Here is a 230686-nt window from a genome sequence, read left to right on the forward strand (position 1 = left end):
GTTGTACAACTATCCAAAATGTAACGTTAATGATGTATCTAAAAAGATTACTACTCCTCTCTCTTCTATTAATTGGAGTTTCGTGTAAAAATACTTCAGAAGAAAAAGAAAACGCAACACTAGAACGTCCCAATATAATTTTTATCATGTCAGACGATCATGCTTACCAAGCCATAAGTGCCTATTCTGATAAACTGATAAAAACTCCAAATATAGATAGGATTGCAAAACAAGGAATGCTTTTTACCAATGCCTCTGTTACCAATTCTATTTGCGCTCCTTCCAGAGCAGTAATCTTAACAGGAAAACATAGCCATATCAACGGAAAAATAGACAATAATTTCCCTTTTGACACTACCAATGTTACGTTTCCTAAACTTTTTCAGCAAGCGGGCTATCAAACCGCGATGTTTGGAAAGCTTCACTTTGGCAACAATCCAAAAGGAGTAGACGAGTTTAAAATATTACCAGGACAAGGAAATTATATTAATCCCAAATTTATTACCAAAGAAGGCGACACTACTATTACTGGGTATGTAACCAATATTATTACCGATCTAACTTTAAACTGGTTAGACAACGAAAGAGATGAAGAAAAACCTTTTATGTTGATGTATCTCCATAAAGCGCCACACCGACCTTGGTGGCCAAGTCCTGAAAAATTCAAAGAATATACACAAAAAACATTTCCAGAACCTGAAACATTATTTGACGATTATAAAAATAGAGGCACTGCTGCCAAAACTGCCGAGATGAATATACTTTACCATATGAGATATGGTCACGACAGTAAAATAAGACCAGAAACTTTAAAAAGAATGGGGAAGGTAACTCCAGAAATGGAACCTATTCCTGGTGGTTTTACGTATCCATATAGCAGAATGAATGAGAAGCAAAAAGCATTATATGACCCCATTATAGACAGTATTAATAATGATTTTGAAGAGCATTGGCCAAATATGACCGATGAAGAAAAAATGAAGTGGAAATACCAACGCTATATGCAAGATTATCTAGGCACCATTGCTTCTGTTGATGATAATGTAGGAAGAGTATTGGATTATCTGGAGGAAACAGGACTTGCCGAAAACACTATTGTTGTTTACACCTCCGATCAAGGTTTTTACCTTGGAGAGCACGGTTGGTTTGACAAACGTTTTATCTATGAAGAGTCTTTTAAAACTCCCTTAATAATAAAATGGCCAGATGTTATCAAACCTGGAAGTAAAAACAACGATATGGTTCAAAATCTAGATTTTGCTCCTACTTTTTTGGATGCTGCTGGAATAAAAATACCAGAAGATATGCAAGGAGAAAGTATGTTACCAATTTTAAAAGGTAAAGACACTGCATGGACTAGAGATGCCGCATATTATCATTATTATGAATACCCAGGGGTACATATGGCAAAGCGTCACTATGGCATTGTGACCAAAGAATACAAGCTGATCCATTTTTATTATGATGTAGATGAATGGGAATTATACGATAGATTAAAAGATCCACATGAATTGAATAATGTGTATAACGACCAAAATTACCAAGAGGTAGTTAAAAAACTGAAAGAAAAACTCAAAACATTACGAGAAAAATATAAAGATTCCGAAGAGCTAGATCAGCATTACATTAATATGTATAAACAAAAAAATATAACTAAATAGGATAGCATCTTTATTGGAGCTTATTTTTTCATAACCTCATTATTTCTTTGCTCAAAAAAACGTTCCAAAACAGTTTGGGATGGTTTTTCTTGTATGGTAAACCTATTTTGCTCACTTATATGGTTGCCTCCTTGCGGGAACCACTTCCATAAAAAACCTCCAGCAAACCATGGTTCATCCCATATGTTTTGATAAAGTGATAATAAGCAATTGGTTTGTGCTTCATAATTGGCAAGTAACTTTGACCGGTCATGTTTCCATGGTTCTTTGCCAGAAAAATCTATACTTCGATAGCCATACTCTGTAAAAACAACTTGTTTTCTTTTCTTGGCTGCAAAGTTTTTCATTGCTTCTTTATGAACTTCCCAACCAGACTTTAAATCGGTTAAAGAAGGTGTTTTATTCTCAGAAAGCGGGAAATAAGCATCAATTCCAATATAATCTAATTCATTCCAAAAAGGAACCTCTTGATATACATCCCAATTTTCTGCATACGTCAATTTTCCATGATATATAGTTCTAATCTTTTTTATAAGACGCTTAAAGAAGTCAGGCCTATTAACTACAAATTGATGTAACTCGGTTCCAATACAAAAAATAGCTATATTTAATTGAGAAGCTAGCGATGCAAAATCTAGAATATAATTTTCATATTGTTGCTCCAACGCTATCCAATCTGCTTCGTTAGTCATAACTATATCTCCAGTAAATAAACCATTCCAAACCCAAAGTTGTGGTTTCAACATCACCTGAATATGGAGCGAATCTAAAAGCTCTTTATGCTGACTTATCCCTACTGATGTTTCTCCAAACCACTGTTTTTCCTGATTATAAATGATTTTTGGATGATTAATATCTTTCATAAATGCAAAAGGCATTAATGAAACATAATTAGCATGTACTTTTATTATTTCTTTAACCTCCGTTATAGCCAAAGAGTCTTTTGAAGCTACTAAACTAACGCCATGAATTTTTTTTTCATGAGAAACATCATCAGATTTGCAACCTAAAAAAAATAAAGTAATACCTGTAATGAGTAATAAAAGTCTATTCATCAATACAATATATAATGAACTTTTTATTTTGCGTAGCGCATGCTATGTCTTTCAAAAAGTGTCTCATCTAAACAAATTTCAGTTTATTTTCGGTTAAAAACAAAAAGTTTAAACCAGTTCAATATAAAAATCGGCAATTAGTTTTTCTAAATTAAATTATTATTGTGCTATAAAAGTTTACAGAATTTATTGAACTCCACTTATACCAAGGTTCAAATGGGTTTTCAAAATAGGCTCCTTGCTTTTAATAAAAATAAATAAAAAAGGAATTTAGTAATGTCGCTTCTTTAAACTACTTATTTTATGATGATTCGCACTTAGTCTTTATTCTTTTTTCTTATAGCGAAGCGGTCTTTTATTTTTACTCAGAACAGGCTCTGGGGAATCCCCTCAGTGAGGGATTTAATAGAAACTGAAATATTTTTTAAAAATGAAAGTATTCATACAAGCCTCATTTAAACAAACCCTTCTTTCACAATACAATTTAAAATTCTTCTAAATTAAAAATTATATATAAGTTCTTATCTTGTATAACGACATATATTCTATAGCTAAATTAATACATGAAACATATTGCAATAATTGGAAATGGAATTGCAGGAATTACTGCGGCAAGACATATCCGAAAACTAAGTAATTATAAAATAACCATTATTTCTGCGGAATCTAAATACTTTTTTTCAAGAACTGCATTGATGTATGTGTATATGGGGCATATGAAATTTGAACATACGCAACCTTATGAGAATTGGTTTTGGGAGAAAAATAACATAGCGCTTAAAGAAGGGTTTGTTACAAAAGTGGATACCGATAAAAATACACTTGTTTTTAAAGATGGCTCCACCCTAAGTTATGACAATTTAATTATTGCTTCAGGCTCTAAGCCTAATAAATTTGGATGGCCTGGTCAAGATTTAAAGGGAGTTCAAGGTCTTTACTCCAAACAAGATTTAGAACTTTTAGAAGTTAATGCTCCTAATAATAAAGCTTGTAAAAAGGCTATTATTGTTGGTGGCGGACTTATAGGTATTGAACTTGCAGAAATGCTTCGTACCCGAGAAATTCCTGTTACATTTTTAGTGCGCGATAAAGATTTCTGGGGAAGTGTACTTCCTTCTGGCGATGCTAATTTGATAAGCAAACATATTAAAACTCACCATATCGATTTACGATTAGAAACAGAACTTAAAGAAATTATCGGAGACGAAAATGGTCGTGTAAAATCGGTTATTACTTCAAAGGGAGAGGAAATTGAATGCAATTTGGTAGGACTTACTGCTGGTGTTTCGCCTGCTGTAGCCTTTTTAAAAAATAGTTCTATTGAAACTGGAAAAGGCGTAAAAGTTAATAAGTATTTAGAAACTAATATTCCAAACGTTTATGCCATTGGCGATTGTGCACAACAACTTGAACCCACAGGCTTACGAAATCCTGTTGAAGCTGTTTGGTACACTGGCCGTATGATGGGCGAAGTAGTAGCACAAACTATCTGCGGAAATAAAACAGCATACAACCCTGGAGTTTGGTTTAACTCGGCTAAATTTTTTGATATTGAATACCAAACCTATGGTTGGGTGTGGGCAAAACCTAAAGATTATGAAGCCCATTTTTCATGGGAAGTTCCCAATGGAGAAAAGCGTATTACCTTGGCGTATCATAAAAACACCAATGCTATTCTTGGAGTAAACACTTTCGGAATTCGTTTAAATCATAAAACTTTTGATTCTTGGATTTCAGAAGAAAAAAATATTGATTACGTAATAGAACATTTAGAGAAGGCTAATTTTGATCCAGAATTTTACCATTCTCATTTTTCAGCCATCAAAAAAGCATTCAAAGAACAGTTAAAAACTGATAAAAATTGCATATGAATACCACAGTACAAAGAAACATGTCTTTAGCAGGAGAGCCTCCAGTAGCGCTTAATTTTCTTCAAAAACTAGCTGTTATTGTAGGAATGTTTGGTCTAGGAGTTTTACTGCTAGCTATTTTTAATGTAAACTTTCCTAATAAAACCTTGTGGTTAACGCTATCTCTTAGCTCCTTAATATTTGGAGTGCTACTATTTTCCTACGGAGCCTACAATAACAAACACGCTGGAATTAAAAACGATGCTGTGTGGTTTAAATCCATTTCTTCAAGAGGCTTTTTAGCTTGGCTTTTAGGGATTGCCCTTACTGGCTTTTACATTGTTTTATACTTTTACCCACAATATCTAGGATTACGAACAGAAGGAAGTAATGTAGGACTTATAGGATTATTTGATCCCTTAAGTACACTTTTAAGTGGTAATCCTGCCAGTCAATGGTTTGTATATGGAACGCTGTATACCGTTGCTATTCTAGCTTTCGGAATTAAATTTTTGTGGAAATATCGCCATAATCGCTATGAAGTATTACGAACAATTAGTGTGATGTTTTTTCAATTATCCTTTGCGTTTATCATTCCAGAATTAATGGCACGTTTAAATAATTCTGAAGCTTATAATATTCCGTATTACGATTTAAAAAATATTTGGCCACTAAGCTATTACAATTTTGACCAATATAGAGTTGATGGTTTTATAAGCTCTGGAGATATAGGTCTTGCTTTGCTTATATTTGGAATTGTTTCTATTTTAATTATTACTCCTATTTTAACTTATTTCTACGGAAAACGTTGGTATTGTTCTTGGGTTTGTGGTTGTGGCGGACTAGCTGAAACTTCTGGAGATTCTTTTAGACACTTGTCCGATAAAAGTTTAAAAGCATGGAAAATAGAACGTTGGTTGGTGCACAGTGTTTTGGTGTTTTCTGTATTGATGACCGTGGCTGTAGTGCATAGCTACCTCAATTATGACGCTAGTAAATACTGGCTTAATAAAGATGCTTTTTTAATAAGCGTAGCTGTTTTTCTAGGGGTATTATTTGCAGTAATCTGGTACTTTAAAAGAGACGAATTACAAAAAGATGCTCAATATGGAGCAATTGGATACTTAGGTATTATTCTCGGACTCATTGCTATTCATTATTTCAGCGGGAGTAATATCTTTATTTTCAATCCTGAAACTCTTCGTAAAACCTATTCATTTTTTATAGGTTCTATTTTTTCGGGAGTAATAGGCACTGGTTTTTATCCCATTTTAGGAAATCGAGTTTGGTGTCGTTTTGGTTGTCCTATGGCAGCAATTCTGGGACTGCAACAACGTTTATTCTCAAAATTTAGAATTACAACCAATGGTGGGCAATGTATTTCTTGCGGAAACTGCTCTACTTATTGTGAAATGGGTATTGATGTTCGTGCATATGCACAAAAAGGAGAGAACATTATTAGAGCATCTTGTGTTGGCTGCGGAATATGCTCTGCCGTTTGTCCACGAGGAGTCCTTAAATTAGAAAATGAAAGTCCCAAAGGACGTATCAATAGTGATGCAGTTTTACTAGGAAACGATGTGGATTTACTCGACTTAATTAAACAAAATAAATAATACTATAATTTCTGTGCGACTCAACATTAGATAGTATTTTTGCAACCTAATTTAGGCGATTGTAAATGAAGCTCATTAAAGTTATTATTCCTGCTTATAACGAAGAAAAATCTATTGCTCATGTTATAAATGAAATTCCTGAAGTTGTTGAGGAAGTTATTGTTGTAAATAATAACTCTACCGACACTACAGAATTTGTTGCTAAAAAAGCAGGAGCTACTGTCCTTACTGAAAATAAAAAAGGATATGGGTATGCTTGTTTGAAAGGCATGGATTACATTGCAAAACAAAAAAAGCAACCTGATATTATTGTTTTTCTTGATGGTGATTATTCCGATTACCCAGAAGAACTTACCAAAATTGTTGCCCCCATTATTGAAAATGATATTGATTTTGTTATTGGCGCTCGTGTTGAAGAACTCCGCGCAAAAAACTCAATGACTCCACAACAAATTTTTGGAAATTGGCTAGCTACAACCCTTATGAGGATATTTTTTAATGCTAAGTTTACCGATTTAGGTCCGTTTAGAGCTATTAAATACAATAAGCTAATTGCATTAAACATGGAAGATAAAACCTATGGTTGGACAGTAGAAATGCAATTAAAAGCAATAAAAAAGAACTACTCGTATGTAGAAATTCCAGTACGTTACAAAAACCGAATCGGAGTTTCTAAAGTATCTGGCACTGTAAAAGGAAGCGTTATGGCAGGTATCAAAATATTAGGTTGGATTTTTAAATATAGTTTTAAATGATTTTAGAAATTGTTTCCTATACTATTTTAGTCATCTACGTTACTTCTTTGCTGCTTATTCTTTTTTATAGTTTAACACAATTGAATTTATTGATAAACTATTTAACCTATAAAAAAGCCACGGAAAACGAACCGAAATTTAATTTAACACAACCCGAAGAAGTTCCAAAAGTTACCATTCAACTTCCAATATACAATGAAGAATATGTAGTAGATAGATTACTTAAAAACATTATAAAACTAAAATATCCTTCTGATAAATTAGAAATTCAGGTGCTGGATGATTCTACAGATGAATCTATTACAAAAACTTCAGAAATAATAAATAAATTTCAGCAAGAAGGAGTTGATATAAAACATATCACTAGAAAAAATCGTGTTGGATTTAAAGCTGGGGCTTTGAAAGAAGGTTTAGAGATAGCTTCGGGAGAATTCATAGCTATTTTTGATGCCGATTTTCTTCCAGCTCCTCATTGGCTTCAAAAAACTGTCCCCTATTTTAAAGACCCTGAAATTGGAGTAGTACAAACCCGCTGGGGACATCTTAATCGAAATTATTCTTTGCTTACCAAAATTCAAGCTTTTGCGTTAGATATGCATTTTACTATTGAGCAAGTTGGAAGAAGTGCTAAAGGTCACTTTATCAATTTTAATGGAACAGCTGGTATTTGGAGAAAAGCATGTATTCTAGACGCAGGGAATTGGGAAGGAGATACACTTACCGAAGATTTAGACCTGAGCTACCGAGCGCAAATAAAACACTGGAAGTTTAAATATTTAGAAGATGTAGAAACCCCCGCCGAACTTCCTGTTATTATTAGTGCGGCACGTACACAACAATTTAGATGGAATAAAGGAGGTGCTGAGAATTTCAGAAAAACAGTTCGTAATTTATTAGCTTCCAAAAACATTTCTAACAAAACAAAGTTCCACGGATTCATACACTTACTCAATAGTTCTATGTTTTTGTGTGCATTTCTCATTTCGGTTTTAAGTGTTCCTATTCTCTTTATAAAACAACAAGATTTTATTCCAAATTGGATTTTCAACCTTACTGGAATTTTTATTTTAAGCACCTTAATTCTTTATGTTTGTTATTGGTTTACTTATAAAAATATCCAAGGAAAGAGTTGGAAAAATATCCTTAGCTACACCAAAACATTCCTTACTTTTTTTACTGTTATTTTAGGTTTTACGCTTCATAACAGTTTTGCAGTTATAGAAGGCCACCGAGGAAAACGAAGTGAATTTGTACGTACTCCTAAATTTAATATCAAAAATATATCAGATTCATGGAGGGGAAATAAATATATTTCTAAATCAATTTCTAGAAATATTATTTTAGAAGCCCTGCTAGTTCTCTACTTTGCTTTTGGGATATTTAGTGCCTTTAAATTGAATGATTTTAGCCTATTTCCTTTTCACTTAATGCTGGTTATTGGTTTTGGTTTTGTATTTTTCCATTCAATTAGGTCAAGAATATAAATGTTAGATTATTGGAAGGCACATAAATTTCCGTTGTTATTTGTACTTGCATCCCTTCTATTTTATGCAAGCTTTGCGTACGATTTACAACGTGCAGACACTACAAAACTTTTAGGCTTATACATAGGCCTTTTTTTCTTTTTCTATAAAATAATTCAATTTGAGAAAAATAACTTTAGGTTTCTCTTGCTATTTGGAATTGCCTCTCGATTTGTATTTTTTGCAGCAACGCCCAATTTGTCACAAGACTTTTATCGGTTTATTTGGGATGGTAAATTACTTCTAGATGGAATAAATCCCTTTCAATATACCGTTGAGCAATTACTAGCTTCCGATTTTTTTCCTGCGGAAAATTATAAAGGCTTACAAGAAGGTATGGGAAACCTCAACGCATCTCATTACAGCAATTACCCTCCTATTAATCAATTGTTTTTTTATTTAAGTGCACTGCTTGGTGGAAAAACAATTTTAGGAAATATTATCGTTTTACGAAGTTTCATCATTTTATCCGACATTGGGATTTTATATTTTGGGCGTAAGATTTTACAATTATTACAGCTCCCAAAACATCAAATATTTTGGTATTTTTTAAATCCGTTTATAATTATAGAACTTACCGGAAATCTTCATTTTGAAGGCATTATGTTATTCTTCTTTGTAGTTTCCTTATACTTCCTTCTTCAGCAAAAATGGATCATAGCCGCACTATTTTTGTCTATATCTATTTCAACTAAGTTAGTGCCACTGCTCTTCTTACCACTTTTTTTACGTTGGTTTTTAAAAGATTTTCAGCAAATAAAAGGAAATGCATTTCAGCTCATCGGGTTTTATTCAATCACTATTTTAGGCTTTATTGCTTCATTTCTCCCCTTTCTCTCCTCAGAATTAATAACTAATTATACGGAAACAATTGGACTCTGGTTTCAAAAATTTGAGTTCAATGCAAGTATCTATTATATCGTTCGAGAAATAGGATTTTACAGAAAAGGTTATAATATTATCGAAACAGCAGGAACACGAATGGCCATTGGAGTATTTATTTTTATATGGCTTTTAGCATTCTTAAGAAAAAACAATCAGCCAAAAACATTGTTTATTTCCATGCTTTTGGCTGTTAGTTTTTACCTTTTTATGAGTACCACAATACACCCTTGGTATATTGCTACGCCTCTATTATTGGGTGTTTTTACTAGCTATAAATATCCAATTATATGGTCTGCGGCTACTGTGTTAAGCTACCATGCCTACGCTCATCCAGTTTTTCAAGAAAATTTATGGATTGTAACGCTTGAATATTTAATAATTTATAGCTGTTTTATATACGAAGTGTTTTTTAACAAACGCCTAATCAAGTAACTCGGAATAAGCTACAAGGTATTCAAACAAAATAAATTTAACTCATTCCAACACAGAGTCCTTAGGCAAACTCAGGACAGGCTTTGGGGAATTAAAGCATTTTTAAATTGATAACTTCTTGTTTTGTAAGATGTCTCCAAGTTCCTCTAGGCAAGTCTTTCTTTGTAAGTCCGCCATAAGCAACTCTATCTATTTTCAATATTTCATAGTCTAAATGCTTGAAAATACGAGTAACTATCTTATTTCTATTACTGAAGATTTTAATTCCTACCTCATTTTTATTTCCTCCTTCAATAAAAGTAATCTCTTCTACTTTTACCTCTTTTTCATCAATAACCAACCCTTCTCTCACTTTATGAAGGTCTTCATGACGGAAACTTTTATCTAGGGTGACATGATAAATTTTTCTAAATCCTTGTCCTTGTGTAAGACGTTTAGAAAGCTCTATATCATTAGTAAACAATATTAATCCTGTGGAGTTTCTCTCCAACATTCCTACAGTTGCAATTCTACTTTTTGTGGAGTTTCTTACCAAATCCATTACAGTACGTTTTCCTTTTTCTTCGGAATTTCCAGTAATAAATCCTTTTGGCTTATTCAATAAAACATACGCTTTCTTCTCTGGAGTAATGTTCTGTCCATCAAATTTTACTTCATCAGACAACTTTACCTTATAACCCATTTCGGTTATAACTTCTCCATTTACAGTTACATTACCAGATGCAATATAAATATCTGCATCTCTACGAGAGCAAACACCGCTATTAGCTATGTATTTATTCAATCGAATTTCATCTGGAGATAACTGACTTTTCTTCTGTGTAGGAGTATTTTTTACTGGAGCATTTCCTCTAGCAAAACTCTTACTCTTCATATTCCCACCTTGTCTTCCTGAGAACTTTTTACTACCACCACCTTGCCTACTAGAACTCTTTCCTTTTCTGGATTTATCCTCTCTACTCATAAACTTATTTTTTGCAAAGATATGGTAATCAAAATCAAATAATAAAAGATTGTCAAAAGATAATTATTATTGGAAACATTGTTGTGCTATAAAAGTTAACGGAATTTATTGGACTCCACTTATATCAAGGTTTAAATGGAATTTTCAAAATAGACCTATTGCTATTAATAAAAATGAATAAAAAGAGGATTTTAGTTATGTTTTTTCTTTAAACTACTTATTTTAGGGTAGTTAGAATTTAGTCTGGCTCTAGTCTAGAATTGTGTTGATTATTTGTTAGCTCTAATTCCAATCCAAATACCAATGACTTCATGCTTTTCATTTCTTTTGCTCGCCCAAAAGAAACGAAACAAAGAAAAAGGCGCCTTAACCAATGAATTTGTTCGACAACGAGGTCGAAAAAACGTAACCTAAACTCTGTGTTGCTGTACTCCTGATCTCAGAGCTTTCGATCACTATTCTACGGATAAGGATTTTAGCTGCGCTAGCCATCAACGCTGTTTTTAACTAGAGCATTTAGTCTTTGCTCTTTTTTATAGCGAAACAGACTTGAGTTTTTACTCGGACATTAGAATTGGAAACTAAACCACTCTGTACCCATAGGTATAGAGGTTAATAACAGGCTGGAACTCTATTTCCCACAAATACACAAATGCTTCTTTTATTCCCAATAAACGTCCTCCGAAAAAAGAGAATAATATAGCTGTGGATATGTAACTGAAATTTACAGAGCCTCATAAAAAATTACATAATTCTATTTAATACCAAGTCAATATCTATTAATAAAATACTTAGCACCCCAGAAACAATGATAAACTTTAAAATATTGTGCAGTACCAAATAGTGAATTTTTGTTGTGGAGCGCCACAGAAAAAATATAAATACAACCATAAGCAACATACAGGCATAAAAGAAAATATACATATATCCAACTGCAAAAGTTGTAACTAAAAGATAAGCCGGAATTAAAGTTAATAAACTCAAACAACTTATCAATATTTTTGACATCCGCTCTCCATAAACAACTGGTATTGTTTGATAATTATGTGCAATATCTCCTTTTATATTTTCTAAATCTTTTACCATTTCTCTTATCAGAATAATAAGAAATAAGAAAATTGCGTGTACGAAAATTACATGTTGGAAGTTTTTATAATAGACAAAAACTGCAAAAAATGGAGTAATTGCTAGCGTTGCAGAAACGAAATTCCCAATAAAAGGAATTTTCTTCAGTTTATGTGAATATAACCATATCCCAAAAATGTAAAGTGAGAAAAAAACTACTGCTCGGAACGACACATAGCTAGCAAAAATAACCGATATAAAATTCAGTATAAAATAAGTTGATAATTTGAATCGCTGACTTACCAATCTATCTAACATTGTTTTTGTAGGACGATTAATTAAATCTTTCTCAACATCATAAAAACTATTAATTATATATCCTGAGGCAATTGCAATAGCTGAAGCAACTACAATAGCGAATAAATTGGGATCGAATAAAATTTTCCGAACAGGAATATTAGGCGCCAAAATATAAATAGAAGTAAGGTATTGTGCAATAACAATAACCAACACATTATAGCCACGCACTACCGAAAAGAGGCTCAATAACTTTAAAAATAATAGCTTTTGCCCCCGATTAAACATAAGGAATGAGTTTTTAGAAGTTATAAACTACCTCCAATTTATGTCCTGCTAAAGCTTTCCTTGCTTTTTCAATATCTTGAGTGAATCCTAAAATGTACCCACCACCACCAGAACCGCAAAGTTTAAGATAATAATCGTTGGTATCTATTCCTTGCTTCCAAAGCTTATGAAATTGAGCAGGAATCATTGGTTTAAAATTATTCAAAACAGTATTAGAAAGGTTTTTAAGATTTCCAAAAAGCGATTTTACATCTCCCTTTAAGAAGTCGTCCACACAAGCATCTGTTTGCTTGATAAACTGGTCTTTCAACATATTTCTAAAACCTTCCTGCTTCATGTTCTCCATAAATATTTGCACCATAGGAGCAGTTTCCCCAGTAGTTCCACTATCCAATAAAAACACAGCTCCTTTTCCATCAATTGTTTGGGAAGGAATGCCAGTTGGTTCTATATTATCTTTAGAATTAATTAAAATTGGCAGACTCAAATAGCTGTTTAAGGGATCTAAACCAGAAGATTTTCCATGGAAGAAAGACTCCATCTCACCAAAAATCTTTTTAAGTTTTAATAATTTATCTCTAGTTAAATTCTCTAATACAGTAATCTTATTTGTAGCATATTTATCGTAAATAGCAGCTACCAATGCTCCACTACTTCCTACCCCATAACCCTGTGGAATGCTACTATCAAAATACATTCCGCCAGCAACATCTTTATTTAATTTCTCTAAATCAAAAGTTACCAATTCAGGTTGTGAAGCCTCAAGCTCTGCTAAATAAATCGAAAATCGTTGAAGACTTTCATTAGATTTTTTTGCTTCCGCAGATAAATCATCACTTACTTTTAGTGCTCCATTATAGAAATTGTATGGTATAGACAACCCTTTGGAGTCTTTAATGATTCCATATTCTCCAAAGAGGAGTATTTTCGAGTAAAATAAAGGTCCTTTCATGTGTTTATTTTTTACCGTTTTTTAACGGTCACATGGAACATCCAAATAATCCTTTTACTATATGTCTAAAATTAGACATGGATGTTTCATATTCTAATACTAATGGATACTAATTAATAATTTCAATATTTTCTCCGCCAAGTATTTATAAATATAAACAATTTCAGCGGTAAAGGCAAAGTTCATTTATTATATAATGTGCTGCTTCAATAAATTATCAACTATCAATCGAGTAAGCTCCAAAACCAATTTGGTCGCAAATATACTGCTCGTTTTTACAATATGCAACGAGTTCATTTTTAATAAACTTCAAAACCTCCTCTTTTTCACTTTCTGGATATAACACATGTACATTTGCTCCTGCATCCAGCGTAAAACACACATTGGATCCAGTTGCTTTTCGAAACTCCCATATTTTATCAATAATTGCCAAGGTGTTTGGTTTCATCAAAATAAAATAAGGAATAGAGGTCATCATCATAGCATGGAGGGTTAAAGCCTCACTCTCCACTACTTCTATAAACCCTTTTATATTGCCCGTTTTAAATATTTCTATAAGCTTTGAAATATTTTTATGTGCTTGCTCAAAACGACGCTCTGCAAACGGATGACCCTCCATCAAGCTATGTCCTACGGTACTACTAACCTTTTTTTCTCCTACATCTACTAATAAAATAGTGTCTTGATAATTATTGAAAACATTGGCTACGTCTCCATCATACTTTACTCCAAATAAATCGGTGCTATTTGTTATTTGTTGATGCGCACCCCAGCCAACTAAAGGCCCTTCTATACTTCTACAAGCACTTCCTGAACCTAAGCGTGCCAAAAAAGACGCCTTTTCAGTAAAAAATGTAGTTGTAGTTTCAGGAACCAATTGCTTCTCCATACTCATTAAACACAAGGCTATTGCACTCATTCCACTTGCAGAAGATGCAATCCCACTACTATGAGGAAAAGAATTATGTGTTTCTATTTTAAAATGATAATCGGTTAAAAAAGGTAGATATTTCTCTATTCGCTTAAAGAAAGTTTCTATTTTAGGCGCAAAATCCAATTTTAATTCTCCATCTAAATACACCTCAAAACTAAAAGTATCTGTACTATTATTAGCTCTTTTTGTGTAGGACAACGTTGTCTTTGTATGGCAATTATTAAGCGTAAAACTGATAGAAGGATTTGCAGGAATTTGATGTTCCAACTTCCCCCAGTATTTTACTAAAGCTATATTACTAGGCGATTGCCAAGTAAAGCTCCCAGTTTCTAATTTGCTTTTATATGGAGATGGAATAAAACTAGCTACCGTCATTTAAAAAAAAGTTTAGGCAAATATAACTCAAAGAAATATCCACCCCTAATTTTTATCGTTCCTATAAAACTAAAGACCATAAAATAGGCTATCAATTGCAAGTCAACTCCCTCAAGACAAAACGTGAGGCAATAAGAGAAAAATCAAAAAAAAAAAACAAGCGTTAAAAACTGAAACCTCCCTTAATAAGTAAACTACCTCGGAATAAGCTCACGAGGCATTAGAAGAAAAAACTAAAAAAACATTTCGAAGCAAGCTTCGGAGCATTCAAATCTCGATTATCGAGTAAATTACTTTGCACTAAAAATCAATTTGACACGAAATCAAAAATAAATCTTTTATTCCATGCCTAACGGAACTCTTCTATGTTGTGAGAAAGATATATCTGTAAATTATGACAAAAAATTGCGTGAAATAATATAAAAAATAAGTTCATAACAATACTTATAAAACAAATATGAAATTTGAAAAATAAATTGTTATTTTAGTGCATATTTACGAGTGCTATGTCAAAAAAACTTACCAGAATATTAATTGCAGTAGTAGTATGTTTAGTTGTTGGCTTTCTCTCTGGATTTGCCACACAAAGCTCTGTAGACACATGGTATCCCACACTCAATAAGCCCTCTTTCAATCCTCCAAATTGGATTTTTGCCCCTGTATGGACAATCTTATATATTATAATGGGAATTTCCGCTGGAATTGTATGGGCAAGAGGTTTTTATCATTTATGGGTAAAAACAGCGTTGTATCATTTCGGATTTCAACTGTTATTTAATGCTATGTGGAGTATTGTTTTTTTTGGATTTCAAAAACCATTTTGGGCTTTACTCATCATAATAACACTTGTTGTCCTCATTTTACTTACCATTAAATGGTTTAAAGTAGTAAATAGGGTAGCTGCGTATTTGTTAATTCCTTACTTATTATGGGTTTGCTTTGCCACCATCCTAAATTTTAGCATTTGGCAACTTAATTAAGTTACTTCTGTTATTGCTTTAGCAACAATATAAGCACCCGTCCATGCATTTTGGAAATTAAATCCTCCTGTAATGGCGTCAACATTAATAACCTCACCAGCTAGAAACATATTCTTACAAATTTTACTTTCGTAGGTTTTAAAATTAATTTCTTTTAAATCTACTCCTCCAGCAGTTACAAACTCTTCTTTAAATGTACTTTTCCCATTCACATCAAATGTGGCCTCTGTAAGTTCTTGTGATAACTGCTGTAGTTGATTTTTATTAATTTCCGCCCATTTATGCAGATTTGTAATCCCTGAAACCTCTAATATTTTAAACCATAATCGTTTTGGAATCTCAAACGGACGCGTATTAAAAACAAGCTTTTTAGCTTCGGAAGTTTTTAACTCTTTTAAATCTGATAAAACTTCTTCCTGATTATATGTTGGCAACCAGTTTACTTGAATTTTAAACTGATAATTCTGTTCAAATAATTTACGAGCTCCCCATGCTGATAACTTTAAAATAGCAGGGCCACTCATCCCCCAATGCGTTATTAAAAGTGGTCCTTTTGCAGTTGCTTTTTGTCCGTTTTCTAGTTTTATAGGATTATTTTTACGGTCTATTAATTTCACTTCCGCAGGAGATGAGAGTCCCATTAACCCATTAATTCGTATATCTTTGATGTTAAAAGTAAATAAAGACGGAACTGGAGATACAATTGTATGTCCAAGTGCTGCCAACTGATTCCATATTTTAGGGTTACTCCCAGTGCTGATTACAATTTTTTTTGTCTGAAAAATACCTTGTGAAGTTTCAATCTCCCATGAAGAATTTTCGGACGATAACTCTTTTATATTCTTAACTCCACAGCTGGTATTTACTTTTATACCTAACCGCTCTGTTTCTGCTAAAAAACAATCGATAATAGTTTGTGAAGAATCACTTTCTGGAAACATGCGCCCGTCTTCTTCAATTTTCAAAGCAACCCCTCTGCCTTCAAAAAAAGCAACCGTATCCCCGCTACAAAATGTATGAAAAGGACCTCTAAGTTCTTTCTCCCCTCTAGGATATGATTTTACTAATTCATTGGGAACAAATTCAGCATGCGTAACATTACAACGTCCGCCACCAGAAACTTTAACCTTGGTGAGTACTTCCTTTCCTCGCTCTAAAATAACTACTTTTAATTGCGGATTATGGGTTGCAATTTGTATGGCCGAAAAAAAACCAGCAGCCCCACCTCCTACAATTATCACATCGAATATCATGGCGCAAAGATACAGTTATTTTGAGTTTAATAGTTGATAGTTGAATGTATAAAAATTGATGAATTATAGGAAACAAGAATAAAGATGCTTCTCTGTTCTCTTATCTCCCGCATACTTTGTACTGAATACTTAATTCTGCTAACTGCTACTGAAAACTGTACACTACTCTTCAGACTCCCGATTATTTATTCCCGCATAAAGCATACTTTGTACTTTGTACTCCGTACTCTATACTAAATACCGCCTATTATTCACTAATTCGTTCAGGAAAATCGGTTATAATCCCATCAACTTTAAAAGATTTCATTTTAGAAATATCGACTGGCTCGTTAACCGTCCACGGATATACTTTAAAATTTTTAGCATGCATTTTCGCTACATTCTCAGCGTTTAAGCTTTTATATGAAGGGTGAATAGCAACAGCATTTAGCTTTTCACCTTCTGCTATTGCATCATCAATTTTTTTACTGACTAAAATTCCAATTGGCATTTCTGGGTTTAAGCGATGTGTTTCTTCTAGCTCTTCCCATTTAAAGCTCGAAATGATAAAATCGGAGTTTTCCCATCCTTTTTCAGTTATGTACTGCTGAAGAATTTTATGGACAGGAACTGCTGTATTTGATCCTTTTAATTCTATATTGAGCACTACTCTTTTATCAATCAAATCCAAAACCTCTTTTAAAGTTGGAATTTTCACTCCTCCTTCTAAAGACAACGTATCTAAAGTTAACTTTGTATAATTCTCTATAGAACCTGTAGCTTCTGTTAAACGGTCTACTGTATCGTCATGAAAAACAACTATAGAACCATCTGCAATTTTAAAAACATCTATCTCTATGGCGTCGGCTCCAAGAGCTATTCCTTTTTCTATGGAAGGTAAACTGTTTTCAACCACATGCCCTCGGGCACCTCTATGTCCAATAATAATGGGTTCTTGCATCTGACTATAACTTTGAAAAAACACTAACAGTGCTCCTAAAACAACTACTTTTTTTATCATTTTTATACAAATAAACATATCTTGAATAATTGATTTTTAAATATTTATATGATTACAAAAAAATCACTCTCTCTTAAAAGCTGCTGCTTTATTCATTTTCCTTTGTGAAGGTAATTATTTTAGTTATAATTAATCCTTCCATGAGGGTTTCATATAAAATTTAGAGCTTAAAAATAAATGATTCTAAAGGAGCCAACGATACATTTATAAAACCTTCACCATTTCTTAATATTAGCTTGTTATTTTGTTGATATAACAAGTCCTCTAATTCATAGGTATTTTCCGATAACCCCCATTGAGAAATGATATCTTGAGGAATTCTAAGTTCAAACTGATGCGAAACTTCTGCATCAAAATTAGTAACCACAATTAGCTTTTCTTCCTTAGAGAATCTAACAAAAGAAAAAACACGGTGGTTATAATTTTTGGTATGTTCTTTATTATAATAATGAATTTCTCGACTCTCCCCAGTAAGGGCATCATTACTTATGGCAATATTCAATAAGCGCTTGTAAAAGTTACGCAACGATTTTTCTTCTTCGGTTGATTGTCCGCCATCAAATTTTCCGTTATTCATCCATCTTTGGTGGGCTGGAACTCCAATATAGTCAAAAATTGAAGTCCTACTTGGATCGCCAAAACCAGCATCCTCAGCGCCAGGCTCCCCCAATTCTTGTCCAAAATAAATCATTAACGGAGACGTTCCAATTGTTGCTAAAACCGTCATTGCAGGTTTTGCAGTATTAGCATTTCCAACAAACTCAGGACTCGCAATACGCTGTTCGTCATGGTTTTCAAGGAAATATAGCATATGAGATTCGATATCATCATACTTATTCCGAACAACTGGAATATGGTCTGTCCAGCCATAGCCTTTCATAATATGCTTCAACGAATCGTACATATCAACCTTATCATACAGATAATCCATTTTCCCTAAACGAATGTAATCTCGATATAAATCAGGATTGTACACTTCCGCCATTAAAAAGGCATCTGGATTTTTCATTTTGATTGCAGAATTCATATAACTCCAAAACTCTACGGGCACCATTTCTGCCATATCATAACGGAATCCATCAACCCCAAAATCAAGCCAATACAAGGCAATATCTTTAAACTTTACCCAAGAGGAGGGCACCTCTTTTCCTTGCCAGAATTCAAAGTGTTTTTTATAGGACTCGCTATCAAAATTTTCTGGTAACGTATCAAAATCTCTATGTCCTTCTGGAGATACTCCATAATTTACTTTTACCGTTTCATACCAATCGTTTTGATCTGGCTTAGAAGCTCTAGACCCATTTCCTGTCCATTTAGCAGGATTTTCATCAAATTCTCCATCAATTAAAGCATTTACTTCTCCTCCAAGTGGCAAATATCCATCTCTCCAATCTGGAAGAGAAAAAGCTTCGTTTGGCGAATAATAAAAGTTATTATTTTTATGATAAACAACCGAGGTATCATCAGAAGCTCCAAAACTTTCTACACCTTCTGGATTGCTAATTCCCTCGTAATCTCGAGCCACATGATTGGGAACAATATCAATAATTACTTTTAAATTCTTGTGGTGAGTACGCTCAATAAGCTCCTTAAATTCTGTTAACCTATTTGCGGGATTGGTTGCTAAATCAGGATTTACATTGTAATAATCTTTTACCGCATAAGGAGAGCCTGCACGCCCTTTTACCACCTCTGGGTCGTCATTAGAAATTCCATACTCCGTATAATCATTCACTAAAGCATGATGCGGAACTCCAGTATACCAAATATGCGTTATTCCTAAATCTTTAATTTCCTGCAAAGCTTTATCGGTAAAATCGGCAAATTTACCAACTCCGTTTTCCTCAATAGTCCCCCATGGTTTATTGTTGGTATTAGTATTTCCAAACAAGCGTGTAAACACTTGATAAATTACAATTTTTGAAGGTTTTACCTCCTTAGTTTCTTCCATTGTTTTTGTATTAGAACAAGCAACAACTAAAGATACTAAGATTATAAAAAGGAAGGTGCTTTTTAGTTTTATCATTTTACAAAACTTCAATAATATAACTCGTTTTCCCAGCTATTTCCAGTTTTTCTTCTAAAGAAAAATTCTTTTCAGAAATAATATCTTTCCCTTGTTTAGCCTCTTTTAAATTTTCTTTAAAGCGACTCAAATCTAAGCTACGGTTTTCACTACTATTATTAACAACTACCATTACCGTTTGGTTTTCATTACTTCGAAAATATACATACACTTCATTCTCTGGGAGGTATTGTGTTGTTTTCCCTGAATGAATTACCTTCTTATTTTTTCTCCAATTAAAAAGCTTCGAAGTAAAATTAAAATACTCATTTTGCGTTGCGGTTCGTCCGGAGGATAAAAATGCATTGTTAGAATCTCCTTCCCATCCGCCAGGAAAATCTCTTCGGATATCGCCATCCCCTTTTCCTTTGTCGCCTTTCATTCCTATTTCCGAACCATAATATAATTGTGGAATCCCTCGAACGGTAGCCATTAAGGTCATAACCAATTTATAATCTTCTATATTTTCATAAATTTGATTGATACGTCCTGTGTCGTGATTTTCAGCAAAAACAAGAATATTATCAATATCAGGATATAAAAAATCGTTTACAAAATTTTCATATAACTGAATCGTTCCTTTATCCCACGACGGATTTTCCTCATTAAAAACGCTAGTAACAGCGTCGTGCAACGTAAAATCCATTACACTCGGTAAATGCGTGTTATAATTTTGAATAGCTCCTACTTTACTATCCTTTTGCCAATAGGCAATTTGAGCTTGATCGTGCAGCCAAATTTCTCCTACAATATTAAAATTTGGATACTCATCCATAATAGCTTTAGTCCAAGTTGCAACTCCCTCTTTATCGTTATAAGAATACGTATCCACTCTAAAACCGTCTAAATTGGCATACTCAATCCACCAAATAGCATTTTGAATTAAGTAATTTAACACCAACGGATTTTGCTGATTTAAATCGGGCATCGTTTTTACAAACCACCCATCCATGCACATTTTATAATCAATTTCCGAAGCATTTGGATCCATTTGCGTACTCATTCGGTAATTTGTTTGCGCATACCCAGGAAATTGATGAATCCAATCATAAGTAGGTAAATCTTTAATCATCCAATGCTCCACTCCCCAATGGTTCACCACATAATCCATAATAAGTTTCATTTCTCTTTTATGCAGTTCACTCCCCAATTTTTTATAATCTTCGTTAGTTCCGTAACGGGCATCAATTTTGTAAACATCGCTTTGTGCATAGGTATGATATGAGTATTTGGCATCGTTATCCTCACAAAGTGGCGTACTCCAAATTGCAGTTGCTCCAAGATTTTCTATATAATCTAGGTGTTGAATAATTCCATCAATATCGCCTCCATGACGATCACCTTGCTCTTCTCGGTTTGCTTTTTCTGTTAATGCTGAATTGCTATCGTTAGTAGGGTCTCCATTAGCAAAACGGTCTGGCATTACTAAATAAATCATATCAGAGGAGTCGAAACCTTTTCGATTGGCTGAATTTTCACGTCTCGACTTTAATGCGTACTCTTTACTATCAACAATTTTTTCCCCTTTTTTAAAATTGATCGTATAATTTTTTGCTGAAGCATTTTCAGTTTCAATAGTAACAAACAGATAGTTTGGATTCTCGGTTTTTTTAACCTCTTTGATTTCTAATCCGTCAATTTCTGGCGTTAAAGAAGAAATATTATCTCCATATACCATTAATTGAAGTTCTGTTTTCTGCATTCCACTCCACCAAAATGGTGGCTCAATTTTTTTTATTTGTGCTTGCAGTGAAACACTTAAAAAAACAAATACTATTGTGATAATAAAAGAATATTGATTTTTCATCTGTTACTATTTATTGTTTTTGAATGGTCCGATGGAATGCCCTTGATTATAATATTGGTTGGTTTCCAAATTTGTTAATGGGCAATTCACAAGACTATTTTTAAGTTAATTATTTTATTTACAGCATTTTACATACCCCATAAAGAACGCTACCTCTCAAAACCTTTGCTTTACTCATCTCCTTTTGTAGAGGTAACTATTTTGTTTATTACAAATCCCTAAAATCAGGTACTCTCTATTTTTCTATAATACTAATAGCAAAACCTCCGCCTGGCGCTGAAGTAAGCGTTAACTTTGACGTATTAGTTACTGTTTGTTTTGTAATTTTATATGCCTGCGGATTGGTTTTATAATGAGCATCTTTAGCATCAGCATAAATAATAGCTTCGTATTTTTTTCCTTCCTCTAAAAAATCCAAAGAAATTTTTGTGGTACGAGACTCCAAGCCATTAACATTTCCTACAAACCAGTTATTAGTTCCTTTGGCTTTACGCGCAACGGTAACATATTTTCCAGGCGCTGCTTCTAAGTATTCACTCTCATCCCAATCTACAGCTACGTCTTTTATAAACTGAAAAGCATCTAGAAAACGGTTGTAATTTTCTGGAATATCGGCAGCCATTTGCAACGGACTATACATGGTTACGTACAATGCCAATTGATTGGCAATAGTTGCATTTAAATGCGAGTTGTTGTTCGGATTCATTTTACTGATATCCATTTCGAAAATTCCTGGTGTATAATCCATCGGACCACCAATTAAACGTGTAAAAGGCAATACCGTTACATGGTTTGGTTTTGAACCTCCAAAAGCTTGGTATTCGGTTCCTCTAGCAGATTCGTTTCCTATTAAATTTGGATACGTACGTGCAATTCCTGTTGGACGAACTGCCTCATGCGCATTTATCATAATCTTATAATTGGCTGCTTTTTCTAATGCGTATTGATAATGATTTACAATCCACTGATTGTAATGATTTTCGCCTCTTGGCAAAATATCTCCTACATATCCAGTTTTTACAGAGGTATATCCGTGGTCATTCATAAATTTATAAGCTGCATCCATATGGCGCTCATAGTTTCTAACAGAGCTTGACGTTTCATGGTGCATCATCATTTTAATTCCTTTTGATTTGGCGTATGCATCTATTTCTTCCACATCAAAATCTGGATAGGGCGTTACAAAATCAAACACATAATCTTTAGATTTTCCAAACCAATCTTCCCAACCTACATTCCATCCTTCCACTAAAACAGCATCAAACCCATGCTTTGCAGCAAAGTCGATATATTTTTTTACATTTTCAGTATTGGCGCCATGGGTTCCATTGGGAGTAGCTTTAGAATAATCTGTTTCTCCTAATTTAATAGAAGGAAAATCGTTGGTATATGCCCAAGAACTTTTTCCTGTAATCATTTCCCACCAAACCCCAACATATTTAACTGGCTTAATCCACGAAGTATCATCTATTTTAGAAGGCTCGTTTAGGTTATAAGTCATTTTAGAATTCAGAATATCACGCGCATCGTCACTAGCAATTATGGTTCTCCAAGGCGTATTAAATGGTGCTTGCAAATATCCTTTATCTCCATTTGCATCTGGAGTTAACCACGATTCAAAAACCATGTTTTTATCATCCAAATTAAGATGCATTGTAGAATAATTAATCAGAGCCGCCTCGTGTAAATTAATGTACAATCCGTTATCGGTTTTCATCATTAAAGCGGTTTGTACGCCTGTTGGAGAAAATGGTTGTTGAGAAGCATTTGGAGTAATAGCATCTTCCATTTCTTCACGAATTTCAGACAACTTAGATTCGGTATAATCATACTCCTGCGTATCGTAATCTCCAGGAATCCAAAAAGCAGTATGATCTCCAGCCATTGCAAACTGGGTGTGCTCCTCCTTAATAACAAAGTACACTAAGTTTTCTTGCTGAGGAAATTCATAACGGAAACCTAGTCCGTCATTAAATAAACGAAAACGAATCCTCATTTTTCTAGCAGTTTCTGCTTGTTTTAAGGTTACCGCTAGCTCATTATAATGATTTGTAATTTCTGAAACTTCTCCCCAAACTGGTTTCCAAGTCTCATTAAATGTATTGGTTTGAGTGTCTTGAATAGAAAAATTATTAACCAACGATTTTTCATCATTTTTCAACTCAAAACCAAGTTTACTTTCCTTTATTATTGCTTGTCCTTTATAGGTTAATTTATAAGTTGGCGTTCCGTCTTTCTGCAAAGAAAAATCCATAACGAAATTTCCGTCAGGCGATTTTAATTCTTGTGCAGAGAGACTACTTATCACCATCAAACAAGCGCATATATTTATTAGTATTTTTTTCATATTGTGTTTTTTTAACGTCATGCTGGATTGTGTTAACTAAACTTCGACAAGCTCAGTTTGACAAGATTAGTCTTACAAGCTCAGTTTGACAATAATTCAACAGAATCAATTTAACAATAACCCGCCAAGCATTGTACCCCAATATCTCGACGAGTTCAGTTTGACATTAATTTATATGGTTATTGAAGTTGCTTTTACCTCAACTTCTTTTCCGTTCAATTCAATTTTTAAATCCTCTTCTCCTACAACTGTAAATGTAGTTTCTTGATGACTCACATCTACTTTTACAATACTTCCTCTAAAATTAACTTTAAAAGAAAAAGCTTTCCATTGTTTTGGAATCCGAGTTTCAAAAGTTAGGTTTCCATCTTTAATTCTCATTCCTCCAAAACCTTCAACAATACTCATCCAAGTACCCGCCATAGAAGTAATGTGTAACCCTTCATGAACCTCTTTATTATAATCGTCTAAATCCAATCTAGAGGTGCGTAAATAAAAGTTATAAGCCTGTTCCATTTTATTTAAAACAGCAGCTTGAATACTGTGAACGCATGGAGATAACGAAGATTCATGCACCGTAAAAGGCTCATAAAAATCGAAATGACGTGCCAATTCTTCTTTACTAAAATGGGCTTCAAAAAAGTAAAATCCTTGTAAGGTATCTGCTTGTTTTATGTAAGGCGAACGCAAAATTCTATCCCAAGACCATTTTTGATTTATTGGTCGCTCATCTTTTGAAAGATTTGCTACAGTAATTAATTCTTTATCCAGAAATCCATCCTGTTGTAAAAATACTTGATGCTCTTCACTGTAAGGAAAATACATATTTTGAGCAACTTCCAACCATTGTTTTATTTCTTCAGAAGAAAGCTTTGCTTTTGAAATAACTCGTTCGTAATCTGAAGCGTATTCCAACTTTACTTTCTCAATATTTTCGGTAGCATATTCAATACACCACTTTGCAATATAATTTGTAAACCAATTATTATTTACATTGTTTTCGTATTCATTAGGCCCCGTAACTCCAAGAATTACATATTTATTTTTAGCCGTTGAAAAGTTAGCTCTTTGGTGCCAAAAACGAGCAATTGCTATCATTACCTCCAAGCCCATTTCTGGAATGTAACTGTAATCTCCCGAATAGCGAACGTAATTATAAATAGCATACACCATGGAACCATTACGGTGAATTTCTTCAAAGGTAATTTCCCATTCGTTATGACTCTCTTCTCCATTCATTGTTACCATTGGATACAAAGCAGCTCCATTTTTAAAGCCTAATTTCTCTGCATTTTCTATAGCTTTTGATAAATGGTTGTAACGATATTTTAAAAGATTTCTAGCTACTTTATCGTCTTTGGTAGCCATATAAAAAGGAATGCAATAAGCCTCGGTATCCCAATAAGTACTCCCTCCATATTTCTCTCCTGTAAATCCTTTTGGACCAATATTTAAACGAGCATCTTTTCCAGAATAGGTTTGATTTAAATGAAAAATATTAAATCGGATTCCTTGTTGCGCTTTTACATCGCCATTAATAGTAACATCTGCCATTTCCCAAATAGAAGCCCAAGCCTCTTTTTGCTTTTCTAGCAAGGCATCAAAACCAATTTTTGAAGCATTGCTTAGCACTTTTAATGAAGCTTCTACAAGATTTTCTGCTTTATAATTTAAAGAAGTAACATAGCCTCCCATTTTTTCAATAGCAGCAGTTTCTCCTTCTTTTGCTTCAATAGTATATGAAAAAGTAGCTTTTAGCGCTTCAATATTTTCTTGTGGAGCAATGGTTAGCTTCTCATTATTCAAGAATAATGTACTAATCATTCCAGTACACACATGGTATTCTGTTTTATTGGTTTTAGAAACTACATACCCAAAATCATTTTGGGCTTCCGTTTTATAAACATCCCAGAAAGCATCGTCCCAATTAGTATCTTCATTAGTAATTCCACCATCTACATATGGTAAAAAAGTAATTTCTGCTGAAGTATTTAGCGGTGTTACCTCATATTTTATAGCTCCTACTTCGTCTATTTCTAAACTTAAAAAACGAGTAGCAGTAACTTTTATCTGCACATTGTTTGGCAAAGTAGCTTTAAAACTACGTTGATGCCATCCTTCTTTCATATTTAATTCTCTACGGAAATCTTCAACCGATTTACACGTATTTAAATCTAGCATTTCACCATTAACTAGCACGTTAATTCCTATCCAATTTGGCGCATTAAGTACTTTAGCAAAATACTCTGGATATCCATTTTTCCACCAACCAACACGAGTTTTATCAGGATAATAAACCCCTGCTATATAACTTCCTTGGAAAGTAGCACCAGAATAATGCTCTTCAAAAGTTGCACGTTGCCCCATAGCACCGTTTCCAATACTAAATAAACTTTCAGACGACTTTACTTTTGCTGGCTGAAATCCTTCTTCTATTAATGACCATTCGTTTGGTACAATATAATCCTGATTCATTTTTATTTAGGTTGAAGTGTTTTTAAAAAATTAAATGTTATTTCTGTGAAGCTCGAAAAATTATAATCGGCTTCTTTTAAGTTTTGTTCGTTTCCTAATCCTATTGAGATCATTCCTGCTGTATTTGCTGCTTCTATTCCTGCTTCGGCATCTTCAAAAACAATACAGTTATTTGGAGCTACATTAATTTTTTCTGCAGCAATTAAAAACACCTCTGGATTAGGTTTTGCTTTGGTAACGCTATTTCCATCAACTATAACGTCAAACAGATCCATTATACCTACCTTTTGTAAGATTTTAGGAGCATTTTTACTAGCCGATCCCAATGCAATTGGATACCCTTCTTTTTTAATCTCTGCGAGGATCTCTTTTATGCCAGGCAAAATATCTGCTGCTGTCATTTTATCAACATACGTTAGATAATCGGCATTTTTATTGGCTGCTAACTCATCAAATTTCTCTTGAGAAACTTCTGCATTAGCCCAGTTCAATATTTTCTTTAAGGAGTCTACTCTACTTACCCCTTTAAGTTGTTCGTTTTGTTGGTGTGTAAGTTCAAAGTTAAATTCGGCTGCCGCTTTTTTCCACGCTAAAAAATGGAACTTAGCAGTATCTACAATAACGCCGTCTAAATCAAATATAAATCCTTTTTCTTCCTTCATTTTAATTTCTTTTAAAACAAAGACTAATATTTTAGAAATACTAATCTATTGTATATGCAATAGCTTTTTTATTAACGATAAGTAGGTTTGCCAATCCGGCTAAAATCAAGCAAATTCCAGCAACAATCATGGAATAAATAGTTTCTTCTCCTATTAATTTATAGGCATAATTTATACCTCCTATTGCAGCTATTATCTGCGGAAGCACAATAAACATATTAAAGAGTCCCATGTAAACGCCCATCTTATTAGCATCGATAGAACTGGATAACATAGCATAAGGCATTGAAAGTATGCTTCCCCATGCAATTCCAATTAATATAAAACTGATATATAAATAAGAAGGATCAGGAACATAATACATAGATATAAATCCAATCCCTCCTAAAATCAAGGAAGCCATATGGGTATATTTACGGTTTACACGCTTTCTGGAGGCATAAAAAGTTAGCAACAAAGCAAAAACCATGGAAGAAAGTCCGTAAACTCCCATTGCAGAACCTACATTATCTGAGGCATCTTGATATTTTTTATTGGCAACATTAAAGGCTGTTTGCTGTGCTACCTCTTGAAAATTAAAAGCTGTTTCTACGGGAGCTGGTGCGTTATAAACATGCTCGGTAAGAGCTGGCATTGCAAGGCTCCACATGGTAAAAAATGCAAACCAGCTAAAAAACTGAATCACTCCTAACTTAATCATGGTAGGAGGCATATTTCCAATATTTTCAATAATATCTCTTACAAAATGTCCTTTTGTTTCAGCTTTCATTTTGTTAAAAGCCTCCATGTCTTCCGGCGGATATTCGTCCGTAGTAAAAATGGTATAAAGAATACTGGTTATAAAAACAAGAGCTCCAATAGCAAAGGCTATTTTAACCGACATAGGGACTATTCCTGGTGCGGCTTCATTGCTTACTCCTAAGTAATTAACCAACCATGGCAAATTACTAGCCACCCAAGTACCAATACCTATAATAAGTGTTTGCACAACAAAACCATATGAACGTTGCGACTCATGCAATTTATCGGCAACGAGCGCTCTAAAAGGTTCCATACTTACATTAATGGAAGCATCTAAAACCCATAGCAGACCTGCTGCAACCCATAATGCTGGAGAATGAGGTACTATAAATAAGGCTATAGAACTTAAAATAGCTCCAATAAGAAAATAGGGTCGGCGTCTACCTAGTTTGGAATGCCAAGTTTTATCACTTAAATAACCTATAATTGGTTGAATTAACAAACCTGTGAGGGGAGCTGCAATCCATAGAAGAGGAATATTGTCTTTTTCAGCACCGAGTGTCTGAAAAATACGAGACATAAACCCTCCTTGAAGAGCAAAACCAAATTGAATTCCTAGAAAACCGAAACTCATGTTCCAGATTTCCCAGAAACCTAAAATACGCTTTTTCATTATCGTAATGTGTTAGTTTATTATACGATAAGCGCTATGACTTATCAAAGCTTAATTTAAATTGAGAAGTAAAAATATAAACTTTGACGGCTGCAAGATAGTATTTTAGCAGATAAGAAACTAATAGTCTTACTATTAAACTTTAACAACTACGAAAACTACTAGATAGGTTTCGTAGATTCTCGTTCTAGAATAGAGGTTTTTATAACCTCTGTTTTAAAACTCGATTCATCATCATTTGTTTCAAGTCGGTCGATTAACATTTTAGCTGCTTTTTCTCCCATTTCAAAACCATGCTGAATAACAGTGGTAAGAGTTGGGTAAGAATATTTAGATAAAATTCCGTCGCTAAAACCTATAAAACTCATTTCTTGAGGAATCTTAAATCCGCGGTTATGCGCTTCTCTCATTGCTACCACGGCATATAATTCGTTCACCCCAAATACAGCATCAAATTTTTCAGTATCAAAAAGATGCTTCACTTTTTCGTCTAATTCTTCTACTTTATCAACCTTTACAATTAAATTTTCATCTAATTCAATTCCAGCATCATAAAGTGCATTTACATAGCCTTGCGTACGGAGTTTCCCTATAGAAATATAATCGGCTGTAGTAATTAAAGCAATACGTTGACAACCCGAATAAATTAAATGTTGAATGGCATTATAAGAAGCTCGGGCATCGTCTATTATAATTTTATCACAATAAATTTCGTCGGAAGTTCTATCAAACATCACTAAAGGCATTCCTTGATTAATTACTTCCCGTAAGTGATGAAAATCCTTCTTTAAGAGGGTTTCTTTTGAAAGTGATAATAAAAACCCATCTATTTGTCCATTAGCCATCGTTTCCATATTAATCACTTCTTTATCAAAAGATTCGTTGGACAAACAAACAATTACATTATAACCGAGCTCATTTGCCTTCTTTTCGATTCCACTAATAATTAACGTAAAAAAATGATGGACAATTTCAGGAATAATTACTGCTATATTCTTAGTTTTTTTGTTCTTAAGACTCAGCGCAATATTGTTAGGTTTGTAATTATAGAGTTTGGCAAAAGCTTGTACTTTCTCAATAGTATCTTTACTAATTTCAGAGCTATTACTCATTGCTTTAGACACTGTAGAAATAGAAACATCTAGCTCTCTAGCAATCTCTTTAATTGTAATTTTTTTCTTCATTATATAGCAGAAATTAGATTTTAATATATGCAAAAATACATACAATAATTACTCTTTTCCAATTTAAGCACAGAATTCTGCTTTTATGAAAAATTAAACTATTCACAATAACCCACTTCATTTATTATGAATAGTAAAATTAAAGTCTATGAATAGAGCTTTCTGTTAAAAAATAAAAAGTTCTCAACACTAAACCGTTTTCGTGACCCTCCAAACGAACTCCAACGTTTTCTTTACTCAAATTTTACATAGTTTTAACGCCGAGAAGTAAAAATATAAGCTAACAATTATCAAAACTATTTTACAATTTCTTATGAAACCCTCATTGAGGGATTAAGTATAGCCAAGGTAATACCTACACATAAGAAAATACATAAAGCAATGGTTTTTAAGACATAGTGGCTCTTTACTTAATTAGTAAAATATTGAAAAATAAACGTTTAACCTAAATTTATTCGTGTGAAAAAAAATCAAAAAATAAGTCTATTAATGTTCCTAATATCGGCAAGCATTTTTGCGCAACAATCGGTTAGTGGAGTTGTTACAGACGCTTCAACAAATACCCCAATTCCAGGTGTAAATGTTGTAATAAAAGGAACAACTACAGGAACAACTACAGATTTTGATGGTCAGTTTACCATTAATGCTGAAAATGGCACAGTTATTCAATTTTCTTATATCGGTTTTAATACACAAGAAAAGCCTGTAACGGGAGCAACTATGAATGTTGTACTAACAGAAGATACCCAACAACTAGACGAAGTTGTAGTTATTGGTTATGGTTCCGTAAAGAAAAAAGATGCTACTGGAGCTGTTGACCAAGTTTCTACGGAAGATTTTAACCAAGGACCTGTTTTAAATGCAGGGCAATTAATTACAGGTAAAATTGCCGGGGTATCTGTTACTTCTGGTGGTGGAGCCCCTGGTGAAGGTCAGAATATTGTAATTCGTGGACAAGGATCTTTATCGCTTAACAGTTCGCCTTTATACGTAATAGATGGGGTTCCAATTGCAGATAGTGGCGTTGGAGGTGCTAGAAGTCCGCTAAACTTTATCAACCCTAATGATATTGAAAGTATGACGGTTCTTAAAGATGCATCGTCTACGGCAATTTATGGAGCTAGAGCTGCCAATGGAGTAATTATGATTACTACCAAAAAAGGAAAAGGCAACGATTTTAAATTTAGCTATTCTGGTTCTACAACCCTTTATACCCCTACAAATTATGTAGATGTTATGGATGCCAATGAGTTTAGAACTCTCGTAAATGAAGTAGGAAGTGCAGATGCAATTAGTCGTTTAGGAGCTAGCAACACAAACTGGCAAGATCAAATCTATGGCGATGCTTTTGGATTTGAACACAACCTTAGTACCACAGGAAATATTGCTGGCTTTATGCCCGTAAGAGCTTCTATTGGGTATACCGACCAAGATGGTGTTTTACAAGGGGATAACTTTGCTAGAACTACAGCATCTATTAATCTACGTCCATCTTTTTTAGATAATCATTTAAAAGTTGAGTTAAATGGACGCGGTTCTTATACCGAAAACAAGTTTGCCAATAGGGATGCTATTGGGACGTCTGTAGATTTTGACCCAACACAAGCTATTTATGACGAAAACTCTCCTTTTGGCGGTTACTTTACTTGGCTAAACAACGATAATGTTCAAAATAGTTTAGCGCCAACAAACCCTGTTGCCTTAGTTAATTTAAAAGATGATACTGCGGAAGTAAGAAGATTTATTGGAAATGCTAAAGTTGACTATAAACTTCATTTCTTTCCAGATTTAACAGCTACTGTAAATGTAGGATTGGACAAAAGTAATAGTCACGGAAGAACAATAGTTTCAGATCAAATGCCTTCTTCTCAATTAGACTGGAACGGATCTTTTTCTAATTACACAAACGAAGCTACCAATAAATTATTCGACGCTTACGCTACTTATTCAAAAGAAATTGATGTTCATTCCATAACTGCTGTAGCTGGATATTCTTATCAGAGTTTTGAAAATGATAATTACAGTTTCGATAGTGAGGCAGAAGAAGAAGGAAACAACCCTATTAGAATTGATAAATGGAGAAGTGTTTTACTTTCTTACTTTGGAAGATTTAATTACAACTTCGATAACAGATATTTAGTTACTGCAACTTTAAGAGCAGATGCTTCTTCTAAATTAAATCCAAACGACCGTTGGGGATATTTTCCTTCTGTAGCAGTAGCTTGGAATTTAAACAACGAAAGTTTCTTAGAAGATTCAGAAGTAATAAACCAATTAAAATTAAGAGTTGGATATGGTGAAATTGGAAATGTAAATGGTTTAGGAGATTATAATTTCCTAACTAAATATACAGCCAGTAGAACCAATGCAAATTACCAATTAGGAGATGGCTTTTACCAAACCTATAGACCAGAAGAATATAATGAAAACTTACGATGGGAAGTTGGTAAAACGCTCAATGCTGGAGTAGATTACGGATTTTTTAACAATAGAATCTCTGGTTCTGTAAATGCTTATTTAAAGAAAACAGAAGACTTAATAAGTTTTGTAACTGTAGACCCATTTACAAATTTCTCTAACGGTATCGACAAAAATATTGGAGATATGGAGAACAAAGGAATTGAGTTTGAACTAAATGTTGTCCCAGTACAAACCGATACTTTTAATTGGAGCATTGGTTACAATATTTCTGTTAATAGCAATGAAATTACCAATCTTCCAGATCAAGTAGAAGTAGGAGGAATTAATGGTGGAACTGGTAATAATATTCAGCTACATAAAGAAGGATACTCTCCTTTTAGCTACTGGGTATACAAACAAGTCTATAATGAAGCTGGAGCTCCAATTGAAGGCGCTTATGTAGATAGAAATGGTGATAACCAAATAAACGACGACGACCGTTATTTATACAAAGACCCTTATGCAGATGTTATTATGGGTTTAAACACCAATTTAAACTACAAAAATTGGGATTTAGCGGTGGTTACAAGAGCAAATATTGGAAACTATGCCTATAACAATATGGCCTCTAGTAAAAGTTATGAATTAAGGGCTACAGAAAATAGCATTCTTACTAATTTACATAGAGATTACTTTAATTCTAGATTCCAATCAATTACGGAAACCAATTTACAAAGCGATTATTACATCCAAGATGCTTCCTTTATTAAAATTGACAATATCACTTTAGGATACACTTTACAAGATGCTATTCCAAGTACGAGTTTACGTTTTTACGGTTCCGTACAAAATGTAGCCACTTTTACAGATTATGACGGACTGGATCCTGAAATTGGTGGAGGTATCGACAACAACTTCTACCCAAGACCGAGATCTTTTGTATTTGGTGTTAATCTTAATTTTTAATCAGAATTTACAATGAAAAACACATATAAATTACTCATCGCATTATTGGCAACTGGAACCATTATGGTTTCTTGTCACGACGACCTTGATCAAACTCCTATCGATCCAGATAGTTTTACAGAGCAAGATGTTTTTGCTAATGCAGACGAAGCAAAAGGGGCACTAGCCAAACTATATGCTAGTTTAGCCCTAACTGGGCAAGAAGGTCCTGCTGGAGATGCAGATATTACAGGTATAGACGAAGGTACTTCTCAGTACACAAGAATGCTTTTTAGTTTAAACGAATTAACTACAGACAATGCCGTTGTAGGTTGGGGAGATCCTGGTTTGCCAAATTTACACGCCATGAGCTGGAATGCAAGCAACGACTTTGCTACGGCAATGTACTATCGTTTGGCGCAAGAGGTTTCTTTTTGTAATTCTTTTATTGAAAAAGCTACTCCGCTAAACGATACTCCAGAAGTTGCTTCTTTTATTGCTGAAGCAAGATTTCTTAGAGCTTTTGCCTATTACAATTTAATAGATTTTTATAGTGATGTTCCGCTGGTTACAGTTGTTTCTACCGATTTACCAGAACAAAACACAAGAGCTGAGATTTTCAGTTTTATTGAATCAGAATTAACAGAAATAGAAACTTCTCTTAAAGAAAGTGGCGCTAATGAATATGGACGCGTAGATCGAGTTGCTGCTTGGGCTTTATTGTCAAAACTTTATTTAAATGCCGAAACTTGGATTGGAGAAGCTAAGTATACAGAAGCAATTACTTATTCAAACAAAGCTATAAATTCTACTTATGCTTTAAACACAACAGATGCCAATGGAAATGGCTCTGCCTATGATGAACTTTTCTTAGCCGACAACGATTCTAATGGAGCACAAAATGAATTTATTTTTGTACTGAATTTCGACGGAAATCAATCAAGAACCTATGGAGGTACTACCTTTTTAGTACACGCAGCTGTTGGAGGTTCTATGGAGCCTGCAGAGTTTGGTGTTAATGGCGGTTGGGCTGGCCTACGTACTACAAAATCGCTAGTTGAAAAATTTCAAACCTCAATTACAAATTCTGACGACGATGGAAATCCAATTGAGTGGGCAGACTCTAGAGCAATGTTCTACACCGATGGACAGTCGTACGAAATTAACACTATTGCTAATACTTTCACAGACGGTTATGCAATTACTAAATTCAAAAATATCGACTCTCAAGGAAATGCTGGGAGTGATGAAGGAGGAGATTTTGTAGACACCGACCTCCCAATTATTAGAGTTGCCGAAATCTATTTAAACTACGCAGAGGCTGTTGTTAGAGGCGGATCTGGAGGCGATTTAAATACGGCTACAAATTATATCAATCAAATTAGAGCACGTGCTTTTGGAAATAATTCTAACAATGTTTCTAGTAGCAATTTAACCCTTGATTTTCTTCTAGATGAAAGAGCTAGAGAATTATACTGGGAAGGTCAACGTAGAACCGATTTAGTTCGCTTTGGATATTTTACTTCAGGAAGCTACCTATGGCCATTTAAAGGTGGTGCAAAAAATGGAACTGGTGTAGAAGACTACAGAAACTTATTCCCATTACCTAGTAATATTGTTTTAATCAATACAAACCTAACTCAAAACCCTGGTTACTAACCTAAACTAATTAAGATGAAACATTTATGATTAATTCTATACACACCGCAAAATGATTTTATAAATGTTCCATTTGACCGTTAAAAACAATAAATATAAACAGATGAAAAAAATATCACTTTTACTACTTGCTTTTATAGCAACTTTAAGTTTTAATGCTTGTTCTGATGATGACGAATTCACTTTCGTGGCAAAGCCTGACCCAGAAGGTATTGCATTTGAAAATACGGTGTTAGACTCCTACCCTCTTGAAGCATCAAATGGTGACAATCTAGCGGAAAGATTTGTATGGAATGCTGTTGATTTTGGAGTCTCAACTCCAGTTTTTTATGAACTACAAGCTTCTACAACTACAGATTTTGAAGGAATTACTGTATTGGGAAGTAACCTAAGCGAAACAAATTACGGGGTTACAGTAACTAATATGTTAAGCTTGGCAGAAGAAGCAGGACTAGATAATGATCCTGAAACGGAAGCTCCTAATACAGGAACCCTATACTTTAAAGTTAGAGCGTATGTTGGGAGTAATGGCGGGAATACTGTTGAGCAATTTTCCGATTCTCTACCTATTAATGTTGAATTAGTAGAAAATACAGAGGAAGTAGAAAGCATTGTTACCACCTGGGGATTAGTAGGAGATGCAACGCCAAATGGATGGGATGGTCCAGATGTCTCTTTTGTTAAAACCGAGGATCCAGATGTAATTATTGCGTATGCTAACCTTATAGAAGGTGAAATTAAAATAAGAGAAAACAACGATTGGGCTCTTAATTATGGAGATACAGGAGCAGATGGAACACTAGAAGAAGGAGGAGATAATATCCAAGTAGAAGCTGGTTCTTACAAAGTGACCTTCAACACAAAAGAACTTACCTACACAATAGAACCTTTTACATGGGGATTAGTAGGTTCTGCAACTCCAAATGGCTGGGATGGTCCAGATGCTGCATTGACTTACGACCCAGCTACCGATTCTTGGTCTGCAACAGTTACACTTGTAGACGGCGAAATGAAATTCCGTCAAAACAACGAATGGGTGGTTGATTACGGAGACACAGGTGCAGATGGAATGCTAGAACAAGGTGGAGATAACATTGCAGTTAGCGGAGGAAACTATAATGTAACTGTAAGTTTTACAAAGTTAACCTATACTTTGGAAGCTCAATAACCTATCTATAAAATTAAAGAAAGTCGGAAAACGAATCTAGTTTTCCGACTTAACTTCCATTACTAAAACTAAACCATGAAAACTAAACTCCTATACTTTTTTGTAACCAGTTTTTTAATCTTATCGTCATGCTCAAACAATGATGATAGTTCTACTACCCTCCCAGAACCTACCACTCCAGAAGCTGGAGAAGTAACCCCTTTAGATCTCACAAAATATGAGAGCGGAAACAATGTAATGATGCAAACCTTCTATTGGGATGTAGAACCAAGAGGAGATTGGTGGGATATTTTGAGCGAAAAAGTAGCTAGTTGGGCAGATGCAGGAGTAGATCGCCTTTGGTTACCAGTTGCCACTAAAGGTCAGTCTGGAGGTTACTCTATGGGGTACGACCCTTCAGATTATTTTGATTTTGGGGAATATGAACAACATGGAACTACAGAAACACGATTTGGAAGTAGAACCGAATTAGAAAATTTAATCAAAAAAGCGCACGAAAATAATCTTGAAGTTATTGCAGACATTGTAATAAATCATAATTCTGGTGGTGGCGAAGAGTACAATCCGTATAGAGATAAAAATACCTATACTTTATTTGATGAAACTCATGGAAATGCTTCAGGATTATTCAATAGAAATTACGAAAATTTTTATCCTAACAGCACTAGTAATTATGACGAAGGAAGTCTTTTTTATGCTGAACAGAACTTGGATCATAACCAAGATTATGTTCAAAATTGGCTTTGGAAACAAGATAATTCTGTAGCAAAATACTATAAAAATACTATGGGATTTGATGGCTGGCGTTTTGATTATGTTTTAGGGTATGAGCCATGGGTTGTAAAAGCCTGGCTTGATGAAGTAGGTGGATTTTCTGTAGCCGAATTATGGGATGGTAATCCCGTAGTTTTAAAAAAATACATTGAAGAAACAGGAAGTAATGTATTCGATTTTTCTACTTTCTATAAACTCGAAGAAGCTTTAGACCGATATGAAGATCTGACTTATTTAGACAAAGAAATGCTTTGGCAAACCTACCCTGAAAAAGCAGTCACTTTTACCGCTAATCACGATACCGAAAAAGATAGCAATGAAGATAACTTTATAATGGCCGAAAATAAATTAATAGCCTATGCTTACATTTTAACACACCCTGGCTATCCTACAATTTTTTATTCTGATTATGAAAATGAAGCTTTTCAAGAAGAAATAAAACAACTTATAACAATTCATAACAGTTTGGCAATTGGGGAAACGGAAATTTTATATGTTGATGCAGACGAATATATTATGAAAAGAAAAGGAACATCCGAAAATCCAGGTCTTATTATTTATATAAATACTTCTGACACTACTAAAAGACGTACCGTTAAAAGCAATTGGATAAACAGTACATTAATAGATTACTCTTTAAATTCCACATATGCTCCTTACGCTAAAGAAGATGGAGAAGTGAATTTAGAAGCACCTGGAAAAGGTTATGCTGTATGGTCTACCACTACTCCACAGGAGTAAGAAATTTTTTTTTAAAATACACATTTTTCAAAATGCTTAAACGCTTTTGAAGTTAGCAACGGAGAACTATTAGGTTCTCCGTTTTATTTTTCTTCAACTTAGATTTTAACAGTATTTACTACATTTAATAATATAACAAAATACTAAGATAAAAAGTATCAATGTTAAAATTATAAACATTTTTTTTATTATATTCACACTATATTATTATAATTTAACAATTGTTTGATAATCCTTTTTCAACACAAGCTAACTGGAAAAAAGATTATTCATTGTTAAATAAAGCTAACTATTTGAACTTTAAAATTTAATTGTATGAAGAACAATTTAATCAAAGGCTTAGCCTTGGTTGGAGCATTTCTGTGTTTCAGCATGGCTAAAGCCCAGACTGTGAGTGGAACAGTCTCTGACGCTACTGGCCCTCTCCCAGGGGCAAACGTTCTAGTAAAAGGAACATCCAATGGAACACAAACAGATTTTGACGGAAATTACACTTTAGACAATGTGGATGCCACAGCTACTTTAGTGTTTAGCTATGTTGGATTTACATCTAAAGAAGTAGCTGTTAATGGGCAATCTACTATTAACGCAACACTTACTGAAGACGCGCAGGCTTTAGATGAAGTAGTAGTTATTGGATACGGTACTACTACTAAAAAAGATGCAACAGGAGCAGTTGAAACTGTAAAAGCTGAAGATTTTAATAAAGGTGTTGTAACCTCTCCAGACCAACTAATTCAAGGACGAGTTGCTGGGGTACAAATTACCCAATCAAGTGGGGAACCTGGTGGCGCATCAAATATTAGGATTCGCGGTACATCTTCAATTAGAGCTGGAAACGATCCCTTAGTAGTAGTAGATGGAATCCCTCTAGGAGGAGGAGGAGGAGCAGGATCTGATATTGGTCTAGGTAGACAAAGTGCAAGAAATCCACTAAGTTTTATCAATCCAAATGATATTGCTAGCATGGACGTTTTAAAAGATGCATCTGCAACAGCTATTTATGGTTCTAGAGGTGCAAATGGTGTTATTATAATAACAACTAAGAAAGGAAAAATAGGGAAACCTCAAATAAACTTTAACACCTCAGTGCAATTCGGTACAATATCTAAAGAATATGATTTAATTGAAGCCAATGAATATCCTTCTATTGCTGCTAGTGTAGGGAATACTAATCCTGATTTAGGAGCTAGAATAGATCCTTTTGAATCAATCTTAAGAACTTCATTTACTCAACAACATGATTTTTCTTATGGCGCAGCATCAGAGTCTGGAAACTATAGATTTTCTATAGGGTATTTAGACCAAGAAGGTATTATTAAAGGAACTGGACAACAGAGGTACAGTGGGAATGTAAATATTACGCAAAGAGCTTTTAATGACATTGTTACTTTTGATTCTAGTATAATCTATTCATACATTAGAGATGACGGGGAAGCAATATCTGATAATGTAGGAGCTGAAGGAGACCTTTTATCGTCTGCATTGAGATGGAATCCTACAAGGCCCTTTTATAATACCGATGGCACATATAATCAACCAAGTGATAACCAAAGAAACCCATTGGCATTACTTGATTATTATGAAGACAACACAGAAACCTCTAGGATTCTAGCAAATTTTGGCACTACTATTAAAATTACCGATGGATTAAAATATAAACTGAATATTGGTGTCGGAAGAAATGAATCTACAAGAAGAGCCGCAACCTCTTCTTTACTTAACACAAATAACACATTAGGTAGAGGTATTGCATCTTATGAAGATAATTATAATTTTAATAAACTTTTTGAACACACCTTATCTTATAAAAAAGACTTGTCAGATAATTTTAATCTGGATGCAGTAATAGGATATTCATACCAATCATTCGAAGCGAAAGGAAATAGAATGGTGGGAAGAGATTTTAGCGTAACTGACCAAGACATCTATATAAAAGATATAGGGTATGCAGCTACCATACAACCTACAGAAGTAAGTGGATATTTTAATCCTTCTTTTGAATTACAATCTTTCTTTGGAAGAGCAAATATCAACTATAAAAGTAAATATCTACTAACTGCTACTTTAAGAGCAGATGGTTCTAGTAAATTTGGAGAAAACAATCAATATGGGTACTTCCCATCTGTTGGTGCAGCATGGCGATTAACAGAAGAGGGATTCCTACCTGAAGCTATTTCTGAATTTAAACTTAGAGGTAGTTGGGGTATAACTGGTAACCAAGAATTTCCCGCAGGTTCAGCTCAAACTCAATTTGGACCAACAGGAGATGGAACTGCATTACAACAGGATAATGTAGCAAATCCTAATTTACAATGGGAATCTGTGGCACAATGGGGAATAGGATTTGATTATGGTTTCTTAAATAATAGAATTAAGGGTTCTGTTGATTATTTTAATAGAACTACAAACGATTTATTATTTAGATTGCCTGCTATACAACCAGCTCCTAACGTTAACTATTGGACAAACTTTGACGACATTGAAGTTTTAAATAGTGGATTTGAATTCTCAATAAACGCTGGAATCATAGAAACTGAAGATTTCACATTCGATGTAAGTTACAATATGGCATTTTTAGAAAACAAAATTAAAAATGTATCCAATCAATTTCCTTTAGGAATTCCTACTGGTGAAATTAATGGTAGAAGTTTATCTGGTCAAAGAGCCCAGTTGTTGTATGATAATCAACCTTTATATGAATTTTATCTTCCAATATTCGAAGGTTATGATGCTGCTGGATTACCTATTTACAAAGACACCAATGGAGACGGGGTAGTAAACCCTAACTTTGATGGTCCTGGAGGTGCATCAGATAGGGATTTCGTTGGAGATCCTAATCCAGACATCACTATAGGAATCGCTCTGAATGCTCGGTACAAAAATTTTGATATGGGAGCAAATCTAAATGGAGCGTATGGACATCAAATTTTTGATAACACAAATGCTGCTTTATTTTACAAAGGAGCTGTTACTAGTGGAGATAACGCTACATATCAAGAAGTTAATTCTGGTGCAGCAGAAACAGGAGGAGGACCATTCCTTTCTACTAAAGATTTACAAAGTGGAGACTTCTTAAGACTAAACAATCTTACTGTTGGTTATACTTTAGACTCTCAATCTATATCAACCAACTGGATTCAATCATTAAGATTCTATGTTACTGGACAAAATTTATTTGTAATAACACCATATGATGGTTTTGATCCTGAAGTAAATACAAACAAAGAAGTTGATGGAGTACCTTCTTTCGGTATAGATTACACATCTTACCCAAGGAGCAGAGGTTTTGTAATCGGATTAAATGCTAATTTCTAAAATTAATGAAAATGAAAAAAATATATTGGACACTAATTCTCATTATAAGCCTATTTGTAGGTTGTACAGATTTAGATGAAGAATTAAACGATACAGTTGAAGGTAGTGTTGCAAAAGAATCTGTAGATACTAAATCGCTTTTGATAGCAGCATATCAAGCGCTTAGGATTTTTGACACCCAAGATAATATTTTTGCGCTACAGGAACATACTTCAGATGAAATGGCTGGACCAACTAGAGGCCCAGATTGGGATGATGCAGGGATATGGAGAGTTTTACACACTCATGATTGGACTAGCTCTCATACCTATATAAATAGTGCATATAATGGACTATTAAGTGGTATATTTAGAGCTACGCAGGTTTTAGAATTTGCACCTACACCATCTCAAGCTGCAGAAGCTAGATTTCTTAGAGCATTCTTCTCATTTCATATGGTAGATAATTTTGGTTTAGTTCTAGGTAGAGAGCCTGGAGAAGATTTAACTCAGCCTCCTTCAATATACTTAAATAGACCTGAAGGAATTGAGTTTGTAATATCAGAATTGGAAGAAATAATAAACGACCTTCCTGCTTCTGGCGGTGCATCTATAGCAACACAAAATGCAGCTCACACATTATTAGCTAAAGCATATTTAAATAGAGCCGTCTTTTTAGCTACAGATGAAAACACGAATGGTGCCTCCGCAGGACCTTTTACTTTCAGTGCTGCCGATATGAATAAAGTAATTGAACATTGTGATGCGGTAATGGGATCAAACATGTATACTTTGGAAGACAAATATTTTGATAACTTCTCTCCAACAAATACAGACGATTCATCAGAAAATATATTTGTAAGTAATAATGTACAAGGGAGTAACACTGCAAATACACATTCCAGATGGCATATGACACTTCATTACAACAATCAACCAGATGGATGGAATGGTTTTGTAACCTTATCAGATATTTATGATCTATATGAAGAAGATGATATGAGAAGAAGTTATACTCCAGATTATTTTGAAGGTAATACAGGTATGAATGCAGGGTATTTAGTTGGACAACAATACGCTGCAGATGGAACTCCTCTTCAAGATAGACAAGGAGGTCCTTTGGTATTTACTCCAGAATTTTCATTAACTTCTTCTAATGAACTAAATGGAATACGAGTTATTAAATATCCTCCTGATTTTGTTACCAATAATACCCCAGGAAATGATTATGTATTTTTTAGACTTGCAGATGTTATGCTTATGAAAGCGGAAGCTATTTTAAGAGGCGGTAATGCCACTAACGGCGACACCCCTATAGGTTTAGTTAATGATATTAGAATTAAAAGAAACGCATCAGAATTAAATACAATAGATTTAACATCTTTATTAGAAGAAAGAGCTAGAGAATTTTACTGGGAAGGATGGAGAAGAAACGATCAAATTAGATTTGGAACATTTTTAGATTCATTTCAAGAAAAACCAGTTTCTACAGAAACGTATTTACTTTTTCCAATTCCTCCTTCAGCACTATCAACAAATCCAAATTTAATTCAAAATCCAGGTTACTAAATAGAGTTTTTAACTATTTTTGAACATGCAAAACGCCTCTTCACAGAGGCGTTTTCTATTCTGTTAACTTTAATAAAAATCCTTTATTATGGATATTTTCAATAGCTATTGTAGCATCTTTACTTAAATATTTTCGAAGATGAGAAATAAATACATTTAAACTCTTTCGGTTAAAATAATCATTTTCTCCCCATATACTTGTTAGAATATCTTTATGCGGCGCTAATTCATTTTTACGCCTCCATAAAAACAGTAACAATTCACTTTCCCTTGAGGTTAGTGAAATAATCTCTTCCTCAAATTTTAACTGCTGAAGCTTAGGATTAAAAATATACCGTCCAATTTGAATTTCATTAAAATTTTCTTCATTACTAGTAACTTGTAACCTTGATAACAACGTCTGTATTCTAACTACCAATTCTTCTTCATCAATCGGTTTCTTTAAATAATCTACTGCTCCTAAAGAAAATCCTTTTAAAACATCAATTTTTAAAGAACGTGCTGTTAAAAATATAAAAGGAACAGATGGGTATAAATCTCTAATTTTTTCTGCCAATGTAAATCCGTCCATTTCTGGCATCATTACATCTAAAATTAGTAAATCGAAATTCTCTTTTTCCAGAATTGCCAAAGCCTTGACTCCATTGGTAACCCAATGCAATTGAAAATTCTTCATTTTTAAATATTCACTCAGTAAATACCCAAGGGAATTATCATCTTCTACTAATAATATTTTATTCATTTCCTTTTTGTTTCATTTTAACACTTCTTAGGCTTTTACCGAGGTAATTGATGGGGTACTTTAATTGTAACTACAGTTCCTTCGTTAATTTTACTTTTCAAAAACACCTTCCCTTTATGCAAGCGTATTACTTGCTTTACATAACTTAGTCCAAGACCGTAGCCTCGCACTTTATGGAGATCGCCAGAGATTATTCTATGATACTTTTTAAAAACATTCTTCAATTCATTTTCTGCAATTCCAATTCCATTATCCTTCACTTCAACATACATTTGATTGCCCTTTGTAACCGCTGTTAATCTTATTACTGGTTTACCTTCAGAATATTTCTTGGCATTATCTAATAAATTATTAATGGCATTCTCTAAATGATTTGGTTCACACAAAATCCAATACGCTCCATCTTGAAGTTCATATTCAAAATCTATATTTTCCAAATTGGATAATTTAGAAAAAGAAGTTGCCAAGGAAAGCAAATTAGGTCTAAAATCTGTTAATTGTAAATCCATCACACTTTTTCTACTCTCCAAACCTGCCAAGTCCAAAACCTTTTCAATTTGAACTTTCAATTTATTATTTTGCTCTCTAATAATAGCTACAATTGGCTTTGTTTCGTCAGTAGCTTTTTCAGACAACAATTTGGTAGCAAGCCCTATTGAAAAAACAGGAGTTTTTAATTCGTGTGTAAGGTTATTTATAAAATCATTGGTAGTAGTTATAACACTCCGCTGCCAATAAAGCGATCGTAACACCCATATTACAACGAGAATAATAGCTATTATAAAAATTAAACTCGGAATAGTTAAGCCATTTAATTGTGAAAGAAAATAATTATTCAAATCTTCAAACTGAAGCTCTAAAATTAATCGTTCATTTATTTTATCAGGTAAATATCCACTAAGAACTATCGGAAATTTAAGCTGTTCTTCATCGGAAACTTTATAATTAGGAGATGTTAAATATACAGTGGAATCGTTTTTAAAAAGACGGTAATTAAATTCAGATTTAATTCCACTTTGCATCAATCGGTCTACTAAAAAATCATTCAAAAAATAACGAGAAGCATCTTGAATGCTATCTACACTCATCTTAAAATAGGAACTGTCTTTGGTAATAGCCTGTTCCATTAAAAAAGTTAGTTCATTTTGGTGATTCAAATCTTGCTTAATAGCTTGTACCGCCTGCCCTGCTTTAGAATTAAATTGAACCTTTGCTAAATTCAATCCAACTTTTAAGTATTGATATTGAATAAAAGCCAACCCAATTACCGAAATAATGAAAATTATAATATATCCTTTTTTGAAATTGAGCATACTTACTAACTTAACAATCTGCCACAGCAGAAATTTATAGGCATTATTACCTCAGAAAGGGTTTAATACCTCAAGGCTTCCCTCGAAGTTCTTGATTTAAACAAATCTAAAAAATAAATCGACTTATGGCCTCTCTCATTTTAAATATCACTTTATGAGAACTATAATTTATAAAAATCTGTAACTCATTAAGCAATTATTAATCTAATTAACCTTTCATTAATCTTTTTCGTTTATCATTAACCTCAACATATATAAAACCTTACTATTTTAGTAGTGTTCAAAATAGTTTAAATAATTCTTCAACAATTAACTATGAAAAAAGCTAGCTTTCAAGTTAGCTTTTTTTAATGTAAAACTTTCTCGGAGCTTGTCTAATCAAAGTTAGATGGACTAGTCAACGAGATAGTATAAAAAAGTTAAAACATTTCAATGCAAATTCTCTGGCAAAATCAGGACAGGCTTTGAAATATTTAAATCTCGATTATTGAGTAAGGCAATAACTAAAAACAAATTAACTACCTTGGGATAAACCCACGAAGGATTTAAAAACGACTATAGAATTATGATAAAAAAGTTTTTACTATTTCTAATTGCATCTATTTTATTTTCTTGCAATAAGGAAGAGAAACTTTTTACGTTTATAAATCCTTCAAAAACTACCATTAATTTTAATAACCAATTAACAAATACACCAGATCTTAACATTCTTAACTACCTCTATTTTTACAATGGCGCTGGGGTTGCAACTGGAGATTTTAATAACGATGGTTGGCTTGACCTCTATTTTACAGCCAATCAAACTAATGATAAACTGTATCTCAATAAACAAAATTTTCAATTTGAAGATATTACAGAACTAGCGAGAATTGATAATGCAAAAAATTGGACAACCGGTGTTACAACGGTAGACATAAATAACGATGGTTGGCTAGATATTTACATTTCTAAAGTAGGGGAACTCTCCAATAAAAGTCATAATCTCCTATACATTAATCAAGGGGTTGATAAAAATGGCGTTCCAACTTTTAAAGAGGAAGCTAAAAAATACGGCTTGGCAATTTCTTCTTATGCAACTCAGACAACTTTCTTTGATTATGATTTGGATGGCGATTTAGATATGTACTTACTTAACCATTCGGTGCATCCAAACAGAACGTATGGAAGTGGCAAAAAAAGAAATACGGTGGACTCTTTATCGGGAGACAGGCTTTACAGAAACGAAAATGGATTTTATAAAGACGTTTCTAAAGAAGCTGGTATTTACCAAGGAAGTATAGGTTACGGGCTGGGCATTTCTATTTCAGATATAAATAATGACGGTTATCCAGATATATATGTGGGGAATGATTTTTTTGAAAACGATTATTTATATCTCAATCAAAAAAATGGAACTTTTAAAGATTTGATTGCTGAAGATGAAACAAAATTAGGGCATACGAGTCATTTTTCCATGGGAAATGATATTGCCGATATCAATAATGATGGAAATGCGGATATTATTTCTGTAGATATGCTTCCAGAAGAATTGAAGAGTTTTAAAACCTCTGGAACCGAATATAATTTCCAAACTTATAGTGGATATCTTAAAAATGGATATGCACCTCAATTTATGCAAAATGCGCTTCATCTAAATAATGGAAATGAAAATTTCACAGAAACTGCCTATGCAAGCGGATTATCAGCTACAGAATGGTCTTGGGCTCCACTTATTGCCGATTTTGATAATGATGGAAATAAAGACGTTTATATTACCAATGGAATTTTAGGAGCTACTAACGATATGGATTTTATCAGTTTTATAGCAAATGAAAATATCCAAAAACGACTTAGTAAAGGCATGGAAAAAGAAGACATGACTTTTATAAATGAAATTCCAAAAAAGCATGTTCCTAATTATTTCTTTAAGAATAACGGAAATCAAACTTTTAAAAACACAACCAAGGATTGGCTTTCCGAAACCCCTTCTTATAGTAATGGTGGCGTGTATGCCGATTTAGATAATGATGGCGATTTAGACCTTGTGGTAAACAATACCAACGAAAAAGCCTTTATTATAAAAAACAACACGAAAGAACATTTTGACTCTAGAAATTATTTGAAAATTAAATTTAAAGGATCTGATAAAAACACATTTGGAATTGGAGCCAAAGCAACTGTTTATTCAGATTCTTTAAAACTATCAGCAGAAAATTTCAATACAAGAGGATTTATGTCGGCAGTAGCTCCAGAACTTCACTTTGGATTAGGAACACATTCAGAAATAGATTCAATACGTATTATATGGGCGGATGGAAAGTCGGAAAAAATAACGCATCCTAAAGTAAACGTTACTATTACGGCCTTCCATAAAAATGCACAAGAGAATTATTCCTACAAATCAACAAACACAAATTCTTATTTAAAAAATGTAAGTGCACCGCTTTCATTCAAACATAAAGATTTTACTTCTATTGAATTTAATAGAGATCCTCTTGTTCCTTTTGCAAATACCAATCAAGGTCCTAAAACTACTATTGCAGATATTAATAACGATGGTTTAGATGATGTTTTTATTGGAGGAGCTAAAACACAAAGTTCTACTTTGCTTTTGCAAACAAAAGATGGCTCTTTTGAAGAAGTTCAAAAAAATATTTTTGAAGAAAATGCCATCAATGAAGATGTTGACAATTTATTTTTTGATGCCGATAATGACGGCGATAAAGACTTAATTGTTGTAAGTGGAGGAAACGAATTTATTACTGGAAACCCTCTTTCTCCTAGACTCTATTTTAATCAAAATGGATTGATGATGAAAGACACACTTCAGTTTAAAAATATTTTTATAAATGCCTCAACTGTTAACGCAGTTGATATTGATAATGACAACGATTTAGATATCTGTATTACCTCCAACGGTATTCCAAGAGCGTTCGGAAAAACACCAAAGCAATATATTTTTCAAAATGATGGAAATGGAAGCTTTAAAGATATCTCCTCCTCCTATGCAAAAGCTTTTCAAAATATAGGAAATGTTCAAGATGCTATTTGGATTGATATTAATAAAGACAATTTCTTAGATCTTATAACGGTTGGACACTGGATGCCGATTTCTATTTTTATTAATGATGGAAAACAACTAAAACTTCAAAAAAATAATCTTGGAGAGAGCAATGGTTGGTGGAATACTTTAGAGGTAGCCGATTTTGATAAAGACGGAGACTTGGATCTAATTGCTGGAAATTGGGGACTTAATACTCGCCTAAAAGCTTCAAAAGAAGAACCTATTACACTATATAGTAACGATTTTGACGATAACGGAAACATTGAACCTATAGTTACTTATTTCTATAAAGGGGAAGAAACTACCTTTTCTTCAAAAGACGAAATTGTAAAGCAAATTCCAATGTTAAATAAAAAATTCCTCTCCTATACCGATTTTGCAAACGCTTCTTTTTCTGAATTGTTTCCAGAGGAAAAACTAGAAGCAGCGTATAAAAAAACAGTTTTTGAACTCGCCTCTTGCTATTTTGAAAACGATGGAAATGGAAATTACACCAAACATATTTTACCATTTATGGCGCAGAGTTCTGCTATTTTCGATCTTCAAAAAGATGATTTTAATAATGATGGATATGAAGATATTTTACTAGTTGGAAACAATTATGAAATAAGCACACAATTAGGAAGATTAGATGCTTTACACGGCTTGTTATTAATAAACAACAAAAATGGTTTTTTTAAGGTTTTAGAAAATCCAACATTTGACATTCCAGGGCCTGCAAGGAACATCAACAAAATAAATATACAAGACAAAACTTATTATATAGTTACTATAAATAATGGTAATCCGATTTTTTTAGAAAAGATAATAACTCCATGAAAAAGATAATTTTTACATACTGCATTTTTAGTTTATTTATTTCTTGTAACTCCAAGAATAAAAATAAAGAGCGTATTGAACCTGATAAAGAAACGCTGTTTACACTTGTATCTCATGAAGAAAGTGGTATTGATTTTATAAATGAAATTGAAAACCAGAAAGATTTTAACATCTTTAAATACCGAAACTTTTACAATGGCGGAGGTGTTGCCATTGGAGATATTAATAACGATAATCTCCCCGATATCTATTTTACTTCTAACCAAAATCAAAATAAACTTTTTCTTAATAAAGGAGATTTTAAATTTGAAGATATTACTGAAAAAGCGGGTGTTGGAGGGGGGAAAGCTTGGTCCACTGGAGTTGTTCTTGTTGATATTAATGCTGATAAACTACTAGATATATATGTTTGTAATGCTGGAAATGTAAAAGGAGATAATCAAAAAAATGAGCTCTTTATAAATAATGGAAATCTAACTTTTACTGAAAAAGCAGAGGAATATAATTTAGCAGAGTCGGGTTTTACCACCCATGCTGCTTTTTTTGATTATGATAAAGATGGGGATCTCGATGTTTACATTCTTAATAATAGTTTTATTCCTGTAAACAGTCTTCAATATAACAATAAAAGAGATTTGAGAGCTGAAGACTGGAATCTTCCCAAACAACTATTAGGAGGAGGAGACAAACTTCTTAGAAATGATAACGGAAAATTTGTAGATATAAGTGAGGAAGCTGGAATTTATGGAAGCCTTATTGGCTTTGGTTTAGGTGTAACTGTGGGAGATGTAAACAATGATTTTTATCCCGATATATATGTTTCTAACGATTTTTATGAACGGGATTATCTATATATCAACAATCAAGATGGCACTTTTTCTGAAGAAATTGAGAATTGGACAGGACATATAAGCCATTCGTCTATGGGTGCAGATATGGCAGATATTAATAATGACGGACACACAGATATTTTTGTTACCGATATGCTTGCAGAAGATGATAAACGCGCTAAAGAGGTAAGTGAATTTGATAGGCCTGATATTTATGAACTAAGACAACGGAGAGGTTTTTACAATCAACAAATGCAAAACACATTACAATTAAACACAGGCAACAATGTCTTTTCTGAAATAGCATATTATAGCGGAGTGGCAAAAACTGATTGGAGTTGGAGTCCTTTAATCTTTGATATGGATAACGACGGGTATCGAGACATCTACGTATCCAATGGTATGAATCATGACTTAACAGATGGTGATTTTATGGACTTTTTTGCCAATGAATTAATACAGAAAATGGTTACTACTGGTAAAAAACAAGAAGTTGACAGTATTATTAAAGAAATGCCGCAAGTACCAATTTTAAATTATGCTTTTAAAAATAATCAAAATTTAACTTTTTCAAAAAAAATGGAAGCTTGGGGATTTAATACCCCAAGCTTTTCCAATGGGTCTGCATATGGAGATTTAGATAATGATGGAGATTTAGATTTATTAGTTAATAATGTTAATATGCCAGCTTTTATTTACAGAAATAATTCAGAAATAATTAATCCTAATAATCATTATGTAAAATTGAAGCTTAATGGTACTAATAAAAACACCTATGGAATTGGAAGTACCGTAGATCTTTATACAAAAAAAGGTATTCTAAGAAATGTCTTAATTCCTTCAAGAGGCTTTCAATCTTCGGTAGATTATGTATTAACAATTGGCTTAGGTGATGAAAAAATAATTGATTCAGCATTTGTTATGTGGCCTAGTGGATTTTCACAAAAGTTCAAAAATTTACCAGTAGACACTACATTAGTTTTCAACGAAATTTCAGCAAAAAAGTATCCCAACAATAAACAAACTATTAAACAAACCACTTATTTGAATCGAATAGAAAATAATACATTAATAAAACACAATGAAAATAATTTCTCAGATTTTGACTACGAAGGATTAATTCCTAAGAAAATCTCTCAAGAGGGTCCTGCAGTTGCTATTGGAGACATTGACAATGACGGCCTTGAAGATATCTTTGTAGGTGGTGCAAAAAACCAAATTGGAATACTTTATTTTAATAAAGGAAATTCTATAGTAAAGTCCAATAATCAAACTGTTTTTAAAAATGATGCGGCTTTTGAAGATACAGCGGCTGAATTTATAGATATAGATGGCGATAACGACTTAGATTTAGTAGTTGGAACAGGAGGTAACGAGCCATATGAAGCTTCTACCTATCAAATACGCTTCTATCTAAATGATGGAAAAGGGAATTTTTCTTCAAATAAAAATAATATTAATACTAAAAAACAAAATGTAGCTATCATTACTTCTAATGATTTTGATGACGATGGTGATATAGACATTTTTGTTGGAATGAGAAATAAGGTAGGAATCTATGGTATTAATCCAGAACATTTATTGCTACAAAATGATGGAAAAGGGAATTTTAGCGATGTAACGGAAAGGAAAGCTTTTAAGCTAAAAGATGTTGGAATGATCTCTGACGCTACTTGGGCAGACATTGATGGAGACACTATTAAAGATCTCATCGTTGTAGGTGATTGGACTTATCCTCATATATTTAAAAATACTCAAAGAGATTTACAACTTTTAAAAACAAACCTTAATAATAGTAATGGCTGGTGGAATACCATAAAAGCAGAAGATATTAACAATGATGGAAAAACAGATCTAATTATTGGAAATGAAGGACTAAATCTTTCATATAAAGCATCTAAAAAAGAACCTATAAAGCTTTATATAAACGATTTTGATAACAATGGAAGTATCGAACAAATTACTACTAGAGTTATTAATAATAAAGATACCCCTATACATTTAAAAAAAGAATTAACAGGGCAACTTGTGAGTTTAAAAAAGCAGAATTTAAAATCTTCTAATTATGCTGAAAAGTCTTTAGATGAGCTATTCTCTATAGAAATTCTGAATAATTCCATTAAAAAAGAGGTAAATATTACAGAATCTGTTGTTGCTATAAATAATGGAAATGGAAACTTTACAGTTAAAAAACTTCCAAACCAAGTACAACTTTCTTGTGTTTGTGATATCAGTACTACAGATCTCAATGGCGATGGAAATCTAGACCTCATTATGGCTGGGAATAATTATGAATTTAAACCTCAGTTTTCAAGGTTAGATGCCAATTATGGAAGTGTCCTTCTAGGCAATGGAAAAGGCGATTTTGAATGGCAAGATTATAATAAATCTGGCTTTTTTGTAAAAGGAGAAGTAAAAAAAATAGAGCAATTTAAAGATGCTGCTGGTAATTCATTCCTTTTTGTTGCAATTAATAATGAACAACCAAAAATTTTCAAAATCAATGAATAGGTGCTATCTGTACATAGTAACGATTTTTATAATTGCTTCTTGTAAAAAAGAAGGCGAGTTGTTTATGAATCCTTCTGAAAAAGAAACGGGTATTAATTTTACAAATACACTCACCGAAACAAACGATTTAAACATCCTAGATTACCTATATTTTTATAACGGCGGTGGTGTTGCGGTTGGAGATATTAACAATGATAATTTACCCGATATTTTCTTCTCTGGAAACCAAGTAAAGAACAAACTTTATCTCAATAAAGGTAATTTAAAATTTAAAGACATTTCGGTTGCTGCTGGTGTGGAAGGAAACAGCACGTGGAATACCGGAGCCGTTATGGGCGATGTTAATGGCGATGGTTTTTTAGACATTTATGTGTGTGCAGTAGTGGGAATTAATGGATTTAGAGGCTATAATGAACTGTACATAAATAATGGCGACACTACTTTTACTGAAAGTGCTAAAGAATATGGTTTAGACTTTGAATCTTATAGCTCCTCTGCAGCGTTTCTAGATTACGATTTGGATGGCGATTTAGATATTTATTTATTGAATCATGCTGTTCATACTCAAGAATCTTTTGGTAAAGCAGCGCTTAGAAATCAAAGAAATTATGAAACAGGCGATAAATTATTGAGAAACGACAACGGAAAATTTACCGATGTAAGTGAGCAAGCCAATATCTTTGGCGGTGTAAATGGATATGGATTAGGAATTGCTATCTCCGATTTTAATCAAGATGGCTATCCAGATATTTATGTTGGAAACGACTTTCATGAAGACGACTATTATTATCTTAATAATGGTGATGGTACTTTTACTGAAAGCTTAAAAAAGCATTTTGGGCATACAAGTCGGTTTTCTATGGGAAATGATGTTGCAGATATTAATCACGATGGTCTCCCAGATATTTTGTCTTTAGATATGCTCCCAGAAGATGAAGCTGTTTTAAAATCTTCAGCAGGGGATGAAAATGTGCAAATGTTACAAATGCGTACCGAAAAACTAGGATACCATTATCAATATACTAGGAATATGCTTCAGTTAAATAATCAAGACGGAAATTATACTGAGACAGCTTTGATGAGCGGGATTGCGGCAACCGATTGGAGTTGGAGTGCCCTTTTTGCTGATTATAATGAGGATGGAGAGCAGGATCTTTTTATAGCTAACGGAATTCCAAAACGCCCTAACAACTTAGATTTTATAAAGTTTACCTCTAACGAACAGATTCGTAAAAAACTAGATAACACAAAACTTGTAGACCAAAAAGCATTGGAATTAATGCCTTCTGGAGCGTACCATAATTATATTTTTGAAGGGAAAAAAGAAACTCAGTTTTCAGACCAATCTGGGAAATGGATTATAAAAGACAGCTTAATTTCTGGCGCAACTGCCATGGCAGATTTTGATAATGATGGCGATATTGATTTAGTAACAAATAACATCAATCAACCAGCAACGCTTTATATCAATAAATCAACAAACAAAAGAAACTATTTAAAACTGAAGTTCAATTACACAAAACCAAATAGCCTTGCCATAGGAACCAAAGTTTTTGCCTACCAAAAAGGAATTTTACAATTTCGTGAATTATATACCGTTCGTGGATTTCAAGCTTCTTCGGAGCCTTTTATCCACTTCGGATTTCCTACAAATTCTAAAATAGATTCGTTGGTTATTGTATGGCCAGATAAAACGTATCAAACCTTAAAAAACATTAATCCGAATCAAACAGTAACAATTTCAGCTGAAAAAAATAGAAATCAATTTGCCTACAACTCTCTAAAGAACAAACAACAACCCCTTTTCACAAAAGTAGAAGGAAATTTAGGAATTAACTACAAGCACAAAGAAGATGATTATATAGATTTTCTAAGACAAAAATTAATTCCTTATCAAATTTCCGATCGTGGACCTGCAACCGCAATTGGCGATTTAAATGGGGATGGGAAAGATGATATTTTTTTCGGAAGCTCAAAGTTTAAACGTTCACAAGTATATTTTCAAAATGATACTGGTTTTATAGAACAAACAGATAATTTTATAAAAAATGATTCTATTAACGAAACTGTGGTTGCCTTAATTTTAGATTTTAATAAGGATGGTAAGAATGATATTTTTACAGGCAATGCTGGCGGTGATTTCTACGGGGAATCTAAGCCCTTAAATGATGTGGTGTATTATAAAAAAGACAGTTTATTTATTAAAAGTATCCTCGAAAATGAGTTTGAAAACACCTCTGTAATTAAACCTTTTGATTTTGATACCGATGGAGATCTAGATGTTTTTGTAGGTAGTAATACTGTTTCTTACGACTTTGGAGCCATTCCAAACTCTTTTATTCTAAAAAATGAAAATGGGAAATTTGAGGCTCTTAAAAATTTAGAATTGCAAAAAGCAGGAATGGTTACCGATGCTATTTGGACAGACTTTACAAATGATGGTACAAAAGATTTAATTGTGGTAGGAGAATGGATGTCGCCAAAATTCTTCAGCAATCTAAATGGTAATTTTAAAGAAGTATTTCCTTCCGAAGAAAAACTAAACGGGCTTTGGAGAAGTATTACTGAATTTGATATGGATGGTGATGGTGACAATGATTACCTATTAGGAAATTGGGGAACTAATTCTAAATTTAAGGCTTCCAAGGAATACCCAATGCGGATGTATTATGCCGATTTTGATAACAACAAACGCACAGAAACAATTTTGGCGACCGAAAAAGATGGAGCTTACTATACCGTAGCAAATTTTGATGAACTTTCAGAACAATTAGTTTCTATAATGCGAAAAAAGTTTACTGACTATAAATCTTTTGCAGGAAAAAATATAGAAGAAGTTTTTGGTGAGAAATTGCTTAACAATGCCACCCTCTTAGAGGTTCACACCTTGACATCTGGTTGGCTAGAGAATGAAAATGGAAAATTTAAATTTCATGCTTTCGAAAGTAAATTACAAACGGCTCCCATTACTAATTTTTTAAAACACGACTTTAATAATGACGGAAAAGAAGAAGTTTTAGCTGCTGGAAATTATTTTGGAGTAAAACCGTATCATGGAAAATTTGATGCTTTTCCTGGGGCACTCATAAGCAACAAAAAGAATATTCAGCTAACCTCAAATATTGGATTGGATTTATCAAACAAAGCTATTACACAGTTAAATACTATTAGAATTAACAATCAAAATTACCTTTTGGTAACAGTAAATAATAACGGTGCAGAACTGTACCAAATCAAAAATCTCGGGGGAAATCCATGAGGTTTTCAAACAAAATAACCTTAACTCATTTCGACAAAAAGCGTCGAGGAACTAAACCCTCTGTGAGAAATTAAAAAACAATTAAAATGAAACGTATTTCCCTCTTATTATTTAGCGCTTCCCTTTTATGCATTATTGCTTGCAATAAGAAAGAACAGCCTATTGAAGTAACCTCAGAAAACATGCATCAGGCAATTGATAAAGTTGTTGAAGTTATGATTCATGATATTTTTTCGCCAGTGGTAGCGAGTAGGATTTTTGTATATCCAGATATTGCTGCTTATGAAATTATTGCAAAGAATGACCCAAATTACAATTCGCTTGCAGGTACTATAAATGGATTAAAACCCATTCCAAATCCTATTGATACTGCAAATGTAAACTACAAGGTTTCTGCATTGATTGCTCATTTGGAATTAAGTAAGAGTCTTATTTTTTCTGAAGATAGAATAACTGCTTATCAAGATAGCTTATACAATACTTGGAAAAAAACCAACGAAAAAGAGTTTGAAAAATCTAAAGAATATGCCATGCAAGTGGTAACACATATGAAAAAATGGATGGATACGGACAATTATAAACAAACCCGAACCATGCCAAAATTTACAGTAAACACAGACGATCCTTCTCGTTGGCAACCAACTCCTCCTGCATATATGGACGGAATTGAACCCCATTGGATGAAAATAAGAACCCTTGCAATAGACTCTGCTGCTCAATTTAAACCGATTCCACCTCCTGAGTTTTCAATGGAAGAAGATAGTCAGTTTTACAAAGAAACTATGGAAGTTTATAATGTGAGAAATAAAATGACCGAGGAAGGCGATGATTCTGAAGAAATTGCTATTGCTAAGTTTTGGGATTGTAACCCATATGTTTCTGTTACCAAAGGACATTTAATGTTTGCAACCAAAAAAATTACTCCAGGCGCACATTGGATTGGTATTACTAAAATAGCCTGTAGGAAAACAAATACAGATTTCAATAAAACAGTTTTTGCTTATACTAAAACTGCCATTTCTATATTTGATGGTTTTATAAGCTGTTGGGATGAAAAATACAGAAGCAACCTTATCCGTCCGGAAACTGTAATTAATCAATATATAGACGAGAATTGGAAGCCTGTTTTACAAACCCCTCCTTTCCCTGAATATACGAGTGGGCATTCGGTAGTTTCTGGAGCTGCAGCAAAAACACTGACTTCTATTTTTGGAGATGATTTTGCTTTTGACGACGATACTGAAACTCCATATGGAATTCCTGTTCGCTCCTTCTCTTCCTTTAACAATGCTTCTACTGAAGCTGCTTTAAGTAGAATGTATGGTGGAATTCACTACCGTGCAGCTATAGATGTTGGTTTGAGTCAAGGTCAAACTTTAGGAGAATATGTAATTAATAAATTATCGGTAATGACTAATAAAGAAGTAGCAAGTACTTCCGTAAAGTAATAAAAATCAAATGAAAAAAATTATAAGCGTTTTAATCCTTATTGCTTTATGTATTCTTGGCTGGTATTTATTCATTAAAAAAAGTGATTATATCTATAGATTTGAAACCAAAACTAGTCAGGCTACAGTATTTTATAGTATCTCAAATTGGAAAAAAACTAACGATTCTATTCACACAGAAACCATAGATAGCACCCTATATAAATCCATCACCCAAAAGCTAAATTATTTGGATAAAAACTATACATTATTTTGGGATATTAAAGCTGAAAATGATTCCGTTACAAAAGTAGCGCTTGGCATTAAAGGAGCTAAAAACAATGCCATTAATAGAATTACAGCACCTTTTTTAAATACTGAATTTAAAAGTATGTCAAAGGATATTGCAATGAACTTTATCCGTAAATTAAAAATGAATCTATCTACTTTTAGAGTAAAAATTATAGGAAAAACAGATTCTCCAGCTAAAAAATGTGCTTGTGTAAATGCAAAAACAAAACTAGAAAACAAGGCTAAACACATGATGCGAAATTACAATTACATAGCCGATTTTGTTGATGAAAACAATTTGCAACCAGATGGCAGACCAATGGTGGTTATTAATAACTTTAATAAAGAGGAAAATACTATTGATATGGATTTTTGTTTCCCTGTAACAGGAATTGATAAACTCCCTAAAAACCCTGATATTTTCTTTAGAGAATTAAAGGCTGTCCCATCTCTTAAGGCTGTTTTTAATGGGAATTATATGTATTCTCATCATGCTTGGTTTCAAATTTTTGATTATGCTGAAAATAATACTATTGATTTAAAAAACAATATTATAGAGAAGTTTCATAACAACCCTAATTTTGGGGGAGATGCATTGCAATGGACCACAGAGGTATATATTCCAATTAAATAATCCTCTATGCGCCTTTTAATGGAGAGATTTATAACTAAATTTATAGAAACTAGAAAGAATCATTAATGGTCTCGCATAAGAATAGTAGCGGATTTACGCCCTAATTTTCGGTTAAACACAGACCTTTTTATATTTACTTACTTTCGTTTTAGCGATAAAACCGCTATTATTTTTATACATTGTAAGGGTTGCACAAGCCATTAATTTTATAAAAAAAGAGGATTATGCTAATTTTTAATAATAGGTAAATTGTTGTTTTCTTAGCATATGTCATTTTCAAGAACTGGTTTTAATTAGAAATTTGGTTAAAAAAAGCTTGTGCAACAGCCACCATTGTTAGCCACTGGTTTTTCCTTTCAAATAAGTTTCTGGTGTCAATATTGCCAAATCACTTTTTTTGAAATCCTTTATATTTCTTGTCAGGATAATATTTATTTTTCCAATTTGAACCGCAGAAAAATTTTGTAAAGCATCTTCAAAATCTTTAAATTCTGAATTAAGAGCATCCAAAACAACATCTTTGTCCATTTCTATAATTTCTATTATACTTAATAGCTGTTTGATTTTTTCTATTATCAGTTGATGTTTTGCTGTTTTTCTCAATAAATAATAAACATTACAGATTATGACTGGTGTTGTAAAACCATTTAGCCTTTTTTCTTCACAGCGATTTAAAATTTCAGTCGAAAATTGAGCAAAAGGTTCACGGTCAAAAAAGAAATCCATTAATACATCAGTGTCGATTAAAATATTGTCCATTATAAATATTTTTCTTCTAATCGATTTCTAAGCTCTTTTTTATAATCCATATTTTTAGGCATTTTAAAAGAACCTTTTAAAGACTTCACAACTGGATTTAATTTTGTTGATTTATTGGCTTTTTCTTCTTTTGTTAGAATTTTTAAATAATTTTCTATAATATCAGATAAGCTCCTGTTTTTATCTTTGGCATATTTTTTAGCTTTTTGGATAATTTCCTTCTCTATTGTCAAAGTGAGTTTTGTGTTCATTTTGATTGACTTAATTTATTATTGAATCAAAGATAAGAATTTAATTTATTGCACGTGCTGTTTTGTATTTATTTACACGTTTTCTGGCTTGTGACTATTATTCGAGTAAAAATACAAGACCGCTTCGCTGTAAGAGAAAAGAACAAAGACTAAATATTAACTATTATAAAATGAATAGTTTAAAAGAAATAACATTACTAAACTCCTCTTTTTATTCATTTTTATTAATAGCAAGGGGACTATTTTAAAAACCTCTATTAACCCTTGATATATGTGGAATGGAATAAACGCGGTCTGCTTTTATCAGACAACAATAAAAAAGAATCAAACCTGAATGTTTTTACACAGTCAATTAGGATAGTTTATAAATCATTAATGTCCAAGTAAAAATACAAGACCGCTTCGCTGTAAGAGAAAAGAACAAAGACTAAATATTAACTATTATAAAATGAATAGTTTAAAAGAAATAACATTACTAAACTCCTCTTTTTATTCATTTTTATTAATAGCAAGGGGACTATTTTAAAAACCTCTATTAACCCTTGATATATGTGGAATGAAATAAACGCTGCCCGCATTTATCGGACAACAATATTTATAAATAAAACATAATTCCCTCGACATAAAAAGCTTTCCTGCACCATAAAAAGGCTTTCCCCGCATGATAAGTACCTATCCCGACGAACTTTTATAGCTTCCTGCAGGTATAGTTACCCTTCCCGCCAGCTTAGTATGCTTTCCCCGCAGACTTGGAATGCTTCCCCGCAGCGGGGAAACAATTATTTACCCAATAACCCAACAAAAGTAGGATGTGCAAACATAAAAAGGGCTCAAAAGGAAACAAAATCAACTACCTCTAGGCAAGCCTACGAGGTATTCAAAATAAAAATATTTTAATCCATTTCGACGTAAAGCCCTTCGGGAAACTCAGACAAGCTTTGGGAGATAAACTCTTCCAGAGGGATTAATTTTCAGGAATCCTTTTACATTTATAGTGTAGATTCTCTTTTTACAAGACTGGATTTAATAATTTCGGTTTCGTAAGGACGCGATTCAAAATCTTCTTCCTCCAAACGTTTTATAAGTAAGTCTACCGCCTTCTCTCCTATCTCTTCTCCGTGTTGACTTACGGTGGTTAATGACGGACTGCTACTAATAGATATAATCCCGTCTGTAAAACCAATTACCGAAACATCTTTTGGTGCTGATTTCCCCATTTTCTGAGCAATTTTCATTGCAGAAACAGCAAAAAATTCTGTAACTCCAAAAACAGCATCTACTTCATTATTTTTAAAAAGCTCTTCAACAGGTTCAAAACCACCATAAAAATCTTCTACTTTCACTATTAGGTTTTCATCAACCTCAATTCCAGCATCTGCAAGTGCTTTTTTATAACCTTCGGTACGTAACTTTCCAACACTCATATAATCGGGCATCGTAATTAATGCAATGCGCTTACGCCCACTTTCTATTAAATATTGAACAGCACTGTATGCCCCATGAAAATCGTCTATAATTACCTTATCACAATTTACTTGATCGGTTATTCTATCAATCATAACCACAGGCATTCCTTGGTTAATTACTTCATTTATATGATGAAAATCTTGCTTTTTTTCGGTGTCTTTAGAAAGCGACATAATAAACCCATCAATACTTCCATTTGCCAACATTTGCATATTGATAACCTCTTTATCAAAAGATTCATTTGAGATACACACAATTACATTATAACCTTTGGCAGTTGCCAAACGCTCTACACCAGTAATTACGGAAGAGAAAAAATAATGAACAATTTCTGGAAGGATAATTCCAATATTTTTTGTTTTCTGATTCTTTAAACTTAAAGCAATATTATTGGGTTTATAGTGATGTTCTTTAGCAAAAGCTTGAATAATTTCTTTTGTTTTTTCACTAATTTCCGGACTATCTTTTAATGCTTTTGAAACTGTAGAAATAGAAACATTAAATCTTCTTGAAATCTCTTTAAGCGTTATTTTTTGCTTCATAGTGTAATCTTCCTTTTATAGCTAAGTTCAAAATTACGCTTTTTCAATTAAATGGAAGTTTTTATTTCGCTAAGTAACTCTTAAATTAATACAATCTACTTGTATTAAATAACTTTCGTAGAATGAAAGTAAATACTCAATAATAAGCTCATTAAATAGAAAAGAGAATCATAAAATGTTTTTCTCTAAGTATTAAAACTTTAAAACTTAAGTAGCCTATGCAAATTGGGTTATTTGTATTTTATAGATTCCCAGTATTTATCTGCTCTTTCTGCTAATCTATCTGCACCTTCTTCTGCCCATAAAGTCAATGTATTGGTTTTTCCAGCATTATAAAACAGATACAATTTCCCATTTCTAATTTCATAGGTTTCTGGGTTTATTCTGACCTTTTCTCCACTTGCAATTGCATAAGCGCAATAACCTCCATATTGTGGAATGTATTTTTTAGGTGAATTTTTAAATGCTTTTAAATGTGCTTCGGAAGTAAATAAAAATTTAGCATTATCATAAACAACAGCTAAGTTCTCTATCCCCTTAGTGGGTTTTCCTTCAAAATAAGAAACAACATCATAGCCTTGGGCAACAGCTCCCTTTTTGGTATTGTAATCTATAGAACTTTGTGCAGTGATGGTACTAAAAGTAAGAAGAAGAAATAGAGAAATAAGTGTCTTCATAATAAATACAAAATATATTAATTACTAGCTTAGTAGCTATTATAATAGAAACATTACAGAAGACTTTATAAAACCATTAAATTACAACCACGGATGTCGGAATTATCAAAGCGACCAATAACCTCAAATTCTTTTCCGTTTTTCCTCCCTAAATCTTGAGTAGCAATAAAAGAACAGGAATTTATATTTGCCAAATCAATTACATTGATTCCTCCAGACTTTCCGTCATCAAAAATAGTAAGTGCATCTTCTGGATCTCGAATTATAATATCCATCCACGGAGGACATTCAAAAACTCCATTCCCTATAGAATACCCTTGTGAAAGCAACTCGGTCATTCCATATTCAGAATGGATTTTATCAACATTAAAACCTGCTGCTAAAACCGAATGAAGTTCGGCGCGAATCATTTCCTTTCTACGACCTTTCATGCCGCCAGTTTCCATAACAATGGTATGCTGTAAATTAAAATTGAAGGTTTCTATTAAATTTAATAACGCAAAAGAAACCCCAATAAGCAATACTTTTTTGCCCGCTGCGTCCAATTTTTTGAGATGCTGTGCTAATTCTTCTAAATTATGAAGGTAAAAGCCACTCTCGGAAGCCTCAGACTGCTCAATCATATCGTTTACCATATAAATAAGCGAAGAACCTGTACGTTCTAAATATGCAGGTAAAAGTGCTAAAACAGTATACTCTTTAATATTTCCATAGAAATAAGAAAACCCTTTTCTAAAGCTTTCTTCATAAACACTTATATCTGTAACCAAATGTTTACTTGTTAAATTTCCTGTGGTTCCGCTACTGGTAAAGATAGTTTGTGGAGGTTTTGAAGAACTTAGAATTTCGCGAGATTTAAAAAACTCAATCGGCAAAAAAGGGATTTCTTCTTTTGTTTTTACATTTTGTGGATTGCGCTTAAGATAGTTGCAAAACTCACGGTAAACAGGATTATTTTCATACTGAAATCCAAAAACATTTAATGCTGTTTTATTAAAATCGGCATTCGTTTTAATTTCAAAAACACTTTCTGGACTCATACACCTCTTATTATGTTGCAAAAATAAGTTTTAGTTATAAGGTAAAGAAACATAAAAGGCATAAAAAAACCACCCCGCAATGAAGCGGGGTGGTTTGAAAAAATATTTTTATAAACTTTATATTAAAGTCTAGCCTCAATCCAAGACCATCCAGAAATATCAAGTATTGTACCATTAAATACATCGTCTGTAGCAGACGTTAAAGCAGTATCATCTACAATAATATTACTAACTGGACCATCATTTGCCATATCTACATTTGTAGCATAACCAGAAACATATGCGTTAGTAAAAGTAGCTCCAGATTCTTTTTTGAACTGTAAAGCAGTCCCATCTACTGTAGAAACTGCAGTAAAGTTTACTAGTGATGGATTTCCATTTGTTCCATCAGCTTCCACAGCTGTAGAGAAACCAGCAACAGTATGAGAAACATACGTATTTGTTACAGTTCCATTCCAACCTTCAGTCCAGTCAACTGCATCATCTTCGTTATTTTCTAAATAAATATTTGTTGCAGAAACTGTTCCTCCAAAAAATTCCACACCGTCGTCAGCACCGTTAATTACAGCTATATTTTCAACAATAGTTTCAGAACCTACAGCGTAGAAAGAAACACCATTATATTGAGACTCAGAGTTAATTTGAGCTCCAGTTCCGATAATTACTAAGTTTTTGATAGAACCTGAGCTATCAGCATCGTTACTTCCTCCATAGATAAATCCACCTACTTCAGCAGTAGCATTAACTCCTTCAGAAGTTGTAGCATCTCCACAAAGTGTTAATCCTCCCCAATCTCCAGGGTTCCCATTAGCTGAAGCCATAACAACAGGATTATCTTCAGTTCCTTGGATGTCTATTTCACCTCCTTTTAATACAGCAATATACACATCTGTACCACCATCTCTTGCAGTTATTTTTGTTCCTGCAGGAATAATTAATTTTCCACCATCTAAAACAATTAAAGAAGAATTTAAAGTATATGCTACAGAAGCATCTAAAGTTACTTCTTCCTCTATTGTACCTTGTAATAAGGTATTATCAATTACTACTTCTGTAGAAACCCAAGAAAAATCATCTGCAGAAACAGTAGGAGCACTTGTATAAGTTAACTCAGGATTTGCAGCAACACCTTCAATAAGAATATTTGCAAGTGGTCCATCATTAGCCATATCTACTGAAGTATCATATCCTGTTAAAGATAAACCTGTAATAGTAGCTCCAGATTCTTTTTTGAATTGTAAAGCAGTACCACCAACGGTAGAAACAGCTGTTAAATTAACAAGCTTTGGATTATTGTTAGTTCCATCTGCTTCAACAACAGTAGAAAAACCTTCGATAGTATGTAACACATAAGCATTTGTTACTGTACCATTCCAACCTTCAGTCCAGTCGATAGCATCATCTTCATTGTTTTCTAAATAAAGATTAGTCACAGAAACAGCTCCACCAAAAAATTCAACTCCGTCATCAGAACCATTTAAGATTGCTACGTTATCAATAGTAGTTCCAGAACCAACAGCATACATTGTAAGTCCGTTATATTGAGACTCTGCATTGATTTGAGCTCCAGCACCAGCAATTGTTAAATATTTGATAGAACCTGAACTATCTGCATTATCTGTACCTCCATAAACTAAGCTTCCAACTTCAGCAGTAGCATCAATCCCTTCAGAAGTAACACCGTTACCACAAAGTAATAAACCACCCCAATCTCCAGGATTTCCATCTTCAGAAGTCATTAAAACAGGTGAACTTGCATTACCTTGAACATCTATTTCAGCACCTTGAAAAATTGCTATATAATTATCTGTTCCTTTCTCTGCTACAATTTGAGTACCAGCTGGAATTGTTAATTTAGCTCCTTCTAATACATTAAATGATCCTGTCAATTTGTATGTAATAGTTGGGTCTAATGTTAAATCTTCAGAAATACTACCCTCTAATGTATTTGGTGTAGGCTCTGGCCCTGGTGCAGGTGAATCATCATCACTACTACATCCAGTAAGGACAAGTCCGAAAAACACAGCACATAATGCTGAAATTTTAATAATTGATTTTTTCATAATAAAATTAAATTTAATATTCACGATTGATTTATAGCTGCCTTATGTATTTATGAGGCTTACTTTTAAAAACTATAGTTAACACCTAAACTAAATCTTGCACCGTTTGAGTATGATCTTACAACCTGATTAGTCTCAATACCTGTTGTACTTGGTCTAGTTTTTTGAGTTCTTTCTATTTCTGGATTTAATAGGTTCCTTCCTAATATTTTAAAGTTCCAATGCTCTCCTAAATCTTGACTTAAAACTACATCTAACGTAACAAATCCTTTTTCTATAATCTCGTCATTGTAGTTAATATCACTTTCTGTTTGAATAACTGGTGCACCTAATGCAAATATCTTATCTGATGCATAGTTTGCTGTTACGCTAGCATTAAATCCATTAATACTATTTGTAGAAAAATTTAACGTTGAATTAAAGATCCAGTCTGAAGCTCCTTGAAGACCTGTTTCTGTAAGTCCTTTATATCTAAAAGTTCTAACAAAATTTCCATCTTCATTATAAATTTCTTTAAGATCTTGCTCATGCCACATTCTAGTAGCATTTAAATTTAAATTTATATTATACCCTGCATCCACATCAGCAGATTTAATAAGATCTAATTTTGTTTCTAGTTCTAAACCATAAACACGTGCTTCATCTCCAGAGTTGAAGTATGAAAATACGCCCGCTGAACCTCTATCTTGAACTTTATTTATAGGATCTTCTATAGTTTTATAAAACCCAGCAAAAGAAATTAATTGTCCTGGCGATAAAAAGTATTCATATTTTAAATCGTAATTGTAGTTTGTAGAAGCTTCAATGTCTGGATTACCTCTAGTAACCTGACCTGTAGGCGATACATACTCAAAAGGCGCCATTTCTTTAAACTCAGGTAATGTAATTGTTTTACTTGTTGAAAAACGAAGTCCATGTTTTTCATTAAAACTATACTTCATATTCAAACTAGGATACACATTTGAATATGTTTTTTCAGAAACACCAACTCTTCCAGGATAGTTTCCAACGTTAAAGTCTACGTTTAAGTCATCATATTCGTATCGCATTCCTACATTAACATTGAAATTCTTAACAGCTACATTAAAATCTACATAACCTCCGTAAGAATTTAATTTCCCATTATAAGTATCAGGAGTTAAAGCCTCCATATCCAATGTTCCATTATCAAAGTTTTGCTGTGTAAAAATGGCACCTAGATCATCAATAGATGTTGGATTTATTGCATTTGTAAAAGCTTCTTCAACACCATAAAATTGTGAAATAAAATCTCTCTTTTTATTTCTATAATTCATTCCTACATTCATATTAAAAGACTTTTCTTCTTCATCTATAAATGTTAATTTATCTTTCAATAAACCGTTTATTTCTCTGTCGTCAATTTCTTGGTAAGACTTACGTTGCTGAAAACCTCCTGTTCTTCCTAATTGAACAAAATCGCTATCTGGATCAAAGTTTACTTCATTACGAATTCTATTAGGCTCATCGGCATCAACCATATTATAACCTAAAGCCCATTCTAAATGATTTCTTTCAGATATATAGTGACTTCCCTCTAATTGATTCACCCAGATTTTTGTTTGTTTTGTGTTTTGATCTCTTATAAACTGAGACAAACCTTCCACTGGTTCTGTTTCCTCAAAAATGGTTCCTTCTCCATTCCTACCTCCTTCATATACATTATCTGAAACTGTATTAATAAATAAACTGTGATACTTTACTTTATTACTATTGTTAATATTATAACCAACATCTAAAAGTCCCGTAGTATTGATATTCTTAGTATAGGTAGTTGCATCTGTAATGCTATCATCTATAAAATTGCTACTGAATTGTCTAAAAACACCTTCTCTATATTGATAACTTCTTCCTTGAGAACCTGCGAAGAAAACAGATAATTTCTCTCCTATACGTTTTCCTGCAGTTACAGCATAACGATAGTTAACAGGATTTTCTATACTTCTAGTATTCCATGTTTGGTTTGCAATAGCTGCTTCTGTAGACATTGGTTGCTTATAAAAACCCATCGTAATGTCATTAGAATTAGGAGAAAGTTTGAAATTATCTCTAACGCCACTTTGCATAACATTTGTGTTAACGCCTCCTCTTATATCTACAGTAAGCTCTTTATTCCCAGCTAGCTCTTTTGTAGTAACATCTATATTTCCAGAAGCTTGATCTGCATACCCTTTTGCTGAATATGTCTTACTAATACTTACATTCTGAATAATTCTAGTAGGAAATAACGATAAATCTATATTCTTTCTTTCAACATCATCAGAAGGAATTGGTAATCCATTTAAAGTAGTAGACAGGTATCTATCTCCTAACCCTCTTACAAAAACATCTCCAGAGCCCTCGCTACTAGTTACTCCAGATATTTTAGTTGTAGCTGTAGCCACATCAGAAACCCCTATTTTAGATAGTTGTTGTGCTCCAATACTTTCTTTTATCTCAACAGCTTTTTTCTGATCTAATAATAAAGCAGTTTCAGAATCTCTTCTTGCAGTGGTAGTTACTACCACCTCATCTAAACTAACACTTCCAGCTCCTAAAGCAGTATTTAACTCTGTTACTTTTCCTGCTTCAACTTTTATATTTGGTACTTGCAATGTTTCATAACCAACAAAACTTATAACAATTGTATAAGTTCCTGGTTCCACATCACTAATTTCGTACAACCCATCCATATCGGTAGTTGTACCTTTTGTTGCTCCGCTTATTTGCACATTGGCAAACGGTAGCGGATCGTTGTTCATTTCTTTGTCGGTAATAACTCCAACTATAGATCCTGTTGTTTCTTGCGCCATACCTAACGCACTCACAAACAGTACTAATAATGTAAATAAATGTTTCATTGTTTGATTTTAATTCCGATGCAAATAAACGAGCCATCTACAAAAAGGAAGTTACCCGCGTGTTAAACATAAGTAAGTCCAATGTTACATTTGTGTTACCATATTAAATCATTGTTAACTGCTTTCATATTTTAATATTATCTTTACTTTTGACCTCGGAAAGGATAACCAAGAACTTTTTAAATCATTAAAAATGTTTTAGTTATCTAAAAAAAACAACTATAAAATGTTTTTGCTGAAGAAATGCGAGACATAACTAAACCTTACAACACAGATGAAAAAAAGGGAAATTAAAATCCTTTTAGTCGATGACGAACCGGATATATTAGAAATCGTAGGATATAATTTATCTACTGAAGGATACAATGTTACTACTGCAAAAAACGGTATTGAAGCAATTGCTAAAGCAAAAAAAGAAAAACCACACCTTATTATTCTCGATGTAATGATGCCAGAAATGGACGGTATCGAAACTTGTGAACAAATAAGAAAATCTACCGATTTAAAAGACACTATTATTACTTTTCTTACTGCACGTGGTGAAGATTACTCTCAAGTAGCAGGTTTTGATGCTGGAGCAGACGATTATATTACCAAGCCTATCAAACCAAAAGTATTGGTAAGCAAAGTTAAAGCTCTACTTAGACGCTTAAAAGAAGATGATGAGCCTGTTGAAAGCATTGTTAAGGTTGGTAATATTACCATTAACCGTGACGAATACAAAATTATTCAGTCTGGAGAAGAAATTATCCTTCCAAGAAAGGAATTCGAATTACTTTCATTATTAGCCAGCAGACCAGGAAAGGTTTTTAAAAGAGACGAAATCCTAGACAAGGTATGGGGTAACGAAGTAATTGTTGGAGGGAGAACTATTGATGTACATATCCGTAAACTACGTGAAAAAATTGGCGACGATCATTTTAAAACTGTAAAAGGAGTTGGCTATAAATTTGTATTATAAATTCTATTATCCCAAGTATAACACCCAGAGAAAACCTGTAATGTATTCAAAAAAAATACTTTCACACATTTAATACAGAGGCTTTCGATAAAAATTTAATAAGATTTGAGAGGCTTTCTAAAGAGTAATTTGTAGTTATCATCCTTCGACAAGCTCAGGATGACAGACAAGCTCAGGATGACAGAAAAGATCTGGATGACAGACTAGCTCAGGTTAACAGACAATCAGGTTGACATATAAATTTTAAATACTTTTTAGATAGTCTCCAACAAACAAAAGGAACAACATTCTAAAATTAAAAATTGATAGATTTTGATTTAAGTTTATTCTTACAATCTAAATCTATCATCTTTATTTTATAACTTTAACCATGGTTTCATAAACCCTAATTTTTAGTATTTAACAAAACACATAGCAACCTTTTAGCAGATTTAACATAACAATTTTGGAAACCAAATTAAAAAAATCATATCGTTTTGCACTGCGCTCATCAGCAATGATTGCAGCAGTAACAACCATCATTATTTCCTTATTTTTCTATTTCGAACTAAGAGGCTCTATGTATGCTGCAATTCTAATTTTAAGTGTTTTTATTGTTTCCTTTTTTATCATCCAATACCGTGTTGAAAAATTTATATACAAACGGGTTAAAAAAATATATGATGATGTTTCTCTTTTAGAATCTACCAATTTCCAAGCGCAACCTATTACTACAGATATGAGGACGCTAACAGAGGAAATTGAAAAATTTGCAGCTAATAAAAAACTAGAAATTGAAACTCTTAAAATTCGCGAAGGCTATCGAAAAGAGTTTATCGGAAATGTTTCGCATGAGTTAAAAACACCTCTTTTTACTGTTCAAGGCTATATTCTTACACTTTTAGACGGCGCAATGGACGATAAAGTTATTAGAAAAAAATACTTATCGAGAGCTAGTAAAGGGGTTGAAAGACTTATTTATATAGTGAAAGATTTGGACATGATTACCAAATTAGAGGCAGGCGATTTAAATTTACAACGCGAAAATTTTGATATTGTAGAGCTTACTCAAGCTACTTTCGATTTAATGGAAATGAAAGCTCACAAGAAAAAAATCACCCTTACTTTCGACTTAGATTACAAGGAGCCAATTATGGTTAGTGCCGATAAAGAACGTATTCAGCAGGTTCTTACCAACCTCATTGTAAATTCTATTAAATACGGAAAAGAAGGTGGAACTACCGAAATTAGCATTGAAAACTTAGTAAAAAATAAAGTTATTGTTAGGGTTACCGACAATGGAGAGGGGATTGAAAAACAAAATATCCCTCGCCTCTTCGAACGTTTTTATAGAGTTGATAAAAGCGGGAGCAGAAAAGAAGGAGGCTCTGGACTAGGACTTTCCATAGTAAAACATATTATTGAGGCACATAAAGAAAAGATTTATGTGGAAAGCGTTTTTGGAGTAGGTTCCGAGTTTTCTTTCACCTTAGAAAAGTCTAAAAAGAGCGCTTAAATCAAATGTGGATTCAAAGTTGGCCAAGCCCTTAAAATCTGTAACCGTTTCTAACATTTCAATTTTAAAATCTTCTTGTTTACAATAAGGAACAAGATTTTCTTTTTGCAATCTTTCTGCCAAATACTCTTGCTCATATTGCCCTGGCGTAGGAATAAAAAATGCCTTCTTTCCTAGCTTTGCCAAATCTAAAACTGTAGTATAACCCGAACGCGATAAAACTAATTCACTTTCATTAAACGCCGTTTCAAGCTGGGTAGAATTCATATAATTATAAACTGTTACGTTTCCTTCTTGACAAAAATGCTGCTCGTCTTCAATCTTTCCTCTTACAAATAAAACATTGCCTTTATATTTTTGAGTTTCTTTAAGCAAATTACTTTCTAGTAGAGTACGCTGTGGTTCTGGCCCCGAAATAATAACCATTAACTTATATTTTACGGGCAACTCTTTACGTTCCAATCTACTTAATGGCCCTATATATTTCAATTTCGGATTTTCTTTTTTTAAATGACCTAAGCGGCCACTTAAATTTGGTTCTCCAGCAACATCTGGCACCCAACATTCGTCAAACTTTTTGATTATTTTCTGATGCATTTCAGAACTAAACCATGTAGTATTTCCCGTCAATACATTTAATTGATGCGTAATAAAAACTGAAGGAACTTTTTTAGAATACACCCCCAAACGATTGTCGGAAATTATTCCGTCTAAAGCCAATTCTTTTACCAATTCTTTGGTTCTCTTTTTCTCCTTTTTGATGGCATTTAAAATTTTGGGCGAGTCCCAAAGCATCTTCAGTTTAAAATTCTTTGCTTTTTCAGCATATTTTATTTTATAAGAAGGCAATTCCACAAATTGCAAATCGGGGAATTCTTTGTTTAATAATTTATAAGCCTCTCCATCTGAAGCAATAATTGGCTCAAAATTTTCGGCTATTAATGCTCTTAATATCGGAATGCATCTTGTTGCATGTCCAAGCCCCCAATTTAAGGGAGCTACAAGAATTTTCTTCTTTTTAATCATAACTACAAATGAAGTTAATTTTTCACTACGAAAGATTTCCTTAATTTTGCCTTTTAATTAAATAATTGTTGTGGGGAGTAAAAACAAACTAAAACGCTTTAAGGAAAACGAAACATTTTCAAATGTACTTCAACCTACGCGTGATGAATTGGTAGAAGGAAACTTCAATCTAAAAGGAAATTGGAAAGCGTCTTTCTTTAAAAACAATAATCCCATTGTATTGGAATTAGGTTGTGGAAAAGGAGAATATACTGTGAGTTTAGCTCAAAGAAACCCTAACAAAAATTATATTGGTGTTGATATAAAAGGAGCTCGTTTTTGGCGCGGTGCAAAAACATCGGTTGAAGAAAACTTAACAAATGTTGCTTTTATAAGAACCCAAATAGAACTTATAGAATACATTTTTGCTGCTAATGAAGTGGACGAAATATGGATTACCTTCCCCGACCCACAAATAAAGTACAAACGTACTAAGCATAGACTTACAAATTTTAAATTTTTAGAGCGCTACAATAACATTCTAAGCAAAGAGGGAATTGTACATTTGAAAACCGACAGCGAGTTTATGCATGGCTACACTCTAGGGCTACTCCACGGACTAAATTATGAGGTTTTATATGCAAACCACAATATTTATAAAAATGAAGGAAGTCCAGAAGAAGTAACCTCTATTCAAACTTTTTACGAAAAGCAATACCTTGAAGTAGAAAAACCAATTACATATATTAAGTTTAAACCCAACTAATGTCGCATTTATTTATCCTTTTTTTTGCTACTTTTTCGGCATCTTTAATGGCGGTAGTTTTCCCTGGTTTAATTAATATCACAGCAGCAAAAACCAGTGCTAAAAAGGGAAAAACTAGCGGAATGATTTTTGCTCTTGGCGCTTCAACCACAGTTATTTTTCAAGCTTATATTGGAGTTTTAATCTCCAAGTATCTTTATAAAAATCCAAATGTTATTGACATACTGCTAAAAATAGCTTTGGTAGTTTTTGGTTTTTTCGCTATTTATTTTTTCATCTTAGCAAAAAAGAAAAAAGATATAAAGCACCCTAGAAAGGTAAAGATTAATAAAAACAAGAAAAATGTATTCTTTAAAGGAATGCTTATTTCTGCTTTAAACGTTTTACCTATTGCTTATTTCTGCGGACTAAACGCTGCGTGGAATGTTTCTGGCTGGATTAAGTTTCAATTATGGGATATCCTAGTTTTTGTAATTGCTGCAGGACTAGGAACCTTTGCAATGCTCTATATGTATGTTTTTTATTTTGATAAACTTCAAGAACGCACCGATACCTTTTCACGCTATTCGGATTATATTTTAAGCGCCTTAATGGCTGTTTTATTAATCATCACCTTTGTACGTCTGTTTTATTCATAACACATGGAATCTTCAAATTTTTTTGATCGGGTATATAAAGTTGCTAAACAAATTCCATACGGAAGAGTAACTTCCTACGGAGCAATTGCTACATACATAGGCGCTGCCCGCAGTGCTCGTATGGTTGGCTATGCCATGAATGGTAGCAGTCTCAAAGAAGATGTTCCAGCTCACAGAGTGGTTAATCGAAAAGGGATTTTAACAGGCAAGCATCACTTTCAAGGCACCAATCTTATGCAGCAATTGCTAGAAAGTGAAGGCGTTGAAGTAATAGACAATCAAATTCAAAACTTCGAAAAGTATTTTTGGAATCCTTCTGAGGAGCTATAGGCATAGTTTTTGAAAACTATGGTTTTTGAATAAGTCAAAGATTACATCCTCAAATTATTCAATTGTAACTTATCAATAAAATAACTTCATAACAACGTAACTCGATAGCTACTTTAATTTTAGAGGCGAAGTAATAAAATCTGTAATTTTCATTCCTAACAACGTAATCCCTAAACTTATTCTCTCTTTTACTCAATACTTTGTACTTTGTACTTTTCAACTTTCAACTTTCAACTTTAAATATGTATCTTTGTAATTTAGAATGAGTTTAAAATAAAATCAACTCCAAAAAGACGTAAAAAGCTAGGAAATAGCTTTTTAAACAACTCTTTCTACAAGGAAAAAAGTCACAAAGTGACCACAAGCATAAGAAGAATAAAACATGAAATTAGATAAAAAAGAAGTTTTAAAAGCACTCGAAACGATTTCCGCTCCAGGTGAAGGAAAAAACATGATAGAAAGTGGTGCCGTTACAAATGTTATGGTTTTTGGCGATGAAGTAGTAGTAGATATTACTATTAACAATCCAAGTTTACAGGCCAAGAAAAAAACAGAAGTCGAAATTTTAAAAACAATACACGATAAGGTTTTCCAAAAAGCTAAGGTAAAAGTAAACATCAAAGTTCAAGCGCCAGAAAAACCAGAAATTAAAGGAAAAGCAATTCCTGGAATTAAAAATATTATTGCAGTAGCTTCTGGAAAAGGAGGAGTAGGAAAATCTACCGTAACTTCCAATTTAGCTGTTACTCTTTCTAAAATGGGATTTAAGGTAGGACTTTTAGATGCCGATATTTATGGCCCTTCTGCCCCAATTATGTTTGATGTTGTTAACGAAAAGCCACTCGCTATTAATGTTGATGGGAAATCAAAAATGAAACCTATTGAAAGTTACGGAGTAAAAATACTTTCAATTGGATTTTTTACACAACCTAATCAAGCCGTTATTTGGAGAGGACCAATGGCTTCCAAAGCTTTAAATCAAATGATTTTTGATGCCGCTTGGGGCGACCTCGATTTCCTTTTAATAGACCTCCCTCCTGGAACTGGAGATATCCATTTAAGTATCATGCAAGCGCTCCCAATTACGGGTGCTGTTGTGGTAAGTACCCCTCAAAATGTAGCTTTGGCAGATGCTAAAAAAGGAGTTGCAATGTTTCAGCAAGAAAGCATCAATGTTCCTGTTTTAGGTATTGTAGAAAATATGGCGTACTTTACACCCGAAGAACTGCCAGACAACAAATATTACATTTTTGGTAAGGAAGGTGCTAAAAATCTGTCTAATGATTTAAATGTGCCATTTTTAGGAGAAATTCCACTAGTACAAAGCATTCGTGAAGCAGGAGATGTTGGCCGTCCGGCAGCATTGCAAGACAACACACCTCTTGAAATATCGTTTAAAGAAATTACAAAAAATATAGTGCAAGAAGTAGTTGGTAGGAACAAAAGTTTGCCTCCTACAGAAGCCATCAAAATTACCACTATGGCAGGTTGTTCTGCGGTTACTAAGAAATAATTTATACAGCAATGACGTCTGAAGAAGTTAAATTAAATGTACAAAAAGCTCTAGAAGAAATAAGACCTTTTTTAGAAAGCGATGGAGGAGACATCAGTCTAGTTTCCATTGATAATGACAAAATAGTAAATGTAAGACTCGAAGGAGCTTGCGTAGGATGTAGCGTTAACCAAATGACCTTAAAAAGTGGTGTGGAAATGACGATAAAAAAATACGCCCCGCAAATAGAACAAGTAATAAATGTAGAATAATTTGGGCGTATTTCCCTACCAATAAGCGCTGCTTATTGGTAGGGAAACCGGGCTTTTGCCACTCGCTTCTAGGCATTACTATGCCTAAAGAGCTCAAACAAAGGCGCAATCCCTTACGCATATTAACAAATATCATATAAAAAAAGCATTGGGAGAGTACCTTTGCATTTTCTAAAAGTTATTTTGTAATGATTCAAACAGATATACTTATCATAGGAGCTGGCCCAACAGGACTATTCACTGTTTTTGAAGCTGGTTTATTAAAACTCAAATGCCACCTTATTGACGCGCTACCACAACCAGGTGGACAATGCTCTGAAATATATCCTAAAAAACCAATTTATGATATTCCAGGGTTTCCAGAAGTTTTAGCAGGAGATTTAGTAACCAATCTGATGAAACAAATAGAAGCTTTCGAACCCGGATTTACTCTTGGAGAAAGAGCAGAAACTATTGAAAAGCAAAAAGACGATTCCTTTATTGTTACCACCAATAAAGGCACAAAACACCAAGCAAAAGTAGTAGCCATAGCTGGCGGATTAGGAAGCTTTGAACCTAGAAAACCTCAGCTAGAAAACATTCTTGATTTTGAAGATAAGGGAGTTGAATATATTATTCGTGATCCAGAAATCTATCGAAACAAAAAAGTAGCGATTGCTGGAGGTGGAGATTCTGCGCTTGATTGGAGCATCTTTTTAGCCGATATTGCTCAAGAAGTAACGCTTATTCACAGAAGAAATGAATTTAGAGGCGCGCTCGATTCTGTAGAAAAAGTAGAAGAATTAAAAAAACTTGGTAAAATTAACCTTGTAACTCCTGCCGAAGTTACTGCACTTAAAGGCAGTACAAAACTTGAAAATATTACTATTAAACAAAACAACGAGGAGTTTGATTTGGAATTAGACCATTTTATTCCGCTTTTCGGATTATCTCCTAAACTTGGACCTATTGCCAATTGGGGATTAGAAATAGAAAAAAATGCCATCAAAGTAGATAATACATTAGACTATCAAACTAACATTCCTGGTATTTATGCAATTGGCGATGTAAATACCTATCCAGGGAAATTAAAATTAATATTATGTGGATTCCATGAGGCTACTCTAATGTGCCAAAGTGCCTACAAACGTATTTTTCCTGATAAAAAATATGTCATGAAATACACTACTGTTAGTGGTGTTGATGGTTTTGATGGTTCAAGAAAAGAAGCAGAAAAAGCTGTTGTTAAATCCATTAATTAAAAACTCTACTTATTTACTAGAGTTTTATAGTTTTTCAAGGAAGTTTTATTTATTTTTGCTGCTTTAAAAACACAATGCAATGTCCGACATCACAATAAAAATTAAAGACCGAGAAGGAGAAGTTCACGAAATATTAGCACCAACAGATATGGCTATGAATTTAATGGAAGTAGTTCGTTCCTACGAGCTTGCTCCAGAAGGAACTATTGGTGTATGTGGAGGCATGGCAATGTGTGCTTCATGCCAATGCTATGTAACCTCAGACCATACCCTACCAGAAATGAGTTATGACGAAGATCTAATGCTTGCCGAAGCCTTTAATGTAAAAGACAATAGTCGTTTAGGATGTCAAATCCAAATGACATTTGATTTAGACGGACTCGAAGTGGAGTTAGCTCCAGAGGTATAAACACCCAATAATTAAAATATATAAGAGTGAATATTCTAGTTTTGATGCAGAATACTCACTCTTATTTTTTACTTTAAAAGATTCTTTTTTCGGATCTCAAATAGAATTTGAGTTACAAAACTACTATAAGCTTCTTTAGAAGGATGTAAATCGTCTGAGGCAACCAACAAACTGTTTTTTAAACCTTCTCTAGTAATGTTTGTGACATTTACATAACTCACTCCCATAATCTCTGCAGTCTTTTTAGCAAAGGCATTGTATGAGTCAATTTCGTTTGAAATCTCTTCAGTATTACCTTTCTTTTGTCCAAAAGGTGTATACGCATAATCTGGGATTGAAACCACAATTACTCTACTTTTATCGCCTTTTGCCAATTGAATTGATTTTGCTAATAACGCAGGAAAATCTTCTTGATATAAAGAAAAATCTTTTCCTTGATATTGGTTATTCACCCCTATTAAAAGGGTTACTAAATCAAAAGTACTTGCAGGTTGCTCTTCTTTTATTGCTTGAATAAGATCTGCTGTTGTCCAACCTGTTTTTGCAATAATTTGGAGTCCAATTTTAGCATTGGTATCTTCCGCTAAATCTTCTATTAATTGTATAGGGAAATTACAGCTTTCGCAAACACTTTCTCCTATTGTATAACTATCTCCTAAAGCTAAATAATTAAAATCTTCTGCTGTTGGAGCACTTGTACTCTCCATGGATGTTTGTTGTGTTTTACAACCCACAACAAGTACCATCAATATAATTACATATTTTTTCATTTGTTTATTATTTAAGTAGCTAGGGGGGATAATAAAGGACTTATGCACTTTTTAGGTTGGCAATTTACTACTATTTAGATAATTTAAGAATATATACCTCTAATTATTGGCTAAAAATTAAGAGTTAACTGGTATGGTTTGCGCCTTAATATCTCGCAAAATTCCATCCCAAAGTTGTGTTCTTTTTTCTAAAGATACCAGCGCAACTTCTTCTACTTCTTGCCACTTATTTTCATCATTTCCGCAAAGCTCTTCTACCATTTTATAAGCTAGAGGACCATGTGTATCTCCATCAACTTCTATATGCCTTTCAAAATAATACACCAATCTAGTCATATCTATTTCTGGATACTCTTGTTGCATATCTTTTAAAATGGCAGTAAACATATCTGGAATTAAATCTTCTCGTCCAAAGGTAAAAGCAGCAGCTATTTTATGTGGTTTTCCTTCAGCAATAACTTCAAAAGTAAATTTTAGAAACTCTTGTATGCCACTCGGCAAGGTATTTTTATCTAAAACACTTTGAACATCTTTTACAGTGGATAAACTATTTACAAAATCTTCTATAGTACTAATTGAAGCTCCACACAGTTGCATGGCTTCTAGATACATTTCATAATGACTTTTGTAAGCTCCATTTTCGTCAACATCTGTTTCTTCTCCTAAAACAATCTCATTAATTAGATACCTAGTTACAGGACTCCCAACAGGTTTCCAAGGCAAAGAAGTACAGGTTAAACTATTTTGAAGCGCCTTTAAAAGCGACATAAAATCCCATACTGCATATACATGGTGCTCTAAAAACGTTTGTAAATGAATTGGAGTTTGGATTGCTTTATACAATGGATGTGCCAATAAAACTTCTCTTTGGCTACCTATATGTTCATTAATTTTTTCTATATTCATAACAATAAATCATGCAAGGCTTATAAACAATCTAAAACCTATACAGTTTTTAATTTGCAAATATAGAAATCTCAGTCCCAAATAAATATAAGAATTTAAGACTTTTATCATAAAAGACATTAATGTCTGAGTAAAAACACAAGACTGCTTCGCTATAAAGAAACAGCGTAAAGACTAAATTTTAGCTATCATAAAGTTATGAGCTTTATATAAATATAGTTGATGGGAACAAATTTGACTCATTTTCAATACAAAGTCCTTTGATAAACTCAGGGCAGATGCTGAGGAATTAAACCCTCTACGAGGGATTGAAACGAACTTTCATTTATACTTTTTAACAGCAAGAGGTTATTTGGAAAATATCTTTTAAACCTTGATATAGCTGGAGTTTATATTTATCGGACAACAGTTCTTAAAAGATAGAAACGAAAAACAAACTTTTAAAAACTAAAAATGGACTTAAAATCAATCTAAAACAGTATATTCTCTAAATTAGAGTAAATTATTTATTTTATACTTAATATTGATCTATAGATTACTATTAAAAAGTTTTAATCTCTATTAAATTGTATGCTAAAAAAATTCTTGCTTTTTTTTCTCTTCATATACGCTCCGTATTGTATTGCTCAATACAGTGTAAGCAATGCTTTTTATAATGCTGTTGACGACACACTAAAGCCTGCAAATAGAGAAAACATTAAGTTAATGGAGTTGTTACGAATGATAGATCACAACTCATTATTTTACCCAGAATTTAATAGCGAAAAGGATTCTTTAATAGAAGTTATCAAAAAGAACACCTCCCCACTAGCTATAGAGGACAAAATTGATGCATACTTCATGCTAATGCTTTATAATTTTAATCATAATCATAGAGATAGTACACAAACGCTAAAATATGGAGATTCCTTAAAAATGTTAATTCAAAATAAGCAAGAAGGACATTTTTATCAACTCTATACACAAAATGCCATTGAAGCAATTCATCATCTTAATGCTAACCGATACGGAAAAGCTATTGAAATCCTCAATTTAACTATTGAAGATGCTAATAAAATAGAACACCCTGAATATCTAGCAAATGCCTATTCTGCCCTATCTTTTGCATATTATCAAACTTTTCAGTTTAATGAATCTCTAAAATATTATCATAAAACCGACTCCATTGCAGCACTATATTCCACAAAACAGTTTAGAGAACATATTAAAGTTGTTGCAAAAGATAAAGAAGTTGAAGAGCCAATTCTAAAATATATTGATATCAAAAATGCTGAAATGCTAACAGCTGCTGAAAAACGACTTAAGGAAAATAAAATCTACTATCAAAAAAATAAAAATGATTGGAATTATATATATTTTTTAAGAGCCGCCTATATAGCCTACCTAAAAAACGATGTAGAAAAAGCCAATGAGCTATTTAACAAAATAGACATAGAAAGATTAAGCAATAATACATATTTAACTTCTGTATACCCAGTAAAAACCATGAAAGCCTTATTGCAAGTTCACAATGGGGCTGTGGACGAAGCTTATAACTTCTACAACAATACCGAAGCTTACAAACCTGTGGAACATTTGTATAAAGAGTTACTTATTGAAGCGCTTTACAAAGCATTTTTAAAAAAAGGAGACCTAGAAAAGGTTGAGTTCTTACACAAACAAACAGATAATAATACTATTACCCAAAACATATACAAATACCAGGGTCTGGTAGCAGTTGCAGAAGCAGAACACCTAACACATGTAAAAGAACTAAAAATATTAGACCTAGAAAACCAAATTCAAGAAGACAAGAATCAAGATATTATATTATACGCAACTTCAACTATCCTCATACTTTTATTATTAGGAATTGTAATTATTCGAGCTAAAGAAAATCAGATTAAGCGACTTATTGATGAAGAAACATACAATAACCGAATTAGGTTGTTAGAAGAATCTCTAGAAGAAGTAGATAGAAAAATGAAAGATAATAGAAAAGACATTGGAGAGCAATTGCATAACGAGTATTTAGGCAATCTACTGGCTTTAAAATACCTTGTTTCCGATTATCATGACAAAGCTAAAATCCAAAAAAACAAAGATAAACTTAACGTTATTATTGAGGAACTAGATATGCTCTATCAAGAATCAAGAAATTTTTCGCACCAATTAATCCATGGAAAAGATGAAAATGTATCCTTAAATATTGTTGATTATTTAGACAGTCTACAATCTAGATTTGAAGAAGTAGGACTCTTAAAAATTCATTTACTATTAAACGATGATACAAAAGATAAATTACTAAACATACTCAATAAAGACCAACAACAAGTTATCTTCCAATTATTAAAAGAAACCATTTCAAACACCATTAAACACGCCAATACTCAAAACCTAAGTATTGCCATTCGTTTTACAGATTCCACTTGTGCAATAGTGTTAGAAAATGATGGTATTAAAAATACAATTAAAAAACCGAGTAAAGGTGTCAGCCTTATGAGTTTAAGACAACGTTTTCAAAAAATTAATGGAACTATAGATTTTTCTTTAAGCGCAAACGGATTCAGAACAGAAGCCTCCTTTCCACTTCAAAACAATAGCAAACCAGCTAAAAGCAAGCTCGAAAAACATCAGAAAGAGAACTAAAAAAATTAATTTACAAACTACTTTTTTGTTGATTATAAAATGCATCTGCTTGAAGCTGCATAATCTCTCTTGCCGATTTTCTTTTATATTGATACAACTCATCTTCCGACGCTAAATCTTCATAAACTTTATCGTTTATAGTTGCATCTGTAGCTAATTGTTTATTCCTTTGATACGCTTTTTGTTCAGCCCAATTTCTAACTGTATTTTCAGAATCTTCAAGTTTTATATCATATTCTCCTTTTGGCGCTAATAATTTAGAAATAATGGGAGCCGATTCAATAGCCAAAAACAATAAAAATATAAACAAAGAAGGCAACCAAGGTAATTTATCCAAAGCATTTACTCTGGCCATAAGTCCGTCAAAACCATCTATAGTTGGCTGTGTTGTATTTATTTTATCGTTTAGGTTTGTCTTCAAAACTGCTATTTCATTTTCTTTATTCTGAATAGTATTTTGATTTTGAAGCTTCAATGCCTGTAGTTCTGCTAATGCTTTATCGTGTTTCTCTCGCTTCTCTTTATAAACAGGTCCTTTTCCTATTTTCATAGTCCCTTTTGTCCCTTCAGCTTCAGAAATAAATGTATTATACAAGCTGTTCACTTCTGCTTCTTTTGAAGCTATATCTTCTTTTAATCCTAAAATTTCAGCATTTAATTTTTCTATTTCAGGCGAAAATTGCAACGCTATTTGCTCTTGGTTATCGAGTGTCATTTGGTTTTTTTCCTCTAAAAGAACACGATCTATTTCCTTCTGAAAAATTTTAAGCTCTAATGGTTTAGCAATCACCACAGCTATAATAATTGCCAAAATAAGCCTTGGAATTGCCTGAAGAAATTCACTTTTAAAATTATCCCTCTTCTTTATAGTTGAAACTATAAATCTATCTAAATTGAAAATAAGTAATCCCCATATCAACCCGAAAAAAACAGCAGTATATACATTATCAAAAACAGTATATAGCGCATAACTGGAAGCTATAAAAGCCATAATAGCTGTAAAAAATACAGTCCCTCCTATTCAAGCCTGTTTTATTTGTTCTGCTTTTGAACATTTAGAAAGCAAATCGGTATCTGCGCCAGCGCACATCCAGAAAAAATTTTTAATCATAACATAGTCGATTTTAGATTGATGCTATATATAACGCTAAAACCCTGAAAATGTTACACTTTAAATCATTTTAATCTTTTAAAGATTTGATTTCCAATAACTTTAATTTTTTCCACATATTTGGAGTATCTAAAATAATAGCTCTTGTATCCAACAAATAACGCGCTCTCTTTCCTGCATATGCTTTTTGAAGCTCTTGCTCCAAATTCATAATTTCTCCCAATTCCAAATTTTCGTCTCCATAAACTCGATACACCACATGGTCGTACTTCATTACTGGCTGACTCCTAACGTATGATTTTGTATAAGCTTCTACCTCCTCTATATTTAGCAATGTATTATGGACTTTTATCTTCCCTTCATAATTTATAATTGCATCCACATATAAAGCTTTAGAATGCATCAAATCTGATTGAGAATATAGATGGTTTGCTGAAAAAATCAGTAAGAAAAGTACCCCTGATAGCTTTAAAATATATTTCATAATTAATTGTTTCTCAACACACAATCAAAAAATATTCCATAAAAAGGAGTAAACTCCCTCGGAGCAAGCTCACGAAGCACTATAAGGAAAAGCTAAAAATATTTCAACGCAATTCCTTCGGGAAACTCAGGACAGACTTTAGAGCACTCAAATCTCGATTATTGAGTAAATTATCTTGTTCTCGAAACATTAGAACAAGATAATTTACTCCGTTTTTATGAAATATAACTAGCTAAAATTTTAGTCCTATTTATTATGCTCTAATAGATAATTTGTAATTAATGTATACAAATGTCTAGAAGTATTAGCCCCCTCATAAATGCCATGCGAACGATTTGGATATACCATGATGTCAAATTGTTTGTTCTGACGAATTAATTCGTTTATTAAAAACTCCATATTTTGATAATGCACATTATCATCTCCAGTACCATGAATTACTAATAAATTCCCCTCCAAATCTTTAGCATAAGTTACTGGTGAACCTTCTATAAAATCCTCTTCATTTTCTTGTGGCAAGCCCATATAGCGCTCTTGGTATACATTATCATAAAACAACTGGTTTGCAACTGCAGCAACTGCAATTCCTGTTTTATAAATATCAGGATATCTAAACATTAAATTCAACGTCATAGATCCACCTCCACTCCAGCCCCAAACAGCAACATTATCGGTATCAATAAAATCCCATTTTAAAACTTCTTTTGCTGCCAGCGCTTGATCTTTTGTGTTAATAACGCCTACTTTTCTATAAATAGATTTTCTCCACTCACTTCCTTTTAAAGAAGGAGTCCCCCGATTGTCCATTTTTATCACCACAAAACCTTGTTGCGCCAAAAAAATATCATATAATCCAATCCAACTATCTACAGCCATTTGTCCCCAAGGCTCTCCATAAACATTAAAAACAACTGGATATTTTTTAGTACTATCAAAATTTGCAGGTTTTGTAATTCTTCCATCAACGTCTATTCCTTCGGAAGTAGTAACCGTAAAAAACTCGGTAGTAGGCAAGGTAAGCGTTTGTAACTTGTCATTCAATCGTTTGTTAGCTACTAAAGTAATTATGGTTTCGTGCTTTGGCAAACTAATTAAACGTGTAGTTTTAGGACTATTAATATTTGTATGATTATGAATAGCATACGCTCCATTTGGAGCTATATTATAGGTGTTAATTCCTTCATACTCACTAGGAGTAATTTTATGTAACTTTCCTTTTCCATTTAAAGAAACGCTGTACAAATAGCGTTGGGTTGGATTATCTGGCGAAGCACTTAAAAATAAATCTTTATCTGAAACAGCATAAAAAGACGCTACGTCATAATCTCCAGGGGTTAAAAGTGTTTTCTTCCCATTTTCAATATTCACTTTATACACATGTCTCCAACCATCGGTTTCTGTCATTCTTAAAAAGGAAGAATTATTATTTGTAAGCAATAACTTATTCCCATCCCATTGATTAGAAGACACATCTGGATATCCTATATCTACCCATGTATCTTCTGTTTCTGTATATATTTTTTTACTGAATTTGAAGAAGGTTTATAAGTAAAAATATTCAGTTCATTTTGCTTTCTGTTTATCTGCTGAATTAATAAAAGATCACTATTTACCCATTGCATACCTGGAAGATAATGCTGCACAGCATCTCCAGGAATATCAATCCATGTAATATCTTTTGAAACTGTATTTACCACAGCAACCTTTGTGCTGGATGGGTTCTGTCCCACCTTTGGATATTGCACAGGAATAGGCTTTGAGTAAATAGAATCGGTATTATTAATCATATAAAAAGTTCCGATTTCCGAAGCGTTCAACTGCCAAAAAGCAATTAATTTTGCATCTGGGCTCCATGAAAAACCATCACGCATTCCAAACTCTTCTTCATATACCCAATCAAAGGTTCCATTGATAATATCTTTAGTACCATCGGTTGTTAATTGCGTAATGTTTCCCGATTTAAAATCCTCTTTATACACATTAAAATTATGCACATAGGCTACATATTTATTATCCTCAGAAAATTTAGCAAACATCAGAGAAGAAGCTGGGAAATTAGCTCCAATCTGTTTTAACGTATTGTTTTCAAAATTGTAGACCCAATAATCGCCTTTTGTATTAGAGCGCCAAACGCGACTAGAATTTGTGAAAATTAACACTTTACTTTCGTCTGAAGACAAGCTAAAATCTTCTATTCTTAGTGTTTTTTCACTTCCTTCAGGTTTTAATCCTTCCGCAGAAACAAAAACGCTTTTTTCATTATTCTTACTGATGTATTTAATGAGCTGGTCTTCACCAGCATCATTTTTTTCAATAGTTACAAATGCTTCCCCATCAGAGATCCAAGAAATTGAACGCTGATGATCGCTTCTAAATTCCGAAGAATTATAAATTCTATCCAGCGTTAACATTTTATCTTGCTGCGCTACAGCATTGGTGCAAATAAAAATTGCAAGGCAAGAGAGCCAAAAGTAGATTTTCATATTTCTTTATTTAGGCGTTTTTTAATTCTTCAATATCAGCAACCGTTTTTGCTAATGGATTTCCTAGAATCTGACTCCCTTCTTTTGTAATCAAGATATCTTCCTCCACTCGGATTCCCCCGAAATTTTTAAACTTTTCAACCTCCTCATAATTCACAAAATCGGTGTATTTACCTTGTGCTTTCCATGCATCAATCAAAAACGGATTAAAATAAATACCAGGTTCTACTGTAATTACAAAATTTTCTTTCAATGCTTTCCCTAAACGTAGAGACTTTAAACCAAACTCGGTACTTTTTTTCAGGGTATCGGTATATCCAACATAAGGCTCCCCAAGATTTTCCATATCATGAACATCAAGCCCCATCATATGTCCTAACCCACATTGAAAAAACAACGTATGTGCTCCTTTCGCAACAGCTTCTTCTACATTTCCTTTCATCAATCCCATTCCCTTTAACCCTTCAACTAATTTAGTAGCTGCCAAAAGATGTACATCTCTAAAAAGAATACCTGGCTTTAAAGCATCTATAGCAGAGTTATGAGCATTAAGAACAATAGTATAAACCTCTTTTTGAAGAGTCGTAAAACGCTCTGAAGCGGGGAAAGTACGAGTCATATCTCCAGCATATCCCATGCCTGTTTCTGCCCCACAATCGCAAAGCACCAAATCTCCTTCTTTGATCAAATTCTCCGTGGCATGGTTATGTAAATATTGCCCGTTTGTTGTAAGAATAATTGGAAAAGAAATATTCCCTCCGCCACCAATAGCAATAGCTTGAAGATCTCCAGCAATTTGCTTCTCTGTTTTTCCTGCATTTCCATTTTTAATTGCGTAGGTATGCATTTCTGCAGTAATATTTACCGCTTTTGTAATCTCTTGAACTTCTTCAGTTATTTTAATTTCTCGCTGCGCTACAATTGCTTTCGTTAATGCTACAGAAAAAGCCCCTGCAACTTCTTGCACAGGAACATCCAATAATTCACTTAACTGAATAGTGGTTTCCGAACGATAAGGAGGCAAGTAATGAACTTTTGCCTGTTGCTTTCCATTTTTAATGTAGTTTGCAAGTTCGCTAAGTGGTTTTACCTTTTTTATTCCAGCTTTAGCAGCCAACTCTTCAAGTGGAGTTGTTGCTCCAATCCAAACAATCTCCTCTGGAGTTGGATTATTACCAAAAAGTATTTCTTCATCTTTTTCAACATCTATTACAAAATATACATCTGGAATATTAACTCCTGTATAATATAAAAAAGTACTGTCCTGACGGAAAGGGTACCAATTGTCTTTACAATTCATTCCCATTTCCCCATTCCCTGGAAATAACAGTATTCCACTTTTTAAAGTTGACTTTAAATGATTTCTACGAGCTATATATATTTCTTTGGTAAACATGCTTGAAGTTTTTATGAATTTAATTTAACAAATTTGAAGATAATACTGCATTATAGCAACATTTTAGCACGTTAAGGTTAATATAATACCATTAACAGCTAATATTTGCAGAAAAATCTTCTTGTCTTAAAAGAAAAAAGCCACTTATCTAATTGACAAGTGACTTTTATAATTATGATACTCTTTCTGTATTTACTTACTTAATTCTGTAAAATATTTATAGAAATAAGGAATTGTTTCAATTCCTTTAAGGTAATTCCACACCCCATAATGTTCATTAGGAGAATGTATAGCATCGCTATTGAGTCCGAATCCCATTAAAATAGTTTTGCTTTTCAGCTCTTTTTCAAAAAGAGAAACGATAGGAATACTTCCACCACTACGCTGAGGAATTGGCGTTTTTCCAAACGTTTCCTCGTATGCTTTGCTTGCAGCTTGATACCCTAAACTATCTATTGGAGTTACATATGGATACCCTCCATGATGTGGTTTTACCAAAACCTTTACTCCTTTTGGAGCAAGACTCTCAAAATAAGCTTGAAACAGTTCGGTAATTTCTTTCCAATCTTGATCTGGCACCAAACGCATTGAAATTTTAGCATAAGCTTTACTCGCAATTACTGTTTTAGCACCTTCGCCAATATAACCACCCCAAATTCCATTAACATCTAAAGTTGGTCTAATACTTCCACGCTCGTTGGTACTGTATCCTTTTTCTCCATAGACATCTTCAATAGCCAATGCATCCTTATAATTATCTAAAGAAAAAGGAGCTTTAGCCATTTCAGAGCGTTCTTCTACAGAAAGCTCAGCTACTTTATCATAAAAACCTGGCACAGTAATATGGTTATTTTCATCGTGTAAAGCCGCAATCATTTTAGTAAGTACATTTATAGGATTTGCAACAGCTCCACCATATAAACCACTATGTAAATCTCTGTTTGGCCCTGTAACTTCTACCTCCACATAGCTTAACCCACGTAGCCCCGTAGTAACCGACGGCACATCTTTGGCAATCATCCCTGTATCAGAAATTAAAATTACGTCATTTGAAAGTTTCTCTCTATTATTTTTAACAAACCATTCCAAACTTTCTGAGCCTACTTCTTCCTCTCCTTCAATCATAAACTTAACATTACAAGGAAGATTTCCAGTTTGCGTCATAAACTCCAATGCCTTTACATGCATATACATTTGCCCTTTATCATCGCAAGCTCCACGGGCAAAAATCGCCCCTTCTGGATGAATTTCTGTCTTTTTAATTACAGGTTCAAAAGGAGGAGAATTCCATAAATCTAATGGATCTGGTGGCTGCACATCATAATGTCCATATACCAAAACCGTTGGGAGTGTTTTATCTATAATTTTTTCTCCAAAAACAATTGGATATCCTGGAGTTTCGCAAACCTCTACATGCTCACATCCTGCCTTATCTAACGCTTCTTTTACAGCTTCTGCTGTATTAAGAACATCTTGAGAAAATGCAGGGTCTGCACTTACAGAAGGTAACTTTAATAATTCGATGAGTTCTGCAATAAATCGATCTTTATTTGTATCGATATATGACTTTATATTTTCCATGAAGTATTTTGTTGTGAACTCAAATGTACAAAAAAAGAACTTTTTTTAATTATAAAGTTTGATTATTGAAAAATTGAACTATATTTGCACCCACAAAATCACAACGCGGGTGTGGTGGAATTGGTAGACACGCTAGACTTAGGACATAGCGAAATATAAAGTGTTAAAATATTAAAATGCGGGCGTGGTGGAATTGGTAGACACGTCAGACTTAGGATCTGATGCCGCGAGGTGTGGGAGTTCGAGTCTCCCCGCCCGTACAAAAGCCGAAGAGAAATCTTCGGCTTTTTCCATTTAAAAAAATGTCGAAAAAAATGTCAGGTACAACATAGGTACAACATTTTGCTAATTTCAGGGCAACATTTGTATTGATGTCAAATATTTCTATTTGTTATTAAACCCTATTAATTTTCTGGTAAAATAATAAATTCTGCTAAATAGCAACCTTATTACTTCGTAAGGGGGAGTTTATTATCATACAATATAACCGCAATTTAAACTCGTAAAATACTTCCATCAAAAGACTACGGCATAAAGCCAATGCTCTTTCCAACGCTTATTTATTCCGTTTCCTTTTGAGCCAAGATTTTATCTTCCGTTTGGTTTCTGCTCAAATATTGTTTAATCTAAAATTTGAGTATTATGACAACAAAAGTGAGTACCACAAGAAAGAGCGGTAAAAAAATTACGGCCGCCAAGAAAGAAGTCAAAGAAAAATTGACACAAAAAGCGATTGGGCTTCAGATTGAGAACCTATCAATTGCAAAGGTCATTCCCGACCCGATGCAGCCCAGGAAGACTTTTAATGAGGATGCGTTAAAGCAGCTTTCAGAAAGTATCAAAAAGCACGGTGTTCTGCAACCTATTACAGTCCGTAAATCTGGAAACGATTTTATCATCGTAATGGGGGAGCGGAGGTATCGAGCCAGTAAATTGGCCAACAAGAAATCAATTCCGTGTATCGTTTGGGAATACAAGAACAATGATGTTCTGGAAATTCAAATCATCGAAAATCTACAAAGACAGGATGTTGAGCCAACCGAAGAAGCAGAGGCGATTGCTTATTTAAGCGAAAGATATGCGCCTACCGAAATTGCAAAACGGTTGGGAAGAACCGATAACTTTATCAGACAGCGACTTAAACTGGCTGGTTTGATTGAAGGTTTCAAACACTTCGTCCGTAATGGCGAAATGACGATTTCGTTAGGTGCGGGTGTTGCACTTTTCGAACCTGAAGAACAACAGATGCTGTTGGAAACGATGGGCGAAGATTTTAGTGCCCATCAGATAAACAGGATGATAAAAGACCAGACCTATGATTTAGAGAAAGCACCTTTTGAGGTAGCTGATAAAAAATTGGTTTTGAAAGCTGGCTCTTGTGTAGAATGTCCGTTCAATGCTGCAAATCAAGGTAATCTGTTCGGCGATGGTAAAATGGTCTGTACAAAATCAGCTTGTTATGAAACGAAGAAAAGCAAGTCGTTCTTTAATTTGATTGAAAAATCGAAACAAGAGAACATACTGTTAATTCCTGAAATACGACAGTATTGGGCAGACGAGGAAAACAATCAGCTGATTATTTCACAATTGGAAAAGAACGGTTTGAAAGTCTATTTGCTGGATGATTGTGAAATCATAGAAAATCCGATAAAGCCAACAATTGAGGACATCAAGAAAGAATACCAACATTACGATTATTCTGAAGATGAATTCAAAGCAGAGCTGGATGAAGCCTTACAGCACTACGAAAAAGAATTGGAAAAGTACAATTCAGCTAAAGAAAATGAATTTGTAAAAGGTATTGTGTTCCATCCTGAAACATACAGACACAAAGAAGTCTTTATAAAGATTGTTGAACAGTCCAAAAATGAATCGACAACGTATTCCGCACCATTGGCCAACAGAAAAATGGCAGATTGCACCCCTGAAGAACAGATAATTAAAATCAACGAAAGGGAAATCCGAAAGAAGCAAATAGAGAACAACAAGCAGTTTGAAGAAGTTGTTGAGATGATTAGAGACACCAAATACATTGATACGAAGAAAACACTTTCGGTGGATGAAATGGTAGCGTTCTCATTGACGTTGTATGAAAACAATGTAGATTATGTTGGAAGACAAAGATTCTTTTCAAATTTATTGGGCAATACATCAAAGATGACAGATGAAGAGATTGTTGAGAATTTCAAAAAGAAGTTTAAAAAGGAAATCTTTCATAAGTTGATACGGTATATCCTAACAAAGCAAGTGCATTTTGGCGAAAGCAATCACGTTAATAATTTGACTAATATTTCATTCTACAATGCGATGCAAGGTTATTACAAGTCCAAGATTGATGGCATCGAAAAAGAATATGCCGAAAAAAGAAACAAGCGTGAGGAACGTTTGAAAGAGCGAATAACAGTTCTTGAAAAGCAAATTCAAGGATTGAAACAGTAGCTTTTGTTGTTTGAAGAAGGATTGGCATTCGTGCTGGTCCTTCTTCTTTTTTTATAATAGACACTTGGTTAATATGGTCAAGGAATAGAGAGAATAATCAATCAATAGTAGCGCAAAGGTAAACTCGTAAAATACACCCATCTAAAGACTACGGCATAAAGCCAACGCACTGCCCAACGCTTATTTATTCCGTTTCCTTTTGAGCTGAGATTTTAGCTTCCGTTTTGGTCAAGCTCAAATATTGTTTAATCTAAATTCAAAAGTTATGTATTTACAAAATTTGCAACAGGATGAAATCTTTGTTCCATCAGAAATGAAATCCTTAAAAACTCTGACACAGATGGAATCCCGACGAGGGCTTGAAAATGCCATCATTTCAAATGGGAAGATTGTTAATGTAGTATCGAACAGTTACGGACACATTCCAAACCAATTGTTCTTCAAGAAAACTGAAGAAATGTTGATGGATGCACAACTGAACTTTCACAAGCGCACCATCAACAAAAATGATAGGTCGTTCATTACCGACTTTATCATAGACGATAAAAGTCAGTTTACCGTCAAGAACGATAAGGACGTGATACTGCCAATGCTACGGTTCAAAAACTCGTATGACGGTAGTGAAAAGACTTCTGGACACTTCGGATTTTATAGAGAAGTATGTTCCAATGGTTTGCACGTTTCCCAAGCCGAAATCGAGTTTTCTATAAAACACAGTAAGAACAATACACATCTTATTATGCCACGACTGAACAATCTCTTTGATAAATTTCTGGACAACGAATTTTACACCATTACCAAGAAATTCGACAAGATGAAGGAATTTAAAATCATCGATACACAGGAATTTGTTAAGGCAATTCTTGACAGAACGAAATTGTTCAGATATGAATGTAGCGACAAGAACAGCGACCCGTCGAAAAAATCTCGTGAGGTCATCGAAATCTTAAACTATGAAGCCTTATTGCTCAATGAAGAACCAAATCTTTGGTTAGGTTACAATGCGTTTAATTCAGTACTTCATAATGTTTTGAAGAAAAGCTTTGGCCAACAAGAACGGTTGGATAAAAAACTGTTCGACGAAGTCTATGCAATGGCATAAAGCCAAAAGGTTCATCCAGTACCTTAAACTGGATTTTTTCTTTTTTTAAAGCGGTTTTAAAAATTCCTAATTAACTTAGTTGAACGCTAATTTTCACAAATAAAAAATAATGGTATCTTTGTATTTAATGCAAAAACCAAATAAAATAGCGGCATTTTTCTTTCTAGGCTTGTTTAGCCTAATGATGCTACATCAAGTTTTTCCGCATTTACACCATCAGCACGAGGATTCTCATTCACATTTAGATATTGCCCATACTGGCGAGGACAATCATCACGATGATAGTTCCCAAGAGAAAGAAGATTCACCTTACGGGTTTTTTGGGTTCGTTATGGATATGCATACCCATACCACGGTGTCCAGCGATATAGTCTTACTTGAAAGAAATACAATCGAGAAAAAGACCGTTGTTGACAAGGATGTTCTAGAGAGTGTTGTTGAAACTAAAGGATTTTTTTCAGTTGAATATAGGCAAAATAGTAAACAGCCTGTTTATTATCCGCCCAATAATTATTTCAATTCTTATCTTTCATCCCTCGACTCAAGAGGCCCACCTACCTGTTAACCCCACTTTAGTTTAATAAAATTAGACAGATATATTAATAGTATCTGCAAATTTATTATGCTTTGGTAATAGCAAGCTTCGCTTTAATTACCATTTTACCATATTTATTTTTCAAGAATTAATCCTTGGTTTTGTATAACTCAAATCCATAGATAGCCTGTATGGTATTTTCATTTTTATTATTTACGACTTAAAAATATTTTAAATATAATGTTAGACAAAATCATTGCATTTTCGATAAACAACAAACTTGTTATCGGATTATTTACGCTGGCACTTATTGGATGGGGCTCATATTCGCTTACACAATTACCCATAGATGCCGTGCCAGACATCACAGACAATCAAGTTATGGTTATTACCATATCACCCACTTTAGCGGCACAAGAAGTAGAACAATTAGTTACGTTTCCCGTAGAGCAAACAATGGTTAGTATTCCTGGTATTAAGGAGATGCGTTCCTTTTCTCGATTCGGGCTTTCTATAGTAACTATTGTTTTTGAGGAAAGTGTAGACTTATATTGGGCAAGGCAGCAAGTTCAAGAGCGATTAACGCAGGCTGCCAAAGATATTCCTGAAGGCATCGGAAAACCTGAAATGGGACCCGTAACTACAGGGTTGGGTGAAATTTATCAATATGTAATTCATACCGAAAAAGGATATGAAGATAAGTATGATGCTACCGAATTAAGAACTATACAAGACTGGATTATCAAAAGACAACTATTGGGAACACCTGGAGTTGCAGAAGTGAGTGGTTTCGGTGGGTTAGTGAAACAATATGAAATTGCCATAGACCCAGATAAACTTCAAAGTATGAATGTTACTATTGAAGATATTTTTACCGCTCTGGAAAAAAACAATCAAAACACGGGTGGCGCTTATATAGATAAAGGTCCTAATGCCTATTTTATTCGGAGCGAAGGACTTGTGAACAATTTACAAGAATTGGAGAAAATAGCTGTTAAATTGAATAATGGGACACCTGTACTTATTAGGGATGTTGCAAAAGTGCAGTTTGGTCACGGTGTGCGCTATGGAGCGGCGACTCGAAATGGAGAAGGCGAGGTTGTTACAGGAATTGTAATGATGCTAAAGGGAGCAAACTCTTCCGCAGTTATCAATGATGTAAAAGCTAAAATCGAACAGATTAAAGAAACTTTACCCGAAGGCGTAACCATTGAGCCTTATCTAGATAGGAAAGGTTTGGTGGACCGCGCAATAGGGACTGTAACAACTAATCTTACAGAGGGTGCATTGATAGTAATTTTTGTATTAATCCTCTTTCTTGGAAATTTAAGAGGTGGTTTGATAGTTGCTTCGGTCATTCCGCTCTCAATGCTTTTTGCAATCGCGATGATGAACCTTTTTGGAGTATCCGGAAACCTAATGAGTTTGGGCGCCATAGATTTTGGTCTTATTGTAGATGGGGCGGTAATAGTTGTTGAATCTGTGATGTTTGGAATTCATACCAGTAAAAAGAAGTACGCAGGCGTTGAAAAGTTATCATCCAAACAAATGGATACCGAGGTAAGGCACTCTGCTGGAAAAATGATGAATTCCGCTGCCTTTGGGCAAATCATAATTCTAATAGTTTATGTGCCTATTTTGGCTTTGAGCGGAGTTGCAGGAAAAATGTTTCATCCAATGGCTCAAACGGTAATGTTCGCTATTCTTGGAGCACTGATTTTATCGCTTACCTACGTTCCAATGATGTCTGCCCTTGCACTGGGTCGCAAGACGGAACATAAACGGAATTTTTCCGATAAAATGATGGATTTCTTTCAGCGTATGTACCAACCTATTTTAGAAGCTGCCTTACGCACAAAACTATTGGTACTTGGATTGGCAATAGGATTATTTGTTATAACGCTAATAGTTTTTGCCAATATGGGTGGTGAGTTTATTCCGCAATTGGACGAAGGAGATTTTGCGGTTGAAACCCGAGTACCTGTTGGAAGTTCCATCGACCAGATGATTGATGTTTCTCAAAAGGCGCAGACCATATTATTACGTGAATATCCAGATGAAGTGAAGCAAGTTGTAAACAAGATTGGTTCGGGGGAAATACCAACAGACCCAATGCCCATTGAAGCAGGAGATATGATGGTTATTTTAAGCCCAAAATCGGAATGGACAAAAGCTAGCGGAAGAGAAGAACTGGCAGCAGTGATGAAAGAATCCCTGTCCATTATCCCTAATGCTACTTTTAGTTTTCAACAACCCATACAAATGCGTTTCAACGAACTTTTAACAGGTGCTAAACAGGATGTTGTCATCAAAATTTATGGCGAAGACCTCAATATACTTTCAGATTTGGCTGGTAATGTTGGGAGCAAAATAAAATCGGTGGAAGGTGTTGAAGATTTGTATGTTGAAGAAGTGACTGGACTACCACAGATTAATATCCAAATGAACCGTGATAAGATTTCTCAATACGGAATGAACATTGAGGATGTAAACAATGCTATCGAAACTGCGTTTGCGGGTACTTCGGCAGGACTCGTTTATGAAGGGGAACGTAGATTTGACCTTGTTGTACGGTTGGACAAGAACTATCGAACCGATATTACCGATGTACAAAATTTGTATGTGAGTACACCACAGGGAAATCAAATTCCATTAAGTCAGGTGGCCAACATTTCATTTGAACCAGGACCTGTACAGATTCAGCGTGACAACGCCAAACGTCGAATTATTGTTGGCTTCAATGTACGTGACAGGGATGTACAAAGTATAATTGAGGACATCAAGCAAATTATGAATTCGAAGGTTGATATGCCAGCAGGTTATTATGTAACCTACGGTGGTCAATTTCAAAACTTGCAAGAGGCTAATCAACGGTTAATAATTGCTTTACCAATAGCATTGTTGCTGATTTTAGTACTGCTGTTTTTTACTTTCGGTTCAATGAAACAAAGTTTGCTCATTTTTACGGCAATCCCTTTATCAGCGATAGGCGGTGTCTTTGCACTAATCATAAGAGACCTACCTTTTAGTATTTCAGCTGGAATCGGATTTATTGCCCTATTTGGTGTGGCAGTTCTAAATGGAATCGTACTGGTGGCTGAATTCAACAGGCTTGATAAAGAAGGTGTAAGCGATATTTATGAACGCGTCATTAAAGGAACTCGTGTGAGATTGAGACCTGTGTTAATGACAGCTACCGTAGCTGCTTTAGGTTTTTTACCTATGGCATTGTCAAATTCATCAGGTGCAGAGGTACAGCGCCCATTGGCAACTGTAGTTATTGGTGGATTGATTACGGCGACCGCATTAACGCTAATCGTTCTTCCAGTCTTATATATTTATTTTACTGATAGAAAGGCTAAATTCAATTTTAGAAGTAAGAAAATTGTTACCACTTTAATCGTGATTGCTGGTCTATTCTTTCCGGCAATGCAGCTACAAGCACAAGAAACAAGTATGGTGCAAGAACGTGAAATTACGTTGCAGCAGGCTATTGAAATGGCACTTAAAAACAATAACCGTATTAAAATCGCTCAATATGAAATAGAGGTTGAAGAAAAAGGAAAATACGGTGCTATAACTATTCCCAGAACAGAATTTACATATCAAAATGGCGAATTTAATACGCCAAAAGTAAAGGATAATCAATACGGAGTTACACAGCGAATCAATTTTCCTACGGTTTATACCAGTCAGTTTAAACTCGCAAAAGCAAGAGTTAGTAGCAGTAAACAACTAAAGGTTATAGAAGAAAATGACCTGATTGCGGATGTAAAAGCTGCCTATTTCAGAGTTGTGTTTTTAATGCAGAATAAACAATTGTTGCAGCGTCAAGATAGTCTATATGGCAATCTCAACCGTTCAAGTTCGATGCGTTATGAATCTGGCGAATCCACAAAATTGGAAAGTGTAACCTCGGCAACGCAATCGATGCAAATAAAAAACAAGCTTCAACAAAACGAAGCCGATATGAGAATCGCCGAAAAGCAACTTCAGGTAGTTTTGAACACAAACGATGAGATTACTATTACAGATAGTGAATTGGTTCGTCGTGAAATAGATTTAGATATTGAAAGGCAGTCTGTGGAGCAAAGCCCGTTTTACGTTTATTTAAAACAACAGTTGGAAGTAAGAAAACGAGAAACCAATGTAGAAAGGAATAAAGTGTTACCAGATATTATGTTCGGTTATAATAGCCAAACATTTAATGGGGGTCAAAATAGCGGTTTAGCAAACTCAAATTTTAATGACGATGACCGATTTTCATTCTTTCAAGTAGGTCTTTCAATTCCCATTTTTCCTGGTGGACATCGAGCCAAAATTCAGGCGGCCAAAATCGAAGAGGATATTGCCCAATCTCAAATTGAGTTGAACAAAACCCAATTGCAAGGGGAACTTCAAAATTTATTGCAGGAATATTACAAACTTCAGGGTACTTTAGATTACTATCAAAATGAAGCCCTGCCACAAGCGGAACTTATCATTGATAATTCAGAAAAGAGCTTTAAAAGCGGTGATGTTTCCTATACGCAATACTTGCAAAACCTCACTTTGGCGAATAGTATCCAAACAGAGTATCTAAACACACTATATCAATATAATCAGTCCATCATAGTAATCGAAGCCTTATTGGGCTTGTAAAAAACTTGTGATATCAAATTAAAACATAAAAAAGATGAAAATAAAATTCAATACAAAAATTTCGCTGCTCATTTTATCCACCCTATTGGTGGTGGCTTGTGGCAATAAGGATTCCGAAAAAATGGAATCTTCCGAAGAATCTTCGATGAAAGAAGAACAACTCGTTGCAACTGGAATCAAACAAATCACTTTTACCAAAGACCAATACAATCTTGCCGAAATTGAAACCGGTGCGATTGAAATGAGAAATTTAAGTAACATCATAAAACTAAATGGTACCATAGATGTAGAGCCTGAAAGTATGGCTTCTGTATCTGCACCTTTAGGAGGTTATTTAAAAACGGCTGGCAGATTGCCTGGTGAAGCAATTAAAAAAGGGCAAGTCTTGGCAACCATTGAGAATCCTGAATTTATCCAAATCCAACAGGGTTATTTGGAAAGTTTGAGCAGACTTCAATTTCTTGAAGAAGAATTTAATCGACAAAAGAAATTGAGAGAGGAGGACATCAATTCTGCAAAAACATTTCAGCAGGTTTCTTCAGATTATAAAATAACACAAGGAAGAGTGAAGGCATACGAACAGCAGCTTGCCCTTGCGGGAATAATTAGAAGTTCTGTCCAAAATGGTAATATAACACGAACCGCAAATCTTTATGCACCAATTTCAGGTTTTATAAAAGCGAGTAATGTAAATATCGGTGATTATGTTTCCCCACAGGATGTGCTATTTGAACTGGTGGATTTAAACGATATTCATTTGGCATTGAACGCCTTTGAGAGAGATTTAGAAAAGCTGGAGATTGGCCAAACCGTTAAATTTTCGCTTTCTGATGACAATACCTTCAATCGTACTGCCGAGATTTTCATAATTGGAAAAGCGACTGGTAGTGACCGTATGACGCCAGTTCATTGCCATATTAAACAAGAAAACCAAAAAGGCTTATTACCGGGAATGTACGTAAAAGCTTGGGTAGAAAGCGGTACAAATAAGCAAAATGCGATTCCGTCGGCAGCCCTTGTCCAATATGAAGGGAAAGATTATGTAATCCTTCAAACCGAAGAAACGGAAAATGGGTATACATTCAAGTTAGAACAGGTTAAAAAAGGAATTGAGCAGGAAGGATATACAGCCATAACTTTTGCCGATGGCGCTACTGTTCAAAATTTTAAACCTGTTGTTAAAAACGCTTATTCCATCTTGTCTGCATTAAGAAATTCTGAAGAAGAAGAATAATTTAAAAATCAATAACAATAAAAATTAAACATTATGAAAAAAGTACTTTTTATCGCAACAATTAGCTTAACCCTATTAGCATCTTGCAGGGACAACAAGAAAGTTGAAAATATGGAGAAGCAAAAAATTGAAACAACCTTAAGCCCAGAAGAAATGAGCCAAAGGGAAGATAGCTTGAATATGGTAAGGGAAGAAAACCGAATATTGGACAGTATACAACAAGTCAAATCCCACGGGCACGCCCATTAATAATCAAAGTCCCATTGTGCAGCAATGTGCAATGGGATTTAAATAAGTAAACTATGAAAATCAAAAAAATATATGCCTTTCTCATTCTTTTTCTATGTGGAGCATTTGTTTCAATGGCGTATGCTCACGGAGTAGATGAAGACACGCAAACATTTTTATTAGGAAACAGCGGCGTGGCATTCGGCTCCTTTCTTTATATAGGAGCAAAACATATGATTACAGGTTATGACCATCTGCTATTTTTGGTCGGCGTTATTTTCTTTCTGTATAAACCGAAAGAAGTGCTTTTATATGTTAGCTTTTTTACCATTGGCCATAGTACAACGTTACTGTTAGGTGTTTTAGCCGATATAAATATTAATGCATACTTAATAGATGCTATCATTGCGCTATCCATTGTTTATAAGGGATTCGACAATTTGGGAGGTTTCAAACGTTTCTTTGGCAAACAACCTAACACGAAAGCAGCAGTTTTGATATTCGGTCTGTTTCACGGTTTTGGTCTTGCCAGTAAACTGCAAGAATTTAAATTTGATAAAGACGGCCTTTTTACTAATCTAATTGGTTTCAATATAGGTGTAGAAATAGGACAATTTATTGCTTTGGCAGTTGTGTTAATCCTTATTACAATTTGGAGAAGACAACCCAGTTTTATGAAATTTTCAACAATTACAAATACAGCACTTATGGCAGCAGGGTTTTTATTGCTCGGCTTCCAATTAACAGGCTATTTTACATCTTAAAAAAAAATTATTATGTCAGAAATGAAACATCCAATCTTGGAAAAAAGTAAAATTATAAAGGCAACCGTCATAGCATTAGTTGTTGGAGCACTTCTTTTGGTTGTAGCAGTATTACCTGCGGAATATGGTATAGACCCAACAGGAGCAGGTAAAGTTTTAGGGTTTAGCAAACTCTATGTGCCTGAAAGCAATCAAACTGATGATTTGGGAATGATGGTCTCAACATCAAATCTTCCATTAATAAAACTCGAAAAAGCTGGGTCGGGACCCGATGTCGCTCGACCCGTTGAGGCAGATTTTCCAGCACCCGAAGAGCAATTAGCTGCACGCGAGGATGAAACTACAGTGATAGTTCCGGCCGGAAAAGGCATAGAATTTAAAATAGATATGCTCAAATACGGAACAATGAAATATGAATGGACAACCGCAAACAATGAAGTACTGTACTTTGATTTTCACGGCGAGGTAAAACAAAAAGAGGAGGTAAAAGAGGTTTATTTTGAAAGCTATACGATTTCAAATTCCCATAATATGGTTGGCACTTTTTTAGCCCCTTATGAAGGAAAACACGGTTGGTTTTTCAGAAATACCAGTAATGAAGATGTAACAGTAAACTTGAGGCTCAAAGGTCAGTATACATTATAACCTAAAGTCCTGCAATGGAAGGTCAATTTCTACGCCCAATTGAAATACCCTTCCATTCAGCAGGCACAAATTAAACTTTTGAACTCAATTAATATTTAGAGAATTAATGAAACTGTCAAAACTATTAGAACCATTCCAAGCTTTACGTAATCGTTTATTCGCAAAACTTTATTTGGCACAGACCATAAGTTTATTGGGCGATGCCTTTACGTGGGTCGGGTTGGCTCTTTTGGCATATCAGTTCGGCGAAGAAAGGGCTGCGGTCATATTGGCAACAGCTCTTACTTTACGAGTTACTGCATTCATTATATTTTCGCCTTTTGCAGGCGTATTAGCAGATAGGATTAGCCGAAAGAAAATACTATACACCACACATTTTGTAAGAATGGTTATAGTTGGCTGTTTGCCTTTTGTAACTGAAGAATGGCAAATTTATGTTCTCATTTTTCTTATGAATGTTTTCAACGCATTTTTTAGTCCGACCTATCGAGCTATTATTCCGCAGATTGTAGATAAATCCATATACCGTCAAGCCATAGGTTTATCAGCAGCCACGTATCAGCTTTTAGGAGTTTTGGGGCCAGGCTTGGCAGGAATTTTAGCCATCTGGTTGGGTGCAAGGGAAATATTTTTTGTCGATGCTGCTACTTTTGTGATAGCAGGTATTTTATTGTTAAGCCTTCCGAAAAGTAAGTTGGATGTAGTCCCAGACGAAATCGAGGGTAAAATAAAGCCAACCACTTGGCAAGATGTTTTAAAAGGCATTAAATTACTATTTTCCAATCAATACGTGCGCTTTGCATTATTCATTGAATTTGTATCTGCGATTGCGGGCGCACTTATTTTGGTAAACACCATCGTATTGGTCAAAGGTGGATTGGAACTTACAGATAAGGACTATGGAATCATAATGGCAGCTTTCGCTATTGGCGCAATGGTAGCAGCCTTTGTTTCTGGAGCAATTGATAAATCCAAATCAAGACGTATCTCTCTTATTATTGGAGCTCTGATATTAGGGGTGGCCATAAGTTTTGCCAATTATCTCGATTTTTCAATGCTATTCATTGTATGGATTATTGCGGGACTTGGTCAAAGCCTTGCGGAGATTCCATCCGAAACACTTATCGGAGAAACAGTTCCAGTTGAAGAACAAGGTAAAGTGTATGGTTCTCATTTTGCATTTTCACATCTCTGGTGGGCATTTGCATATCCATTGGCAGGTTTTTTGGGAACTACATATCCCAATCAAAGTTTTTTATATGGTGGTATTATAACATTAGTATTATTAGTGCTGGTGGTTATTTTTTTAAGACCAAAAAAAATTAAGCTCAAAAAATAGAATTATGGCAGAATCTAAAAATAATAAGTCAGTAATTTATCGATGCGACGGCGTAAAATGCCGAAAGAAAAAGGGAAAGCTTTTAGATTATTATATTAAGAAATATAAACTAAAAGATAAAATAGAAGTCGACGATATGGACTGCAACAACAAGTGCGAACAAGCACCCGTTATGCACCTTCATCCAGAGGATATATGGTTTTCGGAGAAAGATTTAGGAACAATCGTTAAAAGACATATTTTAAATAAATAATCGGTTTAAATTGAAAACAAAAACACCTTCTTACTTTGGTAGGGAGGTTTTTTTATGCCATTACATTTATAATCCCAATCAGCACAATCCCCTACATTCCGTTGCTCTACATTTCGAGAAAAGAGCTTCACTAACAAAGGTCTTGGACACAATTCCAAAATTTTAGATTTCCACTACGCTATACCCCCCCAAAAAAGCGGAAAACACTTCATTCCCAATCTACCTTTAAAGTTAAGTCCGCTTTTAAGACTACCTCAAGCGACAACTTTAGTTGATATTTAATTAAAGCCAAAAATAACCATTTCAAATATTTACCACTTTATTGATGTAGTGGCGATAATTAGTTTTCAAATATTCGCCACTTTTTTGTATTTTTGGCAAAGTTTTGATATTGTATTATGCCAAAAATTATAGAAAACAAGCTTATAGAAGCGTTTAAGGAGCGAAGTTCTTTTGACAGGGACGAGCTATTTCAGTTCTATTTGGACTTTGAACCAGATTTGAAGGAAAGTACATTTAGTTGGCGCATTTACGACCTGAAGAAAAAAGACATCATCAAAACTATTGGTCGTGGATTGTATGTTATATCCTATAAACCCAAGTATAGACCAGTACTGTCTGATAGTGTTCTAAAAATAGCAAGTAAGACCAATGAACGATTTGAGGAAATCCAATATGCTATATGGGAAAACCAATGGCTCAATGAATTTACGCAGCATCAAGTATCCAATCAAATGATTGTAGTAGAAGTGGAAAAGGAATTTACAGAATCACTATACTATTATCTAAATGATTCCTTGAAAATGGATTTTTTCTTGAATCCCGATGACAAGGAAATTGAATTCTACATTTCCGAGAGTGCTGTTCCCGTGGTCATAAAACGTCTCGTCACCAGAGCACCGATAAGTAAATTGAAAGACAAAAAAAATGTAGTTCCAGTTGCAACGCTTGAAAAAATAATGGTGGACTTGTTTGCCGATGAAAACCTGTACCATTTTTACCAAGGCTCTGAACTCATAAATATTTATGAAAAAATACTTGAGCGATACAGTATTAATTTCACAAAGTTCTTTAGCTATGCGAAAAGACGAAAGAAAGAACAGGAAATCAAGCAATTTATGAATAACCACATACCGAATATTTTAGAGGACATAATCAATGATTGAAAACAAAAGCTTCACAAAAGAGTGGCTGGATATTTTTCGGTCAAAAAAAGAACATAAAGGCATTAATGTGACCATTTTGGAAAAAATGGTTCACGCATTCTCTTTATTAGAACATCTAAAGATAGAAGGACTTGATTTTGTTTTTAAAGGTTTATGTAAAGCTTTACATAATCCCTTTTATGTATAGTAAAATGTTATGTGAACTCCTTGTCCAAAATAATTCAAAATCAATTAATTAAGCTTTTAATCCTCGTATTTACTGTTCATAATATTTCTAATTTGTGTCATTATGACAAAAATCAGAAATATGATACAGAAAAAAGTAAATCAAAGTATTGTTGATACTGTTGAGAAGGCAGCGCAGTATCTTATGTCAGACCTAGGTCTTTCGGAACCAGTCACAAAAACGCATAGAACCATCTGGGAGTTGTTCTTGTTTTTTTTGCGTGAAAAAAAGATGGATCTCAGTGACACAAGTGGTAATAGCAAATTCTTGGACTATCTCTTGGAAAACAGACCCGATCTTTTACGCCGTGGTCATTCTCCATTGCACTCCATCAAGTTGTTACGAGAATACCTCAGGAGCGGAAAAATACTAAACACAAAAGAACCATGGGTCTTTCATGGAGAGATCGGCACAAACATGCAGGAATATATAGCTGAGAAAATAGCTGAACACCTTCGTGAATCATCTATTCAGACATATCGCATCCAATTATCGCGCTTCCTACGCTACCTCTCGAAAAACGAGATACGGCGAGTGGAAGAAATACGAGTTGAACATATCTTGATCTACATCAAGCACCTTCCACCAGAACATAAGAGCAATATCTATATTGCCATCAGCATAGTCAAAAGGTTTCTGAAGTGGCTGTTTGACCAGAACAGGACAACATTGAACCTGTCCATACAGGTTCCCAGTGGACGGTATGTCCAACAATCTACACTACCTGCCATATATACACGGGAAGAAATAGAGAAGACACTACGTTCTGGTGTTGACCGAGGATATTCCACTGGCAAGCGGGATTATCTTGTATTACTACTTGCAGCTAAGTTAGGTTTACGCTCATCGGACATATGCAATCTTAGGTTTGAGAACATACTATGGGATAGAAGTGTCCTTTTGATCGAACAAGTGAAGACGAGCCGGATGCTGGAACTACCTTTGCTTGCAGAAATTGGTAATGCCATAATAGACTATCTCAAATACGGTCGTCCTAAGTCGGACGAACCCTTTATTTTACTCACTGCCAACTCCCCATTTCGTAAAATGAAATCAGCTTCAATATTCTCCATTACATCGACATCCTTCAGGCGGGCTGGTGTGGAAACAGCCAACAGGAAACACGGACCACACGCCCTGAGACATTCCCTTGCTGCCCGGATGTTGGAAGGACAGACATCGATGCCAGTGATTTCGGAAGTATTGGGCCATGGAAATACCAACTCAACTATGTATTATATGAGGGTTGATATAAGGTCTTTAGGCGTATGTGTACTGGATGTTCCACCGATCAGGGAGGGGTTTTATGAACAATTTAATTGGAAGAAATGAAGATAGTATATACTGGCATATATGCCTCGCTAATCCGGGATTTCATTGAATTCAAACAACATTGCGGATTCAAATATTGTACCGAACAGAAAATCCTACTGCAATTCGACCGGTTAAGCCGGGAAAGGAACGAAGATAGACTCGGGATCGACAGCCAACTGGCCCACGAATGGAGCCTCAAACGAGACAATGAATCGGATGCATACCGTTATAAACGCTGTATCACGCTCAACCAATTTGCGCTACATCTGAACAGAAAGGGAATAACATCGGTTATGGCCAAGGCTCCAAAACCTAAAAAAAACTTCACTCCGCACATTTATTCACGGAAAGAATTAGACAACATACTTGTCGTATGCGATGGGTTAGAATGTCCTACTATTAATAGGGATTCCTTGTACATGGTCATGCCTGCACTGATTCGCTTTCTATTAGCGACTGGATTGAGGATTGGCGAAGCCCTTAATTTAATGATAGATGATATAAATCTCTCAGACAACTATTTAACCATACGCGACACTAAAAATGGAAAGCAGCGTTTATTACCATTTTCAGAATCATTAGCGACTGTTCTTAGGCAATATCTAAAACATCGGTATAGGTTTGTGTCTCCAAACCAAGCAGGTTTTTTTTTCCTTACAGCAAGGGGCAAAAAATGTAAATCAGAACAGATTTACAGGGTGTTTCGCAAAGTATTAGATCGGGCAGGCATACCATTTAAAGGGGCGCATTACGGTCCAAGGGTGCACGACCTAAGGCACACGTTCGCAGTAAAAGCCCTGGAAAACATGGTTTCCAATGGCATGGATATCTATTGCTCCCTGCCTATACTTTCAACATATTTAGGACATCAGTCATTGGATGCTACCAATCAGTATGTTAGATTGACGGCCGAACAACATCCCGGGCTCATACGGGATTATGAAGATATATTTATTAATGTTTTCCCTTCACTTGAAAAATTATGAAACCAACTGATTTCTCCAAATATTTAAGCGATTTCTTAACCAAATATTTAATCCATGAACGCGGGGCAAGCCCGAACACCATAAAGTCCTACAGGGATACATTCGTTCAGTTTATAAATTACATGACGGATGAGAGAGGAACCAAACTGCGGAAGTTGACGTTATCCACCATAACCAAAGAATTGGTGGTGGAGTTCCTCTATTGGCTGCAAAATACTAAGAAGTGTAGTGCTGCCACGAGAAACAATAGGTTGGCTGCGATACACTCCTTCCTCAATTATGTTCAATTCCACCATCCCGACCATTTATACGAGTATCAACGGATCCTTTCCGTAAAGGCCAAGAAACACAAAAAAGAAAGTATCAACTACATGAGTGTGGACGGGCTCAAGTTATTCCTAAGGCAACCGAACGTTGCCTCCAAGAAAGGGAGGCGTGACCTGGCACTTTTATCTCTCATTTATGACACGGGTGCCAGAGTGCAGGAACTAGTCGATCTGGCCGTACAGGATATCAACATCCAGGCGCCATTTACGGTCAGGATATTAGGAAAAGGCCAAAAAGTCAGGATTGTACCGTTACTGCAAGAGCAAATGGAAATCCTTCTTACTTATATGGTGGAAAACGATCTCATGCGCAATGAATGTAGACCATATCCGCTTTTTTTCAATCACAGGAATGAGAAATTGACTAGGGGAGGCGTAGCATATATCGTAAAAAAGTACGCCCAATCTGCTAGAAAAGAAAACCCTGGCCTTATCCCTCCAAAACTGAGTTGCCACTCCCTTAGGCACTCTAAAGCAATGCACCTTTTGAAAGCGGGGGTCAATCTTGTTTATATAAGGGACATTCTTGGCCATGTTTCCATACAAACAACAGAAATATATGCCAGAGTGGATTCAAAGCAAAAGCAGGAAGCAATTCAAAAAGCCTACGTACCCGTTTCCCCGGAAGTAAAACCTCTTTGGACAAAAAATGACAAATTGCTGGAATGGCTAAAATCGTTTTAATATTATGTGTAGAAAACTCATATACAGATGGGGCAAATCCCTCTATATTAGTATAATTCCACCTTGACACTTCACATAACATTATACTATACATAAAAAGGCGGCACATCGCTCGTACTCTTACTTGAAGAAGGCAATCGGTTTTCAATCGACATTGATATCATTTCAAGTGTAAAACGCGACCCATTGAAAAAAATTCTCGATGCGGTTGTTGCCAACTCACATTTTAAAAGCCACATCTTGAATGAGCGTCGAAGTTATAAAGAAGGTGTTCCAAAGGCACATTATACTTTTGAATTTGACTCGGTTTACAACCCGAATGTTTCAGGAACAATTCTGCTGGACATTCTTTTTGACAGTCCGCATTATCCAGAACTTATAGAATCTGCCATAGAAGTATCTTGGCTTTCGGTCGCTGGAACTACAACGACGATTACAACACCATCGGTAAATTCCATCTGTGGCGATAAGCTTACTGCTTTTGCGCCAGAGACCATTGGTATTCCATATTATAAGGGCGACCAGTTATTTACAATGGAAATCTGTAAGCAATTGTTCGATTTAGGGAAGTTGTTTGAAAACATTACAGATATGTCTATTGTTAAGGCAAGTTTTTCCGCTTTCTCGAAAGCGGAACTATCCTATCGTAGTTCCGATAAAGATTTCGGCAAAAGAAACCTCAAAGAAACAGATGTTCTTTGGGATTCCATAAACACCTGTGCCATCATCGCCAAAAGGGAACGCAATCCAACCAAGGAAACAAAAAAGAAGTTTGACGAATTAAACCGTGGCATACGCAGTTTTGGAAGTGCGTTTTTGATGACAGGAAATTTCAGGATAGAGGAAGCTCTTGCAGCTTCGGCCAGAGTAGCCTATTTGAATACACTTTTATTGCAACCCGAAATTACTGAAATTGAATATTACGAAGGACAAGGTATAAGCGAACTTACTATTGAAAATGTAGAATGGGCATACTTGAACAAATTGAAACGCCAGCCGGATAAGTCTATATTTTATTACTGGTACAAGGCAGTGGAATTGTTACCAGTTTAAAAGGAGTAGGATGGCAAAAACCAAGAGAAATTCGAGATTAGTAATAAACAGTTAAACACAAAACAATATGCAAACAGCACATATTGAAGAGATTTTTAAAGAATATTTAAGGAAAGAAGCAACACAATACGCTTTACTTATTAATGGTACTTGGGGAAGTGGCAAGACATTTTTTTGGAAAACAACGCTGCACGCAATGGTAAAAAAACAAGAGCTAAAGCCATTATATATTTCGTTGAATGGATTGAAAACCGTAGAGCAGTTGCAACAGCAATTGATGATTAAATTAATTCCCTTTTTTGGAAAGCCTGAAAATAAAGCTTTAAAAAATATAGCAAGACTAACAGGTAACATAGGGAATACCGTAACCAAGTTTTTCAAGGTTGACTTCAGTAATATTTTGAGTGGTGTAACTTTGGATGGCTTAAAATTTAATGATAAAGTTATTTGTTTTGATGACCTTGAAAGATGCCAAATACCTATAAAAGAATTATTCGGCTTTATTAATGACTTCGTAGAGCACAAAAACTTGAAATGTCTAATCTTGGCTGATGCAATTAAAATTGATGACAATGCCAATTATTTAAAGATAAAAGAAAAAGTTATAGGCAGAGAACTTAATTATGAACCTGAACTGGAAAAAGTCCTTCCGACTCTCTATAAAACATATACTATCGAAGATGAGTATTTTACATTTTTAAAGGAAAATAAAGACTATATCTACGGGATATTTTTTGAATATGAAGAATATAATTTGAGAATCATATCGTTCTTTTTAGATAGTCTTTTTAAAATTTACGGAAGTCTGAAAGATGTAGCTTCGGAATTTCAAGAAGAGGTTATTCTGTTTACAGCTCTTATTTCAATTGAGTTCAAGAGAGGTCATTTGAAATCTGATGAGAGTAATGATTTCAACGGACTGGAAAATACATCTTATTTTTGGTATCAAAATAGAGGTAAAAGTGTTCCAATGAATAGCTTCTTTCCAGAAGATAAAAAAGAACCGGAGATAGAGCCAACCTATGCTGAAAAATTCTATTTGAAGTATGTGGAAAGTAGAATCAACGAGTTTCAATTTTACGGAAGCATTTACACTTATATCCTTTCAGGGTATCTTGATATTAAAAATTTAAAAGATGAACTGGAAAAAAGAAAGCCCGAAGAACATCCCGAAGAAGTATTGGAATTTATGAGACTCGTTACTTATGATTTTAGGTCTATTGATGGAAATGAATTTGAAAAATTAGTAGCAAACGTATTACAGAATGCTGAAAAGGGTCTTTATTCTATATATGATTATGATAGGCTCTCAAATTTTTATCATTTTTTTTCACAGAATGGATTAATTGCAAAAACATCGCAAGAAATCGACAATATACTTTCAAAAGGCTTGGATTTAGCTTCAAAGCGCAAGGAAATCAACGATAGAGTTTTTGAAAATTTAGCCCATTTTGCTGTTAGTATACCTGAAATGCAACCAATACGAGACAAAATTATTGCTGTGCATAAAGTCATTAGAGAGGAATCCGAAGCTTCAGAAAGCAATATATTGATGGAATTACTCGAAAATGAACATATTGAAAATTTAAACCAACTGTTTGAGGCAAAGAAATATTCTAAAGATTTTTTAAAGTATATAAATGGGGAACAACTCTTTATCGTTTTAACTTCAGTTAGTAATGGCACATTAGTACACTTTACCAAAGCAATGCAAGAGCGCTATAAGAGTTCGAGTTTAAAACATATGTTTCCAGATGATTTTGACAGTTTAAATCATTTGAAGGTATCAATCGATAATTTAATACTTAAAGACGAAGAACTTGATAAATTGAGAATATTTAATTGGAAAGAATTATTAGAAATCCTTGATAGAGCCTGTAAATTATTAGCAACCGAAGATGAATAGAATTTTATAATTCTACCCTACTTAACAAGAGAATTACATTCCCAGTATCATTCAGCCCATTCCCCTACATTCCGCAAAAAAGCTATATTTCAGGCAAAGCGCTTCATTAAAACAAGTCTTAGACACAACTCCAAAGCTTCCGATTTCCTTTCCACTTGCCCACTCATTCCCAAGAAAATCGGGAAGTGGTCAAACTCCATTTCAACCTACACCTTTCAAGTTAAGTCCGCTTTAAATTCTGTTTCAAGAGAAGAATAAGTTTATAAAATCCGTTCAGCCCATTCCCCTGCATTTCGCGAAAAGCTACATTCCAAGAAAAGAGCTTCCCTACACAGGTCTTGGACACAATCCCCAATTTTGACTTTCCATTTCGTTAACCCTTTCCTATGCTGGAAAGGAACACAACATTCCCTAGCCAAAATCGAGAATCAAATCCGCTTTAAAAAGGAACTTAATTATCATACAATATACACGCAAGGTAAACTCGTAAAATACTTCCATCAAAAGACTACGGCATAAAGCCAACGCTTCTTCCATCACTTATTTATTCCGTTTCCTTTTGAGCCAAGATTTTAGCTTCCGTTTGGTTTCTGCTCAAATATTGTTTAACCAAAAATTTTAACATTATGAAAAATACAGCTGTAAAATCCGACATTTCATTGCAAGAAGCAGAAGAACATTATCAATTAAGTAGTGAAAATTATAATGTCGATAGTGGCGAAAGTCATTTAGCGTACTACAGAGAAAAGCATCCCTTTTACTACCAGATATTATTAAATAATGTTTAATCTAAAAATCAGAAAGAACTTTTTGTAGAGTGAGTTAACTACTCACCAAAGTAATATTAACCTTTTATCGAATTCAATTTTTTTAACCCGTTCAGCACATTCCCCTACATTCCGCGAAAAGCTACATTCCGGGAAAAGAGCTTCCCTACAAAAGTCTTGGACACCATCCCCAATTTCTACTTTCCATTCCGCTTACCCGCTCCGCTGCGCTGGAACGGGACGCTTCATTCCCAATCCGAAATCGTGAACGGAGTCCGCCAAATCGGAATTCCATTTAATCATTTGGTGCCACTTCCTATGTTATTGTACTTCACAAAGTCTTTAGAAATACTTCCGCACCCTCGCTGCCCTAACCTTTTTTTGCCAGCAAAATACCAACATTTTGAACTTGAACAGACTGCATAAACCGTTACGCTGCGCTTCACTTTTTATAAGTCCTTATCAATTCAAAATCTTGAAACTGTATCAGCAACAAAAAAAAGGTAACAGCGAGGGCGCTATGGGAAGTAAATCTAAAATAAAACTTATGAAATCTTACAAAAACATACAAAAGGAAGCGGCACCAAAAAAAACAAAAAAGGAAAACGCTCAAGATATAATAAGTAAATCACTTCAAAAAATATAACAATAAACTGTCTGAATAGTTCAGATAGCATTTTAATTAATCTTTAAATATTTTATTATGAGTACTTTAAAAAATCACGTACAGTTAATCGGAAACGTTGGACAAGAGCCAACCATTACAAACCTTGAAAGCGGTAAAAAAGTAGCCCGTTTTTCACTCGCAACTAACGAGTATTACAAGGATGCCAAAGGCGAAAAACAAACAGAAACCAATTGGCATACCGTTGTGGCTTGGGGCAAGACTGCCGAAATTATCGAAAAATTTGTAGGTAAAGGCAAGGAAGTAGGTGTTACGGGAAAATTGAAATCCCGAAGCTACGAGGACAAAGAGGGTATCAAACGATATGTTACCGAAATCGAAGCAAATGAAATCCTTTTGCTTGGAAGCAAGAATGATAAGTAATCATTGAAATTTTAGAGGGCGTACCTCTCGAAAGTTGCGCCCTTTTTTATTAATAATCTTTAAAACTTTTATTATGAAAACTATTAAAAATCACGTTCAGTTAATCGGGAACATTGGGCAAGACCCACAGGTTACAAATCTTGAAAATGGAAAAATTGTGGCGCAGTTCTCAATGGCTACAAATGAAAATTACAAGGATGCAAAAGGCGAAAAACAATCTGAAACCCATTGGCATAGTGTTGTGGCTTGGGGAAAACTCGCTACAATTATTGAAAAATATGCAGTAGTAGGAAAACAAATTGCTATTGAAGGCAAATTGGCACAACGCTCTTATGAAACCAAGGAAGGCGAAAAACGATACTATACCGAAGTTGTAGCAAGGGAAATTCTTTTGCTCGGGTCTAAAATGGTAAGTAACCATAAAAATTAAAGAGGACGTTCTCGTCGAAAATTGCGCCCTCTTTTTAATTATCCACTAATAAAAATAGATAACAATGAAAGCACAAGTTAACGAAATCAAAGAAGGATTGCAACATTTTCACGGAACGGAAATGTTCTACCAAATCCCATTATTAAGAACACGTTTTACAGACGGACTAAAATATCTTGCCAATGTAGCAGATTGTTTTTGGCTCATTACGGACACTTCCGTAATTGCAAAAAGTCTAATGAACCGAAGCGAATTTGTAACCATAGACTTCAAAAGATTGCCCGAAGATAAGCAGGATTTTACAGGCTATGAAGCAGAGATAATATACAGCGATGGCAACAACAATATTTTGGAAAAACACGGTTATCGGGTAACTGATTTTCCGCTCGATGAACTGCGGTTATTTTTTGTAAATGATACGTTGATGTTACCAAGCGAATACTAAAATTTAAAGCTATGGTTTATCTAAATTTTACAGACTTGAGCGAGGAGGCTCAAAACCGTCTTTTGGAAGATTCCAAAAAGGATGTGGAACGAAAATTTGGCGACGATATTCGCAAATACGTAAGAGAAAATTACACCTGTTTTGAAACGATGATAGAGGAAGAAGCATTGCGAAATTTATATTCCTATACGTTTGTATTTAACATCTAATTTTCTAAATTTTATAGTCAAGCACCTCTAAATTTTTGGAGGTGTTTTTGTATGCAATTAATTTCAAGTCGAGAAAAAAGCGTATCTTTATTTCGCTGAAATTCAGCACACATAAATTAATATAGTTATCCCATTTTTAACTTTCGCTGATAGCTATATCCATCTATAATTTACATATAGGAATTTTCGGATTCCTAAAAGGCAATTGGCTTTTTAGCCAGATTGTATGAAATTTTTGTCACGCTTTGGCGTGACGAAAAGGAATAGCAAGAGGGTAACGGGCAGAGCCACGTTACATATTCCTTTTAGCGTATAATCCATTGATTTTAAAATACTTGAAAATTAATGGATTATATAAATTTCTTCGATTTGCGTCAAATGCCCCCACACAGTCTGTAAACAGGGATGGATTTACGTCAAACACAAAAAAAAGCGAAAGAAAATGGATTCATTCATCACCATCAGGTTCAAAAGGAAAACTGCCAAACGTTTTCAGGAATTTTCAAAAAAGCACTTCAAGACACATACGGAAACGATGGAAGCCATTCTTGATTTTTTCTTCTACAATGAGATATCTCCAAAAGAAAAATTAGGTCCGACAGGACGAACCATCGAAGCCAAGTTACTGAAAAGAATCAATGCAGTAATCGCTATAATGAGGGATGTTGAAAAGACCCAAACCAAGCCTACAGTTGCAATGATTCAATCCCTTTTTGAGACAGAACAGCCAAGCAAAAAACCTTTGATAGTGGAAAAGAAATATGCCGAAGAAAAAAAGAAAGTACGCTTTCGCGAAAAGCAAAATCTTAATAACGACCTCTAAAATTTTAAGCTATGTACATAACAATAACACCTCAAAAAATGGGAAGCAATTATTCTAAAAGTTCGGCTGATTTTGTGGGTTATCTGGAGAAGGAAAACCAAGGACTGGAACAGCAGGATATGGAACATTTTTTTAACCAATACGGCGACGAGATTTCAGCAGAGGAAGTGGTCAAGGAAATTGATGGCAATACGGCAAAACTCGAAAAGCACGAACCACGGTTTTATTCCATTACCGTAAGCCCATCTAAATACGAACTGAAACGGTTGCAGAACCATAGTGAGGATTTGCAAAAATACACCCGTGAGACTATGAAGGATTATGTGGCTTCATTTAATCGCGAAATCAATGGGCGACCCATTACAATCGATGATATAAAATACTATGCTAAAATTGAACACCAAAGAGCCTTTAAAGGAACGGACTTTCAGATAAAAGAAAACCAACCGTATGCCACAAAAATACTTCAACTAAAAACTGAAATCCGAAATGTGCAAGATGGACGAGCAGAAGGGAATGTGAAAAAATTGGAAAAAGAAATAGGGAAACTCGAAAGAGAAGCCCCACACCAACAGAACGGAAAACGAATCGTACAAGGAATGCCAAAAGCAGGAAACCAAAGTCATATCCATATTATTGTGAGCCGTAAGGATGCTTCCAATAAATTCTCTTTGTCCCCAGGAAGTAAATACAAAGCTTCTGATGTTGAATTAAATGGTAAAACGGTAAAACGGGGATTTGATAGGGATGGGTTTTTTGAGAAAGCGGAAAAGACTTTTGACAAGTCTTTTGGCTATCAAAGGAACTTTGCTGAAACTTATAAAGCAAGAAAGGATTTCAACAAGAATCCGAAAATCTATTTTGCTTCACTAATGAAACTGCCCACCAATGAAAAAGCGATTGCGTTCAAATTAATGCGTGAAAGTAATATTCCAATAATGCCGAGTATTCCGGTCACGCAAGCACAATTGGCAATGAAAATTTTTAATAGGCTACGACGTGGTGCGGAAGTGGCCATTAAATCGAGTTCCATCGGAATCTAATCTAAAACTATGCAAATGGACAATCTCGTAACGGTACTTTTTATTATTGGTTTGGCCAGTAGTGTTTTTTATGGAATATTTCGGATAAGCAGATATGCATTTGTCGTCAATTTTCTATTGATTGGTGCTTTTGTGTATTATTTAAATGAACAATTACCATTGTTTCAAATAGCACTTTATTTGGTTTGTCCTCTGACATTAATTAATATAGTAATGTATGTATTCTTACATAAAACGGACGAGCCTAAAAGTGGAAATGCCAAATATCAAGTCAATTTTGCCACCACGAAAGGAAATTTTAAACTGGATAACATCAAACGAGGTGCATCCATAATAGGTTCTGCCGGAAGTGGAAAGACCGAGAGTGTTGTGGTCAATTGCAGGATAGTTTCCGTAAGGGTGCCGAGATAATTTTTATATCCCTGGGCATTGCCGTTGACGGTATAGAAGCTTACAATTTCGGTATCTGTTGCGCCAAGGCCGTTGATCAGATAATCTATAGCAGGGAAACCTTGTACATCTATTGTAGATGGCAAAGCCAAGTCATAACTGCCAGTTTCTATAAAATTTTCTATTCTTTGGGTGTCAGAGGGGTAAATATTCAGTCGGTTCCTGTACCTTACTTCTTCGGCTTTGCCAATTTCAAACATAGAGACCTTTTGAAAGGCAATATAGGATGCGGCCCACGAAGCTCGCAAATCCTGAAGGTTTGCCTCTGTAGGCTCATTTGCAAAGACCGTTGCAGCAGTGTTCAGGTTTTCGGCCTCTGTTTTAAAAGAAGTATATGCAGGGACAATGATATTATCTGCCCAATTTACAAGCATTGCGCCACGATCAAAATTATTGTTAGCCGGTGGCAAGTTTTCGTTCCCATTATCTTTTGAACACGCTACAATCAGCAGTCCGATACTAATAAAACTCCAAAGTTTCCAGTGTTTCATAACTATTTTTTTTTAAATCAACCGATTTTTCCATCGGCGGTAAATCGGTTGATGTGGCTAATTCAATTTTTATTTAATTTGCGCTGGCAGCTTGCTCGACCGTGAAGTCAAATTTAGCGGCAATAGCTTCCGTAATACTGTCCAGTGTTGAAGGTTCAAGGTCCCAAAAACCATTGGGTCCATCCGCCAAGAGAGCAGATGTAAAACCATCAACTTCGCTTTTGCTAAAGAAGGAAGTATCTGTACTCTGGTTTCTAGTAAAACGCAAGCTAAAAACAAACCCATAACCCTCAGAAAGGTTTTGGAATGCGGCGCCAAAATCACCGTTTGCAAGCAAATTTTTTCCTTGTTGTAAATAGTATACCGCACGTATGGCAATTACCTCGGATATTTTTTGACGTATAATGGCAGCCTGGGTATCCCGTACTGTATAATCTTTTGCCACTATCGCGGCACGACCCAATTTGAATGCATCAAAAATATCGGCAGCAATGGTAGAAAAATCCGGGTCTGCGTTTACTGTGCCCAAATAATCATTCAAAAAACTATCATCGCCCCCAATGGTTACATTCGGGTTGGCTGCATCAACGGATGTTCCGTAGAGGTATCCATAGGCCTCGTCCCAATTATGTTCCATCGTGGTAAAGGTCTCTCCATCTTCTGTAATCCCATTGTCGTTGTCCGCAACTTTATTATCCGCATCAAGAACAGCTATGCTGAGATAGTTGTTAAGCATCTGATCTGCCATCAGCGCCCCAATAAGGCTTTTTGCAAACATTTGGTTGTACACAAGTCCTTTAGCGTTAACATACCGGGTTTTTGTCCCATCGGCAAGTTGACCGGCACTGCCAGCGACTGCTAGGACATCCTTGTTAGGGAATACCTCATTGACCTGACCGGAAATATAGCTATCGAATAGGTTTCTTATAGCTGCCGCTTCTGTGGTGTTTGCGCTAAAATAATCTTGGGACGCAGCCGTTTTACTGCGTACGTTTTTATCTGACGCATTTAAGGCAGCGTCTGAAAAATCTAGGTCCCCTTCCTGATGTGCATACATTGCCTGCAAGGATATCACAGTCGTGTTTTCGAAATCTGTAAAGGAATTAAGGATTTCTTCAGCCATTAAAATTCGGGTGGTCTGGCCACTAAAATCCAATGTGGATTGTCCATCTCTTTCGAAGGTGTAGTTTGAAGGCACCTCAATGTTTGAGGTTTCAGTAATCGGCTCATCATCAGAAGAGCACGAAGCAAAAATAAGGCTTCCTATAATTGCGTAAAAAACATTTTTTTCATCATTAAATTTATTTAGACTTAATATAAGTAAGTGATTATTTCAGCGACAAAAATAGAAATGAAATTTAAAAAAACAAACTTATTTAGAACAATTCTTAATAATAAATTTAAAACAGGTTTGTATTCGGCATTTTTCTAGAAATTAGATAATCTTTCATATAGATTTAGGAGAATATGTTGCATATGAAATCAAAATTATTTGTTAAATAAAGAAAATTTACTTGAAATTTTGTATTTTTGTAAAATTAATGAAGAAAATCTTTTTTAAAATATCAACATTCTCTATGGCACTGTTAGTGTTGTTGTCAACCGTATCATTTACGGTAGATAGTCATTATTGTGGAGATATTTTTGTGGACTCTTCATTATTTGGTCACGCTCAAACTTGCGGTATGGATGTTCAACAGCAATCGCAGTCATCAGAGTGTGATATTTCTAAAAAAGATTGCTGTAGTGATGAACAAGTGATTGTTGAAGGGCAAGATACTTTAAAAACATCGTTCGACAAATTAGATAAAGACCAACAACTATTTGTTGCTGCTTTTATCCATACCTATATACACTTATTTTTCGAATCTCAAGAAGATTTAAATTCATACAGAGATTATACGCCTCCTCCCTTGGTCAGGGATATTCAAGTTTTAGACCAGACTTTCCTTATTTGATTTTTAAGTAATTAGAACTGTAGTCCTGCATTAATTTGTTTTGGACATTTCTGCTTGTTTGTCACTTTTAAACAAGATTTATAATTACTTAATAATCATTTCTATGCTGAATAAAAGCATCAAATTTCTAATAGAAAATAAATTAGTAGCTGTTTTACTATTAGCTTTGTTCGTCGGTTGGGGCGTTGTAAACGCACCTTTTAATTGGGAGACCGGTATTTTGCCTACTGACCCTGTAGCTGTGGATGCCATTCCCGATATTGGTGAAAACCAACAAATTGTTTTTACCAAATGGCAAGGGCGCTCGCCACAGGATATTGAAGACCAAATTACGTATCCACTTACAACTTCGCTTCTAGGTATTCCAGGCGTGAAAACTATTCGTAGTTCCTCTATGTTTGGGTTTTCCAGTATCTATATCATTTTTGAAGAAGATGTGGAGTTTTACTGGTCACGTAGTCGCATTCTCGAAAAACTCAATTCGCTTCCTTCCAACTTGCTGCCAGATGGCGTTAACCCAGCTTTGGGCCCTGATGCCACAGGTTTAGGACAAATATTCTGGTACACCCTAGAAGGTCGTGACAAGGATGGTAATGTAACCGGTGGTTGGGATTTACAGGAACTGCGTAGTATACAGGATTATTATGTGAAATACGGATTGTCATCAGCAAGTGGTGTTTCCGAAGTAGCGTCTATCGGCGGTTATGTTCAGGAATATCAAGTAGATGTGGACCCGGAGAAAATGCGCCAATACAATATTGGATTAAGTGCCATTGTCAAAGCCGTTAAGCAGAGCAACCAAGATATTGGTGCACAAACATTGGAAATCAATCAGGCCGAATATCTGGTTCGTGGTTTGGGCTATGTAAAATCCGTTGCAGATATTGAAAATGCCGTGGTCACTTCAGAGAATTTTACGTCTATCCGAATAAAAGACATCGCAACTGTTCATTTGGGACCGCAAACTCGTCGTGGTATTTTAGATAAAGAAGGTGCCGAAGTTGTTGGTGGTGTTGTGGTAGCGCGATATGGCGCCAACCCTATGGAAGTTATCAATAATGTAAAAGAGCAAATCGCTGAACTGTCATCTGGGCTTCCAACAAAAGTTCTGGCAGATGGCCGCACCTCACAAGTGACCATTGTCCCCTTTTACGACCGTACCCAGCTTATTCAAGAGACCCTACACACGCTTAATGAAGCACTCACGCTTGAAATCTTAATAACCATTCTGGTCATTATCGTAATGGTGTTCAACCTACGCGCATCCATCTTAATTTCAGGTTTGTTACCCGTTGCAGTATTAATGGTTTTCATTGCAATGAAACTTTTTGATGTAGATGCAAATATTGTAGCATTGTCAGGGATTGCCATTGCTATAGGTACAATGGTGGATGTGGGCGTTATACTGGCCGAAAATATGATTCGGCATTTGGAAGATGAAAAATTACGCTTTCGCGAAAGCGGAATCGAGTACACCACAAATGAAATCATCTACAATGCAACTGCTGAAGTTTCTGGTGCAATTTTAACGGCAGTATTAACAACCATTATCAGTTTTATTCCTGTATTCACTATGATAGGTGCTGAAGGAAAGTTGTTTCGTCCACTCGCATTTACAAAGACAATGGCGCTCACGGCGTCTTTGGTTATCGCCCTTTTCTTGATACCACCATTTGCCGCATTCCTTTTCAAAAAGAGTACTATTAGGGAGCACGCTAAATATATTATTAATGCTGTTCTCATCGTCCTTGGTATCACAGCCATCTTCTATGGTTATTGGTTGGGTATTATATTAATTGCCTATGGAATCGTTGCAATTTTGAGTGTACGCGATATTATCACGGCAAAAAGAGCCAATCTAATACATATCGTTATTTCTTGTATTGCTATTGTTTTCCTTCTAGCCGAATACTGGCGACCACTAGGTTTTGACCGCGGTATTATAATGAACTTGATTTTTGTTGCGATTATCTGTTTCGGATTACTGGGGGCGTTTTCAATTTTCCAAAAATATTACGACACTATATTACGTTGGGCACTTCAAAACCGATTACTGTTTTTAATAATTCCGACCACAGTGTTGATTTTAGGGGCCATAATAATGCGCAACACGGGTAAAGAATTTATGCCATCGCTCAACGAAGGCTCATTCCTGTTAATGCCAACATCCTTGCCACACGCAGGTGTTGAAGAAAACAAGCGTGTGTTACAGCAGCTTGATATGGCCGTAGCCAGTATTCCTGAAATCGAAACGGTAGTAGGTAAATCGGGTAGAACAGAATCTGCTCTTGACCCTGCGCCGCTCTCGATGTATGAAAATGTGATTCAGTATAAGTCTGAATATATGCGAAACAAGAATGGCGAGAGACAACGCTACCGCGTAAACGATGATGGTTTATTTGTTCTGAAAAATGATAAATTCATTATTAATCCAAATAATGAAATCGATGATGACGCTAATTATGAGGCCTCGCAACTAAAAACAAATGCAACCCATAACGATTTAATTGAAGACGGCAGCGGTGAATATTACCGAAACTGGCGGCCAGAAATCGACAGCCCAGACGATATCTGGAATGAGATTGTGAAAGTGACAAAATTTCCAGGGGTGACTTCTGCACCAAAACTACAACCTATCGAGACAAGGCTCGTAATGCTTCAAACAGGTATGCGTGCGCCTATGGGTATAAAAGTTAAAGGGCCAGACTTGAAAACAATAGAAGCTTTTGGTCTACAGCTCGAAGACATTTTAAAACAAGCTGAAGGTGTAAAAGAACAAGCTGTCTTTGCAGACCGTATTGTGGGCAAGCCCTATTTACTAATTGATATAAAACGAGACCAATTGGCACGCTATGGAATTTCCATAATGGATGTTCAGGAAGTACTTCAGGTAGCTGTGGGCGGTATGCCGCTTACTCAAACGGTGGAAGGTCGTGAGCGGTATGGAGTAAGAGTGCGCTATCCGCGTGAGTTGCGTGCAAACTCAGAAGATTTAAAAGATATTTATGTTCCGGTTGAGAAAGGAAGTCCGGTTCCACTGAGCGAATTGGTAGACATACGTTATGAACAAGGTCCACAGGTCATAAAAAGTGAGGACACCTTCCTGATAGGGTATGTACTGTTTGATAAACTCGATGGCTTTGCCGAAGTTGATGTGGTCGAAAATGCCCAAGCGCTCATTCAACAAAAAATAGACAATGGTGATTTGATTGTGCCACAAGGTATTAATTACCGTTTTACGGGTACGTATGAAAATCAGCTGCGCGCAGAAAAAACACTTTCCGTAGTTGTGCCTTTGGCATTGCTTATTATTTTCTTGATTCTGTATTTCCAGTTCCGTTCTGTTTCCACCTCGTTGATGGTATTTACAGGAATCGCAGTTGCCTTTGCAGGTGGCTTTATAATGATTTGGCTTTACGGTCAGGATTGGTTCTTCAATTTCAGCTTTTTTGGTGAGAATATGCGGGATTTGTTCAATATGAAAACCATCAATCTAAGTGTTGCTGTCTGGGTTGGCTTTATTGCGCTTTTTGGTATCGCAACAGATGATGGTGTAGTTATGGCTACCTACCTCACACAAACTTTTGACAGAGAGAATCCCAATGATAAAAAAGGAATCCGACTTGCCACATTAGAAGCTGCTGGAAAGCGAATTCGTCCGTGTTTGATGACTACTGTTACCACCGTGCTTGCACTCTTACCTGTACTTACTTCTACGGGAAAAGGAAGCGATATTATGATACCTATGGCAATCCCCATTTTCGGTGGGATGATTATAGATATTACATCCTACTTTTTAGTACCAGTATTATATAGCTGGAAAAAAGAGTACCAACTTAAACGAGCAAACAAATGAAAAATATAAAAATTATTACCTGTCTTTTGTTTGTTTCCGCTTTCGCGAAAGCGCAACAACTACAATCATACATTGAAGAGGCACAATCTAACAACCCCGAGATTCAAGCCTTTGAACTGCGCTATAACATCGCCGAAGAAAAAGTGAACGAAGCAAACTGGCTGCCTAATACTGAAGTGAGTGCTGGGTACTTTGTCAGTGAGCCCGAGACCCGTGTTGGGGCGCAGAGAGCACGTATTGGCTTTAAGCAAATGTTGCCTTGGTTCGGGACCATAACGGCAAGAGAAAATTATGCAGCCTCAATGGCTGAAGCTGAATATGTGGAAATCATAATTGCCAAAAGAAAACTGGCACTTTCTGTAGCTCAATCCTATTATCGTTTGTATGAAATACAAGCAAAGCAAAGGGTGCTCGATAAGAACATTAAATTATTAGAAACCTATGACCGTCTTGCCCTTACATCGGTTGAAGTAGGCAAGGCATCTTCTGTTGACGTTTTGAGATTACAGATTCGTCAAAATGAATTGCAACAGCAAAAAGAGGTGCTCGAAGAGGAATTTGGGTCAGAACAAATCACCTTCAATAAGCTACTCAATCGTGATGGAACTATGATGGTTGATGTGGTCACATTAATGGAAATTCCAAGTGAAAACGCCGTATCTGGTAGAGATGCACTATCACTTAATCCTGAACTGCTTAAATATGATAAACTCTACGAATCGATAGCACAATCTGAATTGCTCAACCAGCGTGAGGCATTACCTATGTTTGGTTTTGGCGTTGATTATCTACCAGTGAGCGAGCGAGCGGATATGAATCCAATAGACAATGGAAAGGATATACTAATGCCTATGGTTTCAGTTTCCATTCCCATTTTTAATAATCGGTATAAATCTATTTCAAGGCAAAATGACTTGCGCCAACAAGAAATCGAGACTCAAAAAGCACAACGATTGAATGTTTTGGAATCCGCTTTCGCAAAAGCAATATCGCAACGCAACCAAGCACGAATAGCATATAATACACAAGAGAACAATCTGAAACAAGCAGAAGATGCTGAAGAAATTCTCATTAAAAACTATGAAACGGGCACCATTGATTTTAATGATGTGCTGGATATCCAAGAGTTACAGCTCAAATTTCAGTTAAATCAAGTGGAATCGATACAGAAGTATTACACACAATCTGCAATTGTTAATTACCTAATCAACTAACCGGATGGAAAAGAAATTATTTATAAAAAATATGGTGTGTAATCGCTGTATTAAAACAATCCAGAGTGATGTTGAAACATTAGGGATTCACTTAAAGCATATTGAATTGGGTTCTATTATTTACGAAGAGAAATCTATAGATGATTTTGAAAATATAAAAAATGTTTTAGAAAACAATGGTTTCGAAATTTTACTGGCGCAAGACCAGCAATTAGTAGAGCAAGTTAAAATTGAACTTATTAAATTATTACAAAAATTACCACTTCAATTAAATAAAACGCTGTCCAAGCATTTGGAAAGTAAATTAAACCTTGAGTACTCAAAAATCAGTAAAATATTTTCTGTTACGGAGCATATTACCATAGAAAAATACTTTATAAAACTCAAGATAGAAAGAGTGAAAGAGCTGATTCAATTACAAGAGGGTAATTTTACGGAGATAAGTCAGCTGCTTGATTACAGTAATGTAAATCATTTAAGTAGGCTGTTTAAAAGTGAAACTGGTATGAGTCTGACTAATTATAAGAATAATCAAAAAAGTATTAGAAACCCTTTAGATCAAATAAGGTAGATAACAACCATAATTATGACACAAACTTCTCATAATCAATATTAATTTTAAAAAAAGTAATCTTATGAAAAAAATAAGCTATGCATTTATTCTTTTGTTACTGTGTACCTATACAGCATCTGCACAGTCCGTGGAAGGTAATGTCGATAATCTACCCGTTCACGAATACACGTTGACCCTAAAGGAAGAAATGGTTAATAAAGCCGGTAAAGAAGTAAAAGGGATGACCGTCAACGGAGGCATTCCAGGGCCAACGCTCGAATTTACCGAAGGGGAGTACGCAGTAATCTATGTAAAAAATGAAATGAGCGTGGAGACATCCATCCATTGGCACGGCTTGTTGTTGCCCAATTTTTATGATGGGGTACCCTACCTTTCTACACCGCCCATAGAACCCGGTAAAACACTAAAATATGAATTCGCAATAAAGCAAAACGGCACCTATTGGTACCATTCCCATACAATGTTACAGGAACAGAGTGGTGTTTATGGCTCAATTGTAATACAGCCCAAGGAAAAAACCTTGGAGTATGATAAAGAGCAGGTTTTGGTACTATCTGACTGGACCAACGAAAAACCACGGGATGTACTTCGGTTTTTAAAGCGAGGTACAGAATGGTACAATATAAGAAAAGGAACGGCCACACCACTTAATCAAGTTATTGCAAGGGGCGCATTTGGCGCACAGTTAAATTTTTGGAGACAGCGTATGGAAAGTGCGGATGTGGCAGATGTCTATTATCCCGCTTTTCTAATCAACGGAGAAGAAAAAGTGGAGTACCCCGAGTTTAAACCTGGAGAAAAAGTGCGCCTTCGCATTATAGACGGCTCTGCTTCCACTTCTTTTTGGATGACGTTTGGCGGGCCAGACCCTTTGCTTGTCTCGGCAGATGGTAAAGATGTAGTACCGGTTAAGCATAACAAGACATTTATAGGGGTAGCAGAAACCTACGACTTTATCGTAACCATACCGGAGAACGGCAAACTGGAATATAAAATTATGGCCCAAGACGGCTCTGGTACCGCAACGGCATACCTTGGTCAAGGACCTATTGTTGTTGCACCCGATGTATCCAAACCTGATAAAATAGGGATGATGCAACAAATGGCCAAAATGAAAATGAAAATGGGTGCACCCGCTTTAAAGTTCCGACCAGGCAAAGATGAGCGTTACCAGATGAAAGAAAAATGGGGAATGCAAATGGACGATAATATGCAGATGGAAGGAATGAAAGATATGGATATGGGTACAATGAATATGGACAAGTCCAATATGAAGGATATGGAGAAGCATAAAATGGACGAAATGCAAATGGATATGAAAAAGGATTCAATGCAGATGGACCATTCCAAAATGGCAGGGATGGACACAAAAAAGGATTCCGAAATGAAAGAGGCCTCTCAAATGGATGATATGAATCAAATGAATATGGAAGACGCAGGCGGAATGCAGGGAATGAATATGTTTTCAGAATATAACTATGACTACTTGAAATCGCCGGAGAAGACCAATTATGACCCAGATGTTCCTGTAACGGATATCTTATTAAACCTTACCGGGAATATGCAGCGCTATATCTGGAGTTTGAACGGGGTTCCTCTATCTGAAGCAGATAAAATAAAAATCAAGGGAGACGAAGTAACTAGGATTACCTTCAATAACCTGACTATGATGCACCACCCAATGCACCTACACGGTCATTTTTTTAGGGTCATTAATGAAAATGGGGAATACTCACCCTTAAAACACACAGTAAATGTTCCACCAATGAAACAAGTTACCATTGAATTTTATGGTGATGAATATGGCGATTGGTTTTTCCATTGTCATATTCTATACCATATGATGGGAGGTATGGCGCGTATTGTAAGTTATGATACCCCTAGGGATCCAAGGTTGAAGGAATATCCCGTATCTAAACTTATTGACGAGACCGACCAGTTCTATTCCTACGGAATGATAGATGCAGCATCACATATGACTACTTTGAACCTTATATCTTCAAATATCCGAAACCAATTCAGTTTGAGGGGCGAATATGGTTGGAACAGGAATATAGAGGTAGAAGCTGCCTACGATAGATACCTCTATGATTACCTAACCGTTTTTGGCGGTGTAAATGTCGAGAACGAAATAGAGGATAGCCTTGAAGAAATAACAACAACAGCTATAGCAGGGATACGATACCTTACGCCCTACTTATTTACGTTGGATGTTAGAATGGATAGTAAGCTACGCCCGCAGATTAGCCTAAGCCGTGCTATTACCATTTTCCCTAGAACTATTGTTTTTGGTATGTACGAGTACCAAGCAGATTTTGGATGGGTAGATGATCTTCCTCAAGGAGATAATTTCAAAAAAGAAGTTACTTGGAGTACGGGTGTTGAATATCTTTTATCCAAAAATTTCTCATTGATGGGAAGTTACGATAACCGTTTTGGTGCAGGTGGAGGATTATCACTAAGATTTTAATGACTAAAAAATAAAACTATGGACTACAATTGGGATTTCTTAATCATTTTCGGTGTTATAATTCTAGGCATTTTTATCTATGCTGGAGGAAAGAAAATAAAGCGAACTAAAAGTTCAAAGGCTATGGATGTCCTTAATGAAAGCTACGCTAAAGGAGAGATAACCAAAGAGAAGTATGAAGAAATTAAGCAGACTATAGGCTCAAAGAAATAAAAAAAAGAAGCAATTCAAAAATCTGTTAGAAATAGCACTATGTAAAAAAAATTAAGCTGTGTAAACCGTTATAACAATAAATTAAATTAAAATCAAATATTAACTATTAAAATCAAAAGTAAAATGAAAAAAGTAAAAATGACCGTCGGTATTTTAGTAATGACCTTAACCCTTACGGCTATATCCTGCAAGGACGGAAAAAAAGATGAACCAGCTGCACCTATGAGCAATGAGATGTACCAAGAGTCTATGGATGACAAAGATGATATGGCAATGAGTGACAACCAAGACGCAAAAGCAGAAGCAATCCTGAAAGATTACTTCAACTTGAAAGATGCACTTGTAGGCGATGACAATGATAAGGCAAAAGAATTGGGAGCAACGCTTGCAAGTACTTTAGGGAATTTTGATGCATCCAGCTATTCAGATAGTGAGCAACAGGAACTCAAGGATATTATGGAAGATGCCACAGAACACGCAGAACATATTTCAGAAAGTGATATAGCTCACCAGCGAGAACATTTTAAAATCATAAGTAAGGATGTAACAGATATGGTTGCTATAACCGGTACAGAAAACACCTTGTATCAACTATTATGCCCAATGTATGATGGAGGTAGTAATTGGTTAAGTATGAGCAAGGACGTTAAGAATCCTTATTATGGAAGTAAAATGTTGACCTGTGGTGAAATGCAAAAGGAAATCAATTAAATGAAAATTTTAAAAATCATAGCAACAATAGCACTGGTAGGATTTGTGGGGATTCAATTTATTCCCACGGAACGCAATCAAAGCGATACGGTACCCGAAACTGATTTTATGTTGGTACATAATGTTCCTGAAACTATTCAGAAAAAATTACAGGTATCCTGCTATGATTGTCACAGTAACAATACGCAATATCCTTGGTATAATAAGATTCAACCCGCTGCTTGGTTTTTGGAAGACCACATTAAAGAAGGCAAGGCCGAACTTAATTTTAACGAATGGGATTCGCTTTCAAGCCGAAGAAAATCAAGTAAACTTCGATCAATTATCAAACAGATAGAAAGCGGAGAAATGCCTTTGGATTCTTACACTTTGATACATAAAGATGCTAAGTTTTCTGAAGCGGAGGCAGAAGAATTAATCAATTTTATCACACAATTAAAAGATAGTTTATAAATAATAATTTAAAAATAATAAAAATGAAAAATTTAAAAATGAGTATAGCAGTAATGCTATTGTTAGCAGTTTCTTTTACCAACGCCCAGGAAAAAGAAAAAATGAACCACAAGCACGGTGAAATGGAAATGGATCATAGTAAAATGAAAATGGACAAAATGAATCCAGCGGCAGAAACGGTTCTTGCCGATTATTTTATGTTGAAAGATGCTTTGGTAGGCGATGACACCAAGAAAGCGGCACAATCAGGTTCTAAATTGGTAGCCTCTCTTAAAAAATTCGATAAGAGTAGTTACTCAAAAGAACAACAAAAAGAGCTGGCCGATATCATAGAAGATGCTACCGAGCACGCAGAACATATTTCTGAAAGTGCGATAGACCACCAACGCGAGCACTTTAAAACGTTAAGTAAGGATATTACTGATATGGTAGCTATTACGGGTACAAAAAGCACGTTATATGAACAATTTTGCCCAATGTACGATAAAGGAAGTGCTTGGTTAAGTACAAGTAATGAAGTAAAAAACCCCTACTATGGCAGCAAAATGCTTAAATGTGGGAAAGTTCAAAAGACAATTCAGTAAAGTTGTAATCCTTTTGACCAAAATTAAGAGAATTAAGCAACCAACAATAATCAAAGATGAGGACTAAAATAATCAAACTCTTTTTGCGACTTGCAATATCAATCGGATTTTTATCGGCAGTAGCTGATAGATTTGGATTGTGGAACAAAGATGTTTCTGTGTGGGGGAATTGGGATAATTTTCTTAACTACACACAACAGATAAATCCTTGGATTCCGGACTCATTAATTTCAACAATCGGAATTATTGCAACCGCAGCTGAAATTATTTTTGCATTCTTCTTGATAATTGGATTTAAAACAGAATTGTTCGCAAAATGGAGTGGATTTTTACTGCTACTATTTGCGCTTTCAATGACATTTTCCACTGGAATAAAAGGAGCATTAGACTTTTCAGTCTTTACAGCTTCTGCTGGAGCTTTTGCGTTAAGCCTAATGAAAGAAAAGTATATGGAATTGGACAGCCTAATTGCAAAAGGAAATAATTGAGTGTAAATAAACAAAGTAAGAAACCGATAATATGGTAGTAGGAAGTTTAAATATGGCAAAATACAAAAGACTATTCAATAGGTAATCCCTTCCCTAAGCATCTTTTGTTGCTCTGGTTTATTAGTTAACAGAAGTAAATAAGATGTCTGGGATATCTTGGGTAGTCATTAAGTCCTGTCGTGGGAAGGAAAACAATGTTGATGGTTAGTGTTAATTCCTTCCCAGGTCAGGCAAAAATTTAAGTCCTAATAAGAGAGAGGGCACATACTTTTGGTTGGTTAGTGAAGCCCTTTCTCTTAATTAGGCACAAATAAAATAGTATGAAATGAGCCATACAAAAAAGTTGATAACAAGCGAAATGTTGATTGGCCAATTACATCTGACAATTAAAAATAAATAAATATCAACAGATGAAAGATTGTTGTAAAACCGGTAGCGAAACCAAACAAAAGAGAAGTGGCTTCAAAAAATGGTTCAATTATACCATTTATGCCATTATAGCCATTATTGTGATAGGTGTATTGATCTTGCAATTAACAGGTGATTAATTTAAAACTATATAAAATGAAATCTAAAAAAATAATTTTCACCGTATTGATGTTAGCCTTGTTTGGAGGTTTTTCGACGGTATTTGCTGATAGTAATTTTATTGTTTCTGAAACTAAAACCGACATCAAGGATGAGAAATCACTTTCTATTTTTGAAACAAGCAGTCCAATTTCTGTCTCACAAGACCATACTGAAGCCGGTTTGGACGATTTCCCTAATCTGCATCCTATGGTCGTACATTTTCCTATAGTTTTATTGTTGTTAGCGGTGGTCTTGCAGTTGATACAGCTGTTTATTTTGAACCGGACAATGGATTGGGTCATTCTTTTAATGGTAGGGTCTGGGTTTATCGGGGCATACGTTGCTGGAACATTTGTACACCCGCACACAGAAGGCCTTACCGAAATGGCAAAAAGCGTACTGGAACAACACGATAAATATGCCAATTGGACACTATGGTCCAGTGCCCTTGCCGCTATTCTGAAAATAGCAAGTCTGTTTTGGGTCAAACTAAAGCGCGGTTTCGAAATAGCAGTTTTTGTAGTAATGGCTTTTTCGGCCTATTCCGTTTCCGAAGCAGGACATTATGGTTCGCAGCTGGTATATATAGAGGGAGTTGGCCCACAAGGAAATTATATCGGAACCGAAAGCGAAGAAGGTCACGGAGAAAGTGATGAACATTCACATTAAACAAGAACTATAAACAAGAGCAATGAGAAAAGGATTTATCATAACGAGCATCATCTTGGTTGTTGCATTAGTTACCATAATCGTCTTGTATCCATTACTATGGTGGCTCGCCTTGGTAATACTTCCTTTTCTAATTTTAGGACTTTTGGATTATTTTCAAAAATCCAATAATATTAGGCGAACCTATCCCTTGCTTGGTAGAATCACAAATCTTCTAGAGGAGCAGCGCCACGTTATCCAAGAAACATTATTGCTCAACCGCACTGAAGGTTTGCCCTTCAACTGGATACAAAAGGAAATCGTCTATAAGCGTGCGGCAGATGCCAATAAAAGTCAGCCTTTTGGAACACAAATTCCGTATGATACAGTAGGTCGTGAGTGGTTTACTCATTCCACCTATCCCTCAAAACAAACCAATGACGATTTCAGGGTTCTTATAGGAAGTTCCCACTGCTCAACACCTTACTCTGCCAGCATTCTCAACCTTGCGGGAATGAGTTTTGGTTCCATAAGCAAAAATGCTACCCTTGCTTTTAACGGAGGTGCGAAAATAGCAGGTTTTGCTCAAAACACCGGCGAAGGTGGCTTTACGCCTTACCATCAAGAATACGGTGCAGATATTATCTTTCAGTTTGGAACAGGCTATTTTGGATGTCGTGATGCAGAAGGAAATTTTGACGCCAAAAAATTCGCCGACATCGCAACCAAAAATGTAGTGAAAATGATTGAAATAAAAATATCGCAAGGCGCCAAACCTGGCTTTGGAGCAATTTTGCCGGCAAAGAAGAACACAAAGGAAATATCCGAATTCAGGGATGTGGAGCAGGGAACGGAAATTTTATCGCCACCACACCATTCTGCCTTTGGGAACGATAAGGAAATGATTTTGTTCATTGAAAAATTGAGAAAACTTTCCAGTGGAAAACCCATAGGAATAAAGCTTTGTATCGGACAAAAAGATGAATTTGAAAGAATGGTTCGTGCTTTTGCTGAAAAGAAAAATTATCCTGATTTCATTGCCATTGACGGTGCCGAAGGTGGCTCTGGTGCTGCCCATATGGAATCCCTACATTGGGCAGGTATGCCAATAATTGAAGCCGTCCATTTCGCAAACGGCATTCTTAATAAGTATGAGTTGCGAGATGAGATAAAAGTAATGGCAGCTGGTAAAATCATTTCGGCTTTTGATATCTATAGAATGTTGGCACTCGGCGCAGATACCTGTTATAGTGCCAGAGGAATGATGTTTGCCCTGGGCTGTGTACAATCCTTAAAATGCAACCTCGACACCTGCCCCACGGGAATCACCACAATGGTACCTTCCCGGGTTGCTTCCATCGTTGTAGAGGACAAGAAAACCAAAGTGGCGAATTACCATAAAAACACGATTGAGGGGTTTAAGGAATTACTTAAATCAATGGGTATTGAAAATAGAAAGGGTATCGACAAAAAGTATATTGTCCGCCGAATCAATGAAAATGAGACCACGACATATCAAGAGTTATATTCAAATGGATTGAATGAACGAAAAATAAAAAGTAATGGATAAAAACTTAATTTATTTTTTACTAATACTGTTGTTTTCAAGCAATGTATCTATAAATGCCCAAAACTTTAAAGTAAAGGAAGGAACCGTATCCTTTAAGGCAAAAATGCCACTTAATTCCTATATCGGCAAATCTGATGATTTACAGGGCGCCATAGATTTTAAGGACGGTACGTTGACCTTTTCGGTACCTGTAAAATCCATAAAGACAGATAATGAAAAACGGGATGGACATATGTATGAGCTGGTAAAAGCGGAAAAAAATCCAAATGTTTTTTTTGAAGGAGAATTTATAGAAGATTTTAATTTTGAAGAAAAAGCGACACAAACGCTCAACGTAAAGGGCGATTTCACCCTTGCGGGAGTTACTCGAAAAATAACCATTCCTATTGCGTTGAAACTTGTATCAGAAGATACCTTCCAACTAATAGCTTCTTGGTCTTTATTGATTACCGATTATAATTTGGAACGTCCAAGCATAGCATTTATAAAGGTGAATGATAAACACGACTTGAGTGTGGAGGCAATACTTAAGAAGGAATAAAATAGATTGTTGAACTAAGTAAATAGATTATGAGAACATTAAAAAAAATGGTAGTCTGCCTTTTATTAGGCGTTACCGCAGTCAGTTGCTCGGTCAGTTCTTCGGCTATCGTTACCGATTATGACCGTGAGGCACAGTTTGGGGCCTACAAGACCTTCTATTGGTCAGATGATTTTCAAATGGAAAACGGGAAAGAAGAACCGCTCTTTGTCAATACATTGATCAAAAAAAGACTAAAGTCGGCCATTCAGGACGAAATGGAAAAGAAAGGATATGTAATGGACAAAGCCAATCCTGATTTATTGGTAGATTCCCGTATCGTTGTACAGACAAGAGATATAAACACAGGTGGTGGCTACCCTTATTTTCCTTCTTATGGCCACGGTTATTGTCATTTCGGATCTTACGGTTATGGATATTATGGCGGTTACCAATCATCTCAAGAACACAAAGAAGGTGGCGTTGTCATAGAACTTATAGAATGAGCAGACGACAATTAGTCTGGCAAGGATTTGCGCCAGATGTGCTGCACGCAAATACAACAGATAAACAAAAGGAAATTAAGGAGGCGGTGGCAAAAATTTTTGCAAAATATCAATATGGAATACTGTAAAAAATTAATTTAAAATAAATTGAAGAAGAAAAGTTTGGTAAAAAAAAACTTGATTTTGGGAGATGGATTATTTTGTTGATTGATTAATAGCAACCCATCTCTCATTTTTAAGTATTACTTTAAGTTGACACTTGTACTACGTCTACATAACTTTTTTATAATGAAAATATACCATTAGCAATAGTGAAAGAAACTATAAATGACATATCAAACGGCAATGGGTTTTATGGACAGCTCTTTAAAAAAGTATTGCTTACCGCAACGGCGGTTATCGCTATATCACTGAGTTATATATTTTGGGCACAAGCAGATGATAATGGCCTATGGCGACCTATTTTAATTGTGGCTTTGGCTCTAATCAAGACCATTTTTATTGTTCGGCTTACGTTCATACAATTGGCTAAAATAATAGGGGAAAGCCATCAACTTGCGCACGTCCTAACATTATTTGCGGTGTTGATTGTATTGATTGTTTTTTCATTTACGGCAGACTATCACGCTTTATATATTTTGAATCCTGAAAATTTCAAAGCGAGTACTTCGCTCAATGGTTCATTCTTCTTGCAATTTTTTGAATTTATCTATTTCAGCTTAATCACTTTTTCATCGGTTGGATATGGTGATATAGTGCCGATTTCAATTTCGGGAAAAATGCTAGTGATGATGGAAATTTTCTTGAGCTTTTTAGTCCTTGTCTTTGGTATTGCCAATATCAATAGAATACACGTCAATAAATAAACCTTTAAAAACTAAAATTATGAAAACACTAAAACTTGCAACATTCTTAACGCTATTGTTATTCTCAACTAGTCAAATCTATAGTCAAAACACAGATTCGGACACAGAAAAGGAAGCGGTTCTAAAAGTTATGAAATCGTATAAAGACACCCTGCAAAACCTAACGACCGAGGGTACATTTCAATTATTTTCCGAGAATTCCGAAGTCTTCGAATCTGGAGGTGTCGAGGGCTCGTATGCACACTATATAGAGCATCATTTAGGACCAGAATTGGGGCATTTTAAAAAATTTGAATTTTCTGATTATGAGATTGATGTACAGGTTGATACACCCTATGCATTTACTACAGAAACTTATATTTATACCATCGTCCTTAAACCAGACGACAAAGGAGATACGAGGACTATAAAGAAAAAAGGGGTGGCAACCTCTATCTTAAAGAAGATGGATGGAAATTGGAAAATTATTAAAACTCACTCATCTTCAAGAAACTCGAAATAATTGCAACAATAAGTGTCTTTTTTTAAATAATCCATCTGTATAAAACTGATATAAAATGTGTTTACAAGATTGATTCGTTAAGAACGACCAAAGATTTCAATATAGACCAAATATTAGAAGCTTTTAACTATGTAGAAAACAATTTATAACAATAAACATTATGAAAACAAAGCTATTGATATTTACAGTTCTTTTAATAACATTTTTCGAGGTTTCGGCTCAAAAAGTATATAGAACTAATGATGGCCATATTGAGATGATGACTTTGGTTGACGGTAAGACTATCAAGGCAGAAAGTCATAGTCTGGCACTATATCTTGATTATAATTCTAAAGTGGTAAATGGTGTTCTAGACCTTAAAACTTTAGTAACAGACCATCCTGAATTATATGCCATTATACAAGAAGGGGAAGCACCTGCAATTCTCCGGTTTACAGGTACTATTCCATCCGTTGATTTTTTATCAAAACGGCACGACCCTATCAATTTTAATTGGTTGGTTGATGTTCTATATCAAGGGGAAACCTATAAATCACAGTTTAGAGCAACCATTACCCATATAGAACAGGGCATAAATATGTCTTGTCTGATAAGTGCAACGGGACAGGTTTTGTTTTCAGATACTGGGTTAGATTCTTTAATGCAAGGTTTGGATAAAACAATAAATGTGCAATTTGCACAATTGGTGCTGAAATTGGAATAACTATATGTTTTCTGTATTAAAAAAATGATAAAAGTATTTATGATATTTAAAACAGGCCAAGAGAACATAAAATAAGTCCTGATGTGGGAAGGGAATGGAATATTTTTCATTGTTGATTAGTTAAAACTCCTTCCCAAGTCAGGCATAAAATAGGAAAATGGTATGGACAACTTTCTAAAACAGTGGGCGGAAGCAGCCTTTACAACAACAGGTTTTTTCTGGATGGCACTTTGGGCATTTGCACTCGGTTATATCATCAGCAGTCTGATTCAGGTTTTTGTGACCGAAAAAAAGATGCAGAAAACGATGGGCGAGAATGAAGGTAAAGGCGTTTTATTGGGAACATTTTTTGGCTTTATAAGCAGTTCGTGCAGCTTTTCAGCTTTGGCATCAACTAAATCCCTTTTTAAAAAAGGCGCAAGTTTCGTGTCTTCGATTGCCTTTTTATTGGCTTCCACCAATTTGGTTATCGAGCTGGGTATCATCATATCCATCTTTCTTGGTTGGCAGTTTATTGTAGGCGAATATGTCGGCTGTATTTTATTGATTCTCATTTCTTGGCTATTGATACGTTTAGTAAATCCAAAAAAACTCATTGAAAACGCCCGCAAAAATTTAAAAGATGAGGGCGATGATGATATGGACGAATCCAAATCGTGGCAAAAGAAAATAAAATCTGAAAAAGGTTGGGCAAAAGTTTCCAAACAATACGGAATGGAATGGAAAATGGTCTGGAAAGACGTAACGGTAGGTTTTACCATTGCCGGAATAGTGGCGGCATTTGTTCCCGATTCCTTTTTTCAAACCTTATTTATCAATAGCGGTAATGGCAATACAGATTTCACATTTTTTGAAATCCTTGAACATATTATCGTTGGTCCTGTCGCAGCCTTCTTGACCTTTATTGGCTCAATGGGAAACATCCCGTTGGCAGCTTTGCTTTTTGGTAAAGGCGTGAGTTTTGCAGGGGTTATGGCATTCATATTTAGTGATTTGTTCGTCTTCCCAATCCTACGCATCAACGCAAAATATTATGGTTGGAAAATGTCACTGTTTATCCTCATTTTGCTTTTTGCAGCGCTTATAGGAGCATCCTTGATTTTGCATTATTCTTTTGATTTGTTGAACATTCTGCCCGACTCATCACAAGCTAAAATTCAGGACAGTGAATACTTTAAAATAGATTACACCTTCTTTTTGAACATTGCATTTTTGGCAATTTCAGGATTTATGCTTTATCTGGGTTTTTTCAAACGGAAAGATGTAAAACATATGAAGGAAATGGCACCAAAAAGTGAGTTATTGGAAAATATACTCAAATACACAGCATTAATCTGCTACGTCTGGCTTGCAGGTGGACTGATTGTCAAATTTTTTATATAATAATTATGAAACACACTTATAAAATACACGGAATGACCTGCAATGGTTGTCGCACTCACGTAGAAAATACGTTGAACAAAGTTGAAGGAGTTTCAAAAGCCTCGATAAACCTTGAAAAAGCTGAAGCTCAAATAGAAATGGATAAACATATTCCGCTTACTGTTCTTGAAAAAGCCTTGGAAGACGATGGAGGAAGGTATTCTATTTCACTTCCTGGAGATGTAGACGCTGAAAAAAAACATCTAAAAACAACCGAGCAAAAGATAGAAGAGCAAAAAGGAAAAGGTACAGGAACTTTTTATTGCCCAATGCACTGCGAAGGTGACAAGACCTACGACGAGCCTGGCGATTGCCCAGTTTGTGGGATGGATTTGGTTGAAGAACAAAACCTATCGGCTACATCTTCCGAACAATGGACTTGCCCAATGCACCCGGAAATTGTAAAAGATGAACCTGGAGCCTGCCCAATCTGTGGGATGGATTTAGTCCCAATGGAAGCAGATAGTTCAGCCGAAGAAAAGACCTATAACAAATTACTCAAGAAATTCTGGATTGCAGTCGCCTTTACCTTACCTATTTTCTTAATCGCAATGAGCGATATGATTCCGAATAATCCGTTATATACGGTAATGAAGCAAAAAAACTGGAACTGGATTCAGCTTGCACTTTCAATTCCTGTGGTGTTTTATGCCACGTGGATGTTCTTTGAACGTGCCTATAAAAGCATCAAAACCTGGAACCTCAATATGTTTACCCTAATCGGCATTGGTGCTGGCGCAGCGTGGTTATTCAGCGTATTCGGTATGCTTTTTCCCGATTTTTTCCCGGCACAGTTCAAAACAGAATCTGGTGCCGTTCACGTATATTATGAAGTATCCACTATTATTTTGACCTTGGTGCTATTGGGTCAGGTTTTAGAAGCACGTGCCCACGGCAAAACCAATTCAGCAATAAAGGAATTGCTAAAGCTCGCGCCAAATAAAGCCATTCGCGTAAAAGATGGAAAGGAAGAAGAAGTAACTATCGACACTATTCAACTGGGCGACATCCTTCGGGTGAAACCCGGTGATAAAATTCCCGTGGATGGCGTGATTACTGAAGGCGAAACCACCGTTGACGAATCAATGATTACGGGCGAACCCATTCCCGTAAACAAAGCGGCAAGTGACAAAGTTACCAGTGGCACCATCAACGGCAACCAATCTTTTTTGATGAAAGCCGAAAAGGTGGGTGCAGATACCCTACTGTCCCAAATTATCCAAATGGTCAATAATGCCAGTCGCAGTCGTGCACCAATCCAAAAATTGGCGGATACCGTCTCGGGATATTTTGTACCCATAGTTGTCCTTATTTCCATTATCACATTTGTGGTTTGGGCTATTTTTGGTCCGGAACCCGTCTATGTTTATGCCTTTGTAAATGCAATTGCAGTATTGATTATCGCCTGTCCCTGTGCCTTGGGCTTGGCCACACCAATGTCCATTATGGTCGGTGTTGGTAAGGGCGCACAAAATGGTGTGCTCATAAAAAATGCCGAAGCTTTGGAAAAAATGGACAAGGTGGATACACTTATTATCGATAAGACGGGTACAATAACTGAAGGAAAACCAACGGTAGAAAAAGTCGGAGCCTTCGGAACTAATTTTTTAGAAAAAGTGGTTTTACAATACATAGTTTCCCTAAACAACAAAAGCGAACATCCACTTGCGGAAGCGACTGTCATATATGGTAAAGAAAAGAAAACTGAGTTTTTAGAAGCTAAAAGTTTTAGTGCTGTTACAGGGAAAGGTGTTGAAGGAAACATCAACGGAAAAAAAGTGGATTTAGGGAATGCCAAAATGATGGCATACGCCAAGGCTGAATTATCTTCGGAAATGGAAACCGAAGCACAAAGTTTTCAAAAGCAAGGAAAAACAGTTTCCTACCTATCCATCGATTCAAAAGTTGTGGGATATGTTGTCATTGGCGACAAAATAAAGGCGACCAGCGCCAAAGCGATCAAAGCACTTCAAAACAAAGGCATCGCAGTAATAATGCTTACTGGCGATAATCACGATACTGCCCAAGCGGTCGCAAAAGAATTAAATCTTGCCGATTTCAAGGCAGGAATGTTACCCGAAAATAAACTGAAGGAAGTAGAAAAACTACAGAATAGCGGAAAAGTTGTTGCTATGGCAGGCGATGGCATCAACGATGCACCAGCCTTGGCAAAAAGTGATGTTGGTATTGCAATGGGAACAGGTACCGATGTTGCCATTGAAAGTGCAATGATAACCTTGGTAAAAGGCGATTTGCACGGTATTGTCAAGGCACGGGAATTGAGCGACGGTGTAATGCGTAACATCAAGCAAAACCTATTTTGGGCTTTAGGATATAACATTTTAGGAATCCCAATCGCAGCAGGTGTTTTGTTCCCTTTTTTCGGTTTGTTATTGTCGCCAATGATAGCGGCTTTGGCAATGAGCTTTAGTTCAGTTTCCGTTATTATGAACGCTTTGCGGTTACGTTCGTTAAAACTATAAAGATGGTGAAAAGAAAAACCGCACTAAAAATACGAAAGGCCCACAGATATTTGGGGCTCTTTTTGGGGGTACAGTTCCTGTTTTGGACCATTAGTGGAATGTATTTCAGTTGGACAAACATAGACGACATTCACGGTGACCAATTCCGTAATTTAGATTACGTGCCCAAAGCTTTTGACAATCTAATAAGTCCTTCACAAATAAACAATCCTGAAGGCATTGGAAGTATCGAAATTAGGGACATCAACAACGAGCCTTATTACTGGATAAACAATCAAAAATTGTACAGTGCAAAAACTGGGAAAGCAAAAAAAAATATTACGGAAGAAGAGGCCTTGTCTGTTGCCAAAAACTATATGAAAGATGGTTTGAAAGTCGCCAACATCGAAAAAATAACCGAAGTGGACGACTATCACGAATATCGGGAAAAGCTATTGCCAGCCTATGTTATTTCATATGATACCGATGAAGCTCTTAATGCTTATGTTTCGGTAACAGACGGAAAATTCCAGACTGTAAGGCATCGAGCGTGGCGTTGGTTCGACTTTTTATGGATGACCCACACAATGGATTATGACACGCGCGACAATTTCAATACCATTGTATTAAGGGCGTTTTCGCTCTTGGGATTGATTACGGTGTTAAGCGGATTCCTGCTGTGGTACACCTCCTCGCCAACCATTAGAAAATTAAAAAAGAAAATAATTAAATCATAACCAAAAACTCTAAAACAATGAATAATTCAAATCAACACACAAACAAAGGCAATTACACAAAATTTATTTTGATGCTTGTCGCATCTTTTATTGCAATGTACATCACGATGTATCTAAATAGTTATGCGTTAGACCACGTATATTTTAGTTTAACCAGATTCTATATGAGTTGTTTGGGTATTGCAGCAATGGCAGTAATAATGTGGTTTTTTATGCGGAAAATGTATCAAAACAAGAAAAAGAACATCGCTATTTTATTAGGTAGCTTGGTGCTATTTTTAGGCGCACTTGGTTTGGTTAGGGCACAAAGCCCAATCATTGGCGATATTCTGTGGATGAAAGCAATGATTCCCCATCACTCAATTGCAATTTTAACAAGTGAAAGAGCCGATATCAAAGACCCTGAAGTGCGCAAACTGGCTGATGATATTATCAAAGCACAACGTAAAGAAATTGGAGAAATGAAAGCAATGATAAAGCGTTTGCAAGCAGAATAATAATAATTACCAAAACCTAACTGGTCTTAAAATCTGTTGGGTTTTATAAAGAAATAAAAAAATATACTATGAAAAAATACATCATTTATACCGCAATTTTAGCCATAGGATTGGTCTTGGGCTATGTCTTTTTTGGCCCTTCTGCGGAAGGTTCCGTAAACAGCAAGAAAGTAACAGATTTGAGCGAAGACGTTAACCACTCCGAAGAACATCAAATGTGGACCTGTTCAATGCACCCACAGATTATGCAACCAGAACCTGGCGACTGCCCAATATGCGGTATGGATTTAATTCCCGCCGAAACTGGTGCGGAAGGGCTTGCAATGAACGAAATAAAAATGAGCGACAATGCAATGGCACTGGCGAATATCCAAACTACAATTGTAGGAAATATTTCAGGAACCGACGATAACAAAATAACACTTTCCGGAAAAATAATGGCCAACGAAGAAGCCAATGCGGTACAGGCAAGCTATTTTGAAGGACGTATTGAAAAGTTGAATGTCAATTTCACGGGCGAAGAAGTACGAAAAGGACAGTTGTTGGCAACGATTTATGCACCAACGCTCGTTGCTGCCCAACAAGAACTTTTAACTGCTTCTGACCTGAAAGAATCACAACCAGGTTTATACAAAGCAGTTCGAAACAAATTAAAATTGTGGAAACTTTCTGAAAGCCAAATAGACCAAATAGAAAGTTCTGGCAAGGTGCGGGAAAATTTTCCGATTTATGCAACTGTTTCAGGCACCGTTTCCCAAAAAATGGCAGAAGAAGGCGACTATGTAAAACAAGGCCAGCCCATTGTTAAAGTAAGTGATTTGGGTACTGTTTGGGCAATGTTTGACGCCTACGAAAGACAAATCTCGCAACTAAAGGAAGGTCAAAAGGTAACAATCACTAGTAACGCTTATCCCAATAAAGAATTTGAAGCATCAGTTTCATTTATCGACCCTACTTTGAATACAAAGTCCAGAACTGTTTCAGTGCGCGCCACATTGAACAATAAGGAAAATCTATTAAAACCAGGAATGTTCGTAACCGCAAAAGTGGCAATGACAAAAGGCAATACTATGGAAAGTGCGATAAGCATACCTGCAACGGCAGTAATGTGGACAGGCGAGCGCTCATTGGTGTACGTAAAGACCAATCCCAATGAACCCGTTTTTGAAATGCAAGAAGTGACTTTGGGAACGAAAAATGGTGAGAACTATACCATTATCGAAGGGCTTTCTAACGGCGATGAAGTGGTAACCAACGGAACATTTACCGTAGATGCCGCTGCACAGTTACAAGGAAAAAAATCTATGATGAATGCATCAGGTGGTAAAACAATGACAGGTCACGAAGGGCATTTGGGAATGGAAAATTTAAACAACACAGTTGACGCCGCCAAGCGTATGGATGTAGCTTCCAAATTCCAAGAGCAGCTCAAAACAGTTTTTGATGATTATATTATGCTTAAAACAGCATTGACAAACGACCAAAGTGAAAAAGCAAAAACGGCCTCACAGACCTTACAGAAAAGTTTAACACAAGTTGACCTTGCTTTGCTAAAGGATAAAAATGCGAATAACCACTGGGCGCAACTTGAAAAAGAATTGAAGGCTTCCTCAAATGAAATTGCCCAGACATCCGATATTAAAACCCAGAGAAATCATTTTATCAGTCTTTCAGCACACCTCATAAATGCAATGAAAGCGTTTGGCATCAACCAAGAAATTTACATAGATTTTTGTCCAATGGCAAATAATAATGAAGGCGCATATTGGTTGAGCACAGAAAAAAAGATACAAAATCCCTATTACGGACAAGCAATGTTGAAATGTGGGGAAGTAACAGAAACCGTACAATAGTTTAAAACTATACTTAATTGGGTAGTTTAAATTAGTCATCTTGATTTTTTGAAGGAGAACGAGGATGGGTGAAAGCAGAAGAAATAGAAGAAAGAATAAAAGAGTAAAGCAGCAGCAGCCGAAAAGTGGTATTTCAAAAAAAGATAAAATTATAGCTTTAGTCGTGATAGTATTGATTTTTGTAGTTGCTGCAATAGCTGCTGTTTATTATTCTCTATACAAATCTGGATTAACATTATTTTGAAACAAGTACTATATGAATGAGATTATCCATATTAAAAATATGGTCTGCCCAAGATGCATCTCGGCGGTATCTAATATTTTGGAACAACTTGAATACTGTATGTTTCTATAAAATTGGGGGAGGTTTAATTAGTTCGATTATTAAATGTCCAGACCAAAAATGGTCTTTCCAAAGCGCTTCAAAATTCAGGTTTTAGTTTGATAGAGGACCGTAAAAATCAACTTATTGAACAAATGAAAACATTGGTTGTAGATAAAATCCATCATTCTTCCGAGGAGCTCGATTTTAAATGGGCAGATATTGTTACAGGCGAACTTAACTTGGACTACAAATATTTAAGTTCACTTTTTTCGTCGGTAGAAAGTATACGTTCGAGCAGTACATCATAAACCAGAAAATTGAACGTGTTAAAGAACTTATAGTTTATGACGAATTAAACTTGAGTGAGATAGCTTTTAAACTTCATTATAGTAGTGTCGCGTATTTAAGCAATCAGTTTAAAAAGGTTACAGGAATGACACCTACACAGTTTAAAAAAAGCACAAATCAGAATCGCAAATCTTTGGATGAAATATGATGTTAAATTCTGTTAATCCGTAAATTTCACAAATCATTCGGCATATTTTATAACAGAAAAGGATATTACCTACATTAAATTGTCTTTAGTAATATCCGCTATAGTAGTGGACTATTTTAACAATTTAAATTCTAAAATATTTATGAAAAATTCAAAATTAATCGAAGCTTTAAACAATTGTGTAGCACATTGTAATTACTGTGCAGATGCCTGTCTTGGCGAAGACAACATCAAGATGATGGTAGATTGTATAAGAACTGATAGGGCTTGTGCTGAAATCTGTAGTGCAACTGCAAATTTACTTGCGTCAAATTATAAGGATGTAAGAGGTATGGTAGAGCAATGCCGTGATATCTGTAAAAAATGCGCTGATGTATGTGCCAAGCACGATCACAAACATTGTCAAGAATGTGCAGATGCCTGTAGAAAATGTGAGGAAGCTTGTGAGGAATATTTAAAATAATACATCTCACTTTTGTTAAGCATTAAGAGGTTTTTTCACCTCAAATTCCGAAAGGCCACAACCAACATTGTGGTCTTTTGTTTTGTTAAAATCAGGTATGAGTTATCTTCTTCGTATCGGAAACTTGATAAGTTTTCAAACTGGCGACCTTTACCAAGGTAATTCTACAAATCATTCAGCATATAACGTAACATATTAAAGACTTTAAATTCTGAAATTTGTAATGCATCAATAAGAATGCGATTATGGAGACAATCAACATATTTGAAACCAAAGAAAAGAATACTAAAAAAGGAGTAAAGGAATCATTTCCTGTTACGGGAATGACCTGTGCCTCTTGTACAGCGAGTGTTGAATCTGTATTAAAACACACAGAAGGTGTGTTTGATGCAAGTGTTAATTTTGCCAATAGTTCTGTTCTTGTGGAATATGACAAGGAGTTGAGTCCAAATCAACTTCAAAACGCGCTTCGTGAGGTCGGTTATGATATTATAATAGATGCAGAAGACCCTTCGGAAGTACAACAAGAACTTCAGCAAAAGCATTATCAGGACATAAAAAAACGTATCATCTGGTCGGCTATCCTTACACTACCCATTTTTGTTTTGGGAATGTTCTATATGCAATGGGAACCAGGCAAATGGATTTCTTTGGTATTGACTTTTCCTATACTCTTTTGGTTTGGGCGCAGCTTTTTCATCAATGCCTTCAAGCAGGCCAAACACGGAAAAGCCAATATGGATACATTGGTAGCTTTAAGCACCGGAATCGCTTTTCTGTTTAGTGTGTTCAATACTTTTTTTCCTAAATTTTGGTTGAGTCGTGGTATCGAACCTCACGTGTATTACGAAGCGGCTACCGTGATTGTCACTTTTATTTCCTTGGGGAAACTATTGGAAGAAAAAGCAAAATCAAATACATCTTCGGCCATTAAAAAACTAATGGGTCTTCAGCCTAAAACCCTTAAAATTATTGAGAATGGGGAAGAGAAGGAAATCCCTATTTCATCGGTACAGGTGGGTCAGACCATTTTGGTACGTCCCGGAGAAAAGATTCCTGTGGATGGCGAAGTTTCTAAAGGAAGCTCGTATGTAGATGAAAGTATGATAACGGGAGAACCTGTTCCCGTTCAGAAATCCCAAGGGGAAAAGGTCTTCGCAGGCACGGTAAATCAAAAAGGGAGCTTTCAATTTACTGCCGAAAAAGTAGGTGGAGAAACCTTACTATCACAAATCATTAAAATGGTTCAGGAAGCTCAAGGAAGCAAGGCGCCGGTTCAAAAGCTGGTTGATAAGATTGCCGGAATATTTGTTCCTGTCGTATTAGTCATTTCTATCATTACATTCATTGTCTGGATGTCAGTTGGTGGCGATAACGCATTTTCACAAGCTTTGTTGACCTCTGTAGCCGTGTTGGTTATCGCTTGTCCTTGCGCATTGGGCTTGGCAACACCTACCGCAATTATGGTGGGAATTGGTAAAGGCGCAGAAAATAATATTTTGATAAAGGATGCCGAAAGTTTAGAACTCGGTTATAAAGTGAATGCTATTATCCTTGATAAAACGGGTACAATTACCGAAGGAAAACCCTTAGTAACTGATATAATTTGGAAGAATAACCTTGAAAATCAAAATGAATACAAGCAAATTCTTTTGGCTATAGAAGCACAATCGGAACATCCTTTGGCGGAAGCAGTAGTCAACCATTTAAAAGATGAAAAGGTTGAACAAGCTGAAATTGCTTCTTTTGAAAGTATTACAGGAAAAGGTGTAAAGGCGCAATCAGAGAATGGTTCAAAATATTATGTGGGTAACCATAAACTAATGGTCGAAAAGAATATTGAAATTGAATCTTCTTTAATGCAAACAGCAGAAAGTCTCGAAGAGCAGGCTAAAACGGTCATATTCTTTGGTAATGAAAAACAATTGCTGGCGATACTCGCCATTGCAGACAAGATTAAGGAAACTTCAGAAAAGGCCATAGTAACGCTTCAGGAAAGAGGTATTGAGGTTTGTATGCTTACAGGAGATAATAATAAAACCGCATCTGCTGTCGCAAAACAAGTCGGAATAACAAATTACCAAGGCGAAGTAATGCCTTCGGACAAGGCAGCTTTTGTTGAAAAATTGCAGGCGGACGGAAAGATAGTCGCAATGGTTGGCGATGGTATTAATGATTCCCAGGCTTTGGCGCAAGCCAATGTGAGTATTGCAATGGGAAAAGGTTCAGATATAGCGATGGACGTAGCAAAAATGACCTTGATAACATCAGATTTACGATCCATCCCAAAAGCGCTGGAATTATCAAAAAGAACGGTGTTGGGCATACGTCAGAATCTATTTTGGGCATTCATTTATAATCTCATTGGTATTCCAATTGCAGCAGGCGTTTTGTATCCCGTAAATGGGTTCTTATTAGACCCAATGATAGCAGGAATGGCAATGGCTTTCAGTAGCGTGTCTGTAGTTCTAAATAGTTTAAGGCTTAAAGGAGTAAAACTTTAATATTAATTATAAATTCAAATACAATGAAAACTTTAAAATTTAAAACAAATATCAATTGTGGTGGTTGTGTATCAAAAGTGACCCCTTTTTTAAACAAGCAAGAAGGTGTCGAAAGTTGGGAAGTGGATACCGCTAATCCTGATAAAATTTTAACCATAGAAAGCGATGGTGCTTCAGAAGAAGATGTAAAGGCTACCTTGCAAAAGGTAGGCTTTAAAGCGGAACGTGTAGATTAATACCTCGCTATAATATGGTTTATATTTTAATTTTGGTTGTGATTCTTCTGTTTGCTATTCATTTTTATCGAAAAGAGAAACGGCATAGCGTAAAGCCATTTCCAGAGCATTGGCACAAATTATTAATGGAGAATGTTCTTTATTATAAAAATCTTTCAAAAGGCAGGCAACTTGTTTTTCAACAAAAAATGATGCAGTTTTTAAGTGAGGTTTATATAGATGGCGTGCAGTTTGAATTGGAAGAATTAGACAAAATTTTAATTGCAGCAAGTGCGGTAATTCCTGTTTTCGGCTTTAAAGAATGGCATTACACTAATTTAAGTGGAATCCTCTTATACCCAGATAATTTTAATGAAGATATGCAATTTAGCAGTAAGGGTAACTCGCGCAATATTGGTGGGATAGTCGGGAACGGACGTTTTGAGAAACAAATGATTTTATCTAAAAAAGCATTGTATCACGGTTTTAGAAACACAACAGATAAAAGCAATACAGGCATACACGAATTTGTACACCTTATTGATAAGCTGGATGATAGAACAGATGGCGTTCCAGAGCGATTATTAGAACATCAATATGCAATACCTTGGCTGAATTTAATTCATAAGGAAATAGAAGCCATAAACGACAACCATTCTGATATCAGAAAATATGGTGGTACAAACCAAGCAGAATTCTTTGCAGTAGCTTCAGAATATTTCTTCGAGCGCCCAGATTTGCTCAAAAAGAAACATCCAGAACTTTATAAAATGTTAGTTAAATGCTTCAATCAAAAATTAGCAAATCCAATTAAAAATTAGTTTCTATTTAGGAGAGATTAAATCTGTAATTGAAAATCGTAAAGAGCGGATATTTTGAATATGCTAAACTACTTATAGCAATAAAATATACGCTCTTCAATTATTTATTTCCTCAAAAGTTTATAACACTATCCAATGCATCATCTGCCTCTTTATGGATGAAATTGGCTTGATAGTTCAAGGTGGTTTTCAAATCACTATGGCGATATAATTTCTGTAGCATTAACGGATGAATGGCATCCCCAGCAATATTTCCAAAACTATGCCGTGCTATGTGCATCGTTATTTTCTTATTTATTTTAGCCTTTTTAGAGATTGATTTTAGATTGTCATTAAACCTCTTTGTAGCAGTTTTTCTCTTGTTATATAAATCTTTCGCATTTTCAGGGTCTGCCTTTTTCAATTCAGGGAAAACAAAATCATCATCACTTCTTTTATCATCTTTATATTGGTCTAAAATCTTTAGTACTTTTTCAGGAATTTTTAATGATAGAAGTTTTGCGTTTTTATGCATTCTATAATGCAGCCTGTTATCATAAATATCTGACCATTTGGTTCGTAGAACATCAGAAACCCTCATACCAGCAAAATTGAAACTAAAAAGCCAAACATTTCTAGTATGTATTTCAGAAGGTTTGAGATTTATCAAATTTTCAATTTGTTGAATCTCTAAAATATTTAGTCCGACTTTGGTAGTTTCAGGAAATTTGATTTTTATTTTATCGCCACCGAAGGGATATAATTCTCTGCTTACAATTTTGTATTTAATTGCTCTGTTAAATAATAGCCTTACAAATACCAAAATGTTCATTATTGAGGTTTCAGACAGGGAGTACTTAACTTTTAAAGTTAACATCAATTTTTTAAGAAAACGTTCATCAATTTCTTGAAAAGACAATTGTTTCGAATTGTGATATTTTATAATAAAGCTCAACCACGCTTTATCAGTAGATAAACGATTTAGCTTTTCTGTACTTTCTAAATCGTCAAGATGTTCTTGTGCTAATTCAAAGAATGTAGCATTGATACCGGAGGAATATATTTCCTTCTTAATTTGATTGGCAGAAGCATCTTTTTGTTCGGATTGAAGCGTAATAAGAGCATTGTTTAATTCAGAAAGTTTCAAGGATAACAAATTGTTCAAGGTTTTGAAATTTATGTGTGATTTCTTAACCCGAATATTCTTTTCATCCCAATCTTCCAATTCAATGTAGTGACCTATATATTGGTATGTTGAGCGACGATTTTTTGTAATACGTATGGCAAGAGGATACAAGCCTTCTTTATTAGGCTTTTTGCGAAGAACTATTTTAGCGTTTGATGACATAATTGACCTAGTTTTGCGTACGAAAGCCAAATCAGGTACAACATAGGTACAACATTCAATTTTGAATGTTTAGTTTACCAAGAAGTTTTCCTAAAGATACAAATTTATTAGTTTCTCTGGGTACAACATAGGTACAACAAATATTGAAATCAATTGATATTAGATGATATCAAAGAAAATGACATATTATATAATCAATTGAAAATGAGTGGCTTTGGTGCTGTTTGGGCAAATGTACGCTAGACTTAGGATCTAGTGCCGCAAGGTGTGAAGGTTCGAGTCCTTTCACCCGCACACACTAAAAAGCCTTTTTAATTGTAAATCAATTAATTAGGCTTTTTTTATTTTTGTTCTAGTCAACATTTAGTCAATAAAACAAAAAAACCTCTAAAAAAGAGGTTTTGAGCTTCAAATGTTTTTAAACGTTTTATCTTACAAATACGTAATGTAGTTCTGACCCATTAGACACATCTAAAACCATGTCAATTTCATTTTCATTGACAATAGTAATATCATAATTAGTAAAAAACTCAGAAGTAACATAATCTACCTCATTTAAGATAATCTTATTTTCTTCAATCACGTAATCTGTTGCCTTAAAAGTTTGTGCTTCGCACGGCTCACTTGTTGAAAAAGATAAATACATGTTAATACTATTCTCGTTAATCGCTAGGCTGTTTGTTGTCAAGCAATCGTAGTCCGAGTAAGAATCACCGTTTATTTCAAAAGTCTGTAACTGATAGGATCCTTTAATAGTATCTTTTGATATACCAGGCTCTCCAGAATCATCATCCGAACTACATGAAACAAAAAAAAGAATGGCTGCTACAAATAATAATTTTCTCATCATTGGTTGTTTTTAAGTTTCTCTAAAGTTATAAATATAACTATTCACAACATTACGGAAAACCTCATTGTCTTTTGCCCTAAGTTCGGATGTTTATCCTTGTGCTTGAATTTGTAATAAACCACTTTCAATACCAGCCATGCGTCCGTCTATACTTTCTAAATAAGGCAAGTAGTTGGTTACCCCTTGTGAAATCGTAGCTAAGTATTGGCTATTTTGTGTAGCAATAGAAATACCACTAGCAACGTCTAAACGTATAGCGTTTAACGTTCCCTGAAGTATATTGGCTGTATCTTCTGTGATGGTAGATATTGCGCCTGAAAGTCCTGTTTTTTGAGTTCCTTGACCTCCTAAACCATCCATTCCTAAGCCTTCCAAAACCTCATTAATCGCTTCAATATCACTTTGAGCGCCGTTAATGATTGAATTATAAAGCGAGCGTAAAGAAGCTATCTCCGCAGGCGTGTATTCGCTGTCGCTTCCAGCTTTTGCAAATTCATCATAAAAGCCTCCAATAGCATCATCTAAAAATTTAACCTCAAAAGCTTGCAGCATTGCATCTTGCATTAAATCTTTGAAGTCATTAGCAAAGTCTGCTGCCGACTTTTTACCTTCCTTGAATCCAGAAATAATGCTGTCAACAATGGTAGTTTGTGTGGTTGCAGTAAACAGTTCATTAAGCTCTTCTTGAAATTCTACTACAGCTCTTTTTGCTTCCTCTAATTCTTTCTCCAAAGCATCAAGTTTGGCTTGGTCTGTGCCAGAACCTCTCCCTTTATTTGCAACTGTAATACCAAGGTATTTGATATCTTTTCTAGCATCACCCTCCGCCTTTATAGCCTCATTAAGTTCTTCTTGGAGTTCTTTTTGTTTCTCAATAGCACTTATTCTATTGTCAATCCTATCCTCTCCTACGCTTTTAGATATAGCATAATCAAGTTTCTCAATAGTTTTATTTAAATCCTTAATCGCTTTTTCAAACTTTCCAGTATCAGAGCTTATTCCAGATTTAAAAACTGCATTTAAAGCCTGCAATCCACCTTGAACCATTTGGCCCGGATTACCAGAAAATAAATTCCCTGCTGCTGTTCCTAATTCAGATAAAACTCCTAAAGCTTCACTTATGCCTTCAGGTGCACCAAAGGTTTCAAGTAGTTTTTGAGCCTCTCCAATGGATGCTGTAACTTGACCAAAAACCTCAACAATCTTATCTGAGGTATTTTCAGATATAGCATCAATTTGGTTCATTATTAATTCAGTAGCCTTCTTGCTCTCTTCTGAACCATCATTATAAAGATCTAGTGTTTTTTTCCACTTATCTTTTTCCTCTTTAAGTTCTTTAAGACTTAGATCTCTTAACTCATAATTAAATTCTTTCTTAAGTTTTTCAAGGTCATTATATCCATTTTGAGCGACTTTAAGCTTTTTTTTCCAAATATCAAGATACTCTCTTATCTGCCCTCTATCATTTTCATTAGCAGCATCAAATTTGGCTTTTAAATCACGAATGGTAGCTTCTATAAAGTTTATAGAAGTAGTATCTACTGTGAAATCAAATTCTAGGTTTACTTTTTGATTTGTGATTGTATTAACTTCACTTACATTAGGTGTGTTTTTACCGCCTACATCACCAGTAGGTTTAAAAACAAACTCTAACACTTTTTTTCGTTCCTCAGCAGCTTTCTTTATTTGCTCGTTTTCAGATTCTAAATACTTAGCTAACGAATTTGGATTAGCTTTATACTCTTCTTTTGTAAGGTCTTTAATTTCGCCTAGTGCTGTCAAAACAACCTTTCTCGCTTCAATAGCATCTTTAATACCTTGAAATGAAAACTTTTCGTCAAATTCCGCTAAACCTTCAAGCGAATTTACTTTTTCGACTTGCTTAACGATTTCTTTATATCCTTCTGCATTGTCATAGAGTTTGACCGTGAATTTATCCAAGCTTATTTGGTTTTCTTCTACGACATCCTTCGCTTTTTCTAACTGGTAATAGAATGTGCTTACTGCTTTTTCTGCTTGAAACAATGGAACAACAAAATCCTGATACGCTCCATCAACTCCACTAAATGCGCTTTCTATTTTACTGTAAATGTCGTCTGGGTCATCATTTACCGATATAGGTATCTCAATACCGTTCTTTTCCGCAAACGCCAACGCCTTACCTACTAAGGTTTCAAAATCTGCTAACTCTCTTTGATATATAGCGTCTAACTCATTTCTCGTAGCTTCTGCCTCAGATACTTGCTGTTGAAGTCCTGCAACTGCTACACTTTTGTTTTTAAGGTTTTGTATCTGCTCTAAGACACCTCGAACACCTTCTAGGGTTTCTTTTAAATTATCGTTCTTAACTTTATCTAAATCTAAACTCGATAGGTATTCTGGATATTCGTTTTTAAGCTGCGTTAATATTTCAAGCTTCTTATCAAATTCAACATTAGAATCATATAAAGAGGCTATTAAGTTTCTATATTCACTAGCTTGTTTTGCTACTTCATCCGTTAAATCCTCGGTACTTCCAATAGCATCATTCATTAAACCAACTACCGCATTTGAAAACCTTAAAAGGCTTTCTCCAATACCTTGCGTACTAGCCTTAATTCTATTGGTAAAGATGCTCCATTGATTGGCATTGGTACCGGTAACTTTAGAGAACGATCTGTCAACACTTCCAGCGGCATCACTCATTGCGTTTAAGTCTTCAACCGCTCCTTCCATATTAGGTCCAGCAATTGAAAGAATGCCATTAACAGCCTCTACCCTTCCCGCCATCTCTTTTAATTTGGTCTGGCTGCCATCTGCTGCCTTGTACATTTCGTTAAATGCATCTTGAAGAGATAAGGTTTCAAAAACACCATCTCCCATTACCTCGGTTGTAGAGACTATAGCGGAACGTATTTGCGTCATTGCCTGTCCGGCTGGCACCCCTTGTTTGGTCAATGTAGAAATTGCGGCTCCAATTTCTTGGAATGATATATTACTTGCCGCTGCAATTGGTGCTACTTGTGCTATTTGGCTTGAAAGTTCTTCAAAGGATATCTTACCACGGTCGACGGTGGCAAACATTACATCTGCTACCTCCTGAGCATCTTCTGTTTGTAATTGGAAGGCATTTAAAATGGTAGTAAGTCCATCGGCTGCAACTTCTGTAGTTGTGATACCTGCGGTAGCGGCTTTGGATGCTATTTCTAAAACGTCTAAAGCTTCAGCAGCATCATATCCAGCACCTATAATCTCATACAGTCCTTTCGCTAACTTATCAGGCGGTTCAGTTCCTAATCGCTTATAAATATCAAAAAGCCTTTGCTCTAGCCCTCTCATTTCTTTTTCACTCACATTAGCGATGGTGCTTACCTCAGCCATTGCAGACTCAAAGCTTTTAGCCATGTCGTAGGCTTCTTTGGATATAGCTGTAAGCGCAGCAACTGCTACAGCAGAAAAAGCTATAAAAGGATTTATTTTAGTAATCTTGCTAGCCATTTGACCAACAATATTAACCGCTTGATTTGCGCTTTGTTGAAGCCCTGAGTTGTCTATCTCGGGTTTAAAATATAAAGAGTTTTCGCCACGTATTGCCATTTCGAATAATAGTTGTTATCATGTATAATTAATCTTGCTTAAAAGCTGCTTTAATAACTGTTCTGTTTCCGTTCCTGCCCCAGTTATTACATCAAAGTTTTTAGCTTCGACCGCCGCGGCGTACTCCATTCCCGCTACTCCGATTAGCATTAACCCTCTAGGGTTCTCGCTCGCTAATCTTTCTGCAAACTCTTTAGCTTTTTTAACACCCTCTTCTCCCTTACCGTCATAAGTCTCAAACCTTTCACCGAGTATCTGACCGTCTTTAATTACCATGTAGCCAATAGAACTTCTAAGGTTTCCCGTTTGATCTTTATATCTACCTGTTAGACGTGCTTTATTTACAAATTCATTTCCCGCATACAAAAGAGATTCTTCTATCTGCCATTCAATACGATCCTTCCAGATTTCAAATGCTTTCTCAACTGTATTTCTTGTAAATAAGGCTTTAAGACCTCCTCCTCTTTTCATAATAAGAGCGTTAGTTTGTTCTATTGCAAATTAGTTGAAGTGAGTGTTTTACAATAGTTTTACGATGTAGTAATTCCGTAGTGGCGTTATCATTTTACCTCATCACACTTATAAGATTTAATACGAAAATGGATAAGTAAATTTTGCTGGAGACTACAAAGAAGTAACTCAATAAAAGGAATCACTCAAAAAGTAATCAAATTTGAAGCTGGGTGTTAATGAAGTATCTTTGCGAAATGAACAAAGCTTTGTGTATTATATTACTCAACAGGTTAATTCTTAATCCATTTCAACATAGCTAAATACATGAAAAAATTGTATCTTTGAATAGATAAAGCGTTGCCAAATTGCTTTACATTCGAATAAAATAAAAAGGGGCTTGAACAACCCCTTTTTTTTATGCTTATTATTTAGGCTATCATTTTAACCTTGTTGCCACATCTGCTATATCTCTTTCTGGTGGTCCACTCAAATTACGGATAATATTTTCCTCGCTATCGATATAGCTTTTCAGTTTTATAATCTCATCATTTACCACTCTTCTAGCTTGATTATCCTCATAAGTATCTCTTGGTATAAAATGCAGCGTATGTTTAGCATGTAATATCTCATTTTCTAAAGCTTTAACTGTTTCTTTACGTTTACTTATTTCAGCATTTGCCTCTGACTGTAATTCTAATTTTGATTTATTCATCTTTATAAATTTTAATGATTCCATTGTTTCATAACCTCAGCGATAGCATCATCACTTACTATTACGTTTCTCTCTTCGGTTTCCATTGCTTCAAGCTCCTTATTGAGTTGGTTTCTTTTTTGCAGCAAATTGTTAATGCGTGCTTTTTTTTCTACAGATACACTTCTGTCAGCGTATTCACTATTTAATTCCGCTTTTACGGAATTAATTTCCGTTTGCTTACTCGCTATCTTTTTACTGTAGCTTTCAAGTGTGCTAATTCGCTCTTTCACTTGGTCTTCGTACTTAGATTTAATTACCTCGTACGCTGGTGTTAATATAATGTCCATTGTAGTTGAATTTATGCCCTATAGGGCTGTTAATAATTAATTATTTACTTTTTGGTATGCTTGAAGTAAATCCTCTTCTACTTCTTTAGGCATATCTGCCGTCCATAATCTAGGAGGAGTTATTCCTGATTCTGTCATTGTTTTCTTAGATTCAAAGCGATGAGACATCCAGTCTATTGTATCTTTTTTTAAATGTGGATACATAAGCTTGACAGCCTTAGTCATCTTGATAAACATTAAAGGTGATATCATTTCTCAATCATTTAAATTTCTCCTCTTCCATTATCTGGAATCTGAAATATTACTACGTTATCTATTTTCTTTTGATTATTGTCCTTCTCATAGAATCCTAGCATTTTGTTTTGCTCTTTAATAGCTGCAATGGCATCACTGTATTTGCTTTCTTTCTTTGATTCTACTTTGATATCCTCCAAATCTTGAAGTTGGTTCTCAAACGTAACATCAAGCTTTTGTGACACTTCTGACACTTTAGTTTGAACATACTCTCTTATCCGTAGATTTCCGTAGATTTTTCTAAACCCAATATCAGCGGCGTTAGCGTTGGCTTTTGGGTATACTGCTTGATACGCTTTAGTTCCATTACGGCCATTGACAAACCACTCATCAATAACTGTTTTGTATTTAATAAAAGTTTTATCTGTCATCACTACTTGAATTCAGCACAACTAAAACCGTTTTTAGTTGTTATTTTTACTGTGTCATAGACTTTCTTTTCGCCTGAGGCTATCCCCTCCAGGGTCTCTCTAATCTTATGATATAGTTCAATTTCTTTTTCAGTTCTAGGCCTTTCATTTACCCACGCATCAAATGGTTTCGCCTTTTGTAATTCAGCTATTGCCCATCGTCTGGTTTTTTCCTGTTTATTTAAAGCCGCTTTACTCATTACTCATCATTTTCCGTTGAAGCTCTTTAATGCGTTCGTCTCGCTCTTCTGGCGTCATTTTAACAACCTTACCACCTAACTCTATTTCTGTACGTTGAAGTTTAGGTATTACAAAGTCTGAGAGTTTAATAATAATATTAATCGCTTTCTCTGGATTCTCTTTAGCGACCTCATCAAGCCATTTCGATAGATCTGGTAGCTTATCGCTAACTAATTGATGAAATGCTTGTCTTATTTCTTTTGTGTTCTTATTTGGCACTCCTTTTCTACTTGACTTTTTGCCTAGCTCTGAGGCTTTTTCTTTAGTTAGGTTCATTTTGTTTGTTTTACGTTATTTTATTGTTAGTTTAACAGAGTACATTCAAAATTTTTAAAAGTTGGTGAGCGAAGAAATCACTCTCTCAACATCTTTTTAAAAAACCTTTCTATAGTACCTTTATATATTACCTTTCTATAGGTGTCGTACTTTTGTAGAAAAATATTAGAGTAAAAAAACAATTATGAAGTACCCTTTTATATAGGTGTCGTTATGATGCTGTTATGAGGTTTTCATGATGTTGTTCACGGGGGCTCGTTTTTTATTCTGTCTAAAACTCTATTTAAGGCCACTTTTTCCTCAAACTTTTTCTGCTTTATCAATGTAGATTTTCGCTTCTTCTCAGCTTGGTAAATCAACTCTTCTAGAGAAAGCTTAAATGATACATAAAAACCTCGTGTAAATCGAGAATAATGCGTTAAACCCCAGTTAATGATTAGCTCATCTTTAATTTTTGTTAGCTGCCAACGATTTGCGTATTTCTTAACCTCATCAGACAGCTCATCATTTTCTGAAACCGACTTTACACGGCCATCCATTCGAGACAACCAAAAGCGGTTAGTGACTTTGCAATAGGTTTTGTTTTGAACAATTGATTTAATAGCTAGAAACCCTAATAAACTTATCTTCTCAAAGTCGGTTTTATGATCACCATAATATTCAAAAAACACACTCGTATTAATGCCAACTTTAGGACTGTTATTTGGCGTGCACTCGTATAGCTTAGACCCATTATTATAACTTTTTTCATTATCCCTTATGACAACACCAAAGTATTTTTGTGCGGCTTTAAATCGCGCTGTATGTCCGCCGTGTTGGAGTTTCAAATAATGCTCATAGATTGCGTAATCGGAAATGTCATCTAATGATTTTTTGCTATTCCTCATAAACCCTCGTAGCATCCAAATAGGGAAATTAAAATATCTCTCATCTCCACTCATACACTATGCTCTTCGTTTACAAATGAATTATAGTCTTTTATGTAGCAATACTTCACTTTATAGCCTGTCTGAATACTGGGCTTAATAACAAACGACAAAACCCCTTCATTTAATAAATCGTACACAGCTCGTGTAACACTCCCCATTTCCATGCCAGTAATAGCACTAAAACTCCTATTATTGAGCGGCATATTGTTGTTTTGAATTAAAGCCTGTATGATTTTACCTTTTGCGGTTTTTCGTTTCTTAGAAGCCACGTATTGCTTCCATGCTAAACTTTTGGTATTTCTTTGCGTTGCCATGATACCAATTGTTTAAAGTTCAACAATTGCGCTTTCGACTTGTGATCGCTTATAATAAATTCTCGATCCGATGGAATGAGCTTTAAGTATTCCCCGCTTAGTCCAATTATGAACTGTCGAAATATCAATTTTAAGCATTTCAGAAACCTCTGTTCTCGTTAAATATTCTGGAGGATCTTTTGGTTGTAGATTTTTTTGAAGTTCCCCTAACTTAAATTTTATCCTTTCTATGTCGTTTTTAACACAGTCTGGCAAATCAATTTGTATTACATTCATGACACTTGTTTTTAAATTCAAGTGCAATTAAGTGTAGGGTGTATCTGTGTGTAGAAAGTGTGTAAATATAACTTTACACTATTTTTATTTATTTAAACTGTCTAAGTAGTTTTTTACTATGTCTGAATTGGGCTTTCCTTGATATTTCCCATTCATTAAATGCCTTGCGTTGGTTTCATTAATATCAAGTATTAGAGCGAGTAGTTTATATTTCTCAGTCTCAGATATATTGAGTTTTCTTATTTTAGATTCAATGTCAAAAAGTTTTTTAGCCACCTCAAACCTATCGTTTAAATTTAGTCTCTTACCTTCTATTAATAGGCTTTTGGACTTATTTTCTTTAACGCCATTTTTTACACTCTCACTGCTCCCTAACTCAATCTCTTTAATTTTATTTATTATTATAGATCTAAACTCTCTTAATCCATAAAACTCAAAAGGAAACATTATTGCTTCTATATCAATTACTGGACTCAACTCTCCAATTGACTTTTCCAGCTTTTTCCTCTTTGATTTTTGCTCAATTGATAAATCTTTACGCTGAGTTCTTTTGAGCATAGGAATTTTTAACCCACTAATTTCATAAGATTTAAGCTGAATATCTAATTGAGTAGGATCAAGATTTGAAATCATTTCCTCTAACTCAATATTTATGTAAAGGTTTAAATCTGACAACAAAGCCTTCATAAAGTCTAAATCAAAACCATTTGTTCTTTGATTTAGTAGATTCAAAAAGTCAAACTTTCCGTAATTATCATAATTCCTAATATCGTCAAACAAATCAAAAGATTTATTAAGTACACTTTTATGGTTTTCCATTCGAACAAATTTTAAACGTTGCCAATATAAATATATAAAACCCCTTGAATTAAAGAGGTTTTATATCAATATCTTCAGTATAACAAGCATTGAATTAAGCACTTAACTTATTAACATTAAAGTTGTTAATAACATTGTTTAGTCTTTCAAACATTTTCTTACCGTCACTCTCTTGAGTAAATATATCAAAGAAATCCTCGGTTAAATCTTCTATTATAAAAGCACCTCTCTCATGGCTTATTATTTCCTCAACCTTTTCCGGGTTAATTAAATAAGCAATACTGAATACTGGAGTATTCATACCGTCTCCGTGCAAAACAAGTGTTATTTCAAAAGCAATGCTAGTTATGTGTGTAACTTCAAGTATTTTATATAGGTCACTATTCACAGACTCCTTATTTTTAATATCGCTTTCTACAACATCTAACGCATATAAAACCTCTTTTTTCATGTTTTTATCATGAGCAGCTGGCGCAATACCCTTTATGATATTCAACCTTTCCTCAGAAACATTCGTTTCTTTTCCATCTAGCAACAAAATTGATTTTAATGCATTGCTTAATAATTCGTCATCTATATCTAAATCTAGATACTTACCTATTGGTTCAGACTTAAATTTTTTATAATTAGATATTAATACATCAATTTCTGCAATGTATTTCAGTAAATCAATTCTAAGGTCATTTTTACTAATCATGAAATTACTTTGTGTACTGTTAATTGTTTTCATTATATAAAGTTTTAAATTAATTATTAGATACGTTTTTAATTACATTTAGCTGAGGTTCTTTTTTCTCCTTAATTGCTTGTTTTGTGTAGAAATCTGCTATTTGTTGCGCATAATCATAAGAAGATTTGCCTATATATCCCATGAAGGTTTTTTCTGTAGCGTGTGCCGTTATTTGCATTATTAAAGGCGTTGGAAGTTCACCATACAAATTTGTGGCAAATGAACGTCTACAAACATGACTGGTTATTAATTCCCATTTCTCAAATGTTCCGCTTTCATTTCTTTTTGTCTCTGAATTAATTTTAGTGCCTTGAGTCAACTCATTTAATTTAGCTTCTTTGCAAAGGATTTTTAAATACTTATTAAATTTCTGAGTAGAAATCTTATAAGGCATTCCATCATTCAAAATCTCTTTTGTTTTTGGCAATACTGGAATCGTTACTGTTTTGCCTGTTTTTTGTTGCTTTAACTCTATTACTTCTAAACCATTACGGAAAACAAAATTGTCGTTATTTATACTCAATAAGTCGCCGCCCCTTTGCCCAATGTTACAGCCCAATAAAAGCCATTTACGGACATTTTTTAGCGAATCAGTTGAAAGATTAGTATTCTCTATTTTTTTAAGCTCTGCAGGCGTTAAATAAATAATAGACTCATTTTTAACTTTAAAACCAGTAACTTTCTTTATTTGCTTGCTTACTTCTACTCCATTCATTTCGGCATCTAGACAAATTGTTTTCAAGTTACCAAGCATACGCCCTGCATATCCCTTTGAATAATCTTTAACTCCAACCATCCAGTTAATAAATTGGTCTCTAAACTTAATATCTATATCTTTTATCTGAAGAATGCCTTTTCCTTGAAAACTCTCGATAATACTCGATAGGCTTTTAAAGTCATTTATACGGCTTTGAGACAAACCAACTCCGCCCTTAGCATTTCTTTTAATACTAGCGTTCGATATATAATGAGCTATGTAGCCAATAACAGTATTTAACTCATTATCGTTTTTATCTTGATTAAAATGTTTAGATATAGTTTTTTCCAACCACAAACCATTTATAAGAACACCTTGTGCGAAATCCTTATTAAAGGAATCTATAATGTGCCCTTCTAACTTTTGAAGAGTAGATTTTAACTTTTTATTCTCCGGACCATTAGATTTAGGAAAACCAGTTTTTTTACTCCAATTATTTGAGTCAACAACTAATCCTGTTTTCTTTTTTGCAGATTTATGCCTTGCAATCGATAGCCTTGCATATATTGATGAGGTAGGTGATTCACTTTGTATTAAAAACTTAACCGTTGCCATATTTTGAACATTTGAACAGTCAAATATAATTAAATTAGTCAACATTTAGTCAACATTTACACTATTTATTTCGATAAATTTCAATATTATTCAATATAAAAACATGATTAAATTCGCCAAAAACCCTTTAAAATTAGCACTTTACCCAGCATTTACAGTAGTCGATAATAATTCATTAATTGAAGGGTTCGACTCCTTTCACCCGCACAAAAAGCTCTCAAAAAATTGAGAGCTTTTTTTTGCACTATAGTTAAGTACAAGAAACCGGATCATTCCCAATTGTTGGGATCATTCCCAAAAGTTGTGTTTATGCAAAGTTCCACAAAAAAAACCTTCTTCTTAAGAATCTCCTATACTTTTATATTTTCAACCCTTTGTGCTAAAAAAAAGATATTGACTATTAACAACCTCTATTCCCTTTAAATCTTAACAAACAATAGGTATAGCATATTTTGACTATATTTAAGACAACCAAAACCTTTTTATATGAAAAATAAAAATAGCAGAAGAACATTCATAAAAAATTCTTCGCTAGCAATTACAGGACTTGGAATGACTAATTATATGTCTGCCCAAACATTTGCTTCTTTACAACAAAAAATAGGCCCAAACGATCAAATAAACTTTGGGGTAATTGGCTGTAAAGGAATGGGATGGAGCGACATGAAGGCTCATTTAAAAATCCCTGAAGTAAATTGTATTGCCTTAGCCGATATTGACCAAAATGTACTTGATCAAAGAGCGGCAAACGTAAAAGAGTTACGAAATAAAGCCCCAAAGCTTTATACTGATTACCGAAAAATGCTTGAAAATAAGGATATTGATGCAATTATTGTAGGTACTCCCGACCATTGGCATTGTTTAAATATGGTAGATGCTTGCGAAGCAGGAAAGCATGTATATCAAGAAAAACCTATTGCAAATAGCATTGAAGAATGCAATGTAATGGTAAAAGCCGCAAAAAAGTACAATCGTATAGTTCAAGTTGGTCAATGGCAACGAAGCGGCTCTCAGTATGACGAAGCTATAAAGTATGTTCAATCTGGCAAACTAGGTAATATTAGATTAGTTAAATGCTGGTCTTATCAAGGCTGGATGAAACCTGTACCTGTGGTTCCAGATTCTGCTCCGCCAGAAGGTGTAGATTATAAAATGTGGCTTGGTCCAGCACCTCAACGTCCTTTTAATAAAAATAGATTTCATTTTAATTTTAGATGGTTTTGGGATTATGCAGGTGGCTTAATGACAGATTGGGGAGTACATGAAATTGATATTGCTTTGTATGCAATGAATGTAAAGGCGCCCAAATCAATCATAGCCTCGGGAGGTAAATTTGCATACCCAAACGATGCTTCCGAAACTCCAGATACCTTACAAACAGTATATGAGTTTGAAAATTTTAATTTACTCTGGGAACATGCTACTGGTATTGACGGTGGAAACTATGGAAAAACAGAAGGTATTGCCTTTATTGGAAATAACGGAACGCTTGTTGTAAATAGACAAGGTTGGGAAGTAATCCCTGAAACCCAAGACAAAGACGGTCAAAAAGTGCTTAAAACTGAAAAAGTAGATTTTATTCCTGGTAAAAACAATGCCTTAGAAGTGCATGCTCAAAACTTTGTTAATGCTATCAAAGGGGAAACAACAAATTTAAATTGCGGCATAGAAACTGGTAGTATTGCTGCTATTAATGCCCATATGGGAAATATTGCTTATAAAACAGGTGAAAAAGTATATTGGGACGCTACAAAAGAACAGTTTACTAATAACGATAAAGCCAATGAACTTATAAAAGCTAATTACCACAATGGATGGGAATTACCTAAAGTTTAAATCGGTTTCATTAGATAAGAAACAAAACGGAAGCAGATTAACTCATCTTTTTAACTGCTTAGGAAATTAAGTTACTCTGCACTGAAAGGTGCAGAGACTTTTTAGCATACTTTTTGAAATAGACTTTAAGTCTGCTTATAACAAATCGAATCTACAAAAGCACTTCTCTTTCCCTGCATACATTACCACATCCTACTTAAAACTAATAAAATTTAACCCAATGGATTAGCAGTTAACTTCTGCTTGGCTATTCTCTAAATTAACGTAAAATATTGGATTGTTTTTATCATAGATTTTTAATTGGTCGTCTATAGATAAATGGATTCGATCTATTTCTTTAGTATTAAAGTACAATCCATAATTCCTACGTTGATCATATATTAACCATTTTTTATTAGGATACTTTCTTTTAAAATATTTACCAATTAAAGGGAGCATATTAAAATTAGAATTTAATACCGCTAAATCCATCCCATTATTAGATGGCTTAAAAGATAAGTAATTTTGTATATGATTCATTTCGCGAGTTACCATTCTCGCTACTTGAGATACACGTAATGCATTTACATTAGATAAATCTGTATAATTATAAGACTCACTAGCATACACATACATAATGTAGCGAAGCAGAACATCTTCAGTTCCTTTAATTTCACTTAAAAATGCTTTATACAATTCGTTTGCTCCATGTTTGGTAGTTTTAATTTCCAAAGAATTCCAAACTCTCTTAGCATAAATCTCAGAAGAAGCTACCTTCACACTTTCACTAAACATATCGGGTACAAAATGTTTAGGCTTCACTATTGAAACCTCCTTTAAATTTTCATCAAAAACTTTATAAACAGCAGATAAAAATCCTGTAAAACTTCCGTCGTAAATTAAAATTGTATTCATAGTAGTATGTTTTTTATTAAAATTAAAAAGCTTTCCAAATAAGTTTCTTTTCATTTTTGGAAATATTCCATTATATAATGAATGTAGCTTCATATCTTTTAGTAAATTAGCTTTATAATAAGTTAGCACATTTCAAATGTATGGAATTTTTCCAATAAAAAGGAAATATTCCAAAATATTTTATATATTTACATTGCTAAAAGCATCAAATTCAATTTTACATATAGATGAAACCAACGCTACCTATAGAAGTTACTAGATTTAAGGAAGTTCGAGAAGCTCTTGATCTTACCCAGCATAATTTTGCTAAAGCACTGGAAATAAAAGGGTCTACAGCAGATATTGAACGTGGGAAATCTAAAATTACTGGCGGAATGGTAGTTGTTCTTATGGAAAAATTCCAAGTAAACCCACTTTGGCTCTATGGCAAAAGCACTCAAAAACAGCTTAACACAACCGTAAATACCTCCCCAAAAGTGCTAACAGTTACCCCAGAAAATAATGAAGGAATTGTTTTGGTTAACGTAAAAGCGGCAGCTGGCTACCCTCATAATATTCAGGATCTTGATTGGTACGAAGAGCTTCCAGCCTTCACAATTCCATTACCCGAATATAGAAATGCTACCTACCGCGGTTTTCAGGTGGAGGGAGATAGCATGCTCCCTATGTTACACCCTAAAGAATGGGTGCTTGGCAAAGCCGTAGAAAACATTTCTATGCTGGGAAATCATGTAATTTGTGTGGTTGTTATGCACGACAGCGTATTGGTAAAAAAAGTACAAAAGCATGAAAATAAAGAACTCCTTTCTCTAATTTCTATAAATCCAGAATACCCTCCAATAACCATAAACACACATCAAATTCAAGAAATTTGGGAAGTTAGTAGCAAAATAAGTTCGGAATTCGATGAAAGTGCTGGAAATATGGCACTCTCACAAATACAGCAATCGCTAACCGAGTTAAAAAAAGAAATTAATTTACTAAAGAATTAGTAGCCCTATGGCATGGTCTATATAAGGTTCCGCTCTTGCCTGCTTTCGCCCATACACGGTATTTGGCTCAATCAGGGCTAGCAGCCAATTTTTATAAGCATAGCAGTAATTCATTAAGAGGTATCTCACTTAGCGAGTAAATTATTGTTCTATACTCTCAGCTGCAAAAGTAGTAAGCGCTCCATCTTCAAATGAAACGGTAACTTCTATTGGATTACAACATACCTCGCAATCTTCAACATAAGTTTGATTTACAGATGGATCTAAAAGCATGGAAACTTCTTCCCAACAATATGGACATTGAAAAAAGTGTTCAAACATATCTCTAAGGTCTAAAACTTAAAGCTTAATTCCAATTTTCACCTCAAAAATTCCACAAAAAAAGAGTGTTAGAAAACTAACACTCCGTAAATCAATCAAACAAACTAACTAAAATATGGAACAAATGATTTGAACCATTAGTGACGCTAAAATTCAAATAATCTTGTTCATTTTTTGAATCACTAAGATACTAACAACTTCGCTAAAAAATCCTTAAAATGCATATTTTTTCGATGAAATGCATTTTTATTGAAGATTTTGTAGTTCTTCTGTTAGCAAATACCATTCTTCAGTTTGCTTTTCTAGTTGTTCTTTCTTCTTATTATAATTTTTAAAAAAGTTAGGTTTCGCAATAAGCTCATCATGGTTTGTAGCCAATTCAGCATCAATCGTTGCAATCTCTTTTTCCAATTCGGCTACCGCTGCTTCCGCCTTACTTACTCTATTTTTTAAAGATTTTAATTTCTTCTGGTCTTCAAAAGATAATTTCTCCGAAGATTCGTTTTTTTGCGCACTTTTGGCTACTTCAGTTTTCTTTTCTACCGCTCTAAAATCTTCAACTTTTCTTTCTTCCAAATAGAAATTTATATCTCCTAAAAACTCTTTTATTTTACCATCTCTAAATTCGTAAACACTATCTGTTAACCCTTGAAGAAAATCTCGGTCGTGAGACACTAATAACAAAGTCCCTTCAAAATTCTGTAATGCTACTTTTAAAACATTTTTAGATTTAATATCCAAATGGTTGGTAGGCTCATCCATTACCAATACATTAAAAGGATGTAATAACATTTTACAAAGAGCTAACCTATTTCTTTCTCCTCCAGAAAGTACTTTCACTTTTTTATCCACATCGTCTCCACGAAATAAAAAGGATCCCAACATATCCCTAACCTTTGAACGATTACTGTCTCGAGCTTCATCTAACATAGTGTCGAGAATTGTTTTCTCGCCATCTAGATAATCGGCTTGATTTTGAGCAAAATATCCTATTTGAACATTGTGTCCTAATTTAAGCGTTCCACTATTTTCAATTTCTCCTACAATAATTTTAGCCAAAGTAGTTTTTCCTTGACCATTTTGTCCTACAAAAGCAGTTTTAGTGTTACGCTCAATCATCATATCAACTTCATTAAGCACCACTTTCTCTCCATATTTTTTTCCAACCCTCTCTGCTTCTACAACAACTCTACCTGGCTGTACAGAAACTGGGAAACGAATATTCATTACCGCATTGTCTTCTTCGTCAACCTCAATTCTTTCTACTTTGTCTAATTTTTTAATGAGCGACTGTGCCATGGAAGCTTTAGAAGCTTTTGCTCTAAACTTTTCAATTAACTTTTCGGTTTGCTGAATTTGCTTCTCTTGATTTTTTTGAGCATTCATTTGAAGCTCTCTCATCTCCGCTCTAAGCTCTAAATATTCGGAATAAGGTTTATTATAATCGTATGCTTTTCCTAAAGAAATTTCAATCGTACGGTTGGTAACATTGTCTAAAAACATTTTATCATGAGAAACAATAACAACTACCCCCGCATAGGTTTTCAAAAATTGCTCCAACCAAATAATAGATTCTATATCCAAGTGGTTAGTTGGCTCATCCAGTAAAAGCACGTCGTTATCTTGTAGTAATAATTTGGCCAACTCAATACGCATACGCCACCCCCCAGAAAACGTATCGGTTAATTTATTAAAATCTTCCCTCTTAAAACCAAGTCCTAATAATACTCTTTCTGTTTTTCCTTGATAATTATAACCTCCAATTATTTCGTAACGATGCGTTAAATCGCTCAAATCAATCATTAATTGATTATACGCTTCACTTTCGTAATCTGTACGCTCTACTAATTGACGGTTTATGTTGTCTAACTGAAGTTCCATCGCTTTAATTTCCTCAAAGGCTTGGTACGCTTCTTCTAGCACGGTATTTCCTAAAACAAAATCTATATCTTGTTTTAAAAAGCCTATTCGTACTTCTTTATCTGTTGAAATAACGCCACTGTCTGGCTCCATTTCTTTAGACAATAATTTGAGCATGGTAGACTTTCCTGCACCGTTTTTTCCGATAAGACCAACACGATCTCCAGGGCTTAATCTAAAAGCTATTTCTTCAAATAAATATTCCCCTCCAAAGGAGACAGAAAGGTTATGGACATTCAACATTTTAATGATAATTATCAGTTAGAAAATACTAGAATATAGTACTTTTACATAAAATTTTTGCAAATGTTAAAAAAAGGAAGCAAACTATACAGCATTTTAACAGGAACTTGTCCTAAATGTCATGAAGAAAGCATGTATGCTAGTCAAAACATGTACAATCCGAGTGAAACATTACATATGAAAGAACATTGTGCCTCTTGTGGCACTAAATATAAAATAGAACCTTCCTTTTTTTACGGAGCTATGTATGTAAGTTATGCCGTTGGAACAGCTTTTGCTGTAGCTGCTTTTATCATTTCATTTCTTTTTATTGGTACAAGTTTAAAAACTTCCTTTTTTGTAATTATTGGGACTATGATTGCTTTTATGCCAATAATTATGAGATTGTCAAGAAATATTTGGATTAATTTTTTCTTTAAATACGATTCAAAAGCAGCTGCGCAATATAAAAATATAGCAGAATCATAATCTTTTTAATTCCCCAGACATTGTCTTGAGTATATTAAAGAGGTCTGCATCGAAATAAGTTAAATTTATTTCTTTTGAATACCTCATGAGCTCGCCTCGAAGTAGCTGATTTAATTCTTTAAATATCTTTTTTTCCAACATATTTAGTTGGATACTTCTTTTTATACCGAACAATATCCATCTCCTTTTCTAAAGGAATGTTTTTTTCTATAGAATCAAATAGTTTTTTTGCTGCGTAAGGAGAAATCATCACTCCACGACTTCCTAATCCATTTAAAATATGAAGTCGTTCATATTGAGGGTGTGTCCCTATTAAAGGTCTCCTATCTGTTACAGTAGGACGAACCCCTGCTAAATGATCAACTATTTTATAAGTGCTTTTCAAAAATTTTTGTAACCCTTCCTCTAATTCCTCTTTCGATTCTTGTGTAGGGGTATTAGTTTTATCTTTCCATTTATTAGTAGCCCCAACCTTAAACTTATTGCCTCCTAAGGGAATAATAAACACTCCAGATTTTAATATAAAATCCAATTCCAAATCTTCTACCTCTATATCTAAAAGCTCCCCCTTAGTCCCTACCAACGGCAAATAATTAAAGTACTTATTTTTATTAAGCCCAAAACCTTCACAAAAAATAATGTGTTTTGCTTTAATACCTCTGTAAGCTACATAATCGTCGTTTACAACAAGTTCATCATAATTAAAACGCTCTTGAACTAAATTATCATTTTCCTTTAAATAGTTTATATAACTAAGTTGCAATAAATCCGTATCCACTCTTCCTGTTCCGAGCACTTCCCCAAAACCAAGAGGTGCATCTATATTTGGGTTTGTATTTTTAATTAATTTATCTGATAAAAAAGGCTGTAGTATAGGTTTATCAGAAGCCTCAAACCACATATTTTGCTCTTCTACGGAAACAAACCTTCTAAAAACTGGAGTTTTATAATCTATTTTAATGGAGAGTTTGTTTTCTAACTTTTTATAGTATGGAGTTAACATTGCTAACTGCTCTTGCGACCGCCAAACTCCCGTAAACCTTTTTAACGTAACAGGGTTATACATTCCGCCAGCAACATTTGAGGATTGTTGGGAATTGTCATCAAAAACAATATAAGATTTATTATTCTCTTCTAATTGCTCACAAAAAGCAATCCCACCTAGACCTACCCCAATAATTATATAATCAATCATACTACAAAAATACTATTTCTGATTGAGAACATAAGGAAAGAATGTTTTGTTATAGAGTAAACTCCCTCGGAGCAAGCTCACCAGGCAATCAACCACCTCGAGGCAAGCCTACGAAGTGTTCAAAGGAAAAATAATTTAATCCATTTAGACGTAGAGCCCTTCAGAAAACTCAGGACAAGCTCTGGGTGTAAATTCCTGTAAAGTTGACCCACCCATTCCTGTTTAAATTGAGCATAGTAAAACAGGTTCTAAAAAGAGCAGTTTTGTGCTTATAAAAATATAAAATTTATCATTGTTTTTTCTTTTTTTCTCATGGATTCACCTTTAAGTTCCACTCTATGTGCTGCATGTACCAGTCGATCTAAAATAGCATCAGCAATAGTTTGTTCTCCGATAATTTGATGCCATCCCATAATTGGTAGTTGTGAGGCTATGATAGTAGCACGTTTTCCATGTCTATCTTCGATGATTTCCATAAAAGCTTGTCTTTTATTAGTATCAAGTTCTTGAAGTCCAAAATCATCAAGAATGAGCAAATCCTGTTTTTCTATTCTATCGATTTCTTTCATGTATGAACCGTCTGCTTTAGCTAGTTTGAGTTTAGCAAAAAGCTTATTGATATTGTAATATTTGACTTTATACCCTAGAGAACAAGCTTGGTATCCAATAGCTGAGGCAATAAAGCTTTTACCAACACCTGTGCTTCCTGTAATGAGTATGTTTTCCTTGTTTTTAATAAACTCGCACGATGTGAACCTAATTAATAGGTTTTTGTCAATCATTCGGCTGGATTCAAAAGATATCTCTTCTACAGAAGCTTTATATCTAAACTTGGCTGCTTTGGTTAATCGTTCTATTTTTCTATTGTGTTTATCATCCCATTCAGATTGTAATAAATACGCTACTAGCTCATCATTAGTATATGCTAGATGATTTGCTTCTAGTGTTGTCGTAAAGGCTCTATGCATGCCATATAGCCTTAGTTGTTTCATTTGTTGTAATGTTTGGTCATTCATAATTTATAATGATTTAATTATTTATAATAATCGCCCCCTCTGATGTTTCCATGCTTAGGGATTGTAGATTCTGTATTGGTATCTTCCTGTATAAAATCCAATCCTTTTTCAAGAATACTTTTAACACTTTGATAATTGATGCGTTCATAATCTAAAGCTCGTTTACAAGCATTATCAAGACGTTCATTCCCAACTTTTTTAGCTAGCCCTAATACACCAGCACAAGATTTATAGGATTGTTCAGGATGTTGTCTTTTTCCTAATAATAAAGTGATGAAAGTTTTACAATGGCCTCCAATACCTTCAGCCCAATTTAAAAAGGTGTCAGGATTCCAATCAGCTACATAACGATGTGTTGAAGGCATATGCTCGCTATCGGTAGTGTAACCATGACGTTTTAAGCCTCTTTTATGAACAGCAATCCGTTTTTGCTTATAGTAAATTTCAACGGTGTCTTTTGTATAAATGATGCGAACCTTCTTTCCTATATAACGATAAGGAACGCTGTAATAATGCTTATCTTTATTAATGTGGATATGAGAGGTCTTATATACTGTTCCCATTAGGTAGGCACGTAGTTGATATTTATCTGTAGGCAATGGCAATAATTCTTCTTGCTCCAAAGATGTAAATAAATCTAACCTAGAACAGTCCCTTGCTTGAAAGTTAATTTTATTATGCTTCCCCGTGAGTTCTAATACAGCTTCATTTAAAGCACTTAAGGTATAATAATCATTCCCATTTAATGGAGCAAAAACTCTTGTGTAGATAATCTTTACAGCATTTTCTACTAGTGCCTTATCTCTTGGACGATAGGTTCTTGTTGGAAGTATCGTGGTATCATAATGAGTTGCCATAGCCAATAAACTCTCATTAAGGATAGGCTCATACTTGCTACTTTTTGTAACAGCTGACTTTAAGTTATCAGTTACTATTGCTCTAGGAACGCCTCCGAAAAAATGTAATGCACCTACTATGCACCCAATAAAATCCTCTCGTTTTTGTGAACGACAAGCTTCTACATAGGTATAGCCGCTTGCTCCTAGTACAGCAATAAATACTTCCATTTCTTTTAGTAAACCAGTAGCGGGATCTATGATAGCTAATTTCTTTCCTGTGAAGTCCACAAACATTTTATCCCCAGCCTTATGGTTAAATCGCATGACTGGATTTTGAGTACGAGACCAAACTCTATACAAATGACAAAATCTAGAATAAGAGATAAATACCTTTTTATTTTGATAATAGTCCTCCCAGATCATGTAACGAGTAACTCCAACCTTTTTAAGGCGTTTGCTTACCTCTGGGTATAACTTAAAAACATACTCATGACGAGTCGTTATGTGGGTCTCATCAATATGCAATAATATACGTAAATCTTCAAAACCAAGCTTATCAACCTCTTCACTTGTAAGCTTGCTCTTTAGTAATAATTCGATGTATTTGCGAACAGTATTCCTGGATATACCAAGTTGTTTACTGATGCTCCGCTTACTAACTCCTTGAGTATGTAAACGATATAGTTGTTTGATTTTTCGCATGTCTAAATGTATGTTTGCCATGGTTATTTTTCTTGATTATAACCATACAAGTTATTTAATACATGCTCTTTCTAGAGGTGGGTCAATTTAGACAGGAATACCCGGGTCACTTTAAATAGGATTCAGTGGGTCACTTTCGCAGGATTACATGGGTCAGTTTGGCAAGAATTTCCAGTTAGACAATACACCTATTTAGATAGTCTGTACAGTCAATTTGCAAGTGCTGCAAAGAAAAGATATAATGTTGGCGAAACCAATTTATTGGAAAAACTTACGGCAGAAACGAAGCAAAAAGAAATAGCCATTGCTTTAACCCAAGCACATGAGGATGTTTCAAGAGCACATACCATTCTCAATCAATGGGTGCAAAGTGACACATTGATTACGGTAAGTGAAGACAAACTTCCAAGGCTAGCATTAGAGGAGCTCAATATCACTAACCACCCAGGAATGTTGTATTACAATTCAGAAGAAAGTTTGGCAAAATCCTCACTCTCGTTAGAACGACAAAAGTTATTGCCCGATATACATTTTTCAGTATTTCAAGGCACTAATAATGGTGTGAATGCAAAAAACTACAATGGGTTTCAAGTGGGTGTTGCAGTACCGTTGTGGTTTGGAGCAAACAAATCAAAAATTAATGCCGCAAAAACCGAAACTATGATTGTGGCCAATGAATTTGAAAATTATAAAATTCAACTGCAATCAAATTATGATGCCCTTCTTTCTGATTTAAAAAAATATCAAGAAACGGTTGATTATTATGAAACTACAGGTAAGAAACTTTCAAAGGAATTAACAACAACCGCTTCAAAAGCATTTCAAAATGGCGAGATAGATTTCTTGCAATATGTACAGCTATTGGAAAGTTCAAAAAACATTGAAATCAATTATTTACAGAACTTAAACAAGTACAACAATACCGTTTTAGAGTTAAACTATTTAACCAATTAAAAATGAAAAATCCACACAACAATTCATCAAATTCAATTTTTTTCAAAAGCCTTTTATTGGTCGCAATAATGGCTTTAGCTTCTTGTAACTCAAATGAAAAAACTGAAGCTGCAAATACAGCCGAAACTGAAACAACTGAAGATACCGACATCATTACAATTACAGAAAATCAGTTTTCTGCAGGAAATATGGAAGTTGGAAAAGTAACCACGCAGCCTTTTAACACCATTGTAAAAGCCAATGGTATGTTTGCTGTGCCACCAGAAAACCAAGCAGATGTAAGTGCTTATTTTGCAGGCTATGTAAAAAACATCAGCCTGTTACCAGGCGACCCTGTTAAAAAAGGACAGACCTTATTCACGATTGAAAATCCTGAATACGTGCAAGTACAACAAGATTTCTTAGAAGCCAAAGGACGTTTGAGCTACTTAAAATCAGATTATGAGCGCCAAAAGGAGTTGATGGCAGATAACGTAACCTCAAAAAAGAATTTTCTAAAAGCAGAATCGGAATATACTGTAACCATGGCGCAATATCAATCCCTTAAAAAGAAGTTGAGCTTAATGAACATTAATCCGAATACATTATCGGGAGAGAATATTCGTTCAGTCATTAGCGTACTATCGCCATTATCGGGTTATGCAACAACCATTAATGCTACTAAAGGAATGTACTTAAATCCTTCGGATGTTGCTGTAACCGTTACTAATACTGATGATTTACACATTGAACTAAAGATTTTCGAAAAAGACCTTCCAATGGTAAAAGAAGGACAATTTATTAATGTACGACTACAAAATGATATGAATAAAGTGTATCAAGGCAAAGTGCATTTAGTAAATAAAGCGATAAATGCCCAAGACAGAACCGTCGCCATTCACGGCGATTTGGTAAACGAAAGTGATGTAAAACTATTTGCACCTGGAATGTATATAGAAGGAGAAATATTAACTACCACTTCAGAACATCCTGCGTTACCAGTAGAAGCAGTTGCGAATATTGATAATGACTACTTTGTTTTGGTTAAAGAAAACGGTACAACTTTTAAAAGGGTGTTAGTCAAAGTGGGTGCTGCTAATAATGGCTTTATTCAAATAATTAACGCCAATGATTTTAAACCAGATACAGAATTTTTGACCAAAGGGACATTTAATCTAATAACAGAATAGATGGAAGATAAAGAACAAGGATTAGACAATTATTTAGATAGCCATTTCATCCACAGAAGTAATTGGTTAAGAGCAGCGGTACTTGGCGCAAATGACGGTATTTTATCAACAGCAAGTCTCGCCATAGGTGTTGCAGCTGCAAGTGCGACACGAGAGCCTATTATTTTGGCAACATTAGCAGGTCTTGTTGCTGGTGCTTTGTCAATGGCAGCAGGAGAATACGTTTCCGTGAGTTCACAAACCGATGTGGAAAAGGCAGACATTGAACGCGAAAAACAAGAATTAAGCGAAATGCCCGAAATTGAATTACAACGCCTTGCAGAAATTTATGAAAAAAGAGGTTTGAAAAAAGAAACAGCTTTAACCGTAGCTAAAGAATTAACAGAACACGATGCTTTGGGTGCACACATTAGAGATGAATTGGGAATAAATGAAATTAGCCAAGCCAAACCTATTCAAGCGGCTTTTGCATCTGGGGCGGCATTTACCGTAGGTGGATTACTTCCTTTTTTGGTAACACTTTTTCTGCCTTTAAATAGTATGGAATATTCTCTTTATGGTTTTGCACTTTTCTTCTTGATAATTCTGGGAGCACTAGCTGCTAAAACAGGCGGTTCAAATATCGTTAAAGCCATTGCTCGTATCACGTTTTGGGGAACAGTTGCAATGGGTCTAACTGCATTGGTCGGTTACTTGTTCAATGTAAATATGGTTTAAACAAAAAAATAAATTATGAACGACGCACATTTTCATTTAGTAGTCAATCATTTGCCTATTGTGGGCGTATTGATTGGTTTTTTAGTGTTGTTAGCAGGTTTAATTATGAAAAAACCGCAAATCAAAAATACAGCATTAGGTATTTTTATTTTTTCTGCATTAACAGCTATTGCAGCTTTTTTAACAGGTGAAGGTGCTGAAGAAATAGTTGAGAATTTACCTGGAATTAGTGAAACACTAATCCATAAACACGAAGATTATGCAGAATTGTTTCTTACGATGATGCTGATTTTAGGAGGCGTATCGCTAATAACCTTGTTTTTACAATACAAAAAGTTGCCATTCTCAAAATATGGATTTGTACTCATTTTACTGCTTTCTATGGTAACAATGGGAATTGCTAAATACGTTGGGACAAGTGGCGGAGAAATAACACACATAGAGATTAGAAGCGATGCAAATGTTATTCAATTAGATGGAAACCAGGACCACAACGATGATTAGTAGCGTTGCTACATATTGTAAAGATTTATTGACGACTTCAAAATGTTCGGCATTGCCTTTTCATAATCTTCAACATACCAAGGAAGTGGTGCAGAATGTAAAATACTTATGCGCTGCTATGGATATTAATAAGCAAAATACAGAGATTCTTGTCGTTGCAGCGTGGTTTCACGATACAGGATTCTCAACCACCTACAAAGGTCACGAGGATGAAAGTAAATTGATAGCCACCCATTTTTTAAAAAAAGAAAAAGTTAGTAAAGATTTTATAGAAAAAGTCAATAATTGTATCGATGCCACTAAAATGCCACAATGTCCAACCACAGCTTTGGCCGAAGTGCTTTGCGATGCCGATATTTTTCACATCAGCAATTCGCATTTCTTTTATCGAAAACTTTTGCTTCGTAGGGAATGGGAAGTGTATTGCGATAACAAAGTAACCGATTTTGAATGGCATAAACTGAATTTAGAATTTTTAAAAAAGCACCATTTTAGAACCCTTTACGGAGAAGATATCCTTGAACAAGGAAAACAAGAAAATATACATAAAGTAGAACAAATATTAGCTAGTTACTAGCTGAAAATTACATCTTAAAAACCTTAAATAAAATGTCAAAAATCTTCCCAATGCGCTTCACTTTATTCAAAGCCTATATTGGCTTGTTTTTAATACTTTCTTTTATAGTAAGGTGTAGTTTCTTTATTTGGAATTTTTCTGAAGTAGATAAAGAAGCATTTACTCTTATTGAAACCTTCGGAATAGGCTTCTTGTTCGATATAGCAACAATTTCATTTTTTGCTATACCTTATTTAGCATACTTATTGTTTTTTCCAAAACGATTTTATGGTTCTATAGTAGATAAAATCATTACTTATTTTGGATTCTCAATTGGTGTGCTGATTATATTTTTTTCCTTCTTTGGAGAGTTTACATTTTGGGATGAATTTCAAAGAAGATATAATTTTATAGCTGTAGATTATTTAATTTATACTTACGAGGTAGTAAAGAACATTAATGAATCTTACCCGTTGCCTATCCTTATTTCTGCTATGTTAATATTGGTTTTAACGAGTTTATTTATTGTGTATAAGTTAGGCTATTTTAATAAAACATTTAAAAGTGATACAACATTCAAACCTAAATTAATCGCTTCGTTTCCTTGGATAGTTATTGTTGTTATTAGTCTCATGTTTATTACAAATAAACAAGCGGATTTTTCTGAAAACCGATACAATAACGAACTGGCAAAATCAGGAATTTACTCATTCTTTGCAGCCTTCCGTAATAACGAGTTGCCTTATAATGAATTTTATAAAACCATTCCAAAAGAAGAAGCTTTTAAAACCGTTAAAGCGAGTTTGTTAAATTCAAAAAATGCGTTTGGAAATGCAAATATAAATTCGATTTATAGAACAATATTAAATACAGATAGTATTCAGAAATCAATAACACCCAATGTCATTTTCATTTGTATAGAAAGTTTAAGTGCCGATTTTTTAAGTGAATTTGGTAATAAAAATAACATTTCACCAATACTAGATTCATTAGCCAATAACAGTCTGTTATTTCTAAATCTCTATGCAACAGGAACACGAACAGTAAGAGGAATGGAAGCGATAACCTTATCCATTCCGCCAACACCAGGACGTAGTATTGTAAAACGAAAAAATAATCAAGATTTATTTACCATTGGAGAGGTATTTAAACAAAAGGGTTACGAACGTAATTTCTTCTATGGAGGCGATGGCTACTTTGATAATATGAACACCTATTTTGGAGGAAACGGTTTTAATATCGTTGATAGAGGACGTGGTTTTCTCTTGGATAAAAACATTACAACCACTCGTACTAATATTGAAGATGACGAAGTTACTTTTGAAAATGCTTGGGGAGTTTGTGATATGGATATTTACAATAAAGTACTAAAAGAAGCTGATAAGGCCTACGTAACGGGAAAACTATTTTTCGATTTTGTAATGACGACTTCTAATCACAAACCTTATACCTACCCAGAGGGCAAAATAGATATACCTTCAGGAACAGGGAGAAATGGCGCAGTAAAATATACCGATTATGCAATTGGTCAATTTATAAAAAAGGCACAGCAAAAACCTTGGTTTAAAAATACGGTATTCGTAATAATGAGTGACCATTGTGCAAGTAGCGCAGGACGTTGGGAATTGGATGTTAAAAATTACCACATACCGGCATTAATTTTCAATTTACCGAATCAACAACCAGAAAAAATAAACAAGCTGGCTTCTCAAATTGATGTATTTCCAACCTTGTTTTCGGCCCTGCATTGGAACTATAAGTCCAATCTCTTCGGAAATGATATTATGTCAATGCAACCACAAGATGAGCGTGCGTTTATAGGAAACTATAGAAAATTAGGGTATCTAAAAGACAATAAAATCTTGATATTAGATGAACAGAAAAATGCAAATTTCTACTCTTGGAATCCTTCAGATAATAGCTTGACAACCATTCCTTCCGAAGAAAGTTTTGAGAAAAAAAGTATTTCATTCTATGAGGTTTCAGATGATTTATATAGAAATGAAGGTTTAAAACTAAAGCGTAAATAAGGTGGTAACTATTCATTTCATAATTAACCCAATTGCAGGAACCGGTCATCATAGTTTTTCTGAAACATTACTTCATAATTACTTTGAAGTAGATAAATATAATATCAGTATTAAATTTTCAAATTACAAAGGACACGCAATCGATTTAACCAAAGAATCTATCAAACAAAAAGCGAATATCATTGTTGCTTGTGGCGGAGATGGCACTATAAATGAAGTGGCTTCAACTTTGGTTGGCACCTCTATTCCTTTAGGTATTATCCCAATTGGTTCAGGTAATGGTTTAGCTTCTAATTTGAATATTCCAAGAAATATTATAAAAGCACTTAAAATCATTAAAAATAATAACCAAACAAAAATTGATGTTGGCTGCATAAATGAAAGATATTTTTTTAGTAATACTGGTTTTGGCTTTACGGCTAGTGTTATAGGAAACTATGAATCTTTAAAGCAAAGAACACTTTTTTATTATATAAAAGCTTCTTTTAAATCATTTAAAGAATTTAATAAAGTAAAGGAAAATATTACCATTATAAATGGCGCTTCTGAAATCGTAAATCCATTTTTAATTTTTATTTCAAATTCAAATGTAATGGGGTATAATTTCAGTTTAACACCTAAAGCTTCATTACAAGATGGTCTGTTAGATGTGGTTATTGTACCTAAAATAAGTAAACTGAAGATGTTACTTTTTGGCTTTTGTATGATAATCAAAAAACCAAATGTATTAAAAGGCGTTAAAAGCTTTCAAACAAAGGAAATTTTGCTTTCTCGAAATCAAAATAATTTTTTCGAATTTCAAATTGATGGAGAATTAGCTCAACTAAAAGAACAATCTCTTTCTGTGTATTTAAAAGAGAAGTCATTACGTGTTATCATTTGTTAAAAAAAAATAAAATATGAGACAAATTAGTTTAATTAAATTAAGTAAATCGATTGCCTTTTATGTTGAATGTGAAGAGTTATAAAGAAGATGAACGTATATTTACCAAAGGCAGAAGCAATTTATTAGGCTTATATCGAGCCATTAAAAGTTTATGTTTTTATTAAAAATAATTGATATCATTATATGATATTAATAAAAAAAACCGTTTAGTATATAACTTTGTAAATTATTTTATTTTATGAAAAAAAATTTATCAGTAGCATTGTTATTTATAGCTACAATTACCTTAGTAAATGCCCAAGAATGGCAAACAAATTTTGCGAAAGCAAAAGAAAAAGCAGCAAAAGAAAGCAAACCAATTATACTAGTTTTTCAAGGCTCGGACTGGTGTGCACCTTGTATAAAGTTAGATAGAGAAATTTGGAGCACAGAAGTTTTTAAAACCTATGCAGCAAAACATTATGTAATGTTACGAGCTGATTTTCCTAGAAAAAAGAAAAACGCATTATCAGAATCTCAAACAAAAGCCAACGCTACACTTGCAGAAAAATACAACAAACAAGGTTATTTCCCATTTGTGGTAGTGCTTGATTCTAATGGTAACGTTTTAGGCGAAAATAGTTATAAAAAAACAACACCAGAAAATTATATTAAAGAATTAAATACATTTATAAAATAATTTGAAACATCATTTTTTTATATTATTTCTGTCTTTTACATTAGCTTGTATTGCTCAGGAGCCGTACAAACGCACACTCAAATTAATGGGTAGTCGTTTTGATATTACGGTTGTTGCTAACGATTCTGTACAAGGAAACCAATATATTGATACCGCTGTTGCGGAAATTTCAAGAATAGAAAAACTCATCTCATCTTGGGATGGAAATTCTCAAACTTCAAAAATTAATAGAAATGCCGGAATAAAACCTGTAAAAGTAGATTCAGAACTTTTTGAGTTAATAGAAAGAGCCATTGGAATTTCAAAACTTACCGATGGTGCTTTTGATATCAGTTATGCATCAATGGACAACATTTGGAAATTTGATGGTAGTATGACCACTATGCCTTCGGAAGAAGAAATTACAGCTTCGGTATCTAAAGTGGGTTATCAAAATATTATACTTAACAAAGAAAATAGTACGGTTTTCTTGAAATCTGAAGGGATGAAAATTGGCTTCGGTGCCATTGGCAAGGGCTATGCGGCAGATAAAGCCAAAGATTTACTAATTTCAAAAGGAGTGCCATCAGGAATCATAAATGCTTCTGGAGATATGAATACTTGGGGAAAACAGCCCAATGGAAAAGAATGGAAAGTGGCCATTACCAATCCAATAGATAAGAATAAAGTTTTTGCTTTGCTTCCTATTACAAACGAAGCAGTTGTAACCTCTGGTAATTATGAAAAGTTTGTCAATTTTAACGGCACTCGGTATTCACATATCATAGACCCACGAACAGGTTATCCATCTACCGGAATTATAAGCGTAACCGTTTTTGCACCCAAAGCAGAATTGGCTGATGCTCTGGCAACGTCCGTTTTTGTAATGGGAAAAGAAGCGGGATTGGACCGTATCAATCAATTGCCAAAAATAGAATGCATCATTATAGATGATAAAGGAAATATCACAAAATCAAAGAACATAGAAATCGATAAACTATGATGAAGAAAATAATAATGCTCACTATGATTACGTGCTTCTTTAGCAGTTGCGTAGTGGTTAAGGAATATGAGAAGGTTAATATAAATGACCCAGATATGGCACTCGCAGATAAGAAATGTGACCGTAATGTAACAACTGCACATTCTTATAGAGAAGCTGCCGTTGGGGCAAACGGAGGAAAAACTGGAGGAGGCTGCGGCTGTAATTAAATCAAAATTTCAATTGAAAAAATTTATTCTTTTTATGTGTGTATTCGCTTTTGCGAAAGCGTACTCTCAAACTAGTCAAGACTCAACCAAAGTCTATAAAAAACGTGTATTAGAAACTGTTGAAGTAGATTTTTTATCAAGCTATTATAGTCAAGATGGAGATAACGCAGCGGTAAGCGGTGGTATCGGGACTGAAGAATTGACTGATGTTACAGGGACATTTGTAGTCTCTATTCCTTTAAATGATGATGATGTATTAACAATTGATGCAGGTGTATCGGCATACACCTCTGCTTCATCAAGTAATGTGGGGCCTTTTGATGATGGTCCTGCAGACCCTTTTCAAGCGTCATCAGGTGCATCAAGTAGTGACTTGTGGGCGAATGTAACAGGAAGTTACAGTCATAGTTCTGACGACCGAAACGATATTTGGTCTGCCAAATTATCGGTATCCACTGAATACGATTACTTTTCGGTAGGTGTCGGGGGTAGTTATACCAAACTTTTTAACGAAAAAAACACTGAAGTTAGTGTAAACGGGAATGTATATATAGATACCTGGAACGCTATTTATCCTACAGAATTGAGGCCGTTTGGTGCTGGTGGAGATGGATTGAATAATCGTTTGTTTACCCAAAATACCATAACAGGAAATGCCAATTATAATCCGAGGTTTGAGCCTTTTGATAGTGAAGGGCGTAATTCCTATTCCTTAGGCTTTGGTTTCTCGCAAATTTTACATAAAAATGTACAAGGTTCATTGGCGTTAGATTTTGTGCAACAACAAGGGTTGTTGTCTACACCATTTCAACGCGTCTATTTTGGAGATGTAGCCGATTCCTTTATTGATGATTTTCAGCTTGCAGATGCTATTGAGCGCTTGCCCGATTCAAGATTTAAAGTAGCTGTAGGTGGTCGTTTAAATTGGTATCTCAATGAAACCTTTACAGTAAGAACCTTCTATCGTTATTATTTTGACGATTGGGGAATCAATTCACACACTGCAAGTATTGAAGTGCCAGTGAAAATTACCGATAAGTTTACGCTGTATCCTTCTTACAGGTTCTATAATCAAACCGCAGCCGATTATTTTAACCCATACGAAGGTGCTTTGTCCACAGATGAGTTTTACACTTCAGATTATGACCTTTCGGAATATTCGGCAAATCAATTTGGGTTTGGAGTGTCTTACACAGACATTTTTGCGAAAGCCCATCTCTGGAAATTTGGACTTAAAAGTATAGACCTGAAATTCTATCAATATGATAGGGATACCACATTTAGTTCTAGCATCATTACAGCAGGATTTAAGTTTGTGATGGATTAACTCAAGATTTATAAAATGATAACTGTCTTGTGGTTTTTAACCACAGGGCAGGAAAACTATACCTTATGTATGAAGAAATTAATAATAATATTTGCTGTTTTTGCAAGCTTTTTAGCAAATGCGCAACAGGGAATTATTGAGCCTGTTACTTGGAATTCTAAAGTGCAAAAGATTTCTGATACCGAATATAATATTATTCTAACGGGTAGTATTGATGAAGAATGGCACGTTTTTTCTCAATTTACTAATGAAGATGGTTCTTTACCTTCGGTATTAACTTTTAAAAATAGTGAAGGGAATTATGAACTGGTAGATAATGCAAAAGAAGGTGAAACCGTAAAGGCATTTAACGATATTTTCGAAGTAGAGGAAACCTACTTTTTAAATAAAGCCCAATTCACACAGCGTATAAGCTTACTTTCAGAAGGTGTAAAACAAGTAAATGTTCATTTGGAATATCAGGTATGTAAGGACGTCTGTATTAACAAGGAAGAAAATTTCATTATAAACTTGGACGGGACTAAAGCTGAGCTTACTAATGTAGTATTAGACGAAAAAAGTAAAGCACTCTCTAATAGTTTGCTATTAGATTTAAAGCACAAAGAACGCTTACAATCCGGTTCAGATGAAATCACCACAGAAGGTAATTTATGGAAAATTTTTGCACTTGGCTTTTTAGGCGGCCTTGTAGCGTTGCTCACCCCTTGTGTGTTTCCTATGATACCACTTACGGTATCTTTTTTTACCAAGCAATCCGGTAATAAAAGTAAGGGAATCACAAATGCCATTTTATATGGAGCTTTTATAGTCATTATCTATGTGGGCTTAAGTGTTCCATTTCATTTTTTGGATTCGGTAGACCCGGAAATTTTAAATACGATATCTACAAATATTTGGCTCAATGTTATATTTTTTATCATATTCATCTTTTTTGCTTTTTCATTCTTTGGTTATTACGAATTAACATTGCCTAGTTCCTGGTCAAATAAAATGGATTCCGCTTCTAGTGCTGGTGGTCTAATAGGAATCTTCTTTATGGCGGTAACACTCGCTTTGGTTTCTTTCTCGTGTACAGGACCCATTTTAGGCTCGCTATTGGCAGGTTCGCTAACTAGTGCTGGTGGTGCGTTTCAACTTACCGCAGGAATGACTGGATTTGGTGCTGCACTTGCGCTACCATTTGCACTATTTGCCTTGTTTCCTAACTTGTTGAAATCCTTACCAAAATCTGGCGGATGGTTAACCACAGTAAAAGTGTTATTAGGTTTTGTGGAGCTAGCATTGGCCTTTAAATTCTTATCAAATGCGGATTTGGTAGCACATTGGGGAATTCTTAAACGAGAAGTTTTCATAGGTATTTGGATGGTCATATTCCTGTTAATGGCATTATACTTCTTTGGTGTTATTCGCTTTCCACACGATGGCAAAAAGAAATTGAGTTTCCCAAAAATTTCATTTGCCATATTAGTGGTTGCGTTTGTCATTTATCTAGGAACGGGACTTACTAAAAATTCACACCTAAAATTGTTGGCAGGGTTTCCGCCACCTACATTTTACAGCCTATATGAACAAGAATCTGATTGTCCACTAGGGTTAGACTGCTATAAAGATTTTGATGAAGGTCTCGCTTTTGCGAAAGCGAATAACAAACCTATTCTTTTAGATTTTACAGGATGGGCTTGTGTTAATTGTAGAAAGATGGAAGAAAATGTTTGGAGCGACCCAAAAGTTTATAAACTACTAAAGGAAGACTATGTTTTAATTTCACTTTATGTAGACGACCGCAAAGCACTCTCTGAAGATGAGCAATTCAAAATAAAACTTAGCGAAAATCATTTAAAATCTATTGAAACCGTAGGCGATAAATGGTCAACATTTCAATATGTAAACTTCCAGACGGCTTCTCAACCTTACTATGTAACTATGAATGCCAACCTTGAAATACTCAACGAGGCAAAACAGTATGCTGGGATTGATGAGTATTATGAGTGGTTAAAGGTTGGTGTTAGGAAGTAGAATTTTGTTTGCTTTTGTTATTTTAAGTTGCGCTATAATTATTTAACTATCACGTTTTTATCAAATGCATAGGTTATGGTTTCGACATAAAATTATTTGTCGATAAAAACTATCACTCAAAAGTTAATAACACTATCCAATGCATCATCAGCATCTTTGTGGATGAGAAATCTAAATAATTTAGGCTTTAGGAAGATGACAATCTTTAAAAGCTTTCCCGCTTTTACAAGGACAAGGATCATCTGGGGACATAAACATTTCTTTTACTACAAAATCTGCTTCCCCTTTAAATTTTCCTTCTTTACCAGTTTCCGCAATTTTTAAAATTTCTTCCATTTCAGCTTCTTTTGTTTTTAATTCTTCGGCAGAAGGTTTGAGTCTTCGAGTAAGTTCCATATCAAAAATATTGTCCCATATTCGATACGTTTCAGAATCTTTAACAGGCGGCTCATCAAATACTTTCCCTTCTACATTTACTGCTTTGAATTTTTTAAAATCGTCTTTAAGTTGTGGTAATGTGACAAAGAATGTATCGGTTGGTTGGACAGCAAAGAAGAGATTCTTTAAAAATTTGTCATTTGTACTAAACACTCTTGCAAAAGGCGCATAGAACAAGTATTCTAAATCCAAGAGGTTTGTTAACCGTTCCCCACACAAAGAATTATTTATACCAATGAAGTAGAGGCAGACAATTTCGTAACAATACATAGCATAATTGGCAAAGCTATGTAAATCTGGATGTGACTCGTTTTTCCATCGAGCTTGGATAGACTCTCTTAAGTCTGGACTGATTTCAAAATAATCTATTACAAGATTTAATGTGTCAGCGGGTTCAAGTTCAACATAAAGTCGTTCCTGTAATCGTTCTTTTAATGCTAAAAACTTCTCTTCGTTTGAAGGTTTGTGGTCTTTTATTTTTATGCCTTTAAGATGGTCAAACTTTCCTTTAAATTCATCTACTACATTTTCATCTTTAGATTCTGTTCGCCATACTTCAGCTATGATTTCATCCAATTTGTCAAAATCGCCTTTTTTCCATCGTTTAATAGAGAGTTCTTCGAGTGTTTCAACGAATGTCATTCCTTTTTTTGTTGGCGTATTTATGGATTTCTTAGCGTTTAGAAAAGGTCGATTATCAGCTGTGGTAAATTCGCCAGTCAATGATTTTTCAACCAGCACCTTATAATTCATATTCACATAGGCATTATATGGGAACATTTTTTTTGCAAGATCAATAACTTGGTCTTTAGGTGTTTTTCTACCTTCCTTTTCTTCTTTTGCAAGGTCGCCAAGAATCTCTGAAACCAATAAGGGTGTAATGTTGACGATGTAATATTTATGAAGTTCTATTATATCTTCATAATTAAGACCTTGGAATGTTGATTTATCTAATACTATTGGTATTGACATATTTGTAGTTTTAATTTCGCAAAATTCATTTTGTTTTTATGTCTTTCAAAATTATCATTATTTGCGAATAAAACTTTTCGCTTGGAATTATAGATATAGACCTGGAATATATGTTTTAGGTGTAAGAAATGGAATTGACAATCTCGCCTGAACGGTTTGATTAAAATTGAAATTTTTGAAATCTGTTACTTCATAAAAATCATTTCGAGTAGGTTCAGAATCCAAAGCATATACAACACCATATGGTGGGAATGTAATTTCCCCAAGGGTATGATAGCCTTTTTTAGTTCTTGCCATTCCCCAACCATTTCTTACTTGTTTTGTAACGGTGTGATAAACAAAAACTCTCAAACTTTCTGGAAAAGCCTTTGAGTCTTTATCCAAAATGTAATCTGAAAGCCCTTTTAAATTTAATAGCTGGTCGCTTGTGTCTATGGCCATAAACATTGCTAATATCTGTTTTAAAATATTTAGGGGCTGTATGGCATATTCAAAGTTTATGGTTTTCGACGCCCAGATTCTATTTGTTAAAGCCATCATCCCCATATAGGCAAACTTTTTATAGCTGTCCCCATAGTAACTGCCCGTAAGATTATTACAAGGCTCGCATAAATAATAACCACCAGCACCTTGATTACTACGAATTTTTTTACCGTACAAATAGCTTTTTTTGTCGTGAAGATGGATGGACTTTTGAAAGAATACAGGATTAGAATTAAATGCACTTTGTGGTGGAACGCGCTCGAACGTTAGTTTTCCATAATTACCGCAAATTCTGCAAATTCCTTCTTTCTTCAAATAATACTTAGTGATTAAGGTTTTTAATTTTCTCAGTTAATTCTTTGTTTTGAAATCTTTCTTTAGCTTCACGTTCAATTCTTAATCCCAAGCCTTTTGTCTGATTGATATGATTTGAGGTAAGTTGACTGATATAGGCATAGATTATACCAACGTCCTTATTCATTTTTGTGTTCCAGTCGAAGTTATAAAGTTCTTTCAATTCTTCTGTCGGTGTAGTTCTGAATACGAAATTAGGGTTTTTATAGTGTCTGCCATCGTCCAGCAATATGACCATAAGAAAGACTCTGCTAAACCCTATCTTAACGTAGCCATCTGCTTGCTTTGTTCCCTTTTTCTGAACGCTTGTAATCTTGTTGATTTTTGGCGATTGATTTTCTAAGGATTCTGATTTTACTATTTTACATTCTATTCCAACAGCATTACTTTCATCGCTTGCTTTGTAAAGAAGGATATCAATATCGCCAGGTTTCTTTTTAGGTTCAGTAATTGGTTCCTTTACGCCACAATGATGGATGACAGAGGATGATGAAAATAGCTTTCTGTATAACATCTGTTTAAAATTATCATTGCTTATTAACCAATCAATGACATCGTTCTCATTTTCAAAGGTTCTGGTCACACTTACATCTGGCTCGGAATTATTTACAAAAAATGAAATTTTTGATGCGCCCGTTATAGGTTGTCTATCTGAAATGACAAACTGTGTAACCTCGTATTCCGGTGGTGGTTCTTTTTGAAAGAAAGCCTTAATTGTTTTTTGAAGTCTCGCCAGTATTTTCATAGATTAAAATGGCAATACTTGGTCAGTAAATTGCTTGAATATTTCACTGGCGAGCGCTTTGTCGAATGCTTTTTGAGATACTAAATCATACAATTTAGCTTTAAGAAGTTGACCAAATGATTTTTTGTCAAGGTTTGGAATATCCTCTCGTAGCTCATCAAATTCATCGAAGATGATTTGCTGGCCATAACCTAATTTTTCAATTTCTGAGAGTACTTTTTTAATCAGTTCCTTTAGTTCTTCATCAGAACTGCTAATTTTTGAGTAGTCTGTAACCTTTACTTTTCTTGCCTGTTCTATAGCGTATTTACCCTCAAGAGTTAAACGAGCACCAGTATCCTTAGTTGTAAGGATATCGACAAATCCTCTATTCTCTAACATTTTACCATAATCCCAATCTTCCCCGTGAATTTTCATTTCCACACCATTGCCTTCAAGTATCCACTTGATGGAATGATATTTTCTGTCATCGTATAGCTCATATAATTTGGAAAGAACGAGGTCGAGCCTACCGTCTGTGTCTAAATTTTTTCGTTCTTCTAAATCAATTTCATCAATCCTCACAATAGCATCTGAAATGGATAACGATTTCACATAATAAGCAAGACCATTAATCTCACTTTTAAGTGCTTCAATAGTATTTCTTATTTTTTGAGCAATGGGTAGCTTGAAACCAGTATTGAATCCACGTTTCTCTTTAAATTCATAGCCAAAATTTCTATGTTCAGGTTCAAAAGAAGTTTTTACGTAGTCAATTACTTCGCTTTCCCAGCTTTGCTTTTCTTCCTTTAGGTTTTCTAAATCATTTTCAGTTCTTGAAGACTTATATTTTTCAACTAAAGCTTTGCCTTCTGCTTTGTGTCCTTCAATTTTATTTTTGAAATCTTTCCATTTGACCTTTAGAATCATAAAAAATATTTTAGTTCATAAAGGTAGTGGAATGGAAATGCAAACTATTAAATTCTTAATTGAAGATTTCAACAGTCCGTTAAATCTAATTAAATTTTATTAGCCAATTTTTGATTTGAGAAGCGCCATATCATCACTCACTTTCCTCTCAACGACCCTTGCATAGATTTGTGTTGTGGATAGTTTGGTATGCCCTAATAATTTGGATACCGTCTCTATTGGAACACCATTGCTTAAAGTTACTGTTGTAGCAAAAGTATGGCGAGCCATATGAAAAGTTAGGTTTTTTTTGATACCACATAGGTCGGCGATTTCTTTTAAATAACTGTTCAATTTCTGATTGGATAACCTGGGCAAAAGATTGGATGTGTCATTGGTTCTATAATGGTCTTTATATTTATCTATTAAGATTGCAGCTTTGGGCAATAGTGGAATTTTGAACGGTGCACCTGTTTTTACCCTTTTGGCCATTATCCAAGGACTACCATCTATACCCATTACAATATTATCTTCATTTAATTGTACAATGTCAACATAAGAAATACCGGTGTAACAACTAAAAACAAATAAATCTTTCACAACCATAAGACGCTCTATGGACGAAGACAAATCTTCAATACTTAATAATTCAAAATCTGTAAGGAAACCACGTTCTTTCTTTTCAATTTTCATTTTAAAATTGACAAACGGGTCTCTTTCCATCCATTTCATCCGATAGGCAAGAGTAACCATTCTGCGTAAACGCTTAATATGCTTCATTGCGGTATTATTGCCAATTTTAGATTGACCACTTTTAGGTACATACGACCGAAGAAAATCTTCAAAGCCCACGATAAAACCATATTCAAGGTTGAAGAGTGGGATGTCTGTAAGTTTGTATTCCTTTAGAATATATTCCATCATATAACGTTGACTGGTCTTATATTGACCCATCGTATTCCTATGCAACTTGTGTTGCATCTTTTCATTGTAGTAGTCTACAAGGTTTTGAAAGGAAAAACGTGTTTTATCTTCGCCTAAAAATTTGGCTTTGACCATTTGGGAAGTGAAAGGCACTTCATCCCTCTTGAAATCTTCGTAAATCCTATATACTTTTGATTGTACTTCGTTCAAGTAAAGATTGAGAATACGGGAATCCTTATCGGTCCCACTTGCTCTTTGTAGTTTTTCATCCCAAGTAGAAATATTGATTTTCTTCTTGAGACTAATGTTAACACGTTTACCGTTTAAGGTAACCCGAATGTAGATGTTTGCTTTGTTGTTTACAGCACGTTTTCCGTACACCCAAAACAAAATTGAAAATGTTGATGAAGTTCGCATAATTGTCGTCTTTAATGATTAAACATTTAGTGAGACGAAAGTCAAATCAACTATACTAACATCAGTAAGTTACGTCAATCTGTCAACATAATCGCAGATAAAAAAATATGTTGACGATTTGTGACCTTTTAGATGCAAATGATATGAAATTATATGATTGCCCTAAAAACATAAAACCTTGCAAATCATAAGATTTACAAGGTTTTGAGGGAATTTGATTTCCCATTTAGCGGTCTGGACGGGATTCGAACCCGCGACCCCATGCGTGACAGGCATGTATTCTAACCAGCTGAACTACCAGACCTTTTTTATTGGAGTGCAAATATACACGCTATTATTAATTATACAAACCTTTTCTAGAAAATGAATAAAATAAAAAAAGCCTTCAACAGCTCGACAGAATCGAGAGGAAAGCCTTTCATTGGTTTAACTACTAAACCGCCGACAGTATTTTCATACCATCGAACAACACAACTATTTTTATGCGAAAAAAGCTTCAATTCTCATTGAAGCTTCTTGCTTTTCGCGGTCTGGACGGGATTCGAACCCGCGACCCCATGCGTGACAGGCATGTATTCTAACCAGCTGAACTACCAGACCCTTTGTTATTGCGAGTGCAAATATACAGCGCATTTTTAATTCTACAAGTATTTTTATCTAAAAAATAAAAATATTTTTTAGATCCTAAATAAACTTTTGACGTTCAACTAAATACGTTTGAAGTATTTTATTAAAATTCTGATTCACATCAACTTCAACGTATGTAATTCCATATTTAGCACAGCGTAATTTAAGTTCTTCTTGAAAATGCAGCATCATTTTCTCGTAAGACTCCTTTATATTTTCAGCAAATAAATCTATAGACACTCCTGTTTCCACATCTACAAATCGTTTTGGAGTATTGTTAAACTGAAATTCAAACTCCTTTTCTTTATCCATAACATGAAAAAAGACAACCTCATGTTTATTGTATTTTAAATGTTGAAGTGCTTGAAATAACTTTTCTTGGTCTGTTTCTGTTTGAAACAGATCTGTAAACAAAAAAATAAGACTTCGCCTATGAATTTTAGTTGCTATTTGGTGTAAGTAAGTGTAGGTTTTTGTTTGAGCAGCATTCAACTTATTTTTTATTAAAAGACCTTCCAAAGTATTTAATAATAAATGTCTATGGCGCTCACTCCCTTTCTCTGGCGCATAAAAATCGTACGCATCAGAATAAATACTTAAACCTACAGCATCACGCTGTTTTTTAAGAAACTTCATTAATGCAGCAGAAGCCAATACCGAAAAACCTATTTTATTTAGGTTGTTAATAGATTGCTTTTTTATAGATGGATAATGCATCGATGCGGAATTATCTATAATTAAATGACACCGTAAATTGGTTTCCTCATCATACTTTTTAGTATACAATTTATCTGTTTTCCCAAATAGCTTCCAATCAATATGGCGGGTACTTTCGCCTTGATTATATATTTTATGCTCTGCAAATTCTGAAGAAAAACCATGAAACGGACTTTTATGCATTCCACTAATAAACCCCTCCACAACTTGACTGGCTAGTAATTCTAAATTGCCAGATAATTCTAAATTATTAATTACTGCTTGTAATTTCATGCTATCTCTTTCTCCTAAAATAATATGCCTCCTAAAAACTGTAGGCATTTTTTATAATTTACTTACAATCTTAACCGTTATAAATTATAGTGATTAAATTTACTTTATTACTTTTACACATCCAATTATATTTAACACATGAGCAAATCTTTTGAGCGCTACCAGAAACGCAAACTTATATCTTCATACTTTTCTGTGATTTTAAGTATCGCCCTTGTTTTGTTTTTATTAGGTGTTTTAGGCTTACTTGTAATTAACACCAAAAAACTAGCAAACCACTTTAAAGAACAAGTAGCAATTACTGTATTTTTAAAAGATAACGCTAAAGAAGTAGAAATAAACCAGCTACAAAAAAGTTTGGCAATGACAGCCTATACCAAAACGGCTACTTTTGTATCTAAAGAAGAAGCTGCAGAAGACCATAGCAAAGAAATTGGGGAGAATTTCTTAGATTTTTTGGGGTATAACCCGCTTCAAAATTCAATAGATGTACACCTCAATGCCGATTATGTAGCTACAGATAGTATTCAAAAAATAGCAGATAACCTCTCTAAAAAAGATTATGTAGCTGAAGTTTCCTACGACAAACCTTTAATTTCTTTACTGAATGAAAATGTAAAACGGATGAGTTTTTGGATTCTAATTGCTAGTGGTGTTTTTACATTAATTGCTGTTTTATTAATTAACAGCTCTATTCGTTTATCGGTATATTCTAAAAGGTTTATCATTAAAACGATGCAAATGGTGGGAGCCACAAAAAGATTTATTCGTAAACCTTTTATATGGAATAGCATAAAACTTGGCATGGTTGGCGCTTTGGTTGCCATAATTGCTATGGCCGGTCTCTTATACTATGTAAATAGCATTATGCCACAACTAAATTTACTCTCAGATCCACTTATGTTGGTCATTTTATTTATAGGAATATTTGTAATAGGCATCATTATTACGTGGATAAGTACGTATATTGCCACCCAACGATTTTTGAACTTAAGAACAGACGATTTATATTATTAAAAAGAATATCGTGAAAAATAAAACACAAAATACTACAGATAAAGAATTTATATTTCAAAAGAAGAATTATATGTTTATGTTCATCGGTCTAGCCTTTATTGCTATAGGTTTTATATTGATGAGTGGCGGTGGGAGTAACGACCCAGCTGTTTTTAATCCTGATATTTATAATTTTAGAAGAATTAGGTTAGCACCTACGCTAGTTCTTATTGGTTTTGGAATTGAGGTTTACGCTATCCTTTTAAATCCAAATAAAAAGAAAAATAACTAATTTAAATTTAATTCCATCACTATAAAGCATGGAGGTTATAGACGCTATAATCCTTGGTATTATACAAGGCCTTACAGAATTTTTACCAGTTTCTTCTAGCGGACATTTAGAGCTTGGAAAGGCTATTTTAGGAGATAATTCCGTACCACAAGAAAGTTTACTTTTTACAGTTGTGCTCCATTTTGCTACTGCTTTAAGCACCATGGTAGTTTTTAGAAAAGATATTTTAGAAATTCTCAAAGGCATTTTTCAGTTTACTTGGAACGAGGAACTTAAATTTTCTTTAAAAATAATTATCTCCATGGTTCCAGCTGCACTCATTGGCTTCTTCTTTGAGGAACAGCTAGGAATGCTATTTAACGGTAACGTTTTACTAGTTGGTTTTATGCTTATAGTTACCGCTCTTTTACTTTATTTGGCGGATAAAGCTAAACACACTGGAAAACCTGTAAGCTATTCCAATGCATTTGTTATTGGTATTTCTCAAGCTATTGCAATGCTTCCAGGTATTTCAAGGTCTGGCGCAACAATCTCTACTTCTGTGTTATTAGGAAATGACAAAAGTAAAGCTGCCCGTTTTTCCTTTTTAATGGTAGTTCCGCTTATCTTCGGAAAAATAGCTAAAGATATTCTAAGTGGAGATTTATCCTATGAAGGACATAACACACAAGCATTAGCAATGGGTTTTTTAGCAGCTTTTATTTCTGGAATTCTAGCTTGTACCTGGATGATTAAATTAGTAAAAAACAGCAAATTGGTGTATTTTGCTATGTACTGTTTTATTGTTGGGCTAATTGCAATAACGCTTGGCTATTTTTATTAATCGAATTCTTTTTTTATGATATATACCGAAGAAAATATTAAAAGCGGACAAATATTACTTATTGACAAACCGCTAACTTGGTCTTCTTTTCAAGCGGTAAATAAAATAAAATGGGCTATCAAGAAAAAATTTGGCCTTAAAAAAATAAAAGTCGGACATGCTGGAACTCTAGACCCATTAGCAACAGGACTTTTAATTATCTGTACTGGAAAATTCACTAAAAAAATTCCAGAACTACAAGGACAAATAAAAGAGTACACAGGCACTATTACATTGGGCGCTACACGTCCATCTTATGACATGGAGACAGAAGTGGACCAAGTATTTCCTATTGAGCATATTTCAGAAGAAAAAATTAAAGAAGCTACTAAAAACTTTATAGGAGAAATAGATCAATTCCCTCCTGTTTTTTCAGCCTTAAAAAAAGACGGAAAACGACTCTATGAATATGCTCGTGAAGGTGTTGAAGTGGAAATAAAATCGCGTAAAATAACTATCGAAGCATTTGAAATTACTGCTATTAACCTTCCAGAAGTAGCGTTTAGAGTTGTTTGCAGCAAAGGCACCTACATTAGGTCACTAGCACACGATTTTGGCAAAGCTCTTAATTCAGGAGGATATTTATCTGTGTTAAGAAGAACCAAAATAGGAGATTTCAACGTAGATAATGCTATAACACCCGATGATTTTACAGAAATATTACAACCCTAAAAGACATAAATATTTTTATCTTTAGCATTCAGGTCGTTTTTAAAATATGGACTTAAAAGAACTAATAAAAAAACTCAACGAAGCTAATGATAAATTTATTAGCAAATTAGACGAGCTTAATAACAAGCAATTAGCACTTATTATTTCGAGCTGTTTAATGGGGATTTTTTTGTTGACACTGCTTAACATAAAATTGTCTGGACAAAAAGAAGAAGAGTTTTTATATGAATTAAGCTTCGACGAGGAACTCTTAAAAGAAGAAATTCCGCAGGAAGAAGAAATGACCCTAACCGAACTAGAAACTCATAAAGCATATAATGAAGCTGAAAAAAGTGAATATGCAGATGATGTTGATAATTTTAAAACTCTTGAAGAATTAGAGCAAGAAAAGCAAGATGCTGCTAGTGAAAATCCTGATAACTCTGAAAGTCTAAACGACAACGCTGCTATAAATGAAGGTTATTCTAGTGAATATGCAAAAAAACTACAAGAACAACGCAGAAAAATAGAAGCGCTAAAAAGAAAAGGAGAAGCACCAAAAGTTAACATAAAAAGAAGAACTACAATTAGCTATTCCTTAATTGATAGATATGATGTAAGTCTTCCAAATCCTGTTTATACTTGCGAGAGCTTTGGCAAAGTGGTAATAAATATAAAAGTTAGTCCACAAGGAGATGTAACAGACGCTTCTTTTAATAAAAATAGCTCTACCACCCAAAACGGATGCCTTGTAGACAACGCCATAAATTACGCACTAAAAGCTAAATTTAGCTCCGCAAACACAAGTTCAGAACAACCTGGAACGATTACCTATTTATTTCAAGGAGAGTAATTCCAAAAGATCGGCTATTGTATTTTCTCCCTTATCTTTATTGTACCAAATTTGCAAATCTTGTTTAAACTCAGCAGTTAAAGTTCCGTGCTTTTCTTTATAAGTTTTTACCATATTTGTTGCTATAGAAGGTCTCGGTCCCCAACAATCTATAACCTCTTTTATAGCTTCATCAACCATTATAAGTTTAGGAATAGAACGGCTTCCACGTGTTAAAAAGTTATCCATCAACTCAGAATTTTCGTCTCTTAAAACAACTTTAAGAGTTATATTATTAGAAGCTTCGGCTATTTTATTAATTATAGGGAGTGTTTGCGCCGCATCCCCACACCAACTTTCAGTCAAAACTACCCAAATAACTTTTCTGTCCAAAGACTGCAATTTTTCTAGCACTTCTTCAGAAAGCTTAGTAGTTTTATCCAACCGCTTCATCCGTTTATGGTTTAACAAACTATAATTACTCAAAGCTTCTGTCTGCGCTACTCCAGTTGATTTATTTTCTAACACTAACTGGTCCACTAACACTCGGTAATCTGAATATGTATATCCTGTTTTAAACGCTTCTTTAATGAGTTTTTTTACTATTTCTTCCATAAAATTTATATCGGCAAATACTACATTATTATTTCATATCTTAGACTCAAATTTATGTAAAACTTACAGCAATTAAGCTGATAAATATCATACGTATGCAACGATGTGGATGGTGTGTAGGCGATACACTTTACGAAGATTATCATGACAATGAATGGGGAGTTCCAGTTTATGATGATGCTACTATTTTTGAGTTTCTAATCCTAGAAACCTTTCAAGCTGGACTTAGTTGGATTACCATTCTAAGAAAGCGTGAGAATTTCCGAAAAGCTTTTGACAATTTTGACTATAAAAAAATTGCGAAGTACAACACCTCTAAATATGATTCTCTTCTTTTAGATGAAGGAATTATTAGAAATAAGTTAAAAATTAAAGCAACTATTTCCAACGCTCAGAATTTTATTAAAATTCAAGAAGAACATGGAAGTTTTAGTAAATATATATGGAGTTTTGTTGATGGGAAACCGATTCAAAACAAAGTTGAAAATTACAAAGAAGCTCCTGCAAATACAGCTATTTCTGATGCTCTGAGTAAAGATTTAAAAAAACGCGGATTTAAATTTGTAGGCTCTACAGTAATGTATGCACATATGCAAGCTACTGGTATGGTTAACGACCATGAAGTTAATTGCTTTAGATATAACCAAGTAAAATCTCCTTGAGAACACCCAAGCAAAACCTAAAATACTAAAAGAGAACTAAAAAGTATTTTGCCACAAAACTCTGGGCATACTCAGAACAATTTATAAAACATTTAAGTATTGATTATTGAGGACAAACTAATTAGATTTCAAAACACTTATAAAAACCTCCCTTGGAATTTCACGAGCGCCAAGGGAATACAAATGATCTGTATATAACTGACAATCTATTAACTTATAATTTTCTTTTTCTAACTTCTGTGCTAAATATATAAACGCAGTTTTGGAGGCATTACTCATTTTTGAAAACATACTTTCACCACAAAATATATGTCCTAAATCTACCCCATAGAGTCCGCCAACCAATTCATTTTCATACCAAACCTCAACAGATTTAGCCACTCCCATCTTATGCAGTTTTATATAAGCGGTAGTCATATCTTCATCAATCCAAGTTCCATCTTGCCCCTTTCTCTCAATTTTAGCACAATTTCTAATAACATCTTCGAAAGCTTTATTATAAGTAATTTTGAAAATCTTCTTCTTCAAAACAGTCTTCATACTTTTAGAAATTTTTATGTGAGAAGGCACTAAAACCATTCTCGGATCTGGACTCCACCACAATATTAAATCTCCTTGATCAAACCATGGAAAAATTCCTTGGTTATACGCCTCAATAAGTCTTTCTGTTGATAAATCTCCCCCTACGGCAACTACTCCATCTACAGAAGCATTTTCTACTGGCGGAAATACTATCTTTTCTGTGAGAAAAAACATTTAATCCTTTGTTTTTAGTTGTAAAATTTAAAAAATATAGTAAAAAAAGTATATTTAACTTGTATATATTGAATTATTATTACATTTTTGATATATGTCATTGTAACCAATTATTTTCATCATTGCTTTTTGAGTTTAATACAATGACGTACCTAAAACCACAATATTAAGTCTCAACAATTTTTGTTGAGACTTTTTTTATATATCACTTATAATTTACACCAAAAAAAAGAGCCCTTAGGACTCCTTTTTTCTTTCTATTTTTTTTATCACACCTTAGATCAAGCCTAAGATGTATTTATATAAAACAAATTAACTCATTGAGCGCAGATTCCTTTAATAAACTCAGGACAGGCTTTAGAGAATTAAACTCACTATGAGATTAAAAAGGAAGATCGTCGTGATCATCTTCTTTAAAATCGTTTGCTGGTTCAAAAGCATCTTCCGGCGGCATTGGTGGCATTTCTGGCGCACCATTTCCTGCTGGCTGTAAATTCTCAATTCTCCAACCTTGGATAGAATTAAAATACTTAGTTTCTCCTTGCGGATTAACCCATTCTCTACCTCTAAGATTAATACTTACCTTTACTTGTTGTCCTACTTGATATGCGTTAAGAATATCGCATTTATCTTGAACAAACTCAATCATAATATGTTGAGGATATTGCTCTTCCGTAGTTACTACCATTTCTCTTTTTCTAAAACCATTGTTTCCAAAAGTTTTAGTCTCATCAATCAACTTTATTTTTCCTTGTACTTCCATGCGTCAAAAATATTAAAATATATTCAATTTATTTAGCCAATAATAGTTTCCATGCAGAAACAACATCATTATTTGCAATCATCTCTTGAGCTTTTGCGTGTATCTGTGCTATATCATCGGCACTTATTAACTCTCTTATTTTTATAGAACTCTCAACAAACTCTTCTATTTCTTCTTTTGAGGGAACTCTTTCTACATTCCCTAAAACACCTAAATCGTTACCTGTTAGCACTTTACTATTTCTAATATCAAAAGGAATATTATCAATCCCAATTCCTATGCTAGCTAAAGGCTTTGGCACCTCAAACATTCCTAAATTAGCACGACTGTACCAATTTCCTCCCATTCTACTTACCAAATCTATTTTGTGCTGATCTATTTGTCCATTTTCATCTAAAACAGCTTCATTTATATGAAGTTTAACTACTTCACAAACAATTAAATTTCCAGCCCCCCCTTCTTCTCCTAGAGCAATAACTTCATTCACTTTACACTCAAATTGTACTGGCGACTCCCCCACTCTAAATGGTTTTATAAGCTCCGACTTTAACATTGTAAGTCCTGCTTTTTCAAACTCATTAACTCCTTTTGGATACTCTGTACTACTTAAAGAAACTTGCTGAACTATATTATAATTTACAATGTTAACAACAACTTCTTTAGTTTCTAATATATTTTCCAAAGTATGCTTTGTAGTATTATCTCGAACCCTTCTATTTGCAGAAAAAATCATAATAGGTGGATTGGAACTATACACATTAAAAAAACTAAAAGGCGATAGATTTACAGCTCCATTAGCATCAATAGTACTAGCAAAAGCAATAGGCCTTGGTCCTACTGCTCCAAGTAGATAACCATGAAGTTTGCCTGTGGATATTTCTTTAGGATCTATAGATAACATACTGTTGTTTTAAACAAAAATAGCTTAAATAAAACGGGGGCAAAAATGTTTTAATACAAAGTAATCCCTCCATTTTTAAATTTTAAAAAGCCCCTAGTTTAGAATTGCGTTGATGGCTAGCGCAGCTAAAACCCTTATCCGCAGAATAGTAACCGAAATCTCTGAGATCAGGAGTGTAGCGACGCAGCGTTACGGTTTTTCGACCTCGTTGTCAAAAAAACCATACATTTTAAACCTTTGTAGGTGAAGCAACAATAAATTTGATGGTTTTACTTTATATTTATACATTGTCAAGTAAAATTCCTCAAAAAAGCCATGAGATATAAGAGGAAATAAATTTTTCGACAAAAGTGTCGGAGCAATAAACCTCGATAAATGAGTAAAAACTTTTCTTCGAATAAATGAAAAAAGCTACCCGTTGGATTCTTATAATGTCCTCATTTGTAATTGTTATTTCTATTTTATGGAATACCTATGTTTTCTTTCAGAAATTTAAAGAAGAAGAGCGTACTAAAATGAAAATTTGGGCGGAAGCATTAGGAGAGTTTTTACAAACTACCGATTTAGACCGCGATTTAGGGAATCTTACCTTAGCTGTTATAAAAAATAACACCAGTACTCCTATGATATATATGGGGAAAAATGGAGAAGTTAGGTCGAATAATCTTCCAGAAGAAAAAGCCAATGATTCTATATATATAAGAAATAAAGTCCGACAATTTGTATCCGAAAATGCTCCTATTGAAGTTACTTTTAGAGCAGAAGAATACGGAACATTATATTACGGAAATTCAGATGTTTTAAACAATTTAAAATATTATCCCATAGCGCTTATTTTAATAATCGTTTTCTTTGGAGGTACTGTTTACTTTTTTTATCAAATTTCTAAAGTAGCAGATCAAAATAAACTCTGGGCTGGAATGGCAAAAGAAACTGCACACCAAATAGGAACTCCGCTCTCTTCTCTTTTAGGATGGGCAGAACTATTAAAGTCTGAAAATGTAAACCCTACCATTACTCAAGAAATAGAAAAAGATATCGATAGACTTTCTACCATTACAGAACGTTTTTCCAAAATAGGCTCTGTACCAAAATTAGAACGCCTAGATGTTATTTCAGAAACAAAAAATACATTTGATTATATCCAAGCCAGAAGTTCTAAATTGGTAGATTTTCATTTCAAAGCTCCAGCTAAAGAAATATACAGTCTTGTTAACCCTCAACTTTATAGTTGGACTATTGAAAACCTCATCATAAACTCTATTGATGCTATGAAAGGAAAGGGGAAATTAGAAATTGAAATTTTTGAAGATAAGAAAACAGTAAAAATAAACGTTATAGACACAGGAAAAGGAATTATGAAAAGTGATTTTTACAAAATATTCGAACCAGGCTATACCACCAAAAAAAGAGGTTGGGGTCTAGGATTATCTCTGGTAAGAAGAATTATTGAAGATTACCATGATGGGAAAGTAAAAGTTTTAAATTCTGTTTTAGGAAAAGGAAGTACTATACAAGTTACTCTTAAGACTGAAGAACCATAAATCAAAATAAACCTACAGTGAAAACTATACAAAAAGAAATTAAGGAAGCCTCATTAACCAATAATTGTCCTGAATGTTTTTCAAACCAAGGGCTCTTACTCACTTTTTACCAAAAACATATTGAGAGTGCTTGGTATATAAATGCTACAAAAGAAATAACCGACAAAATTGTTTGTGGAAATTGTAACACAACTATTTATCCTGTTCGATGGACGGAAGACATTGAAAGAGTAAGAGAGTTTTATGCAAAAACTGTTGAAAACCCAAAAACATACTTTAAACTAACTCGGCTTTCTATTTTTATGATGTTAGCAATTGTTGGAATTGCCATTGCAGTTTTTATATTTCTACGTAGCAATAATAGTATCTAAAAGACTAAACTATAGCAGCACTTACTTTTTCAGCAATTTCTTTAAACTCCTCATCGGATAGCTTTACTTTTTGCTGAAAAGTCATTTCGCTCATAGCATTTAAAGGAATTAAATGAACATGCGTATGCGGAACTTCTAGTCCTACCACAGCAATCCCTACTCTTTTACAATCTATTACTTTTTCAAGTGCTTTGGCTACTTTTCTAGAAAAAGACATTAACCCCATATAAGTCTCTTCATCTAAATCGAAGATTTTATCTGTTTCTTTTTTAGGAATACATAGCGTATGGCCTTTTGCATTAGGATTGATATCCAAAAAGGCGTAAAAATTTTCATCTTCAGCTACTTTATAACTAGGGATATCTCCATTAATAATTTTTGTAAAAATTGTTGCCATACAAGGAAAAAACTTCAGTTTCTATTTAAACTCTAAAATAAAAAAGGTTTGACTAACAGCCAAACCTTTTTTATACTAAACACCGTTTAATTATAACAATGTATCGATTGCTTCATTATATGCTGTTTTAGGAGCAACACCTACTTGTCTTCCTACAACTTCTCCATTTTGAAAAACTAAAACTGTAGGTATATTTCTTACGCCGTATTTAGCTGCAAATTCTTGATTAGCATCAACATCTACTTTTCCAATAACAGCTTTACCTTCGTATTCTTCGGTTAATTGGTCAATAATTGGAGCCACCATTCTACATGGACCACACCAAGCTGCCCAAAAATCTACTAATACTGGTTTGTCACTTTTTAAAACTACTTCATCAAAAGTAGCATCTGTTATCTCTAAAGCCATTTTATTTAATTTTAATGTGTTCTACTTTATTATGCAAATTTAGTCAAATATTTCTCGAATCCTTACAGAGAGCATATATGTTTTTACTATAAAACCATTTGATTTTCTGATAGGAATCTTAAATTTATAAAATAACTATTAATATTATTAACCCGTTGTGCATTTAGAAAAAGTTGTGCAAACTGCTAAAATGCAGTAAATTGTAGTAACCACACTATAATTTATATGCACAACTTTCAAGCAAATTACGACAAAATCCTCAAGGTTTTAAAAGAATTGGATTGTAAAATGGATTATTTACATCAAATCCGTAAACCTAAATTAAGAGATAAAGAGCTTATAGCTATTGATTTAACATCAGAATATATGAGTGTTGATAGTGAATGCCAGCTTTTTCGAATGTTACCTGCTGGTCTATCCAGCAAAATAGAGCGCAGTGTCTACAATAGAAGAAAGCGTAAGTTGTTTTCTTTTAGAGAATCACTTCGCAAGGCATTAGTGAGAAAGTTGAATAAATCTGAGCATTGTTATATTGTTGACAGTATGCCGTTAGAGGTCTGTAAATTATCAAGAAGCGCTAGAAGTAAGATATGTAAAGAACAAAACTACAGTCTGCCCGAAAAAGGATATTGTGCAAGTCAATCAAGCCATTATTATGGATATAAATTACATGCTGTCTGTTCTGCTCAGGGTGTTATCGAAAGTATGGATATTAGTCCAGCCTCTGTGCACGATATTAATTATTTAAAGGATATAAAGCATCAATTAAGTGATTGCATATTACTTGGTGATAAAGGGTATTTGTCGGCTGAATATCAATTGAATTTATTTGAATATCATAATATTAGACTTGAAACCCCTATGAGAACAAACCAGCATAACTATAGGGAGCAGCCGTACGTTTTTAAGAAATCCAGAAAGCGTATTGAAACATTGTTTTCTCAACTTTGCGACCAATTTATGATTCGAAGGAATTATGCTAAATCTTTTGAGGGATTCAAAAACAGAATATTATCTAAGATTACGGCTATGACGGTCATTCAATATATAAACATATTTGAATTCAACAGAAATATCAATAACCTAAAAATCAATATTGCCTAAATGCACAACGGGTATTATTACTATTTTACTATCTTCATAAGATGAAGCACCCCTCTATACTTTTATTTTTTTTAGTTTCGAGTTTCATTATTAAAGCACAAGAACTCAATTCCATAGAAGACAATTTTTTATGGAGCCCCCTATATGTAAAAGCCTCTGCATACAATTCTTTAAAAACGCAAACCGTTGGAAATCCTGCTATAAGTGCATGGGGAGATACTTTACAATCTGGAATGAAAGCAATTGCAATCTCAAGAGATTTACTAAAATTAGGAATTACCCATAATACCCCTATTAAAATTGAAGGTTATGAAGGCATTTATTTTGTAAAAGATAAAATGAATGCACGCTACCGAAAAAAAATTGATATTTATATGGGAATAGAGCTTCAAAAAGCGAGGGATTTTGGAAACAAGAATCTTAAAATCTGGTATGGAATTCCTCAAAAAAATGAAAATTAACGTCTAAAACTAATTTTCTACTAAAATTGACACCTACTTTTTAAATTCCAGAGGAAAAGTTCTATTTTTAGAAATCATTAATCAAAAAATACTATCATGAAGTCTTTAATTTATCTTTTATCATTCTTAATTCTACTAGCTTCCTGCAAAAATGAACCTGAAGGGACTAACGCTTTAACCTTAGGAAAACTTACTCTTGAGGATGCCACCCCCTCTCCAGGAGATTCATTAAATATAAGTTACAATGAAAAAGCAGTAGATAGCATCGAAGCTATGTTCTATTACCTTGTAGATACCAATGCTTATGCAGTTGATATTCATTTAAAAAATGATACTAAAAATACATTAAAAGCAACAATTCAAATTCCTGATTCGGCTGCTGCTATTGCCTTCAATATTAAAAAAAATGAAGAAATAGATAACAACAACAAAGAAGGTTACATTATTCCTTTGCACAATTCTGAAGGACATATTATTGCTGGAAGTAATGCCGCAAAAGCATATTATAGATTAAATTTTGGCGAAAGAAATGAATTGGAGGTAAATAAAGATTCTATTGTTACTGCAATCCAAAAAGATATTACAGAACACCCTGAAATTTCTAAAGAATGGAAGCTTGTTTACCTAGACTTAATGTATAAAGAACGTAAAGAAGAAGGAAAAAAATTAGTAACTAAATACATCGATTCGCTGTCTTCTAAAGAGTCTCTAACAGAAAAAGAGTATCAATCTTTACTAAGAATGTATAATTTAACTGGAAATAAAGAAAAGGCAGATTCTATAAAAACTGCTGCAATTGCTACTTTTCCAAAAAGTAAAATTGCAGAACGAGAATCGCTAATTAAAGTTTATGAAATTAAAGATTTAGATGAAAAAACTAAGGCTTATGCAGATTTTAAGACGAAATTTCCTGAAGCAACTGGTCAAATAAACGATGCTGTACTTAGAACTATTGCATTGGCATATAATAAAGAAGGAGACGTTGCTAAATTTGATGAATACGCTAATCAAATCGATGAAGAATTAAACAAAGCTTCTGTTTATAATAGTGTTGCTTGGGAAAAAGCAGAAGCAAAAAAAGATTTAGATTTTGCTGAAAACCTATCCAAACAATCTCTTGAATTAATTAATTCTCTAAAAGAAGAACCCTCTAATAAGCCGGATTATTTCTCTGAAAGTCAGTTTAAAAACAGACTAGAGGGAACTTATCAAATGTATGCCGATACGTATGGTTTAATTTTATTTCAACAAGGAAAAACAAAAGAAGCTATTGATACTCAAAAAATAGCTGTAGGCGATGGAAAAAGCGTAGATGTAAATAAAAGATATCTAGAGTTTTTAATGACCGATAAACAATACAAAACTTTATTGGAAAAAGGAGAATCTTTTATAAAGTCTGGAAACTCTAATCCTGAAATGTTAGATTATTATGTTACAGCATATAAAGAAGTTAATGGAGAAGAAGGGCTTGAAGCTAAAGTTGCCGAATTAGAAGCTGCTGCACATAATTTATTAGTAGAAAAAATTAAAAGCAATTTAATAAGTGAAGAAGCAGCAGAATTTGCGCTAAAAGACATGGAAGGTAAAGAGGTGAGTCTTTCTTCATTAAAAGGAAAAGTTGTTATTCTTGATTTTTGGGCAACTTGGTGTGGCCCATGTAAAGCCTCTTTTCCAGAGATGCAACAGCTTGTAGAAAAATATAAAGACAATGAAAATGTGGCAATTTTGTTTGTAAATACTTTTGAGAACACTCCTAAAAGAGAAAAAGACATTACCGATTTTATTACTAAAAACAAATATGATTTCCATGTAATTCTCGATGCTCCAATTAAAGACAGTAGAAATTTTGAGGTAGCCGACAGTTATGGAATTAGAGGAATTCCTACAAAAATTATTATTAGTCCAGAGGGAAAAATTAATTATAAATCTGTGGGCTACGAGGGCAACGGAAAGCTCTTAACCGAAATGGAAATTTTAATAGAGCTTATAGAAAAAAGCTAATAAAAATATAGCATATCTATACTTTATAAAACTAAACGATCAACTTTTTCTGAAAAAATCAGCTAAAGTTGATCGTTTAATTATTTTTACAAGCTAGTCCAACCCTTTGAATGGGAAGGATAATAAACTTCTAGTTTAATTTATAAACAACATTTTGAAGGTTCAATTCTTGAAGTAACTCATTAGAGATATTCACTTTTTGTTTTCTGCTTGGCATTGTTAATTTAATTTCATTCTCCATTTCATACACCACAAAATTTAAAGTATGATCTCCTTTATGCATGGAAATTACATCTTTTAAAGTATCAATACGATTATCTTCTAATTCATCAAGTTTTAAATGAATGGTAAGTTTTCGAGCATATTTATCCATTACATCCTGCAATTGTTCCATAGAGTTAAATTGCAATCTAGGATCTCCTCTTTTACCAGTTTCTCTATTTACCCAACCTTCTCTAACAAAGGCTTTGATATAAATAAAAGAGTTTATCATTAAAAAATGGCGGAATTTAAGATATTCTTCTCCAAACATTCTAAATTCATACGTATCTGTATAATCTTCAACGGTAAATAATGCCCATCCTTTTCCATTTTTAGAAACCCTATGTTGCACATCAGAAATAACCCCTGCAAAAGAAACTTCTCGGTTAACAATAGCTTCCAAATCATTAAAAGCTCCGATAGTTCCATTACAGAATACATTAATTTCAGTTTTAAAATCGTCTAATGGGTGTCCGGAAATATAGATTCCAACCACTTCCTTTTCACGTTTTAATTTCTCCATGGTTCCCCAGGTTTCGCATGGTGGAACTTGGGGTTCGGGAATTTGCACATCGCTAGCCTCTCCAAAAAGACTTACTTGCGAGGAGTTTTCGTTTTCCTGAAATTTAGCCCCATACTTCACTGCTTTTTCCAAAAAAGTTATCCCATCTCCTTCTGCATGAAAATATTGCGCCCTATGTGTATCTCCAAACGAATCGAGTCCTCCTGCTAATGCTAAGTTTTCAAATGCTTTTTTATTGGCTGCTCTTAAATCTATCCGTTTTGCCAAATCAAAAATAGACTTATACTTTCCGCCTTCTCTTCCTTCTACAATGGTATTTACAGCACCACGACCAACACCTTTTACTGCGCCCATTCCAAAACGAATAGCACCATCGTTATTAACCGTAAATTTATAGTAAGATTCATTTACATCTGGACCAAGAACTTCAATTCCCATTCGCTTACATTCCTCTAAAAAGAAAGTAACCTGTTTAATATCGTTCATATTATTAGACAGTACAGCTGCCATATATTCCGCAGGATAATTTGCCTTTAAATATGCTGTTTGATACCCAATCCAAGCATAACAGGTAGAATGCGATTTATTAAAAGCATAACTTGCAAATGCCTCCCAATCTTTCCAAACTTTCTCCAGCGTTTCTCTAGAATGCCCTCGAGCCTCTCCTCCATCTAAAAACTTTGGTTTAAGCTGTTCTAGTAATGCAAATATTTTCTTTCCCATTGCCTTACGCAAAACATCGGCTTCCCCCTTTGTAAAACCTGCTAACTTTTGAGAAAGCAACATTACCTGCTCCTGGTAAACCGTAATCCCGTAGGTTTCCTGAAGGTATTCTTCCATGGCATCGAGATCATATTTAATCTCTTCATCTCCATGTTTTCTACGGATAAAACTCGGGATATATTCCAAAGGCCCTGGACGATATAAGGCGTTCATTGCAATTAAATCGGCAAAAACGGTAGGTTTTAAATCCTTCATATGTTTCTGCATTCCGGCAGATTCATATTGGAAAATTCCTACGGTTTCTCCTTTCTGGAACAGCTCGTATGTTTTTTCATCATCTAACGGAAATTCATCTGGATTTAAATCTATCCCGTGCTTATATTTTACCAATTTAACGGTATCCTTAATAAGCGTTAGTGTTTTTAATCCGAGGAAATCCATTTTTAATAATCCCGCATTCTCCACCACGGAATTATCAAATTGCGTAACATATAAATCGGAGTCTTTAGCTATAGAAACAGGAACAAATTTGGTAATATCGTCTGGGGTAATAATAACTCCACACGCATGAATTCCTGTATTTCTAACCGACCCTTCTAAAATTCTTGCTTGGTTTACCGTCAGCGCTTCTAAATCGTCTCCATCTGCTATATTTTTAAGCTCGTTTACTTTATCAATTTCTTCAGCGCGTAAACTCCCTTTTAACTTAGCATCGTCTAAACTAAAAATCTTAGCCAGCTTCATGTTTGGAATTAGCTTAGCTATCCTATCGGCATCGTGTAAAGGTAAATCAAGCACACGTGCTGTATCTCTAATAGAAGACTTAGCAGCCATGGTTCCATAAGTAATAATTTGTGCTACTTGGTTGGCACCATATTTATCTATTACATAATCCATTACACGCCCACGCCCTTCATCATCAAAATCAATATCAATATCTGGTAAGGATACACGATCGGGATTTAAAAACCGCTCAAAAAGTAAATCGTAGTGAATAGGATCGATGTTTGTAATTTCCAAGCAATAGGCCACTGCAGAACCAGCAGCAGAACCCCTCCCCGGACCAACAGAAACATCCATTTTACGAGCTGCTGCAATAAAATCTTGTACAATTAAAAAGTACCCTGGATATCCTGTATTTTCAATAACGCTTAACTCAAAGTCTAATCGTTCCTTAATAGACTCTGTAATTTCTGGATAACGCCTTTTTGCTCCCTCATACGTTAGGTGTCTTAAATATTTATTTTCCCCACGTTTTCCATTATCATCTTTATCCTCTTCAAACTGAAATTCTTCTGGAATATCAAACGCAGGTAATAAAACATCTCTAGCCAGCTCATACGGCTCTACCTTATCTACAACTTCCTGAATATTAAAAATAGCTTCTGGAAGATCTTTAAAAATGGCTTTCATTTCCTCGCCACTCTTAAAGTAATATTCTTGATTTGGCAATCCGTATCGATATCCTCGTCCACGACCAATAGGCGTATCTTTTTTCTCTCCGTCTTTAACACACAATAAAATATCATGTGCATTTGCATTTTCTTTATTTATGTAATAGCAATTGTTTGTTGCTACTAACTTTACTTGATGTTTATTTGCCAACCTTACAAGTTCGCTATTCACCCTATTTTCATCTTCTTGATCGTGGCGCATTATTTCCACATACAAGTCTTCTCCAAACTGCTCTTTCCACCAAAGCAAAGCCTCTTCTGCTTGTACCTCCCCAATATTTAGGAGTTTACTTGGAACTTCTCCATACAAATTTCCAGTAAGTACAATTATATCTTCCTTGTATTTTTCAACAACTTTTCTATCAATTCTTGGCACATAATAAAACCCTTCTGTATAAGCTATAGAAGACATTTTTGCCATATTATGATACCCTCGCTTATTTTTAGCAAGCATCACAATTTGGTAACCATTATCTTTAACAGATTTATCTAAATGATTTTCGCAAACATTTAAAGTACATCCTAAAATAGGTTTTATAATTGTTTCAGAAGGCTCTTCTCCATTTGCAATAGCCTCTTCATTTCTGGCTTTTACTCCTTTATTATGATTTCCAACTTCTTTTACAAAATGAAAAGCCCCCATCATATTTGCCATATCTGTAAGTGCTACCGCTGGCATTTTGGCTTTTGCCGTAGCAGCAACCAAATCTGGAATACTTGAAGTAGCCTGAAGAATAGAAAACTGAGAATAATTATGAAGGTGTGAAAAGTTAACCTCTTCTAACTCTTTTATGTTTTGATGCAGTTCTTCCTTAGAAATTTCTTCTGAAGGCGCTTCTTTCGCAATTTGCTCCCTAATTTTATCAGAAGCTTTTTTCAGATTAATATGCTTTAATCCGATAAGCTCAATTGGCTGCGGATTGGCCTCAGAAAAATCTCTAAAATAGGAAGGTAAAACATCTAATTCTTCCGCAGTAAAAACCTCTTTACGGATAAGTTCTAAAAAGCAACGTGTGGTTGCTTCCACATCTGCTGTGGCATTATGAGCTTCTGCAAAAGGTTCATTAAATAAAAACTCATGAAGCTCCGTTAGTGTGGGAAGTTTAAATTTCCCTCCTCTTCCTCCAGGAATCTTACATAAAGATGCTGTAGTTTCTGTACAGGTATCTAAAACAGGTAACTCGGTTAGATTACTTTCTACTCCCGCACGGTAAAATTCCGCACCCATAATATTTACGTCAAATCCTACATTCTGCCCAACTACATAAGTGGATTTTGATAAAGCTTTCTGAAACTTTTCTAATACTTCATCCAATGGAAGCCCTTCCTGTTCGGCTAATTCTGTAGATATTCCATGTATCTTTTCAGCATCAAAAGGAATATTAAACCCTTCTGGCTTGATTAAATAATCCTGATGTTCTACAAGATTCCCCATATCGTCATGCAATTGCCATGCAATTTGAATTGCTCTTGGCCAATTATCAACATCGGTTATGGGAGCATCCCAACGTTTCGGTAATCCGGTAGTTTCTGTATCAAAAATCAGGTACATAAAATTGCTATCTCTTTAAGATTGAGGTAATTAGTTGTAAGCCAACTGAAAGCTTAAAATTAAGGATATTTTTGAGAGTAAAAAGCATAAATTATCAGGAGTTATCAACTACCTCGGGCAAGCCCACAAGGTATCCAAAGGAAATAAATTTAATTCATTTCGACCCAGAGCCCATCGGTAAACTTAGCACAGGCTCTGGGGAATTAAACCCTCAATGAGGGATTAAAACAAAAAAGGCTGCTTATTTCTAAGCAACCTTTTTCAATTAATTCTATAATTAATCAACTACCTCGAGGCAAGCCCACAAGGTATTCAAAGTAAAATAATTTAATCCATTTCAATGCAGAGCCCTTCGGTAAACTCAGCACAGGCTCTGGGGAATTAAACCCTCAATGAGGAATTAAGATACAATGTGCTCATAACGTTTTGCATTGTTTACAGAGTTCTTAATCGCATTTCGCTGCCTCGTAATCATTGCTTTTGTAGATTCTGGCAAGGATGTTTCTTCTAGAATTTCATTATAATCTTCCAAACTTGCCTCCTCTCCTCTTTGTACTTCTTCTAAAATTGCCTCTTCATCATTACTAGATAAAGCCGATTTTATATTCATCCAAGTACGGTGCATATCTCCTGTTATACTCCCCGAATCTATAGGCTTTTCTCCAAAAGAAATGATCTCTCTTTTCAACTCATCAGCAAATTTTTCTCGTTCTGCCGCTTTACTTTTAAAATAAGTTTTAAGATTTGTATTATCTACATGCTCACTAGAATTTACAAAACCCTTTTGCGCATCATAATTCTTTTCTAATAATTCATTTATTTTTTTGGCAACATCTTCTGTGTAACTCATAATTCAATTTTTAAATGGTTAATAATCTATTTCTCCCCTTAATTTACTAAACCATTCTTCCAAACCAAAGGAAAAAGGGGTGGTTTAGGTATTATTTAACCTTAAATCTTAAAGGAATTATAATACTTTATATGTAAACAAATTCTTTATTTACAAAGCGAATTGCTTCGATTCATTATAAAAATTGTTACCTATTGAGGTTTCTAAAAAAAATAGAAAAATTTCATCAGAATAATTTAAGGGTTTAATTATCTTTGTGCCTACATTAAAAAAATATATTGATGTCAATTTCAGATTTATATTCTTCAGGTTTTAGAGATAGAAACCGCGATCATTTTGCAGCTATTGTTAGAGTTGCCTTATCTGATGGCGAAATGTCTCCTGAAGAAAAAGCATTTTTAGACCGTTTAGCAAATAATTTAGATATTTCTCCTGAGCTATATGAGAGTATTCTAGAAAATCCGTCTGCATTTCCAGTAAATCCACCTTCGTTGTACAACGCAAGATTGGAAAGACTATATGATATTGGGCGTATGATTTTTTCCGACCATATCGAAGATGAAGATGAAATGCGAATTATGAGAAGATTGGGTATTGGTTTAGGTTTTAATCCTGCTAACGTAGATTTTATCAATAAAAAAGCGATGGATCTTATCCACGAAGGAGTAGATTTAGATACTTTTATTGAAGAAATTAAGCACATGAACCGCTAAGGGTTTATCGATAAAAAGTCAAAAGGCAGTACTTGAAAAAGTGCTGCCTTTTTGGTTATTTATAATTTTCAATAAACTCCTCCGCTTTTTCTACCATTTTTTTACTTCCACAGTAAAAAGGAACTCTTTGGTGTAACTCTGTGGGTTTTATATCTAAAATAGCTCTAGTTCCATCACTGGCTTTTCCACCTGCTTGTTCTGCTAAATATGCTATTGGATTACATTCGTACAACAACCGTAATTTCCCATTCATAGCTTTACTACTTTCTGGATATAAAAAAATCCCTCCTTTAATCATATTTCTATGAAAATCTGATACCAAAGAACCTATATAACGGGAGGTATAAGGACGGTCTTCTTCTTCCATTTGGCAATATTTAATATACTTTTTTACACCTTCTGGAAAGTGCACATAATTTCCTTCATTTACAGAATAAATGCTACCATTTTCTGGATATTGCATATTTGGATGCGACAAATAAAATGTCCCGATAGCAGGATTTAATGTAAATCCATTTACTCCATATCCTGTAGTATAAACCAACATTGTAGAAGTCCCATAAACTACATATCCAGCAGCTACTTGATCTCTCCCTGGCTGTAAGAAATCGTCAATAGTAACAGGAGTTCCAATAGGAGTTACCCTTCTATAAATCGAAAAAATAGTTCCTACAGAAACATTTACATCTATATTACTAGAGCCGTCCAAAGGATCAAATAACACTACATATTTATTCTGATTGTTGTTATCATGACTGTTTATGGCAACAAAATCGTCCTCTTCTTCTGAGGCTATTCCGCAAACAATCTCTCTGTTTGTTAATGATTGAATAAACTTTTCGTTTGCTAAAACATCTAGTTTTTGTTGATCTTCGCCTTGCGCATTTATATCGCCGCTTGATCCTAAAACATCTACTAAACCTGCTTTATTAACTTCGTGGTTTACAACTTTAGCTGCTAAACGAATGGCGTTGATTAATTTTGATAACTCTCCTGTTGAATACGGAAAAGCACGCTGATTTTCAATAATAAACTCGCCCAGCGTTTTGTTTTTCTTGGTCATAACGGTTTTTGTGTTTTTACGCTCACAAATATCGTCATTTTTGTGAAACTACAACGTTTTCGTTAAATTTCATTTTTATATATTTATAACTATAAGTTATATTTGTAACAGATATGGAGTATAGAATTAGACTAGCAGAAGAAAAAGATATGAGCCAAGTTCTCGAACTTATTCAAGAACTGGCGGATTTCGAGAAAGAACCTGAAGCTGTGGAAGTTTCTGTGGAAGATTTAGTAAATGATGGATTTGGAGAGAATCCACTTTTTAAATGCTTCGTGGGTGAAGTAAATAACAAAATTGAAGGAATGGCACTTTTTTATAACCGCTATTCTACTTGGAAAGGAAAAACAATTCATCTTGAAGATTTAGTAGTTAGAAAAAGTTCGAGAGGAACAGGCTTAGGAAGTGCCCTTTTTGCCGAAGTAATTAAATATGGTCATAATCTTGGCGTAAAAAGAATAGAATGGGTAGTACTTGATTGGAATACTCCCGCAGTAAAATTTTATGAAAAGAATGGCGCCAATATCCTAAGAGATTGGGATACCGTACAATTAGACGAACAAGGAATTAAGAATTTTATAGCAAATACAAATTCATGAGAATTTTTAAATTTGGAGGAGCATCTGTAAAAGATGCAGAAGGGATAAAAAACGTAGTTAATGTATTACAAACCGTAGGGCACGAAAACACTTTATTAGTGGTTTCGGCTATGGGCAAAACAACCAACGCCATGGAGGTTGTGGTTAAAAATTATTTTGAAGACAAATCAAAACTTAATGCTTCATTCCAAGAAATTATTGATTACCACAATGATATTTTAATAGCGTTATTTGAAAACGAAAAACACCCTGTATTTCAAAAAGTTAAAGGCTTGATTGAGCAAGTTCAAGGATTTTTAGCATGGAATAAATCTCCAAAATATTCTTTTGTTTACGACCAAGTTGTAGGCTACGGAGAACTTATTTCTACAACTATTTTAAGTACTTATTTCTCTGAAGTAGGTATTAAAAATAAATGGTTAGACGTAAGAGATTACATCAAAACTGACGATAGTTATAGAGAAGGTTCTGTAAATTGGGATGCTACGCAAAAAAATATAGCTGAAAACATAGACCAAAGTTGCCTCAACATAACACAAGGTTTTCTAGGAAGCGATGATAATAACTTTACAACCACCCTTGGAAGAGAAGGGTCCGATTATACCGCCGCTATATTTGCATATTGCCTAAATGCAGCATCTGTAACTATATGGAAAGATGTGCCTGGAGTTTTAAATGCCGATCCTAGGTACTTTGAAAACCCAGAACTTTTAAACAGAATATCCTATAGAGAAGCTATTGAGCTTGCATTTTATGGCGCTTCTGTAATCCATCCTAAAACATTGCAACCGCTTCAAAGAAAGGAGATTCCACTTCATGTTAAATCCTTTATAAATCCTAAAGAAGATGGAACAGTAGTAATGAAAGGTAAAGGAATTACACCAAATGTTCCCTGCTTTATAGTGAAGAAAAATCAGATTTTAATGAAACTTTCTTCTTTAGACTTCTCTTTTATTGTTGAAGAAAATATTAGTGAGATTTTCAAACTTTTTAGTGATAATAGAATGAAAGTTGACTTAATTCAGAACTCCGCCATCAGTTTTTCTGTTTGTGTTGAAAATAAATTCAACAAATTAGATGACCTTTTAAAAATACTAAAATCTAAATTTAAAGTAACACATTACGAAGACGTATCGCTCTATACCATAAGACATTTCAATGAAAAAGCAATTGCTTCTTTACAGAATGGAAAGGAAGTTTTACTTGAGCAACGTACGCAAGAAACAGTTCAGTTGGTTGTAAAATAAATCTAGAGCTCACTTTCTTTTTCTATATTTGTATTGATTAGACCTCAATATAATTTCAAATGGGATTAGTTACTGCAAAAGAAGTAGCACAAGTAATTAACGCAGATAAGTATGGATTTTTAGGAACATTAAGTGGTTGGGCACTAATGAAAGTTCTAAACATATCTGCGATTAATAGAGTATACGATAAGCATAAAGAGAAGAAAGATTTAGAGTTTTTGAATGCTATTTTAGATGAGTTTGAAATTAATTTTGAAATTCCTAAAGAAGATTTAAAAAGACTTCCAAAAGATGGAGCATATATTACTATTTCCAACCATCCACTTGGTGGAATAGACGGGGTTTTATTACTTAAATTACTATTAGAGCAAAGGCCAGATTTTAAAATAATAGCAAATTTTCTATTACACAGAATAAAGCCATTAGCGCCTTATATTATGCCTGTAAACCCATTTGAAGCTCATAAAGATGCTAAAAGTAGTGTTGCAGGTTTTAAGCAATCGTTGAAACACTTAAGAGAAGGGCATCCTTTAGGGATCTTCCCTGCTGGAGAAGTTTCTACCTATCGAGATGGAAAACTAATTGTAGACAGACCATGGGAAGAGGCTGCAATGAAGCTTATTCAGCGTGCCGAAGTTCCTGTAGTACCGATTTATTTTCACGCAAAAAACAGTAAATTATTCTATCGTTTATCAAAACTGAATGATACGCTTAGAACCGCAAAATTACCTTCTGAAGTTTTAACGCAACGCAACAGAGTTATCCGTGTTAGAATTGGAAGACCTATTAGCGTTGAAGCACAACAAGAGCAAGAAAGTCTAGAGGATTTTACTGAGTTTCTTAGAAGAAAAACATATATGTTATCAAACGCTTTTGAAGAAGGACGTTTGTTTGATAAAGTACCTACAAGTTTTAAATTTCCACGCTCTCCTAAAGAAATTATTACTCCTGTGAGTAAAGAATTAATGGAGCGAGAGGTTAACGAATTAAGAGCGCTAGACTTACGTTTATTACAAAGTAAAAACTATGAGGTTTTTCTCGCCAAGGCGAAACAAATGCCATATATCTTAAGAGAAATTGGCAGACTTAGAGAGATTACTTTTAGAGAAGTAGGCGAAGGTACCAATCAAGCTATAGATACCGATGAGTTTGATGAGTATTACCACCATTTGTTTTTATGGGACAGTGATGAAAAAGCCATTGTTGGAGCCTATAGGATGGGAATGGGCTCGGAAATATTTAAGACAAAAGGAATTGATGGTTTTTATATGCAGGACTTGTTCAAATTTGAACCTGAGCTTCATAAAATGATGAGCGAATCCATAGAAATGGGTCGCGCATTTATTGTAAGCGATTATCAGCAAAAACCAATGCCTCTATTTTTACTCTGGAAAGGAATTGTACATACAACTTTAAGACATCCAGAGCACAAATATTTAATTGGAGGAGTGAGCATTAGCAATCAATTTTCTAATTTCTCCAAATCTTTAATGATTGAGTTTATGAAATCTCATTATTGGGATCCGTACGTAGCTCAGTATATTAGTCCGAAAAAAGAGTTTAAAGTAAAATTAAAAGACGCAGACAAAGAGTTTGTTTTTGATGAAACAGAAGCCGACCTCAACAAATTTGATCGGATGATTGATGAAGTTGAACCAGGAAACTTAAGACTCCCTGTATTGATTAAAAAATACATTAAGCAGAATGCTAAAGTGGTGGCTTTTAATGTAGATCCACTCTTTAATAATTCTGTAGATGGACTTATGTATATAAAAATTGCAGATCTCCCAGAAAGCACCGTAAAACCAGTAATGGAAGAATTCCAAGCAGAATTGGAACGAAAACATATGGAAGATTTAAATGGAAATGTAGAAGATTAAAAACCTATGCTATCCAAAAACATATAAGTGACTGTAAATAATAGCACTTAAAAAAGTATAGTGTACCTTCCTGAACTTGTTATAGGATCTTTTCGATAGTTAGCTGTTTGAAACTTCGACAAGCTCCTTTGACAACTAAAGAAAGTTTTTAATTTTTTTGTTTACAAATTACATTGCCCCCTGTTGAGTTTCATTAAAAAAAGACCCTACAGATTGTTTTACCTCATATAGTTTATCAATATTGATACTATAACAGGTTTTTTTACCAATATGCTTCCCTATAATTAAGTCTACTTTTTTTAATTCTACCAAATGCTGAGAAATAGTAGCTTGGGCTAGATCTATATCTCTAACCATATCATTACAAATGCAATCTGGATTGTTGCTTATATATTGAAGTATAGCAATTCTGGCTGGGTGCCCCAACGCTTTAAACGTTTTGGAAAGTTTATTTTGCTCAAGTGTATGAGCTAACATTTTAGTAAACCCCATAATAGTTGTATTTTCTTTTTTAGCAAATGTAGTAATGGGGAAATGAACTTATCTTGACTTTTTCTATTACCTACAAAATAGTCATTTTACCCTCTAATTTTGTATTTTTCTCGTACCGTAGCGATGCTATGCTCCTTCAAAAATACTTTATTAACGAATAAAAGCACTATTTTTCGCTCAAATACAAAAAGTCAAGATAAGTTCAGTTATAAAAAATTAGTGCCTAAAAATAATAACAAAAGTTTTTAGGCACCAATTCTATAGTATTTAGAACCAAGGTTTTTTACCTACTTGGTATGTATTGTAAAATTCTTCGTCGGACTTTGTTAGATATATAATCCCTTCTATAAGACCAACTATTCCCATTAGACTAGCTCCTATTCCACAAGTAAAAGCTCCCAAAACTATTGTTACTGCCAACATAATAATTCCTTCCTTATTATATCCCAGAATAAATTTATGAATTCCTAAACTTCCTAAAACAACAGCTAAAATTCCTGCTAATATTTTTTTATTATCCTGACTATTAACTGCTTCTCGTGCATTTGTTGTAAACTCATTTGCTGTTTTCTTTGCATCGTTAGCAAAGTTTTCTGCGTTTTCCTCAAAAGAACCTTTGTCGTTAGTATCGCTCATTATATTTTTTTTTAAAATTGGTTTAGTAAGCTAAATTAACAAAAATAGTCTCAAGAACATAACCTTAAATCGTTTTATTACACTGTTTTGTGTTTAAATTACCTTTTCTTAAAGTTTTTTTCATATAAGGAAATCCATTCTTCAACATTCATCTTTTTCATTAATTCAGAAATTAATTCAAAAGGAATCTGTTCAAATTTCTTAAATCGTACGCAACTCTTTCCCATATCCAGTTTTATATTGGTATGCTTTGGATATTCTTTTACAAACCAATTATAAATATTTTTATCAGCATAAATTCCAGAATGATAAAGTGCAATATGATTTTTTTGAGAGGCTATATTTATAAAAGGAAGAGGCAACTCTGGATTGCAATGGTAGCCACTAGGGTAGATAGCATGTGGAACTACATATCCTATCATTCCATAACTCATAGTTTCTTCTAAGCCTTTTGGTAGATTTTTTAAAATAACGTTTCGTAGCTTCTCAAAAGCCTCCTTCCTATCTGCAGGAACGGCTTTTAAATATTCTTGAACTGTATCTACGTCTAGTTTCACTATCAAAAATTTACATCTACTTTCAACCTAAATTAGTTGCTTCTTCTAAGTTAAGAAAATTCTGCTTTAATCTTATCTACAATTGTTTGCGCTAATTTTTCTTTACTTTCTATAGTCCAACCAGCAATATGTGGTGTTAATAAAACATTATCCGAAGCTATTAAATACCTTAATGCTTTTGGCATTTCATCAGAAAATAAATTCTCAAAAGATGCTTTTTCATATTCCAAAACATCCAATCCTGCGCCCAATATTTTTCCAGATTTTAAGGCCTCTACTAAATCGGAAGTCACCACACTTTTCCCTCGGGCCGTATTTATAAACCAAAACGATTTTTGAAAAGAATCTATAAATTCTTTGTTTACCATCCCCATCGTTTCTGGAGTTTGCGGAGTATGTAAACTCACCACATCTACCTTTTTCTTAAACTCAAGAATTCCCACTTGGCGGGCATTATCATCGCTCACTCCTCCTACAATATCATAACAAAGTACATCTACATCAAAGCCTTTTAACTTTTTAGCAAAAGCTTTTCCCATGTTTCCATACCCAATAATCCCTACGGTTTTTCCTTCAAGCTCTAAGCCTCTATTTTTTTCTCTTTTCCACATTCCATTACGCACTTCTTTATCCGCTCTATTTAGGTTATTAAATAAAGACAATAACATTCCCAAAGCCTGCTCCCCAACAGCATTTCTATTTCCTTCTGGCGCATTAAAAAGTTTTATACCTAATTCCTTAGCAACCTCCATATTGATGTTTTCCAATCCAGCACCAACCCGTCCAATAAATTTTAGCTTGGTTGCCTTTCTTAAAAACTGTTCATCAATACGTATTCTGCTTCGAATAATAATTCCATCGTAATTATGAATCTTATTTTCCACTTCTTCTTGATTGGAGTTGTAATCTGTCTCGTTATCAAAACCTGCTTCTGCTAATTGCTCTATAAGTAGTGGATGATTTGTATCTAAATGAAGTACCTTCATTATCTTAAAATTTTAATTCCTCTTTAGGGGTTTATTATTTTCTAATAAAAACTAAGACTCGGCAATATGAATTCTCTTGTACTGAATAGCTCGCAATCACTTCAAAAACCAATAGTTTAGTATTAGTTACAAAGGTAAACTTTAATTAAAATTAAACGAAAAACATGTAAGTATTAAATAGCAAGGAAAGGTATAAAAGCCTTAAAACTCTAATGAACTACTTTATAATGGTTTTTAATAATGCTTCTTAAAGTTGTAATTCTTTTCTCTTGGGTTTTAAACCGTTGAGACATATCTTCTTTTAAACTTTCTGATACCTCTTCTTTAATAAGGGCAGCTATTACAAAAGCATTTCTTTCTTCTAGAGCCAGTGCTTTTTTAAATAAATAAGCGCTACCATCTTTTACTATAAGCAAATTAAGAGCTAAGATGCTTATATATACAGAAACCTGAGTATGAGCCTTTACAAGAGCTAGCTTTTGTTTATTCATAAAAGAATCATACATATCTAAACAAAAATCATTCTTAGTAAAAAAGCTTTCCTCATAAAAGATTTTAAGCTCCGAAGGAGAGATATAATATTGACATTCATTATACGTCTCTTTCAGCTTGCAGTTAATAACATACAGCTCAATAATATTTTTCTGTGTGTTCTTATTATATGACTTAAATTCTTTCATAAAAAAATTCCCTAAGGAGGCTCTTAGGGATTATAATTTAGGTAAAAATAATATAAGTAAGTATATGAGAGAAAATTTTTTACGATTTTTAACATTCTTTTCGTCAAACAACAATTTTTCCTACATCAAACACATTTAAAAACCATTAATGTCCGAGTAAAAATACAAAACCACTTCGCTATAAGAAAAAAGACTAAATCTTAACTATCAAAGAATAAGCAGTTTAAAAAAACAACATTCCTAAAATCGTATTTTTATTCATTTTTTATTAATAGCAAGGAGTCTATCTTAAAAACCTCATTTAAACCTTGATATAAGTGAAGCCCAATAAATTCCGTTAACTTTTATCGAACAACAATAATTAAAACCCTAAAATCAGCTTAGCTATTGTAAAATATATCAATATCCCAAAAACGTCATTGCTGGTTGTAATAAAGGGCCCTGTAGCAACCGCTGGATCAATTCCCTTTTTATCTAAAAAAATAGGCACAAAAGTTCCAATAATTGCTGCAATTATAATAACAGTTACTAAAGCTATTCCAATAGTAGCAGAAACTAAATAAGACGTTTCAAACAAAAAATGACTAATTAAAAGTACTACAAATGCAATTGCTATTCCATTGGTTAAGGCTAAGAAAAACTCCTTAATCAACCTATGTAACATTTCTCCTCTAATAGTATCGTTTGCCAATCCTTGCACTACAATTGCAGAAGATTGAACCCCCATATTCCCTGCTGTTCCTTGTATTAAAGGCACAAATATTAATAATTCTGGATAGGTCCCCATAGCCCCTTGAAAACCATTAATTATACTCGCAGCACCCAGTCCGCCCAACATCCCAATAAGCAACCATGGTAAACGTGCTTTGGTTAGTTCCCAAACGCCATCATCTGCTTCTACATCTTGCGTAATACCTGCCGCCAATTGGTAATCTTTTTCTGCTTCCTCTCTAATTACATCTACTATATCATCAATGGTAATTCGTCCAACCAATCTTCCTAGTTCGTCAATTACTGGCACAGCTTCCAAATCGTACTTCGACATTAATCGTGCTACGTCTTCCCCCTTATCATTTACGGTTACATAATCAACTTTCGGAATATAAACACTACTTATTTCAGCTTTTGTAGAAGTGGTCAACAAATCTTTTAAAGACAGTCGCCCTTTTAATTTATCATCATTATCTACCACATAAATAGAATGTACTCTAGTTACATTTTCCGCCTGTCTGCGCATTTCTTTTACACAGGTAAGCACGTTCCAATTTTCATTAACTTTTACAAGCTCTTTTGCCATTAATCCCCCAGCAGAATCCTCATCATAACGCAAAAGCTCCACAATATGGCGCGCATGATCCTTATCGTCGATCTGAGCAATAATTTCATTCACTCGCTCATCTGGAAGCTCTGCAATAATATCTGCAGCATCATCCGTATCAAGCTCGCTAATCTCCTCTGCAATCTCTTTTGCCGAAAGGTTTCCTAAAATCTGCTCTCGGATATCCTCATCAAGTTCGGTAAGAATATCAGAAGTTTTCTCACTATCGAGTAACTTTATAATATAAGTAGCCTCATCCAAGTTTAACTCATGGATAATCTCTGCAATATCGGCATAATGAAAATCTTCCATCATATCCAACAACGTAACATCCCCATTAGTCTCAATAAGGTGTTCAATCTGCTCTATGAGCTCTTCGCTTAGCTTAAATGGAATCATTTTTTACTTTTGTATTTTGGGCGCACGTCCATAAAAATGGCCGCCGGGCTATCCGCTATATCTCAGCCATACTTTGTATGGGCTGAGGATGCCGCTCCTATCCCTTGCGCAGATTACTACAAATCTTTTTCTATTCTAACAGTAAGTAATATAAAGTCGTCAACACTCATTTGTTCTGGTCTCCTATCAAATATAGTGTCTTCTTTTAAATTATCACTCAGCTCAAATGTTTTTAAACTGTTACGCAATGTTTTTCTTCGTTGACCAAAAGCCGACTTAACTACTCTAAAGAATAATTTTTCATCACATGGAAGCGAATAATCTTCTTTTCGTATCAATCTCAAAACTCCCGATTGTACTTTTGGCGGCGGATTAAAAACTTCTGGTGCTACGGTAAATAAATATTCCGCATCATAAAAAGCTTGTACCAAAACCGATAAAATTCCGTAGGTTTTATTGCCTTCCTTTTCACATATCCTAGCAGCAACCTCCTTCTGAAACATCCCTGTAAATTCAGGAATCTGATCTCGAAGTTCTAGCGCTTTAAAAACTATTTGAGAAGATATATTATAAGGAAAATTTCCTGTAATAGCAAACAAATCTTCTCCAAATAATAAGGAAGTATCATACTTTAAAAAATCGGCCTCAATTACCTTAAAATCTTTTTTGATGCTTGCAGGACGAGGATGCTCTAATAAGAAATTTTGTTGTAAATAAACAATAGATTCGCTATCAAGATCCATTGCAATAAGGTCTATATCCTTCTGTAGTAAATATTTAGTTAAGACACCAGTTCCTGGACCTATCTCCAATACTTTACTGTAATTATTTAGCGTTAAAGTGTCTCCTATTTGTTTTGCAACTTCCTCATCTTTTAAAAAGTGCTGCCCTAAATGCTTTTTTGCTTTTACTGGCGAACTATTGTCTACATTAGACTTTTTATAAGGTTTGTGCTCAAACTTCTTATTTTTCTTACTCATAGCCTTGCATTATGCTAAGAAAGCTTTTAATGCTCGCTTACAATTTCTAATTCTGTTCTAAAGGAAACTAATTTATTTGCAAATTTCCCTAAGGCTTTACTTCTTAAATTCTCTGCATCTTCCGCATAATAACGCTGTAAAGTGGCTTTATCTTTAGTATAATATTGTACAGAGTAAGTAATTCCTCCCATCTCTTCTTCCACCAAGACACGCGTCATTATAGCTTTGCTAAATTTTCCTGTTGCTATCATCTCCGGAATATGAACTTCTTTCATCCATAGCAACCACGCTTCATGAGATTGCTCTTCTATATTTGTTGTTACGTTATATATATACATGTATTCAGTGTTCAGTGTTCAGTGTTCAGTGTTCAGTGTTCAAAATTAAGCATCTTAGCGCTAATTTCTCTTTTTAAAAAGAAACTTTTCAAATCTATTCCTTTGAGGCTCCTCCAAGTTAAGTCGGCACGCAAACCCTAACAATACTCATAAGAAAACAACTTAATTTATTTTGAAGAGGCTTTTAACTTTTTGGCTACACCATCATAATAATCTTGTGTTACTACCTCCGTCCAAGTTGTTGGCTGTTCTCCACTATAAAACGCCAAGTATGTTACATCACTATCCTTGGAAGAAGAATGCCAATGTTCTATATTTTTTTCGCACTTAATTAGATCACCTTCTTTTAGAATTACAGCCTCTTTTCCTCTTTCTTGGTAATATGCTTCTCCATCCACAATTATTAAAACTTGTGCAGAACTATGTTTATGCCAATCCAAAGTTGAGTTAGCCTTAAAGGTTGCTTTTGTAATGTTATAGCCCAATTCTGTATCATCATGAATAATAGCATTTAACCAAGCCTCTCCAATATAATGAGTGTTTGGCGCTTTTGTCCCCTCCGTAAGATATGAGGAAACATTATATTCAGAATCTTGAGAAAACCCCAATAATGAGGCTAAAATAAACAGTGTTAAAATTGAATTTTTCATTATATAAATTTTTAAAATATGTATTCTTTTTATTTGGTGTTTTATGCTTGCATACAACATAAATGCTGGAACGTAACATATAAAAAAGATAATAATTTTCAGTTAAACAATGGGTCTACTTTTTAAGTTTTATTTTTTAATCGTTTGTCAAACCATTCAATTACCATTTCATTTAACTCTTCTTTATATTCTGAGAAAAAGTGGTCTGTCTCAAATTTCCTTAATTCAAATTCATATCCGACTTCTTTTAATTTACTCGCAATCTTGTCTGCTTGTTCTGAGTTCACTCTTTTATCCTTTGTACCGCATAGAATCAGAAGACTACTGTTTTGGTTTAATTCGTCTGCCCAATAAACTACTGAACGCTTTTTTAATTCAGATTCTCGATTATACCAATATTCAGGAATACATTCGGCAAATACATTCGTTTCAATTTTTGGTCTAAACTTAATTATATCTAATAGGTCAGAAGGACCATTTCCTACAATAGCCGTTTTTATTTTGTCCGATTTCTGTAATGCTAAATAAGTCATCATTCCACCTCTAGACCAGCCGAACATTCCAATACAATTTGAGTCAGCTTTTTCAATTTCTTTTACGGTTTTAATTAAATTCAACACATCGTTTATTTCCGCTCCTCCAAATTCGTCTTTTTCTCTATAATTACTACCAATTATTATGTAACCCTGTTCGGCTAATTTAGATGTGTACATTATGAGTGTTGCAACTGTTAATTGAGCAAAATTCCGATTTCCTCCACGATTAAAAATCACAACGGGATATTTCCCTTCCTTCTTTGGCTCAATTAATAAACCTCTAACTTTAAGTCCATCGCTTTCGTATGTTATAAAGTAAAAATCCAATTTCTTTAAATGTTCAAAGTTTGAAGTCAATTCATTGTCTTGAGAAATTTTGCTCCAAATTGGCGTATTTGAAATATCAACTAATTTTTTTGAGAGTAGCTTTCCGTTTTGAGCAAACCCAATACTAAAAAAAAGGAAGAAAAATATTGGTATTAAAAATCCGTTCATTGGTTGGGTTAAATTACAGGTAACAAAATCATTAAACTCTCTACGAAGGATTCACAGTATCACCTCGAAGTAATCGGTATTCTTTTCGGGCTTCTATAAAATAAATACTGTCTTGATGCTCAAAAATAATCCGTTCTAGTAACTTCTTGGCTTCTTCAGGTTTTGAAAGTTTATCTTTATAAATTGAAGCTAGTTTATACAAAGCATCGTCCATAAGAATGTCGGTTGGATAAAACTCAATTATTTTCTGATAATTATATGCTGCCTTTTCATATTCCTCATGCTTTTCAAACAACTCTGCTTGTTTCAATAAAGCTTCATCTTCAATAGGCTCTCCTTTATGCTCTTTTAATATAATCTCCAACAATGCTATTGCCTTTTCATCATTGTTTTGATAGGCTAATAAATCGGCTTTAGCATATAACTTTAACGCTGTTTGTATAGAATCTTTAAGCTTATTATCGGATATTAAAAGTTTTAATTCCAAAGCATCATTGGCTATTAATTGTGAGGTAGACGATTTTAAGACTTTCAATTGGGTTTCTGCCCACTCAAAATCTCCTTTATAGAAACTCGTTTGCGCTACTTTAAATCGTGCTTGCTGACCCAAAACATCATTCTTTAATTCCTTCTGAACTTGGGAATAATAAATCAACGCCTGATTAAATTTTTCGTCGTACACAAATACATCGGCAGTAGTCATTTTTATTTGTGCTTCAGCAAACTTATTTACAGGTAATTTTAAAGCATTTTTTAAAACTACAATAGCCTCATCACTTCTATTATAATTAAAGGCTAAAAATTTAGCATATTCCAATTGTACTTCTAGCGTTTGCGGAGAAATGTCATAAGTATCTAGTAGCGTTTTAAATTCTTGCTCAATTGTATCATACTCTTTTTCCTTAGTATTTTTAAGCGAAATAGCAATTAACTTAAGCTTTGCAAAAATTAGTAATTGTTGATCTTGCGTTTGAGAAATTATGAATTCTAAAATTGATTGGGAGATTTCTATAGCATTATTCTCTAAAGCTATCTGTGTTAAATCTATTAACCCATTTAACGAAGGCTCGACAGAACGCTTATAAATTGCTTTTTCTTGCGCAAATGCGCTTTTATAATCCTGCTGCTGAATAAATAACCAACTCAACAATTCGTTCCAAAGTAAATTCGGATTTGTTTGAGAGCGCTGTAAAAGTATTTTTTTAAACAGTATGTTATTTTCATCTTTAGCATCATCGCTAATAAATGCACCAAGGTTTCGCTTTATATTTCCAATTAAATTTTCGCGTTCCAGCATTAGGTCTAGGTACATTTCGTACATATTTTCAATGTCTCCTTTTTCTCCGTAGATATAAGCCAAGTCGTAATTAAAGTTAAGCTTCGGATTTAAAGTCATTCCCTTTTTATACGTTTTTATAGCATAGTCCAACAAGGATCTTTTTTTAAAAGCCCCACCAACGGCAAAAGAAAAATTAGGATTCTCATCAAGACTCTCAACAGCCTTATCAAAATAAACATCGGCTTTTTTTTCCTGATGCATTAATTGATAATTATAACCCGTTTCTACAAAAAGTACAGGATAAATATTTTTGTCTTCTAACTTTTTCAACAAAATCTTCTCGGCATTTTCTAGCTGGTTTGCCTGCTGAAAAGAAGTCACCAAAGCCATAAAGTAGTTTCTATTATTTGGATTTTTATCGTAGAGCTTCTGGTAATAAACAATTGCTTTCTCAAAATCGCCTTTCTCAAAATACTGTTGCGCTATGGCTTCATTCTGGGCAGAAAGACCCAAAATTCCTATCAGAAAAAAAAATAGTACGAATAAAAATCTCACAGTTTTTTGAATATAGTTATTTCAATCTATTTACTTCGTTATACCATAAATATAACACTTAGATTTCAAATATAATTTATTAATTCAGTAGTCTGTAGGTAAAAAATGTTATTCGTTAATTGTTAATAGTTAATAGTTAATAGTTATTTGTTATTTGTTAATTGTTAATTGTTGTGAGTTATTATGCTTGTCTTCTATATTGACCTTTTTCAATCTTTCGGACTTCAGACATCTGACTTCTTCCTTTTTCAATCCTTCAATCTTTCAACTAAGAAGGTGCAAAGATGTGTCAATTTGCTAATTTGAAGATTTGGAAATAAAAAAGGAGTCCGAAGTTGGGAGACAGTTGGTAAAAAAATATTATTCGTTATTCGTTAATAGTTATTTGTTAATAGTTAATTGTTGTGAGTTATTATGCTTGTCTTTTATATTGACCTTTTTCAATCTTTCGGACATCCGACATCCGACTTCCGACTTCTTCCTTTTTCAATCCTTCAATCCTTCAATCTTTCATTCTTTCAATCCTTCAATCCTTCAATCCTTCAATCTTTCCAACTGCCTTCTTAATTCTTTGTACTTCATACTATATACTTCATACTTCAATTAAGAAATCATATCAAAACCAGTATAAGGAACAAGCACTTCTGGGATTTTAATTCCTTCAGGAGTTTGGTAATTTTCTAATATCCCTGCTAAAACTCTTGGTAATGCTAAAGAACTTCCGTTTAAGGTATGTGCTAAAACACTTTTACCATTCTCATCTTTAAAACGAAGTTTTAAGCGGTTTGCCTGATACGTTTCAAAGTTAGAAACCGAACTAATTTCCAACCAACGCTCTTGAGCTGTAGAATACACTTCAAAATCAAAAGTAAGCGCAGAAGTAAACCCTAGATCGCCACCACAAAGTCTTAAAATTCTGTATGGAAGTTTTAATTCTCTCAAAATACCTTGAATATGCGCTACCATTCCATCAAGTGCTTTGTAAGAATTATCTGGATGTTCCACCCTTACAATTTCTACTTTATCAAATTGATGTAGTCTGTTTAATCCTCTTACATGAGCCCCATAACTTCCTGCTTCCCTTCTAAAACATGGGGTATAACCAGTTATACAAATAGGCAAATCGTTTTCAGAAACTATTTCATCTCTAAAAATATTAGTTACAGGCACCTCAGCGGTAGGAATTAAATACAAATCGTCTGCCCCAATATGGTACATCTGCCCTTCTTTATCTGGCAACTGCCCAGTTCCATAACCAGACGCTTCATTTACCAAATGTGGCACTTGGTATTCGGTATATCCAGCAGCGGTATTTTTATCTAAAAAGTAAGCTATTAAAGCACGTTGTAAACGTGCGCCTTTTCCTTTATATACAGGAAAACCAGCTCCAGTAATTTTTGCTCCCAAATCAAAATCGATGATGTCGTATTTTTTAGCAAGTTCCCAATGTGGTAATGCATCCCCAGCCAATTTAGGCACTTCTCCTTCTTTAAGAACCTCTTCATTATCATCTTCAGAATTTCCTGCTGGAACCGAAGGATGCGGAATATTAGGAATTTTATACAGCAAATTGGTTAACGCATCCGATTTTTCATTTAACTGTTCGCTAAGTGTTTTTGACGTTTCCTTTAACGTTCCTGTTTGCGCTTTTAATTCATTTGCTTTTTCTACATCGCCGCTTTTAAAATATCCACCTATTTCTTTGGACAATTTATTAGACTCGGCCAATGTGTTATCTAATTGCGCCTGAAGTGCTCTACGCTCTTCATCCAAGGAAATTACTTCTTCAATAATTGAAGCCGCTACATTTCTTACTTGTAGTTGCTTAATTACCTCCTCCTTGTTGTCTCTAATAAACTGTACTTGAAGCATGATTATACTTATTTAATTTATAAAATGAATGTTTTCTTTCAATCTTGCTCTTTTTAGGCAAAATCAAGTCACAAATTTAAACGTTTACGGGCGATTAAGAAATGTATTTCTCTTTTTTTATAATGAAGTTAAAATAAACTATTGGCGAGGAATACATGAAAAATTAAAACTTAATTTATTACTTATTTTGGATGGTATGGATAGATCCATTCTTCATGCTTAAAATAATGCCAAGGCTCCTTAGCAAGATCTACCTCTGGCTTTACAAATGCCTCATATTCACTTCCATTCACACTTACTTTACTAGCGGTGGCATAAACGCTTATTTCTTCTCCTTTTTCTTGATATTCCTTTTTTAAATACTGTGCAAATTGCCAAATCACATCTGGTTTAGTTGCTACAATTTTTTGTTGCTTACGCGACAAATAATCTCTTAAGTTTACAAAATGTGTTTTTCCAGTGGTATGATTTACCAATTTAAAAGTTATAATCCCCGACTTTCCTCTAAGCATCATTCGCCAACTTAATCTATGTCCTTCTTCAGTCCAAAGAACATTATCTTTTATAACCCAATGGCGAAGCGGCAAAAGTATTTGAACTATAAAATAGATACTTCCAAAAAAAAGAAGCGCATTTTTATAATTAGGAATTTCAATTTCATTTGCGGTGTATAACTCTTTTTTCTTCAGAAATAAATCTCTTATTGTTTTAGGTTCAAAAAAGAACAAACTAAAAGCTAGCGACATATATGGAAAGATTCCTATTTGAAACACGAAAGAATTAAATAAATGAAAGAAAATAGAAGCAAAAAAAGCCCATTTTCGGGTTCTCTTAATTAATAATAATGGCACAATTAATAAATCGAATAAAATACCTGTATAGGTAATAAAAAAATGTACCCACCGCTCTTGGAGTAAACCCCCAATTAAAAAGTAATCTGCTTTAGATTGCATTAGCATTTTTGCTACGGAAAGGTCTAACCAGTCTGGATATAATTTTGCAATGGAAGCATAGGTATAAACAATCCATACTTGCAAAATAATAAGCCACTTACACCATTGAGGCATGGATATTTTTTTAAATGAAGGTTTTTTTAAAGCATCCAAAGAAAAATACCTACTTGCAGGCACTAACAACATTAACAAACACAAAAGTAGGAGTAAGTAATAGTGATTATTATAGGAGTTTTTTTGCATAAAATACACTCCAGCCCACATAATGGTAAATCCGGCCATACTAAACCTATATTTATAACCTAGCATAACCAATAATCCAAAAAGCCCCATAAGCGCAAAATAGAAATACATTCCGTTGCCAGGTAATGGCTGCAAAAAATCTAATCCGATAAAATTAAAAGTAAATTTCGGGTTGATTAAAGCACGTTTTACCCACCCAGTAAAAATAGCTCCAAAAGCCTCAGCGGCTATTAGAAACCCAAAAATAACCCTAAATACGGTTAAGGAAGCATTATCTATGCTAGTAAATAAAAATTTATTGAGCATGATAATTAGCAATAAAAGCTAACGTAGCTTCTTTATCTTTTATAAGTTGCTTTTTAAGATCTTCAATAGAATCAAATCGTTTTTCATCTCGCAATCTCTCCAATAATTCAACTCTAATTTCTTTATCATAAAGATCCTCATCAAAATCTAAAAAATGGACTTCAATAGTTTTCTTTTCGCCATTTACAGTTGGATTATACCCAATATTCATCATCCCATAAATAGTTTTGTTGTTGTATTCACTTTTTACAACATACACCCCAATTTTAGGAATAAGCTTATATTCTTCTTTGATATGAATATTAGCTGTTGGAAAATCTATTTGCTTTCCAAGTCCTTTTCCTTTAGTAATAATTCCTGTTAACATATAGGAATATCCTAGAAAAGTATTTGCTGTTTTTATATTCCCTTCTTCAAGCGCAACTCTAATTTTTGTAGAACTCACCGAAACCTCATTTACCTCTTCTACAGAAATCTGCTCTACATCAAATTTGTACTTTTCTCCAAACTTTATAAGGTCGCCTATGGTTGCAGTTCTATTTCTTCCGAAACGATGATCATAACCTATAATCACTTTTTTTGCATTGATACTCTCTACAAGCACCTCTTTTACATACTCTTCTGCGGTAAGTCGAGAAAACTCTTTTGTAAAAGGGTGAATAATTAATTGATCTAAACCTGTTTCTTTTAGAATTGAAATTTTCTCTTCTAAAGTATTAAGTAACTTCAAATCTGATGCCTGCTGAAGCACCATTCTAGGATGTGGAAAGAAAGTTAAAATAGTCGATTTTAAATCGTTTGCAGTTGCATTTGCTACAATTTTATCAATAATTTTTTTGTGCCCAACATGAACTCCATCAAAGGTACCTACAGTTACTACTGTATAGTAATTCTCTTCTTTATCAAAAAGATTACGCTTTATAATCACTTAAAAGCATTTAAATTAAACATCATCAACCACAAAATAACGAATTTAAAAGTGAATATTTAATTAAATTAAAAAAGGTATTTATTAATTTTTTAAAAATTGAAGCGTAAAAATGATTATTTTTATCACTATACTTTTCAATACATGAGAAAAATTACTCACTTTTTTATCCTTTTTAGTATATTAACAAGCTATGTATCAGTTTTTTCACAAAACAATTCTACATGGTCTTCTGTTACTATGCAACAGAGAAATATTTCCATCAGTAAAGAAAAGAATATTCCTAGTTTTAAGCTTAACATCCAAAACCTAGCTTCTCAATTAAAAAATGCGCCTAAAAAAAGTAATCAATTTTTAAATAAAACTGCAGGAGTAATAGTTGATTTTCCTTCGGGAAAAGATTCATTTACAAGCTATAGAATTACAGAAAACAATGTGCTTTCCGATAAATTAGCAGAAAAGTACCCTACTATAAAATCATATCTAGGTGTATCTGTAAAAAATCCTCTTGAAAAAATATACTTTTCTATGGACGAAACAAGCTTCCATGGAATGATTCGGAACCATAAAAAAACATATTATATTAACCCTTCCGAAGAAAAAAATGACCTCTATTATTTTGTAGAAAAAACTGCTGTTAAAGCTTTTGGCTTTGAATGCAAAGTAGAAGGAGCGCTAAAAACAAGTACTTCAAAAAAAGACACACAATACAGTCTTAAACCAGTAGACGATAGTCAGCTTAGAACCTATAGACTTGCACTTGCTTGTACCGCAGAATATGCTAAATTTCATACCGACAGAGCTGGAGTAACAAACGGAACAGAAGCACAAAAAAAAGCGGCTGTACTTTCCGCCATGAATACCTCGGTAACAAGAATAAATAGCATTTATGAAAACGATTTGGCAATTAACTTACAATTAATTGACAATAACGATGCGCTTATTTTTTTAGATGCTGCAACCGATGGCCTTACCAATGGCGACGGACAAGCGCTAATTGATGAAATCCAAGATGTAATAGATTTAAAAGTTGGTTTTGCAAATTATGATATTGGACATGTTTTTAGCACAAGTCCAGGTGGTGGCGATGGAATTGCCCAACTGGCTTCTGTTTGCACCACTAATAAAGCCAGAGGAGTTACTGGTTATGTAAGTCCTGTAGGAGATGCTTATGATGTAGATTTTGTTGCCCATGAAATTGGTCACCAATTTGGAGCCACTCATACTTTTAATAATTCGTGTAATTCAAATAGAAGCGGCGCTACTTCTGTAGAACCTGGAAGCGGATCTACAATTATGGCATACGCAGGAATCTGTCCAAGTAATGTACAAGGAAATAGTGATGCTTATTTTCATGCAATAAGTATTTCTCAAATTTGGGATAATATTACGCAAGGTACTGGAACCTGTGCAACCACCACTCCTATTAACAATACAGCACCAGTTATCTCCCTTCTAACTAACTATACAATTCCAGCAGGAACTCCTTTTGTATTAGACGCTGCAGTAACAGATGGAGATAACGATGTTTTAACCTATTCTTGGGAGCAACAAAATAATGAAATTTCTGTACAGCCTCCTCTGGCAGATGCAGATGAAGGTCCATCTTTTAGATCGCTCCCACCCTCCTTATCTTCTAAAAGGTATTTCCCAGAAGAAAGTGCCCTTTTAAACAATAATTTAGCAGCAACTTGGGAGGTTATTCCTACGGTTTCTAGAACGCTAAATTTTTCGCTTTTAGTAAGAGATAACAACACTAATGGAGGACAAACAGCAAGGAGCGACCTCTCTGTTTCCACAGTAAAAACAAGCACTCCTTTTGCAGTAACTTCTCAAACAACTCCAGAAACTTTACAAGGAGGTTCTGTTTATAAAGTTACTTGGAATGTTGGAGAAACTAATAAAATTCCTATCAGCACAAGCTTTGTAGACATTTATCTCATTCTTAATAACGATTTTGAAAATCCAATTCCACTATCCGAAAACACCAAAAACGACGGAGTTAAGCAGGTGGTAATTCCTGGTGATATTACTACCTCCAATGCCCGTATTATGGTAAAGGCTTCAAATAATATATATTTTGCGCTAAATGAAGCCACCTTAAGTATAGAGGCTTCCAATTATGCGCTTATTTTTGAAACCTTAGAATACAATATATGCAAACCAAATAGCTTATCCATTCCATTTACCTATAATAGTTATGGAACTTTTGCTGAAACTGTAACATTTTCAGCAACAAATCTTCCTACTGGATTAACAGTTAATTTTAATGAAACAGAAACTTCTGTAAATGGCACCTTAATTGAAGCGACTATAACAAATACTGATAATTTAGTTGTAGGAATAAACGACTTTACAATTGTAGCTACTGCTGAAAGTGGAGAAACAAAAGAATATCCAGTAGAACTATCTGTTTTTGAAGACTCATATGATGCCATAAATTTAATTGCTCCAGTAAATCAAGCCACAGAAATTCCACTCCAAACAGTTTTAAGTTGGGATGAGTACTCTAACGCTAATAGTTACAATCTTCAAGTCTCTAAAACTTCAGATTTTAGCTCCATAATTGTGTCTGAAACGTTAACCGCAACACAATATCAGCCTACAAACTTAGAAGAAACCACCACGTATTATTGGCGCATAAAACCAATAAACGCCTGTGGCGAAGGTAGCTTTGGCGCTGCGTTCTCTTTTTCAACTGTAAATATATCATGTGGAGATTACACCAACAACTCAACATATTACATCTCTAATTCAGGATCCTCCACAACAGTCTCAAATCTTAATATTGTAGATAATGGTATTTTAAACGACATTACTGTTACCTTAGATATTTCCCATACATGGCTAGAAGATCTAACCATTAGTTTAATTTCTCCTTCTGGAACTGTTATTACACTACTCTCTCAACAATGTGGAGAGAGAGATAACATAGCGGCTTCTTTTAACGACTCTGGGAGTATTGTAACATGCTCAGCCTCTGTCCCTACATTATCTGGAACTATAAAACCACAACAACAATTACAAGCCTTAAACGGAGAGCCCATAAAAGGAATTTGGAAGTTAAAAGTAGACGATGCTAATGATGAAGATGGAGGAAGTATTAATTCCTTTAAAATTGATCTTTGTATTAATGGAGATTTTGATTTAGACACAGATAAAGATGGTGTTTTGGATAGTGAAGACAACTGCCCGAACACCCCTATGGGAGCAAAAGTGGATGTAAATGGTTGTGAGATTTTTAATCTCCCTATAAATAATTACCAAATAAAACTAACCGACGAGAGCTGTATTAATAGTAATAACGGTAATATCTCCATTGAAGCTACGCAAAATTACAACTATACCGCAACACTTACAGGCAATGGTGTTGATACTTCAAATACATTTAAAACAACTACCGAATTTACTAATCTAAGTTCTGGCACCTATAAACTATGCTTTACTACCGATGCAAGCACTAGCTACAAACAGTGTTATGAAGTCAACATTAATGAACCACTTCCTTTAAGTGTATTCTCTAGAAGAAATTCAACCGAAAATAAAATTTCATTGGACTTATCTGGAAGTGATCTATTTACCATCGAATTAAACGGAGAAATTTCTAAAACTAATAGAAGCTCCATAGAACTTTCATTAAATAAAGGAATTAATAGACTAAAAGTTTATACTGATAAAGAATGCCAAGGACTTTATGAAGAGCTTATTATTAGCACTGGAGACATTGCTGTTTTTCCAAATCCTTTTACTACTGAAGTAACTATTTACACCCCTTCTCCTAATACAAAAACTGAAATAAATATTTTTAATATTACAGGAAAATTGGCAACTGCAATTACTAAAAATAGTGATGCTAATGGCCAAGTTAAACTCAACCTATCCCAACTTACAACAGGGATGTATATGTTGAATGTAACTAATGGAAAAAATATTAAAACCCTAAAAATACTTAAAGAATAAAAGCATGACAGTAAAGAAATATCTATATAGTATTGTATGTATTTTGTTTTTTGCCAATTGTGGTGGCGGGGGTGATGATGGACCAGCGCCATTACCTCAACCTCCAACTGCTGCCGAACTTGTATTCCCTTTGGAAAACTCTGAATGTACCGAAGGTGTAATTACAGCCTCCAATCTCAGCACCAGCACAATTACTTTTGAATGGGAATTAGCCGAAAACACCGACTCATACGAACTTACTGTTACCAATTTAAACACAAATAATTCTGAAACATTTACAAGCCTTTCAGGATTTCAAGAAGTAACATTAAACAGAGGAGTTCCATACTCTTGGTATATTACTTCAAAAAACTCAGAAACGCTTGAATCTGCAAAAAGTGCTATTTGGAAATTTTACAATGCTGGAGAAGGCGCAACTAACTATCCACCATTTCCTGCCGATTTACTAGAACCAACTTCTGGTTATACCGTTTACAGCACCAACAGTAGTATTTCATTTTTATGGAAAGCTTCAGATATAGATAATGATATTTTAAGTTACAGCTTATTTTTAGGGACTAATAATCCTCCAGACAATAGCATCGCTACAAATATTTCAGAACAAAACTTTGTATACGCAACTCCAGCAGTAGGCACTTACTATTGGCTTATAAAAACAGAAGACGCCAATGGGAACATTTCTACTTCCCAAGTTTCTGAGTTTAAAATAGAATAAACAAGCACAAATTAGGTGTTATTAAAAGCATTCATGGTATTATTAACCCCAGCAGTACCAAAAGATTTGATTAACTCTTTAGATTTCTCTAAACGCTCTTTCATTTGAGATTCTTCCTCCTGATTCCATTCTCCAAGCACATAATCAACTTGGCGACCTTTAGAAAATTCGGCTCCTACACCAAAACGAAAACGCGAATAATTTGTTGTTCCTAACTGCGTTTGGATATCTTTTAGTCCATTGTGTCCGCCATCACTCCCTTTAGTTTTTACTCTAATGGTACCAAAAGGTAAGTTAATATCGTCTGTAATTATTAATATATTCCCTAGAGGTATTTTTTCTTTGGTCATCCAATATTTCACAGCCTTTCCACTAAGATTCATATAGGTACTTGGCTTTAAAAAAATAAAAGTTCTCCCTTTGAATTTATAAGTTGCTGTTGCCCCTAATTTATTAGTCTCAAAAGCAACCGATTCTTCATCAGATGCAAAAAAATCAAGTATTTTAAAACCTATATTATGCCTAGTATTTTCGTACTCAGCACCTATATTACCTAAACCTACTATTAAAAACTTTTTCATTAAATCTATATCTTCTATTTCTTTTTCTGAAAAGAATTTCTTTAAAAATTGTAACATCCCATTGGTTGGTTATACTACAAAAATAAAAAAGCACCTCGAAAAAGAGGTGCTTTTACATCTATAAAAGTTGAATGCTTACTCAGCTTTAGCTTTACCAGCAGCTTTTTCTTCTTTAGCAGCATCTTGAGCAGCTTTCATTGCAGCACGAGATACTCTAACTTGACAAACTACTGTATTCTCTGGGTGCATGATTTTATAATCATCATTTCCAACAGCTGTAACATATAATTTGTTACCGATTTCTAATTTAGAAATATCAGCATCAATAAAATCTGGCAAGTTAGCAGGTAATGCTTTTACCTTAAGTTTACGCTGATTCATACGTAAAACACCCCCAGCAATAACCCCTGGTGAATTTCCTATTCTTCTTACAGGAATTTCCATAGTTACTTCTTTATCATCAAATAACTGATAGAAATCGATATGCATAATTGCATCAGAAACTGGGTGGAATTGAATATCCTGTAAAATTGCATTGTACGTATCCCCGTTATCTAATGAAATAACTACTGTGTGCGCATTTGGAGTGTACACCAAGTCTTTAAATGCTATTTCTTCAGCTGAAAAGTGTAATGGCTTATCCCCTCCGTATAATACGCAAGGTACCTGTCCAGCATTACGTAAGGCCTTAGTTGACACTTTGCCCACGCTTTCTCTTTGAGATCCTTTAATTGTAATTGACTTCATTATATATAAAAATTAAATAATTTACATTAAAAATTTCGAGCTAATAGAAGTATTATGGTGCACTCTATGCATAACATCTGCAAATAAATCTGCACAACTTAATACTCTTACTTTATCACTCTTTTGTTTTGGCGGAATTGAATCTGTTACGATTAACTCCGTAAGCTTAGAATTTTCAATTCTTTCATATGCATTTCCCGAAAGTAATGCGTGTGTACATATTGCC

Annotated in this window: 197 protein-coding genes, 3 tRNA genes and 4 pseudogenes (1 of these 204 running past the window's edge); 113 read left to right on the top strand and 91 right to left on the bottom strand. The window is 34.4% G+C overall.

All coding sequences use genetic code 11. The features are described 5' to 3' along the window. The first annotated feature begins 29 nt into the window (after window positions 1–29). Window positions 30–1661 (top strand): sulfatase family protein, encoded by a 1632-nt coding sequence (locus tag JOOMADRAFT_RS00640; RefSeq protein WP_008610667.1) that lies wholly within the window; start codon window positions 30–32, stop codon window positions 1659–1661. A 20-nt stretch (window positions 1662–1681) separates the two neighbouring features. Here JOOMADRAFT_RS00640 and JOOMADRAFT_RS00645 read toward each other — a convergent pair whose 3' ends face one another. Next, complete coding sequence (locus JOOMADRAFT_RS00645) at window positions 1682–2716, bottom strand: glycoside hydrolase family 113 (protein ID WP_008610668.1); 1035 nt, start codon at window positions 2714–2716, stop codon at window positions 1682–1684. A 563-nt stretch (window positions 2717–3279) separates the two neighbouring features. On the opposite strand from JOOMADRAFT_RS00645, the gene JOOMADRAFT_RS00650 reads away from it, so the two are divergent. The 5 genes from JOOMADRAFT_RS00650 to JOOMADRAFT_RS00670 all read left to right on the top strand — a co-directional run bounded on the left by JOOMADRAFT_RS00650 (window position 3280) and on the right by JOOMADRAFT_RS00670 (window position 9777). Continuing rightward, window positions 3280–4587, top strand: coding sequence for an NAD(P)/FAD-dependent oxidoreductase (locus tag JOOMADRAFT_RS00650; RefSeq protein ID WP_008610670.1), 1308 nt, complete (start codon window positions 3280–3282; stop codon window positions 4585–4587). Next, on the top strand, window positions 4584–6182 hold the full coding sequence (locus JOOMADRAFT_RS00655) for a 4Fe-4S binding protein (RefSeq protein WP_008610671.1): 1599 nt from the start codon (window positions 4584–4586) through the stop codon (window positions 6180–6182). The genes JOOMADRAFT_RS00650 and JOOMADRAFT_RS00655 overlap by 4 nt, the downstream gene beginning before the upstream one ends. Before the next feature lie 65 nt (window positions 6183–6247). Further along, window positions 6248–6937 carry a glycosyltransferase family 2 protein gene (locus JOOMADRAFT_RS00660; protein ID WP_008610672.1) on the top strand — a complete coding sequence of 230 codons (690 nt, stop codon included), beginning with the start codon at window positions 6248–6250 and terminating at the stop codon, window positions 6935–6937. After that, on the top strand, window positions 6934–8421 hold the full coding sequence (locus tag JOOMADRAFT_RS00665; RefSeq protein ID WP_008610673.1) for a cellulose synthase family protein: 1488 nt from the start codon (window positions 6934–6936) through the stop codon (window positions 8419–8421). Before JOOMADRAFT_RS00660 ends, JOOMADRAFT_RS00665 begins: the two co-directional genes overlap by 4 nt. Next, window positions 8422–9777: a glycosyltransferase 87 family protein gene (locus tag JOOMADRAFT_RS00670; protein ID WP_008610674.1), complete on the top strand. Its 1356-nt coding sequence runs from the start codon at window positions 8422–8424 to the stop codon at window positions 9775–9777. 91 nt (window positions 9778–9868) lie between these two features. Here the strand turns inward: JOOMADRAFT_RS00670 and JOOMADRAFT_RS00675 are convergent, their stop codons facing one another. The 4 genes from JOOMADRAFT_RS00675 to JOOMADRAFT_RS00690 form a co-directional block, all read right to left on the bottom strand. After that, window positions 9869–10741: a pseudouridine synthase gene (locus JOOMADRAFT_RS00675; RefSeq protein ID WP_008610675.1), complete on the bottom strand. Its 873-nt coding sequence runs from the start codon at window positions 10739–10741 to the stop codon at window positions 9869–9871. Between the two features lie 744 nt (window positions 10742–11485). Next, the gene (locus JOOMADRAFT_RS00680) at window positions 11486–12391 is read right to left on the bottom strand and encodes a geranylgeranylglycerol-phosphate geranylgeranyltransferase (protein ID WP_008610676.1); all 906 of its coding nucleotides are present in this window, start codon (window positions 12389–12391) and stop codon (window positions 11486–11488) included. 13 nt (window positions 12392–12404) lie between these two features. Then, on the bottom strand, window positions 12405–13343 hold the full coding sequence (locus tag JOOMADRAFT_RS00685) for a mevalonate kinase family protein (protein WP_008610677.1): 939 nt from the start codon (window positions 13341–13343) through the stop codon (window positions 12405–12407). Between the two features lie 217 nt (window positions 13344–13560). Continuing rightward, window positions 13561–14652 (bottom strand): diphosphomevalonate/mevalonate 3,5-bisphosphate decarboxylase family protein, encoded by a 1092-nt coding sequence (locus JOOMADRAFT_RS00690; protein ID WP_008610679.1) that lies wholly within the window; start codon window positions 14650–14652, stop codon window positions 13561–13563. A 506-nt stretch (window positions 14653–15158) separates the two neighbouring features. Between JOOMADRAFT_RS00690 and JOOMADRAFT_RS00695 the strand changes: the two genes are divergently transcribed. Continuing rightward, window positions 15159–15632 carry a TspO/MBR family protein gene (locus tag JOOMADRAFT_RS00695; protein ID WP_008610680.1) on the top strand — a complete coding sequence of 158 codons (474 nt, stop codon included), beginning with the start codon at window positions 15159–15161 and terminating at the stop codon, window positions 15630–15632. Here the strand turns inward: JOOMADRAFT_RS00695 and JOOMADRAFT_RS00700 are convergent. The 9 genes from JOOMADRAFT_RS00700 to JOOMADRAFT_RS00740 form a co-directional block, all read right to left on the bottom strand. Continuing rightward, the gene (locus tag JOOMADRAFT_RS00700; RefSeq protein WP_008610681.1) at window positions 15629–16885 is read right to left on the bottom strand and encodes a BaiN/RdsA family NAD(P)/FAD-dependent oxidoreductase; all 1257 of its coding nucleotides are present in this window, start codon (window positions 16883–16885) and stop codon (window positions 15629–15631) included. The genes JOOMADRAFT_RS00695 and JOOMADRAFT_RS00700 overlap by 4 nt on opposite strands. A gap of 247 nt (window positions 16886–17132) precedes the next feature. Continuing rightward, a complete protein-coding gene (locus JOOMADRAFT_RS00705; RefSeq protein WP_050989630.1) occupies window positions 17133–17885 on the bottom strand; it encodes a glycerophosphodiester phosphodiesterase in 753 nt (250 codons plus the stop codon). A 160-nt stretch (window positions 17886–18045) separates the two neighbouring features. After that, the gene (locus JOOMADRAFT_RS00710; RefSeq protein ID WP_008610683.1) at window positions 18046–19836 is read right to left on the bottom strand and encodes an alpha-amylase family glycosyl hydrolase; all 1791 of its coding nucleotides are present in this window, start codon (window positions 19834–19836) and stop codon (window positions 18046–18048) included. 76 nt (window positions 19837–19912) lie between these two features. After that, entirely contained in the window at window positions 19913–21757 is a 1845-nt protein-coding gene (locus tag JOOMADRAFT_RS00715; RefSeq protein ID WP_008610692.1) for a glycoside hydrolase family 13 protein, read from the bottom strand. A 235-nt stretch (window positions 21758–21992) separates the two neighbouring features. Then, window positions 21993–24104 (bottom strand): glycoside hydrolase family 97 protein, encoded by a 2112-nt coding sequence (locus tag JOOMADRAFT_RS00720; protein WP_008610695.1) that lies wholly within the window; start codon window positions 24102–24104, stop codon window positions 21993–21995. 171 nt (window positions 24105–24275) lie between these two features. Beyond that, window positions 24276–26579: a glycoside hydrolase family 65 protein gene (locus tag JOOMADRAFT_RS00725; RefSeq protein ID WP_008610697.1), complete on the bottom strand. Its 2304-nt coding sequence runs from the start codon at window positions 26577–26579 to the stop codon at window positions 24276–24278. 2 nt (window positions 26580–26581) lie between these two features. Further along, window positions 26582–27241 carry a beta-phosphoglucomutase gene (gene pgmB, locus JOOMADRAFT_RS00730; protein WP_008610698.1) on the bottom strand — a complete coding sequence of 220 codons (660 nt, stop codon included), beginning with the start codon at window positions 27239–27241 and terminating at the stop codon, window positions 26582–26584. A gap of 40 nt (window positions 27242–27281) precedes the next feature. Next, complete coding sequence (locus JOOMADRAFT_RS00735) at window positions 27282–28655, bottom strand: MFS transporter (protein ID WP_008610700.1); 1374 nt, start codon at window positions 28653–28655, stop codon at window positions 27282–27284. 161 nt (window positions 28656–28816) lie between these two features. Further along, window positions 28817–29839 carry a LacI family DNA-binding transcriptional regulator gene (locus tag JOOMADRAFT_RS00740; RefSeq protein ID WP_008610701.1) on the bottom strand — a complete coding sequence of 341 codons (1023 nt, stop codon included), beginning with the start codon at window positions 29837–29839 and terminating at the stop codon, window positions 28817–28819. Window positions 29840–30328: 489 nt separating this feature from the next. Here JOOMADRAFT_RS00740 and JOOMADRAFT_RS00745 point away from each other — a divergent pair, with 489 nt between their 5' ends. The 6 genes from JOOMADRAFT_RS00745 to JOOMADRAFT_RS00770 all read left to right on the top strand — a co-directional run bounded on the left by JOOMADRAFT_RS00745 (window position 30329) and on the right by JOOMADRAFT_RS00770 (window position 42391). After that, complete coding sequence (locus tag JOOMADRAFT_RS00745; protein WP_157136709.1) at window positions 30329–33205, top strand: SusC/RagA family TonB-linked outer membrane protein; 2877 nt, start codon at window positions 30329–30331, stop codon at window positions 33203–33205. Between the two features lie 12 nt (window positions 33206–33217). Beyond that, window positions 33218–34843, top strand: coding sequence for a RagB/SusD family nutrient uptake outer membrane protein (locus JOOMADRAFT_RS00750; RefSeq protein ID WP_008610703.1), 1626 nt, complete (start codon window positions 33218–33220; stop codon window positions 34841–34843). A gap of 103 nt (window positions 34844–34946) precedes the next feature. After that, entirely contained in the window at window positions 34947–36011 is a 1065-nt protein-coding gene (locus tag JOOMADRAFT_RS00755) for a SusE domain-containing protein (protein WP_008610704.1), read from the top strand. Between the two features lie 75 nt (window positions 36012–36086). Then, complete coding sequence (locus JOOMADRAFT_RS00760; protein WP_008610705.1) at window positions 36087–37526, top strand: alpha-amylase; 1440 nt, start codon at window positions 36087–36089, stop codon at window positions 37524–37526. Between the two features lie 315 nt (window positions 37527–37841). Next, window positions 37842–40844, top strand: a complete 3003-nt coding sequence (locus JOOMADRAFT_RS00765; RefSeq protein ID WP_008610706.1) for a SusC/RagA family TonB-linked outer membrane protein — start codon at window positions 37842–37844, stop codon at window positions 40842–40844. An 11-nt stretch (window positions 40845–40855) separates the two neighbouring features. Beyond that, window positions 40856–42391 (top strand): RagB/SusD family nutrient uptake outer membrane protein, encoded by a 1536-nt coding sequence (locus JOOMADRAFT_RS00770; protein ID WP_008610707.1) that lies wholly within the window; start codon window positions 40856–40858, stop codon window positions 42389–42391. A gap of 55 nt (window positions 42392–42446) precedes the next feature. On the opposite strand, the gene JOOMADRAFT_RS00775 is transcribed toward JOOMADRAFT_RS00770, so the two are convergent. Together JOOMADRAFT_RS00775 and JOOMADRAFT_RS00780 are read right to left on the bottom strand one after the other, a co-directional pair. Further along, complete coding sequence (locus tag JOOMADRAFT_RS00775) at window positions 42447–43133, bottom strand: response regulator transcription factor (RefSeq protein ID WP_008610708.1); 687 nt, start codon at window positions 43131–43133, stop codon at window positions 42447–42449. A gap of 35 nt (window positions 43134–43168) precedes the next feature. Continuing rightward, on the bottom strand, window positions 43169–44446 hold the full coding sequence (locus JOOMADRAFT_RS00780) for a sensor histidine kinase (protein ID WP_008610710.1): 1278 nt from the start codon (window positions 44444–44446) through the stop codon (window positions 43169–43171). A 565-nt stretch (window positions 44447–45011) separates the two neighbouring features. Between JOOMADRAFT_RS00780 and JOOMADRAFT_RS00785 the strand changes: the two genes are divergently transcribed. The 5 genes from JOOMADRAFT_RS00785 to JOOMADRAFT_RS00805 all read left to right on the top strand — a co-directional run bounded on the left by JOOMADRAFT_RS00785 (window position 45012) and on the right by JOOMADRAFT_RS00805 (window position 57260). Then, window positions 45012–48308 carry a VCBS repeat-containing protein gene (locus JOOMADRAFT_RS00785; RefSeq protein WP_008610711.1) on the top strand — a complete coding sequence of 1099 codons (3297 nt, stop codon included), beginning with the start codon at window positions 45012–45014 and terminating at the stop codon, window positions 48306–48308. Then, the gene (locus JOOMADRAFT_RS00790) at window positions 48305–51649 is read left to right on the top strand and encodes a VCBS repeat-containing protein (protein ID WP_008610713.1); all 3345 of its coding nucleotides are present in this window, start codon (window positions 48305–48307) and stop codon (window positions 51647–51649) included. Before JOOMADRAFT_RS00785 ends, JOOMADRAFT_RS00790 begins: the two co-directional genes overlap by 4 nt. Beyond that, a complete protein-coding gene (locus JOOMADRAFT_RS00795) occupies window positions 51642–54908 on the top strand; it encodes a VCBS repeat-containing protein (protein WP_008610714.1) in 3267 nt (1088 codons plus the stop codon). Before JOOMADRAFT_RS00790 ends, JOOMADRAFT_RS00795 begins: the two co-directional genes overlap by 8 nt. A gap of 86 nt (window positions 54909–54994) precedes the next feature. Beyond that, window positions 54995–56356: a vanadium-dependent haloperoxidase gene (locus tag JOOMADRAFT_RS00800; protein WP_008610717.1), complete on the top strand. Its 1362-nt coding sequence runs from the start codon at window positions 54995–54997 to the stop codon at window positions 56354–56356. Window positions 56357–56366: 10 nt separating this feature from the next. Further along, on the top strand, window positions 56367–57260 hold the full coding sequence (locus JOOMADRAFT_RS00805; protein WP_008610718.1) for a GyrI-like domain-containing protein: 894 nt from the start codon (window positions 56367–56369) through the stop codon (window positions 57258–57260). A 336-nt stretch (window positions 57261–57596) separates the two neighbouring features. Here the strand turns inward: JOOMADRAFT_RS00805 and JOOMADRAFT_RS00810 are convergent, their stop codons facing one another. The 7 genes from JOOMADRAFT_RS00810 to JOOMADRAFT_RS00840 form a co-directional block, all read right to left on the bottom strand. Beyond that, window positions 57597–58019 carry a type II toxin-antitoxin system VapC family toxin gene (locus tag JOOMADRAFT_RS00810; RefSeq protein ID WP_008610719.1) on the bottom strand — a complete coding sequence of 141 codons (423 nt, stop codon included), beginning with the start codon at window positions 58017–58019 and terminating at the stop codon, window positions 57597–57599. Continuing rightward, window positions 58019–58270, bottom strand: a complete 252-nt coding sequence (locus JOOMADRAFT_RS00815) for a DUF6364 family protein (RefSeq protein WP_008610720.1) — start codon at window positions 58268–58270, stop codon at window positions 58019–58021. Before JOOMADRAFT_RS00815 ends, JOOMADRAFT_RS00810 begins: the two co-directional genes overlap by 1 nt. 989 nt (window positions 58271–59259) lie before the next feature. Next, the gene (locus tag JOOMADRAFT_RS00820) at window positions 59260–60279 is read right to left on the bottom strand and encodes a LacI family DNA-binding transcriptional regulator (protein WP_008610721.1); all 1020 of its coding nucleotides are present in this window, start codon (window positions 60277–60279) and stop codon (window positions 59260–59262) included. A 230-nt stretch (window positions 60280–60509) separates the two neighbouring features. After that, entirely contained in the window at window positions 60510–60956 is a 447-nt protein-coding gene (locus JOOMADRAFT_RS00825; RefSeq protein WP_008610722.1) for a YHS domain-containing (seleno)protein, read from the bottom strand. Between the two features lie 65 nt (window positions 60957–61021). Then, complete coding sequence (locus JOOMADRAFT_RS00830; protein ID WP_008610723.1) at window positions 61022–61996, bottom strand: LuxE/PaaK family acyltransferase; 975 nt, start codon at window positions 61994–61996, stop codon at window positions 61022–61024. A gap of 122 nt (window positions 61997–62118) precedes the next feature. Beyond that, entirely contained in the window at window positions 62119–64059 is a 1941-nt protein-coding gene (locus JOOMADRAFT_RS00835) for a hypothetical protein (protein WP_008610724.1), read from the bottom strand. 65 nt (window positions 64060–64124) lie between these two features. Next, a complete protein-coding gene (locus JOOMADRAFT_RS00840; RefSeq protein ID WP_008610725.1) occupies window positions 64125–66917 on the bottom strand; it encodes a TonB-dependent receptor in 2793 nt (930 codons plus the stop codon). A gap of 274 nt (window positions 66918–67191) precedes the next feature. On the opposite strand from JOOMADRAFT_RS00840, the gene JOOMADRAFT_RS00845 reads away from it, so the two are divergent. Both JOOMADRAFT_RS00845 and JOOMADRAFT_RS00850 read left to right on the top strand, forming a co-directional pair. Then, window positions 67192–67878, top strand: a complete 687-nt coding sequence (locus tag JOOMADRAFT_RS00845; protein ID WP_008610726.1) for a response regulator transcription factor — start codon at window positions 67192–67194, stop codon at window positions 67876–67878. A gap of 559 nt (window positions 67879–68437) precedes the next feature. Next, complete coding sequence (locus tag JOOMADRAFT_RS00850) at window positions 68438–69373, top strand: sensor histidine kinase (protein ID WP_008610727.1); 936 nt, start codon at window positions 68438–68440, stop codon at window positions 69371–69373. On the opposite strand, the gene JOOMADRAFT_RS00855 is transcribed toward JOOMADRAFT_RS00850, so the two are convergent. Continuing rightward, window positions 69347–70399: a glycosyltransferase gene (locus tag JOOMADRAFT_RS00855; RefSeq protein WP_008610728.1), complete on the bottom strand. Its 1053-nt coding sequence runs from the start codon at window positions 70397–70399 to the stop codon at window positions 69347–69349. The two genes, JOOMADRAFT_RS00850 and JOOMADRAFT_RS00855, sit on opposite strands and share 27 nt — an antisense overlap. A gap of 70 nt (window positions 70400–70469) precedes the next feature. On the opposite strand from JOOMADRAFT_RS00855, the gene trmB reads away from it, so the two are divergent. The 7 genes from trmB (at window position 70470) to JOOMADRAFT_RS00890 (ending at window position 75526) form a co-directional block, all read left to right on the top strand. After that, entirely contained in the window at window positions 70470–71144 is a 675-nt protein-coding gene (trmB, locus tag JOOMADRAFT_RS00860) for a tRNA (guanosine(46)-N7)-methyltransferase TrmB (protein WP_008610729.1), read from the top strand. Beyond that, the gene (locus JOOMADRAFT_RS00865; protein WP_008610730.1) at window positions 71144–71782 is read left to right on the top strand and encodes a LysE family transporter; all 639 of its coding nucleotides are present in this window, start codon (window positions 71144–71146) and stop codon (window positions 71780–71782) included. The genes trmB and JOOMADRAFT_RS00865 overlap by 1 nt, the downstream gene beginning before the upstream one ends. A gap of 3 nt (window positions 71783–71785) precedes the next feature. Beyond that, complete coding sequence (locus JOOMADRAFT_RS00870) at window positions 71786–72112, top strand: MGMT family protein (RefSeq protein ID WP_008610731.1); 327 nt, start codon at window positions 71786–71788, stop codon at window positions 72110–72112. Window positions 72113–72494: 382 nt separating this feature from the next. Further along, window positions 72495–73625: an Mrp/NBP35 family ATP-binding protein gene (locus tag JOOMADRAFT_RS00875; protein ID WP_008610732.1), complete on the top strand. Its 1131-nt coding sequence runs from the start codon at window positions 72495–72497 to the stop codon at window positions 73623–73625. Window positions 73626–73636: 11 nt separating this feature from the next. Then, window positions 73637–73876, top strand: a complete 240-nt coding sequence (locus JOOMADRAFT_RS00880; RefSeq protein WP_008610733.1) for a NifU family protein — start codon at window positions 73637–73639, stop codon at window positions 73874–73876. A 188-nt stretch (window positions 73877–74064) separates the two neighbouring features. Further along, window positions 74065–75117, top strand: coding sequence for an NAD(P)/FAD-dependent oxidoreductase (locus JOOMADRAFT_RS00885; protein ID WP_008610734.1), 1053 nt, complete (start codon window positions 74065–74067; stop codon window positions 75115–75117). Between the two features lie 79 nt (window positions 75118–75196). Continuing rightward, the gene (locus JOOMADRAFT_RS00890) at window positions 75197–75526 is read left to right on the top strand and encodes a 2Fe-2S iron-sulfur cluster-binding family protein (RefSeq protein ID WP_008610735.1); all 330 of its coding nucleotides are present in this window, start codon (window positions 75197–75199) and stop codon (window positions 75524–75526) included. A gap of 68 nt (window positions 75527–75594) precedes the next feature. Here JOOMADRAFT_RS00890 and JOOMADRAFT_RS00895 read toward each other — a convergent pair whose 3' ends face one another. Together JOOMADRAFT_RS00895 and JOOMADRAFT_RS00900 are read right to left on the bottom strand one after the other, a co-directional pair. Next, complete coding sequence (locus tag JOOMADRAFT_RS00895; protein WP_008610736.1) at window positions 75595–76296, bottom strand: SGNH/GDSL hydrolase family protein; 702 nt, start codon at window positions 76294–76296, stop codon at window positions 75595–75597. 117 nt (window positions 76297–76413) lie between these two features. Then, on the bottom strand, window positions 76414–77202 hold the full coding sequence (locus JOOMADRAFT_RS00900) for a DUF3050 domain-containing protein (protein ID WP_008610737.1): 789 nt from the start codon (window positions 77200–77202) through the stop codon (window positions 76414–76416). Between the two features lie 570 nt (window positions 77203–77772). Between JOOMADRAFT_RS00900 and JOOMADRAFT_RS00905 the strand changes: the two genes are divergently transcribed. Next, window positions 77773–79830, top strand: coding sequence for a sensor histidine kinase (locus JOOMADRAFT_RS00905; RefSeq protein ID WP_008610738.1), 2058 nt, complete (start codon window positions 77773–77775; stop codon window positions 79828–79830). A gap of 10 nt (window positions 79831–79840) precedes the next feature. Here JOOMADRAFT_RS00905 and JOOMADRAFT_RS00910 read toward each other — a convergent pair. The 6 genes and pseudogenes from JOOMADRAFT_RS00910 to JOOMADRAFT_RS00930 all read right to left on the bottom strand — a co-directional run bounded on the left by JOOMADRAFT_RS00910 (window position 79841) and on the right by JOOMADRAFT_RS00930 (window position 86885). Next, window positions 79841–80941 (bottom strand): annotated as a pseudogene (locus JOOMADRAFT_RS00910) (DUF4407 domain-containing protein). A gap of 70 nt (window positions 80942–81011) precedes the next feature. Continuing rightward, window positions 81012–81425 (bottom strand): hypothetical protein, encoded by a 414-nt coding sequence (locus tag JOOMADRAFT_RS00915; RefSeq protein ID WP_008610739.1) that lies wholly within the window; start codon window positions 81423–81425, stop codon window positions 81012–81014. 246 nt (window positions 81426–81671) lie between these two features. Then, window positions 81672–82301: a prolyl oligopeptidase family serine peptidase gene (locus tag JOOMADRAFT_RS20700; protein WP_394358998.1), complete on the bottom strand. Its 630-nt coding sequence runs from the start codon at window positions 82299–82301 to the stop codon at window positions 81672–81674. Between the two features lie 291 nt (window positions 82302–82592). Further along, window positions 82593–83908, bottom strand: a pseudogene (locus tag JOOMADRAFT_RS20430) (DPP IV N-terminal domain-containing protein); the annotation flags it as partial. A 10-nt stretch (window positions 83909–83918) separates the two neighbouring features. Beyond that, window positions 83919–85304 carry an aminopeptidase P family protein gene (locus JOOMADRAFT_RS00925; RefSeq protein ID WP_008610742.1) on the bottom strand — a complete coding sequence of 462 codons (1386 nt, stop codon included), beginning with the start codon at window positions 85302–85304 and terminating at the stop codon, window positions 83919–83921. A 192-nt stretch (window positions 85305–85496) separates the two neighbouring features. After that, window positions 85497–86885, bottom strand: coding sequence for a dipeptidase (locus JOOMADRAFT_RS00930; RefSeq protein WP_008610743.1), 1389 nt, complete (start codon window positions 86883–86885; stop codon window positions 85497–85499). 178 nt (window positions 86886–87063) lie between these two features. Here JOOMADRAFT_RS00930 and JOOMADRAFT_RS00935 point away from each other — a divergent pair. The 18 genes and pseudogenes from JOOMADRAFT_RS00935 to JOOMADRAFT_RS20100 all read left to right on the top strand — a co-directional run bounded on the left by JOOMADRAFT_RS00935 (window position 87064) and on the right by JOOMADRAFT_RS20100 (window position 108514). Beyond that, window positions 87064–87145, top strand: a tRNA-Leu gene (locus JOOMADRAFT_RS00935). A 382-nt stretch (window positions 87146–87527) separates the two neighbouring features. Further along, window positions 87528–89324 carry a ParB/RepB/Spo0J family partition protein gene (locus JOOMADRAFT_RS00940; RefSeq protein WP_008610744.1) on the top strand — a complete coding sequence of 599 codons (1797 nt, stop codon included), beginning with the start codon at window positions 87528–87530 and terminating at the stop codon, window positions 89322–89324. A gap of 265 nt (window positions 89325–89589) precedes the next feature. Then, entirely contained in the window at window positions 89590–90426 is an 837-nt protein-coding gene (locus JOOMADRAFT_RS00945; RefSeq protein WP_008610745.1) for a DUF932 domain-containing protein, read from the top strand. 127 nt (window positions 90427–90553) lie between these two features. After that, on the top strand, window positions 90554–90991 hold the full coding sequence (locus tag JOOMADRAFT_RS00950; RefSeq protein WP_013073647.1) for a hypothetical protein: 438 nt from the start codon (window positions 90554–90556) through the stop codon (window positions 90989–90991). Between the two features lie 210 nt (window positions 90992–91201). After that, the gene (locus tag JOOMADRAFT_RS00955; protein ID WP_008610747.1) at window positions 91202–95602 is read left to right on the top strand and encodes a CusA/CzcA family heavy metal efflux RND transporter; all 4401 of its coding nucleotides are present in this window, start codon (window positions 91202–91204) and stop codon (window positions 95600–95602) included. 34 nt (window positions 95603–95636) lie between these two features. Further along, window positions 95637–96836: an efflux RND transporter periplasmic adaptor subunit gene (locus tag JOOMADRAFT_RS00960; RefSeq protein WP_008610748.1), complete on the top strand. Its 1200-nt coding sequence runs from the start codon at window positions 95637–95639 to the stop codon at window positions 96834–96836. 33 nt (window positions 96837–96869) lie between these two features. Next, window positions 96870–97085, top strand: a complete 216-nt coding sequence (locus tag JOOMADRAFT_RS00965; RefSeq protein ID WP_008610749.1) for a hypothetical protein — start codon at window positions 96870–96872, stop codon at window positions 97083–97085. A 53-nt stretch (window positions 97086–97138) separates the two neighbouring features. Further along, the gene (locus tag JOOMADRAFT_RS00970; RefSeq protein WP_008610750.1) at window positions 97139–97828 is read left to right on the top strand and encodes a HupE/UreJ family protein; all 690 of its coding nucleotides are present in this window, start codon (window positions 97139–97141) and stop codon (window positions 97826–97828) included. 12 nt (window positions 97829–97840) lie between these two features. Beyond that, on the top strand, window positions 97841–98473 hold the full coding sequence (locus JOOMADRAFT_RS00975; RefSeq protein WP_008610751.1) for a hypothetical protein: 633 nt from the start codon (window positions 97841–97843) through the stop codon (window positions 98471–98473). A 106-nt stretch (window positions 98474–98579) separates the two neighbouring features. After that, window positions 98580–99812: an MFS transporter gene (locus JOOMADRAFT_RS00980; protein WP_008610752.1), complete on the top strand. Its 1233-nt coding sequence runs from the start codon at window positions 98580–98582 to the stop codon at window positions 99810–99812. A gap of 4 nt (window positions 99813–99816) precedes the next feature. Next, window positions 99817–100065: a (2Fe-2S) ferredoxin domain-containing protein gene (locus JOOMADRAFT_RS00985; protein ID WP_008610753.1), complete on the top strand. Its 249-nt coding sequence runs from the start codon at window positions 99817–99819 to the stop codon at window positions 100063–100065. Between the two features lie 398 nt (window positions 100066–100463). Beyond that, a complete protein-coding gene (locus JOOMADRAFT_RS00990; RefSeq protein ID WP_008610754.1) occupies window positions 100464–101231 on the top strand; it encodes a DUF6577 family protein in 768 nt (255 codons plus the stop codon). Window positions 101232–101538: 307 nt separating this feature from the next. Then, a complete protein-coding gene (locus JOOMADRAFT_RS01000) occupies window positions 101539–102789 on the top strand; it encodes a tyrosine-type recombinase/integrase (protein WP_008610756.1) in 1251 nt (416 codons plus the stop codon). Beyond that, window positions 102786–103757 (top strand): tyrosine-type recombinase/integrase, encoded by a 972-nt coding sequence (locus JOOMADRAFT_RS01005; protein WP_008610757.1) that lies wholly within the window; start codon window positions 102786–102788, stop codon window positions 103755–103757. The genes JOOMADRAFT_RS01000 and JOOMADRAFT_RS01005 overlap by 4 nt, the downstream gene beginning before the upstream one ends. Then, complete coding sequence (locus JOOMADRAFT_RS01010; protein WP_008610758.1) at window positions 103754–104767, top strand: tyrosine-type recombinase/integrase; 1014 nt, start codon at window positions 103754–103756, stop codon at window positions 104765–104767. Before JOOMADRAFT_RS01005 ends, JOOMADRAFT_RS01010 begins: the two co-directional genes overlap by 4 nt. Before the next feature lie 108 nt (window positions 104768–104875). Further along, window positions 104876–105820: pseudogene (locus JOOMADRAFT_RS01015) on the top strand (nucleotidyl transferase AbiEii/AbiGii toxin family protein); the annotation flags it as partial. 67 nt (window positions 105821–105887) lie between these two features. Then, entirely contained in the window at window positions 105888–107726 is a 1839-nt protein-coding gene (locus tag JOOMADRAFT_RS01020) for a P-loop NTPase fold protein (RefSeq protein ID WP_008610759.1), read from the top strand. A 626-nt stretch (window positions 107727–108352) separates the two neighbouring features. Continuing rightward, window positions 108353–108514 carry a hypothetical protein gene (locus JOOMADRAFT_RS20100; protein WP_008610760.1) on the top strand — a complete coding sequence of 54 codons (162 nt, stop codon included), beginning with the start codon at window positions 108353–108355 and terminating at the stop codon, window positions 108512–108514. Window positions 108515–108659: 145 nt separating this feature from the next. Here the strand turns inward: JOOMADRAFT_RS20100 and JOOMADRAFT_RS20615 are convergent, their stop codons facing one another. Beyond that, on the bottom strand, window positions 108660–108788 hold the full coding sequence (locus JOOMADRAFT_RS20615; protein WP_262910158.1) for a hypothetical protein: 129 nt from the start codon (window positions 108786–108788) through the stop codon (window positions 108660–108662). Window positions 108789–109196: 408 nt separating this feature from the next. Between JOOMADRAFT_RS20615 and JOOMADRAFT_RS01025 the strand changes: the two genes are divergently transcribed. The 6 genes from JOOMADRAFT_RS01025 (at window position 109197) to mobB (ending at window position 112491) form a co-directional block, all read left to right on the top strand. Then, window positions 109197–109541 (top strand): single-stranded DNA-binding protein, encoded by a 345-nt coding sequence (locus JOOMADRAFT_RS01025; protein ID WP_008610761.1) that lies wholly within the window; start codon window positions 109197–109199, stop codon window positions 109539–109541. Between the two features lie 73 nt (window positions 109542–109614). Further along, window positions 109615–109971 (top strand): single-stranded DNA-binding protein, encoded by a 357-nt coding sequence (locus JOOMADRAFT_RS01030; protein ID WP_008610762.1) that lies wholly within the window; start codon window positions 109615–109617, stop codon window positions 109969–109971. A 64-nt stretch (window positions 109972–110035) separates the two neighbouring features. After that, entirely contained in the window at window positions 110036–110416 is a 381-nt protein-coding gene (locus JOOMADRAFT_RS01035) for a DUF6876 family protein (RefSeq protein ID WP_008610763.1), read from the top strand. 11 nt (window positions 110417–110427) lie between these two features. Beyond that, window positions 110428–110625, top strand: a complete 198-nt coding sequence (locus tag JOOMADRAFT_RS01040; RefSeq protein WP_008610764.1) for a hypothetical protein — start codon at window positions 110428–110430, stop codon at window positions 110623–110625. A 442-nt stretch (window positions 110626–111067) separates the two neighbouring features. Then, the gene (locus tag JOOMADRAFT_RS01045; protein ID WP_008610765.1) at window positions 111068–111448 is read left to right on the top strand and encodes a BfmA/BtgA family mobilization protein; all 381 of its coding nucleotides are present in this window, start codon (window positions 111068–111070) and stop codon (window positions 111446–111448) included. Window positions 111449–111459: 11 nt separating this feature from the next. Next, window positions 111460–112491 carry a MobB family relaxase gene (gene mobB / locus JOOMADRAFT_RS01050; RefSeq protein ID WP_008610766.1) on the top strand — a complete coding sequence of 344 codons (1032 nt, stop codon included), beginning with the start codon at window positions 111460–111462 and terminating at the stop codon, window positions 112489–112491. Between the two features lie 266 nt (window positions 112492–112757). Here the strand turns inward: mobB and JOOMADRAFT_RS01055 are convergent, their stop codons facing one another. Together JOOMADRAFT_RS01055 and JOOMADRAFT_RS01060 are read right to left on the bottom strand one after the other, a co-directional pair. Further along, a complete protein-coding gene (locus tag JOOMADRAFT_RS01055; protein ID WP_050989633.1) occupies window positions 112758–113432 on the bottom strand; it encodes an imelysin family protein in 675 nt (224 codons plus the stop codon). 73 nt (window positions 113433–113505) lie between these two features. Then, window positions 113506–114702, bottom strand: coding sequence for a DUF4856 domain-containing protein (locus JOOMADRAFT_RS01060; protein ID WP_008610769.1), 1197 nt, complete (start codon window positions 114700–114702; stop codon window positions 113506–113508). A 271-nt stretch (window positions 114703–114973) separates the two neighbouring features. Between JOOMADRAFT_RS01060 and JOOMADRAFT_RS01065 the strand changes: the two genes are divergently transcribed. The 29 genes and pseudogenes from JOOMADRAFT_RS01065 (at window position 114974) to JOOMADRAFT_RS01200 (ending at window position 143633) form a co-directional block, all read left to right on the top strand. Next, window positions 114974–115390 (top strand): HYC_CC_PP family protein, encoded by a 417-nt coding sequence (locus tag JOOMADRAFT_RS01065; RefSeq protein WP_013073638.1) that lies wholly within the window; start codon window positions 114974–114976, stop codon window positions 115388–115390. Between the two features lie 103 nt (window positions 115391–115493). Beyond that, window positions 115494–119246 carry an efflux RND transporter permease subunit gene (locus tag JOOMADRAFT_RS01070; RefSeq protein ID WP_008610772.1) on the top strand — a complete coding sequence of 1251 codons (3753 nt, stop codon included), beginning with the start codon at window positions 115494–115496 and terminating at the stop codon, window positions 119244–119246. Next, on the top strand, window positions 119243–120460 hold the full coding sequence (locus JOOMADRAFT_RS01075; protein ID WP_008610773.1) for a TolC family protein: 1218 nt from the start codon (window positions 119243–119245) through the stop codon (window positions 120458–120460). Before JOOMADRAFT_RS01070 ends, JOOMADRAFT_RS01075 begins: the two co-directional genes overlap by 4 nt. A gap of 4 nt (window positions 120461–120464) precedes the next feature. Continuing rightward, window positions 120465–121031 (top strand): helix-turn-helix domain-containing protein, encoded by a 567-nt coding sequence (locus tag JOOMADRAFT_RS01080; protein ID WP_008610774.1) that lies wholly within the window; start codon window positions 120465–120467, stop codon window positions 121029–121031. 64 nt (window positions 121032–121095) lie between these two features. After that, a complete protein-coding gene (locus tag JOOMADRAFT_RS01085) occupies window positions 121096–123504 on the top strand; it encodes a multicopper oxidase domain-containing protein (protein WP_008610775.1) in 2409 nt (802 codons plus the stop codon). An 18-nt stretch (window positions 123505–123522) separates the two neighbouring features. Then, on the top strand, window positions 123523–123717 hold the full coding sequence (locus JOOMADRAFT_RS01090) for an SHOCT domain-containing protein (protein ID WP_008610776.1): 195 nt from the start codon (window positions 123523–123525) through the stop codon (window positions 123715–123717). Between the two features lie 123 nt (window positions 123718–123840). After that, on the top strand, window positions 123841–124428 hold the full coding sequence (locus tag JOOMADRAFT_RS01095) for a DUF3347 domain-containing protein (protein WP_008610777.1): 588 nt from the start codon (window positions 123841–123843) through the stop codon (window positions 124426–124428). Further along, on the top strand, window positions 124429–124881 hold the full coding sequence (locus tag JOOMADRAFT_RS01100; protein WP_008610778.1) for a heme-binding domain-containing protein: 453 nt from the start codon (window positions 124429–124431) through the stop codon (window positions 124879–124881). It begins immediately after the preceding gene. Between the two features lie 23 nt (window positions 124882–124904). Continuing rightward, the gene (locus tag JOOMADRAFT_RS01105; protein WP_008610779.1) at window positions 124905–125465 is read left to right on the top strand and encodes a DUF3347 domain-containing protein; all 561 of its coding nucleotides are present in this window, start codon (window positions 124905–124907) and stop codon (window positions 125463–125465) included. Window positions 125466–125521: 56 nt separating this feature from the next. After that, window positions 125522–125953 carry a hypothetical protein gene (locus tag JOOMADRAFT_RS01110; protein WP_008610780.1) on the top strand — a complete coding sequence of 144 codons (432 nt, stop codon included), beginning with the start codon at window positions 125522–125524 and terminating at the stop codon, window positions 125951–125953. 564 nt (window positions 125954–126517) lie between these two features. Then, entirely contained in the window at window positions 126518–127192 is a 675-nt protein-coding gene (locus JOOMADRAFT_RS01115; protein WP_008610783.1) for a DUF2231 domain-containing protein, read from the top strand. A 22-nt stretch (window positions 127193–127214) separates the two neighbouring features. Beyond that, entirely contained in the window at window positions 127215–128741 is a 1527-nt protein-coding gene (locus tag JOOMADRAFT_RS01120; protein WP_008610784.1) for an FMN-binding glutamate synthase family protein, read from the top strand. Beyond that, a complete protein-coding gene (locus tag JOOMADRAFT_RS01125) occupies window positions 128734–129282 on the top strand; it encodes a YceI family protein (RefSeq protein WP_008610785.1) in 549 nt (182 codons plus the stop codon). Before JOOMADRAFT_RS01120 ends, JOOMADRAFT_RS01125 begins: the two co-directional genes overlap by 8 nt. A gap of 47 nt (window positions 129283–129329) precedes the next feature. Beyond that, entirely contained in the window at window positions 129330–129767 is a 438-nt protein-coding gene (locus JOOMADRAFT_RS01130) for a DUF4136 domain-containing protein (RefSeq protein ID WP_245547695.1), read from the top strand. Continuing rightward, window positions 129764–129895, top strand: a complete 132-nt coding sequence (locus tag JOOMADRAFT_RS20265; RefSeq protein WP_008610787.1) for a DUF4136 domain-containing protein — start codon at window positions 129764–129766, stop codon at window positions 129893–129895. The genes JOOMADRAFT_RS01130 and JOOMADRAFT_RS20265 overlap by 4 nt, the downstream gene beginning before the upstream one ends. 183 nt (window positions 129896–130078) lie before the next feature. Then, complete coding sequence (locus JOOMADRAFT_RS01135; RefSeq protein ID WP_008610788.1) at window positions 130079–130633, top strand: potassium channel family protein; 555 nt, start codon at window positions 130079–130081, stop codon at window positions 130631–130633. Between the two features lie 19 nt (window positions 130634–130652). After that, the gene (locus tag JOOMADRAFT_RS01140; protein WP_008610789.1) at window positions 130653–131135 is read left to right on the top strand and encodes a nuclear transport factor 2 family protein; all 483 of its coding nucleotides are present in this window, start codon (window positions 130653–130655) and stop codon (window positions 131133–131135) included. Window positions 131136–131295: 160 nt separating this feature from the next. Then, window positions 131296–131838, top strand: a complete 543-nt coding sequence (locus JOOMADRAFT_RS01145) for a hypothetical protein (protein ID WP_008610790.1) — start codon at window positions 131296–131298, stop codon at window positions 131836–131838. 162 nt (window positions 131839–132000) lie between these two features. Continuing rightward, on the top strand, window positions 132001–133221 hold the full coding sequence (locus JOOMADRAFT_RS01150; protein WP_008610791.1) for a permease: 1221 nt from the start codon (window positions 132001–132003) through the stop codon (window positions 133219–133221). Window positions 133222–133226: 5 nt separating this feature from the next. Then, window positions 133227–135743, top strand: a complete 2517-nt coding sequence (locus tag JOOMADRAFT_RS01155) for a heavy metal translocating P-type ATPase (protein WP_040879429.1) — start codon at window positions 133227–133229, stop codon at window positions 135741–135743. Between the two features lie 2 nt (window positions 135744–135745). Then, window positions 135746–136459 (top strand): PepSY domain-containing protein, encoded by a 714-nt coding sequence (locus tag JOOMADRAFT_RS01160; protein ID WP_008610794.1) that lies wholly within the window; start codon window positions 135746–135748, stop codon window positions 136457–136459. Window positions 136460–136476: 17 nt separating this feature from the next. Then, window positions 136477–136956, top strand: a complete 480-nt coding sequence (locus JOOMADRAFT_RS01165) for a DUF305 domain-containing protein (protein WP_008610795.1) — start codon at window positions 136477–136479, stop codon at window positions 136954–136956. Window positions 136957–137024: 68 nt separating this feature from the next. Then, window positions 137025–138809, top strand: a complete 1785-nt coding sequence (locus JOOMADRAFT_RS01170; protein WP_008610797.1) for an efflux RND transporter periplasmic adaptor subunit — start codon at window positions 137025–137027, stop codon at window positions 138807–138809. A 64-nt stretch (window positions 138810–138873) separates the two neighbouring features. Next, on the top strand, window positions 138874–139053 hold the full coding sequence (locus JOOMADRAFT_RS01175) for a hypothetical protein (RefSeq protein WP_040879430.1): 180 nt from the start codon (window positions 138874–138876) through the stop codon (window positions 139051–139053). 12 nt (window positions 139054–139065) lie between these two features. Beyond that, a pseudogene (locus JOOMADRAFT_RS01180) lies at window positions 139066–139630 on the top strand (helix-turn-helix domain-containing protein). A gap of 142 nt (window positions 139631–139772) precedes the next feature. Further along, a complete protein-coding gene (locus JOOMADRAFT_RS01185) occupies window positions 139773–140093 on the top strand; it encodes a four-helix bundle copper-binding protein (protein WP_008610798.1) in 321 nt (106 codons plus the stop codon). 245 nt (window positions 140094–140338) lie between these two features. Continuing rightward, window positions 140339–142597, top strand: a complete 2259-nt coding sequence (locus JOOMADRAFT_RS01190; RefSeq protein WP_008610799.1) for a heavy metal translocating P-type ATPase — start codon at window positions 140339–140341, stop codon at window positions 142595–142597. A gap of 23 nt (window positions 142598–142620) precedes the next feature. Then, a complete protein-coding gene (locus JOOMADRAFT_RS01195; protein WP_008610800.1) occupies window positions 142621–142833 on the top strand; it encodes a heavy-metal-associated domain-containing protein in 213 nt (70 codons plus the stop codon). Between the two features lie 14 nt (window positions 142834–142847). Beyond that, entirely contained in the window at window positions 142848–143633 is a 786-nt protein-coding gene (locus JOOMADRAFT_RS01200; RefSeq protein WP_008610801.1) for a M90 family metallopeptidase, read from the top strand. Window positions 143634–143745: 112 nt separating this feature from the next. Here JOOMADRAFT_RS01200 and JOOMADRAFT_RS01205 read toward each other — a convergent pair whose 3' ends face one another. The 16 genes from JOOMADRAFT_RS01205 to JOOMADRAFT_RS01285 all read right to left on the bottom strand — a co-directional run bounded on the left by JOOMADRAFT_RS01205 (window position 143746) and on the right by JOOMADRAFT_RS01285 (window position 156525). Then, a complete protein-coding gene (locus JOOMADRAFT_RS01205; RefSeq protein WP_008610802.1) occupies window positions 143746–144960 on the bottom strand; it encodes a site-specific integrase in 1215 nt (404 codons plus the stop codon). Between the two features lie 427 nt (window positions 144961–145387). After that, window positions 145388–145810 (bottom strand): hypothetical protein, encoded by a 423-nt coding sequence (locus tag JOOMADRAFT_RS01215; protein ID WP_008610803.1) that lies wholly within the window; start codon window positions 145808–145810, stop codon window positions 145388–145390. Window positions 145811–145900: 90 nt separating this feature from the next. After that, window positions 145901–149386, bottom strand: coding sequence for a phage tail tape measure protein (locus JOOMADRAFT_RS01220; protein ID WP_008610804.1), 3486 nt, complete (start codon window positions 149384–149386; stop codon window positions 145901–145903). Between the two features lie 18 nt (window positions 149387–149404). Next, window positions 149405–149857: a hypothetical protein gene (locus JOOMADRAFT_RS01225; RefSeq protein WP_008610805.1), complete on the bottom strand. Its 453-nt coding sequence runs from the start codon at window positions 149855–149857 to the stop codon at window positions 149405–149407. A 418-nt stretch (window positions 149858–150275) separates the two neighbouring features. After that, entirely contained in the window at window positions 150276–150551 is a 276-nt protein-coding gene (locus JOOMADRAFT_RS01230) for a hypothetical protein (protein ID WP_008610806.1), read from the bottom strand. An 11-nt stretch (window positions 150552–150562) separates the two neighbouring features. Further along, the gene (locus tag JOOMADRAFT_RS01235) at window positions 150563–150880 is read right to left on the bottom strand and encodes an OmpH family outer membrane protein (RefSeq protein ID WP_008610807.1); all 318 of its coding nucleotides are present in this window, start codon (window positions 150878–150880) and stop codon (window positions 150563–150565) included. A 36-nt stretch (window positions 150881–150916) separates the two neighbouring features. Beyond that, the gene (locus JOOMADRAFT_RS01240) at window positions 150917–151105 is read right to left on the bottom strand and encodes a hypothetical protein (RefSeq protein WP_008610809.1); all 189 of its coding nucleotides are present in this window, start codon (window positions 151103–151105) and stop codon (window positions 150917–150919) included. A gap of 38 nt (window positions 151106–151143) precedes the next feature. After that, on the bottom strand, window positions 151144–151548 hold the full coding sequence (locus JOOMADRAFT_RS01245) for a hypothetical protein (protein WP_169313481.1): 405 nt from the start codon (window positions 151546–151548) through the stop codon (window positions 151144–151146). Next, window positions 151548–151784, bottom strand: coding sequence for a hypothetical protein (locus tag JOOMADRAFT_RS01250; RefSeq protein ID WP_008610812.1), 237 nt, complete (start codon window positions 151782–151784; stop codon window positions 151548–151550). Before JOOMADRAFT_RS01250 ends, JOOMADRAFT_RS01245 begins: the two co-directional genes overlap by 1 nt. Next, a complete protein-coding gene (locus JOOMADRAFT_RS01255; RefSeq protein WP_008610814.1) occupies window positions 151777–152100 on the bottom strand; it encodes a hypothetical protein in 324 nt (107 codons plus the stop codon). Before JOOMADRAFT_RS01255 ends, JOOMADRAFT_RS01250 begins: the two co-directional genes overlap by 8 nt. Before the next feature lie 245 nt (window positions 152101–152345). Further along, window positions 152346–153041 carry a hypothetical protein gene (locus JOOMADRAFT_RS01260; protein WP_008610815.1) on the bottom strand — a complete coding sequence of 232 codons (696 nt, stop codon included), beginning with the start codon at window positions 153039–153041 and terminating at the stop codon, window positions 152346–152348. Then, window positions 153038–153343, bottom strand: a complete 306-nt coding sequence (locus JOOMADRAFT_RS01265; RefSeq protein ID WP_008610816.1) for a hypothetical protein — start codon at window positions 153341–153343, stop codon at window positions 153038–153040. The genes JOOMADRAFT_RS01260 and JOOMADRAFT_RS01265 overlap by 4 nt, the downstream gene beginning before the upstream one ends. A 12-nt stretch (window positions 153344–153355) precedes the next feature. Then, on the bottom strand, window positions 153356–153619 hold the full coding sequence (locus tag JOOMADRAFT_RS01270) for a helix-turn-helix domain-containing protein (RefSeq protein ID WP_008610818.1): 264 nt from the start codon (window positions 153617–153619) through the stop codon (window positions 153356–153358). A gap of 84 nt (window positions 153620–153703) precedes the next feature. After that, window positions 153704–154438: a hypothetical protein gene (locus JOOMADRAFT_RS01275; RefSeq protein WP_008610819.1), complete on the bottom strand. Its 735-nt coding sequence runs from the start codon at window positions 154436–154438 to the stop codon at window positions 153704–153706. A gap of 94 nt (window positions 154439–154532) precedes the next feature. Then, the gene (locus tag JOOMADRAFT_RS01280; RefSeq protein ID WP_008610821.1) at window positions 154533–155168 is read right to left on the bottom strand and encodes a hypothetical protein; all 636 of its coding nucleotides are present in this window, start codon (window positions 155166–155168) and stop codon (window positions 154533–154535) included. Between the two features lie 16 nt (window positions 155169–155184). Further along, window positions 155185–156525: a tyrosine-type recombinase/integrase gene (locus tag JOOMADRAFT_RS01285; RefSeq protein ID WP_008610822.1), complete on the bottom strand. Its 1341-nt coding sequence runs from the start codon at window positions 156523–156525 to the stop codon at window positions 155185–155187. Between the two features lie 441 nt (window positions 156526–156966). Here JOOMADRAFT_RS01285 and JOOMADRAFT_RS01290 point away from each other — a divergent pair, with 441 nt between their 5' ends. Beyond that, window positions 156967–158316, top strand: coding sequence for a Gfo/Idh/MocA family protein (locus tag JOOMADRAFT_RS01290; protein ID WP_008610823.1), 1350 nt, complete (start codon window positions 156967–156969; stop codon window positions 158314–158316). Window positions 158317–158541: 225 nt separating this feature from the next. Here JOOMADRAFT_RS01290 and JOOMADRAFT_RS01295 read toward each other — a convergent pair whose 3' ends face one another. Next, on the bottom strand, window positions 158542–159210 hold the full coding sequence (locus JOOMADRAFT_RS01295) for a TIGR03915 family putative DNA repair protein (RefSeq protein WP_157136644.1): 669 nt from the start codon (window positions 159208–159210) through the stop codon (window positions 158542–158544). A 227-nt stretch (window positions 159211–159437) separates the two neighbouring features. On the opposite strand from JOOMADRAFT_RS01295, the gene JOOMADRAFT_RS01300 reads away from it, so the two are divergent. After that, window positions 159438–160202, top strand: coding sequence for a LexA family transcriptional regulator (locus JOOMADRAFT_RS01300; RefSeq protein WP_008610825.1), 765 nt, complete (start codon window positions 159438–159440; stop codon window positions 160200–160202). Window positions 160203–160343: 141 nt separating this feature from the next. Here the strand turns inward: JOOMADRAFT_RS01300 and JOOMADRAFT_RS01305 are convergent, their stop codons facing one another. Both JOOMADRAFT_RS01305 and JOOMADRAFT_RS01310 read right to left on the bottom strand, forming a co-directional pair. Next, window positions 160344–160523 (bottom strand): CPXCG motif-containing cysteine-rich protein, encoded by a 180-nt coding sequence (locus JOOMADRAFT_RS01305; RefSeq protein ID WP_008610826.1) that lies wholly within the window; start codon window positions 160521–160523, stop codon window positions 160344–160346. Window positions 160524–160769: 246 nt separating this feature from the next. Continuing rightward, window positions 160770–162686, bottom strand: a complete 1917-nt coding sequence (locus JOOMADRAFT_RS01310; protein WP_008610827.1) for an ABC-F family ATP-binding cassette domain-containing protein — start codon at window positions 162684–162686, stop codon at window positions 160770–160772. A 63-nt stretch (window positions 162687–162749) separates the two neighbouring features. Between JOOMADRAFT_RS01310 and JOOMADRAFT_RS01315 the strand changes: the two genes are divergently transcribed. Beyond that, on the top strand, window positions 162750–163154 hold the full coding sequence (locus JOOMADRAFT_RS01315; RefSeq protein ID WP_008610828.1) for a DUF983 domain-containing protein: 405 nt from the start codon (window positions 162750–162752) through the stop codon (window positions 163152–163154). Between the two features lie 118 nt (window positions 163155–163272). Here the strand turns inward: JOOMADRAFT_RS01315 and JOOMADRAFT_RS01320 are convergent, their stop codons facing one another. The 3 genes from JOOMADRAFT_RS01320 to istA form a co-directional block, all read right to left on the bottom strand. Then, window positions 163273–164349, bottom strand: coding sequence for an NAD(P)/FAD-dependent oxidoreductase (locus JOOMADRAFT_RS01320; protein WP_008610831.1), 1077 nt, complete (start codon window positions 164347–164349; stop codon window positions 163273–163275). A gap of 269 nt (window positions 164350–164618) precedes the next feature. After that, window positions 164619–165365 carry an IS21-like element helper ATPase IstB gene (gene istB, locus JOOMADRAFT_RS01325; RefSeq protein WP_008610832.1) on the bottom strand — a complete coding sequence of 249 codons (747 nt, stop codon included), beginning with the start codon at window positions 165363–165365 and terminating at the stop codon, window positions 164619–164621. A gap of 17 nt (window positions 165366–165382) precedes the next feature. Next, the gene (istA, locus tag JOOMADRAFT_RS01330; protein ID WP_008610833.1) at window positions 165383–166927 is read right to left on the bottom strand and encodes an IS21 family transposase; all 1545 of its coding nucleotides are present in this window, start codon (window positions 166925–166927) and stop codon (window positions 165383–165385) included. 240 nt (window positions 166928–167167) lie between these two features. Here istA and JOOMADRAFT_RS01335 point away from each other — a divergent pair, with 240 nt between their 5' ends. From JOOMADRAFT_RS01335 to JOOMADRAFT_RS01390, 12 genes are all read left to right on the top strand, one after another. Beyond that, complete coding sequence (locus tag JOOMADRAFT_RS01335; protein WP_040879440.1) at window positions 167168–167860, top strand: TolC family protein; 693 nt, start codon at window positions 167168–167170, stop codon at window positions 167858–167860. A 2-nt stretch (window positions 167861–167862) separates the two neighbouring features. Then, on the top strand, window positions 167863–169029 hold the full coding sequence (locus JOOMADRAFT_RS01340) for an efflux RND transporter periplasmic adaptor subunit (RefSeq protein WP_008610834.1): 1167 nt from the start codon (window positions 167863–167865) through the stop codon (window positions 169027–169029). Beyond that, window positions 169030–169746, top strand: a complete 717-nt coding sequence (locus JOOMADRAFT_RS01345; RefSeq protein ID WP_008610835.1) for a VIT1/CCC1 transporter family protein — start codon at window positions 169030–169032, stop codon at window positions 169744–169746. Window positions 169747–169761: 15 nt separating this feature from the next. After that, on the top strand, window positions 169762–170250 hold the full coding sequence (locus tag JOOMADRAFT_RS01350) for a DUF2231 domain-containing protein (protein WP_008610836.1): 489 nt from the start codon (window positions 169762–169764) through the stop codon (window positions 170248–170250). Next, on the top strand, window positions 170243–170827 hold the full coding sequence (locus tag JOOMADRAFT_RS01355) for an HD domain-containing protein (RefSeq protein WP_008610837.1): 585 nt from the start codon (window positions 170243–170245) through the stop codon (window positions 170825–170827). The genes JOOMADRAFT_RS01350 and JOOMADRAFT_RS01355 overlap by 8 nt, the downstream gene beginning before the upstream one ends. A 32-nt stretch (window positions 170828–170859) precedes the next feature. Beyond that, window positions 170860–172836, top strand: a complete 1977-nt coding sequence (locus tag JOOMADRAFT_RS01360; RefSeq protein ID WP_008610838.1) for an LTA synthase family protein — start codon at window positions 170860–170862, stop codon at window positions 172834–172836. Between the two features lies 1 nt (window position 172837). Continuing rightward, on the top strand, window positions 172838–173722 hold the full coding sequence (locus JOOMADRAFT_RS01365) for a diacylglycerol/lipid kinase family protein (RefSeq protein WP_008610841.1): 885 nt from the start codon (window positions 172838–172840) through the stop codon (window positions 173720–173722). Window positions 173723–173960: 238 nt separating this feature from the next. Then, window positions 173961–174401, top strand: a complete 441-nt coding sequence (locus tag JOOMADRAFT_RS01370; protein WP_008610842.1) for a thioredoxin family protein — start codon at window positions 173961–173963, stop codon at window positions 174399–174401. A gap of 85 nt (window positions 174402–174486) precedes the next feature. Next, the gene (locus JOOMADRAFT_RS01375) at window positions 174487–175383 is read left to right on the top strand and encodes an FAD:protein FMN transferase (RefSeq protein WP_085942217.1); all 897 of its coding nucleotides are present in this window, start codon (window positions 174487–174489) and stop codon (window positions 175381–175383) included. After that, window positions 175380–175592, top strand: a complete 213-nt coding sequence (locus JOOMADRAFT_RS01380) for a DUF4266 domain-containing protein (RefSeq protein WP_040879443.1) — start codon at window positions 175380–175382, stop codon at window positions 175590–175592. Before JOOMADRAFT_RS01375 ends, JOOMADRAFT_RS01380 begins: the two co-directional genes overlap by 4 nt. 34 nt (window positions 175593–175626) lie before the next feature. Next, on the top strand, window positions 175627–176919 hold the full coding sequence (locus JOOMADRAFT_RS01385; RefSeq protein ID WP_008610845.1) for a DUF3570 domain-containing protein: 1293 nt from the start codon (window positions 175627–175629) through the stop codon (window positions 176917–176919). A gap of 69 nt (window positions 176920–176988) precedes the next feature. Continuing rightward, a complete protein-coding gene (locus JOOMADRAFT_RS01390) occupies window positions 176989–178935 on the top strand; it encodes a protein-disulfide reductase DsbD family protein (protein ID WP_040879445.1) in 1947 nt (648 codons plus the stop codon). A 180-nt stretch (window positions 178936–179115) separates the two neighbouring features. On the opposite strand, the gene JOOMADRAFT_RS01395 is transcribed toward JOOMADRAFT_RS01390, so the two are convergent. The 8 genes from JOOMADRAFT_RS01395 to JOOMADRAFT_RS01430 all read right to left on the bottom strand — a co-directional run bounded on the left by JOOMADRAFT_RS01395 (window position 179116) and on the right by JOOMADRAFT_RS01430 (window position 185773). Continuing rightward, window positions 179116–180345, bottom strand: coding sequence for an SEC-C metal-binding domain-containing protein (locus JOOMADRAFT_RS01395; RefSeq protein WP_008610847.1), 1230 nt, complete (start codon window positions 180343–180345; stop codon window positions 179116–179118). An 87-nt stretch (window positions 180346–180432) separates the two neighbouring features. Continuing rightward, window positions 180433–181143: a hypothetical protein gene (locus JOOMADRAFT_RS01400; protein ID WP_008610848.1), complete on the bottom strand. Its 711-nt coding sequence runs from the start codon at window positions 181141–181143 to the stop codon at window positions 180433–180435. Between the two features lie 7 nt (window positions 181144–181150). Beyond that, entirely contained in the window at window positions 181151–181927 is a 777-nt protein-coding gene (locus tag JOOMADRAFT_RS01405; RefSeq protein ID WP_008610849.1) for a hypothetical protein, read from the bottom strand. Between the two features lie 3 nt (window positions 181928–181930). Further along, window positions 181931–182836, bottom strand: coding sequence for a hypothetical protein (locus JOOMADRAFT_RS01410; RefSeq protein WP_008610850.1), 906 nt, complete (start codon window positions 182834–182836; stop codon window positions 181931–181933). A 99-nt stretch (window positions 182837–182935) separates the two neighbouring features. Continuing rightward, on the bottom strand, window positions 182936–184156 hold the full coding sequence (locus JOOMADRAFT_RS01415; protein ID WP_008610851.1) for a site-specific integrase: 1221 nt from the start codon (window positions 184154–184156) through the stop codon (window positions 182936–182938). Window positions 184157–184386: 230 nt separating this feature from the next. Next, window positions 184387–184460 (bottom strand) — tRNA-Asp (locus tag JOOMADRAFT_RS01420). Window positions 184461–184682: 222 nt separating this feature from the next. Further along, window positions 184683–184756 (bottom strand) — tRNA-Asp (locus tag JOOMADRAFT_RS01425). Window positions 184757–184840: 84 nt separating this feature from the next. Further along, window positions 184841–185773, bottom strand: coding sequence for a DUF58 domain-containing protein (locus JOOMADRAFT_RS01430; protein WP_040879868.1), 933 nt, complete (start codon window positions 185771–185773; stop codon window positions 184841–184843). A 138-nt stretch (window positions 185774–185911) separates the two neighbouring features. Here JOOMADRAFT_RS01430 and JOOMADRAFT_RS01435 point away from each other — a divergent pair, with 138 nt between their 5' ends. The 5 genes from JOOMADRAFT_RS01435 to JOOMADRAFT_RS01455 are packed head-to-tail and all read left to right on the top strand — an operon-like array spanning window position 185912 to window position 189427. Further along, window positions 185912–186790 carry a cell division protein FtsX gene (locus tag JOOMADRAFT_RS01435; RefSeq protein ID WP_008610853.1) on the top strand — a complete coding sequence of 293 codons (879 nt, stop codon included), beginning with the start codon at window positions 185912–185914 and terminating at the stop codon, window positions 186788–186790. A gap of 10 nt (window positions 186791–186800) precedes the next feature. Then, window positions 186801–187061, top strand: a complete 261-nt coding sequence (locus JOOMADRAFT_RS01440; RefSeq protein WP_008610854.1) for a DUF3098 domain-containing protein — start codon at window positions 186801–186803, stop codon at window positions 187059–187061. 28 nt (window positions 187062–187089) lie between these two features. Then, a complete protein-coding gene (locus tag JOOMADRAFT_RS01445; protein ID WP_008610855.1) occupies window positions 187090–187884 on the top strand; it encodes an undecaprenyl-diphosphate phosphatase in 795 nt (264 codons plus the stop codon). A gap of 15 nt (window positions 187885–187899) precedes the next feature. Then, complete coding sequence (gene truB / locus JOOMADRAFT_RS01450) at window positions 187900–188595, top strand: tRNA pseudouridine(55) synthase TruB (protein ID WP_008610859.1); 696 nt, start codon at window positions 187900–187902, stop codon at window positions 188593–188595. 46 nt (window positions 188596–188641) lie between these two features. Then, complete coding sequence (locus tag JOOMADRAFT_RS01455) at window positions 188642–189427, top strand: hypothetical protein (protein ID WP_008610860.1); 786 nt, start codon at window positions 188642–188644, stop codon at window positions 189425–189427. Here the strand turns inward: JOOMADRAFT_RS01455 and JOOMADRAFT_RS01460 are convergent. Next, complete coding sequence (locus JOOMADRAFT_RS01460; RefSeq protein ID WP_008610861.1) at window positions 189410–190021, bottom strand: thioredoxin family protein; 612 nt, start codon at window positions 190019–190021, stop codon at window positions 189410–189412. The genes JOOMADRAFT_RS01455 and JOOMADRAFT_RS01460 overlap by 18 nt on opposite strands. Window positions 190022–190116: 95 nt before the next feature. Here JOOMADRAFT_RS01460 and JOOMADRAFT_RS01465 point away from each other — a divergent pair, with 95 nt between their 5' ends. Next, complete coding sequence (locus tag JOOMADRAFT_RS01465) at window positions 190117–190683, top strand: DNA-3-methyladenine glycosylase I (protein ID WP_008610862.1); 567 nt, start codon at window positions 190117–190119, stop codon at window positions 190681–190683. 117 nt (window positions 190684–190800) lie between these two features. Here the strand turns inward: JOOMADRAFT_RS01465 and aat are convergent, their stop codons facing one another. The 3 genes from aat to JOOMADRAFT_RS01480 form a co-directional block, all read right to left on the bottom strand. Then, the gene (gene aat / locus JOOMADRAFT_RS01470; protein WP_008610863.1) at window positions 190801–191439 is read right to left on the bottom strand and encodes a leucyl/phenylalanyl-tRNA--protein transferase; all 639 of its coding nucleotides are present in this window, start codon (window positions 191437–191439) and stop codon (window positions 190801–190803) included. A 382-nt stretch (window positions 191440–191821) separates the two neighbouring features. Next, window positions 191822–192202, bottom strand: coding sequence for a DUF3127 domain-containing protein (locus JOOMADRAFT_RS01475; RefSeq protein WP_008610864.1), 381 nt, complete (start codon window positions 192200–192202; stop codon window positions 191822–191824). 28 nt (window positions 192203–192230) lie between these two features. Then, a complete protein-coding gene (locus tag JOOMADRAFT_RS01480) occupies window positions 192231–193103 on the bottom strand; it encodes a flavin reductase family protein (protein ID WP_008610865.1) in 873 nt (290 codons plus the stop codon). 401 nt (window positions 193104–193504) lie between these two features. On the opposite strand from JOOMADRAFT_RS01480, the gene JOOMADRAFT_RS01485 reads away from it, so the two are divergent. Further along, on the top strand, window positions 193505–194647 hold the full coding sequence (locus JOOMADRAFT_RS01485; RefSeq protein ID WP_008610866.1) for a sensor histidine kinase: 1143 nt from the start codon (window positions 193505–193507) through the stop codon (window positions 194645–194647). Between the two features lie 17 nt (window positions 194648–194664). Continuing rightward, window positions 194665–195018 carry a hypothetical protein gene (locus JOOMADRAFT_RS01490; protein ID WP_008610867.1) on the top strand — a complete coding sequence of 118 codons (354 nt, stop codon included), beginning with the start codon at window positions 194665–194667 and terminating at the stop codon, window positions 195016–195018. 4 nt (window positions 195019–195022) lie between these two features. On the opposite strand, the gene JOOMADRAFT_RS01495 is transcribed toward JOOMADRAFT_RS01490, so the two are convergent. Next, window positions 195023–195415, bottom strand: a complete 393-nt coding sequence (locus JOOMADRAFT_RS01495; protein ID WP_008610868.1) for an HIT family protein — start codon at window positions 195413–195415, stop codon at window positions 195023–195025. Between the two features lie 90 nt (window positions 195416–195505). After that, entirely contained in the window at window positions 195506–195823 is a 318-nt protein-coding gene (trxA, locus tag JOOMADRAFT_RS01500; RefSeq protein ID WP_008610870.1) for a thioredoxin, read from the bottom strand. A 225-nt stretch (window positions 195824–196048) separates the two neighbouring features. On the opposite strand from trxA, the gene JOOMADRAFT_RS01505 reads away from it, so the two are divergent. The 3 genes from JOOMADRAFT_RS01505 to JOOMADRAFT_RS19600 all read left to right on the top strand — a co-directional run bounded on the left by JOOMADRAFT_RS01505 (window position 196049) and on the right by JOOMADRAFT_RS19600 (window position 199389). Then, window positions 196049–196927: an IS982 family transposase gene (locus tag JOOMADRAFT_RS01505; RefSeq protein ID WP_008610872.1), complete on the top strand. Its 879-nt coding sequence runs from the start codon at window positions 196049–196051 to the stop codon at window positions 196925–196927. 41 nt (window positions 196928–196968) lie between these two features. Continuing rightward, entirely contained in the window at window positions 196969–197388 is a 420-nt protein-coding gene (locus tag JOOMADRAFT_RS01510; protein WP_008610873.1) for a 3D domain-containing protein, read from the top strand. Window positions 197389–197484: 96 nt separating this feature from the next. Further along, window positions 197485–199389, top strand: coding sequence for a TlpA family protein disulfide reductase (locus JOOMADRAFT_RS19600; RefSeq protein WP_008610876.1), 1905 nt, complete (start codon window positions 197485–197487; stop codon window positions 199387–199389). 130 nt (window positions 199390–199519) lie between these two features. Here JOOMADRAFT_RS19600 and dnaE read toward each other — a convergent pair whose 3' ends face one another. Together dnaE and JOOMADRAFT_RS01525 are read right to left on the bottom strand one after the other, a co-directional pair. Further along, window positions 199520–203902: a DNA polymerase III subunit alpha gene (gene dnaE / locus JOOMADRAFT_RS01520; protein ID WP_008610877.1), complete on the bottom strand. Its 4383-nt coding sequence runs from the start codon at window positions 203900–203902 to the stop codon at window positions 199520–199522. A gap of 400 nt (window positions 203903–204302) precedes the next feature. Beyond that, window positions 204303–204752, bottom strand: coding sequence for a ferritin-like domain-containing protein (locus JOOMADRAFT_RS01525; RefSeq protein WP_008610878.1), 450 nt, complete (start codon window positions 204750–204752; stop codon window positions 204303–204305). A 281-nt stretch (window positions 204753–205033) separates the two neighbouring features. On the opposite strand from JOOMADRAFT_RS01525, the gene JOOMADRAFT_RS01530 reads away from it, so the two are divergent. Further along, a complete protein-coding gene (locus JOOMADRAFT_RS01530) occupies window positions 205034–205465 on the top strand; it encodes a TerB family tellurite resistance protein (RefSeq protein ID WP_008610879.1) in 432 nt (143 codons plus the stop codon). 55 nt (window positions 205466–205520) lie between these two features. Here JOOMADRAFT_RS01530 and fbp read toward each other — a convergent pair whose 3' ends face one another. Continuing rightward, entirely contained in the window at window positions 205521–206528 is a 1008-nt protein-coding gene (gene fbp, locus JOOMADRAFT_RS01535; protein ID WP_008610880.1) for a class 1 fructose-bisphosphatase, read from the bottom strand. A gap of 113 nt (window positions 206529–206641) precedes the next feature. Between fbp and JOOMADRAFT_RS01540 the strand changes: the two genes are divergently transcribed. The 3 genes from JOOMADRAFT_RS01540 to JOOMADRAFT_RS01550 are packed head-to-tail and all read left to right on the top strand — an operon-like array spanning window position 206642 to window position 210254. Further along, window positions 206642–207127, top strand: coding sequence for a GNAT family N-acetyltransferase (locus tag JOOMADRAFT_RS01540; protein ID WP_008610881.1), 486 nt, complete (start codon window positions 206642–206644; stop codon window positions 207125–207127). Further along, complete coding sequence (locus JOOMADRAFT_RS01545) at window positions 207124–208374, top strand: aspartate kinase (RefSeq protein ID WP_008610885.1); 1251 nt, start codon at window positions 207124–207126, stop codon at window positions 208372–208374. The genes JOOMADRAFT_RS01540 and JOOMADRAFT_RS01545 overlap by 4 nt, the downstream gene beginning before the upstream one ends. A gap of 59 nt (window positions 208375–208433) precedes the next feature. Beyond that, window positions 208434–210254, top strand: a complete 1821-nt coding sequence (locus JOOMADRAFT_RS01550) for a GNAT family N-acyltransferase (protein ID WP_008610886.1) — start codon at window positions 208434–208436, stop codon at window positions 210252–210254. Window positions 210255–210422: 168 nt separating this feature from the next. Here JOOMADRAFT_RS01550 and JOOMADRAFT_RS01555 read toward each other — a convergent pair whose 3' ends face one another. The 14 genes from JOOMADRAFT_RS01555 to JOOMADRAFT_RS01620 all read right to left on the bottom strand — a co-directional run bounded on the left by JOOMADRAFT_RS01555 (window position 210423) and on the right by JOOMADRAFT_RS01620 (window position 224457). Then, window positions 210423–210746 carry an ArsR/SmtB family transcription factor gene (locus JOOMADRAFT_RS01555; RefSeq protein WP_008610887.1) on the bottom strand — a complete coding sequence of 108 codons (324 nt, stop codon included), beginning with the start codon at window positions 210744–210746 and terminating at the stop codon, window positions 210423–210425. Window positions 210747–211013: 267 nt separating this feature from the next. After that, window positions 211014–211382: a TM2 domain-containing protein gene (locus JOOMADRAFT_RS01560; protein ID WP_008610888.1), complete on the bottom strand. Its 369-nt coding sequence runs from the start codon at window positions 211380–211382 to the stop codon at window positions 211014–211016. 98 nt (window positions 211383–211480) lie between these two features. After that, window positions 211481–211939 (bottom strand): DUF1801 domain-containing protein, encoded by a 459-nt coding sequence (locus JOOMADRAFT_RS01565; protein WP_008610891.1) that lies wholly within the window; start codon window positions 211937–211939, stop codon window positions 211481–211483. A gap of 50 nt (window positions 211940–211989) precedes the next feature. Further along, window positions 211990–212925: a 2-hydroxyacid dehydrogenase gene (locus JOOMADRAFT_RS01570; RefSeq protein WP_008610892.1), complete on the bottom strand. Its 936-nt coding sequence runs from the start codon at window positions 212923–212925 to the stop codon at window positions 211990–211992. Window positions 212926–213134: 209 nt separating this feature from the next. Beyond that, complete coding sequence (locus JOOMADRAFT_RS01575; RefSeq protein ID WP_008610895.1) at window positions 213135–213605, bottom strand: hypothetical protein; 471 nt, start codon at window positions 213603–213605, stop codon at window positions 213135–213137. A 361-nt stretch (window positions 213606–213966) separates the two neighbouring features. Continuing rightward, window positions 213967–215322 carry a magnesium transporter gene (mgtE, locus tag JOOMADRAFT_RS01580; RefSeq protein WP_008610896.1) on the bottom strand — a complete coding sequence of 452 codons (1356 nt, stop codon included), beginning with the start codon at window positions 215320–215322 and terminating at the stop codon, window positions 213967–213969. 116 nt (window positions 215323–215438) lie between these two features. Next, entirely contained in the window at window positions 215439–216302 is an 864-nt protein-coding gene (rsmA, locus tag JOOMADRAFT_RS01585; RefSeq protein WP_008610897.1) for a 16S rRNA (adenine(1518)-N(6)/adenine(1519)-N(6))-dimethyltransferase RsmA, read from the bottom strand. A gap of 26 nt (window positions 216303–216328) precedes the next feature. Next, complete coding sequence (locus tag JOOMADRAFT_RS01590; RefSeq protein WP_008610898.1) at window positions 216329–216640, bottom strand: DUF4286 family protein; 312 nt, start codon at window positions 216638–216640, stop codon at window positions 216329–216331. Window positions 216641–216807: 167 nt separating this feature from the next. Then, window positions 216808–217290 (bottom strand): cupin domain-containing protein, encoded by a 483-nt coding sequence (locus tag JOOMADRAFT_RS01595; protein ID WP_008610899.1) that lies wholly within the window; start codon window positions 217288–217290, stop codon window positions 216808–216810. Between the two features lie 122 nt (window positions 217291–217412). Further along, complete coding sequence (locus tag JOOMADRAFT_RS01600; RefSeq protein ID WP_008610900.1) at window positions 217413–218321, bottom strand: alpha/beta hydrolase family protein; 909 nt, start codon at window positions 218319–218321, stop codon at window positions 217413–217415. Window positions 218322–218361: 40 nt separating this feature from the next. Further along, complete coding sequence (locus JOOMADRAFT_RS01605) at window positions 218362–220155, bottom strand: tetratricopeptide repeat protein (protein ID WP_008610901.1); 1794 nt, start codon at window positions 220153–220155, stop codon at window positions 218362–218364. A gap of 603 nt (window positions 220156–220758) precedes the next feature. Beyond that, complete coding sequence (gene serS / locus JOOMADRAFT_RS01610) at window positions 220759–222027, bottom strand: serine--tRNA ligase (protein WP_008610902.1); 1269 nt, start codon at window positions 222025–222027, stop codon at window positions 220759–220761. A gap of 182 nt (window positions 222028–222209) precedes the next feature. After that, window positions 222210–223529 carry an HTTM domain-containing protein gene (locus JOOMADRAFT_RS01615; protein ID WP_008610905.1) on the bottom strand — a complete coding sequence of 440 codons (1320 nt, stop codon included), beginning with the start codon at window positions 223527–223529 and terminating at the stop codon, window positions 222210–222212. After that, window positions 223519–224457 carry a bifunctional riboflavin kinase/FAD synthetase gene (locus JOOMADRAFT_RS01620; protein WP_008610907.1) on the bottom strand — a complete coding sequence of 313 codons (939 nt, stop codon included), beginning with the start codon at window positions 224455–224457 and terminating at the stop codon, window positions 223519–223521. The genes JOOMADRAFT_RS01615 and JOOMADRAFT_RS01620 overlap by 11 nt, the downstream gene beginning before the upstream one ends. 240 nt (window positions 224458–224697) lie before the next feature. Here JOOMADRAFT_RS01620 and JOOMADRAFT_RS01625 point away from each other — a divergent pair, with 240 nt between their 5' ends. Next, complete coding sequence (locus JOOMADRAFT_RS01625; protein WP_169313482.1) at window positions 224698–228417, top strand: reprolysin-like metallopeptidase; 3720 nt, start codon at window positions 224698–224700, stop codon at window positions 228415–228417. A 4-nt stretch (window positions 228418–228421) separates the two neighbouring features. Continuing rightward, a complete protein-coding gene (locus JOOMADRAFT_RS01630) occupies window positions 228422–229132 on the top strand; it encodes a hypothetical protein (RefSeq protein WP_008610909.1) in 711 nt (236 codons plus the stop codon). A gap of 11 nt (window positions 229133–229143) precedes the next feature. On the opposite strand, the gene pth is transcribed toward JOOMADRAFT_RS01630, so the two are convergent. The 3 genes from pth to JOOMADRAFT_RS01645 all read right to left on the bottom strand — a co-directional run. Continuing rightward, the gene (gene pth / locus JOOMADRAFT_RS01635; protein WP_008610910.1) at window positions 229144–229770 is read right to left on the bottom strand and encodes an aminoacyl-tRNA hydrolase; all 627 of its coding nucleotides are present in this window, start codon (window positions 229768–229770) and stop codon (window positions 229144–229146) included. Window positions 229771–229848: 78 nt separating this feature from the next. Next, window positions 229849–230460: a 50S ribosomal protein L25/general stress protein Ctc gene (locus JOOMADRAFT_RS01640; protein ID WP_008610911.1), complete on the bottom strand. Its 612-nt coding sequence runs from the start codon at window positions 230458–230460 to the stop codon at window positions 229849–229851. Window positions 230461–230481: 21 nt separating this feature from the next. Continuing rightward, window positions 230482–230686, bottom strand: partial view of a ribose-phosphate pyrophosphokinase gene (locus JOOMADRAFT_RS01645; RefSeq protein WP_008610912.1) — the 3' portion only. The gene runs 737 nt beyond the window's last position; only the last 205 of its 942 coding nucleotides appear in the window; its start codon lies beyond the right edge, outside the window; its stop codon occupies window positions 230482–230484.

The organism is Galbibacter orientalis DSM 19592 (assembly GCF_000260115.1).
In the GTDB taxonomy this organism is placed as follows: domain Bacteria; phylum Bacteroidota; class Bacteroidia; order Flavobacteriales; family Flavobacteriaceae; genus Galbibacter; species Galbibacter orientalis.

Coding starts and splice junctions, on each gene's coding strand:
- JOOMADRAFT_RS00640 (WP_008610667.1), top strand. CDS start 30: ATGATGTATCTAAAAAGATTACTACTCCTCTCTCTTCTATTAATTGGA.
- JOOMADRAFT_RS00645 (WP_008610668.1), bottom strand. CDS start 2,716: ATGAATAGACTTTTATTACTCATTACAGGTATTACTTTATTTTTTTTA.
- JOOMADRAFT_RS00650 (WP_008610670.1), top strand. CDS start 3,280: ATGAAACATATTGCAATAATTGGAAATGGAATTGCAGGAATTACTGCG.
- JOOMADRAFT_RS00655 (WP_008610671.1), top strand. CDS start 4,584: ATGAATACCACAGTACAAAGAAACATGTCTTTAGCAGGAGAGCCTCCA.
- JOOMADRAFT_RS00660 (WP_008610672.1), top strand. CDS start 6,248: ATGAAGCTCATTAAAGTTATTATTCCTGCTTATAACGAAGAAAAATCT.
- JOOMADRAFT_RS00665 (WP_008610673.1), top strand. CDS start 6,934: ATGATTTTAGAAATTGTTTCCTATACTATTTTAGTCATCTACGTTACT.
- JOOMADRAFT_RS00670 (WP_008610674.1), top strand. CDS start 8,422: ATGTTAGATTATTGGAAGGCACATAAATTTCCGTTGTTATTTGTACTT.
- JOOMADRAFT_RS00675 (WP_008610675.1), bottom strand. CDS start 10,741: ATGAGTAGAGAGGATAAATCCAGAAAAGGAAAGAGTTCTAGTAGGCAA.
- JOOMADRAFT_RS00680 (WP_008610676.1), bottom strand. CDS start 12,391: ATGTTTAATCGGGGGCAAAAGCTATTATTTTTAAAGTTATTGAGCCTC.
- JOOMADRAFT_RS00685 (WP_008610677.1), bottom strand. CDS start 13,343: ATGAAAGGACCTTTATTTTACTCGAAAATACTCCTCTTTGGAGAATAT.
- JOOMADRAFT_RS00690 (WP_008610679.1), bottom strand. CDS start 14,652: ATGACGGTAGCTAGTTTTATTCCATCTCCATATAAAAGCAAATTAGAA.
- JOOMADRAFT_RS00695 (WP_008610680.1), top strand. CDS start 15,159: ATGTCAAAAAAACTTACCAGAATATTAATTGCAGTAGTAGTATGTTTA.
- JOOMADRAFT_RS00700 (WP_008610681.1), bottom strand. CDS start 16,885: ATGATATTCGATGTGATAATTGTAGGAGGTGGGGCTGCTGGTTTTTTT.
- JOOMADRAFT_RS00705 (WP_050989630.1), bottom strand. CDS start 17,885: ATGATAAAAAAAGTAGTTGTTTTAGGAGCACTGTTAGTGTTTTTTCAA.
- JOOMADRAFT_RS00710 (WP_008610683.1), bottom strand. CDS start 19,836: ATGGAAGAAACTAAGGAGGTAAAACCTTCAAAAATTGTAATTTATCAA.
- JOOMADRAFT_RS00715 (WP_008610692.1), bottom strand. CDS start 21,757: ATGAAAAATCAATATTCTTTTATTATCACAATAGTATTTGTTTTTTTA.
- JOOMADRAFT_RS00720 (WP_008610695.1), bottom strand. CDS start 24,104: ATGAAAAAAATACTAATAAATATATGCGCTTGTTTGATGGTGATAAGT.
- JOOMADRAFT_RS00725 (WP_008610697.1), bottom strand. CDS start 26,579: ATGAATCAGGATTATATTGTACCAAACGAATGGTCATTAATAGAAGAA.
- pgmB (WP_008610698.1), bottom strand. CDS start 27,241: ATGAAGGAAGAAAAAGGATTTATATTTGATTTAGACGGCGTTATTGTA.
- JOOMADRAFT_RS00735 (WP_008610700.1), bottom strand. CDS start 28,655: ATGAAAAAGCGTATTTTAGGTTTCTGGGAAATCTGGAACATGAGTTTC.
- JOOMADRAFT_RS00740 (WP_008610701.1), bottom strand. CDS start 29,839: ATGAAGAAAAAAATTACAATTAAAGAGATTGCTAGAGAGCTAGATGTT.
- JOOMADRAFT_RS00745 (WP_157136709.1), top strand. CDS start 30,329: ATGTTCCTAATATCGGCAAGCATTTTTGCGCAACAATCGGTTAGTGGA.
- JOOMADRAFT_RS00750 (WP_008610703.1), top strand. CDS start 33,218: ATGAAAAACACATATAAATTACTCATCGCATTATTGGCAACTGGAACC.
- JOOMADRAFT_RS00755 (WP_008610704.1), top strand. CDS start 34,947: ATGAAAAAAATATCACTTTTACTACTTGCTTTTATAGCAACTTTAAGT.
- JOOMADRAFT_RS00760 (WP_008610705.1), top strand. CDS start 36,087: ATGAAAACTAAACTCCTATACTTTTTTGTAACCAGTTTTTTAATCTTA.
- JOOMADRAFT_RS00765 (WP_008610706.1), top strand. CDS start 37,842: ATGAAGAACAATTTAATCAAAGGCTTAGCCTTGGTTGGAGCATTTCTG.
- JOOMADRAFT_RS00770 (WP_008610707.1), top strand. CDS start 40,856: ATGAAAAAAATATATTGGACACTAATTCTCATTATAAGCCTATTTGTA.
- JOOMADRAFT_RS00775 (WP_008610708.1), bottom strand. CDS start 43,133: ATGAATAAAATATTATTAGTAGAAGATGATAATTCCCTTGGGTATTTA.
- JOOMADRAFT_RS00780 (WP_008610710.1), bottom strand. CDS start 44,446: ATGCTCAATTTCAAAAAAGGATATATTATAATTTTCATTATTTCGGTA.
- JOOMADRAFT_RS00785 (WP_008610711.1), top strand. CDS start 45,012: ATGATAAAAAAGTTTTTACTATTTCTAATTGCATCTATTTTATTTTCT.
- JOOMADRAFT_RS00790 (WP_008610713.1), top strand. CDS start 48,305: ATGAAAAAGATAATTTTTACATACTGCATTTTTAGTTTATTTATTTCT.
- JOOMADRAFT_RS00795 (WP_008610714.1), top strand. CDS start 51,642: ATGAATAGGTGCTATCTGTACATAGTAACGATTTTTATAATTGCTTCT.
- JOOMADRAFT_RS00800 (WP_008610717.1), top strand. CDS start 54,995: ATGAAACGTATTTCCCTCTTATTATTTAGCGCTTCCCTTTTATGCATT.
- JOOMADRAFT_RS00805 (WP_008610718.1), top strand. CDS start 56,367: ATGAAAAAAATTATAAGCGTTTTAATCCTTATTGCTTTATGTATTCTT.
- JOOMADRAFT_RS00810 (WP_008610719.1), bottom strand. CDS start 58,019: ATGGACAATATTTTAATCGACACTGATGTATTAATGGATTTCTTTTTT.
- JOOMADRAFT_RS00815 (WP_008610720.1), bottom strand. CDS start 58,270: ATGAACACAAAACTCACTTTGACAATAGAGAAGGAAATTATCCAAAAA.
- JOOMADRAFT_RS00820 (WP_008610721.1), bottom strand. CDS start 60,279: ATGAAGCAAAAAATAACGCTTAAAGAGATTTCAAGAAGATTTAATGTT.
- JOOMADRAFT_RS00825 (WP_008610722.1), bottom strand. CDS start 60,956: ATGAAGACACTTATTTCTCTATTTCTTCTTCTTACTTTTAGTACCATC.
- JOOMADRAFT_RS00830 (WP_008610723.1), bottom strand. CDS start 61,996: ATGAGTCCAGAAAGTGTTTTTGAAATTAAAACGAATGCCGATTTTAAT.
- JOOMADRAFT_RS00835 (WP_008610724.1), bottom strand. CDS start 64,059: ATGAAAAAATCAATTATTAAAATTTCAGCATTATGTGCTGTGTTTTTC.
- JOOMADRAFT_RS00840 (WP_008610725.1), bottom strand. CDS start 66,917: ATGAAACATTTATTTACATTATTAGTACTGTTTGTGAGTGCGTTAGGT.
- JOOMADRAFT_RS00845 (WP_008610726.1), top strand. CDS start 67,192: ATGAAAAAAAGGGAAATTAAAATCCTTTTAGTCGATGACGAACCGGAT.
- JOOMADRAFT_RS00850 (WP_008610727.1), top strand. CDS start 68,438: ATGTATGCTGCAATTCTAATTTTAAGTGTTTTTATTGTTTCCTTTTTT.
- JOOMADRAFT_RS00855 (WP_008610728.1), bottom strand. CDS start 70,399: ATGATTAAAAAGAAGAAAATTCTTGTAGCTCCCTTAAATTGGGGGCTT.
- JOOMADRAFT_RS00865 (WP_008610730.1), top strand. CDS start 71,144: ATGTCGCATTTATTTATCCTTTTTTTTGCTACTTTTTCGGCATCTTTA.
- JOOMADRAFT_RS00870 (WP_008610731.1), top strand. CDS start 71,786: ATGGAATCTTCAAATTTTTTTGATCGGGTATATAAAGTTGCTAAACAA.
- JOOMADRAFT_RS00875 (WP_008610732.1), top strand. CDS start 72,495: ATGAAATTAGATAAAAAAGAAGTTTTAAAAGCACTCGAAACGATTTCC.
- JOOMADRAFT_RS00880 (WP_008610733.1), top strand. CDS start 73,637: ATGACGTCTGAAGAAGTTAAATTAAATGTACAAAAAGCTCTAGAAGAA.
- JOOMADRAFT_RS00885 (WP_008610734.1), top strand. CDS start 74,065: ATGATTCAAACAGATATACTTATCATAGGAGCTGGCCCAACAGGACTA.
- JOOMADRAFT_RS00890 (WP_008610735.1), top strand. CDS start 75,197: ATGTCCGACATCACAATAAAAATTAAAGACCGAGAAGGAGAAGTTCAC.
- JOOMADRAFT_RS00895 (WP_008610736.1), bottom strand. CDS start 76,296: ATGAAAAAATATGTAATTATATTGATGGTACTTGTTGTGGGTTGTAAA.
- JOOMADRAFT_RS00900 (WP_008610737.1), bottom strand. CDS start 77,202: ATGAATATAGAAAAAATTAATGAACATATAGGTAGCCAAAGAGAAGTT.
- JOOMADRAFT_RS00905 (WP_008610738.1), top strand. CDS start 77,773: ATGCTAAAAAAATTCTTGCTTTTTTTTCTCTTCATATACGCTCCGTAT.
- JOOMADRAFT_RS00915 (WP_008610739.1), bottom strand. CDS start 81,425: ATGAAATATATTTTAAAGCTATCAGGGGTACTTTTCTTACTGATTTTT.
- JOOMADRAFT_RS20700 (WP_394358998.1), bottom strand. CDS start 82,301: ATGGCTGTAGATAGTTGGATTGGATTATATGATATTTTTTTGGCGCAA.
- JOOMADRAFT_RS00925 (WP_008610742.1), bottom strand. CDS start 85,304: ATGTTTACCAAAGAAATATATATAGCTCGTAGAAATCATTTAAAGTCA.
- JOOMADRAFT_RS00930 (WP_008610743.1), bottom strand. CDS start 86,885: ATGGAAAATATAAAGTCATATATCGATACAAATAAAGATCGATTTATT.
- JOOMADRAFT_RS00940 (WP_008610744.1), top strand. CDS start 87,528: ATGACAACAAAAGTGAGTACCACAAGAAAGAGCGGTAAAAAAATTACG.
- JOOMADRAFT_RS00945 (WP_008610745.1), top strand. CDS start 89,590: ATGTATTTACAAAATTTGCAACAGGATGAAATCTTTGTTCCATCAGAA.
- JOOMADRAFT_RS00950 (WP_013073647.1), top strand. CDS start 90,554: ATGCAAAAACCAAATAAAATAGCGGCATTTTTCTTTCTAGGCTTGTTT.
- JOOMADRAFT_RS00955 (WP_008610747.1), top strand. CDS start 91,202: ATGTTAGACAAAATCATTGCATTTTCGATAAACAACAAACTTGTTATC.
- JOOMADRAFT_RS00960 (WP_008610748.1), top strand. CDS start 95,637: ATGAAAATAAAATTCAATACAAAAATTTCGCTGCTCATTTTATCCACC.
- JOOMADRAFT_RS00965 (WP_008610749.1), top strand. CDS start 96,870: ATGAAAAAAGTACTTTTTATCGCAACAATTAGCTTAACCCTATTAGCA.
- JOOMADRAFT_RS00970 (WP_008610750.1), top strand. CDS start 97,139: ATGAAAATCAAAAAAATATATGCCTTTCTCATTCTTTTTCTATGTGGA.
- JOOMADRAFT_RS00975 (WP_008610751.1), top strand. CDS start 97,841: ATGTCAGAAATGAAACATCCAATCTTGGAAAAAAGTAAAATTATAAAG.
- JOOMADRAFT_RS00980 (WP_008610752.1), top strand. CDS start 98,580: ATGAAACTGTCAAAACTATTAGAACCATTCCAAGCTTTACGTAATCGT.
- JOOMADRAFT_RS00985 (WP_008610753.1), top strand. CDS start 99,817: ATGGCAGAATCTAAAAATAATAAGTCAGTAATTTATCGATGCGACGGC.
- JOOMADRAFT_RS00990 (WP_008610754.1), top strand. CDS start 100,464: ATGCCAAAAATTATAGAAAACAAGCTTATAGAAGCGTTTAAGGAGCGA.
- JOOMADRAFT_RS01000 (WP_008610756.1), top strand. CDS start 101,539: ATGATACAGAAAAAAGTAAATCAAAGTATTGTTGATACTGTTGAGAAG.
- JOOMADRAFT_RS01005 (WP_008610757.1), top strand. CDS start 102,786: ATGAAGATAGTATATACTGGCATATATGCCTCGCTAATCCGGGATTTC.
- JOOMADRAFT_RS01010 (WP_008610758.1), top strand. CDS start 103,754: ATGAAACCAACTGATTTCTCCAAATATTTAAGCGATTTCTTAACCAAA.
- JOOMADRAFT_RS01020 (WP_008610759.1), top strand. CDS start 105,888: ATGCAAACAGCACATATTGAAGAGATTTTTAAAGAATATTTAAGGAAA.
- JOOMADRAFT_RS20100 (WP_008610760.1), top strand. CDS start 108,353: ATGAAAAATACAGCTGTAAAATCCGACATTTCATTGCAAGAAGCAGAA.
- JOOMADRAFT_RS20615 (WP_262910158.1), bottom strand. CDS start 108,788: ATGGAATTCCGATTTGGCGGACTCCGTTCACGATTTCGGATTGGGAAT.
- JOOMADRAFT_RS01025 (WP_008610761.1), top strand. CDS start 109,197: ATGAGTACTTTAAAAAATCACGTACAGTTAATCGGAAACGTTGGACAA.
- JOOMADRAFT_RS01030 (WP_008610762.1), top strand. CDS start 109,615: ATGAAAACTATTAAAAATCACGTTCAGTTAATCGGGAACATTGGGCAA.
- JOOMADRAFT_RS01035 (WP_008610763.1), top strand. CDS start 110,036: ATGAAAGCACAAGTTAACGAAATCAAAGAAGGATTGCAACATTTTCAC.
- JOOMADRAFT_RS01040 (WP_008610764.1), top strand. CDS start 110,428: ATGGTTTATCTAAATTTTACAGACTTGAGCGAGGAGGCTCAAAACCGT.
- JOOMADRAFT_RS01045 (WP_008610765.1), top strand. CDS start 111,068: ATGGATTCATTCATCACCATCAGGTTCAAAAGGAAAACTGCCAAACGT.
- mobB (WP_008610766.1), top strand. CDS start 111,460: ATGTACATAACAATAACACCTCAAAAAATGGGAAGCAATTATTCTAAA.
- JOOMADRAFT_RS01055 (WP_050989633.1), bottom strand. CDS start 113,432: ATGAAACACTGGAAACTTTGGAGTTTTATTAGTATCGGACTGCTGATT.
- JOOMADRAFT_RS01065 (WP_013073638.1), top strand. CDS start 114,974: ATGAAGAAAATCTTTTTTAAAATATCAACATTCTCTATGGCACTGTTA.
- JOOMADRAFT_RS01070 (WP_008610772.1), top strand. CDS start 115,494: ATGCTGAATAAAAGCATCAAATTTCTAATAGAAAATAAATTAGTAGCT.
- JOOMADRAFT_RS01075 (WP_008610773.1), top strand. CDS start 119,243: ATGAAAAATATAAAAATTATTACCTGTCTTTTGTTTGTTTCCGCTTTC.
- JOOMADRAFT_RS01080 (WP_008610774.1), top strand. CDS start 120,465: ATGGAAAAGAAATTATTTATAAAAAATATGGTGTGTAATCGCTGTATT.
- JOOMADRAFT_RS01085 (WP_008610775.1), top strand. CDS start 121,096: ATGAAAAAAATAAGCTATGCATTTATTCTTTTGTTACTGTGTACCTAT.
- JOOMADRAFT_RS01090 (WP_008610776.1), top strand. CDS start 123,523: ATGGACTACAATTGGGATTTCTTAATCATTTTCGGTGTTATAATTCTA.
- JOOMADRAFT_RS01095 (WP_008610777.1), top strand. CDS start 123,841: ATGAAAAAAGTAAAAATGACCGTCGGTATTTTAGTAATGACCTTAACC.
- JOOMADRAFT_RS01100 (WP_008610778.1), top strand. CDS start 124,429: ATGAAAATTTTAAAAATCATAGCAACAATAGCACTGGTAGGATTTGTG.
- JOOMADRAFT_RS01105 (WP_008610779.1), top strand. CDS start 124,905: ATGAAAAATTTAAAAATGAGTATAGCAGTAATGCTATTGTTAGCAGTT.
- JOOMADRAFT_RS01110 (WP_008610780.1), top strand. CDS start 125,522: ATGAGGACTAAAATAATCAAACTCTTTTTGCGACTTGCAATATCAATC.
- JOOMADRAFT_RS01115 (WP_008610783.1), top strand. CDS start 126,518: ATGAAATCTAAAAAAATAATTTTCACCGTATTGATGTTAGCCTTGTTT.
- JOOMADRAFT_RS01120 (WP_008610784.1), top strand. CDS start 127,215: ATGAGAAAAGGATTTATCATAACGAGCATCATCTTGGTTGTTGCATTA.
- JOOMADRAFT_RS01125 (WP_008610785.1), top strand. CDS start 128,734: ATGGATAAAAACTTAATTTATTTTTTACTAATACTGTTGTTTTCAAGC.
- JOOMADRAFT_RS01130 (WP_245547695.1), top strand. CDS start 129,330: ATGGTAGTCTGCCTTTTATTAGGCGTTACCGCAGTCAGTTGCTCGGTC.
- JOOMADRAFT_RS20265 (WP_008610787.1), top strand. CDS start 129,764: ATGAGCAGACGACAATTAGTCTGGCAAGGATTTGCGCCAGATGTGCTG.
- JOOMADRAFT_RS01140 (WP_008610789.1), top strand. CDS start 130,653: ATGAAAACACTAAAACTTGCAACATTCTTAACGCTATTGTTATTCTCA.
- JOOMADRAFT_RS01145 (WP_008610790.1), top strand. CDS start 131,296: ATGAAAACAAAGCTATTGATATTTACAGTTCTTTTAATAACATTTTTC.
- JOOMADRAFT_RS01150 (WP_008610791.1), top strand. CDS start 132,001: ATGGACAACTTTCTAAAACAGTGGGCGGAAGCAGCCTTTACAACAACA.
- JOOMADRAFT_RS01155 (WP_040879429.1), top strand. CDS start 133,227: ATGAAACACACTTATAAAATACACGGAATGACCTGCAATGGTTGTCGC.
- JOOMADRAFT_RS01160 (WP_008610794.1), top strand. CDS start 135,746: ATGGTGAAAAGAAAAACCGCACTAAAAATACGAAAGGCCCACAGATAT.
- JOOMADRAFT_RS01165 (WP_008610795.1), top strand. CDS start 136,477: ATGAATAATTCAAATCAACACACAAACAAAGGCAATTACACAAAATTT.
- JOOMADRAFT_RS01170 (WP_008610797.1), top strand. CDS start 137,025: ATGAAAAAATACATCATTTATACCGCAATTTTAGCCATAGGATTGGTC.
- JOOMADRAFT_RS01175 (WP_040879430.1), top strand. CDS start 138,874: ATGGGTGAAAGCAGAAGAAATAGAAGAAAGAATAAAAGAGTAAAGCAG.
- JOOMADRAFT_RS01185 (WP_008610798.1), top strand. CDS start 139,773: ATGAAAAATTCAAAATTAATCGAAGCTTTAAACAATTGTGTAGCACAT.
- JOOMADRAFT_RS01190 (WP_008610799.1), top strand. CDS start 140,339: ATGGAGACAATCAACATATTTGAAACCAAAGAAAAGAATACTAAAAAA.
- JOOMADRAFT_RS01195 (WP_008610800.1), top strand. CDS start 142,621: ATGAAAACTTTAAAATTTAAAACAAATATCAATTGTGGTGGTTGTGTA.
- JOOMADRAFT_RS01200 (WP_008610801.1), top strand. CDS start 142,848: ATGGTTTATATTTTAATTTTGGTTGTGATTCTTCTGTTTGCTATTCAT.
- JOOMADRAFT_RS01205 (WP_008610802.1), bottom strand. CDS start 144,960: ATGTCATCAAACGCTAAAATAGTTCTTCGCAAAAAGCCTAATAAAGAA.
- JOOMADRAFT_RS01215 (WP_008610803.1), bottom strand. CDS start 145,810: ATGATGAGAAAATTATTATTTGTAGCAGCCATTCTTTTTTTTGTTTCA.
- JOOMADRAFT_RS01220 (WP_008610804.1), bottom strand. CDS start 149,386: ATGGCAATACGTGGCGAAAACTCTTTATATTTTAAACCCGAGATAGAC.
- JOOMADRAFT_RS01225 (WP_008610805.1), bottom strand. CDS start 149,857: ATGAAAAGAGGAGGAGGTCTTAAAGCCTTATTTACAAGAAATACAGTT.
- JOOMADRAFT_RS01230 (WP_008610806.1), bottom strand. CDS start 150,551: ATGAATAAATCAAAATTAGAATTACAGTCAGAGGCAAATGCTGAAATA.
- JOOMADRAFT_RS01235 (WP_008610807.1), bottom strand. CDS start 150,880: ATGGACATTATATTAACACCAGCGTACGAGGTAATTAAATCTAAGTAC.
- JOOMADRAFT_RS01240 (WP_008610809.1), bottom strand. CDS start 151,105: ATGACTAAGGCTGTCAAGCTTATGTATCCACATTTAAAAAAAGATACA.
- JOOMADRAFT_RS01250 (WP_008610812.1), bottom strand. CDS start 151,784: ATGAGTAAAGCGGCTTTAAATAAACAGGAAAAAACCAGACGATGGGCA.
- JOOMADRAFT_RS01255 (WP_008610814.1), bottom strand. CDS start 152,100: ATGAACCTAACTAAAGAAAAAGCCTCAGAGCTAGGCAAAAAGTCAAGT.
- JOOMADRAFT_RS01260 (WP_008610815.1), bottom strand. CDS start 153,041: ATGAGTGGAGATGAGAGATATTTTAATTTCCCTATTTGGATGCTACGA.
- JOOMADRAFT_RS01265 (WP_008610816.1), bottom strand. CDS start 153,343: ATGGCAACGCAAAGAAATACCAAAAGTTTAGCATGGAAGCAATACGTG.
- JOOMADRAFT_RS01270 (WP_008610818.1), bottom strand. CDS start 153,619: ATGAATGTAATACAAATTGATTTGCCAGACTGTGTTAAAAACGACATA.
- JOOMADRAFT_RS01275 (WP_008610819.1), bottom strand. CDS start 154,438: ATGGAAAACCATAAAAGTGTACTTAATAAATCTTTTGATTTGTTTGAC.
- JOOMADRAFT_RS01280 (WP_008610821.1), bottom strand. CDS start 155,168: ATGAAAACAATTAACAGTACACAAAGTAATTTCATGATTAGTAAAAAT.
- JOOMADRAFT_RS01285 (WP_008610822.1), bottom strand. CDS start 156,525: ATGTTGACTAATTTAATTATATTTGACTGTTCAAATGTTCAAAATATG.
- JOOMADRAFT_RS01290 (WP_008610823.1), top strand. CDS start 156,967: ATGAAAAATAAAAATAGCAGAAGAACATTCATAAAAAATTCTTCGCTA.
- JOOMADRAFT_RS01295 (WP_157136644.1), bottom strand. CDS start 159,210: ATGAATACAATTTTAATTTACGACGGAAGTTTTACAGGATTTTTATCT.
- JOOMADRAFT_RS01300 (WP_008610825.1), top strand. CDS start 159,438: ATGAAACCAACGCTACCTATAGAAGTTACTAGATTTAAGGAAGTTCGA.
- JOOMADRAFT_RS01305 (WP_008610826.1), bottom strand. CDS start 160,523: ATGTTTGAACACTTTTTTCAATGTCCATATTGTTGGGAAGAAGTTTCC.
- JOOMADRAFT_RS01310 (WP_008610827.1), bottom strand. CDS start 162,686: ATGTTGAATGTCCATAACCTTTCTGTCTCCTTTGGAGGGGAATATTTA.
- JOOMADRAFT_RS01315 (WP_008610828.1), top strand. CDS start 162,750: ATGTTAAAAAAAGGAAGCAAACTATACAGCATTTTAACAGGAACTTGT.
- JOOMADRAFT_RS01320 (WP_008610831.1), bottom strand. CDS start 164,349: ATGATTGATTATATAATTATTGGGGTAGGTCTAGGTGGGATTGCTTTT.
- istB (WP_008610832.1), bottom strand. CDS start 165,365: ATGAATGACCAAACATTACAACAAATGAAACAACTAAGGCTATATGGC.
- istA (WP_008610833.1), bottom strand. CDS start 166,927: ATGGCAAACATACATTTAGACATGCGAAAAATCAAACAACTATATCGT.
- JOOMADRAFT_RS01340 (WP_008610834.1), top strand. CDS start 167,863: ATGAAAAATCCACACAACAATTCATCAAATTCAATTTTTTTCAAAAGC.
- JOOMADRAFT_RS01345 (WP_008610835.1), top strand. CDS start 169,030: ATGGAAGATAAAGAACAAGGATTAGACAATTATTTAGATAGCCATTTC.
- JOOMADRAFT_RS01350 (WP_008610836.1), top strand. CDS start 169,762: ATGAACGACGCACATTTTCATTTAGTAGTCAATCATTTGCCTATTGTG.
- JOOMADRAFT_RS01355 (WP_008610837.1), top strand. CDS start 170,243: ATGATTAGTAGCGTTGCTACATATTGTAAAGATTTATTGACGACTTCA.
- JOOMADRAFT_RS01360 (WP_008610838.1), top strand. CDS start 170,860: ATGTCAAAAATCTTCCCAATGCGCTTCACTTTATTCAAAGCCTATATT.
- JOOMADRAFT_RS01370 (WP_008610842.1), top strand. CDS start 173,961: ATGAAAAAAAATTTATCAGTAGCATTGTTATTTATAGCTACAATTACC.
- JOOMADRAFT_RS01375 (WP_085942217.1), top strand. CDS start 174,487: ATGGGTAGTCGTTTTGATATTACGGTTGTTGCTAACGATTCTGTACAA.
- JOOMADRAFT_RS01380 (WP_040879443.1), top strand. CDS start 175,380: ATGATGAAGAAAATAATAATGCTCACTATGATTACGTGCTTCTTTAGC.
- JOOMADRAFT_RS01385 (WP_008610845.1), top strand. CDS start 175,627: ATGTGTGTATTCGCTTTTGCGAAAGCGTACTCTCAAACTAGTCAAGAC.
- JOOMADRAFT_RS01390 (WP_040879445.1), top strand. CDS start 176,989: ATGAAGAAATTAATAATAATATTTGCTGTTTTTGCAAGCTTTTTAGCA.
- JOOMADRAFT_RS01395 (WP_008610847.1), bottom strand. CDS start 180,345: ATGTCAATACCAATAGTATTAGATAAATCAACATTCCAAGGTCTTAAT.
- JOOMADRAFT_RS01405 (WP_008610849.1), bottom strand. CDS start 181,927: ATGAAAATACTGGCGAGACTTCAAAAAACAATTAAGGCTTTCTTTCAA.
- JOOMADRAFT_RS01410 (WP_008610850.1), bottom strand. CDS start 182,836: ATGATTCTAAAGGTCAAATGGAAAGATTTCAAAAATAAAATTGAAGGA.
- JOOMADRAFT_RS01415 (WP_008610851.1), bottom strand. CDS start 184,156: ATGCGAACTTCATCAACATTTTCAATTTTGTTTTGGGTGTACGGAAAA.
- JOOMADRAFT_RS01430 (WP_040879868.1), bottom strand. CDS start 185,773: ATGAAATTACAAGCAGTAATTAATAATTTAGAATTATCTGGCAATTTA.
- JOOMADRAFT_RS01435 (WP_008610853.1), top strand. CDS start 185,912: ATGAGCAAATCTTTTGAGCGCTACCAGAAACGCAAACTTATATCTTCA.
- JOOMADRAFT_RS01445 (WP_008610855.1), top strand. CDS start 187,090: ATGGAGGTTATAGACGCTATAATCCTTGGTATTATACAAGGCCTTACA.
- truB (WP_008610859.1), top strand. CDS start 187,900: ATGATATATACCGAAGAAAATATTAAAAGCGGACAAATATTACTTATT.
- JOOMADRAFT_RS01455 (WP_008610860.1), top strand. CDS start 188,642: ATGGACTTAAAAGAACTAATAAAAAAACTCAACGAAGCTAATGATAAA.
- JOOMADRAFT_RS01460 (WP_008610861.1), bottom strand. CDS start 190,021: ATGGAAGAAATAGTAAAAAAACTCATTAAAGAAGCGTTTAAAACAGGA.
- JOOMADRAFT_RS01465 (WP_008610862.1), top strand. CDS start 190,117: ATGCAACGATGTGGATGGTGTGTAGGCGATACACTTTACGAAGATTAT.
- aat (WP_008610863.1), bottom strand. CDS start 191,439: ATGTTTTTTCTCACAGAAAAGATAGTATTTCCGCCAGTAGAAAATGCT.
- JOOMADRAFT_RS01475 (WP_008610864.1), bottom strand. CDS start 192,202: ATGGAAGTACAAGGAAAAATAAAGTTGATTGATGAGACTAAAACTTTT.
- JOOMADRAFT_RS01480 (WP_008610865.1), bottom strand. CDS start 193,103: ATGTTATCTATAGATCCTAAAGAAATATCCACAGGCAAACTTCATGGT.
- JOOMADRAFT_RS01485 (WP_008610866.1), top strand. CDS start 193,505: ATGAAAAAAGCTACCCGTTGGATTCTTATAATGTCCTCATTTGTAATT.
- JOOMADRAFT_RS01495 (WP_008610868.1), bottom strand. CDS start 195,415: ATGGCAACAATTTTTACAAAAATTATTAATGGAGATATCCCTAGTTAT.
- trxA (WP_008610870.1), bottom strand. CDS start 195,823: ATGGCTTTAGAGATAACAGATGCTACTTTTGATGAAGTAGTTTTAAAA.
- JOOMADRAFT_RS01505 (WP_008610872.1), top strand. CDS start 196,049: ATGCACAACTTTCAAGCAAATTACGACAAAATCCTCAAGGTTTTAAAA.
- JOOMADRAFT_RS01510 (WP_008610873.1), top strand. CDS start 196,969: ATGAAGCACCCCTCTATACTTTTATTTTTTTTAGTTTCGAGTTTCATT.
- JOOMADRAFT_RS19600 (WP_008610876.1), top strand. CDS start 197,485: ATGAAGTCTTTAATTTATCTTTTATCATTCTTAATTCTACTAGCTTCC.
- dnaE (WP_008610877.1), bottom strand. CDS start 203,902: ATGTACCTGATTTTTGATACAGAAACTACCGGATTACCGAAACGTTGG.
- JOOMADRAFT_RS01525 (WP_008610878.1), bottom strand. CDS start 204,752: ATGAGTTACACAGAAGATGTTGCCAAAAAAATAAATGAATTATTAGAA.
- JOOMADRAFT_RS01530 (WP_008610879.1), top strand. CDS start 205,034: ATGTCAATTTCAGATTTATATTCTTCAGGTTTTAGAGATAGAAACCGC.
- fbp (WP_008610880.1), bottom strand. CDS start 206,528: ATGACCAAGAAAAACAAAACGCTGGGCGAGTTTATTATTGAAAATCAG.
- JOOMADRAFT_RS01540 (WP_008610881.1), top strand. CDS start 206,642: ATGGAGTATAGAATTAGACTAGCAGAAGAAAAAGATATGAGCCAAGTT.
- JOOMADRAFT_RS01545 (WP_008610885.1), top strand. CDS start 207,124: ATGAGAATTTTTAAATTTGGAGGAGCATCTGTAAAAGATGCAGAAGGG.
- JOOMADRAFT_RS01550 (WP_008610886.1), top strand. CDS start 208,434: ATGGGATTAGTTACTGCAAAAGAAGTAGCACAAGTAATTAACGCAGAT.
- JOOMADRAFT_RS01555 (WP_008610887.1), bottom strand. CDS start 210,746: ATGGGGTTTACTAAAATGTTAGCTCATACACTTGAGCAAAATAAACTT.
- JOOMADRAFT_RS01560 (WP_008610888.1), bottom strand. CDS start 211,382: ATGAGCGATACTAACGACAAAGGTTCTTTTGAGGAAAACGCAGAAAAC.
- JOOMADRAFT_RS01570 (WP_008610892.1), bottom strand. CDS start 212,925: ATGAAGGTACTTCATTTAGATACAAATCATCCACTACTTATAGAGCAA.
- JOOMADRAFT_RS01575 (WP_008610895.1), bottom strand. CDS start 213,605: ATGAAAGAATTTAAGTCATATAATAAGAACACACAGAAAAATATTATT.
- mgtE (WP_008610896.1), bottom strand. CDS start 215,322: ATGATTCCATTTAAGCTAAGCGAAGAGCTCATAGAGCAGATTGAACAC.
- rsmA (WP_008610897.1), bottom strand. CDS start 216,302: ATGAGTAAGAAAAATAAGAAGTTTGAGCACAAACCTTATAAAAAGTCT.
- JOOMADRAFT_RS01590 (WP_008610898.1), bottom strand. CDS start 216,640: ATGTATATATATAACGTAACAACAAATATAGAAGAGCAATCTCATGAA.
- JOOMADRAFT_RS01595 (WP_008610899.1), bottom strand. CDS start 217,290: ATGAAAAATTCAATTTTAACACTGTTTATTTTAGCCTCATTATTGGGG.
- JOOMADRAFT_RS01600 (WP_008610900.1), bottom strand. CDS start 218,321: ATGAACGGATTTTTAATACCAATATTTTTCTTCCTTTTTTTTAGTATT.
- serS (WP_008610902.1), bottom strand. CDS start 222,027: ATGCTTCAAGTACAGTTTATTAGAGACAACAAGGAGGAGGTAATTAAG.
- JOOMADRAFT_RS01615 (WP_008610905.1), bottom strand. CDS start 223,529: ATGCTCAATAAATTTTTATTTACTAGCATAGATAATGCTTCCTTAACC.
- JOOMADRAFT_RS01625 (WP_169313482.1), top strand. CDS start 224,698: ATGCAACAGAGAAATATTTCCATCAGTAAAGAAAAGAATATTCCTAGT.
- JOOMADRAFT_RS01630 (WP_008610909.1), top strand. CDS start 228,422: ATGACAGTAAAGAAATATCTATATAGTATTGTATGTATTTTGTTTTTT.
- pth (WP_008610910.1), bottom strand. CDS start 229,770: ATGTTACAATTTTTAAAGAAATTCTTTTCAGAAAAAGAAATAGAAGAT.
- JOOMADRAFT_RS01640 (WP_008610911.1), bottom strand. CDS start 230,460: ATGAAGTCAATTACAATTAAAGGATCTCAAAGAGAAAGCGTGGGCAAA.